This window comes from Mesorhizobium sp. Primo-A (assembly GCF_003997175.1).
GTDB classification, from domain to species: domain Bacteria; phylum Pseudomonadota; class Alphaproteobacteria; order Rhizobiales; family Rhizobiaceae; genus Mesorhizobium; species Mesorhizobium ciceri.
The window spans coordinates 1-224,600 of record NZ_RZTG01000004.1; the positions used below are offsets into that span (position 1 = coordinate 1).

General features: G+C 64.0%; 222 protein-coding genes, 2 tRNA genes and 2 pseudogenes (1 of these 226 running past the window's edge). 122 read left to right on the plus strand and 104 right to left on the minus strand.

Features of this window, described 5'->3' with window-relative positions; genetic code table 11:
- Positions 1–322 (plus strand): annotated as a pseudogene (locus tag EOC83_RS08110) (hypothetical protein); the annotation flags it as partial.
- A gap of 283 nt (positions 323–605) precedes the next feature.
- Here EOC83_RS08110 and EOC83_RS08115 read toward each other — a convergent pair.
- Positions 606–1,265 (minus strand): response regulator transcription factor, encoded by a 660-nt coding sequence (locus EOC83_RS08115; protein WP_013528674.1) that lies wholly within the window; start codon positions 1,263–1,265, stop codon positions 606–608.
- The gene (locus EOC83_RS08120; protein ID WP_024502211.1) at positions 1,262–2,656 is read right to left on the minus strand and encodes a sensor histidine kinase; all 1,395 of its coding nucleotides are present in this window, start codon (positions 2,654–2,656) and stop codon (positions 1,262–1,264) included. The genes EOC83_RS08115 and EOC83_RS08120 overlap by 4 nt, the downstream gene beginning before the upstream one ends.
- Positions 2,657–2,826: 170 nt before the next feature.
- Here EOC83_RS08120 and EOC83_RS08125 point away from each other — a divergent pair, with 170 nt between their 5' ends.
- From EOC83_RS08125 to EOC83_RS08150, 6 genes are all read left to right on the plus strand, one after another.
- A complete protein-coding gene (locus EOC83_RS08125; protein WP_013528672.1) occupies positions 2,827–3,168 on the plus strand; it encodes a hypothetical protein in 342 nt (113 codons plus the stop codon).
- A gap of 14 nt (positions 3,169–3,182) precedes the next feature.
- Entirely contained in the window at positions 3,183–3,896 is a 714-nt protein-coding gene (locus EOC83_RS08130) for a phosphatase PAP2 family protein (RefSeq protein ID WP_063169633.1), read from the plus strand.
- A 269-nt stretch (positions 3,897–4,165) separates the two neighbouring features.
- Positions 4,166–4,444, plus strand: coding sequence for a helix-turn-helix transcriptional regulator (locus EOC83_RS08135; RefSeq protein ID WP_063169634.1), 279 nt, complete (start codon positions 4,166–4,168; stop codon positions 4,442–4,444).
- 69 nt (positions 4,445–4,513) lie between these two features.
- Positions 4,514–6,259 (plus strand): SulP family inorganic anion transporter, encoded by a 1,746-nt coding sequence (locus tag EOC83_RS08140; protein ID WP_063169635.1) that lies wholly within the window; start codon positions 4,514–4,516, stop codon positions 6,257–6,259.
- A 281-nt stretch (positions 6,260–6,540) separates the two neighbouring features.
- Entirely contained in the window at positions 6,541–7,770 is a 1,230-nt protein-coding gene (locus EOC83_RS08145) for an AAA family ATPase (protein WP_063169636.1), read from the plus strand.
- Positions 7,767–8,333 carry a hypothetical protein gene (locus EOC83_RS08150; protein WP_063169637.1) on the plus strand — a complete coding sequence of 189 codons (567 nt, stop codon included), beginning with the start codon at positions 7,767–7,769 and terminating at the stop codon, positions 8,331–8,333. The genes EOC83_RS08145 and EOC83_RS08150 overlap by 4 nt, the downstream gene beginning before the upstream one ends.
- Before the next feature lie 284 nt (positions 8,334–8,617).
- On the opposite strand, the gene EOC83_RS08155 is transcribed toward EOC83_RS08150, so the two are convergent.
- Positions 8,618–9,478 carry a hypothetical protein gene (locus EOC83_RS08155; protein ID WP_063169638.1) on the minus strand — a complete coding sequence of 287 codons (861 nt, stop codon included), beginning with the start codon at positions 9,476–9,478 and terminating at the stop codon, positions 8,618–8,620.
- Positions 9,479–9,591: 113 nt separating this feature from the next.
- On the opposite strand from EOC83_RS08155, the gene EOC83_RS08160 reads away from it, so the two are divergent.
- Positions 9,592–10,392 carry a helix-turn-helix transcriptional regulator gene (locus EOC83_RS08160; protein WP_063169639.1) on the plus strand — a complete coding sequence of 267 codons (801 nt, stop codon included), beginning with the start codon at positions 9,592–9,594 and terminating at the stop codon, positions 10,390–10,392.
- 21 nt (positions 10,393–10,413) lie between these two features.
- On the opposite strand, the gene EOC83_RS08165 is transcribed toward EOC83_RS08160, so the two are convergent.
- The 4 genes from EOC83_RS08165 to EOC83_RS08180 are packed head-to-tail and all read right to left on the minus strand — an operon-like array spanning position 10,414 to position 11,887.
- Positions 10,414–10,854 carry a hypothetical protein gene (locus EOC83_RS08165; RefSeq protein ID WP_063169640.1) on the minus strand — a complete coding sequence of 147 codons (441 nt, stop codon included), beginning with the start codon at positions 10,852–10,854 and terminating at the stop codon, positions 10,414–10,416.
- Positions 10,855–10,876: 22 nt separating this feature from the next.
- On the minus strand, positions 10,877–11,395 hold the full coding sequence (locus tag EOC83_RS08170) for a hypothetical protein (protein WP_063169641.1): 519 nt from the start codon (positions 11,393–11,395) through the stop codon (positions 10,877–10,879).
- Positions 11,388–11,732, minus strand: a complete 345-nt coding sequence (locus tag EOC83_RS08175; RefSeq protein WP_013528664.1) for a hypothetical protein — start codon at positions 11,730–11,732, stop codon at positions 11,388–11,390. Before EOC83_RS08175 ends, EOC83_RS08170 begins: the two co-directional genes overlap by 8 nt.
- Before the next feature lie 11 nt (positions 11,733–11,743).
- A complete protein-coding gene (locus EOC83_RS08180; protein WP_082826609.1) occupies positions 11,744–11,887 on the minus strand; it encodes a hypothetical protein in 144 nt (47 codons plus the stop codon).
- 179 nt (positions 11,888–12,066) lie between these two features.
- On the opposite strand from EOC83_RS08180, the gene EOC83_RS08185 reads away from it, so the two are divergent.
- On the plus strand, positions 12,067–13,038 hold the full coding sequence (locus tag EOC83_RS08185; RefSeq protein ID WP_013528662.1) for an AraC family transcriptional regulator: 972 nt from the start codon (positions 12,067–12,069) through the stop codon (positions 13,036–13,038).
- A gap of 54 nt (positions 13,039–13,092) precedes the next feature.
- On the opposite strand, the gene EOC83_RS08190 is transcribed toward EOC83_RS08185, so the two are convergent.
- From EOC83_RS08190 to EOC83_RS08200, 3 genes are all read right to left on the minus strand, one after another.
- Entirely contained in the window at positions 13,093–13,899 is an 807-nt protein-coding gene (locus EOC83_RS08190) for a hypothetical protein (RefSeq protein ID WP_013528661.1), read from the minus strand.
- Positions 13,900–13,990: 91 nt separating this feature from the next.
- Entirely contained in the window at positions 13,991–14,923 is a 933-nt protein-coding gene (locus tag EOC83_RS08195; RefSeq protein WP_063169643.1) for a CHAD domain-containing protein, read from the minus strand.
- Entirely contained in the window at positions 14,920–15,393 is a 474-nt protein-coding gene (locus tag EOC83_RS08200) for a CYTH domain-containing protein (protein ID WP_013528659.1), read from the minus strand. Before EOC83_RS08200 ends, EOC83_RS08195 begins: the two co-directional genes overlap by 4 nt.
- Positions 15,394–15,483: 90 nt before the next feature.
- Here EOC83_RS08200 and EOC83_RS08205 point away from each other — a divergent pair, with 90 nt between their 5' ends.
- Genes EOC83_RS08205 through EOC83_RS08220 form a run of 4 tightly spaced genes read left to right on the plus strand, consistent with a single transcriptional unit; the run spans position 15,484 to position 19,182 of the window.
- The gene (locus tag EOC83_RS08205) at positions 15,484–16,182 is read left to right on the plus strand and encodes a CerR family C-terminal domain-containing protein (protein WP_063169644.1); all 699 of its coding nucleotides are present in this window, start codon (positions 15,484–15,486) and stop codon (positions 16,180–16,182) included.
- The gene (locus tag EOC83_RS08210) at positions 16,179–17,132 is read left to right on the plus strand and encodes an HlyD family efflux transporter periplasmic adaptor subunit (RefSeq protein WP_027161228.1); all 954 of its coding nucleotides are present in this window, start codon (positions 16,179–16,181) and stop codon (positions 17,130–17,132) included. Before EOC83_RS08205 ends, EOC83_RS08210 begins: the two co-directional genes overlap by 4 nt.
- Positions 17,129–18,049: an ABC transporter ATP-binding protein gene (locus EOC83_RS08215; RefSeq protein ID WP_063169645.1), complete on the plus strand. Its 921-nt coding sequence runs from the start codon at positions 17,129–17,131 to the stop codon at positions 18,047–18,049. The genes EOC83_RS08210 and EOC83_RS08215 overlap by 4 nt, the downstream gene beginning before the upstream one ends.
- Positions 18,046–19,182: an ABC transporter permease gene (locus EOC83_RS08220; RefSeq protein WP_013528655.1), complete on the plus strand. Its 1,137-nt coding sequence runs from the start codon at positions 18,046–18,048 to the stop codon at positions 19,180–19,182. The genes EOC83_RS08215 and EOC83_RS08220 overlap by 4 nt, the downstream gene beginning before the upstream one ends.
- Before the next feature lie 105 nt (positions 19,183–19,287).
- On the opposite strand, the gene EOC83_RS08225 is transcribed toward EOC83_RS08220, so the two are convergent.
- From EOC83_RS08225 to EOC83_RS08235, 3 genes are all read right to left on the minus strand, one after another.
- Positions 19,288–19,887: a DNA-3-methyladenine glycosylase gene (locus tag EOC83_RS08225; protein ID WP_063169646.1), complete on the minus strand. Its 600-nt coding sequence runs from the start codon at positions 19,885–19,887 to the stop codon at positions 19,288–19,290.
- A gap of 91 nt (positions 19,888–19,978) precedes the next feature.
- Entirely contained in the window at positions 19,979–20,962 is a 984-nt protein-coding gene (locus EOC83_RS08230) for a threonine/serine dehydratase (protein ID WP_027161221.1), read from the minus strand.
- A gap of 295 nt (positions 20,963–21,257) precedes the next feature.
- A complete protein-coding gene (locus EOC83_RS08235) occupies positions 21,258–21,581 on the minus strand; it encodes a hypothetical protein (protein WP_024502197.1) in 324 nt (107 codons plus the stop codon).
- A 175-nt stretch (positions 21,582–21,756) separates the two neighbouring features.
- Between EOC83_RS08235 and mbfA the strand changes: the two genes are divergently transcribed.
- The gene (gene mbfA, locus EOC83_RS08240) at positions 21,757–22,740 is read left to right on the plus strand and encodes an iron exporter MbfA (protein WP_013528652.1); all 984 of its coding nucleotides are present in this window, start codon (positions 21,757–21,759) and stop codon (positions 22,738–22,740) included.
- A gap of 10 nt (positions 22,741–22,750) precedes the next feature.
- Here the strand turns inward: mbfA and EOC83_RS08245 are convergent, their stop codons facing one another.
- From EOC83_RS08245 to EOC83_RS08255, 3 genes are all read right to left on the minus strand, one after another.
- Complete coding sequence (locus EOC83_RS08245; protein ID WP_013528651.1) at positions 22,751–23,095, minus strand: antibiotic biosynthesis monooxygenase; 345 nt, start codon at positions 23,093–23,095, stop codon at positions 22,751–22,753.
- Positions 23,092–23,424, minus strand: coding sequence for an NIPSNAP family protein (locus tag EOC83_RS08250; protein ID WP_013528650.1), 333 nt, complete (start codon positions 23,422–23,424; stop codon positions 23,092–23,094). The genes EOC83_RS08245 and EOC83_RS08250 overlap by 4 nt, the downstream gene beginning before the upstream one ends.
- 64 nt (positions 23,425–23,488) lie before the next feature.
- Positions 23,489–23,704, minus strand: coding sequence for a DUF1127 domain-containing protein (locus EOC83_RS08255; protein WP_063169647.1), 216 nt, complete (start codon positions 23,702–23,704; stop codon positions 23,489–23,491).
- Positions 23,705–23,772: 68 nt separating this feature from the next.
- Between EOC83_RS08255 and EOC83_RS08260 the strand changes: the two genes are divergently transcribed.
- The gene (locus tag EOC83_RS08260) at positions 23,773–24,447 is read left to right on the plus strand and encodes a winged helix-turn-helix domain-containing protein (RefSeq protein ID WP_013528648.1); all 675 of its coding nucleotides are present in this window, start codon (positions 23,773–23,775) and stop codon (positions 24,445–24,447) included.
- Between the two features lie 76 nt (positions 24,448–24,523).
- Here EOC83_RS08260 and ligD read toward each other — a convergent pair whose 3' ends face one another.
- Together ligD and EOC83_RS08270 are read right to left on the minus strand one after the other, a co-directional pair.
- The gene (ligD, locus tag EOC83_RS08265) at positions 24,524–27,037 is read right to left on the minus strand and encodes a DNA ligase D (RefSeq protein WP_063169648.1); all 2,514 of its coding nucleotides are present in this window, start codon (positions 27,035–27,037) and stop codon (positions 24,524–24,526) included.
- 12 nt (positions 27,038–27,049) lie between these two features.
- Positions 27,050–27,919: a Ku protein gene (locus EOC83_RS08270; protein ID WP_063169649.1), complete on the minus strand. Its 870-nt coding sequence runs from the start codon at positions 27,917–27,919 to the stop codon at positions 27,050–27,052.
- A gap of 377 nt (positions 27,920–28,296) precedes the next feature.
- On the opposite strand from EOC83_RS08270, the gene EOC83_RS08275 reads away from it, so the two are divergent.
- Positions 28,297–28,437 (plus strand): hypothetical protein, encoded by a 141-nt coding sequence (locus EOC83_RS08275; RefSeq protein WP_013528645.1) that lies wholly within the window; start codon positions 28,297–28,299, stop codon positions 28,435–28,437.
- Between the two features lie 254 nt (positions 28,438–28,691).
- Positions 28,692–29,078, plus strand: coding sequence for a DCC1-like thiol-disulfide oxidoreductase family protein (locus tag EOC83_RS08280; RefSeq protein ID WP_255337212.1), 387 nt, complete (start codon positions 28,692–28,694; stop codon positions 29,076–29,078).
- Positions 29,079–29,093: 15 nt separating this feature from the next.
- On the opposite strand, the gene EOC83_RS08285 is transcribed toward EOC83_RS08280, so the two are convergent.
- The 3 genes from EOC83_RS08285 to EOC83_RS08295 are packed head-to-tail and all read right to left on the minus strand — an operon-like array spanning position 29,094 to position 32,568.
- The gene (locus EOC83_RS08285) at positions 29,094–29,477 is read right to left on the minus strand and encodes a DUF1850 domain-containing protein (protein ID WP_063169651.1); all 384 of its coding nucleotides are present in this window, start codon (positions 29,475–29,477) and stop codon (positions 29,094–29,096) included.
- Positions 29,474–31,594 (minus strand): TRAP transporter permease, encoded by a 2,121-nt coding sequence (locus tag EOC83_RS08290; RefSeq protein ID WP_063169652.1) that lies wholly within the window; start codon positions 31,592–31,594, stop codon positions 29,474–29,476. The genes EOC83_RS08285 and EOC83_RS08290 overlap by 4 nt, the downstream gene beginning before the upstream one ends.
- 14 nt (positions 31,595–31,608) lie before the next feature.
- Complete coding sequence (locus EOC83_RS08295) at positions 31,609–32,568, minus strand: TAXI family TRAP transporter solute-binding subunit (RefSeq protein WP_063169653.1); 960 nt, start codon at positions 32,566–32,568, stop codon at positions 31,609–31,611.
- A gap of 257 nt (positions 32,569–32,825) precedes the next feature.
- Here EOC83_RS08295 and EOC83_RS08300 point away from each other — a divergent pair, with 257 nt between their 5' ends.
- Complete coding sequence (locus tag EOC83_RS08300; RefSeq protein WP_013528640.1) at positions 32,826–33,179, plus strand: YciI family protein; 354 nt, start codon at positions 32,826–32,828, stop codon at positions 33,177–33,179.
- Positions 33,179–34,423, plus strand: coding sequence for an RNA polymerase sigma factor (locus tag EOC83_RS08305; RefSeq protein ID WP_063169654.1), 1,245 nt, complete (start codon positions 33,179–33,181; stop codon positions 34,421–34,423). Before EOC83_RS08300 ends, EOC83_RS08305 begins: the two co-directional genes overlap by 1 nt.
- Positions 34,424–34,426: 3 nt before the next feature.
- Here EOC83_RS08305 and EOC83_RS08310 read toward each other — a convergent pair whose 3' ends face one another.
- From EOC83_RS08310 to hrcA, 6 genes are all read right to left on the minus strand, one after another.
- Positions 34,427–35,053 carry a glutathione S-transferase family protein gene (locus tag EOC83_RS08310; RefSeq protein WP_063170412.1) on the minus strand — a complete coding sequence of 209 codons (627 nt, stop codon included), beginning with the start codon at positions 35,051–35,053 and terminating at the stop codon, positions 34,427–34,429.
- A gap of 129 nt (positions 35,054–35,182) precedes the next feature.
- Positions 35,183–36,160 carry a cysteine synthase A gene (gene cysK, locus EOC83_RS08315; protein ID WP_027161213.1) on the minus strand — a complete coding sequence of 326 codons (978 nt, stop codon included), beginning with the start codon at positions 36,158–36,160 and terminating at the stop codon, positions 35,183–35,185.
- A gap of 196 nt (positions 36,161–36,356) precedes the next feature.
- Positions 36,357–36,974, minus strand: a complete 618-nt coding sequence (locus EOC83_RS08320; protein WP_013528636.1) for a LysE family translocator — start codon at positions 36,972–36,974, stop codon at positions 36,357–36,359.
- 273 nt (positions 36,975–37,247) lie between these two features.
- Complete coding sequence (locus EOC83_RS08325) at positions 37,248–38,600, minus strand: sorbosone dehydrogenase family protein (protein WP_082826610.1); 1,353 nt, start codon at positions 38,598–38,600, stop codon at positions 37,248–37,250.
- A gap of 98 nt (positions 38,601–38,698) precedes the next feature.
- Positions 38,699–38,896: a hypothetical protein gene (locus tag EOC83_RS08330; RefSeq protein WP_023814156.1), complete on the minus strand. Its 198-nt coding sequence runs from the start codon at positions 38,894–38,896 to the stop codon at positions 38,699–38,701.
- Positions 38,897–38,920: 24 nt separating this feature from the next.
- Entirely contained in the window at positions 38,921–40,018 is a 1,098-nt protein-coding gene (gene hrcA / locus EOC83_RS08335) for a heat-inducible transcriptional repressor HrcA (RefSeq protein ID WP_027161211.1), read from the minus strand.
- Between the two features lie 157 nt (positions 40,019–40,175).
- On the opposite strand from hrcA, the gene rph reads away from it, so the two are divergent.
- The 6 genes from rph (at position 40,176) to EOC83_RS08370 (ending at position 44,083) form a co-directional block, all read left to right on the plus strand.
- On the plus strand, positions 40,176–40,892 hold the full coding sequence (gene rph / locus EOC83_RS08340) for a ribonuclease PH (RefSeq protein WP_013528632.1): 717 nt from the start codon (positions 40,176–40,178) through the stop codon (positions 40,890–40,892).
- A 183-nt stretch (positions 40,893–41,075) separates the two neighbouring features.
- Complete coding sequence (locus EOC83_RS08350; protein WP_063169655.1) at positions 41,076–41,486, plus strand: VOC family protein; 411 nt, start codon at positions 41,076–41,078, stop codon at positions 41,484–41,486.
- Positions 41,486–42,133 carry an RdgB/HAM1 family non-canonical purine NTP pyrophosphatase gene (gene rdgB / locus EOC83_RS08355; protein ID WP_063169656.1) on the plus strand — a complete coding sequence of 216 codons (648 nt, stop codon included), beginning with the start codon at positions 41,486–41,488 and terminating at the stop codon, positions 42,131–42,133. The genes EOC83_RS08350 and rdgB overlap by 1 nt, the downstream gene beginning before the upstream one ends.
- The gene (gene hemW, locus EOC83_RS08360; RefSeq protein WP_063169657.1) at positions 42,130–43,293 is read left to right on the plus strand and encodes a radical SAM family heme chaperone HemW; all 1,164 of its coding nucleotides are present in this window, start codon (positions 42,130–42,132) and stop codon (positions 43,291–43,293) included. The genes rdgB and hemW overlap by 4 nt, the downstream gene beginning before the upstream one ends.
- 3 nt (positions 43,294–43,296) lie before the next feature.
- Entirely contained in the window at positions 43,297–43,620 is a 324-nt protein-coding gene (locus EOC83_RS08365) for a low molecular weight protein tyrosine phosphatase family protein (RefSeq protein ID WP_013528628.1), read from the plus strand.
- A gap of 25 nt (positions 43,621–43,645) precedes the next feature.
- Positions 43,646–44,083, plus strand: a complete 438-nt coding sequence (locus tag EOC83_RS08370; protein WP_013528627.1) for an EamA family transporter — start codon at positions 43,646–43,648, stop codon at positions 44,081–44,083.
- Positions 44,084–44,156: 73 nt separating this feature from the next.
- On the opposite strand, the gene EOC83_RS08375 is transcribed toward EOC83_RS08370, so the two are convergent.
- Positions 44,157–44,345 (minus strand): hypothetical protein, encoded by a 189-nt coding sequence (locus EOC83_RS08375; protein WP_013528626.1) that lies wholly within the window; start codon positions 44,343–44,345, stop codon positions 44,157–44,159.
- Positions 44,346–44,494: 149 nt separating this feature from the next.
- On the opposite strand from EOC83_RS08375, the gene rsmI reads away from it, so the two are divergent.
- Both rsmI and EOC83_RS08385 read left to right on the plus strand, forming a co-directional pair.
- Positions 44,495–45,409, plus strand: coding sequence for a 16S rRNA (cytidine(1402)-2'-O)-methyltransferase (gene rsmI, locus EOC83_RS08380; protein WP_063169658.1), 915 nt, complete (start codon positions 44,495–44,497; stop codon positions 45,407–45,409).
- Positions 45,402–45,779 (plus strand): YraN family protein, encoded by a 378-nt coding sequence (locus tag EOC83_RS08385; RefSeq protein WP_063169659.1) that lies wholly within the window; start codon positions 45,402–45,404, stop codon positions 45,777–45,779. The genes rsmI and EOC83_RS08385 overlap by 8 nt, the downstream gene beginning before the upstream one ends.
- Before the next feature lie 80 nt (positions 45,780–45,859).
- Here the strand turns inward: EOC83_RS08385 and EOC83_RS08390 are convergent, their stop codons facing one another.
- Positions 45,860–46,666, minus strand: a complete 807-nt coding sequence (locus EOC83_RS08390) for an undecaprenyl-diphosphate phosphatase (RefSeq protein ID WP_013528623.1) — start codon at positions 46,664–46,666, stop codon at positions 45,860–45,862.
- Positions 46,667–46,826: 160 nt separating this feature from the next.
- On the opposite strand from EOC83_RS08390, the gene EOC83_RS08395 reads away from it, so the two are divergent.
- The 12 genes from EOC83_RS08395 (at position 46,827) to EOC83_RS08450 (ending at position 58,511) form a co-directional block, all read left to right on the plus strand.
- Positions 46,827–47,519, plus strand: a complete 693-nt coding sequence (locus tag EOC83_RS08395) for a glutathione S-transferase family protein (RefSeq protein ID WP_013528622.1) — start codon at positions 46,827–46,829, stop codon at positions 47,517–47,519.
- Positions 47,500–48,654, plus strand: coding sequence for a tRNA epoxyqueuosine(34) reductase QueG (queG, locus tag EOC83_RS08400; RefSeq protein WP_027161203.1), 1,155 nt, complete (start codon positions 47,500–47,502; stop codon positions 48,652–48,654). The genes EOC83_RS08395 and queG overlap by 20 nt, the downstream gene beginning before the upstream one ends.
- Positions 48,651–49,550, plus strand: a complete 900-nt coding sequence (locus EOC83_RS08405) for an SDR family oxidoreductase (RefSeq protein ID WP_063170414.1) — start codon at positions 48,651–48,653, stop codon at positions 49,548–49,550. The genes queG and EOC83_RS08405 overlap by 4 nt, the downstream gene beginning before the upstream one ends.
- A gap of 149 nt (positions 49,551–49,699) precedes the next feature.
- Complete coding sequence (gene mepA, locus EOC83_RS08410; RefSeq protein ID WP_063169660.1) at positions 49,700–50,788, plus strand: penicillin-insensitive murein endopeptidase; 1,089 nt, start codon at positions 49,700–49,702, stop codon at positions 50,786–50,788.
- 174 nt (positions 50,789–50,962) lie between these two features.
- Positions 50,963–52,009, plus strand: coding sequence for a glucokinase (locus EOC83_RS08415; protein WP_027161200.1), 1,047 nt, complete (start codon positions 50,963–50,965; stop codon positions 52,007–52,009).
- A 78-nt stretch (positions 52,010–52,087) separates the two neighbouring features.
- On the plus strand, positions 52,088–53,959 hold the full coding sequence (locus EOC83_RS08420; RefSeq protein WP_024502175.1) for an ABC transporter ATP-binding protein: 1,872 nt from the start codon (positions 52,088–52,090) through the stop codon (positions 53,957–53,959).
- On the plus strand, positions 53,956–54,798 hold the full coding sequence (gene dapB / locus EOC83_RS08425) for a 4-hydroxy-tetrahydrodipicolinate reductase (protein WP_013528616.1): 843 nt from the start codon (positions 53,956–53,958) through the stop codon (positions 54,796–54,798). The genes EOC83_RS08420 and dapB overlap by 4 nt, the downstream gene beginning before the upstream one ends.
- A gap of 33 nt (positions 54,799–54,831) precedes the next feature.
- On the plus strand, positions 54,832–55,452 hold the full coding sequence (locus tag EOC83_RS08430) for a 2,3-bisphosphoglycerate-dependent phosphoglycerate mutase (RefSeq protein ID WP_013528615.1): 621 nt from the start codon (positions 54,832–54,834) through the stop codon (positions 55,450–55,452).
- Positions 55,453–55,525: 73 nt separating this feature from the next.
- Positions 55,526–55,610, plus strand: a tRNA-Leu gene (locus tag EOC83_RS08435).
- 150 nt (positions 55,611–55,760) lie between these two features.
- Positions 55,761–57,446: an FAD-dependent oxidoreductase gene (locus EOC83_RS08440; protein ID WP_063169661.1), complete on the plus strand. Its 1,686-nt coding sequence runs from the start codon at positions 55,761–55,763 to the stop codon at positions 57,444–57,446.
- The gene (locus tag EOC83_RS08445) at positions 57,443–57,751 is read left to right on the plus strand and encodes a UBP-type zinc finger domain-containing protein (RefSeq protein ID WP_063169662.1); all 309 of its coding nucleotides are present in this window, start codon (positions 57,443–57,445) and stop codon (positions 57,749–57,751) included. The genes EOC83_RS08440 and EOC83_RS08445 overlap by 4 nt, the downstream gene beginning before the upstream one ends.
- A gap of 196 nt (positions 57,752–57,947) precedes the next feature.
- Positions 57,948–58,511: a cytochrome b gene (locus EOC83_RS08450; RefSeq protein WP_063169663.1), complete on the plus strand. Its 564-nt coding sequence runs from the start codon at positions 57,948–57,950 to the stop codon at positions 58,509–58,511.
- Positions 58,512–58,632: 121 nt separating this feature from the next.
- Here the strand turns inward: EOC83_RS08450 and EOC83_RS08455 are convergent, their stop codons facing one another.
- Together EOC83_RS08455 and EOC83_RS08460 are read right to left on the minus strand one after the other, a co-directional pair.
- The gene (locus tag EOC83_RS08455; RefSeq protein WP_023814179.1) at positions 58,633–58,812 is read right to left on the minus strand and encodes a hypothetical protein; all 180 of its coding nucleotides are present in this window, start codon (positions 58,810–58,812) and stop codon (positions 58,633–58,635) included.
- Positions 58,813–58,942: 130 nt separating this feature from the next.
- Positions 58,943–60,931 (minus strand): adenylate cyclase, encoded by a 1,989-nt coding sequence (locus EOC83_RS08460; RefSeq protein WP_013528611.1) that lies wholly within the window; start codon positions 60,929–60,931, stop codon positions 58,943–58,945.
- Positions 60,932–61,185: 254 nt separating this feature from the next.
- Here EOC83_RS08460 and EOC83_RS08465 point away from each other — a divergent pair, with 254 nt between their 5' ends.
- From EOC83_RS08465 to EOC83_RS08495, 7 genes are all read left to right on the plus strand, one after another.
- Positions 61,186–62,274 (plus strand): pyridoxal-phosphate dependent enzyme, encoded by a 1,089-nt coding sequence (locus EOC83_RS08465; protein WP_063170415.1) that lies wholly within the window; start codon positions 61,186–61,188, stop codon positions 62,272–62,274.
- Positions 62,275–62,287: 13 nt separating this feature from the next.
- Positions 62,288–63,775, plus strand: coding sequence for an aspartate aminotransferase family protein (locus tag EOC83_RS08470; protein WP_063169664.1), 1,488 nt, complete (start codon positions 62,288–62,290; stop codon positions 63,773–63,775).
- A 49-nt stretch (positions 63,776–63,824) separates the two neighbouring features.
- Positions 63,825–64,181: a hypothetical protein gene (locus EOC83_RS08475; protein WP_024502169.1), complete on the plus strand. Its 357-nt coding sequence runs from the start codon at positions 63,825–63,827 to the stop codon at positions 64,179–64,181.
- Positions 64,182–64,308: 127 nt separating this feature from the next.
- A complete protein-coding gene (locus EOC83_RS08480) occupies positions 64,309–64,680 on the plus strand; it encodes a hypothetical protein (protein WP_063169665.1) in 372 nt (123 codons plus the stop codon).
- A gap of 114 nt (positions 64,681–64,794) precedes the next feature.
- Positions 64,795–65,421, plus strand: coding sequence for a CDGSH iron-sulfur domain-containing protein (locus tag EOC83_RS08485; protein WP_013528606.1), 627 nt, complete (start codon positions 64,795–64,797; stop codon positions 65,419–65,421).
- Positions 65,422–65,542: 121 nt separating this feature from the next.
- Entirely contained in the window at positions 65,543–67,585 is a 2,043-nt protein-coding gene (locus EOC83_RS08490) for a hydantoinase/oxoprolinase family protein (RefSeq protein ID WP_063169666.1), read from the plus strand.
- Positions 67,586–67,683: 98 nt separating this feature from the next.
- Complete coding sequence (locus EOC83_RS08495; protein WP_063169667.1) at positions 67,684–69,852, plus strand: malate synthase G; 2,169 nt, start codon at positions 67,684–67,686, stop codon at positions 69,850–69,852.
- A 66-nt stretch (positions 69,853–69,918) separates the two neighbouring features.
- Here EOC83_RS08495 and EOC83_RS08500 read toward each other — a convergent pair whose 3' ends face one another.
- From EOC83_RS08500 to gshB, 3 genes are all read right to left on the minus strand, one after another.
- The gene (locus EOC83_RS08500) at positions 69,919–70,458 is read right to left on the minus strand and encodes a J domain-containing protein (RefSeq protein WP_013528603.1); all 540 of its coding nucleotides are present in this window, start codon (positions 70,456–70,458) and stop codon (positions 69,919–69,921) included.
- Positions 70,459–70,733: 275 nt separating this feature from the next.
- Positions 70,734–72,266 (minus strand): YifB family Mg chelatase-like AAA ATPase, encoded by a 1,533-nt coding sequence (locus EOC83_RS08505; protein ID WP_024502165.1) that lies wholly within the window; start codon positions 72,264–72,266, stop codon positions 70,734–70,736.
- Between the two features lie 174 nt (positions 72,267–72,440).
- Positions 72,441–73,382, minus strand: a complete 942-nt coding sequence (gene gshB / locus EOC83_RS08510; protein WP_013528601.1) for a glutathione synthase — start codon at positions 73,380–73,382, stop codon at positions 72,441–72,443.
- A gap of 300 nt (positions 73,383–73,682) precedes the next feature.
- On the opposite strand from gshB, the gene EOC83_RS08515 reads away from it, so the two are divergent.
- From EOC83_RS08515 to EOC83_RS08540, 6 genes are all read left to right on the plus strand, one after another.
- Positions 73,683–75,032: an EAL domain-containing protein gene (locus EOC83_RS08515; RefSeq protein ID WP_013528600.1), complete on the plus strand. Its 1,350-nt coding sequence runs from the start codon at positions 73,683–73,685 to the stop codon at positions 75,030–75,032.
- A 267-nt stretch (positions 75,033–75,299) separates the two neighbouring features.
- The gene (locus tag EOC83_RS08520) at positions 75,300–76,067 is read left to right on the plus strand and encodes an SDR family oxidoreductase (RefSeq protein ID WP_063169668.1); all 768 of its coding nucleotides are present in this window, start codon (positions 75,300–75,302) and stop codon (positions 76,065–76,067) included.
- A complete protein-coding gene (locus tag EOC83_RS08525) occupies positions 76,064–77,017 on the plus strand; it encodes a 2-dehydro-3-deoxygalactonokinase (protein ID WP_063169669.1) in 954 nt (317 codons plus the stop codon). Before EOC83_RS08520 ends, EOC83_RS08525 begins: the two co-directional genes overlap by 4 nt.
- Complete coding sequence (locus tag EOC83_RS08530) at positions 77,014–77,655, plus strand: 2-dehydro-3-deoxy-6-phosphogalactonate aldolase (RefSeq protein WP_063169670.1); 642 nt, start codon at positions 77,014–77,016, stop codon at positions 77,653–77,655. The genes EOC83_RS08525 and EOC83_RS08530 overlap by 4 nt, the downstream gene beginning before the upstream one ends.
- A complete protein-coding gene (locus EOC83_RS08535) occupies positions 77,652–78,533 on the plus strand; it encodes an SMP-30/gluconolactonase/LRE family protein (protein WP_063169671.1) in 882 nt (293 codons plus the stop codon). The genes EOC83_RS08530 and EOC83_RS08535 overlap by 4 nt, the downstream gene beginning before the upstream one ends.
- Positions 78,534–78,660: 127 nt before the next feature.
- Entirely contained in the window at positions 78,661–79,734 is a 1,074-nt protein-coding gene (locus EOC83_RS08540; RefSeq protein WP_063169672.1) for a D-alanine:D-lactate ligase-like protein, read from the plus strand.
- A 42-nt stretch (positions 79,735–79,776) separates the two neighbouring features.
- Here the strand turns inward: EOC83_RS08540 and EOC83_RS08545 are convergent, their stop codons facing one another.
- The 9 genes from EOC83_RS08545 to dnaK all read right to left on the minus strand — a co-directional run bounded on the left by EOC83_RS08545 (position 79,777) and on the right by dnaK (position 87,067).
- Positions 79,777–80,187 (minus strand): GFA family protein, encoded by a 411-nt coding sequence (locus EOC83_RS08545; RefSeq protein WP_063169673.1) that lies wholly within the window; start codon positions 80,185–80,187, stop codon positions 79,777–79,779.
- A gap of 41 nt (positions 80,188–80,228) precedes the next feature.
- Positions 80,229–80,696, minus strand: coding sequence for an SRPBCC family protein (locus EOC83_RS08550; protein ID WP_063169674.1), 468 nt, complete (start codon positions 80,694–80,696; stop codon positions 80,229–80,231).
- A complete protein-coding gene (locus EOC83_RS08555; RefSeq protein ID WP_013528592.1) occupies positions 80,693–81,013 on the minus strand; it encodes a metalloregulator ArsR/SmtB family transcription factor in 321 nt (106 codons plus the stop codon). The genes EOC83_RS08550 and EOC83_RS08555 overlap by 4 nt, the downstream gene beginning before the upstream one ends.
- 245 nt (positions 81,014–81,258) lie before the next feature.
- The gene (locus EOC83_RS08560) at positions 81,259–81,546 is read right to left on the minus strand and encodes a DUF1330 domain-containing protein (RefSeq protein ID WP_063169675.1); all 288 of its coding nucleotides are present in this window, start codon (positions 81,544–81,546) and stop codon (positions 81,259–81,261) included.
- A gap of 32 nt (positions 81,547–81,578) precedes the next feature.
- Positions 81,579–82,277 (minus strand): orotidine-5'-phosphate decarboxylase, encoded by a 699-nt coding sequence (gene pyrF / locus EOC83_RS08565; RefSeq protein ID WP_013528590.1) that lies wholly within the window; start codon positions 82,275–82,277, stop codon positions 81,579–81,581.
- Positions 82,274–82,870, minus strand: coding sequence for an NADPH-dependent FMN reductase (locus tag EOC83_RS08570; protein ID WP_063169676.1), 597 nt, complete (start codon positions 82,868–82,870; stop codon positions 82,274–82,276). Before EOC83_RS08570 ends, pyrF begins: the two co-directional genes overlap by 4 nt.
- A 164-nt stretch (positions 82,871–83,034) precedes the next feature.
- Complete coding sequence (pmtA, locus tag EOC83_RS08575; protein ID WP_013528588.1) at positions 83,035–83,640, minus strand: phospholipid N-methyltransferase PmtA; 606 nt, start codon at positions 83,638–83,640, stop codon at positions 83,035–83,037.
- Between the two features lie 167 nt (positions 83,641–83,807).
- Positions 83,808–84,938, minus strand: a complete 1,131-nt coding sequence (gene dnaJ, locus EOC83_RS08580; protein ID WP_013528587.1) for a molecular chaperone DnaJ — start codon at positions 84,936–84,938, stop codon at positions 83,808–83,810.
- 212 nt (positions 84,939–85,150) lie between these two features.
- Positions 85,151–87,067 carry a molecular chaperone DnaK gene (gene dnaK / locus EOC83_RS08585; protein ID WP_024502156.1) on the minus strand — a complete coding sequence of 639 codons (1,917 nt, stop codon included), beginning with the start codon at positions 87,065–87,067 and terminating at the stop codon, positions 85,151–85,153.
- A gap of 213 nt (positions 87,068–87,280) precedes the next feature.
- On the opposite strand from dnaK, the gene EOC83_RS08590 reads away from it, so the two are divergent.
- The 5 genes and pseudogenes from EOC83_RS08590 to EOC83_RS08610 all read left to right on the plus strand — a co-directional run bounded on the left by EOC83_RS08590 (position 87,281) and on the right by EOC83_RS08610 (position 97,113).
- Complete coding sequence (locus EOC83_RS08590) at positions 87,281–89,524, plus strand: hypothetical protein (protein WP_063169677.1); 2,244 nt, start codon at positions 87,281–87,283, stop codon at positions 89,522–89,524.
- A gap of 10 nt (positions 89,525–89,534) precedes the next feature.
- Positions 89,535–93,378: pseudogene (locus EOC83_RS08595) on the plus strand (hypothetical protein).
- A 222-nt stretch (positions 93,379–93,600) separates the two neighbouring features.
- The gene (gene rpe, locus EOC83_RS08600; RefSeq protein ID WP_063169678.1) at positions 93,601–94,278 is read left to right on the plus strand and encodes a ribulose-phosphate 3-epimerase; all 678 of its coding nucleotides are present in this window, start codon (positions 93,601–93,603) and stop codon (positions 94,276–94,278) included.
- A 402-nt stretch (positions 94,279–94,680) separates the two neighbouring features.
- Entirely contained in the window at positions 94,681–95,421 is a 741-nt protein-coding gene (locus EOC83_RS08605) for a GntR family transcriptional regulator (protein ID WP_024502152.1), read from the plus strand.
- A gap of 177 nt (positions 95,422–95,598) precedes the next feature.
- Positions 95,599–97,113: a malonyl-CoA synthase gene (locus EOC83_RS08610; protein ID WP_063169679.1), complete on the plus strand. Its 1,515-nt coding sequence runs from the start codon at positions 95,599–95,601 to the stop codon at positions 97,111–97,113.
- 27 nt (positions 97,114–97,140) lie between these two features.
- Here EOC83_RS08610 and EOC83_RS08615 read toward each other — a convergent pair whose 3' ends face one another.
- The 5 genes from EOC83_RS08615 to EOC83_RS08635 are packed head-to-tail and all read right to left on the minus strand — an operon-like array spanning position 97,141 to position 103,119.
- Positions 97,141–99,180: an ABC transporter ATP-binding protein/permease gene (locus EOC83_RS08615; RefSeq protein WP_063169680.1), complete on the minus strand. Its 2,040-nt coding sequence runs from the start codon at positions 99,178–99,180 to the stop codon at positions 97,141–97,143.
- Between the two features lie 51 nt (positions 99,181–99,231).
- Positions 99,232–100,410: an N-acetylglucosamine-6-phosphate deacetylase gene (gene nagA, locus EOC83_RS08620; protein WP_063169681.1), complete on the minus strand. Its 1,179-nt coding sequence runs from the start codon at positions 100,408–100,410 to the stop codon at positions 99,232–99,234.
- Positions 100,407–101,441 (minus strand): SIS domain-containing protein, encoded by a 1,035-nt coding sequence (locus EOC83_RS08625; protein WP_063170416.1) that lies wholly within the window; start codon positions 101,439–101,441, stop codon positions 100,407–100,409. The genes nagA and EOC83_RS08625 overlap by 4 nt, the downstream gene beginning before the upstream one ends.
- 17 nt (positions 101,442–101,458) lie before the next feature.
- Entirely contained in the window at positions 101,459–102,241 is a 783-nt protein-coding gene (locus EOC83_RS08630) for a GntR family transcriptional regulator (protein ID WP_063169682.1), read from the minus strand.
- Positions 102,238–103,119: an N-acetylglucosamine kinase gene (locus EOC83_RS08635; protein ID WP_063169683.1), complete on the minus strand. Its 882-nt coding sequence runs from the start codon at positions 103,117–103,119 to the stop codon at positions 102,238–102,240. The genes EOC83_RS08630 and EOC83_RS08635 overlap by 4 nt, the downstream gene beginning before the upstream one ends.
- A gap of 199 nt (positions 103,120–103,318) precedes the next feature.
- Here EOC83_RS08635 and EOC83_RS08640 point away from each other — a divergent pair, with 199 nt between their 5' ends.
- From EOC83_RS08640 to EOC83_RS08670, 7 genes are all read left to right on the plus strand, one after another.
- Positions 103,319–104,278 carry an N-acetylmuramic acid 6-phosphate etherase gene (locus tag EOC83_RS08640; protein ID WP_027161162.1) on the plus strand — a complete coding sequence of 320 codons (960 nt, stop codon included), beginning with the start codon at positions 103,319–103,321 and terminating at the stop codon, positions 104,276–104,278.
- A 2-nt stretch (positions 104,279–104,280) separates the two neighbouring features.
- A complete protein-coding gene (locus EOC83_RS08645; RefSeq protein WP_013528574.1) occupies positions 104,281–105,540 on the plus strand; it encodes an ABC transporter substrate-binding protein in 1,260 nt (419 codons plus the stop codon).
- 244 nt (positions 105,541–105,784) lie between these two features.
- Entirely contained in the window at positions 105,785–106,714 is a 930-nt protein-coding gene (locus EOC83_RS08650; protein WP_013528573.1) for a sugar ABC transporter permease, read from the plus strand.
- An 11-nt stretch (positions 106,715–106,725) separates the two neighbouring features.
- A complete protein-coding gene (locus EOC83_RS08655; RefSeq protein ID WP_013528572.1) occupies positions 106,726–107,565 on the plus strand; it encodes a carbohydrate ABC transporter permease in 840 nt (279 codons plus the stop codon).
- Positions 107,562–108,029, plus strand: a complete 468-nt coding sequence (locus EOC83_RS08660) for a DUF4304 domain-containing protein (RefSeq protein ID WP_013528571.1) — start codon at positions 107,562–107,564, stop codon at positions 108,027–108,029. The genes EOC83_RS08655 and EOC83_RS08660 overlap by 4 nt, the downstream gene beginning before the upstream one ends.
- A gap of 1 nt (position 108,030) precedes the next feature.
- The gene (locus EOC83_RS08665) at positions 108,031–109,086 is read left to right on the plus strand and encodes a Gfo/Idh/MocA family oxidoreductase (protein WP_024502144.1); all 1,056 of its coding nucleotides are present in this window, start codon (positions 108,031–108,033) and stop codon (positions 109,084–109,086) included.
- 15 nt (positions 109,087–109,101) lie between these two features.
- Positions 109,102–110,100 (plus strand): ABC transporter ATP-binding protein, encoded by a 999-nt coding sequence (locus EOC83_RS08670; protein WP_024502143.1) that lies wholly within the window; start codon positions 109,102–109,104, stop codon positions 110,098–110,100.
- 166 nt (positions 110,101–110,266) lie between these two features.
- Here EOC83_RS08670 and EOC83_RS08675 read toward each other — a convergent pair whose 3' ends face one another.
- The 5 genes from EOC83_RS08675 to EOC83_RS08695 all read right to left on the minus strand — a co-directional run bounded on the left by EOC83_RS08675 (position 110,267) and on the right by EOC83_RS08695 (position 116,721).
- The gene (locus EOC83_RS08675; protein WP_024502142.1) at positions 110,267–111,112 is read right to left on the minus strand and encodes a fumarylacetoacetate hydrolase family protein; all 846 of its coding nucleotides are present in this window, start codon (positions 111,110–111,112) and stop codon (positions 110,267–110,269) included.
- Positions 111,113–111,330: 218 nt separating this feature from the next.
- Positions 111,331–112,062: an SDR family oxidoreductase gene (locus tag EOC83_RS08680; RefSeq protein WP_013528567.1), complete on the minus strand. Its 732-nt coding sequence runs from the start codon at positions 112,060–112,062 to the stop codon at positions 111,331–111,333.
- A 186-nt stretch (positions 112,063–112,248) separates the two neighbouring features.
- Complete coding sequence (locus EOC83_RS08685; RefSeq protein WP_024502141.1) at positions 112,249–114,621, minus strand: aldehyde dehydrogenase family protein; 2,373 nt, start codon at positions 114,619–114,621, stop codon at positions 112,249–112,251.
- A 70-nt stretch (positions 114,622–114,691) separates the two neighbouring features.
- The gene (gene deoC / locus EOC83_RS08690; protein ID WP_063169684.1) at positions 114,692–115,741 is read right to left on the minus strand and encodes a deoxyribose-phosphate aldolase; all 1,050 of its coding nucleotides are present in this window, start codon (positions 115,739–115,741) and stop codon (positions 114,692–114,694) included.
- Positions 115,742–115,893: 152 nt separating this feature from the next.
- Positions 115,894–116,721 (minus strand): ferredoxin--NADP reductase, encoded by an 828-nt coding sequence (locus EOC83_RS08695; protein WP_063169685.1) that lies wholly within the window; start codon positions 116,719–116,721, stop codon positions 115,894–115,896.
- A gap of 221 nt (positions 116,722–116,942) precedes the next feature.
- Between EOC83_RS08695 and EOC83_RS08700 the strand changes: the two genes are divergently transcribed.
- The 4 genes from EOC83_RS08700 (at position 116,943) to EOC83_RS08715 (ending at position 122,853) form a co-directional block, all read left to right on the plus strand.
- On the plus strand, positions 116,943–119,027 hold the full coding sequence (locus tag EOC83_RS08700) for a hydantoinase/oxoprolinase family protein (RefSeq protein WP_063169686.1): 2,085 nt from the start codon (positions 116,943–116,945) through the stop codon (positions 119,025–119,027).
- Between the two features lies 1 nt (position 119,028).
- Positions 119,029–120,771, plus strand: coding sequence for a hydantoinase B/oxoprolinase family protein (locus EOC83_RS08705; protein WP_063169687.1), 1,743 nt, complete (start codon positions 119,029–119,031; stop codon positions 120,769–120,771).
- 123 nt (positions 120,772–120,894) lie between these two features.
- Positions 120,895–121,671, plus strand: a complete 777-nt coding sequence (locus EOC83_RS08710) for an ABC transporter substrate-binding protein (RefSeq protein ID WP_063170417.1) — start codon at positions 120,895–120,897, stop codon at positions 121,669–121,671.
- A 51-nt stretch (positions 121,672–121,722) separates the two neighbouring features.
- Positions 121,723–122,853, plus strand: coding sequence for an aminomethyltransferase family protein (locus EOC83_RS08715; protein ID WP_063169688.1), 1,131 nt, complete (start codon positions 121,723–121,725; stop codon positions 122,851–122,853).
- A 191-nt stretch (positions 122,854–123,044) separates the two neighbouring features.
- Here the strand turns inward: EOC83_RS08715 and EOC83_RS33655 are convergent, their stop codons facing one another.
- Positions 123,045–123,308 (minus strand): hypothetical protein, encoded by a 264-nt coding sequence (locus EOC83_RS33655; RefSeq protein WP_335919021.1) that lies wholly within the window; start codon positions 123,306–123,308, stop codon positions 123,045–123,047.
- A gap of 10 nt (positions 123,309–123,318) precedes the next feature.
- On the opposite strand from EOC83_RS33655, the gene EOC83_RS33660 reads away from it, so the two are divergent.
- Positions 123,319–123,633: a Fic family protein gene (locus EOC83_RS33660; protein WP_335919019.1), complete on the plus strand. Its 315-nt coding sequence runs from the start codon at positions 123,319–123,321 to the stop codon at positions 123,631–123,633.
- A gap of 78 nt (positions 123,634–123,711) precedes the next feature.
- Here the strand turns inward: EOC83_RS33660 and EOC83_RS08730 are convergent, their stop codons facing one another.
- The 6 genes from EOC83_RS08730 to EOC83_RS08755 all read right to left on the minus strand — a co-directional run bounded on the left by EOC83_RS08730 (position 123,712) and on the right by EOC83_RS08755 (position 130,821).
- Entirely contained in the window at positions 123,712–124,368 is a 657-nt protein-coding gene (locus EOC83_RS08730; protein ID WP_027161152.1) for a methionine ABC transporter permease, read from the minus strand.
- On the minus strand, positions 124,349–125,446 hold the full coding sequence (locus EOC83_RS08735) for a methionine ABC transporter ATP-binding protein (protein WP_063169689.1): 1,098 nt from the start codon (positions 125,444–125,446) through the stop codon (positions 124,349–124,351). The genes EOC83_RS08730 and EOC83_RS08735 overlap by 20 nt, the downstream gene beginning before the upstream one ends.
- A gap of 91 nt (positions 125,447–125,537) precedes the next feature.
- Positions 125,538–126,392 carry a MetQ/NlpA family lipoprotein gene (locus tag EOC83_RS08740; RefSeq protein ID WP_013528557.1) on the minus strand — a complete coding sequence of 285 codons (855 nt, stop codon included), beginning with the start codon at positions 126,390–126,392 and terminating at the stop codon, positions 125,538–125,540.
- Between the two features lie 244 nt (positions 126,393–126,636).
- Complete coding sequence (locus EOC83_RS08745) at positions 126,637–128,124, minus strand: aldehyde dehydrogenase (RefSeq protein ID WP_063169690.1); 1,488 nt, start codon at positions 128,122–128,124, stop codon at positions 126,637–126,639.
- The gene (locus tag EOC83_RS08750; protein ID WP_063169691.1) at positions 128,121–129,314 is read right to left on the minus strand and encodes a cytochrome P450; all 1,194 of its coding nucleotides are present in this window, start codon (positions 129,312–129,314) and stop codon (positions 128,121–128,123) included. The genes EOC83_RS08745 and EOC83_RS08750 overlap by 4 nt, the downstream gene beginning before the upstream one ends.
- A 58-nt stretch (positions 129,315–129,372) precedes the next feature.
- A complete protein-coding gene (locus tag EOC83_RS08755; RefSeq protein WP_027161147.1) occupies positions 129,373–130,821 on the minus strand; it encodes an APC family permease in 1,449 nt (482 codons plus the stop codon).
- 173 nt (positions 130,822–130,994) lie between these two features.
- Here EOC83_RS08755 and EOC83_RS08760 point away from each other — a divergent pair, with 173 nt between their 5' ends.
- Genes EOC83_RS08760 through EOC83_RS08785 form a run of 6 tightly spaced genes read left to right on the plus strand, consistent with a single transcriptional unit; the run spans position 130,995 to position 137,424 of the window.
- Positions 130,995–131,765, plus strand: coding sequence for an IclR family transcriptional regulator (locus EOC83_RS08760; protein WP_063169692.1), 771 nt, complete (start codon positions 130,995–130,997; stop codon positions 131,763–131,765).
- The gene (locus tag EOC83_RS08765) at positions 131,765–133,045 is read left to right on the plus strand and encodes a Tm-1-like ATP-binding domain-containing protein (protein WP_063169693.1); all 1,281 of its coding nucleotides are present in this window, start codon (positions 131,765–131,767) and stop codon (positions 133,043–133,045) included. Before EOC83_RS08760 ends, EOC83_RS08765 begins: the two co-directional genes overlap by 1 nt.
- Positions 133,042–133,710, plus strand: coding sequence for an HAD-IA family hydrolase (locus EOC83_RS08770; protein WP_063169694.1), 669 nt, complete (start codon positions 133,042–133,044; stop codon positions 133,708–133,710). Before EOC83_RS08765 ends, EOC83_RS08770 begins: the two co-directional genes overlap by 4 nt.
- 19 nt (positions 133,711–133,729) lie before the next feature.
- A complete protein-coding gene (locus tag EOC83_RS08775; protein ID WP_063169695.1) occupies positions 133,730–135,079 on the plus strand; it encodes an aminotransferase class III-fold pyridoxal phosphate-dependent enzyme in 1,350 nt (449 codons plus the stop codon).
- 33 nt (positions 135,080–135,112) lie between these two features.
- Positions 135,113–136,405 carry an aminotransferase class III-fold pyridoxal phosphate-dependent enzyme gene (locus tag EOC83_RS08780; protein ID WP_063169696.1) on the plus strand — a complete coding sequence of 431 codons (1,293 nt, stop codon included), beginning with the start codon at positions 135,113–135,115 and terminating at the stop codon, positions 136,403–136,405.
- The gene (locus EOC83_RS08785) at positions 136,402–137,424 is read left to right on the plus strand and encodes a phosphotransferase (protein ID WP_063169697.1); all 1,023 of its coding nucleotides are present in this window, start codon (positions 136,402–136,404) and stop codon (positions 137,422–137,424) included. Before EOC83_RS08780 ends, EOC83_RS08785 begins: the two co-directional genes overlap by 4 nt.
- A gap of 28 nt (positions 137,425–137,452) precedes the next feature.
- Here EOC83_RS08785 and hpaH read toward each other — a convergent pair whose 3' ends face one another.
- The 5 genes from hpaH to EOC83_RS08815 form a co-directional block, all read right to left on the minus strand.
- The gene (gene hpaH, locus EOC83_RS08790) at positions 137,453–138,259 is read right to left on the minus strand and encodes a 2-oxo-hept-4-ene-1,7-dioate hydratase (RefSeq protein ID WP_063169698.1); all 807 of its coding nucleotides are present in this window, start codon (positions 138,257–138,259) and stop codon (positions 137,453–137,455) included.
- Positions 138,256–139,128, minus strand: coding sequence for a fumarylacetoacetate hydrolase family protein (locus tag EOC83_RS08795; protein WP_063169699.1), 873 nt, complete (start codon positions 139,126–139,128; stop codon positions 138,256–138,258). The genes hpaH and EOC83_RS08795 overlap by 4 nt, the downstream gene beginning before the upstream one ends.
- Positions 139,129–139,363: 235 nt before the next feature.
- Complete coding sequence (gene hpaD, locus EOC83_RS08805; protein WP_063169700.1) at positions 139,364–140,344, minus strand: 3,4-dihydroxyphenylacetate 2,3-dioxygenase; 981 nt, start codon at positions 140,342–140,344, stop codon at positions 139,364–139,366.
- Positions 140,345–140,358: 14 nt separating this feature from the next.
- Positions 140,359–141,876 (minus strand): 5-carboxymethyl-2-hydroxymuconate semialdehyde dehydrogenase, encoded by a 1,518-nt coding sequence (hpaE, locus tag EOC83_RS08810; RefSeq protein WP_063170418.1) that lies wholly within the window; start codon positions 141,874–141,876, stop codon positions 140,359–140,361.
- An 11-nt stretch (positions 141,877–141,887) separates the two neighbouring features.
- Entirely contained in the window at positions 141,888–142,274 is a 387-nt protein-coding gene (locus EOC83_RS08815) for a 5-carboxymethyl-2-hydroxymuconate Delta-isomerase (RefSeq protein WP_013528543.1), read from the minus strand.
- Between the two features lie 215 nt (positions 142,275–142,489).
- Between EOC83_RS08815 and hpaR the strand changes: the two genes are divergently transcribed.
- Positions 142,490–142,885: a homoprotocatechuate degradation operon regulator HpaR gene (gene hpaR / locus EOC83_RS08820; RefSeq protein ID WP_224620863.1), complete on the plus strand. Its 396-nt coding sequence runs from the start codon at positions 142,490–142,492 to the stop codon at positions 142,883–142,885.
- A 29-nt stretch (positions 142,886–142,914) separates the two neighbouring features.
- Here the strand turns inward: hpaR and EOC83_RS08825 are convergent, their stop codons facing one another.
- Positions 142,915–143,424: a flavin reductase gene (locus EOC83_RS08825; RefSeq protein ID WP_013528541.1), complete on the minus strand. Its 510-nt coding sequence runs from the start codon at positions 143,422–143,424 to the stop codon at positions 142,915–142,917.
- 6 nt (positions 143,425–143,430) lie between these two features.
- Positions 143,431–144,975: a 4-hydroxyphenylacetate 3-hydroxylase N-terminal domain-containing protein gene (locus tag EOC83_RS08830; RefSeq protein ID WP_063169701.1), complete on the minus strand. Its 1,545-nt coding sequence runs from the start codon at positions 144,973–144,975 to the stop codon at positions 143,431–143,433.
- Between the two features lie 92 nt (positions 144,976–145,067).
- On the opposite strand from EOC83_RS08830, the gene EOC83_RS08835 reads away from it, so the two are divergent.
- The 16 genes from EOC83_RS08835 to EOC83_RS08910 all read left to right on the plus strand — a co-directional run bounded on the left by EOC83_RS08835 (position 145,068) and on the right by EOC83_RS08910 (position 161,438).
- Positions 145,068–145,937, plus strand: a complete 870-nt coding sequence (locus EOC83_RS08835) for a helix-turn-helix domain-containing protein (RefSeq protein WP_013528539.1) — start codon at positions 145,068–145,070, stop codon at positions 145,935–145,937.
- 206 nt (positions 145,938–146,143) lie between these two features.
- A complete protein-coding gene (locus tag EOC83_RS08840; protein WP_013528538.1) occupies positions 146,144–146,632 on the plus strand; it encodes a hypothetical protein in 489 nt (162 codons plus the stop codon).
- 178 nt (positions 146,633–146,810) lie between these two features.
- Positions 146,811–147,905, plus strand: coding sequence for a transporter substrate-binding protein (locus EOC83_RS08845; protein ID WP_013528537.1), 1,095 nt, complete (start codon positions 146,811–146,813; stop codon positions 147,903–147,905).
- Positions 147,902–148,519 carry an ANTAR domain-containing protein gene (locus EOC83_RS08850; RefSeq protein WP_063169702.1) on the plus strand — a complete coding sequence of 206 codons (618 nt, stop codon included), beginning with the start codon at positions 147,902–147,904 and terminating at the stop codon, positions 148,517–148,519. The genes EOC83_RS08845 and EOC83_RS08850 overlap by 4 nt, the downstream gene beginning before the upstream one ends.
- 19 nt (positions 148,520–148,538) lie before the next feature.
- Entirely contained in the window at positions 148,539–149,405 is an 867-nt protein-coding gene (locus EOC83_RS08855) for an ABC transporter permease (protein ID WP_128278528.1), read from the plus strand.
- The gene (locus tag EOC83_RS08860; protein ID WP_024502122.1) at positions 149,402–150,322 is read left to right on the plus strand and encodes an ABC transporter permease; all 921 of its coding nucleotides are present in this window, start codon (positions 149,402–149,404) and stop codon (positions 150,320–150,322) included. Before EOC83_RS08855 ends, EOC83_RS08860 begins: the two co-directional genes overlap by 4 nt.
- Before the next feature lie 33 nt (positions 150,323–150,355).
- The gene (locus EOC83_RS08865; RefSeq protein WP_063169703.1) at positions 150,356–151,999 is read left to right on the plus strand and encodes an ABC transporter substrate-binding protein; all 1,644 of its coding nucleotides are present in this window, start codon (positions 150,356–150,358) and stop codon (positions 151,997–151,999) included.
- A complete protein-coding gene (locus EOC83_RS08870; protein ID WP_024502120.1) occupies positions 151,989–152,933 on the plus strand; it encodes an acetamidase/formamidase family protein in 945 nt (314 codons plus the stop codon). Before EOC83_RS08865 ends, EOC83_RS08870 begins: the two co-directional genes overlap by 11 nt.
- Positions 152,934–152,979: 46 nt before the next feature.
- Complete coding sequence (locus EOC83_RS08875; protein ID WP_063169704.1) at positions 152,980–154,743, plus strand: ABC transporter ATP-binding protein; 1,764 nt, start codon at positions 152,980–152,982, stop codon at positions 154,741–154,743.
- Between the two features lie 206 nt (positions 154,744–154,949).
- Complete coding sequence (locus EOC83_RS08880) at positions 154,950–156,158, plus strand: ABC transporter substrate-binding protein (protein WP_013528530.1); 1,209 nt, start codon at positions 154,950–154,952, stop codon at positions 156,156–156,158.
- Positions 156,159–156,170: 12 nt separating this feature from the next.
- On the plus strand, positions 156,171–156,950 hold the full coding sequence (locus EOC83_RS08885) for an ABC transporter ATP-binding protein (RefSeq protein ID WP_063169705.1): 780 nt from the start codon (positions 156,171–156,173) through the stop codon (positions 156,948–156,950).
- Positions 156,943–157,653, plus strand: coding sequence for an ABC transporter ATP-binding protein (locus tag EOC83_RS08890; RefSeq protein ID WP_013528528.1), 711 nt, complete (start codon positions 156,943–156,945; stop codon positions 157,651–157,653). The genes EOC83_RS08885 and EOC83_RS08890 overlap by 8 nt, the downstream gene beginning before the upstream one ends.
- Positions 157,654–157,660: 7 nt before the next feature.
- Entirely contained in the window at positions 157,661–158,548 is an 888-nt protein-coding gene (locus tag EOC83_RS08895; RefSeq protein WP_063170419.1) for a branched-chain amino acid ABC transporter permease, read from the plus strand.
- Between the two features lie 22 nt (positions 158,549–158,570).
- Positions 158,571–159,542, plus strand: coding sequence for a branched-chain amino acid ABC transporter permease (locus EOC83_RS08900; protein ID WP_024502115.1), 972 nt, complete (start codon positions 158,571–158,573; stop codon positions 159,540–159,542).
- A 98-nt stretch (positions 159,543–159,640) separates the two neighbouring features.
- Positions 159,641–160,288, plus strand: coding sequence for a class I SAM-dependent methyltransferase (locus EOC83_RS08905; RefSeq protein ID WP_063169706.1), 648 nt, complete (start codon positions 159,641–159,643; stop codon positions 160,286–160,288).
- Positions 160,289–160,379: 91 nt separating this feature from the next.
- Positions 160,380–161,438, plus strand: coding sequence for an aminopeptidase (locus tag EOC83_RS08910; RefSeq protein ID WP_063169707.1), 1,059 nt, complete (start codon positions 160,380–160,382; stop codon positions 161,436–161,438).
- An 82-nt stretch (positions 161,439–161,520) separates the two neighbouring features.
- Here the strand turns inward: EOC83_RS08910 and EOC83_RS08915 are convergent, their stop codons facing one another.
- From EOC83_RS08915 to EOC83_RS08945, 7 genes are all read right to left on the minus strand, one after another.
- Entirely contained in the window at positions 161,521–161,754 is a 234-nt protein-coding gene (locus EOC83_RS08915; protein ID WP_063169708.1) for a hypothetical protein, read from the minus strand.
- Between the two features lie 104 nt (positions 161,755–161,858).
- The gene (locus EOC83_RS08920) at positions 161,859–162,242 is read right to left on the minus strand and encodes a VOC family protein (protein ID WP_082826717.1); all 384 of its coding nucleotides are present in this window, start codon (positions 162,240–162,242) and stop codon (positions 161,859–161,861) included.
- 95 nt (positions 162,243–162,337) lie between these two features.
- Positions 162,338–163,318: a 2-dehydropantoate 2-reductase gene (locus EOC83_RS08925; RefSeq protein WP_013528521.1), complete on the minus strand. Its 981-nt coding sequence runs from the start codon at positions 163,316–163,318 to the stop codon at positions 162,338–162,340.
- Between the two features lie 2 nt (positions 163,319–163,320).
- A complete protein-coding gene (locus EOC83_RS08930) occupies positions 163,321–164,847 on the minus strand; it encodes an acyl--CoA ligase (protein ID WP_063170421.1) in 1,527 nt (508 codons plus the stop codon).
- A gap of 88 nt (positions 164,848–164,935) precedes the next feature.
- Positions 164,936–166,522 (minus strand): gamma-glutamyltransferase, encoded by a 1,587-nt coding sequence (gene ggt, locus EOC83_RS08935; protein ID WP_063170422.1) that lies wholly within the window; start codon positions 166,520–166,522, stop codon positions 164,936–164,938.
- A gap of 395 nt (positions 166,523–166,917) precedes the next feature.
- On the minus strand, positions 166,918–168,000 hold the full coding sequence (locus tag EOC83_RS08940; RefSeq protein ID WP_063169709.1) for an ABC transporter ATP-binding protein: 1,083 nt from the start codon (positions 167,998–168,000) through the stop codon (positions 166,918–166,920).
- 82 nt (positions 168,001–168,082) lie between these two features.
- Positions 168,083–169,123, minus strand: coding sequence for an ABC transporter substrate-binding protein (locus tag EOC83_RS08945; protein WP_024502105.1), 1,041 nt, complete (start codon positions 169,121–169,123; stop codon positions 168,083–168,085).
- A 231-nt stretch (positions 169,124–169,354) separates the two neighbouring features.
- On the opposite strand from EOC83_RS08945, the gene EOC83_RS08955 reads away from it, so the two are divergent.
- Both EOC83_RS08955 and EOC83_RS08960 read left to right on the plus strand, forming a co-directional pair.
- Positions 169,355–170,056 (plus strand): GntR family transcriptional regulator, encoded by a 702-nt coding sequence (locus EOC83_RS08955; protein WP_164745804.1) that lies wholly within the window; start codon positions 169,355–169,357, stop codon positions 170,054–170,056.
- A 124-nt stretch (positions 170,057–170,180) separates the two neighbouring features.
- On the plus strand, positions 170,181–170,750 hold the full coding sequence (locus tag EOC83_RS08960) for a TMEM175 family protein (RefSeq protein WP_027161123.1): 570 nt from the start codon (positions 170,181–170,183) through the stop codon (positions 170,748–170,750).
- A 28-nt stretch (positions 170,751–170,778) separates the two neighbouring features.
- On the opposite strand, the gene EOC83_RS08965 is transcribed toward EOC83_RS08960, so the two are convergent.
- The 5 genes from EOC83_RS08965 to EOC83_RS08985 form a co-directional block, all read right to left on the minus strand.
- On the minus strand, positions 170,779–171,540 hold the full coding sequence (locus tag EOC83_RS08965) for an SDR family NAD(P)-dependent oxidoreductase (RefSeq protein ID WP_063169710.1): 762 nt from the start codon (positions 171,538–171,540) through the stop codon (positions 170,779–170,781).
- A gap of 212 nt (positions 171,541–171,752) precedes the next feature.
- The gene (locus EOC83_RS08970; RefSeq protein WP_127224210.1) at positions 171,753–172,733 is read right to left on the minus strand and encodes a hypothetical protein; all 981 of its coding nucleotides are present in this window, start codon (positions 172,731–172,733) and stop codon (positions 171,753–171,755) included.
- 398 nt (positions 172,734–173,131) lie between these two features.
- Positions 173,132–173,908 carry a hypothetical protein gene (locus tag EOC83_RS08975; protein WP_127224211.1) on the minus strand — a complete coding sequence of 259 codons (777 nt, stop codon included), beginning with the start codon at positions 173,906–173,908 and terminating at the stop codon, positions 173,132–173,134.
- Positions 173,909–174,231: 323 nt separating this feature from the next.
- Positions 174,232–174,308: transfer RNA gene (locus EOC83_RS08980), tRNA-Arg, on the minus strand.
- A gap of 253 nt (positions 174,309–174,561) precedes the next feature.
- Positions 174,562–176,064, minus strand: coding sequence for a HAMP domain-containing sensor histidine kinase (locus EOC83_RS08985; protein WP_027161119.1), 1,503 nt, complete (start codon positions 176,062–176,064; stop codon positions 174,562–174,564).
- 278 nt (positions 176,065–176,342) lie between these two features.
- On the opposite strand from EOC83_RS08985, the gene rpmH reads away from it, so the two are divergent.
- The 4 genes from rpmH (at position 176,343) to EOC83_RS09010 (ending at position 179,411) form a co-directional block, all read left to right on the plus strand.
- Positions 176,343–176,477 (plus strand): 50S ribosomal protein L34, encoded by a 135-nt coding sequence (rpmH, locus tag EOC83_RS08995; RefSeq protein WP_008833937.1) that lies wholly within the window; start codon positions 176,343–176,345, stop codon positions 176,475–176,477.
- 16 nt (positions 176,478–176,493) lie between these two features.
- Positions 176,494–176,847 (plus strand): ribonuclease P protein component, encoded by a 354-nt coding sequence (gene rnpA / locus EOC83_RS09000; protein ID WP_013528505.1) that lies wholly within the window; start codon positions 176,494–176,496, stop codon positions 176,845–176,847.
- A gap of 14 nt (positions 176,848–176,861) precedes the next feature.
- Positions 176,862–178,673, plus strand: coding sequence for a membrane protein insertase YidC (gene yidC / locus EOC83_RS09005; RefSeq protein ID WP_063169714.1), 1,812 nt, complete (start codon positions 176,862–176,864; stop codon positions 178,671–178,673).
- Positions 178,674–178,850: 177 nt separating this feature from the next.
- Positions 178,851–179,411: a fasciclin domain-containing protein gene (locus EOC83_RS09010; protein ID WP_063169715.1), complete on the plus strand. Its 561-nt coding sequence runs from the start codon at positions 178,851–178,853 to the stop codon at positions 179,409–179,411.
- 189 nt (positions 179,412–179,600) lie between these two features.
- On the opposite strand, the gene EOC83_RS09015 is transcribed toward EOC83_RS09010, so the two are convergent.
- The 3 genes from EOC83_RS09015 to EOC83_RS09025 are packed head-to-tail and all read right to left on the minus strand — an operon-like array spanning position 179,601 to position 182,888.
- Entirely contained in the window at positions 179,601–181,142 is a 1,542-nt protein-coding gene (locus tag EOC83_RS09015; protein WP_063169716.1) for a DHA2 family efflux MFS transporter permease subunit, read from the minus strand.
- A complete protein-coding gene (locus tag EOC83_RS09020; protein ID WP_082826616.1) occupies positions 181,139–182,431 on the minus strand; it encodes an HlyD family secretion protein in 1,293 nt (430 codons plus the stop codon). Before EOC83_RS09020 ends, EOC83_RS09015 begins: the two co-directional genes overlap by 4 nt.
- Complete coding sequence (locus tag EOC83_RS09025; protein ID WP_013528500.1) at positions 182,424–182,888, minus strand: MarR family winged helix-turn-helix transcriptional regulator; 465 nt, start codon at positions 182,886–182,888, stop codon at positions 182,424–182,426. The genes EOC83_RS09020 and EOC83_RS09025 overlap by 8 nt, the downstream gene beginning before the upstream one ends.
- Before the next feature lie 178 nt (positions 182,889–183,066).
- On the opposite strand from EOC83_RS09025, the gene EOC83_RS09030 reads away from it, so the two are divergent.
- The 3 genes from EOC83_RS09030 to yihA all read left to right on the plus strand — a co-directional run bounded on the left by EOC83_RS09030 (position 183,067) and on the right by yihA (position 184,800).
- Positions 183,067–183,381 (plus strand): hypothetical protein, encoded by a 315-nt coding sequence (locus tag EOC83_RS09030; RefSeq protein WP_024502096.1) that lies wholly within the window; start codon positions 183,067–183,069, stop codon positions 183,379–183,381.
- Positions 183,382–183,505: 124 nt separating this feature from the next.
- Positions 183,506–184,144, plus strand: a complete 639-nt coding sequence (locus tag EOC83_RS09035; protein ID WP_063170424.1) for a CatB-related O-acetyltransferase — start codon at positions 183,506–183,508, stop codon at positions 184,142–184,144.
- Positions 184,141–184,800: a ribosome biogenesis GTP-binding protein YihA/YsxC gene (gene yihA / locus EOC83_RS09040; RefSeq protein WP_024502094.1), complete on the plus strand. Its 660-nt coding sequence runs from the start codon at positions 184,141–184,143 to the stop codon at positions 184,798–184,800. The genes EOC83_RS09035 and yihA overlap by 4 nt, the downstream gene beginning before the upstream one ends.
- 91 nt (positions 184,801–184,891) lie before the next feature.
- Here the strand turns inward: yihA and EOC83_RS09045 are convergent, their stop codons facing one another.
- Positions 184,892–185,626, minus strand: coding sequence for a TetR/AcrR family transcriptional regulator (locus tag EOC83_RS09045; RefSeq protein WP_013528496.1), 735 nt, complete (start codon positions 185,624–185,626; stop codon positions 184,892–184,894).
- 132 nt (positions 185,627–185,758) lie between these two features.
- On the opposite strand from EOC83_RS09045, the gene EOC83_RS09050 reads away from it, so the two are divergent.
- Positions 185,759–186,958 (plus strand): HlyD family secretion protein, encoded by a 1,200-nt coding sequence (locus tag EOC83_RS09050; protein ID WP_013528495.1) that lies wholly within the window; start codon positions 185,759–185,761, stop codon positions 186,956–186,958.
- A gap of 22 nt (positions 186,959–186,980) precedes the next feature.
- Positions 186,981–188,576: a DHA2 family efflux MFS transporter permease subunit gene (locus tag EOC83_RS09055; protein WP_063169717.1), complete on the plus strand. Its 1,596-nt coding sequence runs from the start codon at positions 186,981–186,983 to the stop codon at positions 188,574–188,576.
- A gap of 198 nt (positions 188,577–188,774) precedes the next feature.
- On the opposite strand, the gene msrB is transcribed toward EOC83_RS09055, so the two are convergent.
- The 4 genes from msrB to EOC83_RS09080 all read right to left on the minus strand — a co-directional run bounded on the left by msrB (position 188,775) and on the right by EOC83_RS09080 (position 191,534).
- On the minus strand, positions 188,775–189,278 hold the full coding sequence (gene msrB / locus EOC83_RS09065) for a peptide-methionine (R)-S-oxide reductase MsrB (protein WP_013528493.1): 504 nt from the start codon (positions 189,276–189,278) through the stop codon (positions 188,775–188,777).
- 212 nt (positions 189,279–189,490) lie between these two features.
- Positions 189,491–190,048 (minus strand): fasciclin domain-containing protein, encoded by a 558-nt coding sequence (locus tag EOC83_RS09070; protein WP_013528492.1) that lies wholly within the window; start codon positions 190,046–190,048, stop codon positions 189,491–189,493.
- Between the two features lie 221 nt (positions 190,049–190,269).
- Positions 190,270–190,998, minus strand: coding sequence for an anti-sigma factor (locus EOC83_RS09075; protein WP_082826618.1), 729 nt, complete (start codon positions 190,996–190,998; stop codon positions 190,270–190,272).
- Positions 190,995–191,534 (minus strand): sigma-70 family RNA polymerase sigma factor, encoded by a 540-nt coding sequence (locus EOC83_RS09080; RefSeq protein ID WP_063169719.1) that lies wholly within the window; start codon positions 191,532–191,534, stop codon positions 190,995–190,997. Before EOC83_RS09080 ends, EOC83_RS09075 begins: the two co-directional genes overlap by 4 nt.
- A gap of 152 nt (positions 191,535–191,686) precedes the next feature.
- Here EOC83_RS09080 and EOC83_RS09085 point away from each other — a divergent pair, with 152 nt between their 5' ends.
- Both EOC83_RS09085 and argB read left to right on the plus strand, forming a co-directional pair.
- Positions 191,687–193,186, plus strand: a complete 1,500-nt coding sequence (locus EOC83_RS09085; RefSeq protein WP_063169720.1) for an amidase — start codon at positions 191,687–191,689, stop codon at positions 193,184–193,186.
- Positions 193,187–193,289: 103 nt separating this feature from the next.
- A complete protein-coding gene (argB, locus tag EOC83_RS09090; protein ID WP_013528489.1) occupies positions 193,290–194,183 on the plus strand; it encodes an acetylglutamate kinase in 894 nt (297 codons plus the stop codon).
- Between the two features lie 8 nt (positions 194,184–194,191).
- Here argB and bchE read toward each other — a convergent pair whose 3' ends face one another.
- Positions 194,192–195,760: a magnesium-protoporphyrin IX monomethyl ester anaerobic oxidative cyclase gene (gene bchE / locus EOC83_RS09095; protein WP_063169721.1), complete on the minus strand. Its 1,569-nt coding sequence runs from the start codon at positions 195,758–195,760 to the stop codon at positions 194,192–194,194.
- Positions 195,761–195,877: 117 nt separating this feature from the next.
- The gene (locus tag EOC83_RS09100; protein ID WP_024502088.1) at positions 195,878–196,354 is read right to left on the minus strand and encodes an Lrp/AsnC family transcriptional regulator; all 477 of its coding nucleotides are present in this window, start codon (positions 196,352–196,354) and stop codon (positions 195,878–195,880) included.
- Positions 196,355–196,490: 136 nt separating this feature from the next.
- Between EOC83_RS09100 and phhA the strand changes: the two genes are divergently transcribed.
- Entirely contained in the window at positions 196,491–197,327 is an 837-nt protein-coding gene (gene phhA / locus EOC83_RS09105) for a phenylalanine 4-monooxygenase (protein WP_063169722.1), read from the plus strand.
- Between the two features lie 121 nt (positions 197,328–197,448).
- Here phhA and EOC83_RS09110 read toward each other — a convergent pair whose 3' ends face one another.
- The 3 genes from EOC83_RS09110 to EOC83_RS09120 form a co-directional block, all read right to left on the minus strand.
- Positions 197,449–198,888, minus strand: coding sequence for a GMC family oxidoreductase (locus EOC83_RS09110; RefSeq protein ID WP_063169723.1), 1,440 nt, complete (start codon positions 198,886–198,888; stop codon positions 197,449–197,451).
- On the minus strand, positions 198,885–199,061 hold the full coding sequence (locus EOC83_RS09115; RefSeq protein ID WP_082826619.1) for a hypothetical protein: 177 nt from the start codon (positions 199,059–199,061) through the stop codon (positions 198,885–198,887). Before EOC83_RS09115 ends, EOC83_RS09110 begins: the two co-directional genes overlap by 4 nt.
- A 194-nt stretch (positions 199,062–199,255) precedes the next feature.
- Positions 199,256–200,017: a GGDEF domain-containing protein gene (locus EOC83_RS09120; RefSeq protein ID WP_013528483.1), complete on the minus strand. Its 762-nt coding sequence runs from the start codon at positions 200,015–200,017 to the stop codon at positions 199,256–199,258.
- A 160-nt stretch (positions 200,018–200,177) separates the two neighbouring features.
- Between EOC83_RS09120 and EOC83_RS09125 the strand changes: the two genes are divergently transcribed.
- Positions 200,178–200,891, plus strand: a complete 714-nt coding sequence (locus EOC83_RS09125) for a pyrimidine 5'-nucleotidase (RefSeq protein ID WP_013528482.1) — start codon at positions 200,178–200,180, stop codon at positions 200,889–200,891.
- Positions 200,892–201,054: 163 nt separating this feature from the next.
- Here EOC83_RS09125 and EOC83_RS09130 read toward each other — a convergent pair whose 3' ends face one another.
- On the minus strand, positions 201,055–201,900 hold the full coding sequence (locus EOC83_RS09130; RefSeq protein WP_013528481.1) for an LOG family protein: 846 nt from the start codon (positions 201,898–201,900) through the stop codon (positions 201,055–201,057).
- Between the two features lie 142 nt (positions 201,901–202,042).
- Between EOC83_RS09130 and dapD the strand changes: the two genes are divergently transcribed.
- From dapD to EOC83_RS09150, 4 genes are all read left to right on the plus strand, one after another.
- On the plus strand, positions 202,043–202,897 hold the full coding sequence (gene dapD, locus EOC83_RS09135) for a 2,3,4,5-tetrahydropyridine-2,6-dicarboxylate N-succinyltransferase (protein WP_013528480.1): 855 nt from the start codon (positions 202,043–202,045) through the stop codon (positions 202,895–202,897).
- Between the two features lie 72 nt (positions 202,898–202,969).
- Complete coding sequence (locus tag EOC83_RS09140; RefSeq protein ID WP_013528479.1) at positions 202,970–203,332, plus strand: DUF805 domain-containing protein; 363 nt, start codon at positions 202,970–202,972, stop codon at positions 203,330–203,332.
- Positions 203,325–203,702, plus strand: a complete 378-nt coding sequence (locus tag EOC83_RS09145) for a DUF805 domain-containing protein (protein WP_024502086.1) — start codon at positions 203,325–203,327, stop codon at positions 203,700–203,702. The genes EOC83_RS09140 and EOC83_RS09145 overlap by 8 nt, the downstream gene beginning before the upstream one ends.
- A 13-nt stretch (positions 203,703–203,715) precedes the next feature.
- Positions 203,716–204,489 carry a hypothetical protein gene (locus EOC83_RS09150; protein WP_063169724.1) on the plus strand — a complete coding sequence of 258 codons (774 nt, stop codon included), beginning with the start codon at positions 203,716–203,718 and terminating at the stop codon, positions 204,487–204,489.
- Here EOC83_RS09150 and EOC83_RS09155 read toward each other — a convergent pair.
- Complete coding sequence (locus tag EOC83_RS09155) at positions 204,392–205,432, minus strand: 2-dehydropantoate 2-reductase (protein WP_063169725.1); 1,041 nt, start codon at positions 205,430–205,432, stop codon at positions 204,392–204,394. The genes EOC83_RS09150 and EOC83_RS09155 overlap by 98 nt on opposite strands.
- Positions 205,433–205,559: 127 nt before the next feature.
- Here EOC83_RS09155 and dapE point away from each other — a divergent pair, with 127 nt between their 5' ends.
- Together dapE and EOC83_RS09165 are read left to right on the plus strand one after the other, a co-directional pair.
- Positions 205,560–206,753: a succinyl-diaminopimelate desuccinylase gene (dapE, locus tag EOC83_RS09160; RefSeq protein WP_063170425.1), complete on the plus strand. Its 1,194-nt coding sequence runs from the start codon at positions 205,560–205,562 to the stop codon at positions 206,751–206,753.
- A 5-nt stretch (positions 206,754–206,758) separates the two neighbouring features.
- A complete protein-coding gene (locus EOC83_RS09165; protein ID WP_063169726.1) occupies positions 206,759–207,394 on the plus strand; it encodes a hypothetical protein in 636 nt (211 codons plus the stop codon).
- On the opposite strand, the gene truA is transcribed toward EOC83_RS09165, so the two are convergent.
- From truA to def, 5 genes are all read right to left on the minus strand, one after another.
- On the minus strand, positions 207,361–208,131 hold the full coding sequence (gene truA, locus EOC83_RS09170) for a tRNA pseudouridine(38-40) synthase TruA (protein ID WP_063169727.1): 771 nt from the start codon (positions 208,129–208,131) through the stop codon (positions 207,361–207,363). The two genes, EOC83_RS09165 and truA, sit on opposite strands and share 34 nt — an antisense overlap.
- Positions 208,132–208,252: 121 nt before the next feature.
- Positions 208,253–208,759, minus strand: coding sequence for an N-acetyltransferase (locus EOC83_RS09175; protein WP_013528472.1), 507 nt, complete (start codon positions 208,757–208,759; stop codon positions 208,253–208,255).
- Positions 208,756–209,709: a methionyl-tRNA formyltransferase gene (fmt, locus tag EOC83_RS09180; protein ID WP_063169728.1), complete on the minus strand. Its 954-nt coding sequence runs from the start codon at positions 209,707–209,709 to the stop codon at positions 208,756–208,758. Before fmt ends, EOC83_RS09175 begins: the two co-directional genes overlap by 4 nt.
- Before the next feature lie 116 nt (positions 209,710–209,825).
- A complete protein-coding gene (locus EOC83_RS09185) occupies positions 209,826–210,068 on the minus strand; it encodes a plasmid stabilization protein (protein ID WP_244506880.1) in 243 nt (80 codons plus the stop codon).
- Between the two features lie 68 nt (positions 210,069–210,136).
- Positions 210,137–210,667, minus strand: coding sequence for a peptide deformylase (gene def / locus EOC83_RS09190; protein ID WP_063169729.1), 531 nt, complete (start codon positions 210,665–210,667; stop codon positions 210,137–210,139).
- Positions 210,668–210,770: 103 nt separating this feature from the next.
- Between def and EOC83_RS09195 the strand changes: the two genes are divergently transcribed.
- The gene (locus EOC83_RS09195; RefSeq protein WP_063169730.1) at positions 210,771–212,042 is read left to right on the plus strand and encodes a DNA recombination protein RmuC; all 1,272 of its coding nucleotides are present in this window, start codon (positions 210,771–210,773) and stop codon (positions 212,040–212,042) included.
- Between the two features lie 20 nt (positions 212,043–212,062).
- Here EOC83_RS09195 and EOC83_RS09200 read toward each other — a convergent pair whose 3' ends face one another.
- The 3 genes from EOC83_RS09200 to EOC83_RS09210 all read right to left on the minus strand — a co-directional run bounded on the left by EOC83_RS09200 (position 212,063) and on the right by EOC83_RS09210 (position 214,432).
- Positions 212,063–212,467, minus strand: coding sequence for a GFA family protein (locus EOC83_RS09200; protein ID WP_013528467.1), 405 nt, complete (start codon positions 212,465–212,467; stop codon positions 212,063–212,065).
- A 61-nt stretch (positions 212,468–212,528) separates the two neighbouring features.
- Positions 212,529–213,494 carry a cation diffusion facilitator family transporter gene (locus EOC83_RS09205; protein WP_013528466.1) on the minus strand — a complete coding sequence of 322 codons (966 nt, stop codon included), beginning with the start codon at positions 213,492–213,494 and terminating at the stop codon, positions 212,529–212,531.
- Between the two features lie 128 nt (positions 213,495–213,622).
- Positions 213,623–214,432, minus strand: a complete 810-nt coding sequence (locus tag EOC83_RS09210; protein ID WP_027161100.1) for a transglutaminase family protein — start codon at positions 214,430–214,432, stop codon at positions 213,623–213,625.
- A 312-nt stretch (positions 214,433–214,744) separates the two neighbouring features.
- Between EOC83_RS09210 and EOC83_RS33545 the strand changes: the two genes are divergently transcribed.
- Positions 214,745–214,870 (plus strand): hypothetical protein, encoded by a 126-nt coding sequence (locus tag EOC83_RS33545; protein ID WP_013528464.1) that lies wholly within the window; start codon positions 214,745–214,747, stop codon positions 214,868–214,870.
- A 205-nt stretch (positions 214,871–215,075) separates the two neighbouring features.
- Positions 215,076–215,390 carry a quaternary ammonium compound efflux SMR transporter SugE gene (gene sugE, locus EOC83_RS09220; protein ID WP_013528463.1) on the plus strand — a complete coding sequence of 105 codons (315 nt, stop codon included), beginning with the start codon at positions 215,076–215,078 and terminating at the stop codon, positions 215,388–215,390.
- Between the two features lie 138 nt (positions 215,391–215,528).
- Here sugE and EOC83_RS09225 read toward each other — a convergent pair whose 3' ends face one another.
- Positions 215,529–215,957, minus strand: a complete 429-nt coding sequence (locus EOC83_RS09225) for a DUF6481 family protein (RefSeq protein WP_013528462.1) — start codon at positions 215,955–215,957, stop codon at positions 215,529–215,531.
- 278 nt (positions 215,958–216,235) lie between these two features.
- On the opposite strand from EOC83_RS09225, the gene EOC83_RS09230 reads away from it, so the two are divergent.
- The 3 genes from EOC83_RS09230 to EOC83_RS09240 all read left to right on the plus strand — a co-directional run bounded on the left by EOC83_RS09230 (position 216,236) and on the right by EOC83_RS09240 (position 219,654).
- The gene (locus tag EOC83_RS09230; protein WP_013528461.1) at positions 216,236–217,297 is read left to right on the plus strand and encodes an LLM class flavin-dependent oxidoreductase; all 1,062 of its coding nucleotides are present in this window, start codon (positions 216,236–216,238) and stop codon (positions 217,295–217,297) included.
- Positions 217,298–217,414: 117 nt separating this feature from the next.
- On the plus strand, positions 217,415–218,584 hold the full coding sequence (locus EOC83_RS09235) for an AI-2E family transporter (protein ID WP_013528460.1): 1,170 nt from the start codon (positions 217,415–217,417) through the stop codon (positions 218,582–218,584).
- Positions 218,585–218,652: 68 nt separating this feature from the next.
- Positions 218,653–219,654, plus strand: a complete 1,002-nt coding sequence (locus EOC83_RS09240) for an LLM class flavin-dependent oxidoreductase (RefSeq protein ID WP_063169731.1) — start codon at positions 218,653–218,655, stop codon at positions 219,652–219,654.
- Between the two features lie 33 nt (positions 219,655–219,687).
- Here EOC83_RS09240 and EOC83_RS09245 read toward each other — a convergent pair whose 3' ends face one another.
- Positions 219,688–220,707 (minus strand): LacI family DNA-binding transcriptional regulator, encoded by a 1,020-nt coding sequence (locus EOC83_RS09245; protein ID WP_013528458.1) that lies wholly within the window; start codon positions 220,705–220,707, stop codon positions 219,688–219,690.
- A 220-nt stretch (positions 220,708–220,927) separates the two neighbouring features.
- Between EOC83_RS09245 and EOC83_RS09250 the strand changes: the two genes are divergently transcribed.
- The 3 genes in view from EOC83_RS09250 to EOC83_RS09260 are tightly spaced (each overlapping or abutting the next) and all read left to right on the plus strand, a layout consistent with a single transcriptional unit that may run on beyond the window.
- The gene (locus EOC83_RS09250; protein WP_063169732.1) at positions 220,928–222,511 is read left to right on the plus strand and encodes a sugar ABC transporter ATP-binding protein; all 1,584 of its coding nucleotides are present in this window, start codon (positions 220,928–220,930) and stop codon (positions 222,509–222,511) included.
- Positions 222,508–223,824 (plus strand): ABC transporter permease, encoded by a 1,317-nt coding sequence (locus EOC83_RS09255; RefSeq protein WP_013528456.1) that lies wholly within the window; start codon positions 222,508–222,510, stop codon positions 223,822–223,824. The genes EOC83_RS09250 and EOC83_RS09255 overlap by 4 nt, the downstream gene beginning before the upstream one ends.
- Positions 223,821–224,600 carry the 5' portion of a substrate-binding domain-containing protein gene (locus EOC83_RS09260; protein ID WP_013528455.1) on the plus strand. The gene runs 189 nt beyond the window's last position, so only the first 780 of its 969 coding nucleotides appear in the window; the start codon lies at positions 223,821–223,823; its stop codon lies beyond the right edge, outside the window. The genes EOC83_RS09255 and EOC83_RS09260 overlap by 4 nt, the downstream gene beginning before the upstream one ends.

A 224,600-nucleotide genomic window follows, 5' to 3' on the forward strand; every position in this document is an offset into this window, starting at 1 on the left:
CAACAGTGGGGGCGGCAACGGCGGCAATTCCGGCGGAAGCAATAGCGGGAACAGCGGCAACGGCAATGGGAATAACGGCAACAGCGGCAACAGTGGCAACAACGGCAAATCAGGATCCAGTCAGGGTAAGAGCGGGAGCCATGTCAATGCAAAGACCGGTGACAAGGTCGACGTGACCGGCAACAAGATCACAGTCAGGCATCCCGACGGCATAACGGAAAAGCTCGAGAACGGTCGTTTCAGCATGAAGGACGCTCTCGGTCGCACGATCATCGACCGCCAGGCCACGCCGGCCGATGCCAATCGTCTCAAGGCCTTGTGAAGCTGGCCAACAGGCAACGGTCAGCTTTGCACGTCACCTCCGCCGCCCCCCGGCGGAGGTGACCTCGTTTCCGGCCGGCGTCGTCCCGGTTTTCGGCACCGCAATGGCTGCGGTCCCGAGGCGCGACGCGCTTTTGCGCAATCCGGGACGGGAAACCGCTGCGCATTTCTTCGGACCTGCCCAGAGCAATTCTAGAAAAAGTGTGAAGCGGTTTTCCCGTTCCCTTGGGAATTGCGTCACAGAGTTAGAGCAGCTCGCCGTTTCCGTGAAACGGTGAAATGCTTTAGGAAGGCCTGTCGCGGTCGCGCCACTCACGCATCATCAAGGCCGCTTCGGTGCGATTTCGCACATTGAGCTTCGACAGCACTCCGGTCATGTGATGTTTGACGGTCTTCTCCTGCAACTCAAGCCGCAAGGCGACTTCCTTGTTGCTCAGCCCCTCCGCCACCAGCCGCAGGATTTCCGTTTGCCGATCGGTGAGCTGCCGCAGCCGTTCCGCCAAGCCGTCGGTCGGCTGCTGGGACTGGAGATCCGAAAGCAGCCGGGCCGATAGTGTCGGCGAGAGATAGCTTTCGCCGGCTGCGACATTGCGCAGGATGTCGGCGAGGCCGCGCGATCCGACGCCTTTGAGGACATAGCCATTCACCCCTGCGTTCAGCGCCTTGGTCACATCGGCATTGGCCTCCGAGACGGTCAGCATGACGATCTTCTGGGCGGGATGGTTGGCGAGGATGCTTGCGACCGCGCTCAGCCCGCCGCCCGGCATCGAGATGTCGAGCAGCAAGATGTCGGGCCGCATCGTCGCGGCGAGGCGTTCGGCATCCTGCGCCGTGGCGCCCTCGCCAACCATCTCGAAGCCTCCGATCTCCGACAGGCTGCGCGTCACACCTTCGCGAAAGAGGGGATGATCGTCGACAATGGCAATGCGAATGGTCCCAGTCATGCTTGCTCCTCGACCGACAGACGGATCACCAAACGCGTACCTTGCGGCCCGGTCAAGGTTTCGAACTGTCCGCCAATGCTTTCGACCCGTTCCCTGAGGCCGGCGAGCCCGAGGCCCTCGACCCGTGCCGTCGGATCGAAACCCGGCCCGCGGTCCGACACTTCGACAAAAAGCCTGCCACCTTTCATCCCGGCACTCACCGCCTGATCCTTGCCTAGCCCGTGGTGATAGGCATTGTTCAGCCCTTCCTGGACGAAACGATAGATGCTGATCTTCTCGGAGGCGCCGGGTTCAGGCAACTGTCCGGCCAGCGTCAGCGTCACCGACGTTCCCGTCCTCTGTTCGTGTTCCTTGACGGCCAGCCGCAGAATGTCGGTTGCGGCAGCCGTCTCGATCTGCGGCAGGACAAGGCCGGTGCAGATGCCGCGTATTTCGCGCATCGCATCCTCCAGCGTCTTGCGAATCATCGTGACCTCGGTCGAGCGGCTTGCGCCCGAATGGCCATCGCTGGAAAATATCGGGCTGTCCATGCGCAGCGCCGCCAGGGCCACGAGTTGGGCCGGGCCGTCATGCAGGTCGGCGCCGATGCGGCGCAGATATCTTTCGTTGAGCGCGGTGGCGCGGCGCGAGGCCTGTTGCACGCGCAGTCGCAAGGCACTGTTTTGCGCCACCAGACCCTGCAGTTCCGACACCTGGCGGCGCAGCGCCCCACGCTGGTCGTCGATGGTGCGGCTGCCGCGCAGGACGATGCCCGACAGGAGCAGGAATGCCGCCAGGGTCGCGCCGGCCACGATCAGCCAGCTCGACCACAGAGCGGAAGCCAGGGTGGCCTGGAAATCGTCGGCGATCTCATAGAACTCGGTAACCGCCACCACCTCGCCCGACCAGGGCTCGCGCACGGGATTGTAGATCTCCAGCAATGGCAAGCCGGTCGCCTTCTCCTCGCTCTCATCCTCATCGAAAGTATTGAATTCAGCGACGACATTGCCTTGGAAAGCGGAACGCAGATTGTCGCTCGGAGCGAAGCGGCGGCCGATCAGGGCCGTCTCCTTGGCATAGAGGACCGTCCCGTCGCGGCGCCAGAGCATGAACGATTCGAGGCGCTTGCCGAGCGCGCCCTGGCCAAGCGTCTCGTCCAGCGCCTGCTTGACGGAATCGCTGAGCTCCTGCTCCTTGCGCAAGTCGGGAAGCAGCGGCGCAATCACGCTGTCGACATAGAGCGCCGTCGTGGCGGCCGAATTGCGGATGACGCCCTCTCTGATCTGCGCCGTCACCCAGGCGCCCACCACCAGCATGACGGCCAGCAGGCCAAAACCGCCGGCAACGACGAATTGCAAGGCAAGAGAGAGTTCGCTCCAGCGTCGCGTCAAGTTCTGCAGAATACGAATCATGAACCCCTGACCGCCCTTCAATCGAATGGCTGGACGATGTCGGTACATTGAGCCTCCGTCTTGCCATTGCCAAGAGCTTCGTTTGGTCGAGCGCTTGACGTCCCGGCGCGCTTCGGAAACAACGTCCGCGACACATGCGGCGGGAGCCGCTTCGAGAGGGGGGCGGAACGTTGAGTTTTTCGGGACTGCTGCAGCTCGGCTTTTCAACGGTCATTTTCCTGCTGGCGGCGACAGCCGCCAAGCAATGGGGCCTGGCGCCGAGCCTTGGCAAGATCGCGCTGACGCTGGCGCTCTATTCGCTGGGCAATCTGATCATGCTGCGGCTGATCCGCGAATTCGGCATGTCGGTGTCGTTCAGCCTGTCTGCCGTCATCCAGCTGGTCTCGGTGAACGTCGTGGCACTGGTCTTCTTCGGCGAGCGCGTCAACGCGCTGCAGGCGACCGGCATCATGCTGGCGATCGCCGCAGTGGCGCTGATCACGCTCGGACCCTATCTGCAAGGCCGGCTGTAACGGGCGGATTGCCGATGAAGAATGCCGCGAACGCTTTGCTCAACCGGGTCGAATTCCCGGTGCTGCTGGCCGGCCTGGTCATCGCGGCCGGCCTTTGGGGATTCGAGGAGCTGATGGAGATGGCGCGCGCCACCACCCCGCACGCCTTCGACACCGAAATACTGCTCGCCTTCCGCCAGGCGGGGCGGCCTGACAGCCCGATCGGCCCGATGTGGCTGCAAGGGGCGATGCGCGACATCACAAGCCTTGGCAGCGGCAGCGTGCTGGTGCTGATCGTGACGGCGGTAATCGTCTATCTCCTGCTTATCCGCAGGCCGGCGACCGCCCTTTTCATCTTCGTGGCGGTGGCCGGCGGTCAGATGCTGTCGAGCCTGCTGAAAGCCGGAATCGACCGGCCGCGCCCCGAACTCGTCTCGCATCTCGTCAACGAAACGACGCTGTCTTTTCCCAGCGGCCACGCCATGCTGTCGGCGGTGACCTATCTGACGCTCGGCGCGCTGGCGGCACGCTTCCTGCCCGGTCGAACGACGAAGATCTATGTGCTGTCGCTGGCGGTGCTGACGACGCTGCTGGTCGGCATCAGCCGCGTCTATCTCGGCGTCCACTGGCCGTCGGATGTGCTGGCCGGCTGGTGCGCCGGCTTCGTCTGGGCGATGCTGTGCTGGCTCGCTGCCCGGACGTGGCAGCGATGGCGTGGGCAGCACCCGGACGGCGAGACTGGAGACTAGATCAGCCGGTTGATCAGCCCGTGCCCGCAGCCGGCCAACAGGAAAACCGCCGACAGCAAGGCTGCCGATGTCATGAAAGTCTTGAAGATATTCAACCGCGTTACTCCCTGCCCAGATGGAAGACCTTAGCGCGCAATCCCGGGAAAGTATCTAAAAAATGGCCAGTCAGGCGCCGCTACTTACGTCTCAAACATTCATCCTAATGCTTGAAACATCAGAATGATGATATTATACCTTACTCCTGCAGACTCAGACGGGGATTCCGGCCGATGATCACTGCCGCGCAGATGCGCGCCGCAAGGGCGCTGGCCGGCATCGATCAGAAGACGCTCGCCGAGCGCGCCGGCGTTTCGCTTCCGACTATCCAGCGCATGGAGGCGAGCGATGGCGTGGTCAGGGGCGTGGTCGACACGCTGATGAAGGTCATCCAGGCCCTCGACGAGGCCGGGGTGGAGCTGATCGGCGAGAATCAGGCCAGCGAGCGCGGCGGCCGGGGCGTGCGCCTCAAGTCTGCCGTGCCGCCGGATCCCAAGGCTGAGCCGGCATAAAGTCGCGACGGCGACCGCCGACAGCCCTGCCGACGATCCCGCCGCCTTTCAGGGTGCGAAAGGCAGTCCATGGATCAGACGCAGCGGGCAGGGCATGAACCGGCCCCCAGATCGGCCCAAAGGTCGGCCCACCAGTCGGCAAAGCCGACATTTCCCGAATTGTTCACGCCAAAGCTCGTGACGGTCTGGCGCGAGGGCTACACCTTCGCCGACGCCAAGGCGGACGCCATTGCCGGGCTGACGGTGGCCATTGTCGCGCTGCCCTTGTCGATGGCCATCGCGATCGCCTCGGGAGTCACGCCCGAGCGCGGCCTCTACACCTCGATCGTCGGCGGCTTCATCATTTCGGCGCTCGGCGGCAGCCGCTTCCAGATCGGCGGCCCGGCCGGCGCCTTCATCGTGCTGGTGGCCGCGACGGTTGCCCGGGTCGGTATTGACGGGCTGCTGCTGGCAACGATGATGGCAGGGGTCTTCCTGCTCGCCATCGGCTATCTCCGTCTCGGCACCTACATCAAGTTCATTCCCTATCCGGTGACGGTCGGCTTCACCGCCGGCATCGCCGTCATCATCTTTTCCGGACAGATCGTCGAACTGTTCGGGCTGAAGCTTGCCGGCAAGGAGCCCGGACCGCTGGTGCCGAAGCTGATCGCGGTCGGCGAGGCGGCCGGCACCATCAACCCGGCGGCGACCTTCGTGGCGGTGTTGACCGTCGCCACCATCGCCGGCCTGAAGCGCTGGCGGCCGACATGGCCCGCAATGCTCATCGCCATCGGGCTGGCATCGCTGGTCGTGGCGCTTCTCGCACTGCCGGCGGAGACGATCGGCACCCGCTTTGGCGGTATACCGCGCAGCCTGCAAATGCCCGCTTTGCCGCCGATCAGCCTGGACAGGATGATTGACGTGCTGCCGGATGCCATTGCCTTCGCCTTGCTGGGCGCCATCGAATCGCTGCTTTCGGCGGTGGTCGCCGACGGGATGACGGGCCGCCGGCATCGTTCCAACTGCGAACTGGTGGCGCAAGGCTTCGCCAACATCGCATCCGCCCTGTTCGGCGGCATCTGCGCCACCGGCACCATCGCCCGCACGGCGACCAATGTGCGGGCCGGCGCCCACGGACCGGTTTCGGGCATCGTCCACTCCGCCATCCTGCTCGCCTTGATGTTGGTGGCGGCGCCGCTCGCCAGCTATATCCCGCTCGCCGCCCTGGCCGGCGTGCTGGCGGTCGTGTGCTGGAATATGTTCGAGAAACAGGCCTTCGCCACCTTGCTGCGTGCCTCGCGCGGCGATGCGCTGGTGCTGATGGCGACCTTTCTGCTCGTCATCTTCCGCGATCTCACCGAAGGCATCGTCGTCGGCTTCGTGCTGGGGTCGATCCTGTTCATCGACCGCATGGCCAAGTCGATTGCGGTCGAGGCCGATCAGCCGCTGGTGCAGGAGGATGTCGCCGACAGCACCAAGGCCTACGATGCCAGCGAGGCGACCGACGCCGACACCGTCGTCTATCGCATTTCGGGCGCCTTCTTCTTCGGCGCCGCATCGACCGTCGGCACCGTGCTCGACCGCATAGCCGACCAGCGCAGGAACTTCATCCTCGACTGCTCGGCCGTACCGTTCTTCGATTCGACGGCGGCCAACGTCATCGAAGGCGCCGCCCACAAGGCGAAACGCGCCGGTGTCCGCTTCATCATATCGGGTGCCGCGCCGCAGATCCGACGCATGCTGATCACCCACGGCGTCAAGCGCCCGCTGGTGACCTACGCCGCCTCGATCAAGGATGCGCGGGCGCAGCTGAAAGGGAAGCTGGAGGCGGGGTAGGGGCCGGGATTTGCCGGCCGGTGGCCATAGTCAGGACAAGGTGTCCACCTGTTGAATGCCAACTTCTTGACGTTGAGCTGACTCACGCACGGCGCGACGTGAACAACCGCACTGCGCCTCTTTTTGGTCATTTCGAGAACCAACCTCCGATTCCGAAAGCTGGCATCCATCCACGTTGCGCCGCCAATGCTCAATCCTCGGTGAGCATGAAGCGATCCTGTAATCGAATTATTGACGAAATATCGTTATAGATTCTATTATATCCCCAAGTGAGGTATCCCATGCTCTACAAGCTAGAGGTCGAAAACTTCTTCTCCATCCGCGATCCGCAGGTGCTCGACCTGTCGGTGGATGGAAAAGTGCCCGATCCTGAAGGCCGTTATGCCCCCATCTTCGAGGGTGCGGACGTGCGCGCGCCGAAGGTCGTCGCCCTCTATGGCGCGAACGCCTCGGGTAAAACGACGGTGCTGCGCGCGCTCGAATTCGTCGTGACGATGATCCGCGACAGCGTAGCGCGCACGGTGCCAGGCTTCGCTGGCATCGAGCGGTTCAACGACGTGGAACCCGGCAGTCGGCCGATCCGGTTCGCGATCGAGCTGGGCGGCATCATAAACCTGACGCCGGAAGTCTTTCAGCGCGCCACGAGCGGCGAAAAGGTCGAGCAAGGCACTTACCGCTACGAACTGGAAATCGAACTCAAAGAAGGGCTCGCGGTGCGGATCGCGTCCGAGTCGCTGCGCCAGAGGCCGAACGGCCAAGGGAAATGGCAGCGCGTCTATGAGCGCGATGCCGAGGGCAAGGTGAAGGACTCTAAAACCTTCAGCCTCTCGGGCTTCCAGCACCTCGTGAAGACGCTCGCCGGCAATCACACGGTGCTGTCATCATTCGCGAAATTCCAGCACCCGACCGCGCAGCTTCTTGTGGATACGGCGCGCAAGGCCTTCTTCCAAATTGAGCCTGTGCACTCCTTCGTCGATCGCGACGTGATCGACTATCTAAAGAACCAGCCCAACGTCGTCTCGCGGCTGAAGGATGAGCTAAGCCGCATAGATGTGGGTGTGGAAGGGATGCGCTTTCAGCATACGGACAACGGGCCGCTGCTGCTGTTTAAGCACGCGGGTCTTGCGGTCGAAATGCCTTGGCTGATGGAAAGCCACGGCACGCGGGCCTTTATCAAGATGTTCCCTTTCATCATGAGCGCACTCGATACCGGCGGGATCGCCGCGATCGACGAAATGGACGCGGCCATTCACCCGAACATGCTGCCCGAGCTGGTGCGCTGGTTCTATGCGGCCTCGGGACGTAACAAGTTCGACGCGCAGCTATGGCTCTCCTGCCATTCGGCCTCGCTGCTCGATGACCTCAACAAGGAGGAAATCGTGATCTGCGAGAAGGACCGGCAGGGCCGCAGCCACCTTTACAGCCTCATGGACGTGAAGGTGCGCCGCGACGAGAACCATTACCGCAAATATCTGAGCGGTGCATACGGCGGGGTTCCACACCTCGGATGAGCCGTCGTCGCCCGCCATATATCGAGCTTCGCCGTCCGGTTTATATTGGCTGCGAGGGAGCGTCAGAAGTCGGTTATGCCGGCTTTCTGCAAGATCTGATCCGCGATGCCAATTTGCCGGTGCACCTGCACGTTGACGAATTGGGGCCGGGGACCGGCGATCCGCTGTCGCGTATCGAGATGGCGGTGCTGCGCCTGAAGCTGCTCCAGAGAAAACGCCGTGCGCCCGCGGAACGCTTCGCGCTTTTGGATTTTGACCAGGCCGAGCGCGATCCGCAGCGCGCCGAGCGAACGCGCAAGCTCGCGGCCGACAACGGAATCACGATTCTCTGGCAACGGCCCTGCTTTGAGGCAATGCTGCTGCGCCATCTGGAGGGCAAGGCGGCCAACCGCCCGCCCGATACGCCGGGGGCGGTTAAGGCGCTCGAAAAGGAATGGCCGGAATACAAAAAGCCCATGACGCGCGCCAACCTGGCGCGCCGGATTAATCGGGATGCCGTCCTGCGGGCGGCAGGTGTCGAGGCCGAACTACAAGCCTTGCTCCGCAGTATCGGGGTGCTCTAGCGATCGGGATACGCGACTTCCGCGCTGTATGGTCGCCGGCGGCGGTGAACCGGTGGCGACGGAAGCTTCGCCACAAGCACGTCCCGAACCGGACGTTCCGCTCCCGGCCCAAAGGCGAGATCAAAATATCTGCTCGGCAATGTCGGCTATTGGCGCTTGGCACAAGGTGGGCCGATCCGGGGACGTCGTTAATTGGCCACAATACGATCCTCGCCGACTAACGACAGTCCATCGGCCGTTGGCGAACGTCTCGCAGCTCTGCCCTGAGGCGCCGATCATGGCTCTCAATCGAGCTTCAGCGCCACAACCTCGCCTTCGTTCATCAACGGCACATAAAGGATCGACTTGCCATCGGCGCCGATGTCGGCGCTGCCCGGCTTGAACTGCGCCACCACCTCCGGCGCGCCGCCCGCATGATGGCGGTAGAGCTTGCCGGTCATGTAGGCGGTGGTATAGATGGTGCCGCCGATGGCTACGACGCCGTCGAGATCGGCGAATTTCTGGGCGGCCGGCAAGGGCGAAACCACCTTGCTGGCGATGTCGACCGACAGCAGGCCGCCAAGCTCCGTCGTGCTGAAGTCGGGCTTGATGCCCTTGCCCCAGGAGGCGACGATCAATCGGCCGCCATCGGCGAAGATGCCGTTGGGTGAAGCCAATGCCCCGTCCTTGACGAACAGCTCCGGCCGGTCGCCATCGATGCGGTAGATGGCGTCGGCCAGCATGTCGGTGACATAGACCTTGCCGGATTGGTCCGATGTCATGTCGTTGAGGAAGACCGCGTTCGGCACCGCGATGCTGGCGACCAGCTTGCCGCTGGCGAGGTCGACGACGCGGACTTTCGTGATGTCGGCGACATAGAGCTTGCCGCCCGAGATCGCCATGCCCTTGGGTGCGTCCATGCCGTCGGTCCAGTGCTGGGTGACCGTCTTGCCGTCCAGCGACAGCACGGAGAGATAACCGTTGCCGTCGGCCTCGCCGGGATTGCCTGATATGTTGGAAACGATGATGCGATTGTCAGCGGCGTCGAACAGGGCCGATTCCGGCTGTTCGAGCCCGGTGGCGCGCCAGAGTTCGCCGGCCTCCGCGGCGGGCACTGCGGCAATGCCGATGACGGCGATAAAGGTTGAGGTGATGAGGGTGTTCATGACTGCTCTCCTGAGATGACGAGGCAGAGCTATGGCTTTCGATACTTTTCGGAAAGGCCTGACGCCGCTAGTATCGAATATCGATACGAAACTAGCGACAAGAGGTGCATCCAATGAACGGTCTGATCTTCCAGGCGCTGAAGCGGACGTTGAAGGCGAAGGGCGTCACCTATCGCGCGCTGGCCGAACGCATGGGCGTTTCCGAACCGACGGTGAAGCGTATCTTCCATGAGCGCAATTGCAAGCTCGACCGGCTGATGGAGATTTGCGCTGCGGCCGGTGTCGAACTGGAAAACGTGCTCGGCTCGATGAACCGGGGGCCTGGGCCGGTCAACCACATCGCGCCGGAGATCGAGCGCAAGCTCGCCAGCCGGCCGGCGCTGCTGTTCATCTTCGTCATGCTGTCAGAAAAGTTCACGCCCGAAGGCATCATGCGCTCGCAAGGCCTGAGCGAGGCTTCGATGTTCCTCTATCTGCGCGATCTCGAGGAACTCGGCCTGATCGCGCTCGGACGGGGTCTCTCGGCGAGACTGCTGGTCGAGACGCCGATCCAGTGGAACTTCGAAGGGCCGCTCAGGCCGCTGTTCGAGATGACCAACAAGAATTTCATCGGCTGGGCCATCACCCATATCGACAAGGAAGCGACCTTCGTCAGCTTCTCCAGGCGGATGCGGCCGGAGACGGCTGAAATGGTGCGGCGCGAGGCGGAGGATCTCGCCGACCGCGCCAAGCTGCTCGCCCATCACGACCAGCACACGACGCCGGAGGATGGCCTGATCGGCTACAAATGGACGTTTGCCTTTGGCGCGACGCCATTTCCGGCAATCATGCCGATCGGGCCGCACGCGCGAGATGCCGGGGCGAGGCCTGATACGCCCGCCGCCGCGAAAGGACAGCGGCCGCTGCCGGCCTGACCAGGCACCGCGTCAATCGTCTCAGCACGATTGCATCTGGTGGCTGAGCTTACCGCGCACGACCCTGGCAGTGCCGACCGCCACCATTTTTGCCGCTGTCTTGCCCCCCGGACCCGCCATGCGACCGGCGACGCCGACCGCGCCATTGACGGCGCCCATCGTCTTCATCTGCCCGACCGTCTCGTTCATACGCGCCCGGCAGTCCTGCATTTTCCTGGTCGCCTCGACTGCAGCCAGGGCCTCGCCAAGACCTGCCGGCGAGTCCGGGCCGGCCGCCAACTCCGCCAATTGCGCATGCTGGTCTGGCGTGATCGGCGGGCTGGCGGCCGTCTGGCTGCAGCCGGAGGCCAGCAGGCAGATCAGCATCGCGATCGGGCTGCCTCGCCCGGCACGTGCCGTGGCTGGAAAAATATCGCGATGTTCGGCCTCGAGGCTCCCGCCCGGAGTTGCTTTTCCGGCCACCCGTTTCCTGTTGCCCAACCTCCTATTGCCCCATCGCCGGGCCGAGGATGAGGCTGCGGATTTTTGGCGTCAGCGGCCTGACGACATCGGCGAAGGGGTCACCCTCGGCCCGCAAGGCCATCAAGCCTTCGTCCTCTTCGTCGATCGCGGCGATGGTCTCCGTCTTCTGTGCCTCGGTCAGCTCCCTCATGCCGGATATGGCATTTCTGAGCTTGGCGAAAATGGCATCGAGTTCTGCGACCGGCATCGTCGCCAGGAACCCGCGCATGGTCTCTCCAAGCGCGACCTTCCAGCTGTCGGCGGTGAAACCGGCGCTGCCGATCAAGCCCTTGTCCGCGGCATCGCGCTCGTACCAGTCGGCGGCGATCTCCTCGTCATAGGCGAACTGACCGAATTCGGGCTGCAAGGCCTCGATCAGGCCGACGACCGCCGACGCATCCCGCGCTGTCAGCGCCAAGGCAGGCGGGCTGTCGAAGATCATGCCGGCAAGTGCGAGCGCGCCGGCCAGCCGGCGCATGGCTACGAAACGCCGCTCAGCCATAACAATCCTCCGCAATGCCGGCCCGGGCACTGCTCGTTGCCTGGGACTGCAGAACCGAGCCGCCGATCGAGGCGGCCTGGCCGGCAATGACCCCACCATTGCCAGCCAGACCGCCAAGACCCCCCGCCATCGACAGCACACCGCCGAGCAGAGCCGCATTGGTCTGCGCCTTCGCCGCCTTCTTGGCCGCATCGGCGCATGCCGTTTCCGTCGTCGGTTCGTTCCGGGCCTTCTTGCTGCCGGCCGCGCTCGCGATCGATGCCGGCCTGTCGTCGACCTGGCCCGTTTGGCAGCCCGCAAGGGCAATGGTCAGGGCCAGGAAAATGCTCTTTTTCATGGTGCTGCTCATCATCGGGCAGCGCGCGGCGGCAGCTTGGCCTCGCGATGATCGGTCACTGCGTTGCCCAAGGCGATCGACAGCAGATAGATGCGCGGATTGAACCCTGCCGCAGCCAGTGCCGACAGCGTCTTGAACAGTTGCAAATGAAACATCGTGCCCCCCTTTGGATTGCCGCCAATGCGGTTCCGGTTCCGGAATCGCGCCGCAAACTAGGGGCATAAAAGGGGGGCAGCTTGGACAGAACGGCACTGAAAGCGGCCAAAACGGCCCGGGATTGACGTTTTGCAGGCTCCGGCGCATATGACCGCGCTCTTGGGCATGGGGGGTGTCGATGACTGCGACGATGGGGACGTCAGCCTCATTCAGGCTGGCGACGGAGATGTTTCCGGAGCGGGATCGCGTCGAGATCACGCGTGAGGTTTACGGCCGCACGGTTCTGAGGGTGGACCTCGATCCGCTGGCGCCGGCGCAGATCGACATGCGGGTGCGCGCGTTGCCAGGCCTCGGCATCGCCACCGGCAGCTCATCGGAATTCCGGGTGCATCGTACGTCGTCGCTGATCGACAATGACGACTTCGTTCTTCTGGCGGCCCTCGACGGGGGCAGTGTGATGAAGCATCGCGGCCGCGAGGAGGCGGTCGGCAACGGCCAGGCGCTGATGATGAGCGGTGAAGAGGTTGGCCTCAACCTGATCGGCGCCGGCGGGTTTCGCTTCGTCAATCTGAGTTTTTCGCGCAAGCAGCTTTCGCCTCTGATCGGCGATCCGGCCGCGGTTCTTATGCGGCCCTTGCCGACCCAAAGCGGGGCGATGCGGCTGTTGCTCGACTATATCAGCTCGATCCAGGAGGTCGGAGACGAGTTGACTGCGGAGGCCTGCCACCTTGCGGCGGCACATGTTTTCGACCTTGCCGCACTCGCCATGGGCGCGACCAGGGATGCGGCCCAGATCGCACGCGGCCGCGGCGTCAGCGTTGCCCGCTTGCGCGCCATCAAGGCCGATATCGTCGCGCATGGTGGCCATGTCGACCTGTCGGCGCAAGACGTCGCCGCCCGCCACGGACTGTCGGCCCGCTACGTCCGCAAGCTGTTCGAGAGCGATGGCACATCCTTGATTGATTTCATGATGACCCAACGGCTGGCGCGCGCCCATCGCATGCTCGGCGATCCGCGCCATGCCGGACGCAGCATCACCGCGATCGCCTACGAGGCCGGCTTCAACGACCTTTCCTATTTCAACCGGGCGTTCCGTCGCCGTTATGACGCCACACCCTCGGACGTGCGGGCCGCGGCTTGCAAGCACTGACGCCCGGCTGCCGGCCAGCGGTCCTGTGCAGCGGCTGGACTCATTTGATCGCGTTTATTCGGCGGCCTTGGCCCCGGGATCGGCAAGCTTGTCGTCCCAGGTCACCGCCCGGTAGTCGAAACCATATTCCAGCGTCGGCTTGACGATGCGGAAATAGGGCGACAGGTCGAAATCGCGCGGCGTGTAGAGCGAATGGTGGCGGATGTGCAGGATTTCCTTGCGCGAATAGTTCGACTGCGCCGAGGCGCGGCCGGGCGCACGGGTGATCTCGGGCAGGATCGGATAGCGGATCTGGCCATAGGCCTCGGCAATCAGCGTCGAGCAGATCGCCCGTGTCGGATCGCCGGAACCGAAGGCCAGCATGCGGCGGCGCCAGCGCACCGGCACCGGCGGTGTCGGGAAGAAAAAACGCAGCATGTCGAAAATGTTCTTGAGGTCGTATTTCAGGCCGAGCTTGCCGATCATGAAGGCGACGACCTTGTCGCGATCCTCCGGCGCCAGCCCACTCGCCCGGCAGATACGGGTGTTGTAGGTGCGGTAGCGCGACAATGGAACGGCGACGCAGCCTTCGCCGATCGTGACCTCGATCAGGCGCGGCCGCTCCGAGCCGTCCGCCGGCGCGGGCAAGGCATCGCCGATATAGAAGGCCGCATGCGACCAGGTCGACTGGGTCAGGTACTTGATCGCCGCCGAGATCTTCTGGTTGCCCTCGATCAGCAGGATGTCGCCGGGCTCAAGCGTGCGACGCAGCGTTTCGGCATCGGAGGGGGTGTAGGGCTCGTAGCCGGACGATTCTTCCTGCAGCCGGCCGGCAAGCCAGCGGCCAAGTCGATCCAGAAGCGTGTCGCCGGGCTCGGTCATACTCCATGGCGATTAGCATGGGCGGGTAATGAGGGCTAGCGCACGCCTTTCTTCCCCCCGTCCGGACCGAGAGGAAGAGCGCCAAGTCATCCTACGATGCCGCGGCCTCTTCCGGCGGCGCAGCCAGATCGTCGCGCGCCTTGCGGGCCAGTTTGCGTGTCGAGCGTTTGGGACTGTCGCCGAACAGCTCGGCCGCCTCGGCAAGGCAGCTCTTCTTCAGCTGCTTTTCCGACCGCTTCAAAAGCTTGGCCAGAAGTTTCGTGTCCTCGGGCGGCCCGAGCAGCTGGTCGTCGGCCTCGAGCAGGGCGCGCATCACCAGCACATCGTGCAGGTCGCCCAGCCGCTCGCCCAGTTCGTCGACCGCGTTGCGCCTTGCTTTGATCGGTGTCGGCCACAGCCTGCCGAGCAGCGACAGATGCATGCCGTGGGTCTTGGCCGCCTTGCGCAGATCGTGGAAATCATCGGCCGCTCCCCGCGATCCGGCCTTGTCGAGCGCCTTCCTGGCGCGGCGCAGCGTGACGCGGGCGCCTTCGGCAAGCACGTCGGCCGCCTGTTCCGGCTGGTCGGGCAAGGCCAGCGTGCCGATGCGGTGCAGGCCCTCCTCGCAGGCGGCGGTCGCCGCGCCGATCGCCGCTTCGAGCCCTGTACCTTCGTGCAATTCATGCTGGCGCGCGATCAGCCTGTCGCGAACCGCGCCCAGCCCATCGTCGGCGCCCTCCTTGGGAAAGCTTGCCGCCAGGCGGTCGATGGTTTCGATCAGCGCTGTCGCCTCGCGCGGGCCGGCAAGCAGGGCCGCCACGTTGCGGTAGCACTGGTTTTCTGTCTCACAGAATGTTTCGTCACCGGAACGAACAAGCCGCAGCAAGGCGCGAGCGCTCTTCAGCCGCTTGCGGCATTTGTGCAGCGCCTGTTCCGGCCGGCTCCGTGCGGCGTCAAGATGATGCAGCGCCTTGCCGATCTCCTCGGCAAGGATTCTCCTGACCTCGCCGGTCAGCGGCAGGCGCGGATCGATGCGAAAGCTCATGCGGCGATCTCCGGAATCCCACCAAGGGCGAGCGACGCGTTGTAGAATTTCTGCTCGCCGGTGACTTCACGGCCGAGCCAGTCGGGCAGCATTTCGTCCGGCACGTCCTCCGGCGTCTCAAGTTCGGCGACCACAAGTCCCGCAAGCGGTCCGCCAAAGACATCGACTTCATAGAGATAGCCACGGTGCCTAACATGGTGACGTGTCTTCTCGATGACACGTCCGATGGCGAAGTCCAGCATCTCCACCGCCTCCGACAGCGGGATCGGGTATTCGAATTCGTCGCGCTCGCGCGCTTTGCTGCCGAATTTGAGCGTCAGCTTGGCGGAAGTGCCGTCGCTGATGCGGATGCGCACTGTGCGCCCGGGGCCGGCAGCGAGATAGAACTGGAGAATGCGGATATTGGCCTCGGCCAACTCCCGCCATGCGGTGCTGGTGACCAGGAATTTTCGTTCGACTTCCTTGCCCATGGCCGCGCACTAAAGCGTTTGCCGCCGTCGATGGCAAGACAATGACGAACAGAAGTTGACGTTAATCAATCGATTGATTAAAGTGCACTTATGATCAAACTACCTGAGCCCAAAGTTCTTCGTCGCGAGCCCGCCGAGATGACGCGCGCGGCGCTTGTCCAGGCGGCACTGAAGCTGTTCGGACGGCAGGGCTTCGACGGCACCTCGACGCGCGAGATCGCCGCCGAGGCGCGAGCCAATATCGGCTCGATCGCCTATCATTTCGGCGGCAAGGAGGGTCTTCGCACGGCCGCCGCCGACTTTATCGTCGAGACCATCCAGACGGTCGCCGGCCCGGCGCTCGGCAATGCGCAGGCGCCCGCGCCGGTCGGTCCGGAGGCAGCGCAGGCGCAGCTCTTCGCGGCGCTGGAGCGAATGGTCGGCTTTGTCGTGGCCAGTCCGCAGGCCGGTGAGATCGTGCAGTTCATCCTGCGCGAACTTTCCCATCCAACGGCAGCCCTCGATCGTATCTATGACGGTGTCTTCGAGCCGAGCCATCGCCGGCTGTGCCAGCTGTGGGAACAGGCAACTGGCGAGCCCGCCGAAAGCGAGGCCACAAGGCTCACCGTGTTCACGCTGATCGGCCAGGTCATCTATTTCCGCATCGGCCGTGAGGCGGTGATGCGCCGCATGGGCTGGCCCGATATCGGCGCCGCGGAGGCCGCCAAGGTGGTGGCGGTCACATCGGGCAATCTCAAGGCCATACTGGCCGCCAGAAAAGGGGCAAAGACAAAGGGGCAAAGACCATGAGCTTTCTGTGTTCGCTGCCGCTCGCCGCGCAGCTCTTCTCGGCCTGTGCCCCGGCAGCACCGCTGGCCGTCGGCTATGTCGAAGGCGACTACGTGCTGCTGGCGCCGATCGAGGTGGCGCAGGTAGAGACCGTCACGGTGAAGCGCGGCGACCGTGTGGTGCCTGGCACGACCGTGGTGACGCTGGAAAGTGCCGACGCAAAAATCGCTGTCGCGCAGGCGCAGGCCGGCCTTGCCCAGGCGCAGGCGCAATTGGCCGACCTGCAGATCGGCAAGCGGCCGGAAGAGATCGCCGTGCTGAAGGCCGAGGTCGATATGGCCAGCGCCCAGGCCGCCGACGCCAAGCGCAAATACGACCGCGCCGCCGATCTGTTCAAGCGCGGCGCCGGCACGCAAGCGGATTTCGACACCGCGTCGGCCACGCTCGAAACGGCCAATGCGCAGGTCGGCCAGGCCAAATCCAATCTCGCCGTCGGCGGCCTGCCGGCGCGCCCCGAGACGATCAAGGCCGCCGACAATCAGGTCAAGCAGGCGCAGGCCGCGTTGGAGCAGGCGCAGTGGCGGCTGTCGAAACGGGTGCTGGCCGCCCCTTCGCCCGGCCGCGTCAACGACGTCATCCGCAATCCGGGCGATACATCAGGTCCGACCGCGCCTGTGATTTCGATCCTGCCCGACGGCGCGGTCAAGCTCAGCGTCTATATCCCGGAGAGCGCCTTCTCCTCGGTCAAGGTCGGCACCTTGCTCGGCGTCCATTGCGACGGCTGCGGCCCGGATGTTAAGGCGCGCGTCAGCTACGTCTCGCCGGATCCCGAGTTCACCCCGCCGGTGATCTATTCGCTCGAGAACCGGCAGAAGCTGGTCTACCTCGTCGAGGCGCGGCCGGAGGGCGATGCCGGCCCGCTGCAGCCCGGCCAGATCGTCGATGTCGATCTGGCGGACAGCGCAAGATGAACGCCATCGACGTACACGGCCTGGTCAAGCGCTTTGGCGACAAGACCGTCGTCGACCATGTGACGATGTCGGTTGCCGAGGGCGAGATCGTCGGCTTTCTCGGCCCCAACGGTTCGGGCAAGACGACCACCATCCGCATCATGTGCGGCCTGCTGACGCCGGACGAGGGCGAAGGCACGGTGCTCGGTTTCAACATCCGCACCGACAGCCTGCGCATCAAGCGCGAAGTCGGCTACATGACGCAGAAATTCTCGTTCTACGAGGATCTGACGATCGGCGAGAATCTCGAATTCGTGGCGCGGCTCTACCGGCTGAAGCCGGTCGAGGGGCATGTCGCGAGCACGTTGGAGGACCTCGGCCTGACGTCGCGCCGCAACCAGCTGGCCGGCACCTTGTCGGGCGGCTGGAAGCAGCGGCTGGCGCTGGCCGCCTGCATCATGCACAAGCCGAAATTGCTGCTGCTCGACGAGCCTACGGCCGGTGTCGACCCGAAGGCGAGGCGCGAGTTCTGGGACGAGATCCATCGCCTCGCCAGCGGCGGGCTGACCGTGCTGGTCTCCACCCACTATATGGACGAAGCCGAGCGCTGCCACCGCATCAGCTACATCTCCTATGGCAAGATGCTGGCCACCGGCACTGTCGCCGAAGTGGTGAAAAATGCCGGGCTGACCACCTTCGTCCTGCAGGGTCCGCGCCTCGATCAGGTCGCCGAAGCGCTTCAGGGCCGCCCCGGCGTCGATCAGGTGGCGCCGTTCGGCGCGACGCTGCATGTCGTCGGCTCCGACAAGAAGAAGCTCGAAGCCGTGCTTGCCGATGTCGAGAGAGAGCACAAGGGCGTGAAAGTTTCGCCCGGCGAAACCAGCCTCGAGGACGTCTTCATCCAGTTCATGTCCGGCTCGAAGGACAACATGGAATGAACAGCGTCTTTTCCTTCGCCCGGCTTGGCGCCTTGCTGATCAAGGAATTCATCCAGATGCGGCGCGACCGCATCACCTTCGCCATGATGCTCGGCGTGCCGCTGATACAATTGGTGCTTTTCGGCTACGCCATCAACAACGACCCGAAAAGCCTGCCGGCAGCACTCGTGGCGACGAGCAACGATCCCTATACGCGCGCCATTGTCGCGGCGCTGCAGACCACCGGTTACTATCGTTTCGACCATGTCGCGCAAAGTGCCGCCGAGGCCGAGTTCCTGATATCGCGCGGCGACGTTGCCTTCGTCGTCACCATCCCGGCCGATTTCGCCAGGAGGGTGGAGAGCGGCAACAGCCCGCAGATACTCATCGAGGCCGACGCCACCGACCCGGCGGTGGCCAGCGGCGCCATCTCGACGCTCGGCACAGTCGCCAGCCAGGCGCTGCTGAGGGCGCAAGGCACGCAGGAAGCCGCCGCCGAGGCCGCCAAGGGTCAGCTCGATGTCGTCGTACACCGGCGCTACAATCCCGAAGGCATCTCGCAATACAACATCGTGCCCGGCCTGCTGGGCGTCATCCTGCAGATGACCATGGTGATGATGACCTCGATCGCGCTGACACGCGAGACCGAGCGCGGAACGATGGAGAACCTGCTGGCGATGCCGTCCAGCCCGCTCGAGATCATGATGGGCAAGGTGCTGCCCTATCTGGCGGTCGGCGGCGTGCAGGTGGTGGTGGTGCTGGCGGCGGCGAAACTTCTGTTCGCCATCCCCTTCACCGGATCGATGTCGCTGCTCCTGACCGCCGTGCTGATCTTCGTGCTGGCGCTAGTGCTGCTCGGCTACACGATTTCGACCATCGCCCGCACGCAGATGCAGGCGCTCCAACTCACCTTCTTCTTCTTCCTGCCGTCGATCATGCTGTCCGGCTTCATGTTCCCGTATCGCGGCATGCCGGACTGGGCACAAATCTTCGGCGAGATATTCCCGCTGACGCATTTCCTACGCATCACCCGCGCGGTGATGCTGAAGGGGGCCGAACTGCCGGCCGTGGCAACGGAGATCGGCTGGCTGGTGGTGTTCGTGGCTTTGTTTGCCGGCGTAGCATTGGTGCGATTCAGGCGGACACTGGATTAGACGCCGCACGACCTCCAGTCTTGCTACCAGCCTTCGCTCCTTGCTCCGCCCGTGGATGACGAAGGGAGAAATGCTTTCGCCAATCTCCATGGTTTATAACTGCCACTAACCGTTGAGCGATTTCGGGCCGCTGACGAAGGCGCTCCCCTTGACGTAAAACCGCAGCGGGCGATCGGCATCCTTTGTAATGCCGATCCGGATGCCTTGGGCGATGTCGCCGCCTTGATGCTCGTCGGTTGCCAGCCATAGCGGGCCTTTGCGGCAAAGATCGAGCCCGTCGAGCGAACGATCGATCCGCAGTGCCTGGGCTAGCCTTCCCGGTCCTCGCGCAAGGTCGCGCAAGCGCTCGATGCCGCGATTGAGCCGCATGAGCGCAATGCCTTCGAGCGGCTCGAGCGCCCTGATGAGCACGCCGGTTCCGACCCCTGGCATCTCGCTCGAGACGTTGAGCATGTAGGAGATGCCGTAGGCGAGATAGACATAAGCGTGCCCAGCCTCGAGAAACAACGAACGGTTGCGCGGCGTCTGGCCCCGGTAGCCGTGCCCGGCGGCATCGCCGGTCACATAGGCCTCGGTCTCGACGATGCGGCCGCTGGCGATGCCTTCGGGCAGTTCGCGCACCACGATCTTGCCGATGAGAGTGCGGGCAAGGGATGCCGTATCGTCGGGCAGCTCAGAACGCGTGAGCGGGCGGTAGATGACCATGTTCAGCCCGGCGACGATTTGGAGGCGGGCGAGGAGTGATCCAAGGCGAAACCTGCCTCAGATCCATGTCGGATCCTTTGGACATCCCGTCTCAAGCCGCGGCCATGATCCCGGCATAAGTGCCGAAATCGACATTGCCGCCGGACAGCACCACGGCAACGCATTTGCCGGACAGTTCGATCTCGCCCGACGACAGCGCCGCCAACGCCACGCAGCCGCCGGGCTCGACCACCAGCTTGAGATAGGCCATGGCGTCGCGCATCGCCTGTGCCGTCGCCTTGTCGGAAACGGCGATGCCGCCTGCCAGGTTCCTGCGGTTGATCTCGAAGGTGATCAGGCCGGGCTCCGCGGTCAGGATCGCGTCGCAGATCGACGCGTGGCCGGGTTCGTTCGACACCCTGGCGCCGGCGGCCAGCGACCGGCGGGTGTCGTCGAAATGCTCGGGCTCCACCGCCCAGACCGCAGTGTTGGGCGAGGCGTCCTTGACGGCAACCGAAATGCCGCTGGTCAGGCCGCCGCCGCCGCAGGGAATGACGACCGCGTCGAGGTCGACGCCAAGCGCTTTTGCCTGGCGCATCAATTCGAGGCCGATCGTGCCTTGGCCCGCAATGATGGCCGGGTCGTCGAAGGGTGGCACCAGCACCATGCCTCTTTCCACGTAAGGGCGAACCACGCTCATGCGGTCGTCGCGAAAGCGGTCGAACGGCACCACCTCCGCCCCCATCTTGCGGACGTTAGCGATCTTCATCGCCGGCGCGTCTGAAGGCATGGCGATGACCGCCTTGACGCCGAACATCGCGGCCGAAGCGGCGACACCCTGCGCATGATTGCCCGACGAGAAGGCGACGACGCCCTGGCTGCGTTCTTCGTCGCTCAGCGACGACAGCTTGTTGTAGGCACCACGGAACTTGAACGAGCCGGTACGCTGCAGCGTCTCCGGCTTGAACAGGATGCGGCCGCCGAAGCGCTTGTTCAGCTCCTGCGATTCGATCAACGGGGTTTCGACGATCAGGCCGGCGAGACGCGCGGCGGCGGCGTGGATGTCGGCGATGCCGGGAGGGGTGGTGGCGGTCATGTGAGGTCCAGTGGACAGGGGTCTTTCCATGATGCCCGCAAAGGGAGGCGGCGCACCATGGGAAAAATGTGACCGTTACAAGGTTTAGCGAGACGGTCGCCAACGCCTCGGCTGCACGCCCCCCTCTGGCCTGCGGACATCTCCCCACGGGTGGGGAGATCGGCTGGGTATCCGCTTTCGCCAATTTCCAACGTTGAAGAAGGGGCACACCTAATGAAGCTGACAATCTCCCCCACGTGGGGGAGATGTCCGGTAGGACAGAGGGGGGCGCCGTCCCGCCGCCGTCTCACGAGTTTCACCCCAACAGCGTCCTCTGCCTCTTGCTCCCGCCCAGCTTGCGCCAGTTGTTGAAGCGGTGGCTGGCGGCGGCAAAGGATATCTTCATCTGCTGGGCGACCGAATAGCGCGACTTGCCCTCGTCGAACATGCGGTAGCAGCACTCGACGCCTTCCTCGGTCAGTTTGCCGTCCGGCGCCTTGTTGTGCGGATTGGCGGGGTCGAATTTCTCGACCTGCTGCTCGACCAGGCCTTTCAGGCGCTGCAGATCGGCCTCGATGCTGGCGATGAGATCGAGAACGGGCTTTGGGTCATAGGGATGCGGAGGCTGTTTTGCCGTCATCTGCGGGTTCCTTGTTCTGGCTGGGTTGAATTATATAGGTGAACATTCACTGATAATGAAGGGGTCGGCCCGGCATGCGAGCTTCAACAATTCTTGACCGCGACCCAAGCGCGCAATTGACCGGAGGCACCTTGAGCCCTAGTTTAGAACTATTCTAAACTAGGGTGAATTCCTCATGCTTTCCCGTGTTTTCGGCTTCGGCCGCCGCCCCTTCGAATCGCTTTCCGAACAGGAGATCCTGGCGCTGGCCATTTCGTCCGAGGAGGATGACGGTCGCATCTATCGGGCCTATGCCGACGGCCTGACGGAAAACTTCCCGCAATCGGCAAAAGTGTTCGAGGAGATGGCCGAGGAAGAGGATGGCCATCGCGATTCGCTGATCGAGCTTTTCCGCAAGCGTTTCGGCGAGCGCATTCCGCTGATCCGGCGCGAACATGTGAAGGGCTATTACGAGCGCAAGCCCGACTGGCTGGTCCGGCCGCTCGGCATCGAGCACGTGCGCAGCCAGGCCGAGGCGATGGAGCGGCAAGCCTACCTTTTCTATGTCGAGGCTGCCAAGCGCACGGCGGATGCCTCGACGCGAAAACTGCTCGACGATCTGGCGGTGGCCGAACTGGGCCATGAGACACTGGCGCAGCGGCTGGAGCAGAAACATGTGCCGGGCGAAGTGAAGGATGAAGAGACCGCCGCCGAGCAGCGCCAGTTCATCCTCACCTATGTGCAACCAGGGCTGGCCGGGCTGATGGACGGATCGGTGTCCACACTGGCGCCGATCTTTGCTGCCGCCTTTGCCACGCATGACACCTGGCAGACGCTGCTGGTCGGGCTTGCCGCCTCGATCGGCGCCGGCATTTCGATGGGCTTCACCGAAGTCGCTTCAGACGACGGCAAGCTGTCGGGCCGCGGCTCGCCGCTCAAGCGCGGTCTGACCGTCGGCATCATGACGACGCTAGGCGGTCTCGGGCATGCACTCCCCTATCTCATTCCGCATTTCTGGACGGCGACCGGGGTTGCCGCGGTGGTGGTGTTCTTCGAATTGTGGGCGATCGCTTTTGTCCAGAACCGCTACATGCAGACGCCCTTCCTGCGCGCCGCCTTCCAGGTGGTGCTGGGCGGCGCCCTGGTGTTCGCGGCCGGCGTGCTGATCGGGAATGCGTGAGTAGCCTCACTCACCCATTCACCGCCCGACTGTCGGCCGGCGCCTCGTCCCTTTCCGTCAGCCCATAGTCCCTCACGACATGGGCGATGCGCAATCGGTAGCCGGCAAAGATGCCGCCGCGACCGGCCTTCTGCGCCTGCCGGTGTTCCTCGGTGTTGCGCCAGTCCTTCACGGCTTCCTCATCTCGCCAGAACGACAGCGACAGGATGCGGTTCGGATCGGCCAGGCTCTGAAAACGCTCGATGGAGAGAAAGCCGTCAATGCCGTCGAGCAGCGGACGCAGGTCCGCGGCGATGCTCAGATAGGCATCGCGCCGGCCCTCCGCCGGTTCGACCTCGAAGATGACGGCAATCACGGCAGCACCAGTTTCGCGTGCGGGCCTGAGGCCAGTTTCAGGAACATGCGATCCTCCTTCAGGATGAATCTCTCGCGTTTGGCGAACTCGTAGTTTGCCTTGCCGGCGGGATCGGCGGCAAGCCGGGCGCGATAGGCTTCGTAGGCGGCCAGGCTTTCGATGTTATAGGCCGCATAGGCGGTCGTCGCCGAGCCCTCATGCGGCGCGTAATAGCCGATCAGATCGGCGCCGCAGCGCGGAATGGCCTGACCCCAGTTGCGCGCATACTCCTCGAAGGCCGCCTTGCCGAACGGGTCGATCTCGTAGCGGATGAAGCAGGTGATGGTCATTGTGGTCTCCTCGGGGCTGCGTCAATAGTTTGAACGACATCGAAACGTCGTGCCGACTGGTCTGCTAGGGCTGCCAGAAGGACTTCGCGCATTCGCGGCGCACGTCTTGCCGCGTCAGGCCAAGGTCGCGCAGCTGATGGTCGTCGATCTCGGCAAGGTCGAGACGCTGCAGATGGCGGTCATACCAGCGGGCCAGCAGCCGCGAACGCAACCAGCTGACGAACGGGAAGAACCGACGGCTGTGGAGCGGGGCTGAGGGGAAAGCGGTTCGTGCGGCCATCGTCGTCTCCTTGATCTCACCGGAGAATAGTGATTATCTGACAAGAACGCTTCGATGAGGAACGAACTATGCGCGAAGGACCCGACATCGCCCGCATCGCCAGCCTGGTCGGCGACCCGGCACGGGCAAACATGCTAAATGCCCTGATGGGCGGCACGGCGCTGACGGCAAGCGAGCTGGCGCTCGAGGCCGGCGTCTCGCTGCCGACCGCCAGCTCGCACCTGGGCAAACTGATGGAAGGTGGGCTGCTCACGGTGGCGAGCCAGGGCCGGCATCGCTATTACGGCCTCGCCGGACCGCAGGTGGCGGGCATGATCGAAGCCATCACAGGCGTCGCGGAAGCCGTCGGTCCAAAGCGTGTGCGGCCGGGTCCGCGCGATGCAGCGATGCGCGTGGCGCGCGTCTGCTACGATCACCTCGCCGGCGAGCAGGCAGTGGCGATGCTCGACCGGCTCGTCGCCAAGAACGTACTGGTCCGCGACGAACAAGAGATCAGGCTCGGGCCATCGGCGGCTTCGCATTTCGCCGCGATCGGCATCGACGTCTACACCAAGCCGCGCCGGCCGGTATGCCGCGCCTGCCTCGACTGGAGCGTGCGCCGTTCGCACCTCGCCGGCACGCTGGGCGCCGCCATCCTCGACAAGATCCTTGCCGAGAAATGGGCGCGCCGCGAGAAGGACAGCCGCGCGGTGATTTTCTCGCTGCCGGGCAAGCAGGCTTTCGAGAAGGTGTTTCTGAGCTGAGGAGCCGACGCTGATTTCGTCACGCTGGCAGGCCAGAGGGGGCGCGAAGGATCGCTGCGCTGGCAAATTGCGCGAACTACCCCCGCTTCAACGCCTTCCCCTGCTTGAAAAATTCCCTCCACGGATCGGCTTTCGCCAGCTGCTTCAGCGTCGTCTTGTCGCCGATCGGGAAAGCGTTCGGCGGCAAGCCGGCCTCGATCTCTGGCCAGGTCACCGGCATCGACACGGTGGCGCCTTTCTTGGCGCGCGAGGAATAGGGCGCGACCGTCGTCGAGCCCCTGCCGTTGCGCAGATAGTCGACGAAGATCTTTCCCGTGCGCGCTTTTTTCGACAGCGTCGCCGTGTAGCGATCGGGGGCACCCTGCTCCAACGCGCGGGCAAAGTCATGGGCGAAGCCCTTCACCGCATCCCAATCCGCCGCCGGTTTCAGCGGCACCAGCACGTGATAGCCCTTGCCGCCCGAGGTCTTGACGAAATTCGGCAGCGACAGCTCGTCGAGCTTGCCCCGGATATCGAGTGCCGCCTCGCGCACCGCCTTCACGTCGACACCTTCATCGGGATCGAGATCGAAGATGATCTGGTCGGGCTTCTCGATCTCATCGATCGTGCACCCCCAGATGTGGATCTCGACCACGCCATACTGGACCAGTGCGGCAACACCATCGAAATCCCGGATGAACAGGATTTCCTCGCCGTCGGTCGGGTCCTTCATGCGCGCGATCTTGTCGCTCATGCCAGCCGAGGCATGCTTCTGGAAGAAACGCTGGCCGCCGACGCCGTCCGGCGCCCGCACCAGGCTGAGCGGCCGGTTGACCACGAACTGTTCCATGCGCGGCCAAACCTGTGCGTAATGGTCGAGCAGGCCCTGCTTGGATATGTTTTCGTCCGGCCACAGCAGCTTGTCGGGATGCGAGAGTTTGACCGTGGTCGTGATCGACCCGGCGGCTTTGCCGCCTGATGCCGGCTTGGCCGTGCTCTTGCCTGTCGATGGCTTGCCTGTCGCCGCTTTGGGCTTTTCCTGCACGACTTCCTCCGCCGGCTTGTCCTCGCGCAACCCCTGGAACGAGGCGTGGCGTATTATACGGTCCGAGGTCCAGCTGCGAAACTCCACTTCGCCGACAAGTTCAGGCTTGACCCAGACCAGGCCCTTGCCCTTCGGCACGGCGGTGGCGAAGGGCGATGATTTTGCCGTCAACGCATCGAGTTTTGCCTTCAGCTCATTGGCGCCCTTGCCCGAAAAACCAGTGCCGACGCGGCCGGCATAATGCAGCTTGCCGCCCTCGTGGAAGCCGACCAGGATCGAGCGCAGTCCGCGCCCGGTCTTGTCCGACGGCAGGTAGCCGCCGATGACGAATTCCTGCCGCGCCGTGCATTTCGATTTGACCCAGGTCGGGCCGCGGCCGCTGCGGTAGGGTGCATCGGCACGCTTGGAGACGACGCCTTCCAGGCCCATCCGGCAGGCATGCTCCAGCATGATCTTGCCGGGTTCGGCGAAATGGTCGCTGAAGCGGACCGCCGCATTGTCGGACTGTTCGCCGAGCAGTTCCTGCAAGGCCTGCTTACGCTCGACCAGCGGCTCGCGCCGAAGATCCTGCCCATCGAGCCGCATCAGGTCGAACACGTAATAGATGAAGCGATTGGTCCGCTTCGCCGACAGGTCCTGCTGCAGCAGCGCGAAAGACGAGACGCCGCTGTCGGCCAGCACCACCACCTCGCCATCGATGATGGCGTCGCTGCACTTCAGCCCGGCCAGCTCCGCGACGATCTCGCCGCCGAATTTCTTCGTCCAGTCGAGGCCGGTGCGGGTCAGCAGCCGCACATCGGTGCCGGCGATCTGCGCCTGCATGCGATAGCCGTCGAACTTCACTTCGTGCAGCCAGTCCTTGCCCGGCGGCGCATCGCGCTCGAGCGTGGCCAGCTGCGGCTCGATAAAGTCGAGGCGTTTGCCGGCTTTTGTCTTGACGGCGGCCGGCTTGTTGGAATGCCAGACTTTCGGCTTCTCGCCCTTCGCGGTCTTGCCCTCGCCGACCTCCTCGATCGTCAGGCCGGACTTCACCGATTCAGGCGCTTCCTTGAGGATGTCCTCGCCGGGACGCGCTGCGGCATCGTCCGACTTGATCAGCAGCCAGTTGTCGCGCTTTTCACCCGCTCGCGGCTTCAGCCGCACCAGATGCCATGCCCCATGCAGCTTGTGTCCCCTGAGCTCGAAGCTGATATGGCCCTTTTTCATCGCCTTGGCCGGGTCGATCTCGGGAATCCAGGTGCCCTCGTCCCAAACGATAACCGAACCGCCGCCATATTCGCCCTTGGGAATGGTGCCTTCGAACGGCGCATAGTCGATCGGGTGATCCTCGACATGGACAGCCAGTCGCTTCTCATGCGGGTCGAGGCTCGGGCCGCGCGTCACCGCCCAACTCCACAGCACGCCGTCATGCTCGAGCCGCAAGTCGTAATGCAACCGCGTCGCGGCATGCTTGTGGATGACGAAGATGCCGCCGGCCTCGCCCTGCTTGGTCCGGGCGACCTTGCCGGCCGGTTCGGCGGTTTTCTTGAAATCGCGCTTGGAGTGATATTGTTCGAGGCTGGCCATCCGTTGGGTTCCTCACGCCGATTTGCGTTTGGGCGCGCTGGCTTTCGACTTGGCGCGTTTGGCCGCTGGCCTGGCCTTCGCCGACGAAGATGTTTTCGATGACCCGGAGTCCGACAGGCTCTTCTTCAGCGCGTCGAACAGATTGACGACATTGGAAGGTTTGGGCGCCGCCTTGGCCTTCGGCGCCTTGTGGCCGGCCTTCTTGGCGCGGATCAGCTCCAGCAGCGCGTCCTCGTATTTGTCGTCGAATTTCGAGGGATCGAACTTCGTCTTCTTCTTGTCGATGATCAACTCGGCCAGATCGGTCATCTCCTGATCGGTCTTCACGGGCTCGATGTCGCCGAAGACGGTGTCCGGTTGCCGTACCGTGTTGTCGTAGCGCAGCGTCGTCAGCACCATGCCCTTGCCGAGCGGTTCGATCACCACCGGCCGTTCGCGTCGGTAGAGCACGATACGCGCCAGCCCGGCCATCTTCTTGCCCGCCATCGCATCGCGAATGACGGCGAACGCCTCTTCCGACACCTTGTCGGCGGGCGCCACATAGTAGGGCGTGTCGAGATAGATCTGCTGGATCGAAGCTTTGTCGACGAAACCGTCGAGCGCCATCGTGTGCGAGGATTCGATCTGCACCGCCTCGATCTCGTCTTCCTCGATATGGATGAAATTGCCATCGTCGAGTTCATAACCCTTGATCTCGTCATCCTCCTCCAACGGCTTGCCGGTTTCGGCATCGACATAGAGGCGCTTCACCGTGTTGCCGGTCTTGCGGTTGAGAATGCGAAACGAGACCCGCTCCGTATGGGTGACGACATTGGTCAGTTCGACGGCACAGGTGACCAGCGAAAGCTTCAGATAGCCTCTCCAGGCCGGACGCGGCGCCATGATATCTTCCCTTCAGAACCAGATGAAGGTGAGAACGGACAGATCGCGCTCCAGTTCCGCGCTCCCGCGCCGATCTGGATGCCAAGGGGCCGCCTGAGTGGTTCTGGCCGCCAGCACGGAAATTTCGCGGGCTCGGCAAAAGTTGAAACAGAACCGCGCGCAGGCGACATTCAAACGAAACATATGTGATGCAAAAGTCACATTGGCCGGAATGCCAACCAACTGCACGGAAAGACCCCGAATCAGCCGCATTCCAGCCACGAAGCAAGGCATTTTCGACCAGATATTAACATCACGTTCACCGACTATTCACGCCTCGACGCTATGATGACCGCAATTCGGAAGGGACATCCGAAAATCGGGACAGGGACAAGGTAATGAACTTCCTCGCGCACCTCATCGGCTATGCCGCCGCCATCCGCGAATTCGTTGCGCCGACCTACCGGCCCGAACGCTATTACATGCGCGGCCCCGGCCCGGCCTGCGCCCGTCGCGGCAACTCGCTGGGCGCGCACTGATCATGGCTTTCGAAAATCGCCACAACAGCCGGATCTGCAGGCCGGCCGCCTCTATCCGCGCCACCACCTATCGCGCCGAGCGTCCCGCTCTCGCCGACAGGCGCCGTGCGACATCGCCACGGCTTTGATACCATCGCTGGCCGGCTTAGTGTCATAGGACACGAGCAGCCGAGGCCAGCGTGACGGACCATCTTCAACCAGTTCGACCCCAGTCAACTCGTCCCTTCGAAACAGTTCTCGACTCACGCCATCCATTGATCGTTTTCGATGGCGTCTGCGTGCTCTGCTCCGGTTTCGTGCGCATGGTGGTCAGGCTCGACCGCCAAGGCCGTTTCCGCTTCGCCACCGCGCAGTCGCCCTTCGGTGAAGCGCTGTTCCGGAAGCATGGACTGCGCACCGACTCTTACGAAACCAATCTCGTCCTGATCGACGGCGTCGCCTTCACGCGGCTGGACAGTTTTGTCGCCGTCATGGCGGAACTCGGCTGGCCTTGGCGGGCGGCCAAGGCACTGTTGCTGTTGCCGCGCCCGCTGCGTGGTTGGCTCTATGATCGCATCGCCAGGAACCGCTACGCCCTGTTCGGCAGGAAGGATGCTTGCGACATTCCTTCTCCGGAGCTGCGCAAGCGGTTCCTTGGCTGAGGGTGTGGCTATGCGCTACCGCGGCTGGCTCGTGCCATCCGGCCGGCACGGCTCGAGCACGATCGGTCCGCCTGCCGTCCTCCCCAATTCCCGGCAGCCCTGAACCGTGCACAGTGTCCAGCCGTCGCTGGTTGCACCTGAAGCGGCGAGCACGACGCGCCGCTGCGGGCCGACATCAGGCGCATAGCTCCACCAACCCTCCTTCAGCACCGCGCCTTCCGGCGGCTCCATGCCGGCGCCCGAGCCCTCGATCCGGGCTTCGACCACCTGCAGGCCGGAGGACGTGACCTTCCAGTCTTCTTGCCAGCGCGTCCGTTCCACCGAATGCGTCCAGGACAGCGTGAAGGCGGCGACGGAGAGCGTTACCGTCTTGCCCGCGGCCAGGATGCACAGGCTCATGTTCTGACTGAAGCCTGCCGCGCGCGAAAACAGTGCCAGCCGATCCAGGCCAGCGCCAGCACCCAGCCGGCCTCGTCGGTGAGCGGCACCGCGGCGACCAGCAGCACGCCGGCCGCGAAGGCGACGAGCCGCTCCCACCACGCCATGCGGGTGACCAGAAAACCGACGGCGGCGGCACCCCACAGCACGATGCCCATGCACGCCTTGGCGACGATGTAGCCGACCTCGACGGGATAGCCGAACTGGGCGGCGATCGGACCTGCGTCCTGCAGCATCAGCGCCGGCGTGTAGACCGCCATGAACGGCACGACGAAGCCGGCAATGGCCAGCTTGGTCGCCTGGATGCCGATTTTCAGGCCGCTTTCCCTGGCCATCGGTGCGGCGGCGAACGCCGCCAGCGCCACCGGGGGCGTCAAATCGGCCATGATGCCGAAATAGAACACGAACATGTGGCTGACCAGCAGCGGCACGCCAAGCTCGAGCAGCGCCGGCCCGGCCAGCGACGAGGTGATGATGTAGTTGGGAATGGTCGGAATGCCCATGCCCAGCACCAGGCAGGTGACCATGGTCAGCACCAGCGACAGGAACAGATTGTCCTCGCCGATCGAGATGATCCAGCCGATGAAGGTCGAGGCGATGCCGGTCAGCGTCAGCGTGCCGATGACGATGCCGACAATGGCGCAGGCAATGCCGACCGGCAGCGCGTTCTTGGCGCCTTCGGCGAGCGAGTCGACACAGATTTGCAACGTCTCGCGGCCGCCCTTGAACGTGAAGCAGGCGACGACCAGTGCGGCGATCACCAGGCCGAGGAGGTTGACGCCGAACTTCATGAACGAAGCGGCGGCAAGCCCGAGCGCGATCCAGAAGACGATGCGGAAGGCCAGCGGCCCGATCGCTGCCGCCAACGGCGTGCCGAGGATGAGCACGATGGTCAGCGCCAGGCCCATCGTGCCGGCGAAGATCGGCGTATAGCCGGCAAACAGCAGGTAGATGAGCGCGGCCAGCGGCAGCACCAGCGGCCAGTGTTGCCGCACCGCGTCCCACGGATTGGGCAGCTCGGCCTTGGCCATGCCGTGCAGGCCCGCCTTGCCGGCTTCCAGATGCACCTGCCAGAAGCAGGCGCCGAAATAGAGCAGCGCCGGGATGATCGCCGCCTTGACCACTTCGGCATAAGGCACGTTCAGCGTCTCGGCCATGATGAAGGCGACCGCGCCCATCACCGGCGGCATGATCTGGCCGCCCATCGAGGAGGTCGCCTCGACGGCGCCGGCAAAAGCCGAGCGGAAGCCGAAGCGCTTCATCAGCGGGATGGTGAACTGGCCGCTGGCCACCACATTGGCGACACCCGAGCCGGAAATGGTGCCCATCAGCGCCGAGGACAGCACGCAGACCTGCGCCGGGCCGCCGCGCCACGAGCCGACCAGGCCAAGCGCGAAATCGTTGAACAGCGCGATCATGCCAGCGCGTTCGAGAAAGGCGGCAAAGACGACGAAGATGAAGATGTAGGCAGCCGAGACATAGATCGGTGTGCCGTAGATGCCTTCGGTGCCGTAGGCGAAGGTGTCGACGATCTGGGCGAAATCATAGCCGCGATGGATGAGCGGCGGCGGCAAATGGTTGCCGAAAAAGCAGTAGGCGAGAAAGATGAAAGCGATGACCGCCAGCGGCAGGCCCATCAGCCGCCGCGCTGCCTCGAAGACCAGCACCACCAGCACCGCGCCGACGATGAGGTCCGGCGTGGTCAGGAAGCCGGAGCGGCGGATCAGATCAGTGTAGAACACCCAATTGTAGAGGCCGGTGCCGAAGCCGAGCGCCCCGAGCGTCCAGAACGCGGCTTTCGCCGGCATGCTCTTGGCGCGCAGATTGGCGATCAGGCCAAAGCCGAGCAGCAGCAGGAAGCCGACATGCATGGCCCTCACCACCTGGCTCGGAATGCTGCCATAGGCGGCGACATAGATCTGGAACACGGAAAAGGCGACGGCGATGAGAAAGGCGGCCTTGCCCGCAAGGCCGTCGCCGAAGCCCGGCGGCAGCCCTTCGACCTGTTCTTCGACGGCAGGCAGATGGAAGGTGGCGGATTTGCCGTCGGTTGATGTTCCAGACGTTGCTTCGGTCATCCGACGGATCCGCCCTACTTCAACAAGCCCTTCTCCTTGTAGTATCGCTCGGCACCGGGGTGCAGCGGCACCGGCATGCCGTCGAGCGCCTTGGCCGGGTCGATCGCCTTGGCGGCGGCATGCGCCGCGGCCAGTTGGTCGAGATGGTCGAACATCAGCTTGGTCATCCGGTAGGCGGTCTCGTCGGAGACATCGGCGCGGGTGATGAGGAAATTGCCGACGGCGGCGGTGGCGACATCCTCGCTCTGGCCTTCATAAGTGCCCTTGGGAATGACCACCGACAGATAGGGCGCGCCGATCTTGGCGACGTCCTCGGCCGGCACCGCCACGACATTGATCGGCACGGAGGTGGCGAGGTCGCGGATCGAGGCGACGCCGAGCCCGGCCGATTGCAGCGTGGCGTCGAGCTGCCGGTTCTTGATCAGCTCGACCGATTCGGCGAAGGGCAGATACTCGACCCGGCCGAGATCCTCATACTTCAACCCGGCGGCGGCGAAGATGGCGCGGGCATTGAGCTCGGTGCCGGAGGCCGGCGCGCCGACCGACAGGCTTTTTCCCTTGAGGTCGGCCAGCGTCTTGATGCCGGACTCCCGGCTGGCGACGATCTGGATGTAGTTGGGATAGATGGCTGCGATGCCGCGCAACTTATCGAGCTTGCCGGGGAAACCGGCCTCGGCATTGCCTTCGGCGGCCAGCTTGACGGAATCGCCCAGCGCAAACGCGATCTCGCCCTTGCCCTGCTGCAACAGATTGAGGTTTTCGACCGAAGCCTTTGTTGCCTGCACCTGGGTGCGGGCACCTTCGATGCCCTTGCCGTAGATTTCCGACAGTGCCACGCCGAGCGGATAATAGACGCCAGATGTGCCGCCGGTGAGCACGTTGATGAATTCCTGCGCCTTGGCGGAAACAGCGCCTAGGCCAAGCGACAGCGCCACGGCGCCGGCCGCAACAAGTTTCGTCCTGAAATGGAACATCTGATTTCCTCCCTGAAATAGCAGCCGCATCACCTCCCTGACGCGAACAGAAGCGAGTTTAGACAGCGAGATGGAAATGCCAACCCGCAATCCCATGCGTTAGACGAATGGTTGAGTGCGGGATGCACAGATGGCCGCTTGCGTGAAATGTCTTCGGAGCCGAAAGATTTTTCCAATGCCTGTCGAAATCGGCCAGGGCCGCGCGACATACGTCCGGCTCGCAAACGAAGCAGCCTTCGAAACAACGGGAGAAGACCATGCGATACATGCTTTTGATCTACGTCAATGAAGCCGCGATGGCGGCCGCGCCGACCGATAAGACCTACGAGATCAGCGCTGCCTATGGCGCGTATACCGATGCGTTGAAGAAGTCCGGCGCCTGGCTGGCCGGCGACCGGCTGAAGCCGACCCAGGCCGCCACTTCGGTGCGGATGGTCAATGGCAAGACCAACGTGCTCGATGGCCCCTATGCCGACACCAAGGAGCAGCTTGCGGGCTTCTACATGATCGAGGCCGAGGATGCCGATGCCGCTATCGCCTGGGCGGCGCGCTGCCCCGCGGCCAGCGCCGGCACGGTCGAGCTGCGGCCGATCTGGGAACAGACCATGTGATGGAAAGTGGCCTGGAGATCGCGCGGGCGGCAGCGGAAACCGCCGCCCGGCAAAGCTACGGCAAGCTTGTCGCCTGGCTCGCGGCCCGCACGCGCGACGTGGCCGCAGCCGAGGACGCGCTGGCCGATGCCTTTGCCGCCGCCCTCGAACGCTGGCCAAGAACCGGCGTACCCAAGAAACCGGAAGCCTGGCTGCTGGCGGTGGCAAGGCGGCGCCGCGTCGATGCGGTGCGGCGCCGGCTGACCAGCGAGGCCGGCCGCGAGCATCTCAAGCTGATTGCCGAGGAAGCGGAGGCGCGCATGACCGACGAAGACCTGCCCGACGAGCGGCTGCGGCTGATGTTCGCCTGCGCCCATCCGGCGATCGAATCGAGCGTGCGTTCGCCGCTCATCCTGCAGACGGTGCTGGGGTTCGACGCCGCGACGATCGCTTCCGCCTTCCTGGTCTCGCCGGCAACGATGGGCCAGCGCCTGGTGCGAGCCAAGTCCCGCATCCGTGAAACCGGTATTCCGTTCCGCGTGCCGGAGCAGGCCGAACTCGGCGAACGGCTGGATGCGGTGCTGGAAGCGATCTACGCCGCCTTCGCCGAAGGCTGGTCCGACCCGGCGGGCACCGAGACGCGAGGGCGCAATCTGGCGACCGAAGGCATTTGGCTCGGCCGGCTGGTGGCTTCGCTGTTGCCGGAGGAGCCGGAGGCGCTGGGCCTCCTGTCGCTGATGCTGTTTGCTGAGTCGCGCCGCGCCGCACGGCGCAGCGCCGCCGGCGACTTCGTGCCGCTGGCGGAACAGGATTGCCTTCTATGGGACCGCGCCCTGATCGATGAGGCGGAGGCGCTGCTTTCCCACGCCGCGGCCAAGGGCATCATCGGCCGCTACCAGCTTGAGGCGGCCGTGCAGTCCGCGCATGCGGCACGACGGCTGACCGGCCGCACCGACTGGGCGGCGATCCGCGAGTTCTACGACGCGTTGCTTTCGATCGCAGGATCGCCGGTGGTGGCGATAAACCGCGCGGTGGCGATCGCCGAGGCCGAGGGCGCAGTGGCGGGATTGGCGGCCCTCTACGTGCTGGGCGACGACAAACGGCTTGATGACTATCAGCCCTATTGGGCCGCACGCGCCGGTCTCCTGGCCAGGCTTGGTCAGGTACTGCAAGCCTGCGAAGCCTATGACCGGGCGATCGGCCTCGAGCGCGACCCGGCGGTGCGCCGCTTCCTGCAGGAAAAGCGGGCAGTGCTCAGAAATTGAGCTTCAGCCCGGCCACATCTCGTGCGAGGTGTTGAGCGTCTTCATCAGCGGATGGTCGCGCAGCCGCGCCCACAGGCGTTCAATGTTCGGCCATGCCGTCCGCGCGCTGTCGATGTCGGGATGCCAGGCCACCAGCATGACCAGATAGATGTCGGCCAGCGACACCCGGTCGCCGACCAGCCAGTCACGGCCTTCAAGCGCGGCATCCAGAACGGCAAAGCCACGGTCCATCTCGGCCACGGCTGCCTGCTTGACCGCCTTGGTGCCTTCGGGATCGGCAGTGTAGCGGTATGCGTAGTAGAAACGCAGCACCGCCGGATAGAGCACCGACGACATGAAGGCCATCCAGCGCAGGAAATCGGCGCGGGCAGGCGCGTCTGCTGCCGGCGCCAAATTGGCATCGGGATGACGCTCGGCAAGCAGGATGCAGATCGCCGCCGATTCCGTCATCGAGCTTCCGTCCGGCAAGGTCAGCACCGGCACCTGGTTCAACGGACTGATGTCGAGGAAGGCGGGGTCGGGCCGGTCGGTCTTCGGCACGTCGATCTGCTCGAACTGTGCATTCGCCAACGCCAGCGCTGCCTCGACGACGAAGCCGCCGCTGCCAGGACGGGTATAAAGCTTGTACATAAAATTCTCCCCCGGCCGCGCAAAGCAGGCCGGGGCGATATGAACCGGAAGCGGTGCCGCGCTCAAGCCGCCGATGGCGGCCACGCGCGTTTTTTCAGCGGGCCAGCTTGGACGCGAAGGAGCGTCGGACTACGATCCCAGCCCCTCGAACAGGATTGTCGACAGATAGCGCTCGGCGAAGGACGGGATGACCACCACAAGATTTTTGCCCTTGTTCTCCGGCCGCGAGCCGACGACGATGGCCGCCTGCAGGGCGGCGCCCGAAGAGATGCCGACCGGCACGCCTTCGAGGCGGGCGACGAGGCGGGCATTGGCCACCGAATCCTCGTTCGACACCTTGACGATCTCGTCATAGATCGTCGTGTCGAGGATCTTGGGCGCAAAACCGGCGCCGATGCCCTGGATCTTGTGCGGGCCGGGCTGGCCGCCCGACAGAACCGGCGAGGAGTCGGGCTCGACGGCGACGACATGCACGGAGGGCTTGCGCTTCTTCAGCACCTGGCCGACGCCGGTGATGGTGCCGCCGGTGCCGATGCCGGCGACGAAGATATCGACCTCGCCATGCGTATCGTTCCAGATTTCCTCGGCCGTCGTCGTGCGGTGGATTTCCGGATTGGCCGGGTTCTCGAACTGCTGCGGGATGATCGCATTGGGGATCGTCGCTGCCAGTTCGTCGGCCTTGGCGATGGCGCCCTTCATACCTTTCGGACCCTCGGTCAGCACCAACTCGGCGCCGAGCAGCGCCAGCATTTTCCGGCGCTCGACCGACATTGTTTCGGGCATCGTCAGGATCAGCTTGTAGCCCTTGGCCGCGGCGGCGAAGGCAAGCGCGATGCCGGTGTTGCCCGACGTCGGTTCGATCAGCGTTGTCTTGCCGGGAGAAATCTTGCCTGATGCCTCAAGCGCCTCGATCATCGCCACGCCAATGCGGTCCTTGACCGAGGCGATCGGATTGAAGAATTCGAGCTTGGCGATGAGATTGGCGACGATGCCCTTTTCCCTGGCGAACTTGTCGAGCCGCACCAGGGGCGTGTCGCCGATCGTATCGGTGATGGAATTGTAGACGCGGCCGCGACCGGGCACACGGGCTGTGACGGGCTTGTTCATTGGTTTCGCTCCCAGAATTTCAGGCGAGTAAGGATTTCAGGCAGTGGAATTGCAGCCGGCAAGATAGGGCCTTCGGTCGCGCAAGATAGACTGTCGGCTGAAAATATCCGAGTGGGCCCTGTGTCTAAAACCGTGCCGTCCCGGAAAAGCATTTCTCGCAAAGGCCCGTTTGCGAAATGCTTTGGCGGAAAGCTCTCTATTGCCGAGCGGCAATCGCTGCAGCAGCACCGACCATGAAGCCGGCCGCCGTGCGGTTCAGCGCCTTGAGCGCGCGGGGCGATTTCAGAAACCAGCGCGCCTTGGCCGCCAGCGCCAGATACGGCACCAGCACCACCAACAGGACGACAACGGTCAGCGCGACGAGGATGCCGTAATCCGCCAGCGTGATGGTTTTCAGGTCGACGATGGTCGGCGTGATCGCGAGATAGAAGATCATCGTCTTCGGATTGCCGAGGGTAACGGTCAGGCCGGCGGCAAAGCTCGACAGCAAGCCGCCCTTGCCTTTTCCGGCCTCGACGGTCTCGGGCGTGATGCCGCTGTTCCAGAAGCGCCAGCCGAGAAAGGCGAGATAGGCGACGCCGAGCCATTTGATGGCCAGGAAAACCATGCCGAAGGATTGTGCGACGAAGGCGAGGCCAAGCACCACGGCGGTCAGATAGGTGATGTCGCCAACCATCAGGCCAAACGACATCGCCAGCGACGAGCGGAAGCCTGAGCCGAGCGCACGGGCGACCAGCGCGGTGATGCCGGGACCAGGAATCGCGGCGGCGATGCCGAGGGCCGCACTATAGGCGAGGAATCCGGTAAGGGTCATGGCACTGGTCTCGGATCAGAGCGTTTTATTGCATGGGACAGGCCAAGATTGAATTCCCTGGGGCCGGATTCCATTGCACCAGATATCGAGGGCTCGCCTTACGAAGCCCCCTCATCCGGCCGCTTCGCGGCCACCTTCTCCCCGAGGGGAGAAGAGACGGGCGCCAGCGTCTGCTGACTCCTCTCCCCTCGGGGAGAGGTCGGATTGTTCCCGAATTGCTCTTCGCAATTCGGTTGGCAATCCGGGTGAGGGGGCCTGCGTTACCTGAGCAGATCAGGACGGACCGTCGCCATGGGTGACACGCCAGATGGTGCCGTTGCCGTCCTCGCTGACGATCAGCGCACCGTCGCTCGCAATCGCCACGCCGACCGGCCGGCCCCAGACCTCACCGTTGGAAACGACGAAGCCGGTGATGAAATCCTCATACGCGCCGGTCGGCTTGCCGTCCTTGAACAGCAACCGCACCACCTTGTAGCCGGTCCTGTTGCCGCGGTTCCATGAACCATGCAGAGCGACGAACGCATCGCCCTTGTATTCAGCTGGAAAGCTCTTCCCCTCGTAGAAGGCGATGGTGAGCGGCGCCGAATGCGCCTGCATCAGCACATCGGGAACGGTCGTTTTGCCGGCAAGATCGGGGCGCTCACCCTTGTGGCGCGGATCCTCATTGTTGCCGATATAGTACCAGGGCCAGCCATAGAAGGCACCCTCCTTGACCACGGTCGCGTATTCGGGTGGCACATTGTCGCCAAGCGCATCGCGTTCGTTGACGACGCACCACAGCGCGCCGGTCGCCGGCTGCACGGTCATACCCGAGCAGTTGCGCAGGCCGGCGGCAAAGATGCGGCCGTTCTTGCCATCGGGATCGAAGGTCAGCACGTCGGCGCGGCCGTCTTCAGAACCCCAGGCTGCACCCAGCGGCTGCGATTTCGCCCAGGCATCGAGTCCGCCTTTCGGCTCCCGGCCCATGTCCTCGGCGACATTCGATCCCGAGCCGACCGAAAGGTAAAGCGTCTTGCCGTCCGGCGAGAAGGCGATATCGCGGGTCCAGTGATGACTGGCGGGGATGTTGCCGACGATGGTTTCCGGGTCGCCGGAGGCCTTCAGTTCGCCATTGCGGTAGGCAAAGCGCACGATGCTGTCGCTGTTGGCGACATAGACCCATTGCGGGTCAGGGCCCGGCGGATAGAAGGCAATGCCATAGGGTCGGTTGAGATTGCCGGCAAAGATGCCGTCCTGCGCCGGCTTCGCACTGCCTTCGGCGAGGCGATAGATGCGGACCTGGTTGGCTTTGCTGTCGGCGACGAACAGGTCGCCATTCGGCGCGACGCGCACGACGCGTGGATTGTCGATGCCCGATGCAACCAGCTCGGCCGAGAACCCCGGCGGCAGTTGCAGCTTCGCGTCTGCCGGCATGTCCGCGATGCCGGCGCTGTTCGAGGTCGACCGGGTGGCATTGGGCTTGGGCAGATCATCCGGTCTGATCAGCCGGCGGGTGCCCGGCTTGTCCGCTCGCCAGTCGCCGAAGGCAGCCGCGCCTTTCAGTACCGGTTCGTCCGCCTGCTGGGCGAATGAAGCGGTCGAGACAAACAGTGCGGCGGAAAGTGCCGGGCCGGCAAAACGCATCATTCGGTCCTCCAGTGTTCGGGCGTGAAAACAGGAACGACCGGTTTCGTCGATCGTTCCACGGCACACGATGAGGTGAAGGAAGCTTGCGGTTTTCCGGTTCAGGTCCCGGCGGCGTAGAAATCGTCGTCGAGGCGTTTTTCCAACTCGACGAGGTCAGCCGGCAGCGGCAGGCCCATGGCGCGCATTTCCTGCAGTTTTTCGCGCAGCTGCTCCTGGATCTCGTGCTGGTCTTCCGGCTGGTTGACCATCTCCTCGAGCAGCAGGCTGATCCGGGCCTTGAATTCTTCGAGCGCCATCGTCGTCTCCTCGGTTGGATCAGCTCAGCGCAGCATGCGTGAAATCAGCTGCGCCGTATAGTCGACCATTGGGACGATGCGCGCGTAATTCAGCCGGGTCGGGCCGATGACGCCGAGCGCGCCGACGACGCGGGCATCCTTGTCGCGATAGGGGGCGACGACCAGCGACGAGCCCGACAGCGAAAACAGCTTGTTTTCCGAGCCGATGAAGATGCGCACACCCGAGCCCTGCTCGGCGAGGTCAAGCAGCTGGATAAGCCCGTCCTGCGTCTCCATGTCCTCGAACAGATGGCGCAGCAGCTCGATGTCGGCCTGGGCGGTGACGTTTTCAAGCAGATTGGCACGCCCGCGCACGATGAGCCGTGCCGGCAGGCCGCTGTCGGCGCCGGCCCACACCGCCAGCCCCTTCTCCACCAGGTCCTGCGACAGCGTGTCGAGCGCGGCCCTGGTTTCTTCCTTGATGCGAGCGATCTCGATCCGCGCCTCGGCCAGCGTGCGGCCGCGTATATGGGCGTTGAGGAAATTCGAGGCCTCGTGCAGTTGCGAGACGGTGATCCCGGCGGGCAGGTCGACGACGCGGTTTTCGACGTCGCCATTCTGCGACACCAGCACCGCCAGCGCCTTCGTCGGCTCAAGCTGGATGAATTCGATGTGCTTCAGCGCCACCTCGTTTTTGGCGGCCAGCACCAGGCCGGCGCCGCGCGACATGCCCGACAGCATCTGGCTGGCCTCGGTCAGCATGTGCTCCAGCGTCGCACCGGAGCCGGACGCCCGCACCTGTGCCTCGATGGCGCGGCGCTCCTCGTCGGAAAGGTCGCCAAGCTCCATGAAGGCATCGACGAAGAAACGCAGGCCGGCCTGCGTCGGCAGCCGGCCGGCCGAAATGTGCGGCGCGTAGATCAGGCCGAGATGCTCGAGGTCGCTCATCACGTTGCGGATGGTCGCCGGCGACAGTGAGGACGGCAGGATACGCGACAGGCTGCGCGATCCCACCGGTTCACCGTCCCTGAGATAGGAATCGACGATGCGCCGGAAGATGTCGCGGGAACGCATGTCGAGCGCCTGGAATACTGGCGACTGAAGCGCGGGCGACTGCGAACTCGGATCGACTGCCTTGGTCATACGGCCAAAAACCTCCGGCCCAAGGATATAGACTTACACTGCACCCGCGCAACCCGGTGTCTGTGTCCGATCGTCAGCCCATTTTCCTTTGCGCCACGCGTCCCATGCGGTTACAAGCCGGCCAAGATTCCGAAAAATGACAAGAAAGCAGCCCTGAATGCGCCCTTCCAAACGCCAATTCGACGAAATGCGTGCCATCTCCTTCGAGCGTGGCGTCTCCAAGCATGCCGAAGGCTCATGCCTGGTGAAGTTCGGCGACACGCATGTCCTGTGCACGGCCAGCCTCGAGGAAAAAGTGCCGGGTTGGATGCGCAACTCCGGCAAGGGCTGGGTGACGGCGGAATACGGCATGCTGCCGCGCTCGACCGGCGAGCGCATGCGCCGTGAGGCTTCGGCCGGCAAGCAGGGCGGCCGCACGCTGGAAATCCAGCGGCTGATCGGCCGCTCCTTGCGCGCCGTGGTCGATTTGCAGGCGCTGGGCGAACAGCAGATCACCGTCGACTGCGACGTCATCCAGGCCGATGGCGGCACCCGCACCGCATCGATCACCGGCGGCTGGGTGGCGCTGTATGACTGCCTGCGCTGGATGGAAGCGCGCCAGATGGCCAGCGTCGCCAAGGTGCTGAAGGACCATGTCGCGGCGATCTCCTGCGGCATCCATGACGGCCAGCCGGTCATCGACCTCGACTATATCGAGGATTCCGCGGCCGGCACCGACGCCAATTTCGTCATGACAGGCAAGGGTGGCATCGTCGAGATCCAGGGCACCGCCGAGGGCGAGCCTTTCTCCGAGGAGCAGTTCGCGGACCTGATGGGCCTGGCCAAGAAAGGCATCCAGCGCCTGGTGAGTTTGCAGCAGATGGCAGTGGCTTAGTTTTTAGATGTCGAGCCTGAGCGCCCCCCTCTGGCCTGCCGGCCATCTCCCCCTCAAGTGGGGAGATCGGATGTCATCTAGGGCTTCGCCAATCTCCGGCGTTGTAGGGCGCGCGACAATGCAGAAGCTGCCAATCTCCCCACCTGAGGGGGAGATGGCCGGCAGGCCAGAGGGGGGCGCCTCGTGACACCCTCCACGATCCTGGAATCGGCCCTCTACGTCACAGACCTGCCCGCCGCCGAAACCTTCTACACCGACATCCTCGGCCTCAATCTCCTCGGCAAGGTCGACGGCCGCCACCTCTTCTTCCGCTGCGGCCCCGGCGTGCTGCTCGTCTTCAACGCCGAGGCAACCAAAATCCCGCCGGCGCCCGACGCGAGGCTGCCGGTGCCACCGCACGGCGCGGTCGGCCAAGGTCATCTCTGCTTTACGGCGACCGACGATGAAATCGCCGGCTGGAAAGCCCATCTGGAGGCAAAGAAGATCGCCATCGAGAGCGAATTCGAGTGGCCGCAGGGCGGCCGTTCGATCTATATACGCGACCCCTCGGGCAACTCGATCGAATTTGCCGAGCCAAGAATCTGGGGCCTTTGATGCATTCTCTCGATGGCAAGAAGATCGTCGTCGCCACCCATAATGAGGGCAAGCTGCGCGAATTCGCCGACCTGATGGGACCGTTCGGCTTCGAAGCGAAGTCGGCCAGGGAGTATGGCCTGCCGGAGCCGGACGAGACCGGCACCACCTTCGAGGAGAACGCCTACATCAAGGCGCTCGCCGCCGCCAAGGCGACCGGCCTGCCGGCGTTGTCGGACGATTCCGGCCTGTGCGTCGACGCGCTTGACGGCGCGCCCGGCGTCTACACCGCCAACTGGGCCGAAACCCCGGACGGTTCGCGTGACTTCGGCATGGCCATGCAACGCACCGAAGTGGCGCTGCAGGAGGTCGGCGCCGCCTTGCCGGAGCAGCGCAAGGGACGCTTTGTCGCCGTCATCTGCCTGGCGTTTCCCGACGGCGAGGCCGAATATTATCGCGGCGAGGCCGAGGGCACGCTGGTCTGGCCACCGCGCGGCGAGCTCGGCTTCGGCTATGATCCTGTGTTCCTGCCCGAGGGCTTCGAAAAAACCTTCGGCGAAATGAGCGCCGAGGAAAAGCATGGCTGGAAGCCCGGCCAGGCCACGGCGCTGTCGCACCGCGCCCGTGCCTTCCAGAAATTCGCCAAAGCGAGATTGGGCTCGGCATGAGCATGCTGCTCGACCGGACGCCCGGCTTCGGCGTCTATGTCCACTGGCCGTTCTGCGCGGCCAAATGCCCCTATTGCGACTTCAACAGCCATGTTCGCCACCAGCCGGTCGACCAGGAGCGCTTTGCCGCCGCCTTCGAGGCCGAACTGGCGACGATGCGCGAGCGCACCGGGCCGCGCGAGGTGACCAGCGTTTTTCTAGGCGGCGGCACGCCCTCGCTGATGAAGCCGGAAACCGTGGCCAGGGTTCTGGACGCCGTGGCGAAGAACTGGACTGTGCCTGCCGGCATCGAGGTGACGCTGGAGGCCAATCCGTCCTCGGTCGAGGCCGAGCGCTTTCGCGGCTATCGGGCGGCTGGGGTCAATCGCGTGTCGCTCGGCGTGCAGGCGCTGAACGACAAGGATTTGCGCTTCCTCGGCCGGCTGCACAATGTCGAAGAGGCCCTGCACGCCATCGGCCTCGCGCGGGAAATATTCCCAAGGCTGTCCTTCGACCTGATCTACGCCCGCCCCGGCCAGACGCCGGAGGCTTGGGCATCGGAGCTGGAACAGGCGATCGGCCATGCCGCCGACCATCTGTCGCTCTACCAGCTGACCATCGAGGAAGGCACGCCCTTTCACGCGCTGCATGCGGCAAAGAAATTCATCATTCCCGACAACGACCATGCCGCCGACCTCTATGCACTGACGCAGGAGATCACCAAGGCGCACGGCCTGCCGGCCTACGAGATTTCCAACCACGCCAGGCCTGGCGCCGAGAGCCGGCACAACCTGACCTACTGGCGCTATGGCGAATATGTCGGCGTCGGGCCGGGCGCGCATGGCCGCTTCGTCGAGAACGGCCGGCGCACGGTGACAATCGCCGAGCGGATGCCGGAAACCTGGGCCAATCTGGTCGAGGCCAAGGGCCATGGCGTCACCGGCGGCGAGATCCTGACGCGCTCGGAAGAGGCCGACGAATTCCTGCTGATGGGCCTGCGGCTGGCCGAAGGCATCGACCTCTCCCGCTACGAGGCGTTCTCCGGGCGCGGCCTGTCGAGCGCGCGGTTGTCGATGCTGCAGGGCGAAGGGCTGGTGGCGCCGATCGGCAATGCGCGCCTGCGCGCCACGGCCGCCGGCATGATCGTGCTCGACGCGGTGGTCGCCGATCTGGCGCGCTAACCCTTGAAGAACGTCCTTTTCGTCTGCAGCCAGAACCGCTTGCGCAGCCCGACCGCCGAACAGGTGTTTTCAACGCGCCGCGATATCGAGGTGGCCTCGGCCGGAACCAACCACGATGCCGACACGCCGCTGACGCATGAGCTGGTCGCTTGGGCCGACATCATCTTCGTCATGGAAAAGGCGCACCGCACCAAGCTGCAGAAGAAATTCAGGGCCAGCCTGAAGAAGGCGCGTGTGATCTGCCTCGACATACCTGACGATTATGAATTCATGGATCTGGAGTTGATTGGCCTTCTGAAGGCACGCGTTTCACGGTATCTCGGTTAAGACGCAATCCGCGAAGGCCACCCGCATGAACCTGACCGTATCCTCCTGGCAATTCTGGGCGCTGCTCTCGGCTGCATTCGCTGCCCTGACGGCGATCTTCGCCAAGGTCGGCATCGAGAACATCAATTCCGATTTCGCCACCTTCATCCGCACGATCATCATCCTGATCGTGCTCGGTGCCATCCTGCTCGCCAGCGGCCAGTTCCAGTCGCCGGCTACGATCTCGGGAAAGACCTGGGCTTTCCTCGCCCTGTCCGGTCTGGCGACCGGCGCTTCATGGCTCTGCTATTTTCGCGCCCTGAAGATCGGCAATGCGGCGCAGGTGGCGCCGATCGACAAGCTAAGCGTCGTGCTTGTGGCGGTGTTTGGCGCGGCCTTTCTCGGCGAGCGGTTGTCCGGAGCGAACTGGCTTGGCGTCGCCCTTATCGCGGCGGGTGCTGTGCTGGTCGCCTATCGAGGGTAGTTGCGCGCCATGGCGTGCGTTCTTCGTTTCAAGACGGGTGATGAAGATATCGAAGCGATTGGGCATCGTCCGGTCAGTGCTCCGTCGTGCTGTCGGGTTTGTTGTCGGAAAGGCTGACGTTCGTCGGCAAGGTGCTGGCGACGCGCTCTTCGGTCAGGCTGTGCTCGGTCTTGGCAGACGGGCGCTTGTCCCTGGGGGTGGCAACGCGGTTGCGGCCGGCATAGTAGGGCTCGAAAGCGTCTTGTATCTTGAGGCTGTCCATCCTGTCCTCCTCCGGAATCAGGGGGCTAATCTGCCAACGCCGGTTTGGTTCCCCACTGTGGCAAAGGAAAGGCGAATTCCTTACATCGGCGTCAGCTTTTGCAAGCCCGCGTCAGCCGTGCCAAACAGGGTCGAACGGAGACTTGATCAGTGACCGCAGAGACGGGCAAGCGCAGCTATGTGGTCGGGCAGACCGAGATCGCGGCCCGGCCGCTGGAGCCGGCGCTCTATCTGGTGGCGACGCCGATCGGCAATCTCGCCGACATCACGCTGCGCGCGCTGGAGACGCTGGCCGCCGCCGACATCGTCGCTTGCGAAGATACACGGGTGTCGCGCGTGCTGCTCGACCGTTATGGCATCCGCCGCCGCACCACAGCCTATCATGAGCATAATGCCGGCGAGGCCGGGCCGAAGCTGATCGCGGCGCTGCAGGCCGGACAGAGCGTGGCGCTGATCTCCGATGCCGGCACGCCGCTGGTGTCCGATCCCGGCTACCGGCTGGTCGGCGAGGCGCTCGACCACGGCATTCGCGTCGTGCCTATCCCCGGCCCATCGGCGCCGCTCGCGGCGTTGACCGCATCCGGCCTGCCCTCCGATGCCTTCATGTTCGCCGGATTTTTACCGGTGAAGACCGGGCAGCGGCTGACGCGGCTGGAGGCACTGAAAGCCGTGCCGGCGACATTGATTTTCTTCGAATCGCCGCGCCGGCTGGCCGAATCCCTCGGTGCCATGGTCGAAGCGCTGGGCGGCGAGCGCAAGGCCGCGATCGGCAGGGAATTGACCAAGACCTTCGAGGAGATGCGAACCGGCACGCTGCAGGCGCTGGCCGACCACTATGCCGCGGCCGATACGCCGAAGGGCGAGATCGTCGTCTGCGTCGCTCCGGCCGAGGCCAGGGTCGACGAACCCGCCGACATCGACCGTTTGCTTCTGTCGCTTGCCGCCGAGATGCCGGCCTCCAAGGCGGCGGCGGAAGCCGCGAAGATGACCGGCGGCCAGAAACAGGCGCTCTATCGGCGATTGCTGGAGCTCAAGGATGCTTCGGGAGAAAGCGACGGTGGCTGAACGCCCGAGCGCCAGCCGCCAAAAAGCCTATCGGCGCGGCCATCGCAGCGAATGGCTGGCGGCGGCAGCGCTGATGCTGAAGGGCTACCGGATCCTGGCGCGCCGCCACCGCACGCGCTTCGGCGAGATCGACCTGATCGCGCGGCGCGGCGACCTGGTGCTGTTCGTCGAGGTCAAGGCGCGCCGGTCGCTGATGGAAGCCATGGAGGCGATCGGCCACGAATCGGAACGTCGAATAGAAGGCGCGGCCGACATCTGGCTGTCGCGCCAAGCGGACTACGGCAGGCTGTCGATGCGCTTCGACATGGTCGCCGTGCTGCCCTGGCGCTGGCCGGTGCATGTCGAGAACGCGTTTTATGGGAAGAGTTAGAGGGGGCAGCCCTCCTTCATTCGTCATCCACGGGCGGAGCCCGTGGGACGAAGCGTGAGGGCCGCTACGCGGAACACTCCTCACCCCCAGATCATCAACGCCACCAACCCGACACCGCCCACCACCAGCCGCCACCAGCCGAACAGCGAGTAACCCTTGCGCGAGACGTAATCGAGCAGGAAGCGCACGACGATGAGCGCCGTGACAAAGGCGGCGACGAAGCCGACGGCGATGATCGGCAGGTCGGCGCTGCTCAGCACGTTGCGGTTCTTGAACAGGTCGAAGGCGAAGGCGCCGACCATGGTCGGGATTGCAAGGAAGAAGGAAAATTCAGCGGCCGCGCGCTTGTCGACGCCCAAAAGCAGGGCGCCGACGATGGTCGAGCCCGAACGCGATGTGCCGGGAATGAGCGACAGGCACTGGAAAAGCCCGATCTGCAGGTAAAGCCGGGTCGGGAAGCGCTCGACGTCGCGATAAACCGGCTTGAGGTTCATGCGGTCGACCACCAGCAGCACGACGCCGCCGATAATCAGCATGATGCAGATCAGCCTCGGCGATTCGAACAGCACCGTCTTTATGAAATCATGCGCCAGCGCGCCGATGAATGCCGCCGGCAGGAAGGCGATGAGGATGCCGATGACGAAATGCCTGGTCAGTCGGTCGTGCGGCAGTTCGAGCAGCATTTTCCAGAGGCGGCGGAAATAAACGCTGAGGATCGCCAGGATGGCGCCGAGCTGGATCAGGATCTCGAAGGCCTTGCCGGTCGAGTGGAAGCCGAGGAAATGGCCAGCGAGCAGGATATGGCCGGTCGAGGACACCGGTATGAACTCGGTCAGCCCCTCCAGCAGGCCGAGCAGCAGGGCTTCGACGATGGTCTGGCTTTCCATGGCTACCTCGGCATTGGCATGACGGCTGACAGAAGGGCTTGCTTGTCATGGCGTTGAAGTCCCCCTATAGGTCGCAACACCCTGACGGCCCGCTAACCGGGCGGCCAAGACTTACCGGTGCGCCCTGCGATTCGCCAGTGCGCTTTATCATCGCGGAACCATGCTGACGCTTTTCCACCATCCCATGTTCGCCACCTGTCGCTTCGTCCGCCTCGCATTCGGCGAGTATGGCGAGGAGCTGGCTTTGATCGAGGAAAAGCCGTGGACCCGGCGCAAGGAGTTCCTGGCGCTGAACCCGGCCGGCACGCTGCCGATCCTGCTGGCCGAAGGCGACGTGCCGATCGTCGGCGCGACGGTCATATCGGAATATCTCGATGAAACGCGCGGCGTGCTGAAGCGCGACAAGCGGCTGTTCGCCGAGGACCCGATGCAGCGCGCCGAAATCCGCCGGCTCATCGACTGGTATCTCAACAAGGCTGAAAGCGAAGTCACCCGCCATCTGGTGCGTGAGCGCGTGCTGAAGCCGGTCATGCCGGAAACGGCGGGCGGCGGCTCGCCCGACTCGGGCGCGATCCGTGCGGCGCGCGCCAACATCCGCCAGCACATGAAATACACCAACTGGCTGGCCGGCACCCGCCATTGGCTGGCCGGCTCGAGGGTCACCTATGCCGATCTCGCGGCCGCGGCGACGCTGTCGGTGCTCGATTATCTCGGCGAGATAGACTGGCGCGAGCACAGCGCTGCTCGCGAATGGTACACGCGGGTCAAGTCGCGGCCTTCCTTCCGGCCGCTTTTGACCGACCGGGTGCGCGGCCTGTCACCGGTGTCGCATTATGCGGACCTCGACTTCTGACGCCGCAAAACTGCGCGCGCTGATCGACGCTGAGGCGCAGCGCGCCGGCTTCGATGCCGTCGCCGTCACCTCCCCCGATGCGATCCCGCTGGCGCCGGCGCGCCTGGCCGAATTCGTCGCCGATGGCTTTCACGGCTCAATGGACTGGATCGCCGAGACGCTGCAACGCCGCAGTGAACCAACGGCCCTCTGGCCGCAGGTACGCTCGATCGTCGTGCTGGCGATGAACTACGGCCCCGACCATGATCTTCGCGAAGTGCTGGCCAAGCGCGACCGCGGCGCGATCTCGGTCTATGCGCAAAACCGCGACTATCACGATGTGATGAAAGGCCGGCTGAAGGAGATCGCCGGCAAGCTCGTTGCCCGCGCCGGCGGTGACGTGAAGGTGTTCGTCGACACCGCACCTGTCATGGAAAAGCCGCTGGCCGAAGCCGCCGGGCTTGGCTGGCAAGGCAAACACACCAATCTGGTCAGCCGCGAGCACGGCTCCTGGCTGTTCCTCGGCACCATCTTCACCACCGCTGAACTGGTGCCCGACCGCGCCGAAATCGACCATTGCGGCTCCTGCCGCGCCTGCCTCGACGCATGCCCGACCGATGCTTTTCCGGCGCCCTACCGGCTCGATGCGCGGCGCTGCATTTCCTATCTCACCATCGAGAACAAGGGGCCGATTCCGCACGAATTCCGCGAAAAGATCGGCAACCGCATCTATGGCTGCGATGACTGTTTAGCCGCCTGCCCGTGGAACAAATTCGCCCGGGCGGCTTCGGAAGCAAAACTCGCCGCGCGCGATGATCTGCGCGAACCACCGCTCGCCGACCTTTTGGGTCTCGATGACGCGGCCTTCCGCGCTTTCTTCTCCGGTTCGCCGATAAAACGCATCGGCCGCGATCGGTTCATCCGCAACGTGCTGATCGCCGCCGGCAATTCCGGCGATGCCTCTCTTGCCGACACTGTGCGCGCCTTGCTGGACGATGCCTCGCAGCTGGTGCGGGGCGCGGCAATTTGGGCGCTGGCGCGGCTGGTGCCCGATGCCGAATATTCAGAAAGGGCAGCCCTCGGCCTGAAAACCGAGAGCGACGAAGCCGTGCGCGACGAATGGCGTCTGGCGCGGCCAACCAGGGCGAATGCATGAGCGAAAAGCAGATATTCATCTTCGGCGCCGGCTATTCCGGCAGGGCTTTTGCTCGGGCCAACAAAGGCGCCGCGACGATCTTCGGCACGACACGCTCGCCGGAAAAATTCGAGACGCTACGGCAGGCCGGCATCGCCCCGCTGCTGTTCGACGGTGCGCTGACCGAGGAAATCGGCGATGCACTGGAAAAGACAACGCATCTGCTGATTTCGGTCGCCCCGGAGGAGGCTGGCGATCCCGTGCTGGGTGCCGCCCGAGAGGCAATCGCTCAAATGCCGGCGCTGGAATGGATCGGCTATCTCTCTACGGTCGGGGTTTACGGCAATTATGACGGCGCCTGGGTCGATGAAACGGCTGAATGCCGGCCGGTGTCGAAGCGTTCGATGATGCGGGTGGCGGCAGAGCAGGACTGGCTGGAGCTGGGCCGCGAGATTCGCCGGCCGGTGGCGATCCTGCGACTCTCCGGCATTTACGGGCCGGGCCGCAATGCCCTGCTCAATCTGGAAAACGGCAGCGCAAGGCGGCTGGTCAAGCCCGACCAAGTGTTCAACCGCATTCATTGCGACGACATTGCAGGCTCCCTGTGGCAGCTCATCCAAGGCAATAAAGGCGGCATCTTCAACGTCACCGACGATCTGCCGGCGCCGCCGCAGGACGTCGTCGCCTATGCCGCATCATTGATGGGCATCGAACCGCCGCCCGAGATTCCTTTCGACGCCGCCCAACTTTCGCCCATGGCGCGGTCCTTCTATGGCGAGAACAAGCGCGTCGGCAACGCGGCGATCAAGGCGGCGGGCTATTCCCTGCGCTTTCCGGACTACCGCGCCGCCTTCGACCATATGTGGGCGAGCGGCGACTGGCGCGACGGCGAGGCGCGCAGCCCGATGAAGCGCTAAAAGCAATTCCAGGAAAAGTGTGACACGGTTCTCCGTCCGGGATTGCGTCAAAACAGAGATAGAGCGGTTCACCGTTTCGGTGAACCGCTCTATCGATCGAAGCGTTCCGCGTTGCATGCTATGATTCGGCCTGGTGGGGATCCGGTTTCATGAAAACACCGATACAGCCATCTCTCGGCAAAAAATTCAGGCTGGCGGCCGCTCTCGGCCTGTTCGTCCTTGCCGGTCTAGCCGTACGGCCGGCCGCGGCCGAGGAACGGGCAAAAGACCTGTTCGGCGCCAAGAAACTGCCAGCCGCGAGCGCGGCGCAATCGATCGGCTTCTATTCCAAGGGCTGTTTTGCCGGCGGCGTCGCCATTCCCATGGACGGTCCGACCTGGGAGGTGATGCGGCCGTCCCGCAACCGTCGCTGGGGCCATCCGGCTATGATCGCGGTGATCGAGAAATTGTCGCGCGACGCGGCAGCCGATGGTTGGCCGGGCCTGCTGATCGGCGACATTTCGCAGCCGCGCGGCGGCCCGATGCTGACCGGGCATGCCTCGCACCAGATCGGGCTCGACGCCGACATCTGGCTGACGCCGATGCCCAGCCGCCCGCTGTCGATGGCGCAGCGCGAATCGATGAGCGCCACCTTGATGGTCGATGAGAAGACCCATCTGGTGAAGGACGCGCTGTGGACGCCGGCGCACACAAGGCTTCTGAAGCGGGCGGCGAGCTACAGCCAGGTCGAGCGCATCCTGGTCAATCCGGGCATCAAGAAGAAACTCTGCGACACCGTCAGGGGCGACCGCGGCTGGCTGCGCAAGATCCGGCCGTTTTGGGGCCACGACTATCATTTTCACATGCGCATCGGCTGTCAGCCGGGATCCCCCGGCTGCAAGGCGCAGGAAGCGACGCCGGACGATGACGGTTGCGGCAAGCCATTGGCCTGGTGGTTCACGCAGGAGCCGTGGCGGCCCAACAAGAACCCGGATGCCCCCAAGGCACGCGACCTGATGACGATGGCGAACCTGCCGAGCGAATGCCGCGCCGTGCTCGACGCGCCGGGGCCGGCCTCGGCCGAGGCGGCGACCTATCATGGCGGCGGCGTGCCGGTCGCGGCTGCCGCACCCGAACCCGAAGCGCCGTCATTGTCCGCCACGCCGGCCGCCGCCGGCTTGCCAAGTACGGTGAACGCCTTCACGGCGACCCCCGAGACCGGCGTGCCGCTGCCGCGACCGCGGCCGCCAGGAAACTGACGGTCACGGCCCAATCGGTTCGGGGCCTTATTTTTGCGAAACCGTGTCGGTTTGGCCGCACAGCCGGCCTCAGCGCGCCGCCGGGGTCGAAAACCGTTTCCCTTTTCAAACCCATGCGCTAGTCAACGGAAGAACGGCTAGATGCCGTCGGTGGCGCCGGAGACGGACGAGAGCATGCCAGGCACAGGCGACGACGATACTTTGTTGCGGTTTCCGATCCTTATCGGCGACATCGGCGGCACCAATGCGCGCTTTTCGATCGTGCTCGACGCCAATTCCGAGGCAGGCGAGCCGACCATCGTCCAGACGGCGAACTACAACACCATCGACGAGGCGATCCAGGCGGCCGTGCTCGATCGCTCGTCGGTGCGTCCCAATTCGGCGGTGCTGGCGGTGGCCGGTCCGGTCGACGGCGACGAGATCGAACTGACCAACTGCCCCTGGATCGTCAAGCCGAGAAAAATGTTCGCCAGCCTCGGCCTGAGCGACATCGTCGTGCTCAACGATTTCGAGGCGCAGGCGCTGGCCGTCGTCGCGCTCGGCGAGGAGCACATGGAAAAGATCGGCGGCGGCACGCCGGAGCCCAATGCCGGCCGCGTCGTGCTCGGCCCCGGAACCGGGCTCGGCGTCGCCGGGCTGGTCCATGCGCTGCACCACTGGATACCGGTGCCCGGCGAGGGCGGCCATATGGACATCGGTCCGCGCTCGGCCCGCGATTTCGAGGTTTTTCCGCATATCGAGAAGCTGGAGGGCCGCATTTCGGGCGAGCAGATCCTGTGCGGACGCGGTCTGGTCAATGTCTATCGGGCGGTTGCCAAGGCGGACGGCAAGCCGTCGCCCTTCACCACGCCGGCCGAGATCACTGCCGCGGCACTTGCGAAAACCGATCCGGTTGCCGAGGAAGCGCTGGAGACCTTCGTCACCTGCCTTGGGCGCACGGCAGGCGACCTTGCTCTGGTGTTCATGAGCCGCGGCGGCGTGTTTCTCACCGGTGGCATCGCGCAGAAGATCGTGCCGGCGCTGAAAGCCGGCAATTTCCGTGCCGCTTTCGAGGACAAGGCGCCGCACAGCGCGATGATGCGCACCATGCCGGTGTATGTCATTACCCATCCGCTGGCCGCACTTCTGGGCCTTGCCGCCTATGCCAGGAACCCCTCGCTGTTCGGTGTCCAGACTTCGGGCCGGCGCTGGCGCGACGAAGTTAGTCACCCCGAGGCATAGGCAAGCTGGCTGCTTGGCGTTAAGAGGGGTGCCAAATTGCCCGGCCGCGGGAAGCGGAAATCTACGAAGCGCTCCAATTTGACATTTCAGCCCCCCAATTTGTCGAAACCCCGTGCGGGAGAGATCGTGGCGGTCATCCGCCGTATCCTCCAGGAAAATGGCCGCGACTATCGGGGGGCGTATGTTTTCACCATCCTCTGCCTGCTGACCGTGTCGGCGACGACGGCGCTTGCCGCCTGGATCATGAGTCCGGTCGTCAATCAGATCTTCTACGAACGGCGCGGCGACCTGATCCCATGGATCTGCGCCGCACTGCTCGGTGCCTTCATCCTGCGCGGCCTTGCCGGCTACGGCCAGGCGGTGACGATGGCCAGGATCGGCAACAATCTGGTGGCGCGCTATCAGCAGCGCATCTTCAACCATCTGATGAAGCTTGGCGTCTCCTTCTTCAACGACACAAGGTCCGGGCGGCTGGCCGCGCAGGTCAACGAGAACGTCAACGGCATTCGCGACCTGTTGTCGATGACGGTGACCTCGACCGCGCGTGATGCCGTCTCGCTGGTCGGCCTGGTCGGCGTGATGATCTACCAGGATCCGATACTCTCCTTGAGTTCGCTGCTGATCGGGCCGCCGCTGATCTGGACCGTCACCTATCTGATGCGCCGGGTGCGCCGCATCACGCGCGAATCGGTGCAGATCAACTCTCGGCTGATCGGCGCCATGCAGGAAGCCACGCAAGGCATCGCCATCGTCAAGGCCTTCACCATGGAGGACGAGCTGTCGCGCCGGATCAGCCAGCTAGCCGAGGATGCCGAGCAGCGGTCGAACAAGATCGCTCGCGTCTCCGAGCGGCTGACGCCGGTCTCCGAACTGCTGGCCGGCATCGCCTTCGCCAGCGTCATCGCCTATTCCGGCTACCGGGCCACCGTTCTCGGCCAGCCGCCGGGCGCGGTGTTTTCCTTCATCACGGCGCTGACGCTCGCCTATGATCCGGCCCGCCGTCTGGCGCGCATGCAGGTCGGCATGGAACGCGCGCTTGTGAATGCGCGCATGATCTACGAGCTTCTCGACATCGAGCCGCAGCAGAGCGACGCCCAAGGCGCCGCCGAGGCGAAATTCACCTCCGGCGAAGTGCGTTTCAACAACGTCTCCTTCCGCTATGTCGAGGAGGCTCCGGTGCTGCAGGATCTGAGTTTCGTCGCCGCGGCCGGCAAGGTGACGGCAATCGTCGGCGCTTCGGGCGCCGGCAAGACGACATTGGTGGCGCTGCTGCAGCGCTTCTACGATGTCGAGGCGGGATCGATCGAGATCGACGGCCAGGACATCTCGAAGGTCACCAAACAGTCGCTGCGCGGTTCCATCGCCTATGTCTCGCAGCAGCCCTATCTGTTCGAAGGCACCATCCGCGACAACATCCGCTACGGCCGGCTGAGCGCCACCGATGCCGAGATCGAACAGGCCGCGGGCCAAGCCGCGGCCGACGACTTCATTCGCCAGCAGCCGCAGGGCTACGACACGCCGGTCGGCGAGAACGGCGTGACGCTGTCCGGCGGCCAGCGCCAGCGCGTCTCGATCGCGCGGGCCATCGTGCGGCAGGCACCGATCCTTTTGCTCGACGAAGCGACATCGGCGCTCGACAACGAGGCCGAGGCTCGCGTCCAGCAGGCGCTGACAAAGGTCATGGAAGGCCGCACCACCATCGTCATCGCGCACCGGCTGTCGACGGTGGTCAATGCCGACCACATCATCGTCATGGAACAGGGCCGGCTGGTCGAGGAAGGCACGCACGCCTCGCTGATGGCCGATCCGCACAGCGTCTATGCCCGCTTCCACCGCATCCAGGGCGTCAAGGGTCTGGGGCTTGTCGACGACAGCGCGCCGATCCGGACTTCGGCGCAACGCCTGTCACAAGGCATCGACACGCAGAGCATCGCCGGGAGCACGACATGAGCGCCACGCCCGCAACCGACGGACCGGCAAATGATATGGGCCTGGTGGTGGTGGGCGCCGCCGGCCGCATGGGCCAGACGCTGATCCGTGCCATCCACTCTATATCAGGCGCGCGGGTCATCGGCGCGGTCGAGCGGGCGGATTCGCCGCATCTGGGCAAGGATGCCGGCGAGCTGGCCGGCATCGGCATCATCAACGTGCCGATCAGCGACGATCCGCTGCCGGTGTTCGCCAAGGCCGACGGTGTGCTCGATTTCACCACGCCTGCTTCGACGGTCGAATTCGCCGGCTACGCGGCGCAGGCGCGCATCGTCCATGTCATAGGCACTACCGGCTGTTCGACCGATGACAATGCCAGGATCGCGGCGGCGGCGCGCCATGCGACGATCGTCAAATCGGGCAATATGAGCCTCGGCGTCAATCTTCTGGCGGTGCTGGTCGAGCAGGCGGCGCGCGCGCTCGATGCCGACGATTTCGACATCGAGATCCTCGAAATGCACCACAAGCACAAGGTCGACGCGCCTTCGGGCACGGCGCTGCTGCTGGGTGAAGCCGCCGCCGCCGGGCGTGGTATCGAGCTCTCAGGCAACGACGTGCGCGTCCGCGACGGCCACACCGGGGTGCGCAAGACGGGCTCGATCGGCTTTGCCACGTTGCGCGGGGGCTCTGTCGTCGGCGACCACAGCGTGATGCTGGCCGGCACCGGCGAGCGCATCACCCTGTCGCACCACGCCGAGGACCGCGCCATCTTCGCCCGCGGCGCCGTCAAGGCGGCGCTTTGGGCGCGCGGCAAGAAGCCGGGACTGTATTCGATGCGGGACGTGCTCGGCCTCAGCTGAGCCGGCCTGATCCATAAACCTGAAGGAGCAAACATGTCGCGAACCCTCGTGCTCGTGCGCCACGGCCAGAGCGAATGGAATTTGAAGAACCTGTTCACCGGCTGGCGCGACGTCGACCTGACCGAACAGGGCCACGCCGAGGCCAAGGCCGCCGGGCAAAAGCTCAAGGCGCGCGGCCTGAAATTCGACATCGCCTTCACCTCCGCGCTGATCCGGGCGCAAAAGACATGCCAGCACATCCTCGACGCGGTCGGCCAGGGCGACCTGAAGACCATCCGCGACCAGGCGCTCAACGAGCGCGACTATGGCGACCTCTCCGGCCTCAACAAGGACGACGCCCGCAAGAAATGGGGCGAGGAGCAGGTGCATGTCTGGCGCCGCTCCTACGACGTGCCGCCGCCTGCCGGCGAGAGCCTGAAGGACACCGGCGCCCGCGTCTGGCCCTATTACCTGCACGATTTGCAGCCGCATGTGCTGCGCGGCGGCACCGTGCTGGTCGCCGCGCACGGCAACTCCCTGCGCGCGCTGATCATGGCGCTCGACGGCAAGTCGGGCGAGGAGATCGTCAAGCTGGAACTCGGCACCGGCGTGCCGGTCATCTACCAGCTCAACGCCGATTCCACCGTCGCTTCCAAGGAAGTGCTGGACGACTGAGCCGGCGAACGGAGCACCTGCGAAAAAAGCGCGTTGACAGCAATCGCTTGCCCGCTTACATGAGCCCGCACCAGCCCAGATGGCGGAATTGGTAGACGCGCACGGTTCAGGTCCGTGTTCCGCAAGGAGTGGAGGTTCGAGTCCTCTTCTGGGCACCAAATTCCCGTTTCGAACCACTTGACGGTTCAGAAACTTAGAGAAAAAAGCCCGGTTCGTCCGGGCTTTTTCTTTTCAGCCAACCTCCCCTTCCGGCCAGTCCCCTCACAAACCGCTTCAAACTCCGCGGCCGCTTCGCTACGCTCAAAACCATGGCTCAATCCACCAACCCGATCTTCGGTGCCCGCCGCGACCAGGCGTTCCCCACGCTGGCCGAGGTGGACATCGACCGCATGCGCCGGTTCGGCGAGGCCAGCGCCTATGCAGCCGGCGAGCACATCATCGAAGCCGGCGATGTGGCGCCCGGCCTGATCGTCGTGCTGTCGGGTAGCGTGGACATCACCCAGGACGGCGGGCTCGGCCGGCGCGAGACGATCGTCACGCACGGCCCGGGCAGCTTTGTCGGTGAGCTGGCGCAGCTTTCGGCCCGTCCCTCGCTGGTGAATGCGCAGGCCGCCGAGCCGGTGGAGGCGTTCGTCATCGCCTCGCAACGACTGCGCGACCTGATGGTGCAGGAGGCCAATCTCGGCGAGCGCATCATGCGGGCGCTGATCCTGCGCCGCGTCGGGCTCTTGGAGAGCGCCACCAGCGGGCCGATCATCATCGGACCCCAGGACAATGCCGACGTGTTGCGGCTGCAGGGTTTTCTGGCGCGCAGCGGCCAGCCGCACCGCGTGCTCGATTCCGACAGCGATCCCTGCGCCAAAACCCTGGTCGAACGCTTCGAGGTCGATCCGCACCACCTGCCGATCGTGCTCTGTCCAAACGGCAGGCTGCTGATGAACCCCGGCGAAAAGGACCTCGCCCGCTGCGTCGGCCTGTTGCGCCCGATCGATGCCGATACGGTGTATGACGTGGCCATCGTCGGCGCCGGCCCGGCAGGGCTGGCGGCGGCGGTCTATGCGGCATCCGAAGGGCTGTCGACGATCGTGCTCGATTGCCGTGCCTTCGGCGGACAGGCCGGCGCCTCCTCGCGCATCGAGAACTATCTCGGTTTCCCGACCGGCATCACCGGCATGGCGCTGATGGCGCGCGCCTACAACCAGGCGCAGAAGTTCGGCGTTGAAATGGTCATCCCGGACGAGGCGAAGCTTTTGAGCGCGGCCACCGACACTTCAGGCGCCCGCTATCTGCTCGATGTCGGTGACGGCGAGACCGTGCGCACGCGCAGCGTGGTGATCGCCAGCGGCGCGCGTTATCGTCGCCTCGACATCGCCGATCTGGCGCGGTTCGAGGGGACGTCCGTGCACTATTGGGCGTCGCCCATCGAAGGCCGGCTTTGCGCGGGCCAGGAAGTGGCGCTGGTCGGCGCCGGCAATTCGGCCGGGCAAGCGGCTGTCTACTTGGCCAGTCATGCGCGGAAGGTGGCGCTGCTGGCGCGCGGCGGCAGCCTCGATGCCAGCATGTCGCGCTACCTGGTCGAGCGCATCCGGGCGCAGCCGAACATCGAGGTGCTGACCGGGACCGAAATCGAGGCGCTGGACGGCGAAGAGGGCAATCTTGCCACGGTGCGCTGGCGCAACCGCGCCAGCGGCGCGGAAACGACGCGCCCGATCCGCCATCTCTTCCTCTTCATCGGCGCCGATCCGAACACCGATTGGCTGGCCAACTGCGATGTCGCGCTGGACGCCAGGGGTTTCGTGCGCACCGGATCGGACATAGGATCGGCGCAGATGGAGACGAGCCGCAGCGGCGTGTTCGCCATAGGCGATGTCCGCGCCGGTTCGGTCAAACGGGTCGCGGCGGCTGTCGGCGAAGGCGCCCAGGTGGTCGCGGCTCTGCATGCCTACCTCGCGCGCGGCAACGCCGACACATTTCGAATGGCCGGGAGACCATGATGGATGAATGCAGACATACGCGCGACATCAGGAAGGTCACGCCGAGCGCGCTCGGCTGCGAGGAATGCCTGAAGAGCGGGTCGCAATGGGTGCATCTGCGGCTGTGTCGTACCTGCGGCCATGTCGGCTGCTGCGACGACTCGCCCAACCGCCACGCCACCAAGCATTTCCACGCCATCAAGCATCCGATCATCGAGGGCTACGATCCGCCCGAAGGCTGGGCATGGTGCTATGTCGACGAGGTGTTTGTCGACCTCGGCGACGATGTGACCCCGCAGAACGGTCCGATCCCGCGCTTTGTTTGAGCGCCCTGGAGACGCCGAAGAAGAGCCCGGTTCGCCCGGGTTTTTCTTTGTCCAGCATTACGCGCTCGATGCCCGACTGTCCGCAAACTGACAGCCTACCCGTTCCAGTGTCCTGCCAGCTCACGATCATCCGAGCCCGACAAAGCTTTGACATGATCGCGGCTAGTTTAGAAACATTCAAAACTGGAAGGCTCGCATGCACCCCACCTATACAAGCGCGCAAAAAGCCATTCACTGGGCGGTGTTTCTGCTGGTCATCGGCCTTTATGGCTTGACCTATGTGGAAGAACTTTTTCCGCGCGGCGATCCCGGCAGCGCGCTCGTCTGGTGGTTCCATATTTCGTTCGGGCTGCTGTTGTTTGCGCTGGTCGTCATCCGCGTCGGCCTGCGCCTGATACTGGGAACGCCAGGGCTGCCGACGGAAATGTCGGACCTTGAACGATGGGCGGCCAAGATCGCGCATCTGCTGCTCTATGCGCTGCTGGTGACCATTCCGGCTCTCGGCATCCTGCTGACTTGGTATAGGGGCGACGCCTTGAGCTTCTTCGGCCTCTTCACCATCCCGGCCCCGGTATCGCCCGACCGCGACACGGCCCGGTTCATCAGGGAACTGCACAGCCTGTGCGCCAATTCGATCCTCATCCTCGCCGGAGTGCACGCGGCCGCGGCGCTATGGCATCATTTCATCCGCAAGGACGACGTGCTCAAGCGAATGCTGCCGGAAAGCACGCTCTCCTGGAGCAAGTCCGGGAAAGTGTGAAGTGGTTTCCCAGGAAAAGCGCATGGCGCCTTCCCTCGTTGATCGGGAGGGCCTTTCCCTCGACCTTCTTTTTTCTTCAGAAGGCGCTCTCCCCGAGAGGGCTAACGCCGACCGATAGCGCCTACCGCACGGAGCCGGTGACGGTCGGGTCGATCATGCTGGGAACCGACTTGCGTTCGTTTCCGGCAAGCGCCGCTATGATAAGCAGGCTGGCAACCACCGGGACAAACAGGATGGCAACGCGAGCCTGCACGTAAAATATGGCGCGCCATTCATTGCGCTTGTCGGGGCTGTTGCTCATCATACTCACTTTGTCGGCCCCCCGGGCCGTGACATAGAAGCTAACGGTTAAACAACTCCTTCCGACTTCGTTAACCTGGCGGATTTGAGGCGAAATTCCCACGCGATCCCCAAGATGGCGATCCCGGGCTTCAGTTGAGCCCGATGCGGCTGGCGCCCTGCCGGAACAGCGCTACGGCATCCGGTTCGAAGCGAAAGGTGCCGATGAAATCGTCGGCGCAATAGTCCGGCCTTGTCTTGCGGATGGCGGCGGCGAAGCCGCGCGCCTCGTCGAGCCGTCCGGCCAGCGCCAGGCAGTGCGCGGCGATCGCCAGTATGATGGCGTGGGCGTTGGGCCGCGCCGCCGCCTTCAGCGCCCATTCGGCCGCCTCCTCAAACTGGCCGAGCCGGACATGCGCCATGGCGCGTGCGCCCAGCATGCCGAACAGCAGCGGGTCGAACGGGCTGAGATGGCGCGAATGATCGGAAGAGCCTATCGCCGCTCGCGGGTCGCCCGACTGCGAATGCACGAAGGACAAAGCGTAGTGGCCGAGCGCGAAGTTGGGGCTGAGATCGACCGCCCGCTCGAGTTCGAGCAGCGAGCCGTCCTGCTCGCCGCGCAGCCACAGCGCCCGGCCCATCGCCCAATGGGCGGCCGGATTGTGGTCGTCGACCAGCAGGCTGTGGCCGGCGCTCTCGAAGGCCAGCGCGCTTTCGCGGTCGCGATCGCCCCAGCGCTGGAAGGCGTTCTGCCAGTGGGTGAAGGACAGGCCGGCATAGGCACGGGCGAAGGTCGGGTCGAGCTGCAAGGCCTGGGCAAAGAAATGCCGCGCCTGCTCGTTTTCGGCCTGGGTGAAGCGGTACATGTGCCAGAGGCCGCGATGGTACGCCTCCCAGGCGTTGAGCGAGCTGGGCGCCTTCAGCATGGCGCGGTTGCGCTCGACCGTTTCGATCTCGGCCGAGATCGAGGAGACGATGCTGTTGCCGATGTCGTCGAGCACGGAAAAGATGTCATCGGGCCTGCGCTCGAAGGTCTCGGCCCAGACGATCCTGGCGCTGCGCACCTCGATCAGCTCGACGCTGACGATGAGGCGGCCGGACGGGCTGCGCACCGTGCCGGTGGCGACATAGTCGACATTCAGCCGGCGGCCGGCATCCTCGGGCGCGATGTTCTGCTCTGCCAGCGCAAACACCGATCCGCGCGCGATGACGAAGAAATCCCTGAGCTTGGCCAGGCGGGTGATGATGTCGTGGGTGAAACCGTCGGCCAATCCGCCGCGCGTGCCGCCGCTCTCCTCGACAAACGGCATCACCGCCAGCGAAGCGTGGCTGGGCTCGACCGGGCCGGGTGCGGTGGGCATGGTGGCCACCAGTGGCGATAGCGTGGACAGGCAGGCCGTTCGAAGCGAGGTGCCCGACTGTCGGTCACGGATCGCCCGCCAGGCCGCGCGAAGCGGTGCGAAATCGAGCTCCTCCGACCGAAACAATCGTTCCGCCGCGGCCAGATGCTCTTCGGCCGCGCCGACCTCGCCGCGCCCGGCCAGATTGGACAGCAACGCCAGATGTCCGCACGTGTCGAACGGCGCCAGTTCCACCCATGTGTCGAGATGGGCGATCGCCTCGTCACTATAAGCCGGCAGGCTCGCGACAAGGCGTTCCAGCACGGCGGCATGGCAAGCGCTGAAGCGGCGGCGCTGCGCGATCAGCCAGCTGTTGAAATGCGGGCTGCGCTCGAGCTCCAGCCCGTCGAGGAAATCGCCGGCAAACAGTCCGGCCAGCACGCGCAAGCGCTCGACGTCAAGCGTGCCGATCCCTTGCGCGGCGGCGCGGCTGACCTCCAGCACATCGACCAGGCAATCGTCGAGATCGAGTGCGACCGTATCGCCTTGGGTGGAGACCCGGCGCCGGGCCGGCATGTCAAGCGCGCCGCGCAGCTTGCTCAGGCACCAGCGCAGTTCGCCCCTTGGGTCGTTCGGCACATCCCACAACAACTCGCACAGGCGACTGCGGCTGACCGGATGCGGCGCCAGCGCCAGATAGGCGAGCAGCGCGCGCAGCTTGCGTGACGCGGGCAGGGCAACCGGAGCGCCGTCGCGGGAGATCATCAGCGGTCCGAGCAGGCGCACGGAAAGGACCGGCATGTCGCCGTCCGGCCTCGATCGAGTGGATTCCACGTGCGTTTCCACGCCTGCTCCCACGCTGGCCTGTCGGCCTCTCCTGTATCACCAAACACGACACGGCGCATCCGGCAGCGGATATCAGCGCCGGATACGGGCATTGCCGCTGTGCGGCATGTCAGTCCTAGCGCGGCAAGGTCACCAAACCTCGCCGCCCAGCCCGCCGGTTTGTAACCGGCCCGTGAAGACAAAACGCGATGACAATCAAGGAGACCAAGATGTTGCAGCAGCAGAAGATCAGAACCACGGCCGGGCGCGGCCGCCTGTTCGACAGCATTCTCGACACCGTCGGCGACACGCCGGTGGTTCGCATCAACAATCTCGGACCGTCCCACGCGACGATCTACGTCAAGGCCGAGTATTTCAATCCCGGCGCCTCGGTGAAGGACCGGCTGGCGCTCAACATCATCGAGGAGGGCGAGCGCAGCGGGGCGCTGAAGCCGGGCCAGACGGTGGTCGAGGCGACCAGCGGCAACACCGGCATTGGCCTCGCCATGGTCTGCGCGCAAAAGGGCTATCCGCTGGTCGTCACGATGGCCGACAGTTTTTCGGTCGAGCGCCGCAAACTGATGCGCATGCTGGGCGCCAAGGTGGTGCTGACGCCGCGCGCAGAAAAAGGTTTCGGCATGTACAAGAAGGCGGTGGAACTGGCCGAGGCCAATGGCTGGTTCCTTGCCCGCCAGTTCGAGACGACCGCCAACGCCGCCATCCACGAGGCAACGACGGCGCGCGAGATCGTCAATGATTTCGCCGGCTCGCGGCTTGATTGCTTCGTCACCGGCTATGGCACCGGCGGCACGGTGGTGGGCGTGGCGCGCGTGCTGCGCCGCGAGCGGCCGGAAACCCGCATCGTGCTGTCCGAGCCGGCCAACGCGCAGCTCGTCGGCAGCGGCAAGGTCCAGCAGCGCGGCGTCGATGGTGCTCCCGCCGCCAGCCATCCAGCCTTCGAGCCGCACCCGATCCAGGGCTGGACGCCGGATTTCATCCCCAACGTGCTGCAGGAGGCGATCGACACCAGCCTCTATGACGAGGTGATGCCGATCGCCGGGCCCGAGGGCATCAAATGGGCGAGGGAATTGGCGCGCAAAGAGGGCATCTTCACCGGCATTTCCGGCGGCGCGACCTTCGCCGTGGCACGGCAGGTCGCGGAGGAGGCGCCGGCCGGTGCGGTGATCCTGTGCATGCTGCCCGACACCGGCGAACGCTACATGTCGACACCGCTGTTCGACGGCATCGAGGCCGAGATGGATGCCGACGAGACCGCCCTGTCGCGCTCGACGCCCGGCTGCCAGTTCCCGGCGGCTTGACGGGAGATCTGGTATGGACGCCGTGCAAGAAAACCTCGGCCTTTTGGCCGAGGAAACGCTCGATCCCCTGGACTGGGCCGATGTGCAGGCCCTGTCGCACCGGGTCATCGACGATGCGGTCGATTACCTCCGCGATGTGCGCGACCGCCCGGTCTGGCGGGAGATGCCGGCCGATGTGAGAGGGGCCTTCTCGGCGCCGCTGCCGCGCTCGCCGGCGCCGCTGGATGCGGTCTATTCTGAGGTGTCCCGCACGGTGATGTCCTATCCAATGGGCAACATCCATCCGCGCTTCTGGTCCTGGTATATGGGGTCGAGCAATTTCACCGGTGCGCTCGGCGATTTCCTGGCGGCAATCCAGGGCTCGAACCTCGGCGGTGGCAACCACGCCGCCGGGCTGATGGACAGCCAGGTGGTGAACTGGTGCAAGGAGATGCTGGGCTTTCCCGCTTCTGCCGGCGGCACGCTGGTCAGCGGCGGCTCGATGGCCAACATCATCGGGCTGACCGTGGCGCGCAACGTCAAGGCCGGCATCGACGTGCGCGAGCATGGTGTCGCCGCCATCGAAAAGCCGCTGCGCTTCTACGGCTCGGAGCAGATCCACTCGTGCCACCGCAAGGCGATGGAGGCACTTGGCCTCGGCAACCGGGCACTGCGCCGCATCCCGACCGATGCCGGGCTGCGCATCGATATCGCCGCCTTGCGGGCAGCGATCACAGAGGACCGCGCGGCAGGGTTCAAGCCGGCCTGCGTCATCGGTACGGCGGGCACCGTCAACACCGGGGCGATCGACGATTTGCAGGCGCTTGCGAAGCTGTCACATGAGGAAGGCCTCTGGTTCCATGTCGACGGCTGCATCGGCGCGCTGATCGCCATTGCGCCTGAGAATGCCCATCGCGTCGCCGGCATCGAACGGGCGGATTCGGTCGCGCTCGATCCCCACAAATGGCTGCACGCGCCGTTCGAAGTCGGCTGCGCCCTGGTCAGGGATGCCGCCGCGCATCGCGGGACCTTCGCGGTGACGCCGGAATATCTGGAATCGACGCCGCGCGGCCTCGCTTCCGGCGAATGGCTGCACGACTACGGCCTGCAGACGTCGCGCGGTTTTCGCGCGCTGAAGGTGTGGATGGCGCTGAAGGAGCACGGTGTCGAGAAATTCGGCCGCCTGATCGACCAGAACATTGCCCAGGCCGTCTATCTTGCCGGCTTGATCGAGGCCGCGCCGCGGCTGCAGCTGGCGGCATCGCCGACCGTCAACATCGTCTGCTTCCGCTATCAGCCCGGTCTGACAGGCGAGGCTCTGAAGGTGCTCAACACGGAGATCATGCTGCGGCTGCAGGAACAGGGCATTGCGGCCCTTTCGGACACCACGGTGCATGGCGAGCACTGGTTGCGCGTGGCGATCACCAATCATCGCACACGGCGCGAGGATCTCGACCTGCTGGTGCGTGAAACGGTGCGGCTGGGGCATGAGATCGCGACGCAGGGTTCCGCACCTTCCTAGTAGCGGGCAGGCATGCGATTCTGCCGCGGTGATTCGGGAGATCCAGGCCGTGACGCTGTTTCGTATGGTTGCACTGGCGGCGCTGGTCTTCACCGCCTCGGCGCAGGCCGCCGACATGGCCTTCTTCGTCAAGAACCTGCGCAAGGAAGCAGTCGCGGTCGAGCTGTTCAGCCGCGACCGCGAGACGGTCTGGCCGGGCAACGACAAGGTGTTCCTGATCGCCCCAGGGTCGCAGAAATCTGTGCCGTTCTCCTGCAATCAGGGCGAACATATCTGCTATGGCGCCTGGGCCGACGGCAATGACAGCCTCTCGGCCGGCGTCGGGCCGGACAATGACCAGCCTTGCGACACCTGCTGCTTCATCTGCGTCGAACACTCGACAGAGACGATCGATCTGGTGCCGTAGAGCGCGGAAGTTTTCGTTGGACCCAAATTAAGTCAGGGATCGGCTCGTCCGGTCCACTTCCGCGATTCAGCGCTGCGTGCGATGGTCGCCACGCGGCCGGGTGGGCCGCTTATTCAGGGGGTCACTCATGTTTCATATCTATGCGCGCCGCGTGCTGGCCGCGCTGTCTCTCCTCATGCTGCTCGTGCCGGCGGCGCGTGCCGACGATGTCACCTTTGCCATCAAGAACGGCCACCCCAACGCCATGCGCGTCGAACTCTACAGCCAGGATCGCGACTATGTCTGGCCGGGCGATGACAAGGACTTCTACCTCGACGACGGCGAGACCAAGCAGCTGCCGATATCCTGCAACGCCGGGGAATCGATCTGTTACGGCGCCTGGGTCGATGGTGACGAGGGCACCTATTGGGGCGTCGGCCCCGGCAACAAGGAAAAATGCGAGGATTGCTGCTATACCTGCAGCGGCGGCGAGACCGAGGAGATCGAACTGGTCCCCTGACCGGTTTGCCAGCTTGACGGTCTTCGGGCTGGAGCCATAGCCTGTGCAAATACCCAGCGCGCGCCGCCTCGAACTGTTCAGACGCGACGTGCTTCAGGCAAAAGGAGCTCAGCTATGGCCGGCATGGTCGAAAGCGACAAGATCGACGTCGGGTTTTCCGGCAAGCGCTGCATCCATTCGCGCAACTGCGTGCTCGGCGATCCGCACGTCTTCGTGCCCAACGCGCCGGGTCAATGGATCCATCCCGAGGCGGCCAGCGTCGAGAAGATCGTCGCCATCGCCGAAAGCTGCCCGTCGGGCGCCATCACCTATGTCAGGAAGGATGGCGGGCCGCAGGAGCAAGCACCGGTGGTCAACACGGTGCGGCTGCGGGAAAACGGCCCGCTGGCGGTACACGCCGAGATCGTTCTCGACGGCGAGACTTCTTATCGTGCCACGCTCTGCCGCTGCGGCGCTTCGGAAAACAAGCCGTTCTGCGACGGCAGCCACAACAAATCCGGTTTTGCCGCCACCGGCGAGCCGCAGCTGAAGGACACGCCGGCGCTCGAAGCGAGAAATGGTCCGCTGAAAGTGACGCCGACCACCAATGGCCCGCTCAAGCTTGAGGGCAATCTCGAGATCGTCACCGGAACCGGCCATACGGTCGACCGTACACAACGCGCCTTCCTCTGCCGCTGCGGCCATTCCGCCAACAAGCCGTTCTGCGATGGCACGCACAAGAAAGTGGGGTTTGTCGGGTAGGTTGGCGCTTCGGCCAACGCTGCCAATCTCCGCCTTGGCCCAGCGCTCGCAGCTTTATCGACCCGCCCGCATCGGCTAAAGGCAGGGGCAGACAGACTCCCCAGCCGGACCGCCGCCAAAAATGACAGCCAAGACCAAGCCAAAACCGTTGTTCCTCGGAATCGACACCGGCGGCACCTATACCGATGCCGTGTTGTGGTCTGAAACAGAAGGCCCGCAAGAAGGGCCGAACAAGGGCAAGGTGCTGGCCAAGGCCAAGGCGCTGACCACCAGGCATGATCTTGCCGTCGGCATTTCCGGCGCCGTCGACGCGGTGCTGCAGAAAGCCGGAACCGATCCGGCTGATATCAAGCTGGTGTCGATGTCGACGACGCTTGCCACCAACGCGCTCGTCGAGGGCCAGGGCGGCCGCGTCGCGCTGGTGATGATCGGCTTTTCCGAGGGCGACCTCGCCCGCGACGGGCTGAAGGCCGCGCTCGGCACCGATCCGGTGGTTTTTTGTCCGGGCGGTCACGACGTGCATGGCAATGCCGCCAAGCTCGATCTGTCCGGACTGGAAGCGGCGCTGCCGGAACTCGGCGCCTCGGTGTCCGGCTTTGCCGTCTGCGCCTACTTCGCCACCCGCAATCCGGCGCATGAGATCGCCGCCCGCGAGTTGATCCGCGACAAGTCCGGCCTGCCGGTCACATCGAGCCACGAGCTGTCGGCCAAGCTCGGCGGCCCGCGCCGGGCGCTGACCACTTTGCTCAACGCCAGGCTGATCTCGATGATCGACCGGCTGGTGGCAGCAACCGAAGGCTTCCTCGAGGCGCGCAACATCGCAGCACCGCTGATGGTGGTGCGCGGCGATGGCGCGCTGGTTTCAGCCGCTTTTGCCCGCCAGCGACCGATCGAGACCATCCTGTCCGGCCCGGCCGCCAGCCTGGTCGGCGCCCGCCACATGACCGGGCTCGACAATGCTGTGGTGTCCGACATCGGCGGCACCACCACCGACGTCGCCGTGCTCGACGGCGGCCGTCCCAGGCTAGATCCGGAAGGCGCCACCGTCGGCGGCTTCCGCACCATGGTCGAGGCCGTCGCCATGCGCACCTTCGGCCTCGGCGGCGATTCCGAAGTGGCGCTGGAGGATGGCGCGCTCAACCCCAGGATCCTGCTCGGGCCGCGCCGCCTGGTGCCGCTGGCGCTGGCCGGCATGGCGCATGGCGTAGCGCTGATTTCAGAGCTGGAGCGTCAGCTGCGGGCACCCAATCCCGGCCGTATGGACGGCCGCTTCGCGGTGCGCACCGGCGTGCCGGACCGGCTCGCCGCCGGCCTGACCGGCGCCGAAGCCAGGCTCTACGAGCTGATTGGTGCCGTGCCGCTCGCCGTCGACAGGCTTTTGACCTCGAACGCGCAGAACGCGACGCTGAACCGGCTGGTGTCGCGCGGGCTGGTGCATGTCGCCGGCTTCACCCCGTCGGACGCCGCCCACGTGCTGGGCAAGCAGGCGAACTGGGATCCCATCGCCGCGCGCCTCGGCGCCGAACTGTTCGCCCGCAAGCGTGACGGCCGTGGCCAGAACATCGCCGCTTCGCCGGAAGCGATCTCGGAACGGGTGCTGGTGACGCTGACGCGCTGGTCGGCCGAATATATCCTCGAGACCGCCTTTGCCGAGGATGGGCTCGATGGCGCCGCGACAGTGGCGCACGCCCTGGTGCAGCGCGCGGTCGACGCGCATCCCGGCATCGCCCGCCTGAGCGTCGCGCTCGACCGCCCGGTCATCGGCCTCGGCGCCTCGGCGCCGCTGCACTATGCCGGCTTGGCCGAGCTGATCGGCAATGACTGCGTGGTGCCCAGGGATACCGATGTCGCCAACGCGCTCGGCGCCGTCGTCGGCCAGGTCAGGGTTTCGGCCGAGGCGCGGGTCAGCCAGCCCATAGAAGGGCTGTTTCGTCTCGCCTCGGGCGAGACCGTACGCGATTTCCTCGACGAGGCAGCGGCGATCGCGGCGGCCGAGGCCGATGTCCGCGCCATCGTCGCGGAGCGCGCCAGGGATGCCGGCACCGACAGCGCCGAGATCGACGTCGCCACCGAATTCCGGGTCTCGACCGTCGAGGCCCAGCGCATGTTCATCGAGGCGCATGTCGTGGCCGTGGCCTCGGGAAGGCCGCGCATTGCGGTTTGAGCGACGCGGCGAAATACGCCACCTTCACCCTAAGCTGAATTGACCCGGCAAACCTGACATGCCAAAGGCCCGCAAAGCCTTTCATCTGGAGTAGCCTGATGACCGACCGCATCGAGATCGCCGGATTGCGGATTGCCCGCGAGCTGCATGAGTTCGTGGCCAGGGAAGCGCTGCCGGGCACGGGGATCGAAGCGGACGCCTTCTGGAACGGTTTTTCGGCCGTCGTCCATGATCTGGCGCCGAAGAACCGGGAGCTGCTGGCAAAGCGTGACGCCATCCAGGAACAGATAGACGGCTGGTATCGCGATCACGGCGCGCCGGTCGACATGGAGGCCTACAAGGGCTTCCTGAAAGGGATCGGCTACCTCGTTCCCGAAGGCCCGGCCTTCAGCGTGTCGACCGACAACGTCGACCCGGAAATTGCTGATGTTGCCGGACCGCAGCTGGTCGTGCCGGTGATGAATGCGCGCTATGCGCTCAACGCTGCCAATGCGCGCTGGGGTTCGCTCTACGATGCGCTCTACGGCACCGATGCCATCCCCGAAACGGATGGCGCCGAAAAGGGCAAAGCCTTCAATCCGGCACGCGGCGCCAAGGTCGTCGCCTGGACGAAGACCTTTCTCGACGAGGCTGCCCCGCTCACGTCCGGCAAATGGGCCGGCGTCAATGGCCTGTCGCTGGCGCAGGGTGCCTTGCGGCTGAGCGCCGGCGCCGGCTCGACGACGCTGGCCGACCCCAGGCAATTCGTCGGCTATCGCGGCGATGCCGCCAATCCCGATGCCGTGCTGCTTGTGCGCAACGGCCTGCACATCGAGATCGTGATCGACCGCAACAACCAGATCGGCCGCACCGATCCGGCGGGCATCGCCGATGTCATCCTGGAATCGGCGCTGACCACCATCCAGGACTGCGAGGATTCGGTCGCGGCGGTGGATGCGCCAGACAAGGTCGTCGTCTACCGCAACTGGCTCGGCCTGATGAAGGGTGACCTAGCGGAAGAGATCACCAAGGGCGGCAAGAGTTTTGTCCGCAAGCTCAATCCCGACCGCGCCTACACCGCGCCCGCCGGCGGCACGCTGACCGTGCCCGGCCGCTCGCTGATGCTGGTCAGGAATGTCGGCCACCTGATGACCAGCCCGGCGATCCTCGACCGCGACGGCAATGAGGTTCCGGAAGGCATCATGGATGCGGCGATGACGGCGCTGATCGCGTTGCACGATGTCGGGCCGAACGGCCGCCGCGCCAATTCCCGCGCCGGCTCGATGTATGTCGTGAAACCCAAGATGCATGGGCCCGACGAAGTCGCCTTCGCCGTCGAGATATTCGACCGCGTCGAGGCCCTGCTCGGCATGGCGAAAAATACCATCAAGATGGGCATCATGGATGAGGAGCGGCGCACCACCGTCAACCTCAAGGAGGCAATCCGCGCCGCAAAGGAGCGCGTCGTGTTCATCAACACCGGCTTTCTCGACCGCACCGGCGACGAGATCCACACCTCGATGGAAGCCGGCCCGATGATCCGCAAGGGCGACATGAAGCAGGCCGCCTGGATTTCCGCCTACGAGGCGTGGAATGTCGACACCGGGCTGGAATGCGGGCTGGCCGGCCACGCCCAGATCGGCAAGGGCATGTGGGCGATGCCGGATCTGATGGCTGCGATGCTGGTGGAGAAGATCGTCCACCCCAAGGCCGGCGCCAACACCGCCTGGGTGCCGTCGCCGACGGCGGCGACGCTGCATGCCACGCACTATCACAAGGTCGATGTTCACGCCGTGCAGGCGGCGCTGAAGAACCGGCCGAAGGCCAGGCTCGACGACATCCTGTCGGTGCCCGTTGCCGTGCGGCCGAACTGGTCGCCCGAGGATATCCAGAAGGAACTCGACAACAACGCGCAGGGCATTCTTGGCTATGTCGTGCGCTGGATCGACCAGGGCGTCGGCTGCTCGAAAGTGCCTGACATCAACGATGTCGGCCTGATGGAAGACCGCGCCACGCTGCGTATTTCCTCACAGCACATCGCCAACTGGCTGCACCACGGCGTGTGCAGCGAGGACCAGGTGATGGCGACGATGAAGCGCATGGCTGACATCGTCGACCGCCAGAACGAGGGCGACCCGCTCTACGAGCCGATGGCGGCCGACTTTGACAAGTCGATAGCCTTCCTCGCCGCCTGCGACCTGGTATTCAAGGGCCGCGCCCAGCCCAACGGCTACACCGAGCCGGTGTTGCACGCGCGGCGGCTGGAACTGAAGGCGCAGCAGGGCTGAAGAGGCCAGTCCCTGCCGTGAATGGGGCGGCAGGTCTTCGGCCTGACTTCCTCCGGAGGTGAGGCGTCAGGAAGCTGTATGGTCCAGGAGCCGGATGGTGGGATCGCGACGGTGTTCGGAGTTGACCCTATCGACGCCTTCCACCGTAATCGCGATCGTCCCGTTTTCCACTCTTGCTATCCAGCCCTTCGCTTTTAGATACCAGAGATGAAACTCGAGATGCTCTCGCGGACAGTCTGACAGGCGTTCGAGCTCCACATCCCCGATCCCGGGATTGCTGACGTCGTGCCGGCGCTTCGCGTAAAGCAGCGACAGCAGCCTGGCCTGGATCACGACATCCCGCTCGATGCCTTTGCTGTTGCTGGCTTCCTCGGTCAATTCGCGGCGAAGGCCGGCATGGTCCCTATACGCGATGTCGTATTGAGCGCGTTTGACCGGATCCTTGAGCGTGTTGTGGGCTTCCACGATTTCACTGAAGCGGGCTTCATCGCCGGTTTCGCGATTGTCGGGATGATAGCGCATCGCAAAATAGCGAAATATGCGCTCCAGCGTTTCCGAGTTGGCGTTCGGGCTGACTTCCAAAACTTCGTAGTAGTCAACGAACATAGCGGACTCCCCGACCGCAATCATATTCACATTATCTAAATAAGGAATTCCCAATGCGGAGACCAAGACTTTGGTCCGATGCGATGACGTCCACGCCCCCGAAGACGGAGAAACGGCCGGCGCCCGGTCGGTGGGGGCCGTTGGGTGGTGAGGACGTCGACCAAGCGGACAATCAGGTCCGCCGCAGTGCGGAGATGGCCGATTCGTCGGATGACGGTTATGGCGTGATTGCGGAAGGTGGTGTGGCAGAGTCGGCTTGTCGGGCGGCGAGTGATCTACGCCGCCTGCGCCACCCGCTCCGAGCTCATGCGGTAGGAAATCGCTTCGGCCAGATGGATGCGGCCGACGGTTTCGCTGGCGTCGAGATCGGCGAGTGTCCGCGCCACCTTCAGCACCCGGTGATAGGCTCGCGCCGAAAAGGCGAGCTTTTCGCTGGCGTCCTTGAGCAGCGACAGGCCGGCGGCGTCCGGCATGGCGATCTCCTCGATGACCGAGGGCGCGCAATGCGCGTTGGTGGTGGCGCGGGTGGCGCCGAGCCGCTCGAAGCGCTCGCGCTGGATGGTGCGGGCGCGTGCCACGCGCATCGCCACATCGGCACTTTTCTCCGCCCGGTCGGGCCGGATCAGGTCGCTGGCCGAGACCGCCGGCACTTCGATCCTGAGATCGATGCGGTCGAGCAGCGGGCCCGAAATGCGCGCCTGATAGTCGGTGCGGCAGCGCTCGCCGCGCAGGCAGCGATAACCAGGCTCGCCGGCCATGCCGCAGCGGCACGGGTTCATCGCGGCCACCAGCTGGATACGCGCTGGATAGGTGACGCGATGGTTGGCCCGCGCGATCATGCAGTCGCCGGTCTCCAACGGCTGGCGCAGCGCATCGAGCGTCTGCGGCGTGAACTCGGGAAACTCGTCGAGGAACAGCACGCCGTGATGGGCCAGCGACACCTCGCCCGGCCGCGCGCGGATGCCGCCGCCGACCATCGCCGCCATCGAGGCCGAGTGGTGCGGCGCGCGGAACGGCCGCCGGTCAGTCAATTTGCCTTCGCCGAGCTCTCCCGCCACCGACGCGATCATCGAGACTTCGAGCAATTCCTTCGGCGCCAGCGGCGGCAGGATCGACGGCAGCCGCTGCGCCAGCATCGATTTGCCCGAGCCCGGCGGGCCGATCATGAGAAGATTATGCCCGCCGGCGGCCGCCACTTCCAGCGCCCGCTTGGCGGTCTCCTGGCCCTTGATGTCGGCGAGGTCGGGCAAATCCAGCGCGGCGGCGTGGATGCCGGCCTCGGGGCGCGACAGCACCTGCGTGCCGCGAAAATGATTGGCGATGGCAATCAGGCTGCGCGGTGCCAGAATGTCGAAATCCTTTCCAGCCCAGGCCGCCTCAGGTCCGCAGGCGAACGGGCAGATCAGGCCTTTGCCCTCGGCATTGGCGGCGATCGCCGCCGGCAAGGCGCCGGCGACCGCGGCAATCGTGCCGTCGAGCGACAATTCTCCAAGTACGACATAGCCGGCCAGCATGTCGCCCGGAATGGCGCCAAGGGCAGCCATCAGGCCAAGCGCGATCGGCAGGTCGTAGTGACTGCCTTCCTTCGGCAGGTCGGCCGGCGCCAGATTGACCGTGACCTTCTTCGACGGCATCGACAGGCCTGAAGCATGCAGTGCGGCCTGCACCCGCTCGCGGCTTTCGGCCACCGCCTTGTCGCCCAGGCCGACGATGTGCATGTTGACCTTGCCGGGCGCGATCATCACCTGCACATCGACCGGCACGGCCTCGATGCCCTGGAAAGCGACCGTGCGAACCCGCGCCACCATTTCTTTGCCCCCAGGCCACAACCCACGCGATGGCCAAGAAATGGCCCCACGGGCAGACAATCACAAATCCTCGGTCAAATCAAGAACATTACGGGAACATGTGAGCGCGTGGGTTGCAGCCGAATTGAGCGCGGTTGCAAAAACGGAACATGGTTAAGACAAAATGAAAACGGCTTACCCGCGCTTGTCCTCGACCGCGTCCCAGAACAGGCTGGCGATGTCGGCGCCGCCGAAGCGTTTGACCTCGCGCACGCCGGTCGGCGAGGTGACATTGATCTCGGTCATGTAGTCACCGATGACGTCGATGCCGACCAGGATGAAGCCACGCTCCTTCAGCGACGGCCCGATGCGGGCGCAGATCTCGCGTTCGCGCGCCGTCAGCTCGGTCTTTTCGGCGCGGCCGCCGACATGCATATTGGAGCGGGAATCATGTTCGGCGGGCACCCGGTTGATGGCGCCGACCGGCTCGCCGTCGATCAGGATGATGCGCTTGTCGCCCTTGCGCACGTCCTTGAGATAGCGCTGCACGATATAGGGTTCGCGAAACATCTGGCCGAACATTTCCAGCAGCGAGGCCAGGTTGCGGTCGCCCTCCAGCAGATGGAAGATGCCGGCGCCGCCATTGCCGTAGAGCGGCTTGACGATGATGTCGCCGAACTCCTTGCGGAAGGCGGCAACTTCGAGTGGATCCTTGGTGATCAGCGTGTCCGGCATCAGGTCGGCAAATTCGGTGACGAAGATCTTTTCCGGGCTGTTGCGCACCCAGGCCGGGTCGTTGACCACGAGCGTCTTCGGGTGGATGCGCTCCAGGATGTGCGTGGTGGTGATGTAGTTCATGTCGAAGGGCGGATCCTGGCGCAGCAGGACGACGTCCATCTCCGACAGATCGGTGCGCACCTTCTCGCCCAGCGAATAGTGGCTGCCTTTCTCGTCGCGCACCTGCATCTCCTCAATGCGGGCAAACACCTTGCCGTCGCGCAACGACAGCCGATCCGGCGTGTAGTGGAACAGCTCATGGCCACGCCGCTGCGCTTCCAGCGACAGCGCGAACGAGGTGTCGCCGGCGATCGACACGGTGGAGATGTGGTCCATCTGGACGGCGATTTTCAGCTTCATGGCGGGTCTCCGGCGGCTCTGATGGGCGACTGTCCTGCCTGTACAGGCTCACTGCCCGTCTGCCAATCGCGACCTTTTGAAGATTGGCATCAGCAAGTCGCAAGCTCGGCCCTGCCGGTCATTCCGTGACAGGAGCCAGGCTGCGCGTCCTCGTTGTTCCTTGAGCCCGAATGCACACCTCACATCGATCCTTCGAAACAGGTCGCGGTTGCCCATGGAAAATCGATTTCGCGATACGTTTCCTAAAGGGTTTGCTGCCAGTCTGAAAATAAATTCCGAAGTCACAAAACAGGGACACCGATGCAAACTTCGTTTGGCACCGGTCAGGCAAACAGGGAGAGCACGGATCTGGCATTCACCGATCCGTTGACCGGGCTTGGCAACCATCGCCGCTTCTTCGACAAGGTCGATCGGCTGATCGCCGACCGAGCCGACGATCCCGCGCCCTTTACCGTCGGGATTCTCGACCTCGACGGCTTCAAGCCGATCAACGATCTGTTCGGCCACAAGGCCGGCGACGACATCCTGATCCAGGTCGCGATGCGGCTGCGCGCCTCTATGGACGGCTATTCCACGGTCTGCCGCATCGGCGCCGACGAATTTGCTTTTCTCTATCCGATGGTATTCAGCGAGGACGCTGCGGCCGAAAAGTCGCGCATGCTGATCGAGATCCTGTCGGCGCCCTACGATGTCGGCGAACGCACCGCCAGGCTTTCGGCCTCGGTCGGCTGCTCGTTGTTCTATTCGGGCGACGAGACCACGGAAATCCTCATCAACAAGGCAGAGACGGCACTCTACCACGCCAAGCGTTCCGGCCGTGGCCGCGTCGTCGTCTACACCCGTGAGATGGAAGAAGCGGCCAAGCGCGTCACCCGCATCGAACAGGCGCTGCGCCGGGCTGTCTCGGCCGGCGAAGTGGAGCCGCATTTCCAACCCATCGTCGATCTCGCCACGCGCCGCACCATCGGCTTCGAGACGCTGGCGCGCTGGACCGACCGCGACCTGGGTTCCGTGCCGCCGACCGTCTTCATTCCCATCGCCGAGGAGCGCGGCATCATCGGCCCGTTGTCGCAGCTGGTGCTGCGCAAGGCGACGGAGGCCGCCAGAAGCTGGCCGAAGGACCTGTTCCTGTCGTTCAACCTGTCACCCTCGCAGCTCGTCGACCAGAACACCGGCCTGCACATACTGGCGATCCTCGACCGCACCGGCTTCGATCCGCGCCGGCTGGAGATCGAGATCACCGAGACCGGCCTGATGAACGACCCGGCCTCGGCCGCGCAGATCGTCGAGGATCTGCGCCGCGTCGGCATCCGCGTCTCGCTAGACGATTTCGGCACCGGCCAGTCCTCGCTCGGCCGCTTGCGCGAATTCCATTTCGACAAGCTCAAGATCGATCGCGCCTTCGTCTCCTCCATTCTCGACGACAGGCCGTCGGAACACATCATCCGCGCTATCCTCGCAATGTGCGAAGGGCTCGGCATGGACGTCGTCGCCGAAGGAATCGAGCAGGAAGCGCAGGCCGATCGCCTGGTCCAGTTTGGCTGCGCCGGCGGACAGGGCTATCTGTTCGGCAAGCCGGTCGATGCCGACGCCACGCTCGGCTATCTCCGCGATTCCTTCCGCGGCGCCCTGCGCGCCAAGGCGATCTGACCGGCGGTCCTCCGAGATCCCCAACCCCGACGGTGCTGCCGTGCGCATCCGGTGCGGCGCATTGTCGTTTTGTCTGACATAAGCCCTGAAATTCGGCGGTTCGCCCTTGCCCGCGCGCCTTGCGTGGCTAGGATGCGCGCCGATCACGCTACGGCGCCGCGCGTCTTTCAAGACGCGCAAAGGACGCTGTAGCATTTAACATTTGCGCATGATCCCTTTCCGAAAATCGATCCGATTTTCGGGGTCATGCGCTGGGAGACAACAACGATGATGCCATCGGCGCATTTTGCCGACCTCGAAGGAGCCTCGGTGCTGATCACCGGCGGCGGCTCCGGAATTGGCGCGGCACTGACCGAGGGTTTTGTGCGCCAGGGCGCCAATGTCGCCTTCATCGACATCGCCGACGGCCCAAGCACAGCTCTTGCCGACCGCATCGAGAAAGAATTCGGCCGCCGGCCGCTCTACCTCAAGACCGATTTGCGCGATGTCGAGGCCCTGCGGGCGTCCGCCGCGAAGGCTGCCGAGGCGCACGGCGATGTCACCGTGCTGGTCAACAATGCGGCCTGGGACGAACGCCACGCCGTCGAAGACGTGACGGTCGAGTTCTGGGACAACAACCAAGCCATTAATCTGAGGCCGCATTTCTTCACCGCGCAAGCGGTGGCGCCGGGCATGAAGCGGGCCGGCGGCGGCTCGATCATCAACTTCACCTCGACGTCCTATCTGATCAACCACCCCGACATGCCCTCCTACACGGCCGCCAAGGCCGGTATCCTCGGTCTGACCAAGGGGCTGGCCGGCAAGCTCGGTGTGGACGGCATCCGCGTCAACGCCATCGCACCCGGCTGGGTGATCACCGAGCGGCAGAAGGAGCTCTGGGTGACCGAACAGGGGCTTGCCGCCCATGTCGCCAAGCAGTGCATAAAACAGGTGATGCAGCCCGACGACATCGTCGGCACGGTGCTGTTCCTGGCCTCGGACGCTTCGCGCATGCTGACGGCGCAGATGCTGATCGTCGATGGAGGTTTCCTGTGAGCCAAGCCGGCAACGCACCGGCGGTCGCCGCCGTCGACTGGGGCACGACCCGCATGCGGGTCTGGCTGATCGACGGGCAAGGCAAGATGCTTGCCGAACGCCGCGGCGATGACGGCCTGATCACCGCGCAGCAAAAGGGCTTTTCGACCATCCTCGAAGGGCATCTGGCGGCGATGGGAGCACCAGCGGCGCTGCCCGTCATCATCTGCGGCATGGCCGGGTCCCGCCAGGGCTGGCTCGAAGCGCCCTATGTCACCGTGCCGGCGCCGCTTACCGCCATCCTTGCGGGCGCCGCCAGCGTGCCCGGACAGAGCCGTGACATCCGCATCGTTCCGGGTCTGGCCCAGCGGCTGACTGACGCGCCCGACGTCATGCGCGGCGAGGAAACCCAGCTTGCCGGCGCCGGCCTGCCGGCCAGGGGGCGCCAGTTGGTCTGCATGCCCGGCACCCATTCGAAATGGGTGCTGGTCGAGGATGGCGCCGTTACCGGCTTCGGCACCTGGCCGACCGGCGAGCTGTTTTCCGTGCTTGCCGCGCACTCGATCCTGCGCCATTCGCTCGGCGAACATCCGAAGCCCGTCACATCGGACAATCCGTTCTTCCGCCGCTGGTGCGAAACCGCATTGGGCGAAGGCGGCGATATCACCTCGCGACTGTTTTCGATCCGGGCCGCCGGCCTGCTGCAGGATCTGAAAGCCGACGATGCCGCCGCCTGCCTGTCCGGCCTTTTGATCGGCGGCGAGATCGCCTCCGCCAGCCGCCGGCATGGCGCCGGCGCCGAACCCGTGGTGCTGATTGCCTCCGGCGCGCTGGCCGCACTCTACCAGGCCGCACTTGGGCTTGCTGGGCTTGAGCTCCGGGCCGTCGACGCCGACGAGGCAGTGCGTGCCGGTCTCGTCGAGGCGGCGCGCGAGAACGGCATGATCGCCAGAATTGGAGTTGCCCGATGAGCCAGACCGCACCGTTTCCAAAACTCAAGCGCGGCCTGGTTGCCATCCTTCGCGGGCTCAAGCCCACCGAGGCGATGGCCATGGGCCAGGCGCTGTTCGACGCCGGCATCGAGGCGATCGAAGTGCCGCTGAACTCACCGCAACCGTTCTCGTCGATCGCCCGCATCGTCCAAGTGCTGCCGAAAACGGCGCTGGTCGGCGCCGGCACGGTGCTGACGCCGGCCGATGTCGATGGCTTGCACCAGGCCGGAGGGCGGCTGCTGGTCAGTCCCAACATCGATGCCGAGGTGATGGCGCGCGCCATGCATTACGGCATGGTGACGATGCCCGGCGTGTTCACGCCGACCGAAGCCTTCCTGGCGATCAAACTCGGCGCCTCGGCCCTGAAATTCTTCCCGGCGAGCGTGCTGGGCACCGGCGGCATTTCCGCGATGCGCGCGGTGTTGCCGGCGCAGACATTGGTCGGCGCCGTCGGCGGTGTCTCTGAAAAAGATTTTGCCGGCTACAAGGCTGCCGGCGTGACCGCCTTTGGTCTGGGCTCCAGCCTGTTCAAGCCGGGCATGAGCGTCGACGAGGTGGCCGCGCGTGCGCACGCTGCCGTCGCGGCCTGGGATGCGGTGTTCGGAGAAGCAGGATGAGCGAAGCGATCGTTTCGGTTTTTTCCGATCACGTCTGCCAGCTCGGCGAGGGGCCGAGCTACGATCCCGCCACCGATACGCTCTACTGGTTTGACATCGTCAACAGCCAGCTTCTGGAAAAGCGGCTGTCCGGCGGCGCGACCACCGTCCATGAGCTTGGCCAAATGGCGAGCGCCATCGCCGTCATCGACGACAAGCGCCAGCTGATCGCCGCCGAGACCGGCCTTTATGTCCGCGATGTCGCGACCGGCAAGCTGACGCTGCACACGCCTGTCGAGGCCGACAATCCGGTCACGCGCTCCAACGATTCCCGCGTCCATCCCTGTGGTGCCCTGTGGATGGGCACCATGGGCAAGGGCGAGGAAAAAGGCGCGGGTTCGATCTACTGGTTTTTCAAGGGCGAACTGCGCCAGCTGTTTTCGGACATCACCGTCTCCAATTCGATCTGTTTTACCGAGGATGGGGCGATCGCTTACTACACCGACACCTCGACCGGGATGCTGATGCGCGTCGCCTGCGACCCGGCGACCGGTCTGCCTGCCGGTGAGCCCAAGCTGTTCGTCGACCACCGCTCGGCCAAGGGCTATGTCGACGGGTCGGTGCTCGACCGCGACGGCATCCTGTGGAACGCCGTCTGGGGCGGCAGCGTCATCGAAGCCTACGGACCCGACGGCAAGCTCGTCCGCACGGTCGCCATGCCGGTGACGCAGCCATCCTGCCCAGCCTTCGTCGGCGCCAAGGCCGACCGGCTGGCGGTCACCTCCGCCTGGTCGGGCAAGGATGAGAAGCAGCGTCTGCTGGATCTGCAGGGCGGCATGACCTTTCTGCTCGATATTCCCGTCAACGGCCGCTTCGAGCCGCGCGTGCTGATCGCCTGATCGAACTGGATTCTACGGTCGGACGGTGCGTTGTCACGCCACCGCCCGCACCGTGTCGGTTTCGCGAGAGCCTGACGTCTCGACCATGCGATGGTAGGTGATCGTACCGCCGGGAATCGTTCATCTCATGCCAAGCCGTAAGCCGAAACTGATACTCATCCATGAGCCGGAAAAGGCTTGTTTCGACCGCCTGGTCGCCGACGGCCATGCGCCGCAGCGCGCAACCGAAATCGCGTCCTATCTGGCGCAGTCGACCGATCTCGCTCCTGAATTCGACGTGCTTGGCCGTGCCTGCCAGGCACGCGGCCTGTCGTTCGCGCCGGTGGGGCTCGACGACGCTGCCAGCGTGCTCGCCGGCGAGCATCCCAGCACAACGCTGGTCTGGACGCTGACCGACGGCATCGCCTATTTCCGCGGCGGCGCGGCGCCCGCTTTGGCGCGACTGGGCGGTTTCAAGACAATCGGCGCCGACGATGCGCTGTTCGCGCTCTGCCAGGACAAGTTCCGCTCCGGCGCCGTGCTCGGCGCGCTCGGCCTGCCGGTGCCACAGGCTGGGCTCGCGCGTGACGGCCAATGGCTGGTCGAGCCGCCGGCCTCGCCCGCCGGCTGGTTCGTCAAGCCCAACCGGCTCGGCGCCAAGATCGGCATCTGGCTGGAGTCGCGCTGCAGCGATCTCGCCCACGCTTTGGAGCTCAGCCGGCGCGTCTTTTCGGCCTATCGCGACGATGTCGTCGTCCAGCCCTACGTCGCCGGCCGCAACGTGCGCGCCAGTTTCCTTAGCCTGATGCCGGGCGCGGGAGTCGAAGTGCTTGGCGTGGCCTTTGTCGATTCAGGCGCCGATTTCCAGACCATGGCCGACAGCCTGGCGCTCTACGGCGACACTGGCGAGGCAGCGAAAGCGGCGGGACATTACGCCGAGCCGGAGCTCGTCGCGGTCGCCGACAGCCAGCCGGCCGCCGACGCCAGGATTCGTGCGATCGCCGGGCGGCTGATGAGCGGGCTCGGCCTGCGCGACGTGTTTTCCATCGATCTCAGGGTCGAGGCCGACGACACCGTCCACCTCATCGAGTTCGAGGTCTGCCCCGGCCTGCCCTGCTTCGATTTCCGCGCCTATTGCCGCCAGCAATGGGGCCTCGAGCTTGCCGATGCCATAGCCGAGACAGCGGCGAGCCGGCTGATCGGCCAAGAGCATCGGGCCTGAAGGCGCGACGGCAGATCGCGGGCCGACGGCGGACGCGTTTCACTACGGCATTCGCTCGACCGCCTGCAAGGCGGGATCCATCTTGTCCCAGGCATGGCCGTGGCTCGTGTAGGTCACCATCTGCGGGCTGAACTGTTCCGGATCGTCGAGGCTGGCCGCATGGACCGCTATGAATTCCGGCATGGCGACGGATATCAGAAAGACCGGCGTTCCGCAGGTTGGACAGAAGGTGTGGATTTTTTCATTGCCGCTGGCGCCCGCCACGCGCCAGGTGCTCACCTCCCCGGTAATGGCCATATCGGTGCGCTGGCCGAAGGTCAGGTAGGATCCGTGGCCGGTGCCTGAGCGCTTCTGGCAATCGCTGCATTGGCAGTGGTTCTGGAAGATAGGCTCGTCATTGGTCTCGTAACGGATCGCGCCGCATGCGCAGCCGCCGGTATAGCGCTTGGTCATTATCGTTCTCCACGGGTCTGATTCTGCTCGAGGTCGCAACATCAGGCCGATTTCGGCTTGGCGAAAATATCGATGCCGCTGCCGGTTTCGAGGAAGGATTTCAGGCTGGACAGCACCGCCGGCCAACCTTGGCTGACGCCTTTCGCCATGCCGCTGCCGGCCTCGAGCTCGTCATGGCTGACGGTCAGCCGCACCATGGTGTCGTATTCCTCGATGGCGAACGTCACCCGGCTGGTTTTCGACGGATCGTCGGCCTGCGAAGCGTTCGCCCAGGTGATGACGAGGCGGGTCGGCGGCGAAATCTCGACGACCTTGCCGACGAGTTCGACGGTCCGTTCGTCATTGGCGCGGATGTGTTCCCATTTCGAGCCCGGCGTCCATTCGGAGACGTTCTCGTGGCCCCAGTAGCGCTTTGCGATCTCGGGCTTGATTATCGCCTCGAACACCTTCTGCGGCGTCGAGCGGATATAGGTCACGTAGACAAAGCTCGTGGTCTCTCTGGTGGTCATTGGTCTTCTCCTTCGAGTTCCTGCTTCAGGTCGTGCAGCAGGCTGAGCCGCTGCCGTTCGAATTTCCGTACCCAGCGCTCGTAGACTTCGTGCAGCGGCACGGGATTGATGAAATGTAGTTTTTCGCGGCCGCGCTTGACCGTGCTCACCAGGTTGGCCGCCTCCAGCAGGTCGAGGTGCTGGGTGGCGGATTGCCTGGCCATGTCCAGATGATCGCAAAGCTGACCGAGCGTCTGCCCGTTCTGCTCGCACAGAAGGTCAAGCAGCCTTCTGCGTGTCGGGTCGCCCAGCGCTTTGAAAACCTTGTCGGCGTCCATCTGCCTCACTCTGTTGTAAGGCATAATATGCAGGTAAATACCTGCATGTCAACCGGCAATCCGACCGGCGTTGAATGACCGCTCGTCGGCACGGCTCCGCACCTGGCAACTGCGCCAGGCAGATCACCGTGAAATCGCGGAGCAAAGATATGTAAAATGAGCCTGCGGGGCTTCAAACGCCGCCAGGCTCTATCCGATTTTGAGCACGTCTCCGGCTAAAACCGGAACTATGCTTGCAGGGGACCTCAGGCGCCCTCGACCAGGACAATTTCGCCGTCGGCGACCTTCTGGCGAATGGCGGCGGCGCGCTGGTATTCCGGCGAATGGTAGCAATCGTGTGCGGCAGCCAGCGATTCGAACTCGATAATGACATTGCGTGCGCGGCCGGGGCCTTCGGCCTTTTCGTACTCGCCGCCGCGCGCCAGGAACTTCGCCCCGAAGCGCTCGAAGGCAGGTTTGGCGGCGGCGACATAGTCCTTGTAGCCTTCCGCGTCGCGCACATCGACACGAGCGATCCAATATCCTTTGGGCATTTTCTTGGTCTCCGAACTTGTTCCTGGAAATCTCAGGCCGAGCGCATCTCGTCGAGGATGGCTTCGGCCGCTTCCCGTTTGTTGGCCGCAGCAATGATCGGACGGCCGACGACGAGGTGGCTGGCGCCGTTGCGAATCGCCTGGCCCGGCGTCACCACACGCTTCTGGTCGCCATGGTCGCTGCCCGCCGGCCGGATGCCGGGCGTCACCACCGCCATGTCGGGTCCCACGATCCGGCGCACCGCCTCGGCCTCCGCGGCCGAGCAGACGATGCCGCCCATGCCGGCATGCAGCGCCTGTTCCGAGCGCCTAAGCACCAGCGTATGCGGATCGTACTCATAGCCGACGTCGATCATGTCCTGCTCGTCCATCGAGGTCAGAACGCTGACGGCAAGCAGGCAAAGGTCGCTGCCTCTGGCCGCCTCTACGGCGGCCTGCATAGCCTTGGGATAGGCGTGAATGGTCAGCATGGTCACGCCCATCTTGACGATGTTCTCGACACCCTTGGCCACCGTGTGGTCGATGTCGAGCAGCTTCATGTCTAGGAAGACGTTGGTGCCGCCGCTGGCCAGCTCCCTGGCGAAGTCGAGCCCGCCGGCGAAGGCAAGCTGGTAGCCGATCTTGTAGAAGGAGACGATGCCGTCGAGTTCGCGCACTGCCTGCTCGGCTTGCTTCACTGTCGGCACGTCGAGGCCGACGATGAGCCGGTCGCGCATGCTATTGGCGATCATGCCTCGATCCGGGTGGACAGCAGGCGCGAGGTCTCGATCAGCGTGCGGCATAGGTGCTCCATCGATTTGTGCAGTCTTTCGTCACGGAAATTTCCATCCTCGTCGAAGGCGTCACCGCCGTCGGGCACCGAGCATTCCGGCGTCACCACCTCCATCTGGCAACGCACCAGCACCGCGCGCAGATGGTTGATGCAGCGGATACCGGCAAAGTGCCCGTTGGAGGACGAGCAAAGGCCAACGACCTTGCCGGCCAGCGGCCTGACTGGCCGGCCACCATCCCTGCGCACCCGGCTCACCCAGTCGATCGTGTTCTTGAGCAGCGGCGGAATGGAGCCGTTATATTCGGGCGTGGCGATCAGCAGCCCGTCATGGGCCATGATGAGACGGCCGAGTTTCTGGGCGTTTTCGGGAACGCCTTTTTCCTTTTCCAGGTCTTCGTCCATGATCGGCAGGGGGTATTCGGCGAGCGAGATGCGGGTCACCTCGGCACCTTGCATGGCGAGTTCCTTTTGCGCCACGTCGGCGGCCCTGCCGCTATAGGCGCCGCTGCGCACCGAGCCGGCGAAGACGAGGATTTTCGGGATCACTGCCATTGGCCACCCTTGTTCCCGGACAGGTACAGCCAAGGACGGCTCAAATCAACGGCTGGATAGGATAGGGGAATAGGGCAGTAGGGAATATGGGAGTAGAAAATAGCCTGGAAATGGAACCCTTCATCCCTACTCCCTTACTCCCCTATTGCCTTATTCCCTTCTCACTAGTGCGCTTCGCGGCGATAGATCCACAGCTGCGTCGGCGGAATGTTGCGGAGGATGAAATCGAAATGTTTGACCGTATAATTGCCGCGGCCGGGTGGGATCGGCGACATCGGGCCATAGGTCAACTGCACGATCGGCCGTCCGGCCGGGATGCGGTCGAGCAGGCTCTCGATATAGGCGATGCGCTGGGCGACCGGAAAGTTGAGCAGCGGCACGCCCGAAACGACGGAATCGAAGATCATCCCGCTCTTGTCGCCAAGCGTGGCGTTGAGGTTGAAGGCGTCGCCCTCGATGACGTTGACGCCGGGATAGAGCCGCCGCAGGTGACGAACGAAATCCGTGGAATATTCGACAGCGTAGAGGTTTTCGGGGCGTACGCCCTGGGCGAGGATGGCGCGGGTGATGACGCCGGTACCGGGACCGACCTCGAGCACTGGCAGGCCGGATTTAGGATTGACGATCGAGGCCATCTTGCGCGCGGTGATCGAACTGGTCGGCACGATCGAGCCAACCGTCTTCGGCTTGTCGATCCAGCCCTTGAAGAATTTGAGTTCGTCGTCGAACTTTTCGACAAGCGCCTTCCGCAGTCCAGGGCCACGTGTCATGCAAGCTCTCCTCAGCGCTCCCCGCAAAGTTACTTAGCACCTGAGCGGTGCTAGGCAAGGCGCGGCCGGACGCATGTCGTGGATAAGATAATTTTCGTCGCGTCTCAAGGGGTGACGCGATTCAAGGATTTACGCGTGGCAAATCGGCTTACGCGGGCCAAAGTGCATCAACGCTCGCCGAAAGACTCGAAGAAATCCTTCATACGGGCGAAAAAGCCGCTCGATTGAGGCGAATTGTCCTGCGAGGAGAGCTGTTCGAACTCCTCCAGAAGTTCGCGCTGGCGCCGGGTCAGGTTCTGCGGCGTCTCGACCGCGGTCTGGATGTAGAGGTCGCCGACATTGGGCTGGCGCAGCACAGGCATGCCCTTGCCCTTGAGGCGGAACTGGCGCCCGTTCTGTGTGCCTTCGGTCACCTTGACCTTGGTCTGCGTGCCGTCCAGCGTCGTCACCTCGAAGGAGCCGCCAAGGGCTGCCGTCGTCATCGAGATCGGCACCTTGCAATAGAGATCGGCGCCGTCGCGCTGGAAGAACTCGTGCGGTTTGACCGCCAGGAAAATATAGAGGTCGCCCGAGGGCCCGCCGCGCAGGCCGGCTTCGCCCTCATTGGCAAGGCGGATGCGGGTGCCGTCCTCGATGCCGGCCGGGATGTTGACCGACAGCGAACGCTCCTCGGTGACGCGGCCCTGGCCGGCGCATTTCGGGCACGGATCCTTGATCGTCTGGCCGCGCCCCTGGCATTGCGGGCAGGTCCGCTCGATCGAGAAGAAACCTTGCGTGGCGCGCACCTTGCCGTGGCCGTTGCACATCGAGCAGGTGACGGGCTGGGTGCCGGGCTTGGCGCCGCTGCCCGAACATTCAGAGCACGAGATCGACGCCGGCACCCGGATCTGTGCGGTCTTGCCGGCAAAAGCCTCTTCCAGGGTGATTTCCATGTTGTAGCGCAGGTCGGCGCCGCGCTCGCGGCCGCCCGACGAGCGGCGCTGGCGCCCGCCCATCATGTCGCCGAAAATGTCCTCGAAAATGTCGGCGAAGCCGCCGGCGCCAAAGCCCTGGGCCCCGCCATTCATGCCGCCCTGTTCGAAGGCGGCGTGGCCGAAGCGGTCATAGGCCGCGCGCTTCTGCGGGTCTTTCAGCGTCTCGTAGGCTTCGTTGATTTCCTTGAACTTGTGCTCGCAGGAATGGTCGCCGGGGTTGCGATCGGGATGGAACTGCATGGCGAGCTTGCGGAAAGCGCTCTTGAGCTCCTTCTCATCGGCGCCTTTTTGCACGCCCAGCGTCTCGTAGAAATCAGCTTTCATTTTTTCCCGCTGTCCGGATGCTCAACGTCTTGAAGCATTGTTGCGTCTCTTGCCGGCACTGACGCTTCGATTTAGGTGCGATGGAAGGGGGATGCCAGTGTCGACGCGGCTTTGCCTGCATTTTTTCAGCAAGGCCCGCTGTTTTTCTGCAAGGGGTTGCAAAAAAGCCCGGCCTTCGCCGGGCTTTTCGCTTTATCTTGCCGTCAAACGGTTCAGGCCGACTTCTTCTTGTCGTCGTCCTCGTCGATTTCCTCGAAATCGGCGTCGACAACGTCACTGTCCTTGGCGGCGTCCGCCTTGGCGTCGGCTTCCGCCGCTTCCTTCTGCGAAGCCTCGTACATGGCCTGGCCAAGCTTCATAGAAGCCTCGGCCAGCGCCTGGCTCTTGGCTTCGATGTCGGCCGCGTCGTCGCCTTCGGTCGCGGTCTTCAGCGCCGCGATCGCGTCGGAGATCGCCGTGCGCTCGCCTTCCGAAACCTTGTCGCCATATTCCTTCAGCGACTTCTCCGAGGAATGCAGCAGCGCTTCGGCCTGGTTGCGGGCCTCGACCAGCGCACGCCGCTTCTTGTCGGTCTCGGCATTGGCCTCGGCGTCCTTGACCATCTTCTCGATGTCGGCGTCCGAAAGACCACCCGATGCCTGGATGCGGATCTGGTGCTCCTTGCCGGTGCCCTTGTCCTTGGCCGAAACGTTGACGATGCCGTTGGCGTCGATGTCGAAGGTGACCTCGATCTGCGGTACGCCGCGCGGCGCCGGCGGAATGCCGACCAGGTCGAACTGGCCGAGCGCCTTGTTGTCGGCGGCCATTTCGCGCTCACCCTGGAAGACCCGGATGGTCACTGCCGACTGTGAGTCCTCGGCCGTCGAGAACACCTGGCTCTTCTTGGTCGGGATCGTCGTGTTGCGTTCGATCAGGCGGGTGAACACGCCACCCAGCGTCTCGATGCCGAGCGACAGCGGCGTCACGTCGAGCAACAGCACGTCCTTGACGTCGCCCTGCAGCACGCCGGCCTGGATGGCGGCGCCGAGAGCGACGACCTCATCCGGATTGACGCCCTTGTGCGGCTCCTTGCCGAAGAACTGCTTCACGATTTCCTGGATCTTGGGCATGCGGGTCATGCCGCCGACCAGAACGACTTCGTCGATCTCGCCCGCCTTCAGGCCGGCATCCTTCAACGCCGCCTTGCAAGGGGCAATCGTGCGCTGGACGAGGTCGTCGACCAGCTGCTCGAACTTGGCGCGCGTCAGCTTCAGCGTCAGGTGCTTCGGCCCGGTCGCGTCGGCGGTGATGAAGGGCAGGTTGATTTCGGTCTGGGTGGTCGACGACAGCTCGATCTTGGCCTTTTCAGCCGCCTCCTTGAGGCGCTGCAGGGCAAGCTTATCGTTCTTCAGGTCGATGCCCTGTTCCTTCTTGAACTCGGCCGCCAGGTATTCGACCAGGCGCATGTCGAAATCCTCGCCGCCGAGGAAGGTGTCGCCATTGGTCGACTTGACCTCGAACACGCCATCGCCGATTTCGAGCACCGAAATGTCGAACGTGCCGCCGCCAAGGTCATAGACGGCAATGGTCTTGCCTTCCTTCTTGTCGAGGCCATAGGCAAGCGCTGCCGCGGTCGGCTCGTTGATGATGCGCAGCACTTCAAGGCCGGCGATCTTGCCGGCATCCTTGGTCGCCTGGCGCTGGGCGTCGTTGAAATAGGCCGGAACGGTGATGACCGCCTTCTCGACCTTTTCGCCGAGATAGGCTTCCGCCGTCTCCTTCATCTTCTGCAGGATCATGGCCGAAATCTGCGAGGGCGACTGCTTCCTGCCGCCGGCTTCGACCCAGGCATCGCCATTGTCGCCCTTGACGATCTTGTAGGGGACAAGCTTCTTGTCCTTCTCCGTCACCGGATCGTCATAGCGGCGGCCGATCAGGCGCTTGACCGCGAAGATGGTGTTTTCAGGATTGGTGACCGCCTGGCGCTTGGCCGGCTGGCCGACCAGACGTTCGTCGTCGCCCGAGATGGCGACGATGGAAGGCGTCGTGCGCGCGCCTTCCGCATTCTCGATTACCTTGGGCTCCTTGCCATCCATGATGGCGATGCAGGAGTTGGTGGTGCCGAGATCGATACCGATTACTTTTGCCATTTCTCTAGTCTCTCCGCTAAGCAGGCTCTCAGGACCCGTACAGGCGTTCCGACGAAAGCCCCTGTTCACAAGAAATCCCGTTCCGGCAACCGGCATTCCGGCGCCGAACGGCTTGGCGCGTATATAAGAACAGGCGGCATCGCGCGCAAGCATTCTGCGCAGGCCTTCCATGAACCTTTCCATCTCCGCCCGCGACTGATCTCTAGGTGCCGCATGGTGCGGCCCGGAAAGGAAGCCCCCATGACCAATAACCCAGAGGCTCTGCGGTCTCCGGGAACAACAGGAGCTCGGCGCGACCACCGCCTTCGGGACGGGGTCGATGCGCTGGGCTTTCCGCTGATTCCGTTGACCCTGCGTAAGACCAGGCGTATCGTCGTCTTGAGGAAAGCAGACAATTCGATCAGGGAAGAACGAGCCGGACCGCCGCGCCTTGCCCTGATTTGCGCGGCCAGCCCCGACGTTCTCCCGTCGACTACGGGGGGTAGTGTCATGTCTCGCATCCGCGGCTCGTTCGTGTCGTCTCTTGATGGCGGCTTGCGCCGTGCTGTGCATCCAGGCGGGTTGCTGGCGCTGGCACTCGGCCTGTGGCTGGGCGCCGCGCAGGCGCAGGAAACCCGGATCATCTATCCCGGCTCGATGGCGGTGACCGGATTCTCCGGCACCATCATTCCCAATTTCGACCCCCCTGATTCCGAAAAAGAGGGCCTGCCGCCCGGCGTCGATCCGGTCGACGAAACCTTCATCGACCCCACGCGCGCCACCTTGCGCGTGTTCGACGTTTCGCATCTGGGCGGCCCAGCCTCCGGCCAGCTGGTCAACACGCCGCCGCCCTTCGAGGTGACGGCGGAGCAGATCGGCCAGGTGTTCGGCGTCACCTATGATGACGGCGTGCGCGACGGCGTTCCATCGGGCATTCCCAATCTCTATGCCGGCGCCACCTCGCTGCACGGCATCCGTATCGTCACCCCGGATGCCGACGATGACGGCCGCCCCGAGAGGCAGCGCCGCGGCGCTGCCGGCGCCACCTTCATGGATGGCCAGTTCGGCACCGAAAACGGTGGCGGGCCGGGCACCGTCTGGAAGATCGACGGCATCACCGGCCAGGTCTCCAAATTCGCCGACATCGACACCAACAGCGGTCCCGGCATCGGCAATCTCACTTTCGACGCCACTCACCGCGAGTTCTTTGCGTCCGATCTCGACACCGGCCTGATCCATCGCATCGACGCCGAAGGCAGACTGATCGACAGCTTCGATCACGGCGTTGCCGGCCGGCCCACGCATGGGCTCGCTCCCGTCGCCGACGATGGTTCGGTGATGGACATACAAGGTGCCGCCTTCGATAGCGAAGACCCCGACAGCTGGGGCTACACGCAGGACGAGCGCCGCGTCTGGGGTGTCTCCTACCATGGCGGCCGGCTCTACTATTCGGTCGGCGAAAAGTCGGAAATCTGGTCGGTGGGCATCGCCCGCGACGGCAGTTTTGCCGGTGACCCGCGCTGGGAACTGACGGTCAGGGCCGACAAGGACTACGCCGTCACCGACATCGCCTTCGACAACAGCGGCTTCATGTACCTGGCCCAGCGCGGTCCGGTCGAAAACCGTTACGATTACGGCCAGTTCGCCGATTCCGGTAAAGGCGAGGTCATCCGCTACTTCCGGGAGAACCCGGACGATCCGGAAACGGAATCGGTCTGGGTCGAAGTGCCGCAGGAATATGCGGTCGGCTTCCCCCAAGGCAACCGGCAGTCGGCCGGCGGTCTTGATCTGCAATATGGCTATGATGCCGACGGCAATCTCGACAGCTCCGTCTGCACGCAGACGCTGGTCAACACGGGCGACAAGCTGCGCGACAATCCTTCACTCGCCGAACAGCTCGCAGCCGGCGGGCCGCTGGCCGTACACGGTGTGCAGATCACGCCGAAAGAGCTGGTCAAGCCGGCCAATGTGCCGCCCTTCGGCTCATGGTTCGTCGACTTCGACGGTTATTTCGAAGACCCGGAGGTCGAGGGCCATGTCGGCGATGTTGCCGTCTGGCACCCTTGCGAGGGCCGCGCCGGCTATTACGAGGAAATCCCGGGCGGCTACCTGCCCCCCTTCTACCCGCCGGATTTCCCACCACCCGGCAACCTGCCTCCATGTCTCGACGTCGACGACGTCCAGTATTACTGCACGCCTTCCGGCCTCGAGGCCGATCTCTATCTCCATGACCATGCCGGCTTCGGCGGCGATTCGATCAAGGTCCAGTCCAGGACGCCAGGCGTCGGGGTGACATCATCCCAGTCGCATGCGCCCGGCAAGCCCTACACGATCGACATCACCGGCCACTATCCGGGCGACACAGTCGATGTCGGGCTCTGCTTCTACAGGAAGTCCGACAAGGACAAGGGTGGCTATTACCCTTGCTGCAAGATGACTTTGCCGCTCAGAACCCCAGCCGCCAGCTGCGAACGTTGAGGAGGGGAAGATGAAAAATCTCGCACTCTCCCCGCTCGCAACGAACGCCCAAACAACCGTCATGGAGACGATCATGAAACCCCTGTCATACGCCAGGCGCGGCGCGCGCTGGCTGATGGCGGCCGGTATCGCGGTCGCCACGTTCACCCCGGTGCAAGGCTTTGCAGAAGACGCTGCCTCGATCACCCCGGAGCTGAAGCTCGATCTCGACAGTTCGCGCGTCGTCACTCCGAGGCCTGACCAGGTGGTGCCTTTCTTCACCAAGACAGGCGTTCAAAGAGGCTGCGATTACGTCGTCTACTCGCTGAGCTTCGGCTTGCGCGGCGATCCGCAGGGCCTTGCCGACCCGAGCCTCGAGGCCAGGCTGAAGAAGGTCAGGATCGACTTCAAGGACCAGCTTCCGCACGGCCTTGCGATCATCAACGTCAACGTGTCCGGCGACGGCACGGATTCGTCCGGCGGACCACTGCCGGGTGCAACGATCAGCACTTCGGCAAATCCGAACGATACTGCCACGGTTTCCGATTTCCGCATCTCCACGTCCGATGTCGACGGCGTCGGCGCTGCCAACGAGCGTGTGATCAACTTCGCGATCACGGCCAAGATCGATCGTGCGGCATTTCCCGCGCCGACGATCGTCGACAACCAGGGCATGATCAAGGTGACGGCCGGACCGGGCACCGGGACCATCATCCCATCGCAGGATCCGAGCAAGCCCGACGACGGTGACTTCAAGACCGGCGTGAAGACCTCGATCAAGATCGACGTCACCAAGTGCAATCCGCCACCGCCACCTCCCGGCAAGGAATGCTTCAAGGTGGAACGCGGTACGGTCGACTGCGTGCCCGGCGGCGGCGCCTTCATCTATCACATGCCGGTCGGCCCGGAGATGGGCGGCAAGTGGGTGCAGGTGTCGACGAGCACGCCCGGCATCAACATCATCCCCGATACCCAATTGGTGCCGGCGGGCGGCGGTGTGCTCAACTGGAAGATCGTCGGTGCCTCGCCCGGCGACGTCATCCACCTCATCGTCACCGGCATCGAAACCTATGCCGGTCCGAAGGAAGGCTGGGGCCTGTGCTGCACGCAGACGATCGACATCGTCATCCCGCGTGACCAGAGGTGCCCGCCCAGGGACAAGGAGCCGGACCTCAAGGTCGAGAAACGCGCCGACGTGACGCGTTGCACGATGGGCGGCGGCTGCGACTTCACCATCAGGGTCACCAATGTCGGCACCGGAGCCTACCACGGCAAGATCGTGCTCGACGAGGTGACGCTGCCGGCCGGCTCGACGCTCGATTCAGGGCCAAATCCACCTTGGGTCTGCGTACCCGGAACCACCCCGATGACCTGCACCTATCCGGTGACCACGCTCAATCCGGGGGCCTCCGTCGACCTCAAGCTCGGCTTCAAGCCGGCCGGAGGCTGGCAAGGCGGTGCTTTACGCAACTGCGCCACCTACAATTATGGCGCCAGCGGCAAGCCGCTGTTCGGCAGCCAGTCGAACGATCGCGGCTGTGCCTCGATCCCGATCTGCCGGCGCGGCGACCGTGACCGCGACTGCCGGCCGCCGGTGGAGAAGAAGGTCGACCTGATCCTGAAGAAGCGTGCCCGCGTCCCGGTCTGCTCGGCCGACGGCATCTGCACCTTCGTGATCGACATCATCAACAACGGCAGCGCCACCTACAATGGACCGCTGACGGTCATCGACAATTATCCCGGCGGCGCGCCGTCGTCCTCGACCTTCGGCCCGAACCCGCCCTGGACATGCGGACCGAACGGCCCCGGCCAGTTCCGTTGCGACAATGCCGGCATCTCGCTGCCTGCGGGCGCCTCGACGCCGATCTTCGTGAAGGCGGTCATGCCGGCCGGCTACCAGTCGGACACTGTCGAGAATTGCGCTGAGGTGAAGCCCATCCCCGGGGAAAACGACCTCACCAACAACAAGGCCTGCGCCAAGGAACGCTTCCGTCATCCCAATGGCGGCAAGCCGACCCTGCGCATCACCAAGGTGTGCAACGGCTCGCTCGCCGGTGCCGCGGTCGTCTCTTGCCGCATCACCGTCACCAGCCTTGGCACCGCTGCCCCCACCGGTCCGGTGCGGGTCAACGATGCCGCCACGCTGGTGGCCGGCGGCGCGCCCGTCCAGATCCAGACCGTCACCCCCGACGGCGCGGAATGGGCGTGCGGACCGGTTCCGGCCAATGCGCTGTCGTGCCAGATTCCCGGTGCCGTCATGACACCTGGAACCAGCCGCCACTTCGACGTGACGGTCTCGGCGAATGGCGCGTTCGAAAACTGCGCGCGCGGCTCCTATGGGCCTGCGCCGGGCGACGACGTCGTCTATCCCTTTGGCCAGGCCTGCGCCAAGGGCGGCGGTTCTTCGACCATCCGTGTCGAAAAGACCGGCGACCGCGAATGCAGGCTCGGCCAACCCTGCTCGTTCGAGATCACCATCATCAATGACGGAGCGACCGCCTTCTCCGGGCCGGTCCGCATCGGCGATGCGATCGGCGTGGAGGGGCTCGGCAGGCTGGAAGGCGTTGAGATCACCTCGATCGATCCGCCCTTCGGCTGCTCGCCGGAACCGGCAACCTTGCCTGCGTCCTGCATTGCCAACCTGACGCTCGGCGCCGGCGAAAGCCGGGTACACCATGTCACCGTGGTCATTCCCGACGACGGCCGCCTGGCCAATCTGCAGGGCAATGTCAGCGGCCAGAATTGCGTCGGCGTGCTGTCTCCCGACACACGGGTGCAGGGCGGTGGCGACGTGCTTGGCGGCGATCAGACCAATGTGCAGGGCGATCGCGGCAAGGCCTATGCCTGCCATCCCTTCACCATTAGCCAGGAGACGAGGAAGGAATGCTCGCAAGGCTTCGTCATGAACGATGCCGGCCGCTGCGTTTGCCCCGAAGGCACCACCTACCGCAACGGCCAGTGCTCGCCGGGCGGTGGTATCGTGCCGAAGCCGGAACAGCCGAAACGCTGTGTGCTGCTCGAGGGCCAGATCCGCACCGAGGACGGACGCTGCGTCTGCCCACGCGGAACCGGGCTCGAGAACGGCAGGTGCGTCAGGACCGACAAGCCCGAGCAGTGCACTATCCGTGGCCAGGTCCACAATGCGGATGGCGATTGTGTTTGCCCCAGGGGAACCGAGATCAGGGGCAATGCCTGCCGCCCGATCCAGCCAAAGCCGGAGCAGTGCACGATCCGTGGCCAGGTCCACGATGCCGATGGAGACTGTGTCTGCCCGCGAGGGACCGAGGTGCGCAATGGCGCCTGCCGTCCGATCCGGCCGAAGCCTGAGCAGTGCATCATCCGTGGCCAGGTCCACGACGCGGACGGAGACTGCGTCTGCCCGCAAGGCAACGAGGTCAGAAACGGCGCCTGCCGCCCGATCCGGCCAAGGCCTGACCAGTGCACCATCCGTGGCCAGGTCCACGACGCCGACGGCAATTGTGTCTGCCCGAGGGGTACCGAGGTGCGGGGCAATGCCTGCCGGCGCAAGCAGCCGACGCAGGAGCAGTGCGACGTACGCGGCCAGGTCCACAACAAGCGCGGCGAATGTGTCTGCCCGCGCGGCACCGAGGTGATCAACGGCGCATGCCGCAGGCAGGAGGTGGAATGCGCACCGGGCTCGCAGATGATCGATGGCCAGTGCCAGCCGATCATCAGGAGGCGCTGCCCGGAAGGCACGATCGGGCGCTACCCGAACTGCCGGGCGGTCCGCGGACAACCGTCGCTGGAGCTGAACCCCGGCCTGCTGCTGCAGCAGGTGCTGCAGGCGCAGGCCGCAGGTCGAACAGCGGCAGGACCAGGTTCCAGACAGAATCCTGAAGCTCCAGCAGCAATAACCACCTGCTCGACACGAGACCAGAAACCCCGCCGGAGCAATCCGGCGGGTTTTTCTTCGCGGCTGTGGGGACAAGCGGGAATTGGCCGCAGCATGATCGCGGATAACGGCACGCGTCCCAGCCTGCGCATCGACCGCGCCTGCACCCTCGACAAGTCGGCTGCGGCGCATTAGGCAGTCGATAGGGTGGCCAACGAGAAGGACACTCGGAAAGGCCGCATCCATGAGCAGAAAGACCCTGATTGCACCATCGGTGCTGGCATCGGATTTTTCCAAACTCGGCGATGAGGTCGAAGCGGTAGCGGCAGCCGGCGCCGACTGGATACATCTCGATGTTATGGACGGGCATTTCGTGCCCAACATCACCTTTGGCCCGCCAGTGATCAAGGCGATCCGCAACCGCACCAAGGCCTTCTTCGACTGCCATCTGATGATTGCCCCGGCCGACCCCTATCTGGCCGCTTTCGCCGAGGCCGGCTGCGACGGTTTGACCGTCCATGCCGAGGCCGGCCCGCATCTTGACCGCTCGCTGCAGACCATCAGGAATCTTGGCAAGAAGGCCGGTGTGTCGCTCAATCCGGCGACGCCGGAAAGCGTGGTCGAATACGTGCTCGACCGGCTCGACCTGATCCTGATCATGACCGTCAATCCGGGCTTCGGCGGCCAGGCCTTCATCCCAGCGATCGTCGACAAGGTGAAGCGGGTCAAGGCCCTCATCGGAGGCCGGCCAATCCGAATCGAGATCGACGGCGGTGTTTCAGCCGAAACCGCGCCGCTGGTCACCGCTGCCGGCGCCGACGTGCTGGTGGCGGGCGCCGCCATCTTCAAAGGCGGCAGCGTCGAGGCTTATCGGCAGAACATCCAGGCGATCAGGACGGCAGCCGATAAGGCAGCCGATTGACCAGCAGTGTTCCCGCGTCAGCCCTGCATGCCGGCTAAGGTTCTGGTGCCGGGCGGGTTTGTGAAGCTTTTGGGGCAACGGCATCGGATGTGAGCGATTGCCTGATTCGGTTTTCAGCTCCGTCGTCTATGCCCAAAGCAGACAGTTGATCTCGCACGAATACAAAAGAACAAAAAGAACAGGTTCTCCTGCGTGCATACAAAACATGTTAAGTGCCCGCAGGTTGTGAAAAAGCGCGGAATTACAGCATTGAACTCCGAAATGCCGCATATTCCTTTGTGCTAAAGTACAATAACGTGATCTTCTGCTTGAGCAGGCGAATCTTCGCCCTGTATGGTACAAGTACGAGAAGGCGAATGCTTTCGGATCGCCCGGGACAAGTCCTGGGGACAAGGAGTCGCTTTGACATACGGAGCTGCCAATCTGAACGACGACGCTGCCGGACCGAAGAGCACGCTTGCCACTACGGTCTATCAGCAATTGCGGGACGATCTTCTCGGCGGTGTCCTTGAAGCCGAGAGCAAGCTGCGGGTCGAGTGGGTGGTCTCCAAATATGGAGCCGGCGCCTCGCCTGTCCGCGAAGCCCTCAATCGCCTCGCCTCGGAAGGGCTTCTCGGCCGGCACGACCAGCGCGGCTTCTTCATCATGCCGGTCAGCGCCTCGGAACTCGAGGAGCTGACGCGCACCCGCTGCTGGCTCGAGGAGCGAGCGCTTCGCGAATCCATCACCCACCGCACCGCCGAATGGGAAGAACAGCTCGTGCTGGCGCTGCATCGCCTGGGACGCGCGTCACGTCTGGCACCGCAGAATCTCTTCTCGCTCAATCCCGATTGGGAGAGGCTGCATCGCATCTTCCACAGGGTGCTGATTTCGGCCTGCCGGTCGCAATGGCTGGTGGGCTTTTGCGACCAGCTCTCCGATCACGCCTATCGCTACCGGCAAATGGCCAATGATGGCGAAGGCGTCCAGCGCGACGATTTCGGCGAGCATCGTCTGATCGCCGAATGTGCCCTCGACGGCAATGCCGACGGTGCCGTCGAGGCCCTGCTCAACCACTACCGGTTGACTGCGGCCATGTGCATGAAGCGCTTCGAGCAGGACGAGGAAACGAAAGAAATCGCCGGCAAACGCGCTCGGCGATAGCAGTCGTTTCCTGGCGGGTCTCTTGTGCTCGTTTCTTGCACGCAACCTGCGTCGGCGCGGCCGGCGTGAACCGCTGTCGGCGGGCTTGACGGCGCGGCCAAGAACCGCGAACTCTCGCCGCCGAGGCATGCCGCGACAGGCGCATGCTCAGCGCCGCAGCACCCCAGGGAAGTCTTCATGAGCAATCATCTGTTCGATGCGTTCCGGTCCCGGATGCCGGCGCCAGCGCGCTTGCTGATGGAAACCGATGATGGCCGCTCGATCACCTATGGCGATATGCTGGCCCGCTCGGCGCAGCTTGCGCATGCGCTCCTGCAACTGGATGTCGAGCCCGGTGACCGCGTTGCCGTGCAGGTCGAGAAGAGCCCGGAAGCGGTCATGCTCTATCTCGCCTGCCTGCGCGCCGGCGCCGTCTTCCTGCCGCTCAACACCGCCTACACGCTGGCTGAGCTGGAGTATTTCTTCGGCGACGCGGAACCACGCCTGGTCGTCTGCGATCCGGCAAGAGCGGCCGACATCGGCGCGCTGGCGGAAAAGACGGGCGCCGTCACCGTCACGCTCGGCCGCGATGGCCGGGGATCGCTGACCGAGCAGGCCTCGCGGCTGCCGACGGATTTTCATGACGTGGCGCGCGGGCCGGATGACCTCGCGGCAATCCTCTACACGTCGGGAACCACCGGTCGTTCGAAAGGCGCCATGCTCAGCCACGAGAACCTTGCTTCGAACGCGCGCGTGCTGGTCGAGCACTGGCGTTTCACCGGAGACGACGTGCTGATCCACGCATTGCCGATCTTCCACACGCACGGCCTGTTCGTCGCCACCAACGTCGTCCTGATGGCCGGCGCCTCGATGCTGTTCGAGCAGAAGTTCGATCCGGCCCGCATCGTCTCGCTGCTGCCGCGTGCCACGGCCTTGATGGGGGTGCCGACCTTCTACGTGCGCCTGCTGCAGGATGAGGGGCTGGACCATGAGGCGGCGAAAAACATCCGTGTGTTCATTTCCGGGTCGGCTCCGCTGCTGGCCGAGACGCACAAGGCCTGGCGCGAGCGCACCGGCCACGCGATCCTCGAACGCTACGGCATGACCGAGACCAACATGAACACCTCGAACCCCTATGAGGGCGAGCGGCGCGCCGGGACCGTCGGTTTGCCCTTGCCCGGCGTCACGCTTCGCATCGCCGATCCAGACAGTGGCGCAGCGCTTGCGCAGGGCGAGGTCGGCATGATCGAGGTGAAGGGCCCAAACGTCTTCGGCGGCTATTGGCGCATGCCGGAGAAGACCAAGGCGGAATTCCGCGCCGGCGGTTTTTTCATCACCGGCGATCTCGGCACGATCGACGCCGACGGTTACGTCCACATCGTCGGCCGCGGCAAGGACCTGATCATATCGGGCGGCTACAATATCTATCCGAAGGAACTCGAAAGCGAGATCGATGCGCTCGACGGGGTTAGCGAAAGCGCCGTCATCGGCGTTGCCCATCCGGATTTCGGCGAAGGCGTCACCGCCATCGTCGTGCGGGCGCCGTCTTCGCGGATCACCGGCGCCGAAATTCTCGGTGCCATCGCCGGACGGGTGGCGAAATACAAGCATCCGAAGCGGGTGATCTTCGTCGATGAACTGCCGCGCAACACCATGGGCAAGGTACAGAAGAACCTGCTGCGCGACACCTACAAGGACATATACGCATCATAGTTGCGCGGTGCCCGGGGCAGCGGCGCCTTACTCCTTGCGCGCCCTTTCGACCCGACTGCCGGAGCCCCACAAGGCGCGCTTCAGCAGGTTGCGCTTGCGCGGCACGAGGTTGATGTCGCTGACAAGCTTGGCGCCGCCCTCCCGCCGTTCGAGGGTGATCTTGCGGCTGTGGAAGGCTTCCAGCTCGGCACGGTGCGCCACGCTGATGATGGTGACATCGGGCAATTCGCGGATCACCGTCGCCATCATGGCGTCCTGGCTCTTCTCGTCGAGCGCCGAGGTTGCTTCATCCAGCACGACGATATCGGGGCGGTGCAGCAGCAGGCGCGCGAAAGCGAGACGCTGCTTTTCGCCGCCCGACAGCGTCTGGTCCCATGGCGCTTCTTCCTTGATCCTTTCGGCAAGATAGGCCAAGCCGACCTTGTCCAGGGCGGCCTTGATCTGTTTGATCGTCCACTTGTCCGCGGCCGCGGGATAGGCGACCGCGCGGCGAAGCGTGCCCGAGGGGATGTAGGGGCGTTGCGGCAGCATGAACAGTCGCCTGTCGGCATGAAAATTGACGCTGCCGCCGCCCCATGGCCACAGGCCGGCAACGGCCCGCACCAGCGTCGACTTGCCCGAGCCGGATTCGCCAGCCACCAGCACACGCTCGCCCGGTTCGATCGCAACCTCGGTTTCCTTGACCACGGAGGTGCCGTCGTCGAGCGTGACGGAGAGATCGTCGAGGCTGAGCATCGCACCGTCTTCGGTTTCGCCGTGCTGGATGCGTCCGAGCGCGTCGCTCTGCTCCGCACGCTCGAGCCCGTCGAGCGACATCATCAGCGAGGCGATGCGTCGCGCCGAGGCGTTCCAGTCGGCAAGACGCGGGTAGTTGTCGACCAGCCATCCGAACGCGCCCTGCACGATGGCGAAGGCGGAGGCAGCCTGCATCACCTGTCCGAGCGACATCGAGCCTTCGAGGAATTTCGGCGCGCAAAGCAGGACCGGCACGACCGGCGCAAACAGGCTCGACCCCTGCGACACCAGCGCCGTGCGCATGTGCTGGCCCGTCAGCAGCGCCCATTGCCTGAGCACATGACCGAAATTCCTGTCGATGCCGCTGCGCTCCTCCTCCTCGCCGCCGAGCAATGCGATGCTCTCGCCGTTTTCGCGTACCCGCGTCAGCGTGTAGCGGAATTCGGCTTCCGCCTGGTTCTTCTGCTCGGAGAGGCGGACGAAATGCCGGCCGATGACCACCATCGACGTGGAGGTGATGGCGGCATAGATGACTGCGGTGATGACGAGGAAGCCGGGAATGGTCAGGTTTTCGCCACCGATCGGCAAAGTGAGCGCGCCGCCGATCGTCCACAGCACCACGATGAAGGTCGAGGCCGACAGGAACGCATTGAGGACGCCGGAGATGAAATCGACCGGTGACTCGGTGGCGATCCGCAGATCCTCCGTGAGGCGGGCTTCGGGGTTCGAGTGGTCGCCGGCGACGAGATTCAACTGGTAGTAGCGGCCATTGGCAAGCCAGCGTGCGATGACGGCGGTGGTCAGCCAGGAACGCCAGCGGCGCTGGATCGTCATGCGCAGATAGACCTGCGCGACCACAAGGCCCGCGCTTCCAGCGACGAGCGGCAGGAATATGGCGCTAAGCACATAAACGGTGTGGACGTTGCGTTGCTCGATGGCGTCGAAGAAGGAGCGGTTCCAGACGTTGATCCCGTATTGAAAGCCGACATTGACGCAGATCAGGATCAACAGCCCGATCGTGAGCGGCCAGGCAAGCCCATCGCCCCGCCTGGCCCAGTAGCCGCGCCCGCTGATCCAGAAACGCCGCAGCAGGTATTTCCGGCGCGCCTGCTCGGCTTCTTCGGGCGTCAGTTGCGGATCCGGCTCGACAGCCTCCGGTGGCGGTCCCGGCTGGCCGTCGACCTCGGGGGCAGCTTCGGCAGTCGGCGGTTTTTTTTCGCGCAGATCCTCTTGGCGCGGCCTGTGGTCACGCGGCGCTTGCTGTCGCGGCTTCAAGGCACCGCGCGGTTTGATGCCGTCGGCCTGTTTCAATTTGGGTTTCGCCTCGGACATACGCTCCGACAACGACCTCAAAATCAAAAGGTTTCACGACGACAGCCGATATCAATGCGCAGTGCCGTAGCCGGCTCCAAAAACCTTTTCGCCGCCGATCCAGACGCCCTTCGGGTCGAGATCGTCCGACAGCGCGACAATATCCGCAGCCGTGCCGTTGGCGAATCGGCCAAGCCGGTGCGACTGGCCGATTGCTTGCGCCGGATAGAGCGAAGCCATGCGCAAGGCCTCGGAAAGCTCGACCCCGATGACGCGGTGGGTGAAACGAATGGCCGAGATCATGTCGAGATCGGCGCCCGCCAGCGTTCCGTCGCCGAGCCGCAGGCTGCCATGCCTGCGATAGACGGTACGGCCGTTGAGCGTGAACGACGTCATGTCGGTGCCGATTGTCGCCATGGCGTCGGTGACCAGAACGATCCTGGCCGGCCCCTGCTTGGCGCGCAGTGCGATCTTGATGGTGGCCGGATCGACATGGATGCCGTCGGCGATGAGACCGGCCGACAAGGCGCCGATGTCGATGGCGGCGCCCGCCAGGCCAGGCTCGCGATTGCCGATCTGGCTCATCGCATTGAACAGGTGGGTAACCATCGAGGCGCCCGCCGCGGCAAAGGCGCTGGCGGTGGCGTAGCCGGTGTCGGAATGGCCAAGGCTGACGATGACGCCGGCCTTAGTCAGCGCCGCGACGCGAGCCGGCTCGACGGATTCGGGCGCGATGGTGGTCAGCAGCACCGGCAGCTTTTGCCGCGCCGCGATCAGCATCGCCTGGTCGGCATCCGTCATCGGCCGGATCAGCGCCGGATCATGCGCGCCCTTGCGGGCGACCGACAAATGCGGGCCTTCGAGATGCAGCCCGAGAAAGCCAGGCACCTTCTGGCGCGCCGCCGCCTCGCCGGCGGCGACAGCGGCGGCCGTGATTGCAGGCGTGTCGGTGATCAGCGTCGGCAGCAGCGCCGTCGTGCCGAAGGGCGCGTGGGCGCGGCAGATGGTCTCGATGGAAGCGACATCGGGATGGTCGTTGAGCATGACGCCGCCGCCGCCATTGACCTGCAGGTCCACGAAGCCCGGCACCAGCAGGCCGTCACCGGCGTCGACGAGGGCGATGTCCGAGGGGACGGCGCCCGTGGGCAAAATGGCCTCGACGAGACCGTCGCGCACGACCAGCGCGTGGCCTTCATGCCAATCGTCGCCGTCGAAAATCCGGGCGCCAGTCAGGGCAAAGCGATTGCTCATACGGTCTCCGTCACCTTGCGAAGATTGCGCGGCGTGTCCGGGTCGAGACCGCGATGGCGGGCAAACGCCTCGACGAACATGTAGAAGGAGACGATCAGCGTCAGCGGATCGGTCAGTGGATGGCCTGTGGCGACATGCGGCAGGCGCACGGCGCGTTGGGCAAGTGCCGAGGTGACGAACACCGGCGCGCCCTTGGCCGCCAGGCTGTCGGCGGCCTCGGCAATCGACGGTTCGGACGCGTCGCGCGCGGCCAGCGCCAGCACCGGAAAATCAGGGCCGACCAGCGCCAGCGGGCCGTGCATGACCTCGGCGGCGCTGTAGGCTTCCGCATGCATGCCGCAGGTCTCCTTGAATTTCAGCGCAGCCTCATTGGCCATCGCCGCCGACGGTCCGCGGCCGAGGATGAACAACGACTTCTGCTTCTCGATCGTCTCAGAGATCACGCTCATCCAGTCGCAGGCGATCGCCTTGCCGAAATGCTCCGGCAGGCGGGCAAGCGCCGCCAGCAGCGCATCGTCGCCGGTGGCATGCGCCATCAGAGCGAGGCCGGCGACGGCCGAATTGATGAAGGTCTTGGTCGCCGCGACGCTGCGCTCGGGGCCGGCCAGGATGTCGATCGCATAGTCCGAGGCACGCGCCAGCGGCGAATCGGCGGTGTTGGTGATGGCGACGGTCAGCGCGCCTCCCGCCCGCGCGGTTTCGGCCATGGCGACGATGTCGGGGCTCTTGCCCGACTGCGAGATCGCCAGACAGGCCGAGCCGGCGAGCCTGAGCTTGCGGCCATAGATCGAGGCGATCGACGGCCCGACCGATGCGACGGCCAGGCCCGCGGTCAGCTCGACGGCGTATTTCATGAAGGTGGCGGCATGGTCGGACGAGCCGCGCGCCACGGTGACGACGAACTGCGGGTCGCGTTCACGGATGCCGCGCCCGGCTTCGGTCAGCACGGCGCCGGAGCCGTCGAGCAGGCGGGCGACGGCCTGCGGGACCTCCTCGATCTCGCGCCGCATATGGGTCATCTCTGTCGACATGGTCGGCTCTGTCGTGCTCATGGTCGGCCCTCTTCGCTCGGCCCTGTCAGCCGCAGTTCGGCGACGAAATCATAGGCGTCGCCCCGGTAGATAGAGCGGGTGAATTCGATCACCTTGCCGCTCGCCAGATAGGAAATGCGTTCGATGTGCAGGCCGGCAATGCCTGGCGGCACCTCGAGCAGGCGCGCGTCGCTGTCGCCGAGATTGGCGGCGGAAATGCGCTGCACCGCCCGCACCGGCCGATTGCCGGTCAATTCCAGCGCGGCATAGAGCGAGGAGCCTATGTCGGCCGGGTCGGGCAACACGCTGGCCGACAGCGAGGCCCGCTCGATCGCCAGCGGCGTGTCGTTGGCAATGCGCAGGCGCGCCACGCGCGCCACCAGTTCGTTCGACGACAGGCCGAGCACCATCATTTCGTCGGGCGAAGGTGCGTAAAGGCCGCGGTCGAGCCATGCCGAACGCACCACCATGCCGCGCCGCGCCATGTCCTCGGTAAACGAGGTCAGCCGCGACAGCGACTGTTCGACACGCTCCATGCGCGGCGCCACGAAGGTGCCGGAGCCGTGGCGCTGCACCAGGATGCCGCCCTTGACCAGGTCCTGCACCGCCTTGCGCACGGTGACCCGCGAAATATCGGCCTTGGTGGCGATGTCGCGCTCGGAGGGCAGCGCGTCGCCCGGCCCGATCAGGCCGCGGTTGACCGCGTCCTCGATGCTCTTGCGCAGCTGCAGATAAAGCGGCGCGCCGCTTTGCGCCTGATGTTTCAGCGTGGCGAAGATCTGGTCGGCGGCCTCGCTCATCGAGTTGCCTTCGCGTGTCCGGCGAAAAGGCGAACCGCCATCTGCACCGCGCCGCCCAGCGCGTCGTCGAGCGGCGGCTTCAGCAGCGCCCGGTAGCGGGCAGACAGGCGCGGCGCGTAGAGCGGCGCCAGCCCGCCGAGGAGGCACAGCGGCGCGTCGTCGGCGAGATCGAGCGCGCCGAGCGAGGCTTCGACATCGGCAACCACCCTGTCGAGGATCCAGTTGGCGACGCTGTCGCCCTTCTCGGCGTGTTCGAACACCTTGGGTGCGAAGCCGCCGAAATCGCCGGGCTTGGCATTGGTGGTGAATTCGACGACATCCTCCGGGTTGTTGCGGAAGACGGCCAGCATGCTCTGCGTCAGCGGCGAGCCCGCGCGGACGCCGTCATAGGCAAGCAGTGTCTGTTCGAGCAGGTCGCGGCCGATACGGGCGCCGCTGCCCTGGTCGCCAACCTGGAAGCCCCAGCCGCCGATGGCGCGCGATTTGCCTTGTCTGCGCGCCATATAGGCGGTGCCGGTGCCGAGGATCGCCATGGCGCCGTCACCGGCGCCGACAGCGCCTTCCAGCGCGATTTCGGCGTCGGTCTCGACGCGGCTGATGCTGAATGGCAGGATCGCCTCGAGCTGCTGCCGGTAGGTGCCGACATTGGCGCCGGCAAGGCCGAGAATTGCGGGCGTTCGCGGGATCAGTTCCGGATCCTGCCCGGCGACGAGGAACGCCTGCCTGGCGGCCTCGACGATGTTCGAGCGGGCGCCGGTCAGGTCGGTGCGGATGTTGGCGGCGCCGCTTTTGGCGCGGCCGATCACCGTGCCGTCCGCCGTTGCCAGGGCGGCCCTGCAGCTGGTGCCGCCGCCATCGATTCCGAGCACGAAATTCACGTTGATTTCTCCTCCGGGCGGATAATACCAATAAAATACCAATAGCCAAGGATTAATTTCCGTTTCAAAAAGTTTAAGCCGTATTTTATTGAAGAATCTGCCTATTTCGGCGGCTCAGCGATTTCCGGCCCGCGAATTCGTTAATGCGTGTGGACAAGTGGTATTTTTTTGGTATTGTTCTGGTATTGGAGGAACCGGGATGGCCGAAACGCGCACCGAAGCGCTTCACAAAAATGCCGAGGGGCTGGATATCCAGCCTCCGGACGCCATCCTTTCCTATTTGGCCGATGCGCAGATCGAAGCCGCCAAGGTGGTGCGCCATGCCATTCCATCCATCGCCAGGGCCGCCGAGATCATCGCCGGCAGGCTGAAGAGCGGGGGCAAGCTTGCCTACGCCGCGGCCGGCAGCTCAGGCCTGATGGCACTGGCCGATGCGCTGGAGCTGCCGGGCACCTTCGGCATTCACCGCGACCGCATCGCCATCCTGATCGCCGGCGGCGACGACGCTTTCCGCACGCTGGCCGGCGGGCCGGAAGACGATACCGAGGAAGCCGCGGCAGCGGTCGCCGAGGCCGGCCTCGGCAAGGGCGACTGCCTGATCGCCATTTCCGCCAGCGGCACGACGCCCTATGCCGTGCGGGCCATCGAGGAGGCTGCCCGCCGCGGCGCTGCCACCATCGGCATCGCCAACAACAGGGACTCTGCGCTGCTGCGCCAGGCACAAACCGCCATCCTGCTCGAAACGCCGCCGGAACTGATCGCCGGCTCCACGCGCATGGGCGCCGGCACTGCCCAGAAGATCGCGCTCAACATGCTGTCGACGCTGACCGCCATCCATCTCGGCCATGTGCATGACGGCTACATGGTCAATCTCATGGCCGACAACATCAAGCTGCGCGACCGCGCGGCGCGTATCGTCGCCGCCGTCAGCGGCCGCGGCACGGACGAAGCGGCCCGCCTGCTCGAAAAGAGCGGCGGCGCGGTCAAGACCGCCATTCTGCTCGCCGCCGGCGCCGACAGCACTGACGCGGCGCAGAAGATACTGGAAGAGGCCGGCCAGAAGTTGCGGCCGGCCCTTTCCGCTATAGAGGGGAGCAAGGGCTCAAAAGCCTCTGTTCTCATCAAAACCGAACCTGAAAAAGGTCAACAGGGAGACTGAGCATGACAACGAAACTACTGACGGCACTGCTTTTGGGCACCAGCATTCTCGGCTCGGCCGGGTTGGCTCACGCCGACGACGTAACGCTCAACATCGAAAGCTGGCGCGGCGACGACCTTGCCATCTGGAAGGACAAGCTGATCCCGGCTTTCGAAGCCAAGAACCCGGGCATCAAGGTCGTGTTCGCACCGTCGGCTCCGACCGAATATGACGCCGCGCTCGGCGCCAAGCTCGCCGCCGGCTCGGCGGGCGACCTGATCACCTGCCGCCCGTTCGACAAGTCGCTTGAGCTGTTCAAGAAGGGCAACCTTGCCGATCTCTCGGCGCTGCCCGGCATGGAGAACTTTTCGCCGGTGGCCAAGTCCGCCTGGCAGACCGACGACGGCAAGGCGAGCTTCTGCGTGCCGATGGCTTCGGTCATCCACGGCTTCATCTACAACAAGGACGCCTTTGACAAGCTCGGCATCAAGGTGCCGGAGACCCGCGACGAGTTCTTCGCCGCGCTCGACAAGATCAAGGCCGACGGCACCTACATCCCGATGGCGATGGGCACCAAGGATCTCTGGGAAGCCGCGACCATGGGCTACCAGAACATCGGCCCCAACTACTGGAAGGGCGAGGACGGCCGCGCGGCGCTGATCAAGGGCGATCAGAAGCTGACCGACAAGGACTGGGTCGCGCCGTATGAGGAACTGGCCAAGTGGAAGCCTTATCTCGGCGATGGCTTCGAGGCGCAGACCTATCCGGACAGCCAGAACCTGTTCACGCTCGGCCGCGCCGCCATCTACCCGGCCGGCTCGTGGGAGATCGGCCTGTTCAACACCCAGGCGCAGTTCAAGATGGGCGCCTTCCCGCCGCCGGTCGAGAAGGCCGGCGACACCTGCTACATCTCCGACCATACCGATATCGGCATGGGCCTGAATGCGGCTTCGAAGAACGCCGATGCGGCCAAGACCTTCCTGTCCTGGGTCGCCTCGCCGGATTTCGCCACCATCTACGCCAACGCACTGCCGGGCTTCTTCAGCCTGAACTCCTCGCCGGTGAAGATGGAAGACCCGCTGGCGCAGGAATTCGTCTCCTGGCGCGGCAAGTGCAAGTCGACGATCCGCTCGACCTACCAGATCCTGTCGCGCGGCACGCCGAACCTCGAGAACGAGACCTGGGTTGAATCGGCCAACGTCATCAACGGCACCGATACGCCGGAAGCGGCGGCCAAGAAGCTGCAGACCGGCCTCGACAGCTGGTACCATCCGGCCAAGTAAGAGCTCAGGTAATGGAACCGGCCGGCGCACGCCTGGCCGGTTCCGGACTACCTCATTCAAAGTGCGCCTATTCAGATTGCGATTGTCGGCACCGCCTCCCGGCCTTACCCTCTCTTCGGGGAAGGCTAGCTGATCAGTCGCAGGCCTTTGTTCCTGCCGCATCGGCAGGAATGGTCGGGCCGTGCATCGAGGCATCATCTAGATCGATACCCTTTGGAACCGAGAGACGGCGGGGACCGAACTCATGGCCGCAGATATCAGACCGAAAAGACCGTTCCGCTGGCATATAGGCGTCTTCCTGGCGCCGGCGGTGCTTGTCTACACGGCAATCATGATCCTGCCGCTCGCCGGCACGCTGCAGCTCTCGCTGTTCCGCAACATCGAGCAGCACCAGGTCTTCGTCGGGCTGGAAAACTTCCGCATGCTGTTCGGCGATCCCAACTGGTCGGTGGGTTTCTGGAACGCGCTGAGGAACAACACCTGGTTCTTTATCATCCACATGCTGGTGCAGAACCCGATCGGCGTCATGCTGGCCGCGCTTCTGTCCAGCCCGAGACTGAGGTTCGCGGCCTTCTACCGCACGGCGATCTTCGTGCCGACCATCCTGTCCTTCGTCATCGTCGGTTTCGCCTGGAAGCTGATCCTGTCCCCGTTGTGGGGCGTAGCGCCGCATCTGATGGATCTCGTCGGCCTGAAAAGCCTGTTCACGCCATGGCTCGGCAAGGAACAATATGCGCTCACCGCACTCAGCCTGATTTCGGTGTGGCAGTTCGTCGGCATCCCGATGATGCTGATCTACGCCGCCCTGCTGTCGATCCCCGAAGAGGTGATCGAGGCCGCCGAATGCGATGGCATCACCGGCCTGGCGCAGTTCTGGAAGATCAAGCTGCCGCTGATCCTGCCGTCGATCGGCATCATCTCGATCCTCACCTTCGTCGGCAATTTCAACGCCTTCGACCTGATCTACACCGCGCAAGGCGCGCTCGCCGGGCCGAACTATTCGACCGATATTCTCGGCACTTTCCTCTACCGCGCCTTCTTCGGCTTCCAGCTGCAGGTCGGCGACCCCAATATGGGCGCGGCGATCGCCACGATGATGTTCCTGATCATCCTCGGCGGCGTCTGCGTCTATCTCTTTCTCGTCCAGACGCGCCTGCGTCGCTACCAGTTCTGAGGGGCCGAGAGATGAGCACCGCCACCCGTTCCGTACCCCGCACCATCGGCGCCCATGCGATCCTGTTGACCTACACGGTGATCGCGCTGTTTCCGGTGATCCTGGTGATCATGAACTCGTTCAAGTCCCGCGCCGGCATCTTCGGCGCGCCGCTGACGCCGCCGACGCCCAAAACCTTCGACCTGATCGGCTACACCACCGTCATCGGCCAGGGCGACTTCATCCACTATTTCCAGAACAGCCTCGTCGTCACCGTCGCCTCCCTGTTCCTCGTGCTCCTGTTCGGCGCCATGGCGGCGTTCGCGCTGTCGGAATACCGCTTCCGCGGCAACTCGCTGATGGGCCTCTATCTGGCGCTCGGCATCATGATCCCGATCCGGCTGGGCACCGTCGCCATCCTGCAATTGATGGTGGCGAGCGGGCTGGTCAACACGCTGACGGCGCTGATCCTGGTCTACACCGCGCAAGGCCTGCCGCTTGCCGTGTTCATCCTGTCGGAGTTCATGAAGCAGGTGTCCGACGATCTGAAGAATGCCGGCCGCATCGACGGCCTGTCGGAATACACCATCTTCTTCCGCCTGGTGCTGCCGCTGGTCAGGCCCTCGATGGCAACCGTCGCCGTCTTCACCATGATCCCGATCTGGAATGACCTGTGGTTCCCGCTGATCCTGGCGCCGTCGGAAGAAACCAAGACGGTGACGCTCGGCGCGCAGCTCTTCCTCGGCCAGTTCGTCACCAACTGGAACGCTATCCTGGCGGCGCTGTCGCTGGCGATCATGCCGGTGCTGATCCTCTACGTCATCTTCTCGCGGCAGTTGATCCGCGGCATTACTTCCGGAGCGGTGAAGTGAGCGGCGGGGAAGAAGCTATCGTACAGGCCCTCGTCGAGACAGCGAGCCACTATGGATTCCGGGGCGTTCGCGCCAAAAATTTCTACCGAGAGTGGCCGGAGACGATCTGTGTGCTGAACCTTCAGAAGTCTTCCTGGGGTCCGCAATTCTATATCAACGCTGCTGTCTGGTTTGCACGGCTTGGGCCGGAGCGCCGGCCGAAGGAATACAATTGTCACATTCGTTGGCGCGTCAATTCCCAGATGGAAGACGAGCAGTCGAAAGCGTTCGAGCAGGCGCTCAACCTTGAGCATCCCTTGCCTGATGATCAGAGGCTTTCACTGATCAAGGACGGAGTTGATGCCTATGGCTTTCGACTTTTGTCCCGGTGTGACAGCGAAGAAGCAGCCCTGCGGGTCGCAGATGAATGTGAGCCACAGGTGATGGTGGCTCTCGCAGCCCGCAGTCAAGAAAAGGCGAATTGAAATGGCCCAACCCCTGCGTGTCGTCGTCGCCGGCCTCGGCAATATGGGCCGCAGCCATGCGCTGGCCTACCATACCAATCCAGGTTTCCAGATCGCGGCGCTGATCAATCGCTCCGACGTGCCGCTGCCGGACGGGCTGTCGGGTTACGGCATCAGGCGCTCCTTCGACGAGGCATTGCGTGACGAAAAGCCCGATGTCGCCTGCATCGCCACCTATTCCGACAGCCATGCCGACTATGCGGTGAAGGCGTTCGAGGCCGGTTGCCACGTCTTCGTCGAAAAGCCGCTGGCAACGACGGTGGCCGATGCCAGGCGCGTCGTCGCGGCGGCCAAGGCCAACGGCAGGAAGCTGGTGATCGGCTACATCCTGCGCCATCACCCGTCCTGGATCAGGCTCATCGCCGAAGCGCGCAAGCTCGGCGGCCCCTACGTCTTCCGCATGAACCTCAACCAGCAATCCTCGGGCCATACCTGGGAGACGCACAAGCAGTTGATGCAGACGACCTCGCCGATCGTCGATTGCGGCGTGCACTATCTCGACGTCATGCTGCAGATCACCGATGCGAAGCCCGTGGAAGTGCGCGGCATGGGCGTGCGGCTGACCGACGAGGTCGCGCCCTCGATGTACAATTACGGCCACTTGCAGGTGCTGTTCGATGACGGTTCGGTCGGCTGGTATGAGGCCGGCTGGGGGCCGATGATTTCGGAAACCGCCTTCTTCGTGAAGGACGTCATCTCGCCCAATGGCTGCGTGTCGATCGTCATGAAGGAAGGTGTGAAGTCCGATGACATCGACACCCACACCAAGACCTCGACCATCCGCCTGCACAATGCGGCGACCGGCGCGGACGGCAAGTTCGCCAAGCCAGACGAGATGTTGTCGATGGAGGGCGAACCCGGCCATCAGGACCTCTGCGACCTCGAACAGGCCTTCGTGCTGAAGGCAATCCGCGAGGATCTCGATCTCACCAAACATATGGACGACGCGGTCAAATCGCTCGCCGTCTGCCTTGCCGCCGACGAGAGCGTGCGCAGTGGCGCCGCCGTCAAACTCTAGAACAGGGACGAAGCCGTGGGCTCGCTGAACATCGAGAACGTGAAGAAGGCCTTTGGGCCGGTCGAGGTGCTGAAGGGCATCAACCTCGAAGTGAACGACGGCGAGTTCGTCGTTTTCGTCGGGCCGTCCGGCTGCGGCAAGTCGACCCTGCTCAGGGTCATCGCCGGACTGGAGGATTCGACCTCGGGCCGCGTCGTCATCGATGGCGCGGACGTTTCGGCCACGCCGCCGGCCAAGCGCGGCATCGCCATGGTGTTCCAGACCTATGCGCTCTATCCGCATCTGACGGTGAAGAACAATATGGGCCTCGGCCTCAAGCAGGCCGGCACGCCGACCCCGGAGATCGAGCGCCGCATCGGCATCGCCTCGTCGATGCTGTCGCTGGAGCCCTATCTCGAAAGGCGGCCGGCCGAACTCTCCGGCGGCCAGCGTCAGCGCGTCGCCATCGGCCGCGCCGTGGTGCGCGAGCCGAAGCTGTTTCTGTTCGACGAGCCGCTGTCGAACCTCGATGCCGCGCTGCGTGTCAACACGCGGCTCGAGATCGCGCAATTGCACCGCCGGCTGAAGGCGACGATGATCTACGTCACCCACGACCAGGTCGAGGCGATGACCCTGGCCGACAAGATCGTGGTGCTCAACGCAGGGAAAATCGAGCAGATCGGTGGCCCGATGGAGCTCTACAATTCGCCGGCAAATGAGTTCGTCGCCGGCTTCATCGGCTCACCGAAGATGAATTTCGTCGACGGCGCCCGTCTCGGCGAAACCGCCAGGACCATCGGCGTGCGGCCGGAACATCTGACCGTCGATCCGAAATCCGGCTCCTGGAAGGGAACGGTGGTGCACGCCGAGCATCTCGGCGCCGACACCAACCTCTATCTCGACTGCGAGAAGGCCGGGCTGATCACCGTGCGGATTTTTGGTGTTTACGATGCCGAGCCGGGTGCCACGCTGTATGCGACGCCGGATCCGGCGAAGACGTATCGGTTTGGTGCGGATGGGAAGGTGCTGAAGTAGATACGCCGGCGCAGCCCCCTCACCCAGCCTCCGCTTCGCTCGGCTGACCTCTCCCCGAGGGGAGAGGAGATTGTCAGCGCCGACGCCAGTCTCTTCTCCCCAGCGGGGAGAAGGTGGCCGCGAAGCGGCCGGATGAGGGGGCAGCGCCGACCCCGAAATGTACTGCCTAAACGTCCGCCTTGAACGTCTGCTTCTGCTGCCCCAGGCCTTCAATGCCCAGTTCAACCACATCGCCGGCCTTCAAGAACACCGGCGGCTTCATGCCCAGCCCGACGCCGGGCGGCGTGCCGGTGGAGATGATGTCGCCGGGGTGCAGCGACATGAACTGGCTGAGATAGGAAACCAGATACTTGACGCCATAGACCATGGTCTTGGTCGAGCCGTTCTGCATCGTCTTGCCGTTGACGGTCAGCCACATTTTGAGGTTCTGCGGGTCGGCCACTTCGTCTTTGGTCACCAGCCATGGGCCGGTCGGGCCGAAGGTGTCGCAGCTCTTGCCCTTGGTCCACTGGCCCTGGCGCTCGGCCTGGAAGGCGCGTTCGGAGACGTCGTGGGCAACGCTATAGCCGGCAACATAGTCGAGCGCATCGGCCTCGCTGACATATTTGGCGGTTTTGCCGATGACCACGGCCAGCTCGACTTCCCAGTCGGTCTTCTCCGAGCCGCGGGGGATCAGCACGTCGTCATCCGGCCCGACAATGGCCGAGCTTGCCTTCATGAAGATGATCGGCTCCGGCGGCACGGTGGCGCCGGTCTCGGCGGCGTGGTCGGAATAGTTCAGGCCGATGCAGATGAACTTGCCCGTGCCGGCAACGCAGGCGCCGAGGCGCGGGCTGCCGGAAACCGCCGGCAGCGACTTCGGATCTAGCTTGGCGAGTGCTGCCAGCGATGCCGGATCGAGTGCCTTGCCGCCGATATCGGTGACGTGAGCGGAGAGATCACGGATCGTTCCATCCGCATCGAGCAGGCCGGGACGTTCGCTTCCCACCTCGCCATAGCGCAGCAGTTTCATCTAAATCCTTCTCCTGATTGCGGCCTCGCGGCCTTTTGCAAACTTTCCGCCAAGGCGATTGCTCCTTCAAGGAACCGGCGGACCGTACTCACCGACCTGACTACGGACAAGCGCGATCGCCATACAAGATAGCCGGCGCGCGGGATTTTCAGACTGTTCGATCCCCTGTTGAACGCCGGCAACGGGCCAGATCGTCCGGCCCACGCAAGATTCCGCAGTCAGATCGACCAGCCGCCGTCGATATTGTAGGCCTGCCCGGACGTGTACGTGGCGCCGGCCAGGTAGACGGCCAGATCGGCGATTTCCTCCGGCGTGCCGAGCCGGCCCATCGGCTGGCGGGCGATGAAGGCGGCGCGGGCGGCATCATAGTCGCCTTGCGCGTGCATGCGGTCCTGCAGCGACGGGCTCTCGACCGTGCCGGGGCAGATGGCGTTGCAGCGTATGCCCTTGCCGACATAGTCGGCGGCTATCGCCTTGGTCAGGCCGATGACCGCGGCCTTGGTCAGGCCATAGACGAAGCGGTTGGGCACGCCCTTGGTGGAACTGGCCAGCGAGGCCATGTTGATGATCGATCCGTCGCCGCGTTCCAGCATGCCGGGCAGCACGGCCCGGCTGGTGCGGATCATGGCGCGGACATTGAGGTTCAGCGCGAAATCGAGGTCGCCGTCCTTCATCTCCAGGATCGAGCCCGAATGGACGAAACCGGCGCAATTGAACAGCACGTCGACGACACCGATCTCGGCAAAGGCGGCGTTGACGGCTTCGTCGTTGAGCACGTCCAGCTTGCGGGTCTTGATCCCTGGCGTCTTGGCGAGTTCCGCCAGCAGCGTCTCGTTGATGTCGGTGGCGTAGACGATGGCGCCGGCTTTTGCGAAGGCCAGTGCGCTCGCCTTGCCGATCCCTTGCGCCGCTGCCGTGACGACAACGACCTTGCCTGCCAGATCCGCCATGCTGTTCTCCTCGTCCGCTGGGATAGTCCGGGTCTACCTGCGGCTGGCCAAGGCGTCATGTGCCAGTCACGCGTGATCGTGCAGCCTGCGCCGTTGACCGTTCACTGATAAAGATGTTTTTTCTCGTTAAAGAACATCTGTCCGGGCGTCAAGCCCGAACACGATCTGAACAGTACCGGCAGGCCATCAATCGCCGTAAGGCACCCAGACATTCTTGACCTCGACGGCGCGGCGTAGGAAGGCGTCGCCGGCGGCTTGGTCGGATGCCCAGTCGATGCCGCGGCCATTGCCGCTCCAGACGCGCTTGAGGTTGCCGATGGACTCGGCTTCCGCCTTGGCGCAGGTCTCGGCATCGGCGAACACCCAAAGCCCGTCGACATCGTCATGCTTGGCCAGCACGCCGGCGAGTTCGGCGCTGCGACCGGTGACGATGTTGATGGCGCCTGAGGGAATGTCGGAATATTCGATGACCTGGTAAAGATCGGTCGCCAGCAGCGGGTAGCGCTCCGACGGCACTGCGACCACGGTGTTGCCCATCGCAAGTGCGGGTGCAATCAGCGAGATCAGGCCGAGCAGCGGCGAGGCATCCGGCGCGACGATGCCGACGACGCCGACCGGCTCGTGCAGCGCCAATGTCACGGCACGCGCGGGCGGTTGGTGCACGCGGCCCTCGAATTTGTCGGCCAGACCGGCATAGAGGAACAGCCGCTCGATGGATTGTTCTACCTCTTCCCGCGCGGCCTTGGGCGTGGCGCCGGTCAATTCGGTGAGACGGGCGGCGAACTCGCCGGCGCGGCCGGAAAGGTTCTCGGCCAGATAATAGAGCACCTGGGACCTGTTATAGGCGGTCGCCTCCGGCCAGGCCTTGGCACCGCGGGCGGCGGAGACGGCATCGCGGATATCCTTGCGGCTACCGAGCCCAACTTCGCCGGCAAGCTTGCCTTTGGCGGTGGCGATGGCGAGCGAATAATTGCCGTCCGGCCGTACCTGCTTGCCGCCGATGAACAGCTTTGCCGTACGGTCGATTGCCGCGCCGTCGGCCTGCTCGACCGGTTGCGCCGACATCGTCGCCGGCTTGATGACCGGGCCGAGCGGCAATTTTGCCGTGAGATATTCGAACATACCCTCGCGCCCGCCCTCACGACCGAAACCACTCTCGCGGTAGCCGCCGAAGCCACAGGCGGCGTCGAACATGTTGGTGCCGTTGACCCAGACCACGCCGGCCTTCAATTGCGGCGCGACGTGCAGGGCAAGGTTGACGTTCTCGCTCCACACCGAGGCGGCGAGGCCATAGCGCGTGTTGTTGGCGAGCTCGATCGCTTCCTCGGTGTTGCGGAAGGTCATGGTCGCCAGAACAGGGCCGAACACCTCTTCTTGCGCCAATATGTTAGCTGGCGAAACACCTGTGGCGAGCGTCGGCAGATGGTAGTAGCCGGAGGACGGCAGCCCGGCATCCGGCTGCCAGCAAACAGCGCCCTGTCTGGCGCCTTCGGCAACCAGGCCCTTGACGCGCTCGAGCTGGGTCAGATCGACCAGCGGGCCGATATCGGTGTTCTTGTCGAGCGGGCTGCCGACGCGCAGCCGGCTCATCCGCGTCTTGACCTTGGCGATCAGGGCGTCGGCTATGCCTTCCTGCACCAGGAGCCGCGAACCGGCGCAGCAGACCTGGCCCTGGTTGAACCAGATGCCGTCGACCAGGCCTTCGACGGCGCTGTCGAGATCGGCATCCTCGAAGACGATGAAAGCCGATTTGCCGCCGAGCTCCAGCGACAGTTTCTTGCCCGAGCCGGCGGTGGCCTTGCGGATGATCTTGCCGACCTCGGAAGAGCCGGTAAAGGCGATCTTCTGGACGCCGGGATGGTTGACGATGGCGACGCCGGCCTCAGGGCCGCCCTGGACGATGTTGACGACGCCCTTCGGCACGCCGGCACGCTCGCAAATCTCGGCGAACAGGATGGCGGTCAGCGGCGTGAACTCGGCCGGCTTCAGCACCACGGTGCAGCCGGCGGCGAGCGCCGGCGCGATCTTCCAGGCCAGCATCAGCAACGGAAAGTTCCACGGGATGATCTGGCCGACGACGCCGACACCCCTATGGCCGGGGAAATCCCTGTCCAGCGCCTGCGCCCAGCCGGCATGGTGGATGAAATGGCGGATCGCCAGCGGCACGTCGATATCGCGGCTTTCGCGGATCGGCTTGCCGTTGTCGATAGTCTCAAGCACCGCGAACAGGCGCTGATGCCGCTGCATGGCGCGGCCGATGGCATAGAGTACTTTGGCACGCTGATAGCCTGAGGCTGCCGACCACTTCGGCAGCGCCTTGGCGGCGGCCGCAACCGCCGCGTCGATATCGGCGGCATTGGCGTCCGAGACCTCGGCCAGCAGCTTGCCGGAAGACGGCTCGCTGGTCTCGAAGGTCTTGCCGCCGGCAGCGGCTTTCCAGTCGCCGCCGATGAACAGCGCCTTGCCGAAATCGCGCGCGGCAAGCCAGGCGTCGGCCTCGTTGCGGGCCTCCGGTGCCGGGCCGTATTCCATGGCGTGATAGCGATCGAGAATGTTCATCAGGTGCCTCCTTCACCCTCCCGCCTGGGAGGGTCGATCGGCAAAAGCCGATCGGGGTGGGGGTAAAGGCTTACGCCATCGCGTGGCGATGATTGGCCGAATAATGTCCGGTCAGATGATGCTCGAGCTGGCGCTCGATGTCGGTCAAGAGGCTCGACGCGCCGAAGCGGAACAGGTCCGGCTCCAGCCATGGCCGGCCGAGCTCTTCCTTCATCAGCACCAGCCAGTCGAGCGAGGCCTTGGCCGTGGAAATGCCGCCGGCCGGCTTGAAGCCGATGAGATAGCCGGTTTCCTCGAAATAGGCCCTGATGGCACGCACCATGGCGAGGCCGACGGGCAGCGTCGCGTTGACGCTTTCCTTGCCGGTCGAGGTCTTGATGAAATCGGCGCCCGCCATCATCGCCACCATCGAGGCCAGCATGACATTGCGCAGCGTGGCGAGGTCGCCGGTGCCGAGGATGACCTTCAGATGCGCATCACCGCAGGCGGCGCGCATCGAGACGATCTCATTGTAAAGCTCCCGCCACTTGGCGCCGAACACCAGGCCGCGCGGGATGACGACGTCGATCTCGTCGGCGCCGTCACGGACCGAGGCCTCGATCTCCTGCAGACGGGTCGACAGCGGCGCCAGGCCATGCGGAAAGGCGGTGGAGACGGCGGCGACATGGATGCCAGTGCCGCGCACCGCATCGACGGCGGTGGCAACGAAGGGGTGGTAGACGCAGACGGCGGCCGGGCGGATGATTTCACCTGATATGCCGAGGCCCTCGACAATGTCGCGGCGGAACGGGTTGATCGCCTTGGCGCAGAGCCGGCGCACGCGCTCCTCGGTGTCGTTGGAATTCAGCGTCGTCAAATCCATGCAGGCGACGGCGCGCAGCAGCCAGGCGGCCTGGTTGTCGGCCTTGATCGAGCGCCGCTTGGTCAGGCTGGCGACGCGCCGTTCCAGCGCCGAGCGATTGACGCTGCGCACCGATTCCATGAAGCCAAGGTCGAGCTTCATGCCGGGGTTGCGCGCAATGCGATGATCGTGCGGGACGGCTGTATTGGCGGCGGCACGCGCCGGCAGCGGCGTCACCTTGGACGGGCCGACATCGGCTTCGCGGATTGTGCTGCTCATCTCCTGCCCTTTCATTCAGCGACGTATGCCGAAGATAGCCCGTGAAGCCGTACTTCACGAGTCCTGCGGGCGGTCATAACCGAAAAAGGCGGCGAAAGCAGCAGTTTTTGACCGTGCGGTCAAAAACGTAGACTTCGAGATGTTGGTGCGGCTCAGCCGACGAAGGCGCGCTCGACGACAAAAGTCGCCGGATGGCTCAGCGAGCCTTCCTCGAAGCCGAGACTTTCGGCCAGTTCCTTGACGTCCTTCAGCATATGCATCGAGCCGCAGATCATGATCCGGTCGGTTTCCGGGTTGAGCTTGTCGATGCCGAGATCGCTGTAGAACTTGCCGGAGCCGATCAGCGCGGTGATGCGGCCCATGCGTGCCGATTCCTCGCGGGTCGTCGAATTGTAGAGCGTGACGCGCCCAGTGGTCAGTTCACCGATCAGCGGGTCGCTTTCAAGTGCTGCGACCAGCTCCTGGCCATAGGTCATCTCGGCATTGTCGCGGCAGGTATGGGTCAGGATCAGTTGATCGAATTTTTCGTAGGTGTCGGGGTCGCGCAGCAGGCTGGCGAAGGGCGCGATGCCGGTGCCGGTCGAGATCATGAACAGCCGCTTGGCCGGCGTCAATGCGTCGACCACCAGCGTGCCCGTCGACTTCTGGCGCATGATGACGGTGTCGCCGACCTGGATCTTCTGCAGCTCCGAAGTCAGCGGGCCGTCCGGCACCTTGATCGAGAAGAATTCCAGCTCTTCGTCCCAGGCCGGGCTCGCCACCGAATAGGCGCGGTACACCGGCTTCTCTGCATTGGGCAGGCCGATCATGACGAACTCGCCGGAGCGGAAGCGCAGCGACTGCGGACGGGTGATGCGGAACGAGAACAGCCGGTCGGTGTAGTGCTTCACCGAGACCACGGTTTCGGCATAGACATTGGCCGGAATCGGGAACTGCAGCGGTCGGGCGCCGACGGTGTTGAGAGCGGATGTGGTGTTCATCAAATCCAACCTTCTGGCCCAGCTCACGGACGCGGGCGCCAAACCTTCACCTGCGCGCCCGGACCATTCAGGTCCCGGCGTGCTGTTCGCACACTCCAAAGCGGCAAGCTCTTGTGTCCGGAATTTATTAGTATACAAACGATATTTGCGTCAAGATGCTCCCTTAAAACAGCTTTCCAAACTGACGCATATCCGTAGTCCGCGCATTTCGGGTTTCGACGATGGAAGAGAATATTTCGGCGCAAGCGCGCGATCCCCAGGGAAATGTCGTTGCCGGTATCGATGTCGGCGGCACCTTCACCGACCTGCTCCTGATCGACGGAAGCGATGGCGGCAGGGTGTATCTGGCCAAGACGCCGACCACGGTCGACAACCAGGCCTTCGGTGTCGTTTCGGCACTCGGCGCCACCGGATTTCCGATCGACGGCATCGACCTCATCGTGCATGGCACGACCACCACCACCAATGCGGTGCTCGAACGCCGGCTGGCGAAAACCGGCATGATCACCACGCGCGGTTTTCGCGACGTGATCGAGCTTGGCCGGCGCACGCGGCCGCAGGCCTATGGCATGACCGGCAGCTTCGTGCCGATCATCCCGCGCAATCTCAGGCTCGAAGTGTCGGAGCGCGTCGAGGCGTCGGGTGAGATACGCACACCGCTCGACGAGGCCGAAATGCGCGAGGCGGTGCAGACGCTGATCGCGGCCGGTTGCGAATCCCTCGTCATCCATTTCCTGCATTCCTACGCCAATCCGGCGCACGAGCGGCGCGCCACCGAAATTGCCGCCGAGCTCTGGCCGAACGGCTACATCACGGCAGGCCATGCGCTGCTGTCGGAGGCGCGCGAGTTCGAGCGCGGCGTCACCGCTTCGGTCAACGCCTCGGTGCAGCCGATCCTCGAGCGTTATGTCGAGCGGCTGCGCAAGGAACTGGCTGCAAAAGGCTATGCCCGCGACTTCCTGATCATGAACGGCAATGGCGGCATGATCTCGGCCCGCTTCGTCACACGTGAATCGGCCAAGACTGTCATGTCCGGTCCGGCCTCGGGCGTCATCGCCGCCGCCTACACCGGAAAACGTGCCGGCTTCGAAAACCTCGTCACCTACGACATGGGCGGCACTTCGACCGACGTGGCGCTGATCCGCAATGCCGAGCCGGCTGTCTCGAACGAGATCGAGATCGAATATGCCATGCCGATCCATGTGCCGATGGTGGCGGTGCACACGGTCGGCGCCGGCGGCGGCTCGATCGCCCGCGTCGACGCGGCCGGCCTGATCCAGATCGGCCCGGAAAGCGCCGGCGCCAACCCCGGCCCGATCTGCTACGGGCGCGGCGGCCTCGATCCGACCATCACCGACGCCAATCTGGTGCTCGGCCGGCTGGCGCCGAAGAAGCTGCTGGCAGTCGAAAACCCGGTCACATCAGAGCGCGTCACCGGCATCTTCGAGGAGAAAATCGGCAAGCCGACCGGCCTGTCCGGCGTCGAGGCGGCGGGCGCGGTGCTGCGGCTCGGCAACATGAAGATGGCCGGCGCCATCCGCATGGTGTCGGTGTCACGCGGTCATGACCCCCGCGATTTCGCGCTGTTCGCCTTTGGCGGCGCCGGGCCGCTGCATGCGACTGCCCTGGCGCGCGAACTCGGCCTGCCCAAGGTGCTGGTGCCGGCGCGTCCAGGCATCACCAACGCGCTCGGCTGCGTCGTTGCCGACCTGCGCCACGACTTCGTCAACACCATCAACCAGCCGGTGTCGGTGCTCGACGAAACGCGCCTTCATGGGGTATTGGAACGGCACCGAAACGAAGGCGAGGAGCTGATCGGCAAGGAAGCGGTAAAGCCGGAGACGATCCGCGTCACCCACTCCGCCGACATGCAGTTCGTCGGCCAGACCCACATCATCAACGTGGCGCTGCCGTCCTCCTCGGTGACCCGGGCAACGCTGCAGCAGCTTTTCGAAAAGGCCTATTTCGCCCGCTTCAAGGTCGAGCTGCCGGAAATCCGAGCCAATCTCGTCAATCTCAATACATCGGTCACCGGCGTGCGTCTGGCGATCGATCTGTCGCGCCTGATCGATCCGGCGGGGCGCGCAGCAACGCTGGACGAGGCGCGGCGCGAAATCCGGCCGGTCTGGTATGCCGGCCGTTGGCACGACACGCCCGTATATGCGCGTGAAAAGCTGCCGCTCGATGCTATCATCGAAGGCCCGGCGATCCTCGAACAGATGGATGCCACCACCGTGCTCGAACCCGGCGACCGCGCACGCAGCGACGCTGACGGCAACATCATCATCGACATTGGCGAGGCCTGATATGGCAAAGCTCGACGCCATCACCCTTTCGGTCCTCCAGGCGGCCCTGCAGCAGGTCTGCGACGAGATGGACCTTACGTTCTCTCGCGCCGCTTTCTCGCCGGTCATCGCCGAGGCCAATGACCGTTCCGACGGCATCTATTCGGCTGTCGACGGTTCGCTGATCGCGCAAGGCAGCCAGGGCCTGCCGGTGTTCGTCGGCGTCATGCAGTATTCGACCAGGACGGTGATCGAGATGATCGCCGACGGCCGTTGCCTGCCGCCGGAACCAGGCGACATCTACGTCGTCAACGACCCCTATCTCGGCGGCACCCATCTGATGGATGTGCGCTTCGCCATGCCGGTCTACCGGGACGGCAAGATTTTCTGCTGGCTATCCAACACCGGCCATTGGCCCGACATTGGCGGCTCGGTGCCGGGCGGATTTTCAGCCTCGGCGACTGCCGTGGAGCAGGAAGGCCTGCGGCTGCCGCCGGTCAAACTGTTCAAGAAGGGCGTGCTCGACCCGGAAATCTACGCCATCATCTGCTCCAACATCCGCGTCGCCGACCAGCGCATCGGCGATATCAGGGCCCAGGCCGCCGCACTGCTGATCGGCCAGGATCGGCTGAATGGAATCCTGGATCGTTACGGTGACGAAACTGTTGTCGCGGCGATCGCCGAACTGCGCCGCCGCGCGGCCGAGCAGATGCGCGCCAACATCTCAGCCATTCCCGACGGCACCTACCATTCGAAGGCCTTTGTCGATTCCGATGGGGTGGTCAACGAGCCGCTGATCATCGCGCTCGCCGTCGAAAAACAGGGCGACACGCTGACCTTCGATTTCACCGATTCGTCAAAGCCCTGCGCCGGGCCGATGAACAGCGTGCTGGCGACGACCCTATCCTCGGTCTATCTCGCCATGCGCCACATTTTCCCGGATGTGCCGATCAGCGCCGGCGCGTTTGAACCCCTGATCGTCAAGCGGCCGGAAGGCACGTTCCTCGACGCCAAATATCCGCGGCCCGTCTCGGGCTGCGCCGCCGAGGTGTCGCAGCGCATCGCCGAGGCGGTGTTTGCGGCGATGGTGCAGGCATTGCCGGACAAGGTGACCGCCGCACCCGCCGGTTCCAGCGGCAATTTCGCACTCGGCGGCAACGACCCGGCACGCGGCCGCGACTACGTCATGTATCAGATCTCCGGCGGCGGTTATGGGGGCAATTCAGGCCATGACGGCCTGACCAATGGCTGCTCGACCATCGGCATCTCCAAGTCGCCGCCGGTCGAGATCATGGAACAGGCATTCCCGGTGCTCTACCGCCACTACGCCTTGCGTGAAGGCTCCGGCGGCGCCGGCAAGCATCGCGGCGGTTTCGGCCTCGCCTATGAGGTGGAAATCCTGCGCGGCGACGCCCGCGCTTCCTTCGTCATGGACCATGGCCGGTTCGGCCCGCAGGGCGCGCTTGGCGGCAAGGACGGCGCCGTCAACACGGTGACCGTCTTCCGCAACGGCGAGGAACACGTGCCGCCGCATTTGTCCAAAGAACAGGACATTGCGCTCAAGGCCGGCGACCGCGTGCGCGTCGGCACGCCGGGCGGCGGCGGCTATGGCGATCCGCTGCAGCGCGATGCCGATCTTGTGCTGCGCGACGTGGCGCTGGGGTACTACACATCAGAGGAAGCCACCGAAAAGTTTGGCGTTGTCCTCTCGGCCGGGGAGTTGGCCATCGACCGGACGGCCACCGACAAGCAGCGCGTCGGCTAACACATCACCGATCGCTCGCCTGGTCTGCTCGCCGCGCCGTGATCGCCGCAGCGCATGTCGTTTCCGTCTCCGCCGCGCGCCTGGAAGACCGTAGACTTCCCGCTTTCAACGGGGATCTCGAACATGCGTCTTTTCGGTCGTTTCGTGCTTGCCGCTTCCGTCGCCCTCACCCTTGCCACTGGTGCCGCCTCCGCCCAGGACAAAAAACTCAGGATCGGTACCGAGGGCGCCTATCCGCCCTTCAACTACGCCAGTGCCGACGGCACGCTGGGCGGCTTCGACATCGAGCTGGGGAAGGCGCTGTGTGCTGAGATGAAGGCCGAGTGTGAGTTCAGCGTGCAGGATTTCGATGGCTCGATCCCGGCGCTGCAGGCCGGCAAGTTCGACGCGATCATCAACATCACCATCACACCCGAGCGGGCCGAGAAGGTCGAGTTCACCCACAAATACTACCAGACGCCGCCGGCTATCGCCGTGCCCAAGGATTCGACCATCGCGGGCACGTCGCCCGATGATCTGAAAGGCAAGGCGCTCGGCGTGCAGACCGCGACCATCCACCAGAAATTCGCCGACCAGAAATATGCAGGCTCGACGGTCAAAGCCTATCCGACGGGCGACGATGCCCGCACCGACATGGCCAATGGCCGCCTCGACGCGATGATGGACGGCTCGATCATCCTGACCGAGTGGTTGAAGAAGCCAGACGGCGCCTGCTGCAAGCTGCTCGGCACGCTGACCGCCGATCCGGCCATTCACGGCCCTGGCGTCGGCATCGCGCTGCAAAAGGGCAATAAGGAACTGGCCGACAAGCTCAATGCGGCCATCGACGCGCTGCGCGCCAATGGCAAGTACAAGGAAATCAACGACAAGTACTTCTCCTTCGACGTCTACGGCAGCTGAGACGACAACATGCCTTCCGGCAGCGCCGGCTGGCGCTGCCGTTTTTCTTGAATGATGGAGACTTCCTTGGCTGAGCGGCGTTCCCCTTTCTACAGCAGCATCGTCGGGCTGGGCGCGACCATGGGTCGTGTCGGGGGCGATTTCATCTCCGCTAAAACCTATTCCGGCATTGCCGACGAGCATCTGAACACCCGCAAAAATGTCGGCGTGCAGGATCTCAGCACCATGGGCAAGATGGACATCAAGGGGCCGGACGCCGAGGCGCTGGTCAACCATGTCATCGTCAATAATGCCGCTGCCATGAAACCGGGCCAGGTCCGCTATTCCACGGTCTGCCGCGAGGATGGCGGCATCATGGACGACCTCACCGTGTTTCGGTTGGGTCCGGAGCACTTCATGCTGGTAACCGGCTCGGTCAACCGCCTGAAGATGCTGCCCTGGCTGTTGCATCACGCGCAGGGTCGCAAGGCCTATGTCACCGACATAACCGCAGCCATCGCCTTCCCGACCATCCAGGGCCCGCGCTCGCGCGAACTGTTGAAGGCGATGATCTCGGATGCCGATCTGGACGGGCTGAAACGCTGGTCGTTCACGTCAGGCCACATCAACGGCACGCGGGTGCTGATCTCGCGCACCGGGGTCACCGGCGAGCTCGGCTTCGAGCTGTTCGTGCCGGCCGACGAGGCCGCTTCGGTCTGGGACGCGCTGATGCGGACCGGCCGGGACTTTGGCCTGAAACCCTATGGCGTGCTGGCAATGTTCACGCTGGGCCTGGAAAAGGCCTATCCGGCGCACGGCATCGACATGGACGAGAGCCGCACCCCGTTCCATGTCGGCCTCGACCGCTGGATCAAGTTCGACAAGGGCGATTTCGTCGGCCGGCAAGCGTTGCTCAAGGTCCGCGACAAGGGCCTCGACGAGCAATGGGTCGGCCTGATCCTCGACGGCGACACGCCGGCCGCCACCGATGCCAGGGTCCTGGCCGATGGCGAGGACGCCGGCATCGTCACCTACAGCGATCACGGCTATTCCCTGGGCAAGGTGCTGGCCACGGCGCACCTGCGGCTGCCTTTCACCGCGATTGGCACCGAACTCAGCATAGACATCGATGGCAGGCCGAGCCGGGCGGTCGTGGCGCCGATACCGTTCTTCGATCCCGAGGGGGGGAGGTTGCGCGGCTAACTGGGCTTACCCTGGAAATCATTTTGGTCTCTCCTCAATGGTTATGATATTGTCTCGAAATGAAGTCTCCTAGCTCACGAGCCAGCCGTTCAGCCAAGACCGGCCAGTTCGTGCTGACCAGCGAGCGCGGCGAGAAAATCAGCGCCGTGGAAGGCATGACCTTATCGCCTCGCATGGCGAAATTACTCGCCCTAGGCGTACGACACGGACTGTCCGGTGATGAGCGGCGTTCGCTCATCAAGGAAGAAATCCGCAAGAAGAAATAGACGTTGGTCTACGCCGCTGAGTTCGATCCGCTGTGCTACCCCGGCACGACGGTGCTCATTAACCTGTTGGACATCCGCGACCAGGCTGAGCTTGATGAAGTCGAGCTCGCGCTGTTCCTGACTCGCGCTGACGAGCCATTGCCGGCAGGCGAACTCGACTACCGTCACTATCTCGGCCTGCACCGGCACCTGTTCCAGGATGTGTGGCTGGGCCGGTCAGCCGCGCACCATCCGCATCGGCAAGGCCGGCAATTGGTTCTGCTATCCCGAACACATCGCCACCGAGATGGCGCGGGTCTTTCGCGAACTCGGCAATCCCGACCGCTTAGCTCATCTCGACGGCACCAGCTTTGCGAAGCATCTGGCGCACATCGTCGCGGAGATCAACGCCGTGCATCCGTTTCGCGAAGGCAACGGCCGAACCCAGCTCACCTTCCTTGCGATGCTCGCCGAGCACGCGGGCCTGACATTCAATGACGACATCCTTGACGGGATCGCGTCATTCAAGCCATGATCGACAGTTTCAGCGGTTCAGAAGCGTCATTGCAAGCACTGATAGAAGATATCATCGCCTAGTTCGTCGGCCTAACAATCACCCCCGTCTATCCAGCCTCGCCACCAACCGATCCCCCACCCATTGGATGCCGCAGACCAGGATGATCAGCACGATGACCACTGCGATCATCACCGACGTCTCAAAACGCTGGTAGCCGTAGCGGATGGCGAGGTCGCCGAGGCCGCCGGCGCCGATCGCGCCGGCCATGGCTGACGCACCGATCAGCGTCACCAGCGTCACCGTGAAGCCGGCGACGATGCCGGGCAGGGCTTCTGGCACCAGCACCTCGCGGATGATCGTCCAGCGGTTGCCGCCCATGGCGCGCGCCGCCTCGATCAGCCCGCGATCGACTTCGCGCAGCGACACTTCGGCGATGCGCGCATAATAGGGCGTGGCGGCGATCGACAGCGGCACGATGGCTGCCCATGTGCCGATCGAGGTGCCGACGATCAGCCGCGTCACCGGGATCAGCGCCACCAGAAGGATGATGAAGGGCACCGAGCGGAAACCGTTGATGATGGCGCCGAGCGCCCGGTTCACCCAAAGGCTTTCGGCAATGCCGCCGCGTTCGGTAGCAATCAGCGCCAGGCCGAGCGGCAGGCCGAAGACCAGCGAGATGAGGCCGGAGGCGGCCGTCATCAGCACCGTCTCCCAGATCGAACGCAGCAGAAGTTCAAACAGGATTGGCGACATGGCCAAGCACCTCCACCCGCGCCTGGCGAGCCTTCAGGAATGTGATGATGTCAGCAAGATGATTTGCATCGCTGCCGGGAACCGAAAGGAACAGCGTGCCGACCGGCTGCTGCTGGATATGGTCGATGCCGCCATGGACGAGGCGGAAGGCGCCCGGAACCGCAATCGCAAGGTCGGACAGCAGCGGGCCGCTTGCCGCCTCGCCGGCCACGTCGACGCGCAGGATGGTTTCCGCACCGGCCGCCGGCAGCAGCCGCGCTGCCAGCTCGGCCGGCAGCTGCGGCCTGATGGCGCCGAGCAGGCTGCGTGTGATCTCGGAGCGTGGGTCGGCAAACACCGACCAGACCGGCCCTTGCTCGACGATGCGTCCGGCGTCGATCAACGCCACGCGGTCGGCGATGGAACGGATCACCTCCATCTCATGGGTGATCAAAAGGATGGTCAGGCCAAGCTGCCGGTTGATGTCCTTGAGCAGTGCGAGGATGGAGCGCGTCGTCTCCGGATCGAGCGCCGAGGTGGCTTCGTCCGACAGGAGCAGCGCCGGGCGCGCGGCAAGCGCCCTGGCGATGCCGACCCGTTGCTTCTGGCCGCCCGACAGCGACGCCGGATAGGCCTTGGCTTTCTCCGACAGGCCGACAAGATCGAGCAGTTCGGCGGCGCGCTTCAGCCTCTCGGCTTTCGGCCGGCCCTCGATCTTCAGCGGCAGCGCCACATTGTCCTCGACGGTCTTGGCCGACAGCAGGTTGAAATGCTGGAAGATCATGCCGATGCGCCGCCGCAGCGGCTGCAGGTCGCGCTCGCCGAGCCGGCTGATCTCGCGGCCCTCGATGAACACCTCGCCGGAGTCAGGCCGTTCCAGCCCGTTCAGGCAGCGGATCAGCGTCGATTTGCCGGCGCCGCTGCGGCCGATGATACCGAGGATCTCGCCCTTGCGCACGGTCAGCGAAATGCCGTCGAGCGCCGCCGTCACACCGAAATGGCGCTTCAGGTCGACAAGGCGCACGACATCCTGAGATGCGTCGGGCCGGGTCTGGGTCGGATCGGCGGTCTCCCCGGATGCCGTGATATGCTGGTTCATGAATATTCCTGTTCCCGAAAACGCAATCGCGGCCCGCGCCTGAGCGCGGACCGCTGTTGCTCTCGAACCGGGCTTCCGGCCGAGGACCGGATCAATAGGCGCTGAGGCCGGTGCCCTTGTAGACCTTGTCGAACTCGGCCTTCACCGCCTCGTTCTGATAGGAAGCCACCAGCGTCTTCACCCAGGCCTCGTTCTCGTTACCGGTCTTCACCGCGATGAAGTTGCGGTAGGGATTGTCGGCGATAGGCTCCTGCGCGATGCGGTTTTCCGGCGACAGGCCGCTTTTCAGCGCCCAGTCGGTGTTGACCACGGCCGCATCGAGATCCTCGACCGAGCGGCCGACGATACCGGCGTCAAGTTCCTTGATCACCACCTTCTTCGCGTTCTCGGCGATGTCGGCGGTGGTGGCCAGAATGCCGGTGCCATCCCTGAGCTTGATCACGCCCTCGTTCTGCAGCACGCGCAGCGCCCGGCCTTCATTGGATGGGTCGTTGGGCACGCCAATGACCGCGCCCTCGGGCAGGTCGGCAACCTTGCTGAACTTCTTAGAGTAGAGGCCGATCGGCCAGACGCCGGTATAGCCGACACGGACGATGTGGTAGCCTTGCGTCTTGATCTGGTTGTCGAGATAGGGCTGGTGCTGGAAGGCGTTGGCGTCGATCTCGCCGCGCTCCAGCGCTTCGTTGGGCTGGGTGTAGTCGTTGAATACCACCGTCTCGATGGCAAGGCCCTTTTCGGCGGCTTGCGCGACGACGACGCGCCAGACGTCCTCGTCCTCGCCGCTGATGATGCCGACCTTGATCGCCTTCTTGTCCTCGGCAAACGACGCATGCGGTGCAATCAGGCTGCCGATCGCGACGACTGAGGCGAACAGCAGAGCAAGGCCACTGCGCCGGTTGACGGTTGACCCGGGGGAAGATGGCAAAGTGTTCTTGAAGTCAGTCATGATTGATCTCTGCGGTTGTGAAGTCATGGCAGCGAGGCGGATTGCCTAGCCTTGGTCGCATCCTCAGAAATTCTATCAAGTTTATCAAAGAACGCGTTTCGCCATTCTCGCCAAAGCCGGGAATATTCTCTCAAAATTTTCAAGAGCGTGAGCAAAAGCCGCTGCTTGGCCGGCCGCAGCGGATCGCGGCGCGATCTTGCGCGCGTCTGGAGGTCGTCAGATTCTCAGAGAGCTCAGCGTGCCGTCAAAGCGCGATCCAGGCCGCCTTCAGTTCCAAATATTTCTCCAGCGCGTGCAGCGACTTGTCGCGGCCGAAGCCGGACTGCTTGACGCCGCCGAGCGGCACGGTGATGTCGGCGCCGCCATAGGTGTTGACGTGGACGACGCCGGCATTGATGGCGCGCACCATGCGATGCGCGGTGGAGAGATTGGCGGTCCACACCGCGGAGGCAAGCCCGTAGACGGTCGAATTGGCAAGCCGAACCGCCTCCTCCTCGGTCTCGAAGCGCATGACGCCGAGCACCGGCCCGAACACCTCCTCGCGCGCCAACTGCATGTCCTGCATGACATTCTCGAAGATCGTTGGCGCCATGTAGCTGCCACCGGTCTCGGTCAGCATCCGCTGGCCGCCGGTGACGAGACGGGCACCTTCTTCCGTGGCCCTGGCGACGAAACCGAGGTTCTTGTCCAGCTGTTCGGCGCTCGATACCGCGCCGACATCGCTGGTGAGATCAAGCGGATCGCCGACTTTGAGCCGCATGGTTGCCGAGAGCAGTTCGTCCATGAAGCGGTCGTAGACCGCTGACTGGACGAGAAGCCGCGAGCCGGCGACGCAGACCTGGCCGGAATTGCGGAAGATGCCATTGGCCGAGACGACCGCTGTCTGTTTCAGGTCCGGGGCGTCGGCAAAGACGATGTTCGGCGACTTGCCGCCGAGTTCGAGGAAGACGCGCTTCAGATTGGAGCGAGCGGAATATTCGAGCAGCCGCCTGCCGACCGGGCCGGAACCGGTGAAGGCGATGGCGTCGACATCCATATGCAGGCCGAGCGCCTCGCCGGTGACCGCGCCAAGCCCGGTGACGACGTTGAGCACACCGGCGGGCAAGCCGGCCTCGCTTGCCAGTTCGGCCAGCCGCAGCAGCGTCAGCGAGGCGATCTCCGGCGGCTTGACCACCACGCAATTGCCGGCGGCAAGTGCAGGCGCGATCTTCCAGGCACCGATCATCAGCGGGAAATTCCACGGCACGATGACGCCGACGACGCCGAGCGGCTCCTTGTGGATCAGTCCGAGCACATTCTCGGCCGTCGGCGCTATCTCGCCATAGACCTTGTCGATGGCCTCGGCATAGTAGCGGATGGTGCCTGCCGCCGACAGCGGTTCTGCCTTGTAGGCCATGCCGATCTCGGTGCCGTTGTCGCGCACACCGAGCACGGCGAGCTCATCGGCGTGTTTCTCGACCAGCTCGGCGAATTTCGTCAGCACCTTCTTGCGAAAGGCGGGTGTGGCGCGCGACCACGAGCCCTTCTCGAACGCCTTGCGCGCCGACTTCACGGCGCGGTCGATATCGGCGGCGTTGCCGTCGGCGATGCTGGCGAAAGGTCGGCCGTCGATCGGCGACGTCACCGGCAGGCTTGCGCCGCTTGTTGCCTCGACCTGCACGCCATCGATGAACAGGCCCTGCGCGCCGATCTCCGTCTTGCGCAGCGTTTCGATGGCATTCTGACTGATCATTGGTGACGGACTCCAAGGGAAACATGCAATGTGGTTGGCGCGCGGAATTCCCAGCCGCGAAACACCGGTTCCCTGCTCGGCACAAGGCTGAGATCGGGGAAGCGTTGGAGCAACAGCCGCACCGCAAGGCACATCTGCTCGCGTGCGAAGAACCGGCCCGAACAGAAATGATGGCCGAAGCCGAAGGCGGCATGGTTGCCTTCGTTGCGGTTGATGTCGAAGCGGTCGGGATCGGCAAAGCGGCTCTCGTCGCGGCTTGCCGAAGCGACGAGGGCGGCGACGGCAGCGCCGGCCGGGATCGTCACGCCGCCAATCTCGACTGCCCGCGTCGTCTGCCGCGTCTGCGTACCGATCGGCGCCACCCAGCGCAGGCCCTCGTCGACCGCCCTCGGCACGAAAGTCTCGGGATCGGCGAGCACCTGCCGCAATTGCTCGGGATGGGCCAGCAGGCCGGCGAGGATCGAGCCGGCGCCATGTCCGGGCTCCTGCATGCCGCCAAGCAGAATGACCTTGATGCTGGGCATCAGAAAGTCGATCGGCCGCGTCGTGCCCTCCGGCATGCCGTCATGCAGCATATGCGACAGCGCCGAGTCATCTGGCTGGCGCGCAAGTCTTTCCAGCGTCGGCAGGATGGCGTCGCCGACCTCGGCACTGATTGCGTCGGCGATCTCCTGCCGTTTCGGATCGTTCTCGAAATTGATGGCGCCCTGGGCAAGGCCGTAGAACCAGCGGCGCAGCGTCGGCATATCGATGCCGGCAAGGCCGAGCGAGCGCGCCAGGCTGAGCGTCGACACCGGCTCGAAATAATCGGTCATCAGCTCGGCGGAGCCCTGGTTGACGATCCGGTCCAGAAAAGGTTCGGCAATCGACCGCACGAGGTCGCCGGCATAGGCGGCGACGGTGCGCGGCCGGTATTTCGGGTCGACGCCTTGGCGCAGTTGCTTGTGCGTCTCGCCATCGGTGGTCAGGATGGTCGGCTTGCCGAAGGAACGCTCAACTGGTGACGAGCCGACGACGGCGGAGAAGATCTCGGGCGACTTGGCGACGCTCTCGACATCCTTCCAGCGGGTGACGAACCAAAGATTGACCGCCGGCACGAAAGCGACCGGCGCACTGCGCCTGAGCTCTGCATAGATCGGGTAGGGATCGGCTTCCAATGCCTCGACGGTGATATTTTCGGCAAAGCTCAAATCCGCCACTCCCCTTGTGGTGTAAGGGGCGGCGTGGCATGCCGCCCCTTTGCTTTTCTCAATCTTTCAGCGGCTGGCCGAGGTTTTTGAACGCGACCGGATCGCGGCTCTTCAGCGCGCTGGCCAGCAGCAGGCCGACGATCGCGGCGATCAGCACCAGCCCCGGCAGGAACACGCCAAGGAAACCGCCGGCTCCCGACAGGCTGCCGAAATTGATGACGATCAAATAGATGATGATGACGAAGGCGATGAAGGTCAGCCCGGGCAGGATGGTGGTCTTCAGCGCATTCTCGTGGGCCGCCGGGTTGGCGCGGAAGAACATCACCACGGCAAGCGATGCCACCGCCATCATCGCGATGACACCGAGCGTCGCGACATTGGTCAGCCACGAAAACAGCGCCAGCACCGGATCGAGGCCGAGCACGGCGAACAGGCCGACAACGACCGCGGCGAGCACGCTCTGGATGACGGAAGCGACATGTGGGCTCTGGTGCACCGGATGCGTCACGCCGATCGTCTGCGGCAACAGCTTCTCGCGGCCCGAGACGTAGATGTAGCGCGCAACCGCATTGTGGAACGCCAGCACGCCGGCAAACAGGCTCGACACGAACAGGATGCTCATCGCCTGCGAAAGCATCGTGCCGGCGTAGCGGTCGGACAGGCCGAACAGGAAGGTCGTCGGATCCTGCAATCCCTGCAGCGTCGGCAGCAATTTGTCGACACCGGCGCCGACCGCCATCAGCCATGCCGTGAGCATGTAGAAGACGCCGATCAGCACGACCGAGAAATAGGTGGCGCGCGGAATGGTGACCTTTGGGTCGCGGGCTTCCTCGGCATAGATCGTCGTCGCCTCGAAACCGATGAAGGCGGCGAAGCAGAACAGGATGGCGATGGCCGGCGAGCCGCTGACGATCTGGCTCCAGCTGAATGGCGCCGCCGACAGGCCGCTATCGCCGCCGGTCTTGAGGATGGCGATATCGAGGATCAGCACCACAAGATATTCGCACAGCACCAGCACCGTCAGGATCTTGGCGGAGAGGTCGACCTGCCGATAGCCGAGCACGGCGACCAGCGCGATGGCGATGAAGCTCCACACCCACCAGGGCAGGTTGATGCCCCAGCCGGCGAACAGGCCGGCGGTTGCGGCGCCCAGCAGGCCCATGACGCCGATCTGCATGGCGTTGTAGGACAGGATGGCGATCAGCGCCGTGGCGCCGCCGGCCATGCTGCCGAGGCCGCGTGCGGCATAGGCATAGAAGGCGCCGGCATTGCCGACATGGCGTGACATGGCGACATAGCCGACCGCGAACAAAAGCAGCAGCACGGTCACGATGAGATAGGTGCCGGCAAAGCCGGCGCCATTGCCCATCAGCATGCCAAGCGGCGTGCCGCCGGCGACTGCCGTGAGTGGGGCGGCCGCAGAAATCACCATGAAGGTGATGGCGCCGACGCCAAGACTGTTCTTGCGCAGCCTGTTGGCCGGCGCCTGTTCCGAGACTGCTGTCATTGATCCCTCCTGTTTGCAAACCCTTGAGTTCGCCGGCCGAATGGCCTGTCCCATGCACTCTGGCGGTTGGTTCATTATTTGAACCGTTATTTTGAATATAGACTTGCAAACAATGCTGATGCCTGTCAAGTTAATTCACACGTTAAATGATTGTCCCGAACGGGGAGGCAAATTTGAGTACGGTCGGAAAAGCGATCTCGCTTCTGGAGCTGTTCAACGTCGACGAGCCCGAGCTCGGCCTGTCCGATCTGGCGCGCCGCTCGGGCTTCGACAAGGCGACGACAAGGCGGCTGCTGGTAGCGCTGGCCGGCCGTGGTTTCGTCGAGCAGGATGCGGGTACGCGGCACTATCGCCTCGGCGCCGGGCTGTCGCGGCTGGCGCGCATCCGCGAGGCGCGCTTTCCCTTCCTGCAGACGGCCGTTCCGCTGGTGCGGGACCTGGCCGCATCGACGGCCGAGACCGTGCATTTGTCGGAATTCGGCGTCGACAGGCTGGTCACCGTCAACGTCGAGCATCCAGCATGGGCAAACCGGGTCAACATCGACATCGGTCAGTTGCTGCCTTTGCATTCGACCGCGTCGGGCATCGCCTATCTGGCCTTCGCCCGCGACGAGACCGTCAAGGCGTGCCTGACGGGTTCGCTCGATGCCTTCACGGCCCATACGCTGATCGAGCCGGCCGCCATCTCAAGATCCATGGGCGAGGCGCGCGAGCGCGGCTATTCGATCTGCGACCAGGGCTATGAGGAAGGTGTGATCAGCGTCGCGGCGGCAATCCGCGGGGCGGATGGCTTTGCGCTCGGCACCATCGCGGTGGCGGCGCCAAAGGCCAGAACGACGGCGGCCGCGATCACGGAGCGGGGACTTGCCGTGAGGGCGGCGGCACGGGAGATTTCCATGCGCCTCAACGGTGAAAACCTGCAAACCCTGAGGAGGCAGGCCTGATGCCCTCGGAGACAGCACCCCGCATCCTGGTCATCGGCACGGGCGACACAAAGGCCGAAGAGCTGTTGTTCATGAAACAGTGCATCGAGCAGTCGGGCGGCAGCGCCGTGATGATGGATGTCAGCGTGCTGGGCGACCCGCCCTACAGTCCGGACCACGATAAGCACGCCGTGGCGCGGGCGGTGGATGTGACGATCGCCGAGATCGTTTCGAGTGGTGACGAGAACACCGCCATGACGCTGATGGCCGGCGGCGCCGTGCAACTGGTGCGCAAGCTCCATCAAAACGGCGAGATTGACGCCTTCATCGCCATCGGCGGTTCGATGGGAACCGATCTGGCGCTCGACGTGGCGCTTTGCCTGCCGCTCGGCGTGCCGAAATTCGTCGTCTCGACCATCGCCTATTCGCACCTCATCCCACCCGAGCGCGTCGCGCCCGACCTGATGATGATCCTCTGGGCGGGCGGGCTGTACGGCCTCAACTCGATCTGCAGGCTGGTCCTGTCACAGGCCTGTGGTGCGGTCGTCGGCGCGGCGAAAATCGTGCTGGCGTCGCGCGTGTCGGCGCGGGCAACAGGCCCGACCATCGGCATGACCTCGCTCGGCAGCAGCTGCCTGCGCTACATGAAGACGCTGAAGCCGGCGCTGGAACAGCGCGGCTATGACGTTGCCGTCTTCCACACCACCGGAATGGGCGGCCGCGCCTTCGAATCGATTGCCGGCCAAGACCATTTCTGCGCGGTGTTCGACTTCAGCCTGCAGGAGATCACCAACCATCTCGCGGGCTCCGTCGTCAGTTCCGGCACCGACCGGCTGGAGAATGCCGGTGCCCGCGGCGTTCCGCAGATCGCAGCACCCGGCGCGGTCGACATGGTCGACCTGCCGACCTGGCAGGATTTGCCGGCTAAATTCTCGACGCGACCGTTTCATGCCCACAACAGGCTGATCGCTTCGATCACCGTCGATGCCGACGATCGCCGCCAGGTCGCCAGGACCATCGCCGCCAAGCTCGGTGCCGCCAGAGGCCGCTCCGCCTTCATCCTGCCGTCCCAGGGCATCCAGGAATGGGACGTGGAGGGCGAGCCGCTCTATGAGCCGGAAGCCCTGGCCGCCTTCACTGACGAAATGCGCAAGGTCATTCCCGCCGGCGTCGAGTTCCACGAGATCGACGCTCACATCAACAGCGACGACTTCGTCGGCAAGGCGCTCGAGATCTTCGACCGCTGGGTCGAGGAAGGCATCGTTCCGCGCGGCAAGCCGGCCGAGGGAGTGGCGGCGTGAGTGCTGTTCCCGTCCAGGCGCTTGTCCTCGATTTCGGCGGCGTCGTCACCCGCACGCTGTTCGAGACCCACGCCTTGACCGAACAGGCGCTCGGCCTCGCGCCGGGGACGCTGCAATGGCGCGGGCCGTTCGATCCGGGCAGCGATCCGCTGTGGCGCGCCATGCAGGCCGACGAGATCAGCGAGCGTGACTATTGGCGCACACGCACAAGCGAGGTCGGCCGTCTGGTGGGGGAGGACTGGCAGGCGATGGAGACCTTCGTCCGGCGCGCGCGAGGGGCCGAGCCGGAAAAGGTGGTGCGGCCGGAGGCTGACAGCACCATTCGCACGGTGCATGCCGCCGGTTTTCGACTGGCCATCCTGTCCAATGAACTCGACCTGTTCTACGGCGCCGACTTCCGCCAGCGGCTGCCGTTGCTCGGCCTGTTCGATGTTATCATCGACGCCACTTACACCGGCATCCTCAAGCCCGACCCGCGTGCCTATGCCTTCGTCACCGAGGCGCTTGGCCTGCCTGCCGGCGCTTGCGTCTTCGTCGACGACCAGCGGCGCAATGTCGATGGCGGCTGTGCTGCCGGCATGCGCACGGTGCATTTCGACGTCGCTCGCCCGGCTCATTCCTATGCCGAGGCGCTCGGCCATTTCGACCTCGTCCCAGTTGCCTGAGATTTTTGCGGAGTCCATTATGCGCGACATCAATTTTCTCACCGAAACCAACGCCAAGCCGATCTGGCATCCGATGGCGCATCCGGCCGAGATGCGGGCCAACCCGCCAAAGGTGATCATGAAAGGCGAGGGTGTGATGGTCACCGACATCGCCGGCAACACCGTGCTCGACGCCGTCGGCGGCCTGTGGAACGTCAATCTCGGCTACAGCTGCGAACCGATCAAGAAAGCGATCGCCGACCAGCTTGGCGCGCTGCCCTATTATTCCGGCTTTCGCGGCACCTCGACCGGCCCGTCGATCGAGCTCGCCTACGAACTCTGCGAATGGTTCGAGCCAGAAGGCATGGTGCGGACGTTTTTCACTTCGGGCGGCTCGGATTCGGTCGAAACGGCACTTCGGCTGGCGCGGCAGTACTGGAAGATCCGCGGCCAGGCCGACCGGACCAAGTTCCTGGCGCTGAAGAAAGGCTACCACGGCACGCATTTCGGTGGCGCGTCGGTCAACGGCAACGCCAATTTCCGCCGCAACTACGAGCCGCTGCTGCCGGGCGTCTTCCACATTCCTGCGCCCTGGACCTTCCGCAATCCGTTCGACGAGACCGACCCAGTGCGGCTGGCAAAACTCTGCGCCAGGGCGCTGGAGGACGAAATCGCCTTCCAGGGTGGCGACACCATCGCCGCTTTCATCATGGAGCCGGTTCTCGGCGCCGGCGGCGTCATCGTTCCGCATGAGAGCTTCATGCCGCTGGTGCGCGAAATCTGCGACCGCCACGAGATCCTGCTGATCGCCGACGAAGTGGTGACGGGCTTCGGCCGCACCGGCGCATGGTCGGGTTCGCGTCTGTCCGGTGTGAAGCCGGATTTCATGACCATCGCCAAGGCGATCACTTCGGGTTATTTCCCGCTCGGCGCCACTTTGATCGGCGCCAAGGTCGCCGATGTCTTCGAGGCCGACAAGACCAGCTTCGGCGCCATCGGCCATGGCTATACCTATTCCGGCCATCCTGTCGGCTGCGCCGCGGGTCTGGCGGCGCTTGCCGAGACCAAACGGCTGCGCCTGAACGAGAACGCGGCCGCGCGTGGTGTCGAACTCGCAGCCGTGCTGGAGGGGCTGAAGGCGAAGCATGCGATCGTCGGCGATGTCCGGTACAAGGGCCTGATGGCGGCGCTGGAGCTGGTCTCGGACCGCGCGACGAAAAAGCCCGCCGACAAGAAGACCATGGCATTGGTTTCGGAGGCGGCCTACGAGGCCGGCGTCATGCTGCGCGTCTCCGGTAACGCCATCATCCTGTCGCCGCCGCTTATCGTCAGCGCCGCGGATGTCGCGAGGATCGGCGAAGCATTGGATGCAGGCCTGTCGAAGGTCTGACGGTTATTGGAGAGAACGGAGTTTCGAGACGCAATGACTCAACCGCAAGAAGCGTTGGTTAGCCGGCGCTCGCGCCTGCTCGGTGCGAAATCGCAATTGTTCTATGACGAGCCCGTGCACCTGGTGCGCGGCGAAGGTGTCTGGCTCTACGATGCCGACGGCCGCAAATATCTCGACGCATACAACAACGTCGCCCATGTCGGCCACTGCCACCCCTATGTGGTCGAGGCCCTGTGCCGGCAGGCAAGCCTGCTCAACACCCACACGCGCTATCTTCACACCGCCATCCTCGACTATGTCGAGCGGCTGACCGCGACCTTCGATGCCAGCCTGTCGACCGCCATCCTGACCTGCACCGGCAGCGAGGCCAACGACATCGCGCTGCGCATGGCGCAGGCCGCCACCGGCCGCATGGGTATCATCGCCACCGACGCCACCTATCATGGCAACACCGCGGCGGTTTCGCAGCTCAGCACCCGCATGCCGCCGGTCGGCGGCCGCGCCCGCAATGTCAGGCTGGTGCCGGCGCCTGACAGCTATCGCCATCCGGCTGCGATGGCCAACGGCAAAGCCTTTGGCGACGCAGTGCGCGAAGCCATCGCCGCGCTGGCAAAGGACGGTATCGGCCTGTCCGGCATCATCCTTTGTCCGCTGCTCGCCAATGAAGGCTTTCCGACGCTCCCATCCGGCTTTTTCGACGACGCGATGCGCGCGGTGCGTGACGCCGGCGGACTGGTCATCGCCGACGAGGTGCAGCCTGGTTTCGGCCGCACCGGCAGTCATTTCTGGGGCCACCAGCGCGCAGGCTTCGTTCCCGACATCGTCACCATGGGCAAGCCGATGGGCAACGGCCATCCAATCGCCGCCGTGGTCACATCAAGGGAGATATTGGCGACCTTCCGCAACGCCTTCCGTTATTTCAACACCTTCGGCGGCAATCCGGTTTCCTGCGCGGTGGCCAATGCCGTTCTCGACGTCATCGAGCAGGAAGATCTCGTTGCCAACGCGCGTGACGTCGGCGCCTATGCACTCAACCTGCTGCGCCCGCTCGCCGATCGCCATGAATGTATCGGCGAGGTCAGGGGCGCTGGCCTGTTCTTCGGCGCCGAACTGGTTCACGACCGCAAGACGCGCGAACCGGCGCCCGACATTGCCGAGCAGGTCGCCAACCGGATGCGCCAGCGCGGCGTGCTGATGGGCAAGACCGGCATCCACGGCAATGTGTTGAAGATCCGCCCGCCAATGCCGTTCTCCCGCGACAATGCCGACTTCCTGATCGGCGTCCTCGAAGAAGTGCTTGGCGAAGTCGGCGGAGTGAAGGCGTGAGCGCAGTCTCCGCGCAATCCGAACCCGAGACGGCAGCCGACGTCACGGCGCTGGCCAGGCGCGCGCTCGCCCATTGGGGCATTGATGAGGGTGAGCCGGAGCTGCTGAAATTCCGCGAGAACGCGGTCTTCCGGATCCGTCTGCCCGATGGCCAGCCGGCCGCCATGCGCATTCACCGGTTTGGCTATCACACGGACGCCGCCCTGCGCTCGGAACTGCAATGGATGGGTTTTCTGCAATCGGCCGGCATCGCCACGCCATCTGCGGTCGCCACGCCGGCTGGCGATCTGTTCGTGCTTGTCAGCGCGAACGCCTCAATGCAACCCCGGCAAGTCGATTGCCTGAGCTGGCTGGAAGGCCGCGCCGTCGGCGCGCGAGGCGTGCCGCTGGATTTTACGCCCGAGCAGGCAAGACAGATCTTTACCGAGATCGGGCGAACCATCGCCCACATGCACAATGTCACAGCAGCCTGGACGCCTCCGTCCGGCTTTGCCCGCCATGCCTGGGATTTCGACGGCTTCTTCGGCGCGAACCCGAATTGGGGGCGTTTCGAGACCTCGCCCTTCCTCGACGGTCCTCGCCGGGAGCTGGTTTTGCGGGCGCGCGAAAAGGCCGTGCGCGCGCTATTGACGTATGAACGCAGTGCCCGCAATTTCGGCATCATCCACGCCGACCTGGTGCGCGAGAATGTGCTCGTCCATGATGGTGCGATCCGCATCATCGACTTCGACGATTGCGGCCATGGCTGGCACATGTACGACCTTGCCGTCGCGCTTTACCAGAACCGCGATGAGGCGATCTATCCGCTGATCGAGGACGCTTTGCTCAAGGGCTATCGGCAGGAGCGCGAACTGACGGCGCGCGACATCGCCGCGCTGCCGCTGTTTTCTGCCTTGCGGGCCTTCGCCTTCCTCGGCTGGGTGCAGAGCCGCGTCGAAGGCGACATCACCAGGGAGGTCGGCTTGCGCATGTCGGCCATCGCAGCCGATGTGGTGATTGCCTATCTGCATGGCGAATAAGGCCGATTGATAAGAACTGGCGGAACCGTCAGCCCTTCGCGAAATGGATGCTGACCGTGCCCGAACTGCCGAAATCGGCGACGATCGTGTCGCCGGGTCGCGCCTCGACCGGACGCACGAACGACCCGGAGAGAACGACCTCGCCGGCAGCGATCGACATGCCGTAGCGGGCGAGCCTGTCGGCCAGCCAGGCAATGCCCATCGCCGGATGGTTGAGCACGCCGGCGCCAAGCCCGGTCTCCTCGACCTCGGCATTGCGCGAAACGATGGCGCCGATCCAGCGCATGTCGGTCTCATCAGGCCGCTGCGGCCGGCCGCCGATGACGATGCCGGCATTGGCGGCATTGTCTGAAATGGTGTCGAAGAAGGTACGCGCCTTCTTCGTCTCCGCATTGACGCGCTCGATGCGCGTATCGAGGATTTCGAGCGCCGGCGTGATGTAGTCGGTGGCGTTGAACACGTCGAAGATCGTCACGCCGGGGCCTTTCAGCGGCGCCTTCATGACGAAGGCGATCTCGGCCTCGACGCGCGGCTGGATAAAGCGGCCGGCCGGAACCGACGCGCCGTCATTGAAGAACATGTCGTCGAACAGCACGCCCGAATCCGGCGTGTCGATGGCGAGCGCATATTGCATCGCCTTGGAGGTGAGGCCGATCTTCCAGCCCTTCGGCTTCAGCCCGGCATCGATCTTGCGCGTCACCAGCGCTGCCTGCACGCGATAGGCATCCTCCATCGTCGCCTCGGGAAAATCGAGGCTGAGCAGCCGGATCTGGCGGCGTGAACGCTCGGCCTCGAACAGCCGTGCCGCGGCGTCTTCCACTTGCTCCGGGGTCATGCTGCTTCCTCGTCGACGACGCTGTTGCGCAGCACGCCGATGCCGTCTGCCTCGACCTCGATGACGTCGCCCGGCTTCAGCCAGATCGGCGGCTCGAAGCGGGCGCCGGCGCCCGTCGGCGTGCCGGTGACGATGATGTCGCCCGGCACCAGCGTGGTGAAGGTCGAGACATAGGCGATAATCTTGCGAAACGAGAAGATCATCCGGCTGGTGCGGTCCTGCTGGCGGATTTCGCCATTGACGCGGGCGGTCAGCGCGATGTCGGCGATCTGCTCCGCGTCGGTGAACGGCACCAGCCAAGGGCCGATCGAGCCGCTGCGGTCGAAATTCTTGCCTTGCGTGACGTTGAACTTGGCATGCCGCACCCAGTCGCGGATGGTGCCTTCATTGCACAGCGACAATGCCGCAATATGGCTGAGCGCGTTGGCCTCGGCAATGCGCCGTCCCGCCTTGCCGATGACGATGACGATTTCGCCCTCATAATCGAGCTGCGGGGATTCCGGCGGCCGCACCAGCGGCGCGCCATGGCCGACGAAGGAGCGGGGAAAACGGACGAACAGCGACGGATTCGAGGGTGCTGCCTGGCCGTCCTTGTACTCCTCGTTGCGGTCCGGATAGTTGACGCCGACGCAGATGATCTTTTCCGGCGAAGGGATCGGAATTTCGTAGGCAATGGCGTCGAGCGGGAAATCGATCGGGAAGGCCTCGGCCTCTTCCGCCAGCCGCCGCAAGGCGCCGGCCTCGATCGCTTCCCGCAGCGTCGGCCACTGGCCGTGGCGCGCCGACAGGTTGATGACACCCTTGCTGGTGACCGCGCCATAGCGCGCCTTGCCGCCGACGGTGAAGGTGGCGAGCCGTGCGTGTTTCATGCTGCGGCTCCGGCAATGGTGGTGGGCGAGGATGGCGCTCTACGGCGCCCCCCTCTGTCCTGCCGGACATCTCCCCCACAAGGGGGGAGATCGGATGTCATCTCTGCCTTCGCCAATTTCCAACGCTGCAACAGAGGCGCTGACCATGGGCCTAGCCAATCTCCCCCCTTGAGGGGGAGATGTCCGGCAGGACAGAGGGGGGCGCCACGGAACGCTGACATCTCCAAAATCCCACTCACGGCGCAATGATCGGCGAAGCCGCCAAATCCGGCTGGCGCGCCTCCGCCCCGGCAAACGCACTGCCCTCCTCGAACCAGCTTTTCGGCGCCGGTGCGCCCCACAGCGTCTGGCGCTGCGGGTCCTTGAGGTCCCACTTGATCGGCTCCAGGTCCGGATCGACCGTCTGGTAGTCCGAACAGTAGATCTCGATACGGTGGTTGTCCGGGTCGCGGACATAGAGGAAGAAGGCGTTGGAGATGCCGTGCCGACCAGGGCCGCGTTCGATGTTCGGCAAATAGCCCGTGGTCGCCATCAGGTCGAGCAGGTCGATGATGTTGAGCGGCGTCGGCACCCAGAAGGCGACATGATGCAGGCGCGGGCCGATGCCGTTGGTGAACGCGATGTCGTGGACGCCGCCCTTGCGATGCGTCCAAGCTGCCCAAAGCTTCCCGGTTGCGGCATCCTCGGTGTATTCGGTGACGCGAAAACCGAGCTCGTTGTAGAAGGCGACGGACTCGTCGACATTGGGCGAGAAGCAGTTGAAGTGGTCGATGCGTAGCGGCTTGACGCCCTTGTAGAGCGCATATTTCTGATGGATCGGCGGCAGCCTTTCCATCTGGGCATAGAACTCCAGCGGAATCCCGTGCGGGTCGCGCGTCCGAAAAGTGCGCGACTGGTAGGGCCGCTCGACCCATTCCACCGGCAGGCCCTTGCCCTTGAAGAAATACTCGGCCTTATCGAGGTCCTCGTCCGAAAAGACCTTGAAGCCGAGGTCGCGCGCTTCCGGCGTCGTCGCCTTGCGCAGCACGATGCAGTGATGGCCACGTTCCTCCATGGCGCGCAGGTAGATGGCGCCTGATGTCTCGTCGGTAACCTGCAGGCCGAGCGTGTCGACATAGAAGGCGCGGGATTTGGCGAGGTCGGTGACAGCCAACTCGACATGGCTGAGGCGCACGATGTTGAAGGCGGGGTAGAGATTGGGTTTGGGCAAGGGCATCCGATTTCCTCCGGTCAGCCGCCGAGTTTCTGGATCGCGTGCGCCGTCGTCGCGAAGGCGACGTTCTTCGTCTCCATGTAGAAGTCGAAGGAATGGTCGCCGCCGTCGCGGCCGATGCCGGAATTCTTGACGCCGCCGAAGGGGGTCGGCAAATGCCGCACGTTCTCGGAGTTAACCCAGATCATGCCGGCCTCCAGCGCATCGGTGAAACGGAAGGCGCGGGTGACGTCAGAGGTCCAGAGATAGCCGGTCAGGCCGTATTGCGTGTCGTTGGCCAGCGCCAGCGCTTCCGCCTCGTCGTTGAACGCAATGGCGCTCAGCACCGGCCCGAAAATCTCCTCCTGCGCGATGCGCATGCCGTTGGTCACGTTGGTGAACAGGGTCGGGCCGACATAACAGCCGCCTCCCGGTCCATCGACCTTGCCGCCGCCGACGGCCAGCGTCGCCCCCTCCGACCTGCCGATGTCGATATAGGACAGCACCTTCTTTTCATGCACCGGATGGATCAGCGGCCCGGCCACCGTTTTCGGATCGAGCGGGTGGCCGACGACGATGCGCTTCGCCCTCTCCGCGACTTTGGCGGTGAAGCTTTCATAGATCGAGGCTTCGACCAGAAGCCGCGACGACGAGGTGCAGCGCTCGCCATTCAGCGAATAGATCATGAATACGGCGGCGTCGGCGGCGCGCTCGAGATCGGCGTCGGCAAAGACGATCACAGGGTTCTTGCCGCCAAGCTCGAAATGCACGCGCTTCAGCGTGCCGGCGCCTTGCTTCATGATCATCGAACCGGTGCGGCTTTCGCCGACAAAACCGATCGCCCTGATGTCGGGATGCTCGGTCAGCGCCTTGCCGGCGTCTTCACCAAGGCCGTTGACCAGGTTCCATACGCCTTTCGGCAGGCCGGCCTCCTCGGCGATCTCGACCAGCAGGCGGGCGGTCAGCGGCGAGAATTCAGCCGGCTTATGAACCACGGTGCAGCCGGCCGCCAGCGCTGGCGCAATCTTCCACGTCGACAGCATGAACGGTGTGTTCCACGGCGTGATGATGCCGACCGGGCCGATCGGAACGCGCGTCGTCATATTGACCTGGCCTGTCGTACGCAGCGTCTCGCCGTCGCGCGCTTCGGGCGCGCGGTCGGCGAAGAAACGGAAATTCTCGGCACCGCGCAGCGCTGCCTTGGCCATGAACTTCAGCGCCTGGCCGGTATCCATGCATTCGACAAAAGCGATCTCCTCGGCGCGCGCTTCGATTGCGTCGGCGATTTTGTGCAGCAGCTTCTTGCGTGCCTCGCCAGGCATGGCTGCCCAGGCTGGGAACGCCGCCTTCGCCGCCTTGGCGGCGCGGTCGATGTCGGCGGCCCCGCCGCGCGCGACGCTTGCCAGCGGCTTGAGGTCGACCGGCGACAGCGTTTCGAACGTCGCGCCATCGAGGGCCGGCACCGCCTCGCCGCCGATCTGGTTCAAAACGCCATCGCGCTTGAAGCGGGCCAGATAGGCCTCGGCCTTTTTCAGATTGCCTTGCAGGTCGGACATGTCGGGTTCCGTCACTTGCCGCGCAGCCGCGGGTGGATTGCGTTTTTCTTCCAGCTGAGCACCGGGTCGATTTCCCGGATTTCGAGCGACAGGGCGAAATGCGGGGTCTCGAACAGGGTGGCAAGGTATTCGCTCACCGCCGCGAAGACAGCCTCGCCGGTCCGCTTCTTCTCGTCCGGGCTGCGGCCGGTGCCGATGCGAAACGACATGTCGAGAAAAGCGTTTTCCGGCAGGCTGTCGGCCATCGCGTAGGCCTCGGCGCGAAAGGCCCGCACCCGCACGGCGCCGGTCTCGAACAGCCCGGTGTCCAGCACTGTGCGCAACACCAGCGCGCACAATTCGTCCATATCGACCTTGGCATCGAGATTGGCCGAATACTCGATGGAGAAGTGAGGCACGGCGCTTCGTTTCCCTGGGTTATTGCTTTGTTGTAGTTAACGCGTTAATTACATGCCGCATCCGCGAAGTCAAGTCTTGCATCGGCCTTGGCGCAACGATACGGGATGGCAGGAACGGGCCCCGGCTGGCGGATTCGGCCGAGGGAAGGCCTGTTTCGATCGCAAGCGTGGGAGGCTCTTTTTTGCTGCCTGAAAATACCCGTCGTTCCCTGCCGATGGCGCTGCTTCATGCCCGCGAAGCGGTGATGGCGCGGTTTCGGCCGATGCTTGCGGCGCATGACGTGACCGAACAGCAATGGCGCGTGCTGCGTGTGCTCAGCGAAGCCGGCCCGGTCGAGGCGACGGAACTTGCCGATCGCGCCTCGGTTTTGCCGCCCAGCCTGACGCGCATCATCAAGGCGCTCGAGGGACGCAAATTCATCACCCGCAACAAGGCCGAAGGCGACGGCCGCCGCGTCGTGCTGACCATTGCGCCTGCCGGCTCCGCCCTGATCGACGCCCTGTCGCCCGAGCGTCGCGTCATCTATGACGACATCGAACAGCGTTTTGGGCATGAGAAGCTGGAGCAGCTCCTCGACCTCTTGGAGAGCTTGATCGACGGCGAGAGCTGAGCGGTCGGTCCTGGCCGTTTCGTCCAGGCTCACCCGCCAAAGCTGCCCAACCGTGTCGGCTGCGTATAATTCCGGTCGACATAGAGCAGGGCCGAGCCGCCGCTGCCGTGCCGGACATCGATGACGCGGCCGATCATGACATTGTGCGTGCCGACGACATGCACGGTCTCGATCTCGCAATCGAAGTTGACGATCGCATCCGACAGCGCCGGCGTGCCGGAGGTCAGCGTCTGCCAGCGCGCCGAGGCGTAGCGCGCCTCCATGTCCCTGGTCGCGCCGGCGAACTTTCCCGCCAGATGCATGTGGTCATGCGTCAGCACGTTGACGCAGAAGCGCCGGTTGGACAGGAACATGGCGGCCTGGGTCGAGCGCCCGTTCATGCACACGAGCAGCGTCGGCGGCTCGTCCGAGACGCTGCACATGGCGGTGGCGGTGAAGCCGCCGCGTCCTGCCGGCCCGTCTGTGGTGACGATGTTGACCGGCGCGCAGACCCTCGCCATGGCGTCGCGGAAATCGGCTTTCGAAATCTGCGTGGCCATGTGATTTCACTCGGCCGTTGAGACAAGCGGATTGAACCAGGTATCGCCGGTCCAGCCATTCTCGTCATAATCGGCCATGCAGGTGTCGACCAGCTCTTCCATCGCCTTCAGCCGCCCGCCGCGCTCGGCGCCTTTCAGCACCTGCAGCCGTACCTCTTCCGGCGCACCGGCATAGTTGAGCTCATAGAGCCCGTGGCGGCCGCCGAACTCGGTGCCGGTCGCATCCCACAACAGCTTCATGATCTTGATGCGTTCGATGTGGCCCATATCGTTGGAGCCGCGCACATATTGCGCCAGATATTTGTCGATCTCGGGGTTGTTGAAGTCGCGCACCGACGACGGCAGGTAGATCAGCCCCGAGGCGATCACCCGGCGCACGGTGTCGATGACGCGCGGATAGGCTTCCGACATGAAGGTGCGGTAGGCAAGGGCGGCTTCGAGGTTGGGCAGGACGGCGCCATTCGCCCATGGGATCGGGTTGTAGGCCATGGCGTTGGAAAAGCTCCAGAACATGTGCCTGAGCGCAATGACCTCGCCCAGTGCCGCCTGGTTGCCGCGGAAAGCATCGCCGCCCGTGGCGCGCAGCGCCTTGGCCAGCAGGCCGGCGAGAAAGTCGAGCTTGACGGCGAAACGCGTGCAGCCCTGGAAGCAGTAGCCATGCATGAAGCCGGAGGCCGGATGGAAGGACAGGATTTTTTGCGCATCGCGCAGCACCAGCACGTCCTCCCAGGGGATGAAGACATTGTCGAGCACCAGGATCGCGTCGTTCTCGTCGAAGCGCGACGACAGCGGATAGTCGAAGGGTGCCGCCACCGTGTTGGCCGTCTGCTCGTAGGAGACGCGGCAGAACATCTTTATCCCCGGCGCATTCATCGGCACGATGAACATCACCGACAGCGACGGATCCTCGGTCACCGTCGCCGACCCTTGCGCCAGGAAATTGTAGTGCGTCAGCGCCGAGGACGTCGCCACCACCTTGGCGCCGGACACGTAGATGCCGGCGTCCGTCTCCCTGTTGATGTGGACGAAGACATCCTTCACCTGTTCGGCCGGCTTGTGGCGGTCGATCGGCGGGTTGACGATGGCGTGGTTCATGAACAACGCGGCTTCCTGCGCGCGTTTGTGCCAGGACAGGGCATTGTCCTTGAACGGCCCGTACCAGTCGGCATTGGCGCCGAGCGTGTTCATCAGCGCCGCCTTGTAGTCGGGCGTGCGGCCCATCCAGCCATAGGACATGCGCGACCACTCCGCGATCGCCGTCTGCTGGGCAACAAGCTCGGCGGAAGACTTGGCAACGCGGAAATATTTGTGGGTGTAGCCGCCCGAGCCGGTGTCGGTTGGTGACGTCAGCGCGTCCCGCCGCTTTGGATCATGCAGGGCGTCGTAGAGGCGCGCCAGCGACCGCGCCGAATTGCGCATCGCCGGATGCGTGGTGACGTCGGCAATGCGTTCGCCGTTGATATAGACCTCGCGGCGATCGCGCAGGCTCTCCAGATACTCGGCCCCGGTGAATGGGCGTGCCTTATCGGTGCGGAAGTCTTCTGATCGCATGATGGTCCTCCTCTTAAGCCGTAACCCTAGCGCCCTGGGCATCGATCGGTTATGGACGGAACGGCAAAACCGATTGGACTTTTTCCGGCGTCATGAGCCAGAGATCCATCCCCGACTTCTTCGTCTATGGCGAGCCGGTGCGGCCGCTCGATGTCGGTTTTCTGCATGTCGAGACGGTGCTTGCGCGCGGCAATATCCATCTTGGTGAGGTCGCCGCGCACAAGCACCCGCAGATGGGTCAGATCACCTTCTGGACCAGCGGCTCCGGTACCTACCGCATCGAAGACCGATCCTGGGACTTTTCGGCGCCTGCCGTGAGTTTCGTGCCGAGCACTATCGTGCACGGCTTCTCGATCGGCCCCGGCACCGACGCCATCGTCGTCTCGGTCGCCGACGGCGCGCTTGCGGCCATCGCGGCTCACAGCCTGCTGCCGCTGGACCGGCCGGTCTTTGCCGACGGCATGCCGCAGCACGCAGCGTGGGCCAGATTGGCGGCGGTGCTGGAGATGATCGCCGCCGAATACGCCGAGGCGCAAGCCGGCAAAGACAGGGTCCTGCAGGCGCTGATCGCCGTCGCGCTCTCCCACATCGCGCGCCTCAGTCCCGAGACAAAGGATGCCACGGCGTCTTCTGATGCCTCACTGGCGTTGGGGCTGCGCCGGCTCGCCGATGCGCATTTCCGCGACAACTGGCCTGTTGATCGCTACGTCGAGGCGCTGGCCACGACGCCGCATCTTCTCGACAAGGCCAGCCGCGCGGTGCTGGGCAGCGGCGTCAAACGCGTCGTCGGTGAGCGACGGCTGCTGGAGGCCAAGCGGCTGCTGTTGTTCACCGTACGCTCGGTCGAGGACATCGCCTACGAGATCGGCTTCGACGACCCGGCGTATTTTTCACGATTCTTTCGCGCGCGGGTCGGCGAAGCGCCCGCGTCCTGGCGGCGGAAACAGTTGCAGGGTCATTGATGGGTGACCATGGATGCGGACCTTGGCGCGCCGTTCCGGCGCGAGCCCGCTTCCGCCAGGGCGTTGGCTTCCCGACCGGCCATGATGCAGCCACAGCCACTTTTTCGTGAAGCTGAACGGGTTGATCCGCTCGCCTGTCTGCCTAGGTAGAAAGGAGCGGCGGGCGCCACGCAAAATCTGACAATCGGGCAAATCTGACAGTCGGCATGATATTTTCCTGCATTCGAAAGCTTGGCCTCGCTGCTCTCTGTGTCGCCATCCAGTCTTCCTGCGTCGTTCCCGACGACACGTCGCGTATCGCCAAGGTTGATCCAACGGCGGCGGCTGCCCGCAAGGAGATGGTCGGCCTCAGCGAAGCCGATGTTCGAATGTGCGCCGGGTTTCCGACCGCCACCGCCGACGCCGGCCAATCGGGCCAGATCTGGACCTACAAGCGCATCGTCCAGCGCGGCAATCTCAGCATTGTGGTTCCGACGTTGGCGGTCGGCGCGATCCCGGCGGTCGGCGGCTCCGTCAATGTCGCTCCCGGCGGCTATTGCGATACGCAAATTCGCATGGTCGATGGCCGCGTCGCCGAAGTTGCCTATGCCGGCGACAACAATTTGCCGAACAGGCGCGACGCGCTTTGTGTCAGCACGGTGGACGCCTGTGTGACCTATGCCCGCCAACTCGGCCAGAGGCCGGCGGCCAAATAGCCGGCGGCAGCGAAACGGCGATGGCAGGTCATGCAAATGTCATTGAGGGCTTGACTGACCCGCCGGACCGAATACGCTAGCGCAAAATACCGGCTCTGATTGCCGGGCGGCAAAAATGCCTCGTATGCCTCGCCCTTCCGGCGCAGGCTGCGAGGCATTGTCATTTCTGGGGTCCTGTTTGAAACGGCGCATCGAGATCGGCATCCTGTATTCCCGCTCGGGGAGCTATCAGCTCGTCTCCGATGCGTGCCGCATCGGCGCCATGCGCGCCATAGCCGACATCAACGCCGATCGCAGCTCAGGCATCGAACTGGTGCCGGTGGAGCGCGATCCGCAAAGCAATGCGGACCGCTACGCAACGCTTTGCGAAGATATCTTCAAGACCAGCAGCGCACGCCATGTCATCGGCTGCGTCACCTCCTGGAGCCGCAAGGAAACCATTCCGGTCTTGGAGAAAGCCGGCGGCATGCTCTGGTACGCCTGCCCCTATGAGGGCTTCGAAGCCAATGAGCATGTCGTCTACATGCACGCCTGCCCCAACCAGCATCTGGTGCCGCTGATGGCGCATGTCGTGCCGCGTTTCGGCGCCAACGGCTTCCTGCTCGGCTCGAACTACATCTGGGGCTGGGAGATGAATCGCGTCGCGCGCGACCTGATCGCGGATGCCGGCGGCAAGGTGCTGGGCGAACGCTATCTGCGCATCGGCGAGACCGACGTGTCGCGGCTGATCGCGGAGATCCGCGCCACGCGGCCGAACTTCATCCTCAACAATTTGATCGGCACCTCGTCCTACGCCTTCCTCGCGGCCTATCGCGACCTGGGTCACGAGGATGCCGCCTTCAGTCCCGGGACTTGCCCCGTCATCTCCTGCAACCTGACCGAAGGTGAGCTGCCGGCGATCGGTGAATCCGGCAAGGGACATCTGTCGGTCGGGCCGTATTTCGCGCCGCGCCCGGCTGCCTTTGCCTCATCCTTCGAGGCCTCCGCCTATGCCTCGGTGCAGGTGATGGCCGACGTGCTCTCCAGCAATCCCGACGCCGGTCCGGCGGAATTCTCCAAAGCCTTCGCCGAACGCCGCTTCTCCACCCGGCTCGGTCCGATCGCCATCGACGCCCACTCGCAGCACGCGACACTGCCGGTGATCATCGGGCGCATCGCGGACGGCTTCTTCGAGGTCGTCAGCCGCGAAGACGAAGTCGCGCCGGATCCGTATCTGTCGCGCTACGACCCGGCAAAAACATTCGGCCGCCCGCGCCTGAGGGTGGTGTCGTGACCAGAGCCCCACGCATCCCCAATCTCGGCGGCGCCAGGGCGTTTATCCTGCATCGCCCACATCCGACGGTGCAGGCGATCACCAGGCAATTGTCGGCCATCGGGCTGATCACGCTGGATTGCTGGCCGGAACTGCCGCCCGAGACGCTGGCCGCCGATTTCGTCTTCTTCGACGCCGATCTCGGCTTTGACGAGCAGTTTCCGTGGAAGCCGGGCGAGGCACCGATGCCGCTGGTGGCGCTGATCGGTTCCGAGGCGCCGGGCCGCATCGAATGGGCGCTGTCGCATAAGGCCGATGCGCAGCTGCTGAAGCCGGTCGGCAATGCCGGCGTCTACAGCGCGCTGCTGATCGCGCGCCAGAGTTTCGAGGCGCGAAAACACCTGGCCAGCGAGATCGCCTCGCTTCGCCAGCGCGTTGCCGAACGCCAGACCATCGTTCGCGCGGTGACGGCACTGGCGAAAGGCGCCGATGACGGCCGCGCCTATGCGCAGCTGCGCTCGCTGGCGATGAGCTGGCAGATCAGCGTCGAGGATGCCGCGCGGCGGATCGTGGCAATGACAAGCGAAGAAGCAACGGGCGAAGAAGGCGACGATGACCAGTCCCATCGCGCCTGATCTCACCGCGCCAGGGCGCATGCCGGTCAAGCCGCGCGCCGGCGTCTGGCGCCGGCTGGTCAGGCGCCGTCTGGCTCTGCTCGGGCTGGTCATCGTCGCCATCGTCGTTGCCGGCGCCGTGCTGGCGCCATGGCTGACTGGCTATGATCCCAACGAGCAGATGTTCGACGGCCTGACCATCGAGGGCTCGCCCTTGCCGCCGGATGCAAAATTCTGGCTGGGCACCGACTTGCTCGGCCGCGACCTCCTGACCCGCATCCTCTACGGCGCCCGCACCTCGCTGATCATCGGCATCGTCGCCAATGGCGTGGCACTGTTCATTGGCACGCTGGTCGGTGTTGTCGCCGGCTATTTCCGTGGCTGGATCGGCAGCGCGCTGATGCGTTTCACCGATTTGATGATGGCGTTTCCGGCACTGCTGCTCGCCATTTGCCTGGCCGCGGTGTTCGAGCCCAGCCTGTGGATCGTCGCCATGGTCATCGCTTTGGTCAACTGGGTGCAGACCGCCCGCGTCATCTACACCGAGACCTCATCGCTGGCGGAGCGTGAGTTCATCGATGCCGAACGCACCATCGGCGCGAGCGCGCCGCGCATCCTGTTTCGCCACATCCTGCCGCATCTCTTACCGACCATCATCGTCTGGGGCACGCTCGGCATTTCGACCACCGTGCTGCTCGAGGCGACACTCTCCTTCCTCGGCATCGGCGTCCAGCCGCCCACGGCGTCCTGGGGCAACATCATCTTCGAGAACCAGACCTATTTCCAGGCCGCACCCTGGCTGGTGTTCTTTCCGGGTGCCGCGATCCTGGCGCTGGCGCTCGCCTTCAACCTGATCGGCGATGCGCTGCGCGACATCCTCGATCCGACGCAAAGAGGCCGGGCATGATCGCCTATCTCGGCCGCCGCCTCATCCAGTCGCTGCTGATCCTGCTCGGCGTCTCGCTGATCACCTTCGCTCTGCTCTATCTCCTGCCCGCCGATCCGGTGCGCCAGATCGCCGGCCGCAGTGCCACGCCGCAGACGGTCGAGAACATCCGCCAGCAGCTCGGCCTCGACCAGCCGTTCGTCGTCCAGTACTGGCGCTATCTCACGAAGCTCGTCAGCGGCGATCTCGGCCGCTCCTACATCCAGCGCTCCGAAGTCACCGAGCTGATCGTTTCGCGGCTGCCGGCCAGCCTGTTGCTGATGGTCGGCGCCATCCTGTGCGAGCTGTTGCTCGGCCTGAGCATGGGCCTGATCGCCGCCGTCAAGCGCGGCACCGCCACTGACCAGACGCTGATGGTCGCCTCCTTCGTCGGCGTCTCGGCGCCGCAATTCGTCGTCGGTCTGCTGCTGCTCTACGTCTTTGCCGTGCGGCTCAGCTGGTTCCCGATCGGCGGCTACGGCACCTGGCGTCATCTGGTGCTGCCGTCACTGACCATGGGAATCCTCGGCGCGGGCTGGTACGCGCGCATGATGCGCTCGTCGATGATCGACGTGCTGCGCCAGGATTACGTGCGCACCGCCCGCGCCAAAGGCCTGGCGCGGCGAGCTATCCTGTTCCGCCATGCGCTGCCCAACGCCATCCTGCCGGTGATCGCCATGATCGGCATCGACATAGGCATCTTCATGGGCGGCATCGTCGTCGTCGAAAGCGTATTCGGCTGGCCCGGCATTGGCCAGCTCGCCTGGCAGGCCATCCAGCGCGTCGACATCCCGATCATCATGGGTGTGACGCTGGTGTCGGCCTTCGCCATCGTGCTGGGCAATCTGCTGGCCGACATCATCGCGCCCTTCATCGACCCCCGCATCAAGCTCAGATGAAATGAAAACCAGACAGAGAAAGGGAACATAAAAATGAAAAGGTTTCTCGCATCCACGGTAGCGGCATCGGCGCTGGCGCTGATGCTCGGCATGACGAGCGTTCGCGCCGAGGACGCCGTCGATCCGAACGCCAAGCAGGGCGGCGCCATCACCATCACCTACAAGGACGACGTCGCCACGCTCGATCCGGCGATCGGCTATGACTGGCAGAACTGGTCGATGATCAAGAGTCTGTTCGACGGGTTGATGGACTACGAGCCGGGCACCACCAATTTGAAACCCGACCTCGCCGAAAGCTACGAGATTTCGCCCGACGGCAAGACCTTCACCTTCAAGCTGCGCCATGGCGTGAAATTCCACAATGGCCGCGAGATGACGGCCGACGACGTGAAATATTCGCTCGACCGCGTCACCAATCCGAAGACGCAGAGCCCCGGCGCCGGCTTCTTCGGCTCGATCAAGGGCTATGACGATGTCGCCGCCGGCAAGGCCGAGAGCCTCTCCGGCGTCACCGTCGTCGACCCTTACACGGTCAAATTCGAATTGACCCGCCCCGACGCCACCTTCCTGCATGTGATGGCCATCAACTTCGCCCATGTCGTGCCGAAGGAAGAGGTCGAGAAATACGGCGCCGATTTCGGCAAGCATCCGGTCGGCACCGGCGCCTTCAAGCTCGCCGAGTGGACGCTCGGCGAGCGCATCGTCTTCGAGCGCAATGCGGACTATTGGCACAAGGGCCTGCCGCATCTGGACAAGATCACCTTCGAGATCGGCCAGGAGCCGATCGTGGCGCTGCTGCGCCTGCAGAAGGGCGAGATCGACGTCCCCGGCGACGGCATTCCGCCAGCAAAATTCCAGGAGGTGATGGCCGATCCCGAGCAGAAGGCACGCGTCGTCGAAGGCGGCCAGCTGCACACCGGCTATGTCACCATGAACACCACCATGGCGCCGTTCGACAATGTTAAGGTGCGCCAGGCAGTCAACATGGCGATCAACAAGGCGCGCGTCATCCAGATCATCAACGGCCGCGCCGTGCCGGCCAACCAGCCGCTGCCGCCGTCGATGCCGGGCTACGACAAGGAATACAAGGGCTATCCCTATGACGTCGCCAAGGCCAAGGCGCTGCTCGCAGAGGCTGGCCACCCCGACGGCTTCGAGACACAGCTGTTTGCCATGAACACCGATCCCAACCCGCGCATCGCCCAGGCGATCCAGCAGGATCTGGCGGCGATCGGCATCAAGGCCAGCATCCAGTCGCTGGCGCAGGCAAACGTGATTGCCGCCGGCGGCGACAAGGCCGGCGCACCGATGATCTGGTCCGGCGGCATGGCCTGGATCGCCGACTTCCCGGATCCGTCGAACTTCTACGGCCCGATCCTCGGCTGCGCCGGTGCGGTGCCCGGCGGCTGGAACTGGTCGTGGTATTGCAACAAGGATCTCGACGCCAAGGCGGCCGAGGCCGACTCGGTGGTCGACCCGGCTAAATCAGGCGAACGCGACAAGATGTGGAGCGCCATCTACGACAAGGTGATGGAAGACGCGCCCTGGGCGCCGGTCTTCAACGAGCAGCGCTTCACCATGAAATCGGCGCGCATGGGCGGCGCCGACAACCTCTATGTCGACCCGGTTCATATCCCGATCAACTACGACAATGTGTACGTAAAAGATGTGCAATAACTGCGACTACACCATCCACGGGCGCCAACATCATTTCGGCTGGGACAATTCGTTTGCCCCGGCCGAGCGGGTGGCGCCCGGCTCGACGATCGAGTTCCAGTGCCTCGATTCCTCCGGCGGCCAGTTGCAGGCCGGCAGCACGGTCGCCGACGTCGCCAAGCTCGACTTCGCCACCGTCAATCCGGTGACCGGGCCGATCTTCGTCGAGGGGGCCGAGCCGGGTGACGCGCTGAAGGTGACGATCGAGATGTTCAAGCCGTCCGGCTTCGGCTGGACGGCCAACATTCCGGGCTTTGGGCTGCTCGCCGACGACTTCAAGGAGCCGGCGCTGAACATCTGGAAATACGACGCTGCCTCGCTCGAGCCGGCGCTGTTCGGCAAGAATGCGCGTGTGCCGTTGAAACCCTTCGCCGGCACCATAGGCAACGCGCTGGCGGAAAAGGGCCACCACTCGGTGGTGCCGCCAAGGCGCGTCGGCGGCAATCTCGACATCCGCGATCTCGCCGCCGGCACCACGCTCTATCTGCCGGTGGAAGTGGCGGGCGCGCTGTTTTCGGTCGGCGACACCCATGCCGCGCAAGGTGACGGCGAGGTCTGCGGCACGGCGATCGAAAGTCCGATGGACGTCGTGCTCAAGCTCGACCTGGTCAAGGATGCCAGGCTGAAGACGCCGCGCTTCACCACGCCAGGCCCGGTGACGCGCCATCTCGACGCCAAGGGCTATGAGGTGACGACCGGCATCGGTCCGGACCTGATGACCGGCGCCAGGGAAGCGGTTGCGCAGATGGTCGACCTGCTCGCCGGTCGTTATCACATCGACCCAGTCGAGGCCTATATGCTGGCCTCGGTCTGCGGCGATCTCCGCATCAGCGAGATCGTTGACATGCCGAACTGGGTGGTGTCGTTCTACTTTCCGCGCTGCGTGTTTGAATGAGGAGGGGGGGGTGCCGGAGTAAATCCCTCTCCGGGTCACGCGCGCAATGATCACCGCCAGCGAACCCATACTCGACATCGCCAACCTCTCCGTCAGCGTGCGCGGCGAGGAGGGCGAGCGCGAGGTCGTCTCCGACCTGTCGCTGACGTTGTCTCGTGGCGAGACGCTGTGCATTGCCGGTGAATCCGGCTCCGGCAAATCGATGACCGCTCTGGCCATCATGCAGCTTCTGCCGCAGCCTGCCGCCAGGATTTCATCCGGCAAGGTCCATCTCGGCGATACAGATCTGACGATTCTGGACGAGCGCCGGATGCGGCGCATTCGCGGCAACCGCATCGCCATGATCTTCCAGGAGCCGATGACCTCACTCAACCCGGTGCTGTCGATCGGCCGGCAGCTCACCGAATCCATCGAGGCGCATACCTCCCTGTCGCAGAGCGAGGCTCGCCAGCGTGCCATCGAGGCGCTGAAGGCGGTGCGCATTTCGGAAGCCGAAAGCCGGCTAAAGCAGTTTCCGCACGAACTGTCCGGCGGCATGCGCCAGCGGGTGATGATCGCCATGGCGCTGGCGCTCGAGCCGGACGTGCTGATCGCCGACGAGCCGACGACGGCGCTCGACGTCACCGTGCAAGGCGAGGTGCTGGAACTTTTGCGCGATCTGCAGCGCCAGCATGGCACCAGCGTCATCCTCATCACTCATGACATGGGCGTCGTCGCCGAAATGGCCGACCGCGTCATCATCATGCGGCATGGCCGCATGGTCGAAGAGGGAAAAACCGCTGACATTTTCGCCAGGCCGCAAGCCGGCTACACGCGCGAGCTGCTGGCCGCCGTGCCGCGCATCGGCAGCGGTATCGGTCGCCAGGAATCCAGGAGTGCCGAGACGGCAACGCCGGCCAATGTCGCTGACGTCAAGGACCTGCATGTCCGTTTCGACCTGCATGGCGGCTTCTTCGGCCGGGTCACTCGTTGCGTCCACGCCGTCGAAGGCGTCAGCTTCTCGATCGCGCCCAACGAGACGCTGGCGCTGGTCGGCGAATCCGGTTGTGGCAAGTCGACCACCGCCAAGGCGCTGGCCGGACTGGTGCCCTACAGCGGCGACATCGCCATTGGCGGCCGCAATCTGTCCGGCCTCGGCCGCGACGAGCGCAAGGCGGTGCGCCGCGACGTGCAGATGATTTTCCAGGACCCCTATGCCTCGTTGGACCCACGCATGCGTGTCGGCGACCTCGTCGCCGAGCCGCTGCTGATCCACGGTATCGCCTCGAAGGAAGAGCGCAGCGAGCGTGTCGCAGCGCTGTTCGAGCGCGTCGGCCTGTCGGCCGACCAGATGGAACTCTATCCGCATGAATTCTCCGGCGGCCAGCGCCAGCGCGTCTGCATTGCCCGCGCGCTTGCACTGCGGCCGAAGCTGATCATCGCCGACGAAAGCGTCTCGGCGCTCGACGTCTCGGTGCAGGCGCGCGTGCTCGATCTGTTGAAGGAATTGCAGCGCGAATTCGGCGTCGCCTATCTCTTCATCTCGCATGACATGGCGGTGGTCGAGAACATCTCCGACCGCGTCGCCGTCATGTATCTCGGCCAGATCGTCGAGATGGGCACCCGCGACCAGGTCTTTTCCAACCCGCGCCATCCCTACACCAGGCGCCTGATCGAAGCCGTGCCCGTGCCCGATCCCGCGCAGCGCAGAAGCCGCTTCGCGCGCCTCGACCAGGAAATCCCGAGCGCCACCCGCAGGATCGGCGAGGCGCCGCTGAAACTGGCGCTGAGGGATGTCGGCAACGGCCACCTCGTCGCCGCCGAGGGCTGAGCCGGCACTGCCGCCGGGCGGTTCACATGTTTGTGTCTCTATCTCTCGCCCAAGGCTCGCGTTGCGCCGCCAAACCGTATCGCTTCGAACACTAAATCCCTAACGGCCTCTTGCCCTCTGTCCCTATCTTCCTCATGTTCAATACCATTGCGATGATCGATCGTAGGAGGGTCGGTCGGATTCATCGCTATGGGAGGAAGTCAACCATGAAGGTAAGCCTTTTCGTTTCCGCGGCACTTCTCGCCGCATCCGCGATCCCCGCTTCGGCCGCCGAAATTTCCGACGGCAAGGTCAAGATCGGCATCCTCAACGACCAGTCGGGCGTCTACGCCGACTTCGGCGGCAAGTGGTCGGTCGAGGCGGCCAAGATGGCCGTTGAGGATTTCGGCGGCAAGGTGCAGGGAGCGCCGATAGAAATCATCAGCGCCGACCACCAGAACAAGCCGGATATCGCCTCCAACATCGCCCGGCAGTGGTACGACACCGAGCAAGTCGATGCCATCATGGAACTGACGACCTCTTCGGTAGCGCTCGCCGTCCAGGGGATTTCCAAGGAAAAGAAGAAGATCGACATCGTCACCGGCGCGGCGACCACGGAGCTGACCGGCAAACAGTGCTCGCCCTACGGCTTCCACTGGGCCTATGACACTCACTCGCAGGCGGTGGGTACCGGCGGCTCTCTCGTGCAGCAGGGCGGCGACAGCTGGTTCTTCGTCACCGTCGACTATGCATTCGGCTACTCGCTGAAGGATCAGACCACCAAGTTCGTCGAAAGCCATGGCGGCAAGGTGCTGGGCGAGGTGCGTTATCCCCTGGGATCGACCGATTATTCGTCCTTCCTGCTGCAGGCGCAATCGTCGGGCGCCAAGGTCATCGGCCTGGCCAATGCCGGCCTCGATACCTCCAACTCCATCAAGCAGGCGGCCGAATTCGGTATCGTGCAGGGCGGCCAGCGTCTTGCCGCACTCCTGTTCACGCTGGCCGAGGTGCATGGGCTTGGCCTTCAAGCGGCGCAGGGCGTCGTGCTGACCGAAGGCTATTACTGGGATCGCGACGACAAGAGCCGCGAATTCGGGCAGCGCTTTTTCAAGCGCACCAACCGCATGCCGAACATGATCCAGGCCGCGACCTATTCGGCGGTGACGCAGTATTTGAAGGCGATCGACAAAGCCGGCACGGACGAGACCGAAGCCGTCGCCAAGCAGCTGCATTCGATGCCTGTGGACGACGCGGTGATAACCAACGGCAAGGTGCAGGCGGACGGCAACATGGTTCACGACATGTACCTCTACCAGGTCAAGTCGCCAGCCGAGAGCACCAAGGATTGGGACTACTACAAATATCTCGCCACCATTCCAGGCAACGAGGCCTTCCTCAGCGAGAAGGAAAGCGGCTGTCCGACGGCCGGCCAGTGATCGGCGCGGCCGATGGCGCCGACTGACCTGGACGCGAACGAGCCGCGGGTTGTGCTTTCCGCCCGCGGGTTGCGACGCGACTTTGCCGGCTTCATCGCCGTCAAAAACGTCGATATCGATGTCCGCCATGGCAACATCCATGCCCTGATCGGACCCAACGGCGCCGGCAAGACGACCGTCTTCAACCTGCTCACCAAGTTCCTGGCGCCGACCAGCGGCAGGATCGAGCTGCTTGGCCACGACATCACCCGCACCTCGCCGGCCAGGGTTGCGCGGATGGGGCTGGTGCGCTCGTTCCAGATATCGGCGATTTTTCCGCACCTCAGCGTGCTCGACAATGTTCGCGTCGCGCTGCAGCGGCCGGGTGGTCTTGCCGTTCAATTCTGGCGCTCGCTCGCGGCGCTCGACCGGCTGACCCCGCGCGCCGAGGAATTGCTGCGCTCGGTTGGTCTCGACGACGCCAGGAACAGGCTCGCCGGCGATCTTTCCTATGGCAGAAAACGCGTGCTGGAGATCGCCACGACGCTCGCGCTCGATCCGAAAGTGCTGCTGCTGGACGAGCCGATGGCCGGCATGGGGCATGAGGACGTGGCCACGGTTTCCAGCCTCATCCGTTCGGTTGCCAGGGATCGCGCCGTGCTGATGGTCGAGCACAATCTGACCGTGGTGGCCGACCTTTGCGACTGGATAACGGTCATGCAGCGCGGCGAGGTGCTGGCCGCTGGCGACTACGCCACCGTTAGCCGCGACGAGCGCGTCAAGATCGCCTATATGGGCACCGCCGATGACTAGTGCCGCACCTCTGCTTGCCGTCACCGGCCTCAACGCCTGGTATGGCGAGGGCCATGCGCTGCACGGTGTCGATCTGGAAGTGTTTGCCGGCGAGACGGTCACGCTGCTCGGCCGCAATGGCGTCGGCAAGACGACGACGCTGCGCGCCATCATGGGGTTGATCCGCAAGCGGACCGGCCGGATCGCCTTCGACGGCAAGGACCTGATGCGGCTGCCGCTGCACCGCACCGCCCATCAAGGCATCGGCTTCGTGCCGGAGGAGCGCGGCATCTTCGCAACGCTGACCGTGGACGAGAATCTGGTTCTGCCGCCGGTCGTCGCGCAGGGCGGCATGAGCGTCGAGGAGATATTCGATCTGTTCCCCAATCTGAAGGAGCGGCGCAACAGTCCCGGCACCAGGCTGTCGGGCGGCGAACAGCAGATGCTGGCGATCGCGCGCATGCTGCGAACCGGCGTGAAGATGCTGCTCCTCGACGAACCGACGGAGGGGCTCGCTCCCGTCATCGTGCAGCGCATCGGCGCGTTGCTGGCGACGTTGAAAAAGCGCGGCATGACGATCCTGCTGGTCGAGCAGAACTTTCGCTTCGCCAGTCGTGTCGCCGACCGTTTCTATCTGATGGAGCACGGCAAGGTGGTGGCGGGGTTTCCGGTCGGCGAACTGCCGGACCGCATGGCGCAGCTCCACGAAGTCCTGGGTGTATGATGGCGCCATGACGATGATCTTCGGAATCCCGGTTCAGGCCTTCCTCGGCCAGTTGCTGGTCGGCCTGATCAACGGCTCGTTCTACGCCATGCTGAGCCTGGGCCTGGCTGTCATATTCGGCTTGCTGCGCGTCATCAATTTCGCCCATGGCGCCCAGTATATGTTCGGCGCCTTCGTCGGCTACCTGCTTCTCACCCATCTCGGCATCGGCTATTGGCCCGCTTTGATCCTTGTGCCGCTGATAGTTGGCATCTTCGGCGTCGTGGTCGAGCGCCTGGCGCTGTCGAGGCTGTACGATCTCGATCCGCTCTACGGGCTGCTCTTCACCTTCGGCCTCGCGCTCGTACTCGAAGGCATCTTCCGCTATTATTACGGCGTCTCGGGAAACCCCTACGCCGTGCCGCCGCTGCTTGCCGGCGGCACCAATCTCGGCTTCATGTTCCTGCCCAACTATCGCGGCTGGGTCGTGGTCGCCTCGCTGATCGTCTGCTTCGGCACCTGGGCGCTGATCGAGAAGACCAGGCTTGGATCCTATCTGCGCGCGGCAACCGAGAATCCCCGTCTCGTCCAGGCTTTCGGCGTCAACGTGCCGTTGCTGCTGACCCTCACCTACGGCCTTGGCTCCGCGCTGGCCGGGCTTGCCGGCATTCTGGCAGCACCGATCTATCAGGTGAGCCCGCTTATGGGATCGGACCTCATCATCGTCGTCTTCGCGGTGGTGGTGGTCGGCGGCATGGGATCGATCCTCGGTGCGATCGTCACCGGCTACATGCTTGGCCTCGCCGAGGGCCTGACCAAGGTCTTCTACCCCGAGGCCTCCAATCTCGTGGTCTTCGTCATCATGGCCATCGTGCTTCTGGTCCGGCCGGCTGGCCTGTTCGGAAGGGACGCTTGACATGTCGGAAGGGACATCTGACATGACCGAACTGACGCTTCGCGAGGCATCGGCCAAAACCTCGGCACGGCTGGAATGGATGCTGGTCGGGCTCGGCATCCTGGCGCTGCTGGTAGCGCCTTTCCTGATCTATCCGATCTTCCTGATGAAGATGCTGTGTTTCGCGCTGTTTGCCTGCGCGTTCAATCTTCTGCTCGGCTATACCGGGCTCTTATCGTTCGGCCACGCCACCTTCTTCGGCGGCGCCGCCTACTTCACCGCGCATGCCGTCAAGGTCTGGGGCTGGCCGCCGGAAGCCGGCATTCTGCTCGGCATGGCGGGTGCGGCCTTGCTCGGCCTTGTCATGGGCTTTTTCGCCATTCGCCGGCAAGGCATCTATTTCGCCATGATCACGCTGGCGCTGTCGCAGATGTTCTTCTTCTTCTGTGTGCAGTCGCCCTTCACGCAAGGCGAGGACGGCATTCAGGGCGTGCCGCGCGGCATGCTGCTTGGCGTCCTCGACCTGAACGTCTCGCTGAACATGTATTACTTCGTGCTGGCGGTGTTCCTGATCGGCGTCTTCGCCATCTGGCGCATCGTCAACTCGCCGTTCGGCATGATCCTGCGCTCGATCCGCGAGAACGAGAACCGCGCCATTTCGCTGGGCTATTCCGTCGCCAACTACAAGCTGGGCGCCTTCGTCATGTCGGCGGCCCTGGCCGGGCTGGCCGGCTCGCTCAAGGCGATCGTTTTCCAGTTCGCCACGCTCACCGACGTCACCTGGCAGATGTCGGGCGAAGTGATCCTGATGACGCTTCTCGGCGGCATCGGCACCATGGTCGGGCCGATCATCGGCGCCAGCCTTGTCATTGGCCTGGAAAACACGCTTGCCACTTCCGGCTTTCCGGTGACCATCGCCACCGGCCTCATCTTCATGGTGTGCGTGCTGATCTTCCGGCGCGGCATCGTCGGCGAATTTTATGCGCGGATTTTCAAGCGGGCGGGCAAGGACTGAGCAGTTCAAGCTGGCGGCTGAATACCTGACCGCTCGATTGTCCGGTTGCGTCCTAGTTCTGCCGGTAAGGAACTCGGAACCTGGGGGGCCGCACGCCAATGTTGGACAACTACGCGGTGGACGGGTTTGGCGTGATCCACCAGGTCGACTCCAAACCGATCAAGTATGACAAGCAGTACATTTCCTATTACGAGGACCTGAGTGACCGGACCATCAAGCTCGGATATCAGCGACTCGGCTGGGTGCTGGGGATCACTGGCGAGATCCCCCGGTCCGTGCTGGAGATTGGATATGGCACCGGCACATTCATCGAAGCCGCGAAAATAACCGGGGTCGCCGACTGCGCCGGCTGCGACATAACCAGGTTTCCGCTGCCCAAGGGCGTCCGCTTCGTCGATTGGGATGAGGCGCTCTCCAGCTCGTGGGATCTCGTCGCCATGTTCGATGTGCTTGAGCATATCCCGGATCTGGGTTTCCTCGCCCGGCTTAAGGCCCGCTACCTGGCCGTCGCCGTCCCTTATTGCCGCTGGCGCGAGCTCGGCGCCGACGGCGACGCCTGGTTCCGGACGTGGCGTATGCGTCTTCCCGACGAGCACCTCCACCACTTCGATCGTGACTCGCTGGTGGCATTCCTCGCACGCAGCGGCTTCGAATGCATGACGCTGAACTGCTTCGAGGACGGGATCAGACTGCGCCCTGGCGAAGTGGGTCCGAATATTCTGTCCGGATTCTTTAGAAAGCTATAGACCTCGATCAAATCGATGCGGCTGCTTGGGACCTGGGGCAATCGCGACAATCGCCCGATCGGTACGGGAGCACTGCTGTGGGCAAATCGTGATGCGCGCATTCTTTCGATTGGTTGCCGTTATGATCGTGGTGTCTGGCGCGACCGGCTGCACCAGTGTTTCCTATTACGCGCAATCCGTGCAGGGTCATCTGCGGATCATGACGGCGCGCCAGGATGTCGGAAAACTGATCGAGGACCCTTCGACGCCGAAGGCATTGCGCGCTCGAATGGCATCGGCGAGCGCCATACGACAGTTCGCAACGGATGAACTGGCGCTGCCCGACAACAGCAGCTACCGCAGCTATGTCGATATCGGCCGGGATTCGGTGACATGGGCCGTCTTCGCCGCGCCGGCATTCTCGCTGACGCCGCGAACATGGTGTTTTCCCGTTTTCGGCTGCGTGCCCTACCGGGGATATTTCTCCAGGAAGTCCGCAATTGAAACCGCTGCCGAACTTCAAGGACAGGGCATGGATGTCTATGTGACGGGCATCACCGCATATTCCACGCTTGGCTGGTCGAGTGACCCGCTGCTGAGCACGATGTTCAGCGAGGATAAAACCTATCTTGCAGGGCTGGTGTTCCATGAACTGGCCCACCAGCGCGTCTACGTGCACGACGATTCCGCATTCAACGAGTCGTTCGCTGTCGCCGTCGAAACGACCGGCGTGAGAAAATGGCTGCGCGCGGCTGGCGATACCGCCGCATTGCGCCGTTACGAAGCCGCCCGGAGGCGCAAAGCTGAATTTCTTGCGCTGGTGTCGCAAACACGGGACGAGTTGGCAAAAGTCTATTCCAACGCCGGAACCTCGGAGCAAAAACTGGCCGCAAAGACGGCGGCGATTGAACGGCTGCGGATGCGCTACCGACACATGCGCGACAGGCGCTGGGGCCGATACCGGGGATACGATGCCTGGTTCGCTTCCCCGATCAACAATGCAAAGCTCGCCGCGACTTCCGTCTATAGCGATCGGGTGACCGCGTTTCTGCGCCTGTTCGATCTGTGCTCGGGCGACTATGTCAGGTTCTATGCGTCGGTCCGACGGATTGGCGCACTGGACCAAGCTCACCGTGCCGAAGCCCTTGCGGCCGCAGATCGCTGTTATTGAGTCGGTCAAATGGGAGGGCCCGGAGCGTCGGAGAACATGCGTCCGAAACCAACCAATCACACGGTTGAGATCGCGCGCGGTTCTACTGGTCCGAAAACTTCACGCTCACGCCGCGTTGCCGAAAATAAGCCTGCATCAACTTGCGGCCCGAGCGGTTGTTCTGCGCCAGCTTGGTCGGATCGAACACCGCCTGTTTGATCCCCTCTCGCGTCAGCGCCGCCTTAAGCGCCGCGATATGTGTGTCGATGTCGGCATTGTCCGCCCGGAGCGAGGCATAGATGCTCTCGGTCGCCTCGGCCACGGTCAGTTCGCTCATTGGTGTCGTCCTTTGGTTAGTTGGGCGGCGCTTAGCACAGATTCGCGGTCCGCCGATACCGAGACCGTCAGTACAAAGCGCCCATCGTGAAATCGAACCGTTCCTTATGGGGCTTCGTAGAGTTCCAGCGGCAATCCATCCGGGTCCCTGAAAAAGGTAAACCGTTGGTCTGTGTATGGATCGATCCGGATTGGCTCGACGGCAACGCCTGCGGCTTCCAGGCGGATAATCACGGGATCAAGATTAGCCACCGCGAATGCCAGATGTCTCAGGCCTGTAGCCTCTGGGTGGGACGGCCGCGTCGCCGGTGCAGGGAAGGAGAACAATTCCAGTTGGGCCGACCCGATCCGCAGATCCGCCTTCCATGACTGCCGCTCCTCCCGATAAACCTCCCGGATCAGATCGAGGCCGAGGAGTTCGACGTAGAACCGTCGCGACCGGTCGTAGTCGGTGCAGATGAGCGCGACGTGGTGAATGGCGTTCAGCATGCTGCTAACCCTGGTCAAGCTGGGAGATGAGGCCAAGGCGCTTCAAGGCCTGGATCGTCGCGCCCTCGCCACGGTGCTGATCAACCCCGAGCCCATTATCCATAACACCCGCGTTCCACCGCCAGCCGCCGCACCAGCGCCAGCACGGCATCGATGGTCGGGGTCGGCTTGTCCGTTAGCCTGCCAAGTTCCTGCACCGCGCTCACCAGCGCGTCGATCTCCATCGGCCGGCCACGCTCCAGGTCCTGCAGCATCGAGGTCTTGTGCTCGCCGACATCGCCGGCGCCCTTGATGCGCCGGTCGACCGCGATGGGAAAACGCACGCCGAGGCTTTCGCCGATCGCCTGCGCCTCCAGCATCATGGTGCGGGCGAGCGTGCGGGTGCCCTCGTCGGCAACGATCGCGGCAAGCGTGCTGCCGGTCAGCGCCGAGATCGGGTTGAACGAAAGATTGCCCCACAGTTTTACCCAGATCTCGCTGCGGATGTCTTCGCGCACCGGCGCCTGCAAGCCGCCCTTGACCATCTCCTCGGCCAGAAGCGTGACCCGTTCGCTGCGCTCGCCCGAGGGTTCGCCGAGCGAGAAGCGTTTGCCCTCGACATGGCGGATGAGCCCCGGCGCATCGACCTCGACCGCGGGATAGACGACCGAGCCGATGACGCGGTCCGGTCCAATCCGCTGCCAGATCGCGCCGCCGGGATCGACCGCGTTCAGCCTGGTGCCTTCGAGCGGCCCGCCGACGCCGTGGAAATACCACCACGGCACGCCGTTCTGCATGGTGACGACTGATGTGTGGTCCCCAAGCAGCGGTGCGATCTGGTCGAGCGCCGGGGTGAGGGAATGGGCCTTCAGCGCCAGCACGACATAATCCTGCACGCCAAGTTCCTCGGCCTTGGCGGCGGCCCGGACGGGGACGGACGTCTCCTGGCCATCCTCGATCAGGCGCAGGCCATCTGCCTTGATCGCTTCCAGATGGGCGCCGCGCGCGACGATCGAGAGATCGGTGCGGCCGGCGGCGGCAAGCTTGGCAGCGAGATAGCCGCCGATCGCACCGGCGCCGAAGATGGTGATCTTCATCGTCAAAGCCCGAGTTTGGCGGCAAGGCCGATGCGCTGCAATTTGCCGGTCGCGCCCTTGGGGATCTCGTCCAGGATCAGGATCTTGCGCGGCACTTTGAAGTCGGCAAGCCGCGTCGCGGCATAGGTGCGGATGTCGCTCTCAGCGGCGCTGATGCCTTCGCGCAGCACAACCGCCGCCGCCACCTCCTCGCCAAGCTTGTCATGCGGCATGGCGAAGGTGACGACCTGTGCCACCGCCGGATGGTCCATCAGCACATCGTCGACCTCGAGTGGCGAGATCTTTTCGCCGCCGCGATTGATGATCTCCTTGAGCCGACCGGTGACCCTGAGATAGCCGTCCCCGTCCAGCACGCCCTGGTCGCCGGTGTGGAACCAGCCATGCGCGAAAGCCGTGGCGTTGGCATCCGGGTTCTTTTCGTAGCCCGTCGTGACATTGGGCCCGCGGATGACGATCTCGCCGGACTCGCCTGCATCGAGCAGCCGCCCGTCGGGCGCCATCACAGCCACCTCCGGCCCGGCGGAGGCACCAACGCTGCCGGGCTTGCGCTGGCCCGGCGGCAGCCGGTTCGAGGCCATCTGGTGAGCCGCCTCGGTCATCCCGTAGGATTCGATCACTGGGCAGCCGAAGGTCGCTTCCAGCTCAGTCATTACCTGCGCCGGCAGCGACGCCGAGGACGAGCGGATGAAGCGCAGGCGCGCCGCCGCCAGCGCCTCGGTGTTGCGTGCCGCGCGGGCCAGGATCGCCTGATGCATGGTCGGCACCGCCGTGTACCAGCTCGGCTGCGCCTCGCTCAGCCACTGGAAGAAGCGCAGCGCGTTGAAACCCGGCGTGCAGTAGATGCTGCCGCCGGCAGCCAGCGACGACAGCACGGCCGCGATCAGGCCGTGAATGTGGAACAGCGGCATGATATTGAGGCAACGGTCATCGGCCGTCAGGCCAAGCGTGCCGCCGATATGAGCTGCCGAGGCCGCGATGTTGGCATGGCTGAGCGGCACCAGTTTTGGACGCGATGTCGTGCCGGAGGTATGCAGCAGCAGCGCAATGTCGCTGTCTTGCGCCATGTCGGGCGCGGCCTTCGGTCCGATCGCCGCGCCCTCGATAGCAAAACTGCCGGCCGGTGTGCCGGGCTGCACGACGAGCCGCAGCACGCCGATGCCGAGGCGTTCGGCCACCGTCACCGCGGGGCCGGTCTCACCCTCCGCGACGAGGATCGCCTTGGCGCCGATGTCGGTCAGGTAGAAATCGAGCTCGTCGGCCCGGTAGGCGGGGTTGAGCGGCGCCGTAGAGGCGGCGGCCGCCACGGCGACGAAGGCGGTGGCCATCTCGGGCCCGTTCGGCAGCACGATCGCCACCCTGTCGCCGCGGCCGATGCCGCGCGCATGCAGCTGTTTTGCCGTGTCGGCGATCATGCTGCGCAATCCGCCATGGCTGAGCGTTGCCCTGTCGGGCGCCAGAATGGCGGGGGCGTCGTCGGCGCCGGCGGCGAGACGGCGGGAGAGATCTGCGTGGGTTTCAGTTTGGGTCATGATCACCGGCTGGATTTCGAACGATTACTGGCGAGAGCCCTTCTGACGGGCTTGCCTCGATATGGGCGCCATTGGACAACGGATCACCTCAATAGCCAAGCGCCAAACCATCCTTGCGCGGATCGGAAGCGCCGGTCAGCGTCCCCTTCTCCCAGTCGATCAGCACCACCTGCCCCCCGCCAAGCGGATGATGCGGTTCGGCGATGCGGTGGCCGCGCCGGCGCAGGCCCTCGGTTGCATCAGTGGGAACGCCACGCTCGGCTTCCACTGTGTCATCGTTGTAAAACACCCTCGGCGCATCCAGTGCCTGCTGCGGGTCCATGCCGAAATCGATCATGTTGGTGAGCAGGTGGACATGGCCAAACGGCTGGTAACCGCCGCCCATGACGCCGAACGGCATCACCACGCGGCCGTTCTTCGTCGCCATGCCCGGCATGATCGTGTGCATCGGCCGCTTGCCCGGCGCGATCGCGTTCGGATGCGCCGGGTCGAGGCGGAAGCTCGAACCACGGTTCTGCAGCACGATACCGGTCTTCGGGCCGACGACGCCACTGCCGAACGAATAATAGGTCGAGTTGATGAAGGAGACCGCGTTGCGGTCGCGGTCGACGATGGAGATATAGACCGTGTCGCTGCCGGGCAGCTCGACGCGCGGCAGATGCGTGATGGCGCGGTCGCGGTCGATCTCGGCGCGTAGCCGGTCGGCATAGGCGCCGGACAGGAGCTGCTTCAGGGGCACCGGGACATGGTCCTGGTCGCCGACATAGCGGTCGCGGTCGCGGTAAGCCAGGCGTCCGGCCTCGATCTCCAGATGCAGGCGTTCGGCGCCATTGGGGTCGAGCCCGCCAAGCTCGAAGCCCGACAGCAAATTGAGCATCAAAAGCGCCGTCAGCCCCTGATTGTTCGGCGGCATCTGGTGGATCTCATGGCCGCCATAGGAGGTGCTGACCGGCGCCACATAGTCGCCTCTGGTCGCGGCAAAATCCTCGGCCGTATGAAGTCCGCCCAATTCGTTGAGCCGGCTCACCATATCGTCGGCGACCGCGCCTTCGTAGAAACCGGACCGGCCGTGTTTGGCGATGATGCGCAAGGTCGCCGCCAGTTCCGGCTGCCGATGGACGTCACCCGCCTTCGGCGCCCTGCCGCCGGGCAGGAAGATGCGCGCGGCATGCTCGTCGGCCGACAGGTCGGTCTCCGGCTCGGCCCAGTCGAAGGCGACGCGGTCGTGCACGACATAGCCGTTCTCGGCATAGTGAATGGCCGGCGTCAGCGCCTCGGCAAGGCCCTTGCGGCCATGGTCTTCGAGCAGGCGGCTCCAGGCGTCGACGGCGCCGGGTACGGTGACCGCATGCGGACCCTGCAGCGGGATGCGGTCGAAGCCTTTTTCGAGATACCAGCCGACCGTCGCCCTGGCCGGCGCTCGCCCCGAGCCGTTGAAGGCCAGCACATTGCCTTGTCCTCCGGGAGAATAAAGCACGAAGCAGTCGCCACCGATGCCCGTCGATTGCGGCTCGACCACACCCTGCACGGCGGCGGCGCAGACCGCGGCGTCCATGGCATTGCCGCCGGAGCGCAGCATGTCGATGGCCGCAAGCGTTGCAAGCGGATGCGAGGTCGCGGCAACCGCCTCGGTGGCACGAACCGGCGAGCGGCCGGGAAACTGGAAATCACGCATTCTGTCTGAATATCCCCTAGTCACTTCTGCAAATTGGTCGCTTCTGCGAATTGATCTGGTGAAATCAATGCCGCCGGCCGAGCCGAGCAGCACGCAGGCGCCGGTGACGATGAAGGCGACCTTGAAGGTGGTGATGAAGGTCTTGATGTAGGAGGCCTGCTCGAAGAATCGCGCATAATTGGCGGCGCTGAAGCCGCCCGCTTCGTCGAACAGCGACAGCCAGAACAGCCAGCCGATCGGCACGATGATGATGGCGAAGACCAGAAGCAGGCTTGGCGACAACAGCGCCAGCAGCCGTAGTGATTCACGCCGGGCGTCGGCGTGAAGTCCCTGCGTGTTGAGCTCCCGGCCTGCGGCGCTGCCGATCTCTTCCATGAGGGCGGGCTGCGCGCTCATCAGTCTGCCGCCACCAGGATCGTGTCCTGCGCATCGAGACCGAATGAGACTGGCTGGCCGGGCGCCGGCATTTTGGCCAGCACATCGCTGCGGCAATAGTCGCGCAAAGTCAGCTGGCGGCCGTCGCGCAACGCCGCGTAGCAGACGAAGCTGTCGCCCTGATAGATGATGTCGCTGACTTTCGCCTCGAGCACGTTGACGCCGCTTGTCGGTTCGGCGTCTGCCAGGAGCCGCAGCTTTTCCGGCCGCACCACCATCAGGTGCTGGCCAGCTGCCGGCACTGGTGCCGCGGTATGGATTCTCCGGTCCTCGTACCAGACGGAGCCGTTGCGGCACTCGACCGGAATGAAATTCGATTCGCCGATGAAGCCGGCTACAAATCGCGTTTGCGGCCTGGCGTAGAGGGTTTCAGGCTTGTCGAGCTGTTCGATGCGCCCGGCGTTCATGACCGCGATGCGGTCGGACATGGTGATGGCTTCGCGCTGGTCGTGCGTGACATAGACGGTGGTCATGCCGAGCCGGCGATGCAGGGCGCGCAGCTCGATCTGCATGTGCTCGCGCAGGCCCTTGTCGAGCGCCGACAAGGGTTCGTCCATCAGCACGATGCGCGGCTCGAAGACGATGGCGCGTGCCAGCGCCACACGCTGTCGCTGGCCGCCGGAAAGCTGGTCGACCCGGCGTTCGCCCAGGCCCTGCAATTTCACCAGATCGAGCGCCTTCTCGACACGTTCGGCCGTCTCGGCGGCGGCGACGCCGCGCTGCTTCAGCGGAAAGGCGATGTTGTGGAAGACGTTCATGTGCGGAAACAGCGCGTAGTTCTGGAACACCATGCCGATGTTGCGCTTGTGCGGCGGCGTGGTGATGATCTCGTCGCCGCCGACCTTGATCGAGCCGGCATTGGCCCGCACGAAACCGGCCAGGATCATCAGCAGCGTCGTCTTGCCGGAACCGGAAGGGCCGAGCAGCGTCAGGAATTCGCCGGCCTCGACATCGAGGTTAAGGTCGCGCAGCACCGGGACGCTGCCAAATCGTTTCTCGATCCCGCGCATGCCGATGGGCAACGCGGATGGCGCAATGGACAAGATTTTTCGCTCCTTAGCCGCAGAGAACAGGTGGCGAGGCAGTGGCTGGTTACGCTGCCCGCCGTAAGCTTGTGTCCGCGGCCTATTGCTGGACCAGATTGTTGAACTTCTCCGTCGCCTCGACCAGATTGTCGCGCCAGAACTCGGCGTCCTGCAGCACCTGTTTCTTGACGTTTTCGGGCGCCGAATTGATGTCCTTGATCCTGTCCTGCGGGATCTTGCCGGTCTCGAAAGCCTTCTCGTTTACTGGGCCATTGTCGACGTAGAGCGGCAGATTGGCCTGCAGCTGCGGGCTGACGAACATCGCAAGCGCCTTCATCGCGGCTTCCTTGTTCTTGGCACCCTTGGGGATGACCATGCAGTCGGCGGTCAGCACGCCCTGGTCGAAGGAGAAGCTGACCGGCGCGCCTTCCTTCTTCAAGGTGCCGGCACGGCCGTTCCAGATGCTCGCCATGTCGACTTCGCCATCCTTGACCAATTGCATGGCCTGAGCGCCGGAGGTCCACCAGGCGTCGACATGGCCACGGATCTTGTCGACGGATTTCAGCGCGCCGTCGACATCCACGGGATAGACCTTGTCGATCGGCAGGCCCGAGGCGAGAGCCGCGACGCTCAGCGTTTCGGTCGCCTGGCTGCCGCTCAACGCGCGCCGTCCCGGAAACTTTTCCACGTTCCAGAAGTCGGCCCAGGTCTTGGGGCCTTTGTCGCCGAACACATCGGTCCGGTAGATCAGCACGACGGAGGTGTAGGAAATGCCGACCCAGTCATCATGGACAAGCTTCGGATTGATGCCGCTCTTGTCGATAATGCCGTAGTCGAGCTTCTCGAACAGCCCTTCCTTCGAGCCGCGTGCGCATTCGTCGGCGCCAAGCTCGGTGATGTCCCATTTCACCGCATTGCCGGTTACCTGCAGCCGTACGTCGTCGAGGCCGTTGGTGGTGTCCTCCTTGATGGTGATGCCGAGCGCGTCGGCGGTCGGCTTGAAGAACGCCTTGGTCTGCGCTTCCTGGTAGGTGCCGCCCCACGAGGCGACGGTGATGGTGTCGCCCGCCATTGCGGGGGCCGCGAGGGAGGCCATGAGGCCCGCCATCGCAACGATACTAACGCTTCTGGTCCTGTTCATTTTTTCGGCTCTCCACCGGTGTTCCCATTGTTTTTGATTTCGCATTCTATTTTGTATACAATTTTGAGTGTAGCTTGGGGATCAGCGATGTCAACACCGATCGGCGCGCCTGGGGCCGTCAACCCGGGCTGGGAGATGGGGCGCCGGGGCGTGGCAAACCGCGCCGACTTTGAATACAGCTATGCATGAGAACATATGCCGGCGGAAAGACCGGAGAACTGGAAACGGAACTTGGCCAAGGAAACCAAAAACACGCTGCGCGACTCGGTCTATTCCGCGCTCAAGGCGATGATCGTGACCGGCCAGATTCCGCCGGGCTCACGCGTCACCGAAAACGACATCGCGGCGAAGCTGACTGTCAGCCGCACCCCGGTGCGCGAGGCCTTCAACCGCCTCGAGCGCGACGGCCTGGTCACCGGCCGGCCGCGCCAGGGCTATGTCGTCACCGAGTTCGACATCAACATGTTCCGCGAGGCCTTCGAGATCCGCGAACTGCTCGACGGCCACGCGACGGCACTGGCCGCCGCTGCTGCGACGGAACAGGACAAGGCGCGGCTGCGTGCCATGCTGGCCGAATGCGAGCGGCTGGCCGCCATTCCGGAGCGCACCACGCGCGAAAAATTCCAGGAGCTCGAAGTCGGCATCGACCTGCACCGCGTCATCGCCGAAATCAGCGGCAATGCGATGCTGCATGGCATGCTGTGCGGCATCCTCGACAAGTGCCAGCACTATGTCTGGACCGAACTGTTGTGGCTCGACGAATGGAAGATCGCCCGCGACGAGCATGCCGAGATCGTCGAGGCGATCTGCGCCGGCGATGCCGCCCGAGCCGGCACGCTGGCCCGCGCCCACGTAAGGGGCTCGCGCGACAATGTGCTGCGCCTGCTGCAGGCGAAATCGGACTACCAGAGTTTTCTGGCCAAGGCGTCCTGAGCGGCGCTGGCGGCGGCGTCAGATGGTCCGAGCGGCCATGGATATTGCTATCGACAGCACTACTATATGTCTCACGAACTGCGACGAGGACGGTCCAGTGCTTCCCTCGACAGGGCTCGATCGGTTGAGCGCATTTTCGGATGGCGTGTTCGCCGTCCTCATCACGGTGCTGGTCCTCGACTTGCGCCCGCCGGAGTTGCCGACGTTCAAGGCGCTTCTGGAGCTCTGGCCGACATGGCTGAGCTACAGCGTCAGCTATCTCTTCATCGCCATCGTCTGGGCGAACCATCATCATCTGTTACGCCACGCCAGGGAGGCGACAGCCAGCCTGATGTGGTACAATTTCGCGCATCTGTTCTCGGTTTCGCTGCTGCCGCTGGCGACCGCGTGGATGGCGGTCAGCGAGCTGGCGCCGCAGCCGGTCGCCTTCTACGCCGCCGTCTTCTTCCTGGTGAACCTGACCTACATTCTTCTGATCCGCGAACTCATCGACCCGATGCCGGAGAACGCGGTTCCGCTCGCGGTGCGCAAGCGCATGCGCATCCGGTCGCTCGCGACGCTCTGCCTATTCGCGCTGGCGGGGCTGGTCGCCCTGAAATATCCAGTCGCGGGCTTGGCGATCTGTTGCTGCTGCTTGGCCGTCTATCTCAGGCCGGAAGCGCCGGGGGCAGGCAAAAGCTCGGGCAAAGGCTGAATTCTCGCACCCGACGCGTTGGACGGCTTCAGCCCTTGCGCTCCTGAAGGCTGTTGCCGCCATCGACCACCAGCAGGGCGCCGTTGACATAGCTGGCGCCTTCCGAGGCCAGGAACACGACCGCGGCGGCCACCTCATCCGGTCGCCCGGCCCGCGCCGGCGGCGTATTCAGGGCGGCTTGCCGCTCCATCTCGCTCGACGACCCTGTTTCGATCCAGCCGGGAGCCACGGCGTTGGCCGTGATGCCGTTTTTCGCCACTTCGAGCGCCAGCGTGCGTGTCAGGCCGACCATGCCGGCCTTGGCGGCGGAATAGGCTGATGTGCCTTCGAAAGACACCAGCGGTCCGGTGACCGACGCCACATTGACGATACGCCCATAGCCCGCTTCGACCATCGCCGGCAGAAACGCCTTGGTGACGAGGAATGCCGTCTTCAGGCTGACGTCGATCCCCTGATCCCAGTCGGCCTCGGTCATGGCGAGAAACGCCTTGTCGACCGATGGCGATGCCAGCGAGCCCATGCCGGCATTGTTGACCAGGATGCCGACCGCGCCGACATCAGCCCGCAACCGCGCGACATCGGCAGCGATGGTGAGATCGGCGACCACGGCCTTGGCGTCGATGCCTTCTGCACGGAGCTCAACGGCGCGATCGAGCACACGCCCACTGGCACCGGTGAGAAAAACGGCATGGCCGGCATGGCCGAGCTGGCGGGCAATGGCGAAGCCGATGCCGTCGGCCGCTCCGGTCCCGGTGATAAGTGCTCGCTTGGTGGTAGTGATGGATGTCAATTCAGGCTCCGTTGGTTCCGCCTGCCGTGCGCGGTCGAACGCCAGCGGTCACAATCGTCGAACCATATAATCCATGGGGTACATAGCGCGCCTATTTTTCCTGTTAAATCGCATGCAGCGCGTCGACGGTATGGAAACCCGAAACACGTTCCATCATGGAAATTCAGTCCGACCAGCTCGCGGCTGTGAAAAAGAAGTAGGGGGAAATAGTCCTAGGTTGTGACAGGCTTCGGCAAGGTGAGCCAAGGTGGACGCTTGAGGTGGACCCGACTGCCGCCGACACTTATCTTGCGATCATACCGGGCTGAGAACTCGGAAATGAGCATGAGCGCCGCGAAGTAGGCTTCCGTCGCATAGCGGATTGTCCATTTCGTACCCAGACCGTACCGTCCTTCCATCATCTCGCGTGAATTGGGGAGCTTCTTTAGGAGGCCGCGGTTGATGCCGGAACAATGCGGAAGCGCGTCGTCGTAAAGGTAAAAAAGGTCGTGGGTTTCACGATACTTTCTGCCTGTCTTTTGAAGAATGAATGCCTTTATCGTCCGTTCGATTGCCATCTGCATCGACCACATTGCAGCGCCCCTTGCGGTATCACTATCAGTAAGCAGACCTATTGCCGCGTTTTGAAGATCAGAAAGAACCCCATCAATCAATTCCGTGATTTCATGATCCGGCGCGGTCACTCCCATCGTGTTCATTCTGATCCTGCGCAAGGCGGTGGCCACCGCCGTCGTCCTCGTTTTCAGTTTTCGGCTTTCCGTCAGGTCTATCTTCGCGAGGTTGGGCGGGTTTACGAGCCAGTCGGTGGGCGTCTCGCCCTGTTCAATGCCAAGGGGGAAATGAAGCCAAACGGTTTCACCAGGTGTCCCCGGCGTGGTGCGTGTTAGTGGAACGCGGATTTCAATCGGGACATGCCGAACAAGCACTACGCCCGACGCAAAACCCTCCCCGCTACTCTGATCAAAAGCACTTCCGTAGGTATCGCGATACCATGTCTCAATATGGTGGAAGATCACCGCAAACCATGGTTTCCCTGCAAAATCCTCCTTCGTGTCGCCCCGAATGTCCAGAATGCTTTCTAGAACGAACTTGATTGAAGCCCTAAGCGGACGTTGCCAAAGTGGGAGCTCCTCCACCTGAAGCTCCAAGTCGATTAGCTGCATATGCTCGGCAATAGCTTCTTCAAGCGTCACTTAGGACCTCCGGTCGTGCGGAACAATTATATGATGGAGAAGGAAGTAACGGACAGGTCGACGCTTTTCCCATAGATGTTCGAAAATTGCGGATTGTTGCCCCGTCGCCGCGTTCCCATGTTCCGGCACTCAAACCGGAGACAATGAAATGCCGAAGTCAACAATCAGTGCCGCCCTTTTACAAGAGCACCTTCACGGTGGCGGGTCGGTCTATGAAGAGGGGCAGAAAGCCTGTCGACGCCACGTCCCGCTGCGCAAATGCCCCTATACGGATAGCGGTCGCCGTGAAAGGTGGATGAAGGGCTGGCACGATGAACAGGCTGAGTTCATGACCAGCTAGGTCGTCCGCATGAGATCTATGAGGTCTGCCGAACTTGAACTGAAGCGCAAGGAGTATTTCAGTCCTCCCGGTTCGCCCATGCGATCATTTCGTCCGTCACTTGAACCGGTCGGGACTGATAGAGCTTTGAGATTGTTACGAACCGATCAAGGACCTTTTGGTCAACATCCGCGTCCACGTCAAAATCTCGTTTGAGCCGTTCTTTGGTTTCCCGCCAGACCTTCAAGGCGTAACCTGCCAAATCCTCCTTGATCGAAATCTTGAAGGGGTCTTTGATGTCTTCAGGTATCTCGCGAAACTGCGCCCAGCGCCGATTGTAGCCTTCATTGTCACGGACGGGACTTCCAAACTCCTGCTCGATCCTTTGCCTTGCAGCCTCTTTTCCTTTATTCGTAGCGGCTCTTAGTTTCCTGATTTCGGGCATCGTCATGTCGAAAAGGAAAGTGTCATCCATTTCCTTTTTGATGTCCGAAAAATCGACCTTCTGTCCAAGGGTGTTGTGCTGCGTGACAAGATCATCATAGAGCTTCCAATGATCATTCCACTTTCCTGCAACCCCGATACGCCCCGCCTTCACCTTTCCAAGTATAACTTCCCGCGTGTAGATCGAAACGATATCGCGCAAGCGTTCAATGAGGTCAGCGGCTTCTTTCTGCTTGTCCTCCCAAAGCTCCGCTTCAAAGCCCAGCCCTTTGAAGCGTTTGAAGCGCGAAACGTTGGCGTAGAGAAAGCTGAGAAAGCCAAGGCCAAAGACTGCGGCGGCTTCTGTCACTTTTTCCTGATAGATCAATGTCAGGCTCGCGCCGAGCAGGGCCAAGCCGACGATCACAAACAAGACCCGTTCCCAATTCGTAACGAACCACTTCCCAAAGGGTTTAAGCATTGCCTTGATTGATCCCCGCGCCTTCTTGCATAGATGGCGGGAAGATCGGCAATGCGCAACTGCTACCCGTTCCGTGAGGCTGCCCGAGAATGGCTTCCTCACGGTTTGTCACCCTCGATGAGAGTAGGACAGCCAGTGAACCGCATATGAATTAGTGGGAGTATCCGTGGGGCTTTGAGCCCCATTCCGGGATTTTTACGGCTTTTTGTTCCCCTCTAGGCTGTTGAAGGCAACATAGAAAAGGTCGGAAATCCCAACGGTCTCATATAATTGTTTGGCGCGCCCGAAGAGATTCGAACTCCTGACCCCCAGATTCGTAGTCTGGTGCTCTATCCAGCTGAGCTACGGGCGCGCAACAGGCCATGCTTTCCATGACCCCGCAATCCGATCGTAAACGACCGGTCGCGACGAGACGTGTTCCCTAGCGACTGAATTTCGGAAAAGCAAGCCGATCCGGCAAAAGTTTTGTCACAAGTGCCTTGGTTGGTGATGAAGGCTGGGATTCCGGCAGATGGCAACGGTCCGAAGTTGAGCCGGTTCCTGCTCATTGGAAGAAGCATCGGGCCAGAGGACAAGAGGGCCGGGCGACCCGGCGCTCTAAACCGTCACGCCGGGCGGCGCAGGCCGTTGCGGGCCTGGTCGAGCCGGACCGGCTGGTCGGGGATGGTGACGGCGAATGTGGTGCGCCCGCCAATGCTCTCGACCAGCTCGACCGTGCCGCCATGCGCGCGGATCAGTTCGTGCGCGATCGCCAGGCCAAGGCCGGTGCCGCCGCTGCGCGCCGAGCCGCGAAAGGCCGCGAACAGGTTTTCCCGCGCCTTGGGCGGCAGGCCGGGGCCGGTGTCGCTGACGGCGATGCGGCTGACGCTGCCCAGGCGCACGGCCGACACCGCCAGGCGGCGCACCAGGGCGCTTTCACTGTCGGTCGCCATCGCTTGCACGGAATTCCGGCACAGATTGGTCAGCACCCTGAACAACTGGTCGGAATCGGCATCGACCTCGAAGGCCGGCTCGACCGAATTGACGAACTCGATGCCTTGCTCAATGTCCAGCAGGCCGTGCACGTCCTCGACCAGTTGCCGCAGCCTCAGGCGTCGGCGCGCCGGCGGCGGCTCCTGCGTGCGGCCGTAGTGAAGCACGCCTTCGGAATAAGACACGGCGCGGTCGAGCGCGCGCAGCAGTTTCGGCGCGAAGGCCTGCACCGTCGGATCCTTGACCTGACGCAAGCGGTCCGACATCAGCTGCGCCGAAGCCAGGATGTTGCGCATGTCATGGTTGATCTTGGAAACCGCCAGGCCGAGATCGGCAAGATGCTTCTGCTCGGAGAGCATTTTTTGCAGCCGTTCCTGCATCTGCGACAGCTCGCGCTCGGCAACGCCGATCTCGTCGGCGCGGGCAGCCGGATGGATGATCCGCCCGGGATCGTCGGGCGCCTCGGAGAAGGACAGCATCGAGCGCGTCATCGTCCGGATCGGCCCGATCATGATCAGGTCGATGGCGGCGTAGACCAGCATGGCGGTGAACAGCGAGATCAGCAGCGAGACGAAGGCGACGTTGCGCGAATAGCGCAGCATCGCGTTGCGCAGGCTGTTGTCGGGCATGATCAGCTCGAACTCCTTGTCGGATTCGCCGACCGGACCGAAGACGCGCAGCATACGGTCGCCGCCGAAAAACAACGTGTCGAGCGCACCGGTCATGCCCTTGATCATGCCGATCGAGGCGATATCGATGTGTTCGTCGACCTTCGGCGGCATTTCGGCCACCACCAGCAGCCGCGAGACGCCTCCGTCGCGCACCGCGATCGCCTTGGCGCCGATCGCCATCAGCACGTCGTTCTGCGCCGTGCGCGACAGCGAGGTGGGTTCACCCTGCACCAGCACGATCGACACCGCCGCCGCCGTGCTCAGCCGCTCCTTCAGCCAGTTCAGCCGGTAGCTGGCGATCCAGGGCAGGAAGATCAGCACTTCGGCCAGCAGCACGAAGACGATGGTCAGCAGCAGCAGCTTGGTCGACAGGCCGCGCGACAGCGGCACCGTGCGCACGCTGGCCGGCGCCTCGGTGGACCCCGCCGTGCCGATCCCTTCCTGTGCCTGTATGGTTTCGCTCATGCGGCTAATGTCTTCACGATCACTTGATCAACGCAGATTAGGCGATTACGGCTTTTTTGCCAATTTCATCCTTGGTCGCAAACATAAACCGGCCTGAATGGCGAAGCTTTCGGCCCGACGACTCCGGATTGACTTCCAAAAGCCTTCTTTCTATAAGCCCGCACACGCTCGGGCCATTCGTCCCGGCGCGGTTTCGATCGCGCCAAAGCCGGCTCGGCAAAGCTCCTGTTACACAGTGACAGAATCAAGAAGGGCCGCACCCCGCGGTATTAAAACAAATGAAGCGTACCTACCAACCGTCCAAACTCGTCCGCAAACGTCGGCACGGCTTTCGTGCCCGCATGGCCACCAAGGGTGGTCGCGGCGTCGTCGCAGCTCGCCGCAACCGCGGTCGCAAGCGGCTCAGCGCCTGAACGGAAGACGAGATCGTTGCCCGCATCCGGCAAGCCAGTGGGACCAAATCCCAAGCGGCTTCTGAAGCGCGCGGAATTCCTGGCTGTCCGTCGTGGTGAAAAACGACGCGGGCGGCTTTTTCTCGTCGAAGTTCTCGACCGCGGCGACGGCCTGTCGCCGCGCGTCGGCTACACCGTCACCAAGAAGGTCGGCAATGCGGTTGTCCGCAACCGCGTCCGGCGGCGGCTGCGAGAAGCCGTCCGTACGCACGCCGCAAGTGACATGGCGCCTGGCAATGACTATGTCATCGTCGGGCGCGAAGACGTGCTTACCACTCCGTTCGGCCAGTTGAAGGCCGAACTCTCCCGCCGACTGCGCGGAACACGATAGGCCAAGGGCTTTCGATGGAAAACAACCGGAACTTCTTCATCACCATCGCGCTGTCGGTGCTGATCCTGGCGGTATGGCAATATTTTTATGTGTTGCCGCGCAGCGAAGCGCAGCGCGAGGCCGCCCGCGTCGAACAGCAGCGCGTCGAGGAGCAGAAGAAGGCCGCCGGCACCAATCCCGGTACCGACACCGGAACGCCCGCCGCCCCTGGCGCCATTCCCAACGCACCCGGCACCGATGCCGTCACGCCGGCCGGCCGCGAACAGGCGCTCGCCACGACGACCCGCGCGAAGATCGACACGCCGAGCCTTGAGGGTTCGATCAACCTGACCGGTGCCCGTCTCGACGACCTCAAGCTCAAGCACTACACCGAGACGGTCGACAAGAACTCGCCCGAGATCAGCCTGCTCAACCCGGCGGCACTGCCCAATGGCTACTATGCCGAGATCGGCTTCGTCGGCAACGACAAGACCGGCGCGGTGCCCGGTCCCGAAACAGTGTGGGCTATCGACGGCAATGCGACACTGACGCCGACGACCCCGGTCACGCTGACCTATTCGAACGACAAGGGCCTGACCTTCAAGCGCACCTTTTCCGTCGACACCAACTACATGTTCACGGTGTCCGACACGGTGCAGAATGCCGGCACGGCCGCCGTCTCGCTGTCCAATTACGGCCGCGTCACCCGCTTCGACAAGCCGCTCGTTGCCAGCACCTATGTGCTGCATGAGGGCCTGATCGGCTTCACCGGCACGGAAGGCCTGCAGGAACACAAATACGCGTCCATCGAGAAGGACAAGCAGTTCACGCCGGGCAAGTCGACCGACGGCTGGCTCGGCATCACCGACAAATACTGGGCGGTGACGCTGGTGCCGACCGAGAAGCAGCCGTTCCAGCCGCGCTATGCCTATTTCGAGGACGGCCGCCATCGCTACCAGTCCGACTTCCTCACCGACCCGATCACCGTCGATGCCGGCCAGTCGGCGACGGTGGAGAGCGAGATCTTCGCGGGCGCCAAGGAAGTCGGCAAGATCAACGCCTATGCGGAAGACCGTCATATCAAGCGGTTCGACCTTTTGATCGACTGGGGCTGGTTCCACTTCATCACCAAGCCGATGTTCTGGCTGATCGACACGCTCTACAAATTCTTCGGCAATTTCGGCCTGGCCATTCTCGCCACCACCGTCATCGTCAAGGCCATCTTCTATCCGCTCGCCAACAAGTCGTACGCGTCGATGGCGAACATGAAGAAGGTGCAGCCGAAAATGCTCGAGATCCGCGAGAAATACGCGGACGACAAGATGAAGCAGCAGCAGGCGATGATGGAGCTGTACAAGACCGAGAAGATCAACCCGCTTGCCGGCTGCTGGCCGGTGGCACTGCAGATCCCGGTCTTCTTCTCGCTCTACAAGGTGCTCTACATCACCATCGAAATGCGGCACGCGCCGTTCTTCGGCTGGATCCAGGATCTGGCCGCGCCCGATCCGACGTCGCTGTTCAACCTGTTCGGCCTGATCCCGGTCACCCTGCCGCACATGCTGATGATCGGCGTCTGGCCGCTGATCATGGGCGTCACCATGTTCCTGCAGATGCGCATGAACCCGACGCCGCCGGATCCGACGCAGGCTGCGATCTTCACCTGGATGCCTGTCATCTTCACCTTCATGATGGCGGGTTTCCCGGCCGGCCTGGTCATCTACTGGGCCTGGAACAACACGCTGTCGATCCTCCAGCAGGGCATCATCATGAAGCGCCAGGGTGCCAAGATCGAGCTGTGGGACAATCTGGTCGCGCTGTTCCGAAAGAAACCATCACCGGCCGAATAGAAGGCGCAGCGCTTTCTCCAGCCTTCAAAGCCCCGCCTCGCGCGGGGCTTTTCGTTTAAGCAGCTCCGGCATCACGTTCCCGTGATCGGCGAAACTTGCGCCCCCTCGGCGGCGTGACTGCCTGTGCGTTTCCAAAGGCTATCAATTCCGATCAGCCCTCACACGGAGGAAGACCACATGCGCTTGCCGTCATTCAGGATCATCGCCCTTTCCGCACTCGTCGCCGGCGTGGCGATTGCCGCGCCCGCCTATGCCAAGAACCCGAATGTCGGCGGCGCGCCGATGTACACAACCAAGAACATCGTCGAGAACGCCGTCAATTCGAAGGACCACACGACGCTGGTCGCCGCGGTCAAGGCCGCCGGCCTGGTCGACACGCTGCAGGGCGCTGGCCCGTTCACAGTCTTTGCCCCGACCAACGCGGCGTTTGCGAAACTGCCCAAGGGCACCGTCGACACGCTGCTGAAGCCGGAGAACAAGGGCAAGCTCACCAAGGTGCTGACCGCGCATGTCGTGGCCGGCAAGATTTCGGGCGCCGAGATGATGAAGAAGGCCAAGGCGATGGGCGGCAAATACGAGATGAAGACCGTCTCCGGTGACACGCTGACCGCCGAAGTCAAGAAGGGCAAGCTCTACATCATGGATGAGTCAGGCGGCGAGGCGCGAGTGACGATCGCCGACGTCAACCAGTCGAACGGCGTCATCCATGTCGTCAACAAGGTGCTGTTGCCGAAGTAACGAACGGCTTCCGGCAAAGGGGATCAAGACAGGTCCGTTGGGGCTTTCTCGGGCCTGCCATCCCCGCCTCATGACGAGGTGCCATGTTTCTTGGGAAGTCGTATCGGCATTGGCCGGGGTCCTGTCCCTCACAGGACCCCGGTTTCTTTTTGGCTGTTGCCTGTGCAGCCGGATAAGTTTCGAGCGTCGTCACTCCATCACGGCGCTGTGGTCGATCTTGGCCGGAGTCGCCGGCTTGCGCAGCAACAGAACCAGCGGAATGGCGGCAAGCGACAGGATCATCATCAGCTTGAAGTCGTTCATATAGCTGATGATCGTGGCCTGCAGCGTGACCACGCCGTCGAGCGCGGCGCGGCCCGCGGCGCTGTAGGGATCCATTGCCTGGAAGATCGCCGGATTGCTGAACGCCTGGTTGTAGGGCGTCACATAGGTGGCGATATTGGCGTGGTTGACCTGCACGTTCTGCGTCAACAGCGCGGTGACCACCGATATGCCGACGCTGGAGCCGATGTTTCGGGACAGATTGTACAGTCCGGTGCCTTCCGCGCGCCGCTCCGGCGCCAGCGTGGCGAAGGTGATGGTGGTCAGCGGCACGAACAGGAAACCCAGGCCCGCGCCCTGGATGAAGCCGGTGCTGATGATCGTCCATTGCGAGACATCAGGGGTCCAGCCGGTCATGTCGTACATCGCCCAGGCGGTGACCAGCAGGCCGGTTAGAAGCAGCCAGCGCGTGTCCACCTTGCCGATCAGCCTGCCGACCAGGAACATGCAAGCCATGGTGCCGAGACCGCGCGGCCCCATGACGATGCCGGCCGTCACCACCGGATAGCCCATCAGGGTCTGCAGATAGGGCGTCATCAGGGCCAGCGAGGCCAGATAGGTGATGCCGATGATGAAGATGAAGATCATGCCGACGGCGAAATTCCTGTCGAGGAACAGCCGCGGGTTCACGAAGGTGTTTTTGGCGGTGAAGGTGTGGACGAGGAAGATGTAGAAGGCCGACGCGCAGATCAGCGCCTCGACGATGATCTCGGACGACGAGAACCAGTTGAGCTGCTCGCCGCGATCGAGGAACATCTGCAGCGACGCGATGGTGACGCTGAGCATGCCGAAGCCCAGCCAGTCCAGCCTGGCCTTGAGGTCCGTCTTGGTTTCCTGGACGAACATCGAGACGCCGGCGAAAGCCAGCGCGCCGATCGGTACGTTGATGTAGAACACCCAGCGCCAGCTGACATTCTCGGTCAGCCAGCCGCCGATGACCGGCCCGAGCACCGGCCCGACCATCACCGAAACGCCGAACAGCGCCATCGCCGAGCCGCGCTCCTCGACGCTGTAGATGTCGAGCAGGATGCTCTGCGCCAGCGGCACCAGGGCTGCGCCGAACAGGCCTTGCAGCAGGCGGAAGCCGACGATCTGCGGCAGCGACTGCGCGAAGCCGCACAGCACCGACGCGACGACGAAGCCGGTGATCGAGATCAGCAGGATGCGCTTGCGGCCGAAGCGATTGGCAAGATAGCCCGAAGGCGGCGTCATGACGGCTGCCGCGACGATGTAGGACGTCAGCACCCAGTTTATCTGGTCGGCGCTGGCCGAAACGCTGCCCTGGATATAGGGCAGCGCCACATTGGCGATGGTGGTGTCCAGCGCCTGCATGATCACGGCCAGGATCACGCAGGCGGTGATGGCGCCGCGATTGGCGACCACGCCACCTGTCGCGGACGCGCCGGTCATGACTTTTGTCCGAACCGACCGAGGAGGTCCGTCACGAAGTCCGGCAGGCCGCGCGCATGGCCGGTATCGATGCCGACCACGACGCTCATCCCGCCGCGCAGCGGCGGCTTGCCCTGGAGATCGTCCACCGTCACGCGCATCGGAATGCGTTGCACGACCTTGACCCAGTTGCCGGTGGTGTTCTGCGCCGGAAGCAGCGAGAAGCTCGACGACGACGCCGGGCTGATCGAGGCGACCCTGCCGTGCCAGACGGCACCGGGATAGCTGTCGACGCTGATCGTCGCCGTCTGTCCCGGCCGCACATAGGTCAGTTCGGTTTCCTTAGGCTCCGCCGCGATCCACAGATCGGTCGCCGAAATCAGGCTGAACGCCGGCTGCGAAGCCGGCAGGTACTTGCCGACCTGAAGCGCGTCGACATTGGTGACGATGCCGTCGAATGGCGCCTTGACGATGGAATCGGCAAGGTTGCGCTGGGCGTCGTCCACCGCCGACTGCGCCTGGAGATAGAACGGGTTCTTCTCCACCGGCTGGCTGGCGTCGCCGCCGAGCTGGGCAAGCGTCGCCTGTGCCTGCGCTTGGGCAACGGACACTTTCTGGCGGGCGGCGACGAGGTCGTGCTGGGCGCTGTCGAAGGTCGCCTTCGAGGAGGTGGAGGTCTTGAGCAGATCCTGCTGGCGTTGGAAAGCGGCCTCGTAATAGGGGATGTCGGCCTGCGCCTGCTCGATCAGCGCCTGCGACTGCTGGTAGCTCGCCTGCAAGGTCAGCACCTGGTTGCGCACTGTGCCGAGCTGTGCCTGGGCGGCGGCAAGAGCGGTTTCGAAAGAGGCCGACCGCAACCGGAAAAGCACCTGGTCCTTCTTCACCGCCTCGTTCTCGTGCACGTCGATCTCGGACACAGTGCCGGAGACATCGGTGGAAACGCCGAGCGACTGCGCCTGGATGTAGGCATTGTCGGTCGTCATGACCTGGCCGCCGATGACGTAGTAATAGCCGCCGACGACCAGCGCGAACGGAAGCAGGGCAAACAGGATCGGCCGTGCCCGGCCGCGCTTGGGCTTGACCGGCGCCGGAGGCGCCACCGCAACCCCGGCCTGGCGTGGCTCCTTGGACGGAGCCTCGAGCGCCGCCGGCTCCAGGGCGACCGGTGATTCGAGCTCGTCATTGTCGATGACGGTGCTGGCTCGCCTTTGCTCGCGTTCGCTGTCCAGCCGGATGACCTGGTCGCGCGCCCGGTCGGCGGCGGATCCGTCTTCTTCGACAGGCTTCTTTGGTGAGGTTGATTCAGCCATGTGTTTTCTCCCGGTCGGCGGCAGGCTGGGCGCAAGCCGCGAGCAGATTGGATTTGATGAGGGATAGGGTTTGCAGCAGATGCAGTTGCGCATCCGCGGAAAGGCCGACAAAGGCCTCGTCACGCGTCTTCCGCCCATTGCCGCGCATGATTTCGATCAGCGGATGGGCTTGCGGCTTCAGGTACAGCAGCCATGCCCGGCGGTCAGCGGGATCGGGCCGGCGCTCGATGAAGCCGCTTGCTTCCATCTTGTCGAGCAGCCGGGCGAGCGTGATCGGCGTGATCTCGATCAGGTCCGCCAGTTTGTTCTGGTGGATGCCTTCATGCAGGCTGAGATAGGCCAGCACCTGCCACTGGGCGCGGGTCAGCCCCGATGCCCGCGACCTCTGCTCGAACCGCTTTCGAAGCAGGCGCGCGACATCGTGCAGCACGAAGCTGATGTTGGGTGACGATGGCATGGGAGGTACTGGAGTTTTTCGGCGCGACTGTTAGTGAGCATGCTTATTATCATCATGCACATAATCTTGCTGGACGCGGTGCGCAAGACGGACTAAGCCCGCCTGGAAAAAATGACGCATGGGCTGCGACCCACCCAAAGGCTCAGGTAGCGGGCTGTTGCCGGGCAAGGATACGACGATGAATTGGCTGAAGATCGCGACCGTGGCGGCCATTGCAGGATGGCCGGGCATTGCGCTCGCAAAGGGCGCCGTCAGTTGCGGCGGCGCCGCCATGCTGGGTGGCGCGCAATTGAACTGCAGCCACGTCGAACCCCAGGCGCCGCCTCAGTTTTGCACCTATAGCTGGGCTCTCCACATGCCGGCCGGCGACCAGAAAATCGTCGAAGGCAGCTTCATGCTGCCGCCCGGCGCCACGAATGTCACCGTCTATCAGGGCAGCGGTTTCGACAGTGCGCTGTCCGATCCGATCGTGATTTGCCGCGGCAGCAAATGAGCAAGGCCGTCAAGGAAAGCTCGCTCGTCACCCGATTGGTGCTATAGGGCGGACCACGCTATTTTGAACGGGCGCATTCGAGTTTCGGATGCACCTGGCGGCCATTTCTCTGACGGATTTCGACATGGACGGACCCAACCCAGACATCAAGCACCCGATCCCGATGCATACCCGCGTCGGCTTCCTCAAGGGACTGGTGAACGCGCCAAACATCGAGATCGGCGACTTCACCTATTATGACGACCCCGACGGGCCGGACAAATTCGCCGAGAAATGCGTCCTGCATCACTATCCGTTCATAGGCGACAAGCTGATCATCGGCAGGTTCTGCGCCATCGCCGAGGGCGCGCGCTTCATCATGAACGGCGCCAACCACGCCATGTCCGGCTTTTCGACCTATCCGTTCAATATTTTCGGCCATGGCTGGGAAAAGGGTTTTAACCCGGCGACCTGGTCGAAGGAGGTGCGCGGCGACACCATCGTCGGCAACGACGTCTGGATCGGGATGGAGGCGGTGATCCTGCCCGGGGTGGAAATCGGCCACGGCGCCATCGTCGCTGCGAAATCGGTGGTGACGCACGACGTGCCGCCCTATGCGATCGTCGCCGGCAACGCGGCCAAGGTGGTAAAGATGCGTTTCGACGACCGGACAATCAGGCGGCTGCTGGCGGTGGCGTGGTGGGACTGGCCGGTAGACAAGGTCAGCCGCAACCTCGATGCTATCCGGGGTGTCAATATTTCTCTTCTGGAGGCAGCAGCTTGAACGCTCTGAACAGCAGCATAATCGGCACCGAACTGTTTACGCGAGGGTGGATCTTCATCCGCGGCGTGCCGGCGATGAAGTTCCTGCCACCGGAAGGGCCGCCGGAAATCGCCTTTGCCGGCCGCTCGAATGTCGGCAAGTCGTCGCTGATCAATGCGCTGGTCAACCAGAAGGGGCTGGCGCGCACTTCCAACACGCCGGGGCGCACGCAGGAGCTCAACTATTTCGTGCCGGATGGATTTTCGGGCGAGGGCGCCGACCTGCCACCCTTGGCGCTGGTCGACATGCCCGGCTACGGCTACGCCACCGCGCCCAAGGAGAAGGTCGACGAGTGGACCAAGCTGGTCTTCGATTACCTCAAGGGCCGGGTCACGCTGAAACGCGTCTATGTGCTGATCGACGCCCGTCATGGCATCAAGGCCAAGGACGACGAAGTGCTGTCGCTGCTCGACAAGGCGGCGGTGTCCTATCAGATCGTGCTGACCAAGACCGACAAGATCAAGACTGCCGGCGTGCCGAGGCTGATCGAGGAGACGCTGGCAAAGATCAAGAAGCGGCCGGCGGCGTTCCCGTTCGTGCTGGCCACCTCTTCTGAAAAGGCCGAGGGCCTTCAGGAATTGCAGGCAGCCATCGTGCTTGCCGCCAATGGCGGCTAAAGCATCCGCACCTTAGAGCAATTCTAGGAAAAGTGTGAAGCGGTTTTCCGTCCAGAATTGCGTCTAAACAAAGAGTTAGAGCATGGTCTGGCTAGGGCTTGGCCTCGATAGCAATCGTCTGATGGCCTTCTTCCGCCACAAGCCTTTCGGTGCCGTAGGCCTTCAGGAACATGCTGACGCCTGACCTGACGATGTGGTCGATCTCGTCCTGGGTCGGGGCCTTGGTGCGGTAGGCGAAGATGCACTGGCGGAACAGACCGGCCAGGCACAGTTCGGTGAACTGATAGGCGGCAAGATCGACATCGTCGATGCGCAGCAGGTCGCGCTCGATGGCGGCATTGAGAAAGGCCGCGACCTTGTCGTGGCCACGCTTGGGACCGCGCTCGTAAAAACGCGCGCCCATGTCGGGGATCCGGTCTGATGCCCCGATCACCGTGCGCTGCGCTTGGACGACCTTGGCCGACGTGATCTTGAGAGCCAGCACCTTGCCGAACTTCACCAGCGTCTCGCGCAGGTTGTCGGCATTGTCCAGCACGTCATACATGTTCTTGAAGATGGTGCCGCGCTCTTCCTCGATCAGCGCCTCGAACAGCTCTTCCTTGTTGGCGAAGTAGACGTAGATCGTACCCTTGGAGACGCCGGCCTCGCGGGTGATGTCGTTCATCGAGGCGGCTTCGAAGCCCTTGTCGATGAAGACACGACGGGCGCCGTCGATGATCTGGCTGCGCTTGGCCGGATCCTGCCCCGCGGCCGGGCGGCCACGGCGCAAGCTTTCCAACAGGTCGTCACACGACTCGTTTTCGACATTGGGCGGGGTCTCGGCCATGAAAGTCACACCTCGAAAATAATTCGAACCAAGCGGTTCGATTGCCCTTGATATGGTCCTCTTTACGCGCTATGTCAACGGCCGGATCGAACCGAACGGTTCAATATTATATTATAACTTTAGAGAGATGTCATGTCCTCGAACGCGCCGACCACTGCTGAAGTCCGTCCCTTCCCCAACGCCAAGGTTGCGCCAGCGACGGAAGCACCGGAAGTACCTGTCCAGCCCGTCTCGTCGCCGCCGGCAGAGGCTCCGGCCAGGAAGAAGCGTTCGGTGCGTTCCTTCCTGCTGCCGGTCATCGGTGTTGCCTTGCTGGGCGCCGGCGCCTGGTATGGGTACGACTACTGGACAACGGGCCGCTTCATGATCTCGACGGACGATGCCTATGTCCAGGCGGACATGGCGTTCATCTCGCCCAAGATTTCCGGCTATGTCGATCAGGTCAAGGTCAGCGAGAACCAGCTGGTCAAGGCCGGCGATCCGCTGCTCGTCGTCGATGACGGCGATTACAAGATTGCCGTCGCCCAGGCCGAGGCGCAGATCGCCACCTTGAGCAAGACGCTCGACCGTATCGACGCCCAGACCGACGCGGCCCGCGCCTCGCTGCAGCAGGCCCAGGCGCAGAAGGTCGCCGACCAGGCCGCGGCCGACAACGCAGCCAAGGTCGCGGCGCGCGCCTCGCAGCTGCTCAAGACCCATGTCGGCACACAGGCGCAGCTGGACGACGCCCAGACCGCGGTCCAGCAGGCCGATGCCGCCCTTGTCGGCGCCGACGCACAGATCGCCGCCGCGCAAGCCAATATCGGCGTGCTGCAGGCGCAGCGCGCGGAATCGGCGAGCACGCTGGCGTCCCTGCAGCTCAGCCATGACAAGGCGCTGCGCGATCTTTCCTTCACCGTGCTCAAGGCGCCATATGACGGCATCGTCGGCAACCGCTCGGTCGAGCAGGGCGACCTTGTCAGCCCCGGCCAGAAGCTCGCCGTCATCGTGCCGATGGACAAGCTCTACATCGTCGCCAACTTCAAGGAGACACAACTTGCCCGGCTGGTTCCCGGCGAGAAGGTCAGGATCTCGGTCGATGCGACCGACGGCCAGGACTTCGAGGGAACCGTTTCGTCGCTGGCGCCGGCTTCGGGTGCCGTGTTCTCGCTGCTGCCGCCCGAAAACGCCACCGGCAACTTCACCAAGGTCGTGCAGCGCGTTCCGGTCCGCATCGATGTGCCGGCCGATGCGCTGAAGAGCGGTAAGCTGCGCGCCGGCCTGAGCGTCGTCGTCGCCGTCGACAGCCGCACCGCCCCATCCGGGTCGGCGTCAGTGGCAGCGTCGAATTGAGCGGCGGCCGGGGAGCAATGCCATGGCAACCGCAACCCTGACAGCAGGAGCGCCGCCGGCGAGGCCGGCTGTGCCTGACACCATTTCGACGCGGCGCGTCATCGCCTTCCTGGCGATGGTGTTCGGCATGTTCATGGCCATCCTCGACATCCAGATCGTCTCCGCCTCGCTGTCGGAGATCCAGGCCGGCCTGAGCGCCAGCTCCGACGAAATTCCGTGGGTGCAGACCGCCTACCTGATCGCCGAAGTGGTGATGATCCCGCTGTCGGGCTTTCTCAGCCGGATGCTGTCGACGCGCGTGCTGTTCACCATCTCGGCGGCAGGCTTCACCGCGGCCAGTGCGCTGGCGGCGACCGCCACCAACATCGACCAGATGATCGTCTACCGCGCCGTCCAGGGCTTCATCGGCGGCGGCATGATACCGAGCGTCTTTGCCGCTGCCTTCACCATCTTCCCGCCCTCGCGCCGCGCCGTCGTCTCGCCGATGATCGGCCTCGTGGCGACGCTGGCGCCGACCATCGGCCCGACCGTCGGTGGCTATATCAGCCATGCCATGTCCTGGCATTGGCTGTTCCTGGTCAATGTCGTGCCCGGCATCCTGGTGACAACGGCGGCCTGGATGCTGATCGACTTCGACAAGCCCAACCTCAAGCTGTTCAGCAAGTTCGACTGGTGGGGCCTCGCCGGCATGGCGGCCTTCCTGGGCTGCATGGAATATGTGCTCGAGGAAGGCCCCAACAATGACTGGCTGCAGGACCAGGGCGTCTTCATCTGCGCCGTCGTCATGACCGTCGGCGCGGTCCTGTTCTTCTGGCGCGTATTCACCGCCGAGGAGCCGATCGTCGACCTGAAGGCCTTCACCAACATCAACTTCGCCTTCGGCTCGCTATTCTCGTTCGTCATCGGCATCGGTCTCTACGGCCTGACCTATCTCTACCCGGTGTTCCTCGGGCGCATCCGCGGCTACGATTCGATGATGATCGGCGAGGCTCTGTTCGTCAGCGGCCTGGCGATGTTCTTCACCGCGCCGATCTCGGGCATCCTGTCGAACAAGATGGACCCGCGCCTGATGATGATGATCGGCTTCTTCGGCTTCGCCACCGGCACCTGGTGGATGACGCATCTGACCGCCGACTGGGATTTCTATGAGCTGCTCATCCCGCAGATCCTGCGCGGCTGTTCGATGATGCTGTGCATGGTTCCGATCAACAACATCGCGCTCGGCACCTTGCCGCCCGAGCGGCTGAAGAACGCGTCCGGCCTGTTCAATCTCACCCGCAACCTTGGCGGTGCCGTCGGCCTTGCGCTGATCAATACCGTGCTGATCGACCGCAACGCCTTCCACTACGCAAGGCTCTCCGAGCATGTGCAATGGGGCAGTGAAGCCGCGCAGACCAAGCTGCAGAACATGACCCGCAATTTCGAGCAGACCCCCGGCCTCGATGCGACAAGCGCTGCGATCTCCAAGTTGTCTGGCATGGTCCAGCAGCAGGCGGCGTTGCTGTCCTTCATGGACGTGTTCTTCATGCTGACGGTGCTGTTTGCGACGCTTGGCCTGTTCACCATGCTGATCCGCAAGCCGGCCGCACCGGGTGGCGGCGGCGGTGGGGGGCACTGATAGGGAGCAATTCCAGGAAAAGTGTAAGGCGGTTTTCCCGGGAAAAGCGCGCAGCGCTTTCCCTTGGAGATTGCGACAAGACAAGGATACGTGGGCAGCGGTTTCGGGAAGCTCCTCCAGTCCACGCCCGAAAAGCTCTGACCGCGTAAAAAACTCCGGGCCGCAAGCCCGGAGTTTTTTGCATTCGGGTCTATGGACTCAGGCCGTGGCCGGTTTGAAGGTCAGCGCGACGCCGTTGATGCAGTGGCGCAGGCCGGTCGGCGCCGGACCGTCGTCGAAGACATGGCCGAGATGGCCGCCGCAGCGGCGGCAATGTGCCTCGGTACGCGTCATGCCGAGCGACCTGTCCACGGTCGTGCCGATCGCCTTGGGGATCTCTTGCCAGAAGCTCGGCCATCCGGTGCCGGAATCGAATTTCGTCTCCGACGAATAGACCGGCAGGTCGCAGCCGGCACAGGCGAAAATGCCCTTGCGGTGTTCGTTGAGCAGCGGGCTGGTGCCGGGGTACTCCGTGCCTTCCTTGCGCAGCACGTCGAAGGCGGCCGGCGACAGGATGGCTTTCCACTCGGCGTCGGTCTTGACGACCTCGAAGCTCTCGGCCGCTTGTGCTGCCTGCGGATCGCCCATGCGCAGCATCGTTGCCGCGGCCCCGATCACGCCGATGGCGGCGGCACCGCTCAAAAGAAAGTCGCGACGGTTCATGACCAGTTCCTCCTGATGTCCTTTTGCCAAACTACACCGCCGCGCGGAAATCAAAAGCCGGTGACGGTAGCCCCTCGAACGAACACTCCGCGCCCTCCCACATCCGAATGCAGGCGGGCGCGAAGTGCACGGGCCAATTGCGGATCACGGGAGCGGGATCGTGCAATCGACGGAGGGTCCTTGCCGTCAGTTCGCCGGCAGCAAGCCCCTTGTTACATCTTGGGCAAAAGAACCTTGTCGATGACGTGGATGACGCCATTGGACTGTTCGACATCGGCGATCGTCACATTGGCGACATTGCCGTTCTCGTCGGTGACCGTGACCTTGCCGCCGTCGGCCTTGAGCGACAATTCGCAGCCGCCGACCGTCTTGACCTTGTGGGTGCCGCCGTCAGCCTTGGCCATCGCGGCCACATCTGCTCCCATCGCCTTGGCGCCGATGACATGGCAGGTCAGGATCTTGGTGAGCTTGTCCTTGTTTTCTGGCTTGAGCAGCGTCTCGACCGTACCGGCCGGAAGGGCTGCGAAGGCTTCGTTGGTCGGCGCGAACACGGTGAACGGACCGGCGCCCTGCAGCGTCTCGACAAGGCCGGCGGCCTTCACGGCGGCGACCAGCGTGGTGTGATCCTTCGAGTTCACGGCGTTCTCGACGATGTTCTTGTTGGCATACATGGCGGCGCCGCCAACCATCGGGTTTTCGGCGTAGGCGGCGGTGGCAAGGGCCGAAACGGCGATCGTACCGGCGAGCAAAAGGGTGGCGTATCTACGCATGATGTCGAACTCCTCGGGTTTTTCTCTTCCCATTCTTGGGGACGCGAGGAGATACGGAACAAACTCGCCCGAGTTTCAGAAATATTGTGATTCTTGATTTTATCCACGGCGCAGAGGGATTTCCCGAGCCATCGGCCGCCTGCCGACATGCTGTCTATGGGCATGTTCAGCGAAGGATAGACTTATGATAGTCTGTTGTGATTTTTCAGGTGAAGAGCCGGTCAGATGCTCTTCAGGTCGCCAGCGGCAACCACCGGTCCGGTCGGCTGTCCGGTCGGCGAACCGCCCGACGGCTCGAGGCTGACGGCAAGCACCGCGCCCTGGGCAAGCTTCTGCTGGGCCGCCGGCGAGACGACGATATGTGCCGTAGCACCGGTCGGAATGACGCCCATCGAGACCGGCGGGTTCTTGCCCTCGATCATCCACAGCTCGAAGTCCTTGCCGGAAGCACGCTCACCGGAGACATGCGACAGGCCGACTTCGTGATGCGCGGCGTCGTAGACGGCAAGATATCTGACGTCGCTGCCTTCGGCGGCCAGCGAAGCGACGAGGCGCGCCTGCGGCTGCTCGACCGGCGGGTTGAAGACGGGCACGGCGATGTAAATCGCCAGTGCCGCAACCGCGGCTGCGGCAAGGGCGCGCCAGAAGGCCAGGCTGGACCAAAGGCCGCCGCGCACTTCGGCGGGCCTGCTCACCGCGGCAGCGGTAGCGAACAGGCGGCGGTCGACCGCGGTCTTCACCGAAACCGGCGGCTCGACTTCCCGAAAGGCGGCGGCAAGCGGTGAGAGCCTGACCTCCCAGTCCTCGACAAGACGGGCGAAAACCGTATCCGCATCGATGCGGCGAGAGACGATCTGGCGTTCGTCGGCATCGAGCACGCCGAGAACGTACTCGGCGGCGAGCAGGTCGTCGCCTCCACGTTCCGGTCCTGTGTCTTCTGCCAGCGTCATCTTTCCAGGCATTCTCTGAGTTTCAACAGGCTGCGGCGCAGCCATGTACGCATCGTGTTCAGCGGCACGCCATGGCGCTCCGCCAGTTCGGCATAGCTCTCGCCCTTGAGATAGGCGCCCCGGACGGCTGCTGCCCGGTCCTTCTCCAGCTCATCGAGACAATGGTGGATACGTTCGGATTCGTCGCCCGCCACCGCCATCGCTTCAGGCCCCGGCGCCGGATCGGCCACGTCGAGCGCGGCATCGATGTCGGCGGCGGGGTTGCGCCGCGCTCTGATGCGATCGATCGCATGATTGCGCGCGATTGCCACCAGCCAGGAGATCGGGCTTAGATCGGAAACAGCAAAACGGTCGGCCTTCGTCCATATCTTGACGAAGACTTCCTGCAGCGCTTCTTCCGCGTCTCCCCGGTCGTTCAATACACGAAGACAGACGCCAAAAAGTTTCGCGCTGGTCTGCCGGTAAAGCAGATCGAACGCGGCCCGATCCTTCATCGAAGTCCGAACGATCAGCTTGGTGATGTCCTGCGGCGTCATTGCAGGCAAATTAGGCGATTGCCATGTATTTGCAACGACGGAAATAACCTTGTGCACGCCTAAGCTTTTGTGTGTCGCCGGCCCGGATCCGTCGGTCGATTGCCAATGGAATTGCCACTGGCTAGCTTGCCTTCATTGATGGGGGAGCGCGCATGTCGGTCGAACGGATCCTTTGGGAAGAAGATGCCACCGGCCTCGCCAATCTGGTCCGCAAGGGCGAGGTTTCGGCCGTCGAACTGACCGACGCCGCGATTGCCCGCGCCGAGGCCACCCGTCCCGACATCAATGCCACGGCCGAACCGCTCTACGATGCCGCCCGCGCCCGCGCCAAGACCGTCGACCCCTCGCTGCCGCTGGCTGGTGTTCCCTTCGCCATCAAGGATCTCGGCATCGCCATCAAGGGCGTGCCGACGCATGGCGGCAGCCGCATTCCGGCATGGCTGGCCGATGTCAATTCGGCGCTGACCGACCGCTATCTCGCTGCCGGACTTATCCCGATCGTCACCTCGACATCGCCGGAGCACGGGCTTCGATTGATGACCGAATCCAGGGCCTTTGGCATCACCCGCAATCCGTGGAACACCGGCCATACCAGCGGCGGCTCTTCGGGCGGTTCGGCAGCACTGGTCGCAGCCGGCGTCGTGCCGGTGGCGCATGCCTCCGATGGCGGCGGCTCGATCCGTGTGCCTGCCGCCTGCACCGGACTTGTCGGCCTGAAGACGTCGCGCGGCCGTATACCGCTGACGCCCCTGGTGAGCGAAAGCTGGTACGGCATGGTCGTCGACCATGCGCTCACCCGTTCGGTGCGCGATTGCGCGCTGCTGCTCGACCTGACCCACGGGCCCGATCCTCTGTCGCCCTATGCCGCGCCGCGGCCGAAAGGCACGTTCGCGGCTGCCGCCGCACGCGATCCCGGCAAGCTCAGTCTGGCCGTGTACCGCAAATCGCCGCTTCGCCTGCCGATCTCGGACGAGACGCTCAAGGCGCTCGACACGGCGGTGGCGCTTGCCCGCGAGGGCGGCCACACGGTCGAGGAGATCGACTTGCCCTTTATCGGCCGCGATTTCTTCGCCGATTTCTGCAGGACGGTTGCCTCCGCCGTCGCTGGCACGATGCGGGCCGAAGCGCTGCGCGTCGGCCGTTCCGTTGCTGGCGACATCGAGCGGGCCACGCGCGTGCTCGCCCGCTTCGGCGAACTGGTGTCGGCCGGCGAGACCTATGCCGACCTGCAGCGGCTGCATGCCGCCTCACGGCGGCTGATCGCAGAGACCGCGCAGTATGACGCCGTGCTGATGCCGATCATTGCCCACCCGCCGCTTGCCTGCGGCGCAATGGATCCGAAAGGCGCCGACGACCTCATCGAGAACCTGCTCGACAAGCTTCACCTGACGCCCTTGCTGAAGCTGAAGCCGTTCTTCGGCCAGTTGATGGACAAGAGCCTCTGGTTCACCCATTGGCCGGCGATCCAGAATGTCAGCGGCCAGCCATCGATCGCCCTGCCGGTCCATGTCACCGACGCCGGCCTGCCGATCGGCGTCCAGGCTGCCGGCCGTCCGGGCGACGAGGAGACGCTTTTGTCGCTCGCCGCGCAGATGGAGAAGATCTCGGGTTGGCTGGGTCGCAGGGCGCCGCTGATGGTGCCGACACGATGACGAGGTCGTGAAGCGCTCGAATATGACAGCAAAGCCATTTGCGGGCGGCGCCAATTCCCGCTAAGACGCCGCCGTCCTTACCGATCTCCAGGGAAAAAAGCCGATGACGGAAATAACCGCCACCGCCGAAATGCAGGCAGCCCTGTTGTCGCGGGCGCTGCCCTACATGCAGCGCTACGAGCACAAGACGGTCGTGGTGAAATATGGCGGCCATGCCATGGGCGACATCGAGCTCGGCAAGGCCTTCGCGCGCGACATCGCGCTGCTCAAGCAATCCGGCGTCAACCCGATCGTCGTCCACGGCGGCGGCCCGCAGATCGGCGCCATGCTGGCCAAGATGGGCATCGAATCCAAGTTCGAAGGCGGCCTGCGCGTCACCGACCAGAAGACGGTCGAGATCGTCGAAATGGTGCTGGCCGGTTCGATCAACAAGGAGATCGTCGCGCTGATCAACGCCGAGGGCGAATGGGCGATCGGCCTGTGCGGCAAGGACGGCAACATGGTGTTCGCCGAAAAGGCCCGCAAGACCATGATCGATCCGGACTCCAACATCGAGCGCGTGCTCGATCTCGGCTTCGTCGGCGAGCCGGTCGAGGTCGACCGTACCTTGCTCGATCTTCTGGCACGCTCCGAAATGATCCCGGTGCTGGCGCCGGTGGCGCCGGGACGCGATGGCCACACCTACAACATCAACGCCGACACCTTCGCCGGCGCCATTGCCGGCGCCTGCCAGGCGACGCGCCTGCTATTCCTCACCGACGTGCCGGGTGTGCTCGACAAGAACAAGAAGCTGATCGACGAACTGACCGTGGCCGAGGCCAAGGCGCTGATCAAGGACGGCACGGTCTCGGGCGGCATGATCCCCAAGGTCGAGACCTGCATCGAAGCGATCGAGCGCGGCGTCGAAGGCGTTGTCATCCTCAACGGCAAGACCCCGCATGCGGTGCTGCTGGAACTGTTCACCGAACATGGCGCCGGCACGCTGATCGTGCCCTGAGGGGCTCGTCAGCCGGCTAACTTTCTCGCCTCGGCATCTTCAATATTGTCGATGGTGGGAATGGCGGGCTTTCTGGCCGGGCGTCGAACGGACATCGATTCCTCCTCGGCATCCTGCGGCGCGCCCCAGAATTCGGCCAGCGTCGGGCCGTCTTTCACCCTGATGTCGCGGACCAGAAAGCCCCAGACCTCGCGGAACCACACGCGGCGGCCCATCTGTGTGTACCAGCGCATCGAATGGCGCTGCTCGGGATCCTTGTGGAACAGGATGCGGGCCAGCGCCTTCGGCCGTGATTGCACCGCCAGCTCGATCAGCTTGACGCTGAAGAACAGCATCCACGGCTTCAGCCGCGTCATCTGCAGCACCTGGTGCTTGTAGTCCCACAGGCGCGCATCCTGCTGGATCACCTTGCGATCCCGCGCGATGCGGAAGAACGGCGTCCAGCGATGCGGCGTCACATAAAGCGCCTGGATCTGGTCGGGGTCGTAGGCGATGAGTTGGCGAAAGCCGCGCCACAGGTCGCGAAACCCTTCGTCCTCGAAGCCGGACACCCAGGTCGCCATAGACAGGATGCCGCTGAGACGCAGCAGCCTTATCGCCTCGCGATCGGATGAGGTGCTGCCGCCCTTGCGGATTAATTGAAGCGTCTGCTCGTCGGTGTTTTCCATGCCGAGCAGCCAGCGGATGACACCGGCCTTGCGGTAGAGATGCAGGATGTCGGCATCGCGCACGATGTCGTCGGCACGGGTCGAACCGACGATCAGCACCGGCACGTTCTCGGCGATCAGGGCATCGAGGAAGGCCCGCCAGGCTTTCTTCGAGACCGTCGGATTCTCGTCGGCAAGATTGATGAGCTCGACGCCATGTTGGCGATGCAGCCATGCGATCTCCCTGGCGAATTTCACCGGATCGCGATGCCGCCAGCGGGTCCAGAAGCCGCGCTGGCCGCAATAGTTGCACAGATGCGGACAGCCGCGCGAAAACTGCATGACCACGGCCCGCTTGCCGCCCCAGTAGCTGTAACTGGGATGGTCGATCAGTTCCCAGCCGACGCGGTAGGCGTCGAGGTCGGCAATGGTCATGGCCGCCTGTGTGGCGAAGGGGCGGCTGAGATCGTCGCGATAGGCGATGCCGGCCACGCTCGCCGGCGGCTGGCGCATCTCCAGCCCTTCGATCAGCGCCACCACCGTCGCTTCGCCCTCGCCGCGCACGATGAAGTCGAAGGCATCGGTAGCGGCCAGGATGTCGCGCCAATGATAGGTCGGGAAAACGCCGCCATAGATGATGATGGTCGCCGGCTCGCGCTCCTTGATCATGCGCGCGATCACCAAGGCGGTCGGGTGCGCCGAGGTCGAGCCGGAATGGCCGATCAGGACGAAGTCGGGGTGGTCCTCCAGTGCGCTGCGCACGACGTCATCGAGCGGCATCGGCCCGAACTCGGCGTCGACGAGGCGCACCTGATGGCCGGCATCGATCAGCGGCCCGCCGATCGCCAGCAGGCCGAGCGGCGGCAGGTGATCGTCGGGCACGCGGCTGCCGATGGCGGTGTGCGGCGGATTGATCAGGACGATTTTCATGGCGGACCTCCTGGGCAGTTGGTCCGCACAAGCTGGCCGGCGATGTGGACACGTGCTTGGCCCGTTTCAGCAGTTTGCGTGCAGCTTTTCCTCAAGGAGTGCGAAGGGCAGGCATTGTCATCGCCTGAGATGCCCGAGCGGCACATGGCCCGGGCCCTTGATGTTCTGCAGCACCAACTGCGTGTGGACGTCGCGCACGCCGTCGAGCCGCATCAGCCGGTGCATGACGAAAGCGTTGAGCTCGTCGACCGACGGCACCATGACATGCAGCAGAAAGTCATGGTCGCCGGTCATCGTCCAGCACGAGGAAACCTCGTCCATGCGCTGCACGGCGGCGATGAAGCTTTCGGGCGAGCCGTCGCTGTGGCTGACGAGGCGCACCTGGATGAACACCTCGACCATCAGCCCGACAGCGCGGCGGCTGATCACGGCGGCAAATCCCTTGATGATGCCGGCCTCCTGCAGCGCCTCGAAGCGCCGCGCGCATGGTGTCGTCGACAGGCCGATCTCTTGCGCCAGCTCGGAAACCGGTTTGCGCCCGTCGCGCTGCAGGACATCGAGCATCTTGATCTCGAAATCATCGAATCGAGGCATTTTCACTCCTTCCTGGGAATTTCTGAGTGAATATTATCCCGATTTCCGAATTCGAGCCATCATCAAAACCGATTCGCCTCCGCAAATCCGCTTAACGTTCAGCACGTCAGCGATTTGCTTTGCGAGGAGAAAAACCATGACGACGATGAGCGTTGCCGAATACGCCCGCGACTGCGCGGCGCAAGGATTGCGCGGCGACTACTCGGTCTGCCGTGCCGATTTCACCGTGTCGCAGGGTTACGATTACAGCGATGAAGAGCAGGCGGTGTGGCGCACGCTGTGCGACCGCCAGACCAGACTGACGCGCAAGCTCGCCCACCATTCCTACCTCGACGGCGTCGAAAAACTCGGCCTGCTCGACCGTATTCCCGACTTCGACGAGGTCAGCGCCAAGCTGCGCAAACTGACCGGTTGGGAGATCGTCGCGGTGCCGGGGCTCATTCCCGCGGCTCCGTTTTTCGACCATCTCGCCGATCGCCGCTTCCCGGTCACCAACTGGCTGCGGACCAGGCAGGAGCTCGACTACATTGTCGAGCCCGACATGTTCCATGATTTCTTCGGCCATGTGCCGGCGCTGTCGCAACCGGTGTTCGCCGATTTCATGCAGATGTATGGCGAGAAGGCCGGCGACATCATCGCGCTGGGTGGCGACGAGATGATTTCCCGGCTCTACTGGTACACGGCCGAATATGGCCTGATGCGGGAGGCCGGCCAGCCGCTGAAGGCCTTTGGCGCCGGCCTTATGTCGTCGTTTACCGAGCTGCAGTTCGCCGTCGAAGGCAAGGACGCCCACCACGTGCCCTTCGACCTGGAAACGGTGATGCGCACCGGCTACGAGATCGACAAGTTCCAGCGCGCCTATTTCGTGCTGCCGTCCTTCGACGCCTTGCGCGATGCCTTCCAGACCGCCGATTTCGCGGCAATCGTCGCCCGGCGCAAGGACCAGCCGGCGCTCGATCCGGCGACGCTCTAGAGCATTCCAGGAAAAGTGTGAAACGGTTTTCCGTCCGGAATTGCGTCAAACAAAGAGTTAGAGCGGATCGCCGTTCCGTGAAACGGTGAACTGCCCTAGGCAGCATGCTGCCCTGCAGCCGTCAGGCGGTGACCACCTTGCTGAGATGGTCGCCCAGCCGGCAGGCCAGCGCGGTGATCGTCGTCGTCGGGTTGCATTGACCCGACGTGCAGAACACCGAGGAGCCGCCGACATAGAGATTGTCCATGCCGTGCACCTTGCAGTTGGCGTCGACCACGCTCTTGCTGATGTCGGTGCCCATGCGCGTGCCGCCCATATGGTGATGGCCCGCCGTCTCGTCGTTGGTCGGATAGTCCTGACCATTGCTGATCCAGTCGGCAATGCGCACGCGGCCGAGATTCTTCTCGATCAGCGTTGCGCCGAACAGTCTGAGCCCTTCGAGAAGGGTGCGATGTTCCAGTTCGGATTTCTTCCAGTGCAGTTCGATGCGCGGCACGCCGGCATGGTCGACATCGGTCTTCGACAACTCGATCTGGTTGGAGGCCAGCGGCGCCTGTTCCCAGGCGACGTAGAGCTGGGCCGCGCAGCGCAGTCGCTGACTGAGCTGGTAGGACATCCATTCCGCCATGCTGGGCGCCGTGCAGGCGAGGTCGGCGATAAGGCTCTTGACCCCGGGATACGGCGTCTCGATCAGCCGGATGCCGAAGTTCATGATCTGCAGCCGCTCCATGGCGGCAAACGTCGGCGAGAAGAAGGCCTCGTTGACGGCGTCGACCTCGAACGCGTTGTAGTCGGCCAGGATGGCGTTGCCGCCCTCGAAGGTCGGATGCTCCATCCAGTAGCGGCCAAGCGCAGTTGCATTCGGCACGACGCCGCCGTTCGAGCGCTGGTTGGACCACAGAAGCAGCCGCGAATTCTCCAGCCCACCGGTGCAGACGATGAAATAGTCAGCGCTGAACGAGCCGGCATCCTGTCCGTTCGACCACAGCCTGGCGCCAGTCACGCGTCTGCCGTCGCCGGCAAGTTCGGTGGCACAAGTGTTGAGCACCACCGCGATGTTCGTGGCCTTGTCGAGTTCATCGCCGAACTTCTCGGCGAAGCGCACGGCCGGGCTCTTGATCAGCTGCACCCAGCGAATGTCGTCCGAGATCGGCATATCGGGCCGGAGGGCCGGAAGGTCGAGAATATCGCGCACTTCCGGCAGATAGGGTTCGATGTCGGTGCGGGCGATCGGCCAGCCCGTATCGGGTACCCAGGCCTTCGGCTCGAAATCCTGCTTGTCGAGCACGCGGCACCAGCCTGCCCAGTGGTTGGAACTGCCCCCCATGAACCGCAGCCGGGTGATGTCGAGATCGAAATAGAAATCTCCGACCGTGCTGCCCCGGTAAAAGTCCTGCGAGTCGTCGCTGAATTCGCGCGGACCGGCCTCCATCACCACCACCGGAATGCCGGCCGCGCCAAGCTTGCGGGCAATGGTCATGCCGGCCGGACCGGAGCCGAGGATGCAGACCTTCGGGGTGAAGTTCGCAGCGCGATACGCCTCGTAGCTGTCGAAGATCATGCCAGGTCGCTCCGCTTCAGGATCCAGCCATCGACCTCGACGATCTCGTTCGGGTCGGGCTTTGGACCGGCGGCATCGGCATCAGGCAGCTTGCGGAACAAGGACAGGGCAGGCAATGCGATCAACGCCTGCACGAGCGCGCGGCGTGACATTTTCTTGATGATGAAACTCATGGCTGGTCTCTCGGCTGGGCTTCGGCACTGCATGGCGTTCCCAGAACGGCAATTCCCGGAACGACACATGCATCACCGTGGAAGCCAGTATCGTGCCAAGTCTGGCCGCAAAGCAGTGAAAACCCGGCTAAGCGGTACAACCGAGTGCAAACAGGGTTAGAGTTTTCTTAACAGGCCGGTTGCGGCAGATCGGATCACGCCGCCTCGGAAATGCCGGTGTCGATGATCGTCAGGTTACGGCCCTGGTGCTTGGCCTGGTAGAGGCGCCGGTCGGCGGCGCGCATCAACTCCGACACGCTGGCTTCCTCGCCGCAGACAGTACCGCCGATGCTGACCGTGAGCGGAATGGTCCGCTCGTCGACGGGCCGGAAGCGGATCAGCTCGACTTCGCGGCGAATGCGCTCGGCGACGCGCTTGGCCTCCTGCTCGGTGGCGCCAACCAGAAAGGCGCCAAATTCCTCGCCGCCGATGCGGCCGAGCACATCGCCGCTGCGCACGCCGCGCTGAATCGCGCTGGCGATCAAAAGCAGCGCGTCATCGCCGGTCAGGTGGCCGAAATTGTCGTTGATGGTCTTGAAGTGGTCGGCATCGATGATCAGCAGCGCGCCGCGATCGGACTTGCGGCGCGAACCGTCGAGCGCGGCAAAGAAGCTTTCCCGGTTGAGCATGCCGGTCATGTCGTCGCGGCTCGCCTTTTCCGCCAGGCGGCGATGCGCGGCGGCGAGCTGGGCATGGGCTCGGGCGAGATCGCGATGCGCGTTTTTCAGCCTGTCGCTTTGCCAGAAAGTGCTTGCGCTGGCGGCCCACGCCAGCACCAGCGGACAGAGCGTGGAGGTCAGCCAGATCGTCCGGTTGACCGGAAATCCCATGGCCGGAACGATGATCAGGGTCAGCAGGAGAGAGGCCGCGACTGAGGCGAAAGCAACGGCGGCGGATCTCAGAATTATGCTGTTCATCGCTTGCTCCCACAAGACTGCCTCTCTGCCAGCAAGCCCTGAAGGCCACCTTTCCCAGATGCCTAAAATTTGAATCGTGAGACGATTTACGCAACCTCAACGAGCAGAAGTTGTGGATAAAGTCGCTTTCGGAATGCGCGTTTCATGCCATAAGGAGTCCATGACCACGCTCCCTGACCCCGCCCGCTTCGCCCATGTCACCGACTGGGTCTTCGATCTCGATAACACGCTCTATCCGCACCATTCGAATCTGTTCTCGCAGATCGACGTCAAGATGACCGCCTATGTCGGCGAACTGTTGGCATTGCCGCGCGACGATGCGCGCAAGTTGCAGAAGGAGCTCTACCGCGAATATGGCACGACGCTGAACGGCCTGATGACACGCCACGGCATCGACCCCGACGATTTCCTCGAGAAGGTCCACGACATCGACTATTCATGGCTGGTGCCCGATCCCGTTCTCGGCACCGCCATCCGCCAGCTTCCCGGCCGCAAGTTCATCTTCACCAACGGCGACCGCAGGCACGCCGAGCGCACCGCGCGCCAGCTCGGCATCCTCGACCATTTCGACGACATCTTCGACATCGTCGCTGCGGGGCTCAATCCCAAGCCGGCGCGCCAGACCTACGAGAAGTTCGCCGAACTCCACGCCGTCACCGGCCACAATGCGGTGATGTTCGAGGATCTTGCCCGTAACCTTTCGGTGCCGAAGTCGCTCGGCATGACCACGGTGCTGATCGTGCCGCGCAATTTCGAGCCGACCTTTTCCGAGATATGGGAGCGCGACCCGGCCAATGAGGATGATGTCGATTTCGTCACCGACGATCTGGCGGGGTTTCTGACGGCGATTGTGGAGAGGGGGGAGGGGAAATGAAGAAATGATGAAATGACGAATTGGGGATTGATCCGAACGCAGAGCCACAATCCCTTCATTCTTCAATTCTTCAATTCTTCAATTCTTCAATTCTTCAATTCTTCAATTCTTCAATTCTTCAATTCTTCAATTCTTCAATTCTTCAATTCCCCGATCCCCAGCCCTACTCTCCTAACTTATAGAACCGGCTGATAATCCCCCACGCCTCATCCGCGGTGTCGACGAAGTCGATGATGTCCTGATCGCCGGGGCTGATCGTGCCCTGCTCGGCGAGGAAATCGAGATCGATCGCCCGCTTCCAGAAGGATTTGCCGAACAGGATCACCGGCACGCGCTCCATGCGCCCTGTCTGGATCAGGGTCAGCGTCTCGAAGAATTCGTCCATCGTGCCGAAGCCGCCCGGAAACACCGCGACCGCCTTGGCGCGCATGACGAAATGCATCTTGCGGATAGCGAAATAATGGAAGTTGAAACAGAGCTCCGGCGTCACATAGATGTTCGGCGCCTGCTCGTGCGGCAAGACGATGTTGAGGCCTATCGACGGCGCGCCGACATCGTCGGCGCCGCGGTTTCCCGCTTCCATCACGCCAGGCCCGCCGCCGGTCACCACGACATATTCGCGGTAATAGGAGGTAGCCGATTGCTGCGAGCAGAGGCGGGCGAATTTGCGCGCTTCCTCGTAGTATTTGCTGTTCTCTTCGAGGTTCTTCTTCTGCGTCTCGTTCTTGGCCGCCCAGGCCTCGCCGCCGGGTTCCGGCAGGCGCGCACCGCCGAACAGGATCACCGTCGAGCGGATGCCGCGTTCGGCTAGGATCATTTCCGGTTTCAGGAGTTCGAGTTGCAGCCTGACCGCGCGCAACTCGCGCCGCGTCATGAAGTCGGGATCGTTCCAGGCGAGCCGGTAGGTTTCGGCACGCGTCTGCGGCGTGTCAGGCACGCTCTTCGACCGCTCCAGATCCTCGTCCGAATGCGGCAGCGGCGTCCACCCCGCCTTTTCCATAGGAGTCATAACTACCCGTCCAATTCCCTTAACTGCGCCGTCCCGTGACGCACACGCGATTGACCCCCATTAAGCCTTAACATAGGGTCCGCGCGACTTTCAAAACAGGTTAAGGCTCAGTCCCTTAACAGCTTGGTAATGGAGCGAATTCATGTCGAAGCCCGATCTGGCGAGCCTCGAAAAGACCATCGAGAAGGCCTTCGAGGAACGCGATGCGATTTCGACTGCGACGCGCGGCGAAACGCGCGATGCCATCCAGTCGGCGCTTGACCTGCTCGACCGCGGCGCCGTCCGCGTCGCCGAGCGGCAGGCCGACGGCAAGTGGCATGTCAACCAGTGGCTGAAGAAGGCCGTGCTTTTGTCCTTCCGGCTCAACCCGATGGAGATCATCAAGGGTGGTCCCGGCGAAGCGACGTGGTGGGACAAGGTGCCGTCGAAGTTCGATGGCTGGGGCGCTGTCGATTTCGAAAAGGAGGGCTTTCGCGCCGTGCCGGGGTCGATCGTGCGTCGCTCGGCCTATATCGCGCCGGGCGCCGTGCTGATGCCGTCCTTCGTCAATGTCGGCGCCTATGTCGATACAGGCACCATGATCGACACCTGGGTCGGGGTAGGCTCCTGTGCCCAGATCGGCAAGAACGTGCATCTTTCCGGCGGCGTCGGCATCGGCGGCGTGCTGGAGCCGATGCAGGCAGGTCCGACCATCATCGAGGACAATTGCTTCATCGGCGCGCGCTCGGAAGTGGTCGAGGGCTGCATCGTGCGCGAAGGCTCGGTGCTCGGCATGGGCGTCTTCATCGGCCAGTCGACCAAGATCGTCGACCGCGCTACCGGCGAGATTTTCTATGGCGAAGTGCCGCCGAATTCCGTCGTCGTCGCCGGAGCGATGCCGGGCAAGCCCTTTCCGAACGGCGAGCCGGGTCCGAGCCTCTACTGCGCCGTCATCGTCAAGCGCGTCGACGCCAAAACCAGGTCCAAGACCTCGATCAACGAATTGCTGCGCGATTGATCTTTGCGCAAAGCGGGCGCACCTTCCGCCGGCGCGACAATCGGTCGCGCGGGTTCATCATGGAGGGGTGACATGGACTGGAAGTATCTGCTCACAAGTTTTGACGGTCGCATCAACCGTGGCAAGTTCTGGGCCGCGATTGGCGTTTTCATCGTCATTGGCATCGTTGCCTTTATTCTCGATGCGATCCTCGGTACACGCATCACCACGGCCAGTGGCGCCCAGATCGGCATCATCGGCATTCTCATCGCTCTGGCCTCGATCTATTTCGCACTCGCAGTCTACGCCAAGCGCTGGCATGATCGCGGCAAGTCGGGCTGGTGGAGCCTGATCATGCTGGTGCCATTGATCGGCCCGATCTGGTTTCTGGTGGAATGCGGCATTCTCGAAGGCGCCAGGGGCGCCAATCAATATGGACCGGACCCGCTTGCCTGACAGATCAGATCTCACCTGGCTTTTCTTCAAAACCTCGGGCCGCGTCAGTCGCGCGGCCTATTTTCTTGGCGGGTTGCTCGTCGCTATCATCCAGGCCTTCCCGCTCTACCGCTTCACGCTGGTGCCGGAAGGTTCGGCCGAGAGCAACATGTGGTCGTTCATCTTCTTCGTCGCCTTCATCGCCTCGCTGTGGTCGAACATTGCCCTGGCGGTCAAGCGGCTGCACGATTTGGACAAGCCGGGCATTGCGGCGCTGATCCTGTTCGTGCCGGTGGTCTCGATCGTGGCCTTCCTTGTGTTGTGCCTGTTTCCGGGGCAGCCTGGACCCAACCGCTACGGCCGGCGCACCAACGAGCCAGCACAACCCTGAGGTTCGATCGGACATGCGCTACCGTACGCTTGATCCGAAACTGATCATCGAGACCGCAGAACGGCTGGAGACGCGCGTTGCGGAGCGTTTCCCCGATGCCGGCCTGCGCGGCGTTGCCGCCGAACTGGTCTCGCTGTCGCGCGACCTGGCACAGGGCGCCAAGGCCCTGGAAGCGCCGATCTGGTGGCTGCGCGGCCTCATCGTCGCCGCTGTCGTTGCCGGCGCACTGATGTTCATCTTCGTCGGAACCGTATTGCCATTCGACCGCATTTCCAAACCGGGTGATGCCGTCCAGTCTGTGCAAGGCATCGAAGCTTCGCTCAACATGTTCATCCTCGCCATTGTCGGATTTCTCGCCTTGATCCGCTCCGAGGAGCGCATCAAGCGCAAGCAGGTCTTTCGCCAGCTGCATGGCCTGCGCTCGCTGATCCACGTCATCGACATGCACCAGCTGACCAAGGATCCGGCGGCGCTGTCGGCCGATTTCAAGCCAACGTCGCATTCGCCCGCCCGCATCACCAATGCCGCCGACCTGGCGCGTTACCTCGACTATTGCTCCGAAATGCTGTCGATCACCGGCAAGATCGCCGCATTGTTCGCGCAGTCGGTCAATGACGACGTGGTCATCGACGGCGTCAACGACATCGAGAACCTGGCGTCCAACCTGTCGCGGAAAATCTGGCAGAAGATCACGTTGATCGACGGCCGGCCGGTGCAACAATCTGCTCCGGCGCCAGGCCCGGCGAGCCAAGCCGCTCCGCTTCCGCCGCGCGCACCAAGGCGATGATCCGCTGAACCGTCGGCACGGGCGTGCCGGCCTTCCCCGCCAGCCGCAAGATGGCACCTTGCAAGTCGTCGATCTCCGTCGGCCGGCCGCGCTGAAGATCGTCCCACATCGACGAGCGCGCCTGCGGGTCGATCGCCAGCATGCGCCGCGCCAAGAGCTTGAACAGCCAGTCCGGCAGCCTGAGCACTTTCGGCAGCAGCGCCGGCCGCAGGCCGGCGATCCGCGCCGGCTCGATGCCGGACGCTTTCAGCGCCGTCAGCGCCTCGTCGATCTGGCCAGCCAGGATCAGCCGCCAGCGTCGGTCGGCCAGTTCGGTTGCCAGCGGCAGGCCGGAAAGCGCCACCAGCGCGTTGTTCAGATTCATCAGCAGCTTGCCCCACAGCACCGCCTTCATGTCGCCATGCGCTTCAACCGCAAACCCTTCGACGCCAAGCAGGCCGACCAGGCCGGCATCGCCATCCTCGACCATCACCTTGCCGTCGCTGGCGCGGTGCACGCGCAGCGGCAGCTCGCCGTCCGGCGACTGCACCACATTGAACGGCACCATGCCGGCCAGCACCGTTCGCCGGCCAAGTCCGGCACGCAGCCTGTCGGCATTGTCGACACCGTTCTGCAGGCTGATCACCACGGCGTCGGGCCGGGCATGAGCTTTGATAAGATCCGCCATGTCCTGAGTGGCGCCGCTCTTGACCGTGACCAGGATCACGTCTGCCTGCGGCAGGGTGGCGGCCGGATCGGTGGTGACGGCAAGCGCCTCCGGCTTGATCGAGCGATCGCGGCCCTGGAGGTCGCTGACCCGCAATCCACCCTGCCGCAACGCTGCCTCAATGCGCGGCCGGGCCAGCAGAATGACCTTTCGGCTGGCCAGCGCCAGGCAGCCGCCGGCATAGCAGCCGATGCTGCCGGCACCGGCTATGACGATCCGTTTGTCCTTGTCTGCCATCCTGTCGCCCGCGCCGGGTCGCAACTATACGACATGAAAACCATAATATCGGCGGTATCGCCAGCCATGAGGCTGGCCCCTATGTCTGGCCGTGACAGGCCCTGCGCTTTCGACTATCGCTTTTGCCATGACGCTGCCGACCGATCCTGCCGAAAACCTCGCCGCCCTTATCCGTTGCGCTTCGGTGACGCCCGCTGAGGGCGGTGCGCTGACCGCGCTGGAGACGATGCTCAAACCGCTCGGCTTCCTGGTCGATCGGCCGGTGTTTTCCGAAGACGGCACGCCCGATATCGAAAACCTCTATGCAAGGCGTTCCGGCAATGGCCCGCATCTGATGTTCGCCGGCCACACCGACGTGGTGCCGGTCGGCGACGAAGCCGCCTGGACGCATCCGCCCTTCGCCGCCGAGATCGCCAATGGCGAGATGTATGGCCGCGGCGCCGTCGACATGAAGGGCGGCATCGCCTGTTTCATCGCCGCCGTGGCGCGCCATGTCGAGGCCAATGGCGGTCCGAAAGGCTCGGTCTCGCTGCTGATCACCGGCGACGAGGAAGGCCCCGCGATCAACGGCACGGTCAAGCTGCTCGAATGGGCGGCTTCCAGGGGCGAGAAATGGGATGCCTCTGTCGTCGGCGAGCCGACCAACCCGGATGCGCTGGGCGACATGATCAAGATCGGCCGCCGCGGCTCGATGTCCGGCGCCGTCACCGTCAATGGCCGCCAGGGCCATGTCGCCTATCCCTTGCTTGCCGACAATCCGGTGCGCGGGCTGATGAGCCTGGTCGATGCCTTGCTGCATCCGGTTTTCGACAAGGGAACCAGGGATTTCCAGCCGACCAATCTGGAGGTCACCTCCATCGATGTGGGCAACCCGGCCACCAATGTCATCCCGGCCAAAGCGACCGCGACCTTCAACATCCGCTTCAACGACACCTGGACGGACGAGACCCTGCAGGCCGAAATCCACAACCGGCTCGACCAGGCGGCCAGGCGCAAGAAGTACCGGCAGGGCAAGAAGACGCCGGTCGACTACGAGCTCGTCTGGCGCGACCGGCCGAGCCATGTCTTCCTGACCCGTGACGACAGGCTGATCGAAACGCTGCGCGGCTCGATCAAGTCGGCGGTCGGCAAGGAGCCGACGCTGTCGACCTCCGGTGGAACCTCCGATGCGCGTTTCATCAAGGACTATTGCCCGGTGGTCGAGTTCGGGCTGGTCGGCAAGACCATGCACATGGTCGACGAGCGCGTCGCCATTGCCGACCTCGAGACGCTGACGCAAATCTACCAGCGCTTCATAGAAGACTGGTTCGGACAGGGCTGAACAGCATGCTTTCGGCGGACGAAACCCAAGCTTCGCTGACGGGCGCCTGGCGATTGATGCTCGGCAGAGCCGACGGCCTGCGCCTGCTCGACCTGTCGGCCGACGGCTTCTGGAATTCCTTCTTCGCCATTGTCGTTGCAGCACCGGCGCTGATCGTCGGCTGGGTCGGCATCGCCAACGAAATCGGCGATCCCGACGCCTTCGCGGGGCGCTTCAGCATGCTGGTGCGCCTGGCGACGGTCGACATCGGCTCCTGGGTGCTGCCGCTGGTTGCGCTCGCTTTCATCGCGCCGCGCGCCGGCATAGGCGGCCGCTTCGTCCACTACGTCGTTGCCAGCAACTGGGCTTCGGCCATCACCGCCTGGCTGATGCTGCCTTCGGCGCTGATCCGGCTTTTCCTGTCGTCCGCAAGCCAGGTTTCGAGCCTTGTGTCGCTGTTCCTCTTTGCCCTTTCTATGGTGCTGACCTGGCGCATGACAAATGCCACGATGGGCAGGGGCGCAGCGGTCGGCACGGCCGTTTTCGTCGGCATGTTCATTGCGTCGCTGCTGGTGCTGTTCGGCCTGCAGACGTTGCTCGGCATCACCGTCCCGGACGATGTCGGAGTTCAGAGCCTTTCCGGGCTCGTCTCGATCGGATAATCGACACCGGTGAGAAACAGCCCGTCGGGCGGCGCCACCTGGCCGCAGGCGGCGCGGTCGCGCGCCTCGAGCGATGTTTTCAGGTCGGCCGCGCTCCAGCCGCCGTCGCCGACACGCTTGAGCGAGCCGACCATCGAACGCACCTGGTTGTGCAGGAACGAGCGCGCCGAAGCCCTGACCTCGACCATGTCGCCTTGTCGGCTCACATCGAGCCGTTCCAGCGTCCTGATCGGGCTGTTGGCCTGGCACTGGGTCGAGCGGAAGGTGGTAAAGTCATGCCGTCCGAGCAGGACCTTTGCCGCTTCGTGCATGGCGCCGGCGTCGAGCCGCTTCGGCACCCACCACACCTTGCCCTTGTCGAGCGCGGCCGGCGCGCGGCGGTTCAGGATGCGGTAGAGATAGTGGCGGCCAATGGCCGAGAAGCGGGCGTCGAAACTGTCGGAGACCACCGTCGCTTTCAGGATGGCGATGCGCGCCCCGGCCGCCTGCAGATGGGCGTTGACGGCATCGCGCACCTTGTCGCTCGGCCACGCCTTGACGAGGTCGACATGCGCCACCTGCGCGGTCGCATGCACGCCGGCATCGGTGCGGCCGGCGGCGCGCAGCCTGATCGCTTCGCCGCAGAATTTTTCGATCGCCTGTTCGATCGCCTGCTGCACCGAAGGCTGATCCGCCTGGTGCTGCCAGCCGGCAAACAGGCTGCCGTCATATTCGATGTCGAGGCGAAAACGCGGCATTTGCGGCTAGAGCTCTCGCCTCGAGCAATTCCAGGAAAAGTGTGAAACGGTTTTCCGTTCGGAATTGCGTTAAAACAAAGAGGAGTGCAGTTCGCCGTTTCCGTGAAAACGGCTGACTGTTCTACGCGGCGAGAGCGGTGAAGGCGGAGGCGTAGACCAGCCTGCCTGCTTCTGGCGCGTCACCCCAGGCCAGCGCCTGCAGCGCTTCGCCCTGGTATTCGCTTTCGAAGTTCTCGGCACGCGTGTGGCTATAGCCGAAACGCCCGTAATAGGTGGGGTCGCCCAGCACCACGGCCAGCGTCTCACCACCATCCTTGAGGCGGATATGCGCCTCGCGGATCAGCGCGCCGCCAATGCCGCTGCCATGGAACGAGGGCTCCACCGCCAGCGGCGCCAGCGCCACGGCCGCGAAGGTCTTGCCGCCATTCTGGACGAACAGCCGCGAAAACAGGATATGGCCGACCACCTGGCCGTCCTCTTCCGCAACCAGTTCGGCAACCGCGTCGCCGCCGGTCACCAGCGCGTCGACCAGACCGGCCTCCGCCTGCTGGCCGAAAGCGTGTTCCTCGACGAGGCGGATGGCCTCGCGATCCCGCGGCGTTGCCGCGCGTATCGACATCATGCTCATGAGAATTTCAGTCCTTTTTCGATCTTGGCCCCGCGCAGGAATTCCGACGCGGCAGCGGGCTTTCCGCCCGCCCGTTGAACTTCGACCAGCCTGATCGCGCCTGCCCCGCAGGCGACCGTCAGCCGGTCATCGAGAATTCCTCCCGACTCGCCCAAATCTTCCGAAGGCGACAGGCCTTGCGACAGCGTCGAGCGAAGCAGTTTCAGCCGCTCCTGGCGGCCGCCAATTCCTATCTCCGACCAGGCGCCGGGAAAGGGCGACAGGCCGCGAATATGATTGTGGACCTCACTTGCCGAGCGAGTCCAGTCCACGCGAGTCTCGGATTTATCGATTTTCTTGGCGTAGGTCACCCCATCCACAGCTTGTGTGGTGAATGTCAGCGTATTCCTTTCCAGTCGCGCCAGCGCTTCCACCATCAAGGCAGCACCGACACTCATCAACCGATCATGCAGATCGCCGGCTGTCATATCGGGTTCGATAGCGCATTTTTCAACCAGCCCGACCGGACCGGTGTCCAGGCCCTCTTCCATGCGCATCACCATCATGCCGCTTTCCAGGTCTCCGGCCATGATGGCGCGCTGGATGGGGGCGGCGCCGCGCCAGCGCGGCAGAAGCGACGCATGGCCGTTGACGCAGCCGAGCCGGGTTGCCTCCAGAACCGCCTTCGGCAGCAGCAAACCATAGGCGACGACCACCGCCACATCGGCCTGCAAGGCGCGAAAAGCGGCCTGTTCGGCCTCGCCTTTGAGCGAAACCGGCGTCCGCACCTCGATGCCCAGTCGCTCCGCCTCGCGCTGCACCGGCGACGGCGTCAGCTCCAGTCCGCGTCGTCCGGCAGCGCGCGGCGGCTGGGTATAGACGGCTGATATCTCATGGCCAGCCTCGGCGATCGCGCGCAAGGTCGGCACCGAAAACTCCGGCGTGCCCATGAAGATGACGCGAAGGGGCATTTTTTCTTCTGGTATCCTGTCTTCTTGCTCGCGCAGTGTGCCGGCTCAGGCATCCGCTTCAAACGGGTTTACGAGCTTCAGGTCAAGGCCGTCGAAGTCGCGGGACGACCGTCGCGCTATCTTTCCGCTTCGATCTTCTCCATGATTTCCGCGTATTCATCGCCAATTGCGCTTTCAGATACGAAAGCCGAGCGAATTGCAGCCCACGCCGAGAGGCTCGACTCCTCTCGGGCCGGCCTCTCCGCAACTATGCCTTTGCGCAGAAGGCCGATGGCCTTGTCCGAGACGCTCTGGCCGACCTCGCGCGCCGCCAGTTCGATCTCGCGCTTCAAAGGCTCAGGAATGTCCCTGATCAGCATGTCGACCGTCGGCATCTCCATTTGGTGGCAATCCTGCCGACAATAGGCCTGGAGGGGACTCCCGTACCTTATCCCGCGAGCTTGCCCGGCGCCTTGTCCCTGGCGAGCTTCTTGAATTTCTTTACCACCATGTCGCGCTTCAGCTTCGAGATGTGATCGATGAACAGGACGCCATTGAGGTGGTCGATCTCGTGTTGCAGGCAGGTCGCCATCAACCCCTCGGCCTCTATCTCCTGCAATTTGCCGTCGCGGTCGAGATATTTGACCCGCACGGCGGCGGGGCGTTCGACCTCGGCGTAATAATCCGGGATCGACAGGCAGCCTTCCTCATAGACGGAGCGCGCATCGGCGCTCTCCAGGATTTCCGGATTGATGAAGACATGCGGCGCCGGCGTCTCGTCTTCCTTGGCGAGATCGATCACCAGCAAGCGCAGCGGCTCGCCGATCTGGATTGCCGCCAGCCCGATGCCCGGCGCTTCATACATGGTCGCCAGCATGTCGTCGGCTAATTTGCGCAAAGGCGCGTCGACACGCTCTACGGGCTTGGAAACCTGGCGCAGGATGGGGTCGGGAAGGATGATGAGCGGCTTGATCGGCATGGCGTTCCACCTAAGACCTCCAGCGAAACGCGTCAACCGGTTGGCATCAGGCGCGTTCACGTTTTGATCTGTGCTATCGCGGCGAATCGTCTATGCTGTCCACATGAATGATTTGAGCACCATCCTTTCGGAGCCTGTCGCCCGGCTTGGCGCCACAACGATCACGCTCGGCCATGCGCTGGCCTTCGGCGTTTTGCTGTTTCTGGCCCTGTTCGTGGCGCTGGTCATTGCGTTGTGGCGGTCGGCCAAGGCGCGCGCCGTGGCGGCCGCGGAAGCCGCCGATCATGCCCGCGATGCGGAAGTGCGGATGGCCGGCATTCTGCAAAGCCAGGCCGAAATGCAGGGCCGCATGGGCGCCATTGCGGAAGTGTTCGGCGCACGGCAGGCGGAACTGACGCAATCGATCGGCCAACGCCTCGACGCCATGACCGGCCGGCTCGGCCAGACCATGACCGAGCAGACCAAATCCACGCATGAGAGCCTGGCCAAATTGCAGGAACGGCTGGCGATCATCGACGTCGCGCAAGGCAACATCCAGTCGCTCGCCGGCCAGGTCGTGCAATTGCAGGCGATCCTCTCGAACAAGCAGACGCGCGGCGCGTTCGGCCAGTCGCGCATGGAGGCGATCGTTGCCGACGGCCTGCCGCACGGTGCCTATGAGTTCCAGGCGACGCTGTCGAACGGCAGCCGGCCCGACTGCCTGGTGAAGATGCCGAACGGCGCGCCGTCGCTGGCCATCGATGCAAAATTTCCGCTGGAAGCCTGGAACGCCATCCGCGCCGCCGATGGCGCCGATCTGCAGAAGGCAGCTTCGCAGGCCTTCCGCCGCGACATCGAGATCCATGTCCGCGATATCTCGGAAAAATACCTGATCCAGGGCGAGACGCAGGACACTGCCTTCATGTTCGTGCCGTCGGAATCGGTGTTCGCCGAGATCCACGAGAATTTCGAGGCGATCGTGCACAAGGCGCACCGTGCGCGCGTCGTCATCGTCTCGCCGTCGCTGCTGATGCTGTCGATCCAGGTCATCCAGGCGATCCTCAAGGATGCCCGCATGCGCGAACAGGCGCACCTGATCCAGGGCGAGGTCATCCGGCTGATGGAGGATGTTGCGCGTGTCGATGAGCGGGTGCGCAAGCTGCAGGTGCATTTCGGCCAGTCGGCCAAGGACATCGACGACATACTGGTTTCGACGTCGAAGGTCACCAAGCGCGGCCAGAAGATCGAGGCGCTGGAATTCGGCGCGCAGCCCGACGGCGATGCCGCCGTAGACGCCGCGTCACGGGCTCCCGCCGCCAAGGTCGATACCGGCGCGCGCGTTGCCGATTCGAAAACCGGGCAGCTCAGGCTGAGGGTCGTCGAAGGCGACGATTGAGGCGCGGTGCCGGACCGGCGCTACTGCTCCTCCAACGTGGTCATGCCCTGAAATTCAGGCAGCCAGTGCAGCGCCGAGCGGTGCCATTTCTGCTGTGTCGGGATCAAATCCTGGCGCTGCCGCGCGGTCCCCACGCGAATTCCATAGACCTTCGGACCATCTCCGACAGACGTGGCGTAAAGATGCGAACCGCAGTCGGCGCAAAAGGCCTGGGTGCGCTTGGCGCCGCTCGCCACGATCTTGATGTAGATTTTCGGCGTGCCCTTGGTGATGCGATAGTTGCTTTCCGGCGCCGGAACCGTAAGGCGAAAAGCCGTGCCGGTCAGTTGCTGGCAATCCGTGCAGTGGCAGATCGTGGTCTTTTCCGGATCGACCTCCGCCTCGTAGGTGATGGCGCCACAATGACAGCCGCCGTCTATTCTCATCTTCGTTCCTCCAAAGCCCCTTCAATCTAGCGGCGCAAGGCCGTGAGGCAATGGCACGGTTTTAGTCCAGGGCAGGATCGGATGCGGAATCGATCAGCCTGCGTCGCTGCTCCCAGGTGCCTGACGTCTGCGGCTTGACGAACAGCCGTGTGATCTCCGGCATTTCCTTCTTCAACTGCGCCTCCAGGCGCTCGACGCAAGCTTCGATCTCGGGCGCCGTCAAATGGTCCTCGAACTCGATGCTGAGCCCGGCGACGATCTCTGTCGGCCCCATATGGACGGTCAGGACGCCGTTCGCCCGCTGCACCGCCGGATCCTGCTGGGCGATCGCCAGCACTTTCATCTGCACCTCGGGCGACGCCGGCTCGCCGATCAGCAGGCCCTTGCTTTCGCGGGCCAGGAAGATCGCGGTCGCGCCAAGGATCAGTCCGATGCCGATCGAGGCGGCGCCGTCGAGCTCCGGCATCTCCAGCAGTTCCGCTGCCAATATGCCGGCGAAAGCGACGATCAGGCCGAGAAGTGCCGCACTGTCCTCGAACAGCACGGTGTAGACGCTCGGATCCTTGCTCGACTGCACGGCCTGCAGCCAGCCTTGCCTGCCCTTCTGCCGGCGAAACTCCTTCAGGGCGACCCACCACGAACTGCCTTCGAACAGGAAGGAAAGGCCCAGAACAATATAGTTTACCTTGGCGTTGGCGACCGGCTCCGGCGCCATGATATGGACCACGCCTTCGTAGAACGACACGCCGGCGCCCAGCGCGAAGACGAGGAGCGCGACGATGAAGCTCCAGAAGTAGAGTTCGCGGCCGTGGCCGAGCGGATGCGTGCGATCGGCAGGGCGAGCGGCGCGGTGCATGCCGTAGAGCAGCAGGCCGCCATTGCCGGTATCGACCAGCGAATGGACGCCCTCCGACAGCATCGCCGAACTGCCGGTAAAGGCGGCGGCGGCGAACTTGGTCAGCGCGATGGCGAGATTGCCGGCGAGCGCCGCGTAGATCACCTTTTTTGAGCCGCCGTGCCCGGCCATGGCATTTGCCCCCGTTCAAGGCGCAGTCTAGCGGCCAGGCCGCTAAAGCTCCACAGGCATCACACCGCGCGAATGTCGGGTCGTCCACGGCAGCGGCCATGAGAGATCCGGTCTATGGAAAACGGCGACTACTCGATGATCTCGCTGGTCCACACCTTGAAGCCGGCAAGCGTTCCCGGGCCGAAAATATGGGTCAGCGGCACGTCGGCGGCGTCGCGGCCGGAGGCGATCAGGATGCGGCCGATGCGCGGTGCATTGTTGCGCGGGTCGAAGACATGCCAGCGGCCGCCGAGATAGACTTCCATCCAGGCGCAGAAATCCATGCTTGCCCATGGCTTCGGCATACCGATGTCGCTGATGTAGCCGGTGCAATAGCGCGTTGGGATGTTGAGTGCCCGGCAGAAGGTGACGGCGAGATGCGCGTAGTCGCGGCACACGCCGCTCTGTTCACGATAGGCTTCCGCCGCGGTGCGCGTCGGCCGTGCATTGCCGTAGTTGAAGACGATGTGGCTGTGGACGAAGTCGCAGACCGCCTGCACGCGCGGAATACCCAGCGGCGTGTTGCCGAACAGCCGCCACGCCTCGTCAGCCAGAAGGTCGCTTTCGCAAAAACGGCTGGGCAGCAGGAACAGCAATGTGTCCGCCGGCAGGTCGCGCACCTCGTGCTGCCAGGCCATCAGGTCGCCCATCTCGAAGGTGCCGGGGTCGCGGATCACCGCGTCGGTGCCGAAGGTGAAGCGCCCGGGCGGCGCGACAAGCCGGTTGCACCAATTGCCGAAACTGTCGCGATAGCTTTCGATCGGCACCGGCGGATTGGAGATCAGGAAATCCGGCCGCTCGAGATCGGAGGCCCGCGAATAGTGCACATTCAGCATCGCGATGAGCGGCGTTTCCTGCGGAAAGTCGAAGCTCATCTCGCAGCCGATGTGGATTCGCATTGTCGTCCTGACGGCCTGCCTGACGATCACCCGGCGAAGCTCGGGTCGATGCTGCAGTGCGAAAATGACCATGGCACGGACCGCCATGGTTTACGAGCAAATTAGAGCAATTCCAGGAAAAGTGTGAAGCGGTTTTCCGTCCGGAATTGCGTCAAAACAAAGAGTTAGAGCAATTCACTGTTTCCGCGAAACGGTGAATTGCTCTAGAAACCGGTTGAAAGCGATCCGCTGTCGGCGGCAACAGTCGCTAACCCCTTGCGGTCGGGCGGTTCTCTTGTTTCACTTGGCTTCTCACATCAGGAGGAACGAATCATGGCTAAAGGTGCGATGAAGGCAGGCAAGGAAGCCCGCAAGCCGAAGAAGGACGCCAAGAAGCCCGCTCCGGCTCCGGCGCTGAAGGCGCCGCCGGTCAAGGCGATGAAGCTCAAGGACAAGTAGGTCCGGCGATCCACTTCGCAATAAGATTACGGCCGGCGACACTTGTTGCCGGTCGCTGTTGATCGAGCGCCCGAAATTCTTATATTGGCGTGGCGGGGACGACCTCGCGCTTCCCCAAATCCGGACGGGACGACCCGCCATTGTTTGACTGATCGTCGGACGCCGAAGTCACTTTTCGGTCCGATGCTCTGATGGAGCGTTGTCGATGTCGTGGATTCTTCTCTTTTTCGCTGGCTTGTTCGAGATCGGCTGGGCAATCGGCCTCAAATACACCGATGGCTTCTCGAAGCTGGTGCCGACCGTGCTGACCGTTGCCTCGATGGTCGTCAGCCTCACTCTGCTCGGCCTGGCGCTGAAGGCGCTGCCCGTCGGCACCGCCTATGCGGTGTGGACCGGCATCGGCACCGTCGGTACGGCACTGCTCGGCATCTGGCTGCTCGGCGAACCGGCCACCGCGATCAGGCTGGCCTGCATCGCGCTCATCGTCTGCGGCATCATGGGGCTGAAGTTCGCCGCCTGACGGTAACGCTTAGGTCTCTTGGTTTGCGCATGTCGTCCTCCCAGAGCCGGGACCAGGGCGACATGCATGGGACAAACACGTTCAGGGCCGCTGCGAGGCGACCCTGGTTCTCGAAGCAGATTGCTCCGTAGCCGAGAGCTAGCGGGCGGAGAAGCCCGGAGGCGTCCTGCCGGTACGCTGCTTGCGTGCCGCATAACGCGCGTCACGCTTGGCCTTGCGTTCGGCTTCGTCGGCCAGAAGACGGGCGATGCGCTCGTTCTCTTCGGATTCCCGAATCTTGGCCTCGGCCTGTGCAGCTTCCTCGGCGGCGATACGTGCCGCTTCGGCTGCTGCCTCGCGCTCGGCCTTCTCGACCGCTTCGCGTGCCAGCTTCTCCTGCTTCAGCCGGGCCTTTTCGGCCTCGCGGATTTCGCGGGCCGCAAGGATAGCCTTGCGTTCAGCCTGCCGCGCCAGCACTGCGGGATCATCCGCCGCCGGCTTTGCCTTGAAGCGCTCGAGGAGCGCCTTCTTTGCCTCGTTTGCGGCATTGCGCCGCTCGAAAACGTCTTTTTCCCTGTAGATAGCCAAGTCCACTTCCCTGAAGTCAATTCGCGACGCTTACATACGCGCGAAAACCGAGAGTTCAAGCGCCAAAACGGCATGGCAGCCATGAAATTGTCGGCTGTTGCACTCGGGAGACGCCTTTGGAGCAATTCCAGGAAAAGTGTGAAGCGGTTTTCCGTCCGGAATGGCGACGAAGAGATAGAGCCGAAACCGACATGCACTGTTCACCGTCCGCCCCACTGGCGGCGCGGCTGAGGCGTCGCTACGTCTAACCCGAAAACCCAACACCAGGATGACATCAAATGGAACTCGGTCTCTACACATTCGCCGACGTCAGCCCGCAGCCGGGCCCCGGTGCCATCGGCCCGCATGAGCGGCTGCGCAACCTGATCGAGGAGATCGAGCTGGCCGACCAGGTCGGCCTCGACGTCTTCGGCCTCGGCGAGCATCACCGGCCCGACTATGCCGCCTCCGCACCGGTCGTGGCCCTGGCCGCGGCGGCCGAGCGTTCGAAGCGCATCAAGCTGACCAGCGCGGTCACCGTTCTGTCTTCCGATGACCCGGTGCGCGTTTTCCAGCAATTTGCCACGCTCGATCTTCTGTCGGGCGGCCGCGCCGAGATCATGGCCGGGCGCGGCTCGTTCATCGAATCCTTCCCGCTGTTCGGTTTCAACCTCGAGGATTATGACGAGCTGTTCGCCGAAAAACTCGATCTGCTGCTTGCCATCCGCGACAGCGTGAAGGTCACCTGGTCGGGCAATCTGCGTGCGCCGATCAACGATCGCGGCGTTTATCCCCGGCCCTTCCAGGACAGGCTACCGGTCTGGATCGCCATTGGCGGCACGCCGCAGTCTGCCGCCCGCGCTGGCGCGCTCGGCCTGCCGCTGGCGCTCGCCATCATTGGCGGCGAGCCGGCGCGTTTCGCGCCGCTGTTCGATCTCTACCGCGAAGCCGCCAAGCGCGCCGGCAGTGATCCGGCGGGCCTTGCCACCAGCATCAACGTGCACGGCTTCATCGCCGAGACGACCGAGCAGGCGGCGGACGATTTCTACGGCCCGCAGGCGGAAGTGATGAATCGCATCGGCCGCGAGCGCGGCTGGGGTCCGACCTCGCGGGCGCATTTCGACCAGTCGCGCGGCCCCACAGGCGCCCTGTTCGTCGGCAGTCCCGAGCAAGTGGCTGAAAAGATCGTCGCCCAGCACAAGATCTTCGGCAATGACCGCTTCCTGCTGCAGATGGCGATCGGCACCATGCCGCACGCCAAGATCATGAAGGCGATCGAACTCTACGGCACCAGGGTGGCGCCGATCGTGCGCAAGGAAACAGCCAAGCCCGCCACAGCCGTCACGTCGCCGGCAGCCTGACCCGGAGCCGGCGCGAGCGGCCTCAATCCCGAAGCCGGCTCATGGAACCCTCGCCCGTAACTCTGCGTTTCATGGAGGCGATTGCCGTGCGAAGGGGCGCCGGCTTGAGGGGTGACCATGAAAACCGAACCCACAGCCTGGGGACAGGACGTTTCCGATGAACCGGATTCGCGCGTCGCGGCTCGCGCCGACACGCGTCTGATGCGCTCGTTGCTGATCGGCATCTTTCTCTTCATGGCCATCTACGCGCTCTATTTCGCCCGCGCCTTTTTCATGCCAGTGCTTCTGGCTTTCCTGCTGGCGCTGACGCTGACGCCGATCGTCCGGCTGCTGCGCAAGCACGGTATCCCGGAAGTGATCTCGGCAACCCTTCTGGTGCTGTTGTCCCTTTGTGTGTTCGCCACCGCCGGCTATCTGCTCAGTGGCCCGATCATCGATCTTATCAACAACACCTCGTCGATCGGCCAGAAGCTCACCGAACGGTTGGCGCAATTGCGACAGCCGCTCGAGAAGATCATGCAGATTTCGCATCAGATCGAACAACTGACCGAGACCTCGCAGGAGTCCGGTATTCAGAAGGTGGCGGTGGCGCAGTCCGGCATCCTGTCGGCGGCCGCCAGCAACATCCTGTCGGCGGGAACAGGCCTCACCATTATCTTCGTGCTGTCGCTGTTCCTGCTCGCCTCCGGCACGATGTTTTATGAAAAGATCATCCAGTCCTTCGCCAGCCTCAGCGAAAAGAAGCGGGCGCTGCGCGTCGTCTATGACGTCGAACGCGAAATCTCGCACTATCTGCTCACCGTCACCATCATCAATGCCGGCCTCGGCACGGTCATCGCTCTCGGTCTTTGGGCGCTCGGCGTGCCCAATCCGCTGGTCTGGGGCGTTGCTGCCGCCCTGCTCAATTTCCTGCCCTATGTCGGAGCACTGATCACCATCGTGCTTGTCACGGTCATGGCGTTGATCAGCTTCGATACCATCTTCTACGCGCTTCTGGCGCCGGCCTTCGTGATCTTGTGCGACATCGTCGAAGGCCAGTTCGTGACGCCGATGGTGGTCGGCAGGCGCCTCGAGATCAACGCCGTGGCGATCTTTATCGCCATCGCCTTCTGGTCATGGCTGTGGGGTTTCGTCGGCGCCCTGATGGCGGTGCCGCTGCTGGTCGTCATCAAGGTGTTCTGCGATCATTTCGATGGGCTCAGCCATGTCGGCAATTTTCTCGCCGCGCAGCACGCGGTTGTCGTCGAGGAGGACGACATCGCCGACCCCGAAGCTGTCAAAGGCTGATCAATATTTTTGAATTTGCGGCGCCGCCGGATGCTTCCTACATGCGGTCCTGACACAGGATCCCACCCATGACCGCTCTTTCCGTTCTCGACCTGTCGCCGATCGTCGAAGGCAGCGATGCCTCGCAGTCGCTGGCCAACTCGCTCGATCTTGCCCGCCATGCCGAGCGCCTGGGCTACAAGCGTTTCTGGCTGGCCGAGCATCACAACATGCCGGGTATTGCCAGTGCCGCCACAGCCGTCGTCATTGCCCATGTCGCGGGCGGCACCAAGACCATTCGTGTCGGCGCCGGCGGCATCATGCTGCCCAACCATTCGCCGCTGGTGATTGCCGAGCAGTTCGGCACGCTGGCCGCATTGCATCCGGGCCGCATCGATCTCGGCATCGGCCGGGCGCCCGGCACCGACATGGGTGCCGCCCGCGCCTTGCGCCGCAATCTCGAGGCCGGGGTCGACAATTTCCCGCAGGATGTCGTCGAGCTGATGGGCTATTTCCAGCCGGCCGAGGAAGGCCAACGCATCCGTGCCGTGCCCGGCGAAGGCCAGGGCGTGCCGGTCTGGATCCTCGGCTCCAGCCTCTACGGCGCGCAGCTTGCCGCCATGCTCGGCCTGCCCTATGCCTTCGCCTCGCATTTCGCGCCGGCGGATCTGGATCACGCGCTGGATGTCTACCGCTCGCGCTTCCAACCCTCCGAGCACCTCGACAAGCCGCATGTCATGCTTGGCCTCAACGTCTTTGCCGCGCCCACCGATGCCGAGGCTCGTTTGCTGTTCACCTCGCTGCAACAGGCTTTCGTCAATCTGCGCACCGGCCGGGCCGGACGGCTGCCGCCACCTGTCGAGAACTATGACCGCGATCTCGATCCGATGGCAAAGACCATGCTGGGCCAGGCATTGTCCTGCGCCGTCGTCGGCTCCCCGGAAACGGTGCGGCAAGGCATCGATGCTTTCGTGCGCCGCACCGGCGCCGACGAGCTGATGGTCACCGCGCAGATTTTTGATCATGCGGCGCGGGTGCGGTCGTTCGAGATCCTGGCCGAGGCGCACAAATCGCTGTCGCAGGCGGCCTGACAAGTTCTGGTACGATATATGCTGGGCGAAAAACTATGCGCTCACGCTCTGCGCAATCGCCCCGAGCGGGCGGCATGAATTGCGGATCATCAGCCGGCCCTTGAGCAAAAGCTTGCGCGGCGGCGCGTCCCTGTTGCCGGCGAGACGGTCGAGAAGCAGATTGGCCGCCTGTTCGCCGATCGCCTGCACCGGCTGCGCGACGGTGGTCAGCTGCGGCTGAAACACGTCGGACCATGGAAAGTCGTCGAAGCAGGCAACTGAAATGTCTTCCGGGCAGGACAGGCCGATGTCGCGGATCGCCTTCATGGTGCCGATCACCATCGGGTTGTTGGCCGAGAAGATCGCGCTTGGCCGATCGTGCGAGGACAGCATCTGCATGGTCGCGTTGTAGCCGTCGATCTCGTGGAAATTGCCGAAGCGGATCAGCTCCTCCGCGATCGGCAGGCCGGCGGCGTGAAGCGCCTCGCGATATCCCGCCATGCGGTCATGCATCGGCGAAATGTCCGACGTGCCGGTGATGTAACCGATGCGCCGGTGGCCGAGATTGATCAGATAGGTGATGGCGTCGAACACCGCGCGCTGGTTGTCCAGCACCACGGCATCGGTGTCGACGCCTTTGCAGATACGATCGAGCAGCACCACCGGCACGTTGGCGTCGTCGACGATCCGCTTGAGGATCGCGCCGTCGCCGACGCGCGCCACGATCAGCCCGTCGACCATGCGGTCGAGCAGCAGCTTGATCTGATCGTCCTGGGTGTTCAAATCCTCGTCCGTGCAGCACAGCATGACGGCATAGCCGGCCCGGTCGAAGGCCTGCTGGATGACCGAGACGACATCGGTGAAGAATGGGTTGGTGATGTGCGGCACGGTCAGTCCGATCGTGCGGGTCGTGCCCATCTTCAGGCTGCGGGCGATCGCGTTGCGCTTGTAGCCGATATCGCGGATCGCCTGTTCGATGCGCTGGCTAAGCTCCGGACTGACCGTCGCCGTGCCATTGATCAGCGCCGAAACGGTGGCGACAGAAACACGCGCCGCTTCAGCCACATGAAGCATGGTGGGCGCGGTGGATTTCCGGTGTTTTTTTTGCCCTGATGCTGTCATTTTCGAAACGTTTCGCCACCCTTGCCGGCCAATACGTACGGAATCCTGTCCTTTTTAGCAAGAATCGAAATGCAGTAAACATGCGGTACCTCATATCAGCTTGACATGATCGAAACGTTTAGATTAGCGTTTGCGGGAAGTTGACGACGACGGAAGGGAGGCCGCCATTGTCATGCGAGAGAGCAGTTCCCTTTCCCCGCAGCACGGCGCTGCCGATCGGTCGGACACCGTTCTGAGCGCCGAGCATATTTCCAAGAGCTTCGGCGGCATCGCCGCCCTGGTCGATGTCGGCTTCGAGCTGCGGCGCGGCGAGGTTCATGCCTTGATGGGCGAGAACGGCGCCGGCAAGTCGACGCTGGTGAAGATCCTCTCCGGCGTCTACACCGGCTATGAAGGCACGGTCAGCGTCGATGGCCACCCTGTCAATTTCGCTGGCGTACGCGACGCCGAGGATGCCGGCATTGCCATCATTCATCAGGAGCTCAACCTGGTGCCCGAACTCAGCGTCGCCGACAACATCTTCCTTGGCCGCGAGAAGCTGATCGCCGGGCTGATTGTCGACCGCAAGGCAAGCAGCCGCGCGGCGGGCGCTTTGTTGCAGCGGCTCGGCATCGAGCTCGATCCGCAAGCCCGCGTCGGTGCCCTGCGTGTCGGCGAGCAGCAGCTGGTCGAGATCGCCAAGGCGCTGTCGATGTCGGCACGCATCCTGATCATGGACGAGCCGACCTCGGCGCTGTCGCCGGCCGAATGCCAGCGGCTGTTCCGCATCATCCGCCAGCTTGCCGAGAGCGGTGTCGCCATCGTCTACATCTCGCACCGCATCGACGAGGTCATGCATCTGGCCAGCCGCGTCACCGTGTTTCGCGACGGCCGCCATGTACTGACCGAGCCGATGGCCAGGCTGGACGAAGATGCGATCATTTCGGCGATGGTCGGACGCAACCTGCTCGCTTCCTCCCAGGAAGAGCGCCACTCCGGCGGCAACATTGTGCTTTCGGTCGAAAACCTGTCGCTGTCGAAGCCCGATGCGCATGGCTGGCGCACGGTGATCGACGGCGTTGGCTTCGATCTTGCCGCCGGAGAGATCCTCGGCATTGGCGGGCTGCTGGGTTCGGGCCGAACCGAGATCCTGGAGGCGATCTTCGGCTCGAGCGATGGCCGCACCGGTGGCGAAATCCAGGTCGACGGCCGGCCTGTGGATATCCGTTCGCCCCGCGACGCAAGGCGGCTGGGCATTGCACTGGTCACCGAGGACCGCAAGACGCAAGGCCTGCATCTGCAGGCTTCGATCGCAGACAATGTCGCGCTGCCGCTGGTCGGGTCGCTGGCCCGCTTCGGCATCCGCTCGCTGGCCGCCGAGCAGGGGCTGGCGCGGCAGGCGGTCAAGGCGCTCGGCATCCGCTGCCGGGACATCGACCAGCCTGCCGGCACGCTGTCCGGCGGCAACCAGCAGAAGGTCGTCATCGGCAAGTGGCTGGCGACCAGGCCAAGGGTGCTGTTGCTGGACGAGCCGACGCGCGGCATCGATGTCGGCGCCAAACGCGAGATCTACGACCTGATCTTCAAGCTGGCGCGCGATGGACTGGCCATCTCCGTCATCAGCTCCGAACTGCCGGAGCTTTTGCATCTCTCCGACCGCATCCTGGTGATGGCCGATGGCCGCCAGACAGGCATTCTTTCCCGCGATGCGGCCAGCGAGGAGGCCATCATGCGTCTCGCCGCCCCGCGCAGGACCATATCGAGACCAGCCGCATGACTGCCCTGAAACTCCTGTCCCGTACCAAGCTCTATTGGGGCCTGATCGCCATCTTCCTGATCGGCGTGCTGGGCTCGCCGATGAGTTCCAAGGGCAACAACATCTTCCTCTCCTACGGCAACCTGCTCGACGTGCTGCGCCAGGTCTCGACCACCGGGCTGATCGCCACCGGCATGACGGCTGTCATCATCACCGGCGGCATCGATCTCTCCGTCGGCTCGCTGATGGCCATCTGCTCGGTGGTCTGTGCCATGCTGCTGACGGTCCCAGGCGTGACGCCGGGCGTCGTGCTGGGCGTGCCGACCGTCGCGCTGGTGGCGCTTTGCCTCGGTTTCGTCGTCACCCGCTTCATCTTCCAGAACCTGGCAAAGTCCCGTGCCGGCGCCGATCTCGTCCGCGAGATCAGGCTGGACGGGATTCGCGGCCTGATCACGCCCGCCGTCGTCGGCGTGGTCTTGTGCTGCCTGTCGCTGTGGTTTCTGCTGCCGCAGATCGAGCCGAAATTCGGCGTGCTCGGCGTGCTGCTGGTGGCGCCGTGCGTTGGTTTGCTGTTCGGCGCGCTCAACGGCTTCATCATCGTTGCCGGACGGCTGCAGCCCTTCATCGTCACCCTGGCTATGATGGTGACGGCGCTCGGCATCGCACGGCTGACCGCCGGCCAGAACAATGCGGTGCTGCCGGTCTATACCGGCTCCAACGCCACCGCCGATTTCGAGATCCTGCGCTCGCTGGTGTTCGGCATCATCCCGATGCCGGGCCTGTTCTTCCTCGGCGCCATCGTGATCTACGGCGCGGTGCTGCGCTTCACGCCGTTCGGCCGCTATGTCTATGCCATCGGCGGCAACGAGGAGGCGGCGCGCCTCTCCGGCATCGCCGCCGGCCGCGTCAAGATCGCCACCTATGCCGTCTCCGGGCTGCTCGCCGGCATTGCCGCCGTGCTCTATGTCGCGCAGTACCGGCAAGGCAAGCCGGATGCCGGCGCCGGGCTGGAGCTCGACGCCATTGCCGCTGTGGTCATAGGCGGCACCAGCCTGATGGGCGGGCGCGGCAGCCTCATCGGCACGTTCTGCGGCGTGCTGATCTTCGGTCTGCTCTCCAACATCCTGCAGCTCCACAACATCAATTCGAACCTTCAGCTGGTGCTGAAGGGGATGATCATCATCGGCACCGTGCTCGTGCAGGAGCGCAATGCCGGTGATCTCCTGGCCTATCTGCGCCTGCCCGGCGGGCAATCGGCGCACAAGGAAACGGCCGCGGCAAAGCGGCCGTCGCAAGAGACACCGTCTCTCAATCTCGGAGGAAACAAAAAATGAAACGACGTGACATGCTGAAGCTTGCCGCCGTGACCGCGGCACTGCTGACCACCACCGCGCTGCTGACCACCGGCAATGCCTATGCCCAGGACAAGAAGTGGAAGATCGGCTTCTCGCAGGTGACGACCATCGAGCCCTGGCGCGCGCAGTTCAACAAGGACATCCTGGCCGAAGCCGCCAAGCACCCCGAGGTCGAGCTGATCATCACCGACGGCGAGGACAAGACCGAAAAGCAGGTCGCCGATGTCGAGAACCTGATCCGCCAGGAGGTCGATGCGCTGTTGGTGTCACCGAAGGAATCGGCCGGCCTGACCGGCGTCGTGCAGCAGGCGATCGACGCCAAGATCCCGGTCTTCGTGCTCGACCGCAATGTCGACACCAAGGACTACACGCAGTTCGTCGGCGGCGACAACGCGCTGATCGGCCGCGCGGCCGGCGAATATGCCGTCGAACTGCTGGGCGGCAAGGGCAAGGCTGCAGGCAATGTCGTCGAGATCTGGGGCGGCATGGGCACCCAGCCGGCGCATGACCGCCATGACGGCTTTCACGAATTCACCGACAAGGAGCCGGGCATCAAATATCTGCTCGACCAGCAATCGGGCGACTGGAAGCAGGACCAGGCCTACAATCTGATGGCCAACGCGCTGAAGAGCAACGAGAAGATCGATCTCGTCTACGGGCACAACGACCCGATGGCCTATGGCGCCTATCTCGCCGCCAAGGATGTCGGCCGCGAGAAGGACATCAAGTTCATCGGCATCGACGGCCTGCCCAAT

Coding starts and splice junctions, on each gene's coding strand:
- EOC83_RS33660 (WP_335919019.1), top strand. CDS start 123,319: ATGTGTGGCTGGGCCGGTCAGCCGCGCACCATCCGCATCGGCAAGGCC.
- EOC83_RS08320 (WP_013528636.1), bottom strand. CDS start 36,974: ATGACCCTTACCGGATTCCTCGCCTATAGTGCGGCCCTCGGCATCGCC.
- EOC83_RS09100 (WP_024502088.1), bottom strand. CDS start 196,354: ATGCCTCGATTCGATGATTTCGAGATCAAGATGCTCGATGTCCTGCAG.
- EOC83_RS08875 (WP_063169704.1), top strand. CDS start 152,980: ATGATCACCGCCAGCGAACCCATACTCGACATCGCCAACCTCTCCGTC.
- EOC83_RS09195 (WP_063169730.1), top strand. CDS start 210,771: ATGAATGATTTGAGCACCATCCTTTCGGAGCCTGTCGCCCGGCTTGGC.
- EOC83_RS08495 (WP_063169667.1), top strand. CDS start 67,684: ATGACCGACCGCATCGAGATCGCCGGATTGCGGATTGCCCGCGAGCTG.
- fmt (WP_063169728.1), bottom strand. CDS start 209,709: ATGCCCCTTCGCGTCATCTTCATGGGCACGCCGGAGTTTTCGGTGCCG.
- EOC83_RS08945 (WP_024502105.1), bottom strand. CDS start 169,123: ATGAACAGGACCAGAAGCGTTAGTATCGTTGCGATGGCGGGCCTCATG.
- EOC83_RS08190 (WP_013528661.1), bottom strand. CDS start 13,899: ATGACCGAGCCCGGCGACACGCTTCTGGATCGACTTGGCCGCTGGCTT.
- EOC83_RS08230 (WP_027161221.1), bottom strand. CDS start 20,962: ATGACCGCCACCACCCCTCCCGGCATCGCCGACATCCACGCCGCCGCC.
- EOC83_RS08765 (WP_063169693.1), top strand. CDS start 131,765: ATGCCCTCGGAGACAGCACCCCGCATCCTGGTCATCGGCACGGGCGAC.
- dapE (WP_063170425.1), top strand. CDS start 205,560: ATGACGCTGCCGACCGATCCTGCCGAAAACCTCGCCGCCCTTATCCGT.
- EOC83_RS08745 (WP_063169690.1), bottom strand. CDS start 128,124: ATGATCAGTCAGAATGCCATCGAAACGCTGCGCAAGACGGAGATCGGC.
- EOC83_RS08250 (WP_013528650.1), bottom strand. CDS start 23,424: ATGACCATCACCTGCTTCATCCGCTACGAGATCGACCCGTTCGGCAAG.
- EOC83_RS08830 (WP_063169701.1), bottom strand. CDS start 144,975: ATGCGATCAGAAGACTTCCGCACCGATAAGGCACGCCCATTCACCGGG.
- EOC83_RS09070 (WP_013528492.1), bottom strand. CDS start 190,048: ATGCGTAGATACGCCACCCTTTTGCTCGCCGGTACGATCGCCGTTTCG.
- EOC83_RS08285 (WP_063169651.1), bottom strand. CDS start 29,477: ATGAGCCTGTGCATCCTGGCCGCGGGCAAGACGGTAACGCTCTCCGTC.
- EOC83_RS08560 (WP_063169675.1), bottom strand. CDS start 81,546: ATGCCCAAAGGATATTGGATCGCTCGTGTCGATGTGCGCGACGCGGAA.
- mepA (WP_063169660.1), top strand. CDS start 49,700: ATGAAAACACCGATACAGCCATCTCTCGGCAAAAAATTCAGGCTGGCG.
- EOC83_RS08695 (WP_063169685.1), bottom strand. CDS start 116,721: ATGAACACCACATCCGCTCTCAACACCGTCGGCGCCCGACCGCTGCAG.
- EOC83_RS09245 (WP_013528458.1), bottom strand. CDS start 220,707: ATGCTTCATGTGGCTGAAGCGGCGCGTGTTTCTGTCGCCACCGTTTCG.
- EOC83_RS08465 (WP_063170415.1), top strand. CDS start 61,186: ATGTTGCAGCAGCAGAAGATCAGAACCACGGCCGGGCGCGGCCGCCTG.
- cysK (WP_027161213.1), bottom strand. CDS start 36,160: ATGAACAAGCCCGTCACAGCCCGTGTGCCCGGTCGCGGCCGCGTCTAC.
- EOC83_RS08840 (WP_013528538.1), top strand. CDS start 146,144: ATGATATTTTCCTGCATTCGAAAGCTTGGCCTCGCTGCTCTCTGTGTC.
- EOC83_RS08370 (WP_013528627.1), top strand. CDS start 43,646: ATGAACCTGACCGTATCCTCCTGGCAATTCTGGGCGCTGCTCTCGGCT.
- EOC83_RS09155 (WP_063169725.1), bottom strand. CDS start 205,432: ATGGCAGACAAGGACAAACGGATCGTCATAGCCGGTGCCGGCAGCATC.
- EOC83_RS08930 (WP_063170421.1), bottom strand. CDS start 164,847: ATGACCCAAACTGAAACCCACGCAGATCTCTCCCGCCGTCTCGCCGCC.
- EOC83_RS09185 (WP_244506880.1), bottom strand. CDS start 210,068: ATGCTGATCAGGGACATTCCTGAGCCTTTGAAGCGCGAGATCGAACTG.
- EOC83_RS09210 (WP_027161100.1), bottom strand. CDS start 214,432: ATGCGAATCCACATCGGCTGCGAGATGAGCTTCGACTTTCCGCAGGAA.
- rph (WP_013528632.1), top strand. CDS start 40,176: ATGCGCCCTTCCAAACGCCAATTCGACGAAATGCGTGCCATCTCCTTC.
- EOC83_RS09130 (WP_013528481.1), bottom strand. CDS start 201,900: ATGACTCCTATGGAAAAGGCGGGGTGGACGCCGCTGCCGCATTCGGAC.
- EOC83_RS08730 (WP_027161152.1), bottom strand. CDS start 124,368: ATGTCGCCAATCCTGTTTGAACTTCTGCTGCGTTCGATCTGGGAGACG.
- EOC83_RS08890 (WP_013528528.1), top strand. CDS start 156,943: ATGACTAGTGCCGCACCTCTGCTTGCCGTCACCGGCCTCAACGCCTGG.
- EOC83_RS08880 (WP_013528530.1), top strand. CDS start 154,950: ATGAAGGTAAGCCTTTTCGTTTCCGCGGCACTTCTCGCCGCATCCGCG.
- EOC83_RS08755 (WP_027161147.1), bottom strand. CDS start 130,821: ATGACAGCAGTCTCGGAACAGGCGCCGGCCAACAGGCTGCGCAAGAAC.
- EOC83_RS08215 (WP_063169645.1), top strand. CDS start 17,129: ATGAACGCCATCGACGTACACGGCCTGGTCAAGCGCTTTGGCGACAAG.
- EOC83_RS08130 (WP_063169633.1), top strand. CDS start 3,183: ATGAAGAATGCCGCGAACGCTTTGCTCAACCGGGTCGAATTCCCGGTG.
- hemW (WP_063169657.1), top strand. CDS start 42,130: ATGAGCATGCTGCTCGACCGGACGCCCGGCTTCGGCGTCTATGTCCAC.
- rdgB (WP_063169656.1), top strand. CDS start 41,486: ATGCATTCTCTCGATGGCAAGAAGATCGTCGTCGCCACCCATAATGAG.
- hpaR (WP_224620863.1), top strand. CDS start 142,490: ATGGCGCTGCTTCATGCCCGCGAAGCGGTGATGGCGCGGTTTCGGCCG.
- EOC83_RS08630 (WP_063169682.1), bottom strand. CDS start 102,241: ATGAGCGAGGCCGCCGACCAGATCTTCGCCACGCTGAAACATCAGGCG.
- EOC83_RS08115 (WP_013528674.1), bottom strand. CDS start 1,265: ATGACTGGGACCATTCGCATTGCCATTGTCGACGATCATCCCCTCTTT.
- hpaH (WP_063169698.1), bottom strand. CDS start 138,259: ATGACCCCGGAGCAAGTGGAAGACGCCGCGGCACGGCTGTTCGAGGCC.
- EOC83_RS08610 (WP_063169679.1), top strand. CDS start 95,599: ATGAGCAATCATCTGTTCGATGCGTTCCGGTCCCGGATGCCGGCGCCA.
- queG (WP_027161203.1), top strand. CDS start 47,500: ATGCGGACCTCGACTTCTGACGCCGCAAAACTGCGCGCGCTGATCGAC.
- EOC83_RS08570 (WP_063169676.1), bottom strand. CDS start 82,870: ATGGCAGTGATCCCGAAAATCCTCGTCTTCGCCGGCTCGGTGCGCAGC.
- EOC83_RS08920 (WP_082826717.1), bottom strand. CDS start 162,242: ATGCTGAACGCCATTCACCACGTCGCGCTCATCTGCACCGACTACGAC.
- EOC83_RS08545 (WP_063169673.1), bottom strand. CDS start 80,187: ATGACCAAGCGCTATACCGGCGGCTGCGCATGCGGCGCGATCCGTTAC.
- EOC83_RS08665 (WP_024502144.1), top strand. CDS start 108,031: ATGGCCCAACCCCTGCGTGTCGTCGTCGCCGGCCTCGGCAATATGGGC.
- mbfA (WP_013528652.1), top strand. CDS start 21,757: ATGCTTTCCCGTGTTTTCGGCTTCGGCCGCCGCCCCTTCGAATCGCTT.
- EOC83_RS08310 (WP_063170412.1), bottom strand. CDS start 35,053: ATGTACAAGCTTTATACCCGTCCTGGCAGCGGCGGCTTCGTCGTCGAG.
- dapD (WP_013528480.1), top strand. CDS start 202,043: ATGTCGAAGCCCGATCTGGCGAGCCTCGAAAAGACCATCGAGAAGGCC.
- EOC83_RS08120 (WP_024502211.1), bottom strand. CDS start 2,656: ATGATTCGTATTCTGCAGAACTTGACGCGACGCTGGAGCGAACTCTCT.
- EOC83_RS08910 (WP_063169707.1), top strand. CDS start 160,380: ATGCGCGCATTCTTTCGATTGGTTGCCGTTATGATCGTGGTGTCTGGC.
- EOC83_RS08450 (WP_063169663.1), top strand. CDS start 57,948: ATGCACCCCACCTATACAAGCGCGCAAAAAGCCATTCACTGGGCGGTG.
- EOC83_RS08330 (WP_023814156.1), bottom strand. CDS start 38,896: ATGGCGCTCGAAGAATTCAAGGCCCGGATCAGCCTGCTGCTCGAGGAG.
- dnaJ (WP_013528587.1), bottom strand. CDS start 84,938: ATGAAAGCTGATTTCTACGAGACGCTGGGCGTGCAAAAAGGCGCCGAT.
- EOC83_RS08175 (WP_013528664.1), bottom strand. CDS start 11,732: ATGAAAAAGAGCATTTTCCTGGCCCTGACCATTGCCCTTGCGGGCTGC.
- EOC83_RS09140 (WP_013528479.1), top strand. CDS start 202,970: ATGGACTGGAAGTATCTGCTCACAAGTTTTGACGGTCGCATCAACCGT.
- EOC83_RS08455 (WP_023814179.1), bottom strand. CDS start 58,812: ATGAGCAACAGCCCCGACAAGCGCAATGAATGGCGCGCCATATTTTAC.
- EOC83_RS08520 (WP_063169668.1), top strand. CDS start 75,300: ATGATGCCATCGGCGCATTTTGCCGACCTCGAAGGAGCCTCGGTGCTG.
- EOC83_RS09015 (WP_063169716.1), bottom strand. CDS start 181,142: ATGACCGGCGCGTCCGCGACAGGTGGCGTGGTCGCCAATCGCGGCGCC.
- EOC83_RS08900 (WP_024502115.1), top strand. CDS start 158,571: ATGACCGAACTGACGCTTCGCGAGGCATCGGCCAAAACCTCGGCACGG.
- EOC83_RS09235 (WP_013528460.1), top strand. CDS start 217,415: ATGAAAACCGAACCCACAGCCTGGGGACAGGACGTTTCCGATGAACCG.
- EOC83_RS08625 (WP_063170416.1), bottom strand. CDS start 101,441: ATGTCGACAGAGATGACCCATATGCGGCGCGAGATCGAGGAGGTCCCG.
- EOC83_RS09250 (WP_063169732.1), top strand. CDS start 220,928: ATGCGAGAGAGCAGTTCCCTTTCCCCGCAGCACGGCGCTGCCGATCGG.
- EOC83_RS08440 (WP_063169661.1), top strand. CDS start 55,761: ATGGCTCAATCCACCAACCCGATCTTCGGTGCCCGCCGCGACCAGGCG.
- EOC83_RS08210 (WP_027161228.1), top strand. CDS start 16,179: ATGAGCTTTCTGTGTTCGCTGCCGCTCGCCGCGCAGCTCTTCTCGGCC.
- EOC83_RS09175 (WP_013528472.1), bottom strand. CDS start 208,759: ATGAGCATGATGTCGATACGCGCGGCAACGCCGCGGGATCGCGAGGCC.
- EOC83_RS08415 (WP_027161200.1), top strand. CDS start 50,963: ATGCCAGGCACAGGCGACGACGATACTTTGTTGCGGTTTCCGATCCTT.
- EOC83_RS08145 (WP_063169636.1), top strand. CDS start 6,541: ATGCTCTACAAGCTAGAGGTCGAAAACTTCTTCTCCATCCGCGATCCG.
- EOC83_RS08705 (WP_063169687.1), top strand. CDS start 119,029: ATGGCAAAGCTCGACGCCATCACCCTTTCGGTCCTCCAGGCGGCCCTG.
- pyrF (WP_013528590.1), bottom strand. CDS start 82,277: ATGATCGCCAATAGCATGCGCGACCGGCTCATCGTCGGCCTCGACGTG.
- yidC (WP_063169714.1), top strand. CDS start 176,862: ATGGAAAACAACCGGAACTTCTTCATCACCATCGCGCTGTCGGTGCTG.
- EOC83_RS09125 (WP_013528482.1), top strand. CDS start 200,178: ATGACCACGCTCCCTGACCCCGCCCGCTTCGCCCATGTCACCGACTGG.
- EOC83_RS09080 (WP_063169719.1), bottom strand. CDS start 191,534: ATGACGCCGCAGGACATCACCAAGCTGATCGTTCGGACTTCGATGAAG.
- EOC83_RS08235 (WP_024502197.1), bottom strand. CDS start 21,581: ATGACGGCAAAACAGCCTCCGCATCCCTATGACCCAAAGCCCGTTCTC.
- EOC83_RS08740 (WP_013528557.1), bottom strand. CDS start 126,392: ATGACTGACTTCAAGAACACTTTGCCATCTTCCCCCGGGTCAACCGTC.
- EOC83_RS08180 (WP_082826609.1), bottom strand. CDS start 11,887: ATGTTTCATTTGCAACTGTTCAAGACGCTGTCGGCACTGGCTGCGGCA.
- EOC83_RS08305 (WP_063169654.1), top strand. CDS start 33,179: ATGGAAAGTGGCCTGGAGATCGCGCGGGCGGCAGCGGAAACCGCCGCC.
- EOC83_RS08255 (WP_063169647.1), bottom strand. CDS start 23,704: ATGGCCGCACGAACCGCTTTCCCCTCAGCCCCGCTCCACAGCCGTCGG.
- EOC83_RS09150 (WP_063169724.1), top strand. CDS start 203,716: ATGCGCTACCGTACGCTTGATCCGAAACTGATCATCGAGACCGCAGAA.
- EOC83_RS08300 (WP_013528640.1), top strand. CDS start 32,826: ATGCGATACATGCTTTTGATCTACGTCAATGAAGCCGCGATGGCGGCC.
- EOC83_RS08485 (WP_013528606.1), top strand. CDS start 64,795: ATGGCCGGCATGGTCGAAAGCGACAAGATCGACGTCGGGTTTTCCGGC.
- deoC (WP_063169684.1), bottom strand. CDS start 115,741: ATGAGCAGCACAATCCGCGAAGCCGATGTCGGCCCGTCCAAGGTGACG.
- EOC83_RS09205 (WP_013528466.1), bottom strand. CDS start 213,494: ATGGCCGGGCACGGCGGCTCAAAAAAGGTGATCTACGCGGCGCTCGCC.
- EOC83_RS08885 (WP_063169705.1), top strand. CDS start 156,171: ATGGCGCCGACTGACCTGGACGCGAACGAGCCGCGGGTTGTGCTTTCC.
- bchE (WP_063169721.1), bottom strand. CDS start 195,760: ATGAAAATCGTCCTGATCAATCCGCCGCACACCGCCATCGGCAGCCGC.
- EOC83_RS09025 (WP_013528500.1), bottom strand. CDS start 182,888: ATGCCATCGTCACCCAACATCAGCTTCGTGCTGCACGATGTCGCGCGC.
- EOC83_RS08135 (WP_063169634.1), top strand. CDS start 4,166: ATGATCACTGCCGCGCAGATGCGCGCCGCAAGGGCGCTGGCCGGCATC.
- ligD (WP_063169648.1), bottom strand. CDS start 27,037: ATGGCCAGCCTCGAACAATATCACTCCAAGCGCGATTTCAAGAAAACC.
- EOC83_RS09045 (WP_013528496.1), bottom strand. CDS start 185,626: ATGGCCGAGACCCCGCCCAATGTCGAAAACGAGTCGTGTGACGACCTG.
- EOC83_RS08710 (WP_063170417.1), top strand. CDS start 120,895: ATGCGTCTTTTCGGTCGTTTCGTGCTTGCCGCTTCCGTCGCCCTCACC.
- EOC83_RS08655 (WP_013528572.1), top strand. CDS start 106,726: ATGAGCACCGCCACCCGTTCCGTACCCCGCACCATCGGCGCCCATGCG.
- EOC83_RS08540 (WP_063169672.1), top strand. CDS start 78,661: ATGCCAAGCCGTAAGCCGAAACTGATACTCATCCATGAGCCGGAAAAG.
- EOC83_RS08205 (WP_063169644.1), top strand. CDS start 15,484: ATGATCAAACTACCTGAGCCCAAAGTTCTTCGTCGCGAGCCCGCCGAG.
- EOC83_RS08555 (WP_013528592.1), bottom strand. CDS start 81,013: ATGGACGCCGACAAGGTTTTCAAAGCGCTGGGCGACCCGACACGCAGA.
- EOC83_RS08590 (WP_063169677.1), top strand. CDS start 87,281: ATGGTGCGGCCCGGAAAGGAAGCCCCCATGACCAATAACCCAGAGGCT.
- EOC83_RS08505 (WP_024502165.1), bottom strand. CDS start 72,266: ATGGTGGCGCGGGTTCGCACGGTCGCTTTCCAGGGCATCGAGGCCGTG.
- rpe (WP_063169678.1), top strand. CDS start 93,601: ATGAGCAGAAAGACCCTGATTGCACCATCGGTGCTGGCATCGGATTTT.
- EOC83_RS09110 (WP_063169723.1), bottom strand. CDS start 198,888: ATGATCTTCGACAGCTACGAGGCGTATCGCGCTGCGAACTTCACCCCG.
- EOC83_RS08855 (WP_128278528.1), top strand. CDS start 148,539: ATGCCGGTCAAGCCGCGCGCCGGCGTCTGGCGCCGGCTGGTCAGGCGC.
- EOC83_RS08915 (WP_063169708.1), bottom strand. CDS start 161,754: ATGAGCGAACTGACCGTGGCCGAGGCGACCGAGAGCATCTATGCCTCG.
- EOC83_RS09240 (WP_063169731.1), top strand. CDS start 218,653: ATGACCGCTCTTTCCGTTCTCGACCTGTCGCCGATCGTCGAAGGCAGC.
- sugE (WP_013528463.1), top strand. CDS start 215,076: ATGTCGTGGATTCTTCTCTTTTTCGCTGGCTTGTTCGAGATCGGCTGG.
- EOC83_RS08675 (WP_024502142.1), bottom strand. CDS start 111,112: ATGAAACTGCTGCGCTATGGCGAGGTGGGAAGCGAACGTCCCGGCCTG.
- EOC83_RS08275 (WP_013528645.1), top strand. CDS start 28,297: ATGAACTTCCTCGCGCACCTCATCGGCTATGCCGCCGCCATCCGCGAA.
- EOC83_RS08640 (WP_027161162.1), top strand. CDS start 103,319: ATGGCCGAAACGCGCACCGAAGCGCTTCACAAAAATGCCGAGGGGCTG.
- EOC83_RS08775 (WP_063169695.1), top strand. CDS start 133,730: ATGCGCGACATCAATTTTCTCACCGAAACCAACGCCAAGCCGATCTGG.
- truA (WP_063169727.1), bottom strand. CDS start 208,131: ATGCCGCGTTTTCGCCTCGACATCGAATATGACGGCAGCCTGTTTGCC.
- EOC83_RS08290 (WP_063169652.1), bottom strand. CDS start 31,594: ATGACCGAAGCAACGTCTGGAACATCAACCGACGGCAAATCCGCCACC.
- EOC83_RS08685 (WP_024502141.1), bottom strand. CDS start 114,621: ATGAACATTCTCGATCGCTATCACGCCATGGAATACGGCCCGGCACCG.
- EOC83_RS08925 (WP_013528521.1), bottom strand. CDS start 163,318: ATGAAGATCACCATCTTCGGCGCCGGTGCGATCGGCGGCTATCTCGCT.
- EOC83_RS09020 (WP_082826616.1), bottom strand. CDS start 182,431: ATGGCTGAATCAACCTCACCAAAGAAGCCTGTCGAAGAAGACGGATCC.
- EOC83_RS09075 (WP_082826618.1), bottom strand. CDS start 190,998: ATGACGCTGGCAGAAGACACAGGACCGGAACGTGGAGGCGACGACCTG.
- EOC83_RS08405 (WP_063170414.1), top strand. CDS start 48,651: ATGAGCGAAAAGCAGATATTCATCTTCGGCGCCGGCTATTCCGGCAGG.
- EOC83_RS33545 (WP_013528464.1), top strand. CDS start 214,745: ATGGCTAAAGGTGCGATGAAGGCAGGCAAGGAAGCCCGCAAGCCGAAG.
- EOC83_RS08140 (WP_063169635.1), top strand. CDS start 4,514: ATGGATCAGACGCAGCGGGCAGGGCATGAACCGGCCCCCAGATCGGCC.
- EOC83_RS08375 (WP_013528626.1), bottom strand. CDS start 44,345: ATGGACAGCCTCAAGATACAAGACGCTTTCGAGCCCTACTATGCCGGC.
- EOC83_RS08700 (WP_063169686.1), top strand. CDS start 116,943: ATGGAAGAGAATATTTCGGCGCAAGCGCGCGATCCCCAGGGAAATGTC.
- EOC83_RS08270 (WP_063169649.1), bottom strand. CDS start 27,919: ATGGCGCCGCGTCCGGCCTGGAGAGGCTATCTGAAGCTTTCGCTGGTC.
- EOC83_RS08535 (WP_063169671.1), top strand. CDS start 77,652: ATGAGCGAAGCGATCGTTTCGGTTTTTTCCGATCACGTCTGCCAGCTC.
- EOC83_RS09115 (WP_082826619.1), bottom strand. CDS start 199,061: ATGAGTTTCATCATCAAGAAAATGTCACGCCGCGCGCTCGTGCAGGCG.
- EOC83_RS08490 (WP_063169666.1), top strand. CDS start 65,543: ATGACAGCCAAGACCAAGCCAAAACCGTTGTTCCTCGGAATCGACACC.
- EOC83_RS08470 (WP_063169664.1), top strand. CDS start 62,288: ATGGACGCCGTGCAAGAAAACCTCGGCCTTTTGGCCGAGGAAACGCTC.
- EOC83_RS08650 (WP_013528573.1), top strand. CDS start 105,785: ATGGCCGCAGATATCAGACCGAAAAGACCGTTCCGCTGGCATATAGGC.
- EOC83_RS08860 (WP_024502122.1), top strand. CDS start 149,402: ATGATCGCCTATCTCGGCCGCCGCCTCATCCAGTCGCTGCTGATCCTG.
- EOC83_RS08895 (WP_063170419.1), top strand. CDS start 157,661: ATGACGATGATCTTCGGAATCCCGGTTCAGGCCTTCCTCGGCCAGTTG.
- rpmH (WP_008833937.1), top strand. CDS start 176,343: ATGAAGCGTACCTACCAACCGTCCAAACTCGTCCGCAAACGTCGGCAC.
- EOC83_RS08680 (WP_013528567.1), bottom strand. CDS start 112,062: ATGGCGGATCTGGCAGGCAAGGTCGTTGTCGTCACGGCAGCGGCGCAA.
- EOC83_RS09230 (WP_013528461.1), top strand. CDS start 216,236: ATGGAACTCGGTCTCTACACATTCGCCGACGTCAGCCCGCAGCCGGGC.
- EOC83_RS08225 (WP_063169646.1), bottom strand. CDS start 19,887: ATGGTCATCTACCGCCCGCTCACGCGTTCTGAGCTGCCCGACGATACG.
- EOC83_RS08195 (WP_063169643.1), bottom strand. CDS start 14,923: ATGAGCTTTCGCATCGATCCGCGCCTGCCGCTGACCGGCGAGGTCAGG.
- EOC83_RS09120 (WP_013528483.1), bottom strand. CDS start 200,017: ATGAACAGCATAATTCTGAGATCCGCCGCCGTTGCTTTCGCCTCAGTC.
- EOC83_RS08480 (WP_063169665.1), top strand. CDS start 64,309: ATGTTTCATATCTATGCGCGCCGCGTGCTGGCCGCGCTGTCTCTCCTC.
- EOC83_RS09255 (WP_013528456.1), top strand. CDS start 222,508: ATGACTGCCCTGAAACTCCTGTCCCGTACCAAGCTCTATTGGGGCCTG.
- EOC83_RS09085 (WP_063169720.1), top strand. CDS start 191,687: ATGTCGGTCGAACGGATCCTTTGGGAAGAAGATGCCACCGGCCTCGCC.
- EOC83_RS08615 (WP_063169680.1), bottom strand. CDS start 99,180: ATGTCCGAGGCGAAACCCAAATTGAAACAGGCCGACGGCATCAAACCG.
- EOC83_RS08825 (WP_013528541.1), bottom strand. CDS start 143,424: ATGGCCACGCAGATTTCGAAAGCCGATTTCCGCGACGCCATGGCGAGG.
- EOC83_RS08325 (WP_082826610.1), bottom strand. CDS start 38,600: ATGATGCGTTTTGCCGGCCCGGCACTTTCCGCCGCACTGTTTGTCTCG.
- EOC83_RS08395 (WP_013528622.1), top strand. CDS start 46,827: ATGCTGACGCTTTTCCACCATCCCATGTTCGCCACCTGTCGCTTCGTC.
- EOC83_RS08870 (WP_024502120.1), top strand. CDS start 151,989: ATGTGCAATAACTGCGACTACACCATCCACGGGCGCCAACATCATTTC.
- EOC83_RS09010 (WP_063169715.1), top strand. CDS start 178,851: ATGCGCTTGCCGTCATTCAGGATCATCGCCCTTTCCGCACTCGTCGCC.
- EOC83_RS08835 (WP_013528539.1), top strand. CDS start 145,068: ATGAGCCAGAGATCCATCCCCGACTTCTTCGTCTATGGCGAGCCGGTG.
- EOC83_RS08430 (WP_013528615.1), top strand. CDS start 54,832: ATGTCGCGAACCCTCGTGCTCGTGCGCCACGGCCAGAGCGAATGGAAT.
- EOC83_RS09035 (WP_063170424.1), top strand. CDS start 183,506: ATGGACGGACCCAACCCAGACATCAAGCACCCGATCCCGATGCATACC.
- msrB (WP_013528493.1), bottom strand. CDS start 189,278: ATGAACCGTCGCGACTTTCTTTTGAGCGGTGCCGCCGCCATCGGCGTG.
- dnaK (WP_024502156.1), bottom strand. CDS start 87,067: ATGGCAAAAGTAATCGGTATCGATCTCGGCACCACCAACTCCTGCATC.
- EOC83_RS08715 (WP_063169688.1), top strand. CDS start 121,723: ATGATGGAGACTTCCTTGGCTGAGCGGCGTTCCCCTTTCTACAGCAGC.
- EOC83_RS08295 (WP_063169653.1), bottom strand. CDS start 32,568: ATGTTCCATTTCAGGACGAAACTTGTTGCGGCCGGCGCCGTGGCGCTG.
- EOC83_RS09055 (WP_063169717.1), top strand. CDS start 186,981: ATGGCAACCGCAACCCTGACAGCAGGAGCGCCGCCGGCGAGGCCGGCT.
- dapB (WP_013528616.1), top strand. CDS start 53,956: ATGAGCGCCACGCCCGCAACCGACGGACCGGCAAATGATATGGGCCTG.
- EOC83_RS08390 (WP_013528623.1), bottom strand. CDS start 46,666: ATGGAAAGCCAGACCATCGTCGAAGCCCTGCTGCTCGGCCTGCTGGAG.
- EOC83_RS08500 (WP_013528603.1), bottom strand. CDS start 70,458: ATGTTCGTTGACTACTACGAAGTTTTGGAAGTCAGCCCGAACGCCAAC.
- EOC83_RS08200 (WP_013528659.1), bottom strand. CDS start 15,393: ATGGGCAAGGAAGTCGAACGAAAATTCCTGGTCACCAGCACCGCATGG.
- hpaE (WP_063170418.1), bottom strand. CDS start 141,876: ATGTCCGACCTGCAAGGCAATCTGAAAAAGGCCGAGGCCTATCTGGCC.
- EOC83_RS08905 (WP_063169706.1), top strand. CDS start 159,641: ATGTTGGACAACTACGCGGTGGACGGGTTTGGCGTGATCCACCAGGTC.
- EOC83_RS09165 (WP_063169726.1), top strand. CDS start 206,759: ATGCTTTCGGCGGACGAAACCCAAGCTTCGCTGACGGGCGCCTGGCGA.
- EOC83_RS08170 (WP_063169641.1), bottom strand. CDS start 11,395: ATGGCTGAGCGGCGTTTCGTAGCCATGCGCCGGCTGGCCGGCGCGCTC.
- EOC83_RS08985 (WP_027161119.1), bottom strand. CDS start 176,064: ATGAGCGAAACCATACAGGCACAGGAAGGGATCGGCACGGCGGGGTCC.
- EOC83_RS08155 (WP_063169638.1), bottom strand. CDS start 9,478: ATGAACACCCTCATCACCTCAACCTTTATCGCCGTCATCGGCATTGCC.
- EOC83_RS08515 (WP_013528600.1), top strand. CDS start 73,683: ATGCAAACTTCGTTTGGCACCGGTCAGGCAAACAGGGAGAGCACGGAT.
- EOC83_RS08735 (WP_063169689.1), bottom strand. CDS start 125,446: ATGAACCAGCATATCACGGCATCCGGGGAGACCGCCGATCCGACCCAG.
- EOC83_RS08550 (WP_063169674.1), bottom strand. CDS start 80,696: ATGACCACCAGAGAGACCACGAGCTTTGTCTACGTGACCTATATCCGC.
- EOC83_RS08530 (WP_063169670.1), top strand. CDS start 77,014: ATGAGCCAGACCGCACCGTTTCCAAAACTCAAGCGCGGCCTGGTTGCC.
- EOC83_RS08865 (WP_063169703.1), top strand. CDS start 150,356: ATGAAAAGGTTTCTCGCATCCACGGTAGCGGCATCGGCGCTGGCGCTG.
- EOC83_RS08795 (WP_063169699.1), bottom strand. CDS start 139,128: ATGAAACACGCACGGCTCGCCACCTTCACCGTCGGCGGCAAGGCGCGC.
- EOC83_RS08220 (WP_013528655.1), top strand. CDS start 18,046: ATGAACAGCGTCTTTTCCTTCGCCCGGCTTGGCGCCTTGCTGATCAAG.
- phhA (WP_063169722.1), top strand. CDS start 196,491: ATGACGACGATGAGCGTTGCCGAATACGCCCGCGACTGCGCGGCGCAA.
- hpaD (WP_063169700.1), bottom strand. CDS start 140,344: ATGCCCTTGCCCAAACCCAATCTCTACCCCGCCTTCAACATCGTGCGC.
- EOC83_RS08160 (WP_063169639.1), top strand. CDS start 9,592: ATGAACGGTCTGATCTTCCAGGCGCTGAAGCGGACGTTGAAGGCGAAG.
- EOC83_RS08645 (WP_013528574.1), top strand. CDS start 104,281: ATGACAACGAAACTACTGACGGCACTGCTTTTGGGCACCAGCATTCTC.
- pmtA (WP_013528588.1), bottom strand. CDS start 83,640: ATGACACGTGGCCCTGGACTGCGGAAGGCGCTTGTCGAAAAGTTCGAC.
- EOC83_RS08445 (WP_063169662.1), top strand. CDS start 57,443: ATGATGGATGAATGCAGACATACGCGCGACATCAGGAAGGTCACGCCG.
- EOC83_RS08185 (WP_013528662.1), top strand. CDS start 12,067: ATGACTGCGACGATGGGGACGTCAGCCTCATTCAGGCTGGCGACGGAG.
- def (WP_063169729.1), bottom strand. CDS start 210,667: ATGCCGATCAAGCCGCTCATCATCCTTCCCGACCCCATCCTGCGCCAG.
- EOC83_RS09030 (WP_024502096.1), top strand. CDS start 183,067: ATGAATTGGCTGAAGATCGCGACCGTGGCGGCCATTGCAGGATGGCCG.
- nagA (WP_063169681.1), bottom strand. CDS start 100,410: ATGAGCAATCGCTTTGCCCTGACTGGCGCCCGGATTTTCGACGGCGAC.
- ggt (WP_063170422.1), bottom strand. CDS start 166,522: ATGCGTGATTTCCAGTTTCCCGGCCGCTCGCCGGTTCGTGCCACCGAG.
- EOC83_RS08260 (WP_013528648.1), top strand. CDS start 23,773: ATGCGCGAAGGACCCGACATCGCCCGCATCGCCAGCCTGGTCGGCGAC.
- gshB (WP_013528601.1), bottom strand. CDS start 73,382: ATGAAGCTGAAAATCGCCGTCCAGATGGACCACATCTCCACCGTGTCG.
- EOC83_RS09200 (WP_013528467.1), bottom strand. CDS start 212,467: ATGAGAATAGACGGCGGCTGTCATTGTGGCGCCATCACCTACGAGGCG.
- EOC83_RS08150 (WP_063169637.1), top strand. CDS start 7,767: ATGAGCCGTCGTCGCCCGCCATATATCGAGCTTCGCCGTCCGGTTTAT.
- EOC83_RS09050 (WP_013528495.1), top strand. CDS start 185,759: ATGTCCTCGAACGCGCCGACCACTGCTGAAGTCCGTCCCTTCCCCAAC.
- argB (WP_013528489.1), top strand. CDS start 193,290: ATGACGGAAATAACCGCCACCGCCGAAATGCAGGCAGCCCTGTTGTCG.
- EOC83_RS08460 (WP_013528611.1), bottom strand. CDS start 60,931: ATGCCGGTCCTTTCCGTGCGCCTGCTCGGACCGCTGATGATCTCCCGC.
- hrcA (WP_027161211.1), bottom strand. CDS start 40,018: ATGACCAAGGCAGTCGATCCGAGTTCGCAGTCGCCCGCGCTTCAGTCG.
- EOC83_RS08780 (WP_063169696.1), top strand. CDS start 135,113: ATGACTCAACCGCAAGAAGCGTTGGTTAGCCGGCGCTCGCGCCTGCTC.